The organism is Agromyces protaetiae, assembly GCF_030866785.1.
Classification (GTDB): Bacteria; Actinomycetota; Actinomycetes; order Actinomycetales; family Microbacteriaceae; genus Agromyces; species Agromyces silvae.
Genome location: NZ_CP133018.1, coordinates 2969909 through 3198227 on the forward strand (window position 1 = coordinate 2969909; position 228319 = coordinate 3198227).

The following is a 228319-nucleotide window of genomic DNA, read 5'->3' on the forward strand; positions in this document are numbered from 1 at the left end:
TCGGCACGGGCAACTACAACCCGAAGACCAGCCGCATCTACGAGGACCTCGGCCTGCTCACGGCCGACGACCAGGTCGGCAAAGACCTCACCCGGCTCTTCAACGAGCTGTCCGGCTACGCGATCGAGAAGAAGTTCAAGCGGCTCCTCGTCGCGCCGCTGCACCTTCGGAAGGGGCTGCTCAAGCTCATCACCACCGAGACCCGGAACGCGGAGGCCGGTCGCCCGGCCTCCATCCGCATCAAGGTCAACTCGATGGTCGACGAGGCCATCATCGACGCGCTGTATCGGGCCTCGAACGCGGGTGTGCGGGTCGACGTCTGGGTGCGCGGCATCTGCAGTCTCCGGCCCGGGATCCCGGGACTGAGCGAGCACATCAGGGTGCGATCGATCCTCGGCCGCTACCTCGAGCACTCTCGCATCTTCTCCTTCGGCAACGACGGCGACCCGCAGGTGTTCATCGGCTCGGCAGACATGATGCACCGCAACCTCGACCGTCGCGTCGAAGCGCTCATCCGCCTCACCGACCCAGACCACCTGGCCGAGATCGACGCGCTGTTCGACGAGGCGCTCGACCCGCACACGAGCTCGTGGCATCTCGGCGAGGACGGCACCTGGGAACGCCACTCGACCGATGAGGACGGCCGCCCGCTCGTCGACCTGCAGGACCGCATGATGCAGCTGACCGCGCAGCGGGCCAGGCCACGCCCCGGGAAGCGTCGATGACGCGCGCGGTCGAGACGGCGGTCTATGCGGCCGGCGCGGTGTGCTGGCGCGTGATCGACGGAAAGATCCACATCCTCGTGGTGCACCGCACGGTCTACGGCGACGTCACCATCCCGAAGGGCAAGGTGGACCCGGGTGAATCGCTGCCGCAGACCGCGGTGCGCGAGATCGCCGAGGAGACCGGGTTGCAGGTCGCCCTCGGCGTGCCGCTCGGTGAGTCGCGCTACGCCATGCCGAGCGGCCGCGAGAAGGTCGTGCACTATTGGGCGGCCGAGGTCAGCGACCGCGCGGTGCAGCGATCGACCTTCCGGCCGAACGCCGAGATCGCGGCACTCGAGTGGCTCACGATCAAGCAGGCGCGCGGCTATCTCAGCTACGAGCCGGATGTCGCGATCCTCGACGCATTCGCGCGTCTGGTCGACCAGGGCGTCACGAACACGTTCGCGCTGCTCGTCGTGCGGCATGGCAAGGCCGTGGACAAGGGTGGCTGGCAGGGCGAGGACGCGGCGCGTCCGCTCACCGCTCGCGGCGTCGCGCAATCCGTCGCGCTGTCCAACGTGCTCGGGGCGTGGGCCCCGAAGCGCATCGTCTCGAGTCCCGCGGTGCGGTGCGTCTCGACGGTCGCACCGCTGTCGGCCGCGCTCGACATCCCGGTCAAGCGCGACGAGGGCATCAGCCAGCAGGCGTGGGAAGACGGCGAGAGCGAGGTCCGCCGGGTGGTCGGCAAGCGTGTGCGCGTCGGGAAGACCGCGGTGCTCTGCAGCCACAATCCCGTGCTGCCCGCGATCATCCGGGAGATCGGCCTCGCGACCGGTACGCCGCTCGGCGGCTACGTCGAGGACGCCGCCTCGCTCGAGACCGGCGCGTACAGCGTCGTGCATCTGTCGGCGAGCAACCCCAGCTCGGGCATCGTCGCGATCGAGACGCATCCGTCGCTCGCGTAGTCGGGGTCGAGCCGCAGGGCGCACTGGCAAGCAGTCGTTCACTTGCCGTTCACCATCGCGGGGGAAGCTCGTAAGGCGAGCTGCATAGCGTCGCAGGCGGGCCGAGCACCGGCCCGAACCCCCTGCAATCAGACCCCTGAAGGGACACTTCACGTGAACGTGAACGTCAAGCGTTTCGGCGCCCCCGCCGTCATCGCCACCGCCGCTGTGCTCGCGCTCAGCTCCTGCGCCTCGAACGAAGGCAACGCCGCTCCCGAAGAGTCGGCCTCGTCGCTCTCCGGCAACCTCGTCGGCGCCGGCGCGTCGTCGCAGGACGCCGCCCAGCAGGCCTGGATCGCGGGCTTCCAGACCGCGAACCCCGAGGTCACCATCGACTACGACCCCTCGGGCTCCGGCGCGGGTCGCGAGACGTTCCTCGAGGGCGCGAGCGCCTTCGCCGGTTCGGACCGTGCGTTCAACGACGAGGAGATCGCCGAGGGCGGCTTCGCCGCCTGCGCCCCCGACAGCGACCTCGTCGAGCTGCCGCTGTACATCTCGCCGATCGCGGTCATCTTCAACCTCGAGGGCATCGACTCGCTCAACCTCGACGCGGCGACCCTCGCCGGCATCTTCAACGGCACCATCACCACCTGGAACGACCCGGCGATCGCCGGCCAGAACGAGGGTGTCGAGCTGCCCGCCACGGCGATCACGCCGGTGCACCGCTCGGACGACTCGGGCACCACCGAGAACTTCACCGAGTACCTCAACGCCGTCGCGCCCGACGTGTGGACGTGGGAGGCCGACGGTGTGTGGCCGCTCGAGTCCGGTGAGGCCGCTCAGGGCACCTCCGGCCTCGTCGACGCCGTGACCAACGGCACCGGCACCATCGGCTACGCCGACGCCTCGCGCGCCGGCGACCTCGGCACCGTCGCGGTGCAGGTCGGCAGCGAGTACGTCGAGTACTCGCCCGAGGCGGCCGCCGCGATCGTCGACGCGTCGCCGCTCGTGGAGGGCCGCGCCTCGACCGACCTCGCCATCGAGCTCGACCGCACCACCGAAGAGGCCGGCGTCTACCCGATCGTGCTGATCAGCTACCTCATCGGCTGCGCCGAGTACGCCGAGCCCGACAACGTCGAGCTGGTCAAGTCGTACTTCTCGTACATCGCGAGCGAAGAGGGTCAGCAGGCCGGTGCCGAGGCCGCCGGTTCCGCGCCGATCTCGGAGCAGCTGCGCGAGCAGGTCACCGCGGCGATCGACGCCATCAAGTAAACATCCCGGTTGTGCCCGGCCCTGAGATCTGCGTTGATGGATCCTGGGCCGGGCACGGCCAGCCTCTCTCTTCCCCCGACAGAACCGAGGACCCGGCCAGATGAGCACCGCCCCCGCACCGATCAAGGCGAAGATCCGCCTCGGTGACCTCGTCTTCTCGCGATCGGCGCTCTTCGCCGGGTCGATGATCCTGATCACCCTGGCGGCCGTCGCGATCTTCCTCATCGTGCAGTCGATCCCGGCGCTGTTCGCCACGAACGAGGACGCCTCGATCCTGCCGACGAACTTCTGGCAGTACGTCGGTCCGCTCGTCTTCGGCACCATCTGGGCGGCCGCGCTCGCGCTGCTCATGGCCGTCCCGGTCTCGATCGGCATCGCGCTCTTCATCTCGCACTACGCACCGCGGCGACTCGCCTCGGTGCTCGGCTACATCGTCGACCTGCTCGCCGCGGTGCCCTCGGTCGTGTTCGGCCTCTGGGGCATCGGCGTGCTGGCCCCCGCGATCGTGCCCGTCTACGAGTGGTTGAACACCAACATGGGCTGGATCCCGCTCTTCGGCGGCACGGTCTCGGCCACCGGCCGTACCATCCTCACCGCGGCCGTCGTGCTCGCCGTCATGGTGCTGCCGATCATGACCGCCATCTGCCGCGAGGTCTTCCTGCAGACGCCCGTGCTGCACGAAGAGGCGGCACTGGCCCTCGGCGCCACCCGATGGGAGATGATCCGCATGTCGGTCCTGCCGTTCGGCCGGCCCGGCATCATCTCCGCCTCGGTGCTCGGTCTCGGCCGTGCGCTCGGTGAGACCATGGCGGTGGCCATGGTGCTCTCGGCCTCGCAGGTCATCAGCTTCGAGCTGCTCACCTCGGTCAATCCGACGACGATCGCGGCGAACATCGCCCTCAGCTTCCCCGAGGCTTACGGTCTCAACGTCAACGTGCTGATCGCCACGGGCCTCATCCTGTTCATCGTCACCTTCGCGGTCAACGCGGTCGCGCGCTGGATCGTGTCGCGCCGCAAGGAATTCTCGGGAGCCAACTGATGACCGTCACGTCCACGCCCCCTGAGACGACGCCGCGCGTCAGCACCCCCATCGCCAATTCGCTCACCGCCGGCCGGCTGCCGAACGGCGCACCGTGGATGCTGCTCGGCGCCGCGCTCGCCGTGTCCGGTGTGCTCTTCGGGGTCATCGCGCTCGGCGCAGGCGAGTACAACTGGGTCGGCGCGATCGTGGTCGGCGCGATCCTGTACATCCCCGCCATCTGGCTGTTCTCCTCGATCGTCGAGGGCCGCCGACGGGCGACCGACCGCCTCGTGACCGCGCTCGTCACCGGTGCGTTCCTGCTCGCGATGATCCCGCTGATCTCGCTGATCTACACCGTGTTGAGCCTGGGCCTCGCCCGCTTCGACGCCGAGTTCTTCACCTCGTCGATGCGCAACGTGACCGGTGAGGGCGGCGGCGCGCTGCACGCCATCGTCGGCACCCTGATCATGACCGGCACCGCGGCGATCATCTCGATCCCGATCGGCCTCATGACCTCGATCTACCTGGTCGAGTACGGGCGCGGCAAGATCGCGCGCGGCATCACCTTCCTCGTCGACGTCATGACGGGCATCCCCTCGATCGTCGCCGGCCTGTTCGCCTACGCGCTGTTCGCGATCTTCTTCGGGCCGGGCGTGCGCCTCGGCATCGCGGGCGCCGTCGCGCTCGCGGTGCTCATGATCCCCGTCGTCGTCCGCTCCAGCGAGGAGATGCTGCGCCTCGTGCCGAACGAGCTGCGCGAGGCATCCCTCGCCCTGGGCGTGCCGAAGTGGCTCACGATCGTGAAGGTCGTGCTGCCCACCTCGATCGCCGGCATCACGACCGGCATCATGCTCGCCATCGCCCGGGTCATCGGCGAGACGGCGCCACTGCTCATCGCGGCCGGCTTCACGCAGAGCATGAACTACAACGAGTTCGACGGCCGCATGCAGTCGCTGCCGGTCTTCGTGTACACGCAGTACGCCAACCAGGGCAACCCGCCCGAGGCGTACCTCGACCGGGCGTGGGCCGCCGCGCTCACCCTCATCCTCATCGTCATGGCGCTGAACCTGCTCGCCCGGCTCATCGCCCGCCTCTTCGCGCCGAAGTTCGGCCGCTGATCCCCCCAGTTAGGAAACGAACGTGTCCAAGCGCATCGAGGTTCGCGACCTCAACGTCTACTACTCGAAGTTCCTCGCGGTCGAGGGCGTCTCGCTCGAGATCGAGCCCCGCAGCGTGACCGCGTTCATCGGCCCGTCGGGCTGCGGCAAGTCGACCTTCCTCCGGACCCTGAACCGCATGCACGAGGTCATCCCGGGGGCGCGCGTCGAGGGCGAGGTGCTGATCGACGGCAACAACCTGTACGACCCCGACGTCGACCCGGTGCTCGTGCGCCGTCAGGTCGGCATGGTCTTCCAGCGGCCGAACCCGTTCCCGACGATGTCGATCAAGGAGAACGTGCTCGCGGGCGTGAAGCTCAACAACCGGCGCATGTCGAAGTCCGACGGCGACGCGCTCGTCGAGAAGTCGCTGCGCGGCGCGAACCTCTGGAACGAGGTCAAGGACCGGCTCGACCGCCCGGGCTCGGGCCTGTCGGGCGGCCAGCAGCAGCGCCTCTGCATCGCGCGGGCGATCGCGGTCTCCCCCGAGGTCATCCTCATGGACGAGCCGTGCTCGGCCCTCGACCCGATCTCGACCCTCGCGATCGAGGACCTCATCGAGGAGCTCAAGCAGGAGTACACGATCGTGATCGTGACCCACAACATGCAGCAGGCCTCGCGCGTGTCCGACAAGACCGCGTTCTTCAACATCGCGGGCACCGGCAAGCCGGGCAAGCTCATCGAGTACGACCAGACCACGACGATCTTCTCCAACCCGACCGTCAAGGCCACCGAGGACTACGTGTCGGGTCGCTTCGGCTGAGTCGCGCCTGATCGGCGCTGCGGCGACGGATGCCTCGGCCTCGCGGTCCTCGGACCGCGGGCCGCACGCGTCCCCCGCAGCCCGGCGACCCGCCGACCCGGCCACCCGGCCACCCGGCCACCCGCCCACCCGCCGAACCCGTCGGCCGACTCCTTGCGCAGGAAGATTCGCGCGACGCGCCGGAGACACGGCGCCGACACGCCGCCATCACGGCCACGGTTCCTGAGCAAGAGCGGGAGAGGGCGAGCGAGCAGGTGGGCGAGCGGATGCCTCGGCCCCACCGTCTGCACGACCGCGGCGCCGTTCGGCTACCGCGTTGCCCCAGCCCGCCCGCCGACCCGGCCACCCGCCGACCCCGGCCACCCGCCGACCCCGGCCACCCGCCGACCCCGGCCATCCGGCGACCCCGGCCCACCGACTCCTTGCTCAGGAAGATTCGCGCGACGCGCCGGAGACGCAGCGCAGACACGCCGGCATTGCGGCCGAGATTCCTGAGCACGAGCGGAGGGCGCGCGAGCAGGCGGGCGAGCGGATGCCTCGGCCTCGCGGTCCGCGGACAGCGGCGCCGGCCCGTTGCGCGTCAGTCGCGCGGGGTGAGCAGGTAGGCGTTGAAGGCGGCGGTCGTGTCGGCGTCGAAGGGCAGGGGTTCGCCGTCGAGCTCGCGGATGCCGGCGGCGAGGCGCACGCTCGACACCAGCCAGGCCGCGTCGGCGGTGTGCAGCTCGTCGACCGGGATGTCTCGGTATTCGACGCGTTCCCCCAGCGCCGCGAGGTGGTCGAAGAGGCTCTGCTGGGTCGTGCCGTGCAGGATCGCACCCGAGGGAGCCGGCGTCGAGTACACCCCGTCACGGCGCAGGATGACGCTCGAGGTGGGGCCCTCCATGACGTAGCCGTCTGAGGAGACGAAGACGCTGTCATCGGCGCCACGCCGCTTCGCCTCGCGGATCGCCGCCATGTTCACGGCGTAGGACAAGGTCTTGGCACCGAGCAGCAGCCACGGCGCGCGCTCGGCCGCACCACGGTCGTAGCCGCGGTCGAGCGTCACGGCACGGATGCCCTGCGTGCGCGGCGCACTGAAGTCGGCGACGGGCGAGGCCGCGAGCCACGCTGTGGGTGCCGGGCCGTGCTCCACGCCGCGGCTCAGCACGAGCTTGATGGAGAACTCGCCCGTTTGCGGCAGCTTGTCCACCGCAGTGGCGATTGCCGCCTCCCACTGGCCGAGGTGAGGCTCGGGCAGGTCGCAGATGCGTGCCGAGTTGCGCAGCCGTTCGAGGTGCGGCCGGGTCTCCTGCGCGTGCCCGTCGACCACGCCGATGGTCTCGAAGATGCCGTCGCCGCGCTGCGTCGACAACTCCCCCACACGCAGCGCCGGCTCGCTCGCGTCGACCTCGCGGAACGTCGCCGACGCGTCGCCGAGCTCGGCGTCGGCGGGCACGGGATCGATGAGCAGGGTCACGATGAGGGCCATGCTCCGAGCGTAGCCGCGATGCGCCCTGCCGCCGGCAAAACGGCCGCCGGCAGCCGGGCCCTGGCCTCAGCCAGCGGGCAAAGAAGTACCGGGCCGCAGAACGCCTCTCGGCGCGAGGCCGCTCGGAGCGGCGAATATTGGAGCCCGGGGTTACTGCGGCCCGGCCATACGAGTGTAACCCGGCGCTTCTGCGAGGTATTCCGGGGTTGCCGAATCCGCCGGGCTCGGTTATTCGAGCGAGTCGTGACGCCAGAGGCGGGCGCAGGAGGAGAGCTCGGCGGCGAGCTCGGTGAGTCGGAGCGCCCGCCGCGTGAGTTCGGTGGGGCGCTCCGGGCGGACCGCATCCGTGGCATCCGCGTCGTCCGCGAGGTCGGCGAAGCCGGCCGAGGTGACCCGGCAGAAGGCGGCCGCGCGTTCGAGGGCGACTGCGAAGTCGCCCGCGAACACGCCGTGCAGGATCGTGTCGGCGAGCTCGCGCACCTCGTCGGGTCCGGCGGGGATCGCGGCCCCCGCGACCACCTGGTCAATCGTGCGGGAGACCTCTGCGCCGCGCTGGAAGGCGAGGGCGATGCCGGCAGGGTCCTGGCGGATGAGCGTGCGCAGCAGGTAGAGGCGCCACAGCGCGCCCGGCAGGCTCTTCGGCGAGGCCTGTGCCCACAGCTCGGCGATCGTGTCGATGCCGTGCCGATCGGTGTACGAGATGAGGCGCTCGACGATCTCCGGGTCCGGGTTCGCGCGCACGCGCGCGAGCAGCGCCGCGGCCGTGTCGTGCGCGATGCGGCTGAGCTGGGCCGGGTCATCGCCGCCCTGGTATGCCTCGAACATGCCGGGCGGGAATCTGGTGGGTCGGTGGTAGTCGGCGGCCATCCCGGCCACCCTACCTCCGTGCAGCCTGCACCCGGGCAGGCCGGCGGCGCCGCCCGGACGGTGCCGGCCGCGCACAACGCCGGGCGCGAGCAGGCTATCCTGATTCGGCGGGCCTCTAGCTCAGTTGGCAGAGCAGCGGACTTTTAATCCGCGGGTCGTGGGTTCGAGCCCCACGGGGCCCACCGTCGAGCTGTGTTACTTCGCCTGAGCGGTGCCATTCGGCATTCGGGTGTGTGGTAACAGTGTTTCGGTTGATGGGTTACACCTGTTTCGGGTGATCCTGCACAGCGGCACCGCCCTGTCAAGTCCCTCCTTTGCGGCGCGTCAAGCGGAGAGGATTGTGCTGCTGGGATCGTCAGATCCCGCAGACGGATCGGACGGCTCGCATCGTCACCGGGAACGGGATGACGTGTCAGTGGGGCAGCGTTCGATCCGTCCTACACGCGGAGGGGCGAGGAATGATGACGCAGACGATGGCACCGGCTCCGATCGCCCCGAAGTCCGCCCCGACGCTCACACACGCGCGCGTGCGGGCCACGCAGACCGCAGCGGCACCGACTCCCGCCGCCGCGCGCCCGATCGCGCAGCACGCGCAAGCGCCCAGCCGGGCGACCGACGAGCGGGTCGAGCTCGTACACCTCGACGACGCGACGTGGCGGGTCTGCGACTCGACCGCCACGCCGGGTCAGCGCGGGTACATCGTCGGCTACCTCCAGGCATGCGGCACCGAGTTCGAGATGCTCTGGATGCACCCGCGCCCCGGCGTGGTCCACCAGTACGACGACTTCGACTCGGCGCTCCGCGCCATCGCCACGCGACTCAGCATGTTCCCGGGCTGAACGGGCACCGGCGTTCCGACCGCCTGAACGCCGCGATGCGGCGCGTCAGCCGACGAGGTCGCGGAATGCGCGCATGAGGGCGACGCGATCGGCGGATGCCTCGGCCAGCGGCGTGACCGTCAGGGTCGTCACGCCCGCCTCACGGAAGGCCGCAACCCGTTCTGCGACCTCCGAGGCCGGCCCCACGAGCGACACCGCGCGCACGAGCTCGTCGGGCACCGCGGCCACGGCCTCGGCCTTCCGCCCAGCGAGGTAGAGCTCCTGCACGCGCGCCGCCTCGTCGGCGAAGCCGTAGCTCGCGACGAGGTCGTTGTAGAAGTTCTTGCCCTTGGCGCCCATGCCGCCGACGTAGAGCGCGAGCTGCGGCTTCACGAGCGGCAGCACCTCCTCCGGGCGATCGGTGATCGCGAGTGCGGGGCTCGCGAACACGTCGAGGGCGCCGAGCTCGGGTGCGCGCTTCGCGCGGCCTGCGGCGAGCGCATCGCCCCAGACGTCGGCGGCGCGTTCGGGGTGGAAGAACATGGGCAGCCATCCGTCGGCGAGCTCGGCGGTCTGCTCGACGGATTTCGATCCGAGGGCGGCGACCGTGATCGGGATCCGATCGCGCACGGGGTGGTTGATGAGCTTGAGCGGTTTGCCGAGTCCGGTGCCCTCGCCCTCCGGCAACGGGATGCGGTAGTTCCGGCCCTCGTGCACGACCGGCTCACGCCGCCACACCTGACGGCAGATCGCGATGAGCTCGCGGGTGCGGCCGAGCGGCGCGTCGTAGCGCACGCCGTGGAAGCCCTCGATGACCTGCGGGCCTGACGCGCCGATGCCGAGCTCGAACCGCCCGCCCGACACGTAGTCGAGGCCGGCGGCGGTCATGGCGGTCAGCGTCGGGGTACGGGTGTAGAGCTGCAGGATGCCGCTCATGAGCGTCATCCGCTCGGTGCGCGCCGCGAGGAACCCGAGCTGGCTGACCGCGTCGAACGAGTACGCCTCGGGCACCGCGACGAGGTCGACCCCGGAGGCCTCGAGCTCGGCGACCTCGTCGGCCACCTCGCGGAACCCGCCCGCGTAGTTCAGGAACATCCCGACGCGCATCCGCCACTCCTCATCGTGTGTACGGCCCTCGCCGTGTGCCAGGCCGCGCGCCCGCGCGGGCCTCCCACCCTACCCAACGCCGAGTGTTCCCAGACGCGGCGGACGAGCCCACAGCGGCTTCGAAGCCGCATACGAGAGGGTGGTGGGATGACCTGGAGTCTTCTGCTGGACATCGTGCTCGTGCTCGTCCTGATCGGCGCGCTCGTGAACGGGTTCCGGGCCGGACTGCTGCGCACCGCCGCGGGCCTCGCGGGTCTGGTCGCCGGCGGCATCGCCGCGTACTTCGTGATGCCGTGGGTGACCTCGGTGGTACCGGCGCCCGAGTGGCGCGCGCCAGCGGCCATCGCTGCGGCGATCGTGCTGCTCATCGGCGGCTCGTGGCTCGGTGCACTGGTCGGCCGCGCGCTGCGGAGCGGTGCGAAGGCGGTGAAGCTGGGCGTCCTCGATCGGGTGCTCGGCGCGATCGGCAACACCATCGTCGCGGCCTTCGTGATCGCGCTCGTCGGGTCGGGCGTCACGGCGCTCGGCGTGCCGGTGCTGTCGCCCGCGGTGGCCGGATCCACCATCGTGCGCGGCATCGACCAGGCCACGCCGGCGCCGGCCCGCACGCTCATGGCGGAGCTGCGCACCGCGGCGATCGGCGGCGCCATCCCCTGGCTCGGCGAGGTCCTGGGCGGTCCGACCGAGCCACCGCAGCTCCCCTCGGGCTCGCTCGACGATCCCGAGCTCGCTCGCGCGAGCGCCTCGGTGGTGCGCATCACCGGCAACGCCTTCGAGTGCGGCAGCAGCATGTCGGGCTCGGGGTTCGTCGTCGCGCCGAACCGCATCGTGACGAACGCGCACGTGGTCGCGGGCGTCACCGAGCCGATCGTCGAGGCGCCCGGCCGGGCCCCGGTGCAGGGCCGGGTCGTGGCGTTCCAGCCCGAGCACGACCTGGCGCTGGTCGCGGTCGACGGGCTCGACGTGGCGCCGCTCGCGATCGCCGCGCGTCCGGCCGACGGCACCGAGGTCGCCGTCGCCGGGTACCCGTTCGGCGGCCCCTACCAGCTGCGTGCCGCGCAGATCCTGACCACGGGCCCGCTCACCATCGTCGAGAACGGCACCCAGTCGACGCGCGAGGTCGCCACGCTCGCCGCGAAGGTCGACCACGGCAACTCCGGCGGACCGGTGCTGACGCTCGACGGGGAGATCGGCGGCGTCGTCTTCGCCAAGAGCGAGACCGTGCAGAACGTGGGCTACGCGATCCCGATCACGACGCTCGAGCCGCTCGCGGCGACGGCGGGCACGCTCTCGACCCCGGTCGATTCCGGGTCGTGCGTGCGCTGACGCGTCACCGCACGCTCACTCCCCAGCCGTGAACCCGCGGAACCGGATGCCCCAGCTGCCGTGCCATTCCTCGCCCGGGTCGAGCCAGCGCAGACCGCGACCCGAGTTGAACGCCTCGGCCGGTGCAGTCATCGGCTCGACGGCGATCGCGACGTCACCGCTCTCGCCCGGGAACTCGCGCGTGGTGAAGACCTGCACGAACCCGAACTCGTCGTCGGCCCAGACCGACACCGAACGGCCGTCTTCGGCGGTCAAGGTGTGCTCGACGCATCCGTCGTCGTCCGTCGAGAGCTCGCCGAACGCGTCGTCGAGCTGGACGTCGCCCACGCGGCGGCCCTCGCGGAAGTCCCAGACCGAGCCGTCGACCGGCACCTCGCCCGTGGGCAGCAACCGGTCGTCGACCTCGATGTGGCTGGCGGCGTCGAGCCGCAGCGTGAGGTCTTCGGTGCGGACGCCGCCGATCTTCACGAACGGGTGCGTGCCGACCGCGATGGGCGCCGGCGCGCCACCCCGGTTCTCGAGATAGTGGGTCACCTTCAGCCCGTCGGCGACGAGCTCGTACTTCACGGCCGTGGCGAGCAGGTACGGGTACCCGAGCTGCGGGTAGACCGTCGCGGCGAGCGTGATCGAGTCGCGCGCGCGCTCGACCTCGTGGTACTCGGTGTAGCGCAGCAGGCCGTGGATCGCGTTGTGGAACTTCGGCTCGGTGATCGCGAGCTGGTGGTCGACGCCGTCGTGCGACCAGCGACCGTCGCGGATGCGGTTGGGCCACGGCACGAGCACGATGCCGGCACCGAACGGCGGTGTCTGGTCTTCACCGTATGCGGGGACCAGGTCGACTCCGTCGATGCTGAGCGTGCGGATCGCGGCGGCCACGCCCGTGATGGTCGCGCGGAGCTCACCGCTGGCCGTGGACGTCTCGAGCACATGCTGTTCACCGGTGGGCAGCGTCATGCCCTCCACTCTATGTGGTCGGCTGCGGAGGGTCCGCGGGCGATCCGGGCTCCGCTCCGGCGACGAGCACCGGGAGCCCGAGCGCCTCGAACTCCTCGATCAGCACCTCGGGCGCAGCGGCATCCGTGATCAAGAGATTGAATGCGTCGACCGGCGCGATCCGGCCGAGGTGCACCTCGCCGAGCTTCGATGCGTCGGCGACGATCACGACGCGAGCGGCCGCGCGGAGCATGAGCGTCTTCACCTGCGCCTCGGGCAGGTTCGCGTTCGTCACGCCGTGTGCGGCGTCGACGCCGTTGCCGCCGATGAACGCGAGGTCGACGTGGATCTCATCGAACATCGACCCGGCCAGCGGGTGCACGAGCGAGTGCTGCTTGGGGCGCAGCGTGCCGCCCGTCACGACGACCGTGAACCGCGGGATCTCGGGCTCGAGCTCAAGCGCGATGGACAGCCCGTTGGTGAAGATCGTGACGTCGTCGAGGTCGGTGCGCCGGCGCAGGGCCCGCGCGATCTGCAGGGTGGTCGTGCCGACGTCGAGGATGACGCTCTGCCCGCTGCGCACGAGCGCGGCGGCGGCCTCGCCGATCGCCTGCTTGGGCCGCACCGACGCCTCGAGCGCCTGTTCGAACGTCGGCTCACGCTCGGGCCGGTCGCCCGTGCCGGCGGCGCCGTTCATCGGGACGGCGCCGCCGTGTACACGCCGGATGGCACCGCCGCGCTCGAGCGCGTCGAGGTCGGCGCGGGCGGTCACCGGCGTGACGCCGAAGGTCGAGGCGAGGTCGGCGACGCGTACGAAGCCGCGCTCGGCGACGAGCGCGAGTGTGAGCTCGCGACGTCGTGCGGCGCCGGGCACGTCGGTCATACCGCCGATTGTCCTCCCCGAGGCATCCGCTTTGCAATACGAAAGCAACTTGTTTGCAAAACGAAAGCCGCGTATCGTGTCGCGCGTGGACCCCCAAGACCCGCGTATCGCGGTGCGCCGCGACCGCCTCGCCGACGGTCGCGAGCTCATCTACTTCGACGACGCCGACACGACGCTCGGGCCCGAGCGCGCCGTCGACGAACGCGAGCTCGCCCCGCGCCCCCCGGCCGCACACATGCGCCAGGACCCCCTCACGGGCGACTGGGTCTCGATCGCGGCGGCACGCCAGAACCGGGTGATGCTGCCGCCCACCCACCTCGACCCGCTCGCCCCGCAGAGCCCGGGCAATCCGTCCGAGATCCCCAGCCGCTACGACGTCGCGGTCTTCGAGAACCGCTCGCCGTCGTTCGGTCCCGACCTCGCCGATCCGGATGCCTCGCCGGCCGCGTTGCTCGCCGCGACCCGCGAGATCGGGCTCGAGCGCACGCTGCCGTCGCTCGGGCGCTGCGAGGTCGTGTGCTTCTCACCCGAGCACGAGGGGTCGTTCGGCACGCAGTCGGTGTCCCGCGCCCGCACCGTCATCGAGGCCTGGGCGCACCGGACCGCCGAGCTGTCGGCGCTGCCCGGCGTGCAGCAGGTCTTCCCGTTCGAGAACCGGGGCGAGGCGATCGGCGTCACCCTGGGGCATCCGCACGGCCAGATCTACTCGTATCCGTATGTGACGCCCCGGACGCAGCGCCTGCTCGACGCGATCGACGCCTACGGCCCGACGCTCGTCGCGGACCTCGTCGAGCGCGAGCTCGACGGGCCGCGTGTGCTGCTGCGCGGTGCGCACTGGAGCGCCTACGTGCCGTTCGCGGCGCGCTGGCCGATCGAGGTCCACCTCGTCCCGCACCGGCACGTGCCCGATCTCGCCGAGACGACGCTCGGCGAGCGCGATGAGCTCGCCTCGCTGTACCTGCGCCTGCTCCGCGGCGTCGATGCCCTCTACGACTCCCCCACGCCCTACATCGCGGCGTGGCACCAGGCGCCCGTGCACGAGCGACGCGACGAGGTGCGGCTGACGCTGCAGCTCACGAGCCCTCGTCGCGCGGCCGACAAGCTGAAGTTCCTCGCTGGTTCCGAGGCGGCGATGGGAGCATGGATCGGGGATGTCGCACCCGAGGCACAGGCCGAGGCGCTGCGCGCCGCGATCGAGGGGGTTCAGCCATGAGCGACCGGTTCGACGCCGCGGAGGCGGCGGGCGGGTTCACCGAGTACTACGGGCGCGCGCCCGGTGGGGTGTGGAGCGCCCCCGGCCGGGTCAACCTGATCGGCGAGCACACGGACTACAACGACGGGTTCGTGTTCCCCTTCGCCATCGACCGGCGCACGGTCGTCGCGCTCGGCGACCGTGACGACCAGGTGCTGCGCGTGAGCTCGACCTTCGCGCCCGACCCGGTGTCGGTGCACCTCGACGACCTCGCGCCCGACGCGGTGAGCGGCTGGGCCGCATATCCGCTCGGCGTCGCATGGGCGCTGCGCGAGTCCGGCGCGGACCTCGCGCACGTGCGCGGCGTCGACCTGCATCTCGCGTCGGATGTCCCGATCGGCGCCGGCCTCTCATCGTCGGCCGCGATCGAGTGCGCCGTCGCCGTGGCGCTGAACGAGCACTGGGGACTCGGCCTCGACCGGCCGGCCCTCGCCAAGGCCGGGCAGCTCGCCGAGAACCGTGTCGTCGGCGCGCCGACCGGCATCATGGACCAGTCGGCGTCGCTGCTCGGCGAGGCCGACGCCGGCGTGTTCCTCGACTGCCGCAGCCTCGATGCCGACGTGATCCCGCTCGGGTTCCGCGACGCGGGTCTCGTGGTACTCGTGATCGACACGCACGTGTCGCACGCGCACGCGACCGGCGGCTACGCCGCCCGGCGGGCCTCATGCGAGGCGGGGGCACGCGCGCTCGGGGTGGACTCGCTGCGTGACGTGCGCGTCGCCGACCTCGCGCGCGCCGAGGCCGAGCTCGACGACGAGACCTTCCGCCGCGTGCGGCACGTGGTGACCGAGAACCAGCGCGTGCTCGACGCCGTGCGCTCGCTGCGCGAGCACGGGCCGGCGTCGATCGGACCGTTCCTCGACGCGTCGCACGTGTCGATGCGCGACGACTTCGAGATCTCGGTGCCCGAGCTCGACACCGCGGTCGAGGCCGCGCAGGGCGCCGGTGCGGTCGGCGCGCGCATGACCGGCGGCGGCTTCGGCGGCGCCGCGATCGCGCTCGTGGCCGACGCCCTCGTGCCCGACGTGACCGAGTCCGTGCGCGCCGCGTTCGCGGCGCGGGGCTTCCGCGAGCCGACCGTGTTCGCCGTCGCCGCCGCGCAGGGGGCACGCCGCGACGGTTGAACGATTGCACGGGTTCGATATACTGCAATCCATGAACATCACCCTCGCGATGCTGGCCGGCGCCCTGACCGCGTCACTCTCGTTCGGACCACCTACCCCGACGGCCGAACTCGCGAAAGCGGCGGCGATCGGCGACCCTGAGACGATCGAAAGGGTGGCGCATCGGGCTGATTTCGGCGTCCTCGCGTCGCACCCCTTCGGGCTGGTCCAGTGCCCCTCGCACCGCCCGAACCACATCGATCACGAGTTCCACAAGAACTCTGGGTGGGGCATTCCCAGAGGAGTGGAGATCCGTGCACCCCATGCATTGGTGGTCGCCACCGCACTGGCCACGTATCGGGGGACGGCGGACGGCTGGGTCCACCCCTCGGGGATCGCATCCGCATTCATCACGAACGCCGGCACCGCGCAATCCATCAGCATCGTGCTGCACTGCACCCGCAGGCCTCGCTAGGAGGCGCGCGTCGCCGGCGGCACCGGCGCGTGGCAGCATGGGTCACGTGGAGGGGCGCGTCGGGCACGAGCAGCGGCTGCGCGATCTCGCGCTGCTGCGGCGCGTGCGGGATCGCATGGACCGCGAGTACGCGCAGCCGCTCGACGTCGAGGCGCTCGCGCGCGGCGTGAACCTGTCGGCCGGGCACCTGAGCCGCGAGTTCAAGCGGGCGTACGGCGAATCGCCCTACTCGTACCTCATGACCCGGCGCATCGAACGCGCGATGGCATTGCTCCAGGTCGGCGAGCTGAGCGTCACCGACGTGTGCTTCGCCGTCGGCTTCTCGTCACTCGGCACGTTCAGCACGCGGTTCACCGAGCTCGTCGGAGTGCCCCCGAGCGTGTACCGCCGTGAGGCGAGGCATCCGCTCGAGGGTGTGCCGTCCGTGCTGGCCAAGCGCGCGACCAGACCGGTCAGGAATCAAGAAGCCGCGGTCACGCGGCGTCAGTAGCGTAGCGGCCATGGACCTGAACATTCAGTACACGTTCCTCCCGCACACCGACGCCGAGGCCTCGCTCGCGTTCTACCGCGACGTGCTCGGCTTCGAGCTCCGCAACGACGTCGGCTACGACGGCATGCGCTGGCTCACCCTCGGCTCGGCGAGTCAGCCCGAGACCTCGATCGTGCTCACGCCGCCCGCCGTCGACCCCGGCATCACCGACGACGAGCGTCGGGTCGTCGAGGAGATGATCGCGAAGGGCACGTACGCGAGCATCGTGCTCTCGACGAGTGACGTCGATGGCACGTTCAATGCCGTGCAGGCGAGCGGCGCCGAGGTCGCGCAGGAGCCGATCGATCAGCCGTATGGCGTCCGGGACTGCGCGTTCCGCGATCCGGCGGGCAATATGGTTCGTATCCAGCAGCCGAGCTGAGGCCGCTCACCCGACCGCGCCGGACCGCCGCGGGTCCGGCCGCGGCACAACCGCTTGATCGAACCATGGAGCACGGATGACCCTGGCCGAGACCTCGACCACGAGTACTGCCCACCCCGCTGACCGACACGACCTGATCCGGGTCGAAGGCGCCCGCGAGAACAACCTCAAGAACGTCAGCGTCGAGATCCCGAAGCGCCGGCTCACGGTGTTCACCGGCGTGTCCGGCTCGGGCAAGAGCTCGCTCGTGTTCGAGACCATCGCGGCCGAGTCGCAGCGCATGATCAACGAGACCTACAGCTCGTTCGTGCAGGGCTTCATGCCCACGCTCGCACGGCCCGACGTCGACGTGCTCGACGGGCTGACGACCGCGATCATCGTCGATCAGGAGCGCATGGGCGCGAACTCGCGCTCGACGGTCGGCACCGTGACCGATGCGAACGCCATGCTGCGCATCCTGTTCAGCCGGCTCGGCCGACCGCACCTCGGCTCGCCGCAAGCGTTCTCGTTCAACGTACCGACCGTGCACGGCAAGGGCGGCCTCACGATCGAGAAGGGTGACCAGAAGAACCAGAAGCCGATCACGGCCGAGTTCACCCAGATCGGCGGCATGTGCCCGCGCTGCGAGGGCATGGGGTCGGTCTCCGAGATCGACCTGACCAAGCTCTACGACGAGAGCAAGTCGCTCGCGGGCGGCGCGATCACGATCCCCGGCTACACTGCCGACGGCTGGTCGGTGAAGATGTACTCCGAGTCGGGGTTCTTCGACGCCGACAAGCCCATCCGCGACTACACCGAGGCCGAGCTGCAGGACTTCCTGTACAAGGAGCCGGTGAAGGTCAAGGTCAGCGGCATCAACATCACGTACGAGGGCCTCGTACCACGCGTGCAGAAGTCGATGCTGACGAAGGACGTCGACGCGATGCAGCCGCACATCCGGGCGTTCGTCGAGCGCGCGGTCGCGTTCACCGCGTGCCCCGATTGCGGCGGCACGCGGCTCAACGAGGGTGCGCGCTCATCGAAAATCGACGGCGTCAGCATCGCCGACGCGTGCGCGATGCAGATCAGCGACCTCGCCGAGTGGGTGCGTGGGCTCGACGAGCCATCCGTCGCGCCGCTCCTGAAGTCGCTGCGCGAGACGTTCGACTCGTTCGTCGACATCGGGCTGGGCTATCTCTCGCTCGACCGGCCGTCTGGCACGCTCTCGGGCGGGGAGGCGCAGCGCACGAAGATGATCCGGCATCTCGGGTCGTCGCTCACCGATGTGACGTACGTGTTCGACGAGCCGACGATCGGCCTGCATCCGCACGACATCCAGCGCATGAACGGGCTGCTCGTGCAGCTGCGGGACAAGGGCAATACGGTGCTCGTGGTCGAGCACAAACCCGAGGCGATCGCGATCGCCGACCACGTGGTCGACCTCGGCCCGCGGGCGGGCGCCGCAGGCGGCGAGATCGTGTTCGAGGGCACGGTCGATGCGCTGCGCGCGAGCGACACGCTCACCGGGCGGCACCTCGACGACCGGGCGACGATCAAGGCTTCGGTTCGGCCGGCGAAGGGCGCGCTCGAGGTCCGCGGCGCGACCTCGCACAACCTCCAGGGCGTCGACGTCGACATCCCGCTCGGGGTTCTCGTCGTGGTGACCGGCGTCGCCGGCTCGGGGAAGAGCTCGCTCATCCACGGCTCGGTGGCCGGCCGCGAGGGTGTGGTGGCGGTCGACCAGGGCGCGATCCGGGGGTCGCGTCGCAGCAACCCCGCGACGTACACGGGACTGCTCGAGCCGATCCGCAAGGCGTTCGCGAAGGCGAACGGCGTGAAACCCGCGCTGTTCAGCGCCAACTCCGAGGGCGCGTGCCCGAACTGCAACGGCGCGGGCGTGATCTACACCGACCTCGGCCCGATGGCGACCGTGTCGACGACCTGCGAGGTGTGCGAGGGCAAGCGGTTCGACGCGTCGGTGCTCGACTACACGCTCGGCGGACGCGACATCAGCGAGGTGCTCGCGATGCCGGTCGACGAGGCCGAGCAGTTCTTCGCCGCTGGCGACGCGAAACTCCCCGCCGCGCATGCGATCCTGAGGCGGCTCGTCGACGTCGGCCTCGGCTACCTCACGATCGGCCAGCCGCTCACGACGCTTTCGGGCGGCGAGCGCCAGCGGCTCAAGCTCGCCGTGAGCATGGCCGAGAGCGGCGGCGTCTACATCCTCGACGAGCCGACGACGGGTCTGCATCTCGCCGACGTCGACAACCTGCTGGGCCTGCTCGATCGACTCGTCGACGCGGGAAAATCGGTCATCGTGATCGAGCACCACCAGGCCGTCATGGCGCACGCCGACTGGATCATCGACCTCGGCCCGGGCGCCGGACACGACGGCGGCCGCGTGGTCTTCGAGGGAACGCCTGCCGAACTCCTCGCGGATCGTTCGACGCTGACCGGCCGGCACCTCGCGGACTACGTCGGCGCCTGAAAGCGCGCGGCTGCCGCGTTCATTCCGCGCCTGCCGTTCGGCGATCACCACGACGCGGTGTCGCGCAACATGCACGCACGGCATCCCGCATGCGACCGCGTGCGCTACACAGCGATGTGGTGTCGCGGGTGCGCGGGGCGGGGGCGCGGGGGCGCGGGGCGCCCCGCGGGCGGCGGGCGGCGGGTCAGGCGGCGCCGGATGCCTCGGCGTCGCTGCCGCGCGCCGGCTCGACCTCGCGCGGGGTGCCGCCGGTGATGCGCACGAGCTCGGCGAACGTCGTCGGGAACACCGTCTTCGCGTGGCCGGCCGCGGCCCAGACCTCGTCGTACTCGTCGAGCATGACGTCGACGTACGTGCGCACGGGTGCCGGGTGGCCGACCGGTGCGACGCCGCCGATCACCTGACCGGTCGCCGCCTTCACCGTCTCCTTCGACGCGCGGGCGATGGTGCCGCCGAGCTCGGCCCCCAGCCAGTCGGTGTCGACCCGGTGTGCGCCGGACGTCAGGACCAGGATCGGCTCGTCGTCGAGCGTGAACACGAGTGAGTTCGCGATCTGCCCGACCTCGATGCCGAGCGCGTCTGCGGCGAGCTTGGCCGTCGTCACCGCGTCACCGAACCACGTGATGCGGGGTTCGACGCCCGCGGCGCGGAGCGCCTCGGACACACGGTCGACGGCGGGGTGCGAGGGCGAGGTCATGCCCCGATCGTACCCACCACCACCCTGATCGCGTTGGAGGACAGATTTCGCAGTGGAGGTCGGACAGATCCGACCTCCACTGCGAAATCTGTCCTTCATCGCGCACGCCAGCCGCCCGACATCGCGCACGCGCCCGGCCGACATCGCGCACGCCGCCCGGCCGAGTGTTCATCGCGCGGCAACCGGCCCGCCACCCCGGTCTCGTAGCGTGCCCGCATGACCGAGGCATCGTCCGCGACGTACGGCGTCGCCGTCGCGATCATTCCCGCACGCGGCGGGTCCAAGGGTTTGCCCGGCAAGAACGTGATGCGGGTCGGCGGCGTGCCGCTCGTCGCGCGTGCCATCGCCGCCGCGCGAGCGGCCCGGTCGATCGGACTCGTCGTCGTCACGACCGACGACGACGAGATCGCGCGGGTCGCACGCGACGCCGGCGCGACCGTCGTGCACCGGCCGGCCGAGCTCGCGGGTGACACAGCCTCCAGCGAGTCGGCACTGCTGCACGCGCTCGATGAGCTGAACGAGGGCGGCGGATGCGACGGCATCGACGGCTGCGACGGCGCCGACGGCTGCGACGGCGCCGACGGCCGCCCCGAGGCATCCGTCACGGTCTTCATCCAGGCGACCTCGCCCTTCCTCTCGCCCACCGACCTCGACGCGGCCGTCGCGCAGATCGCGTCCGGCGAGCGCGACAGCGTGTTCTCTGCCGTGCCCAGTCACGCGTTCCTGTGGACGGATGGCGCGGGCGGCGGCGCGGCGGGCGTGAACCACGACCCGGGGTTCCGCCCGCGACGGCAGGACCGCGCCGCCGAGTACCGCGAGACCGGCGCGTTCTACGCCATGCGCACCGAAGGGTTCCGTGAGGCACGCCACCGTTTCTTCGGCCGGATCGGCGTGCAGCTGGTGCCCGAGCTGCACTCGGTCGAGATCGACACCGCCTCCGACCTCGTCGTCGCCCAGGCGCTCGCGAACCTCATCGACCATGCGTCACAGGGCGTCGACGTCGACGCGGTCGTCACCGACTTCGACGGGGTGCACACCGACGACAGCGCGATCGTCGGGGAGGCCGGCGTCGAGTTCGTGCGGGTGAGCCGGAGCGACGGGGCGGGAGTCGCGCGGCTCCGCGAGGCCGGCGTGCCGGTGCTGATCCTGTCCGCCGAGATGCACCCGGTGGTTTCCGCGCGCGGGGCGAAGCTCGGCGTCGAGGTGCGGCAGGGGGTCACCGACAAGGCCACCGCGCTGCGCGAATGGGCCGCCGAGCGAGGCATCCGCCTCGACCGCGTCGCCTATCTCGGCAACGACCGCGGCGACCTGCCCGCGCTCTCCATAGTGGGCTGGCCCGTCGCGGTCCGCGACGCCATCCCCGAGGTGCGGCGCGTCGCGCGGGTCGTGCTCGAACGCGCCGGCGGCCACGGCGCTGTGCGCGAGCTCGCCGATGCCGTGCTCGCCGGGCGCCGGGGCGCCGAGCGCGACCGGACGCCCGCAGACCAGGCGCGTGCCATCCAACCCATCGCCGACGAGCCGACCGCCACCCGGCCGACGGGCACCCAGTCGACCGTCATCATCACCCTCGAAGGAGCCTGACATGTCTGTTCGACTCGGTCGCCACGAGATCGGCACCGGCCTGCCGGTGTACGTCATCGCCGAGATCGGCCTCAACCACAACGGGGACGTCGAGCTCGCCAAGCAGCTCATCGACGTCGCCGCGGGCGCGGGCTGCCAGGCGGTGAAGTTCCAGAAGCGCACGCCCGAGCTCGCGACCCCGGAGCACATGAAGGATGTCCCGCGCGAGACGCCGTGGGGCACCATGAGCTACCTCGACTACCGTCGTCGCGTCGAGTTCGGCAGCGAGGAGTACCTCGAGATCGCACGCCACGCCGACCTCGCCGGGCTCGACTGGTTCGCGTCGCCGTGGGACGAGCCGTCGGTCGGGTTCCTCGAGGAGCACGGCACGGCCGCGTACAAGGTCGCGTCGGCATCGGTGACCGATCTGCCGCTGCTGGGCGCGATCGCGGCGACCGGCAAGCCGGTCATCCTGTCGACGGGCATGTCGACCATCGATGAGATCGATCAGGCCGTCGCGACGCTCGGCACTGAACGGCTCGTCATGCTGCACGCCACATCGAGCTACCCGATGCCGACCGAGGAGGCGAACCTTCGCACCATCGACACGCTGCGCGCGCGGTACGCGGGCGTGCCGATCGGGTACTCGGGGCACGAGCGCGGACTGCAGATCTCACTCGCCGCGGTCGCGCTGGGCGCGGTCGCCGTCGAACGCCACATCACACTCGACCGCGCCATGTGGGGATCGGACCACGCGGCGTCGCTCGAACCGCAGGGTATCGAGCACCTCGTGCGCGACATCCGCATCATCGAGGAGGCCATGGGCGACGGTGTGAAGCGGGTCTTCCCCGGCGAGCTCGCCCCGAAGGCGAAGCTGCGCCGGGTGCTTGTGTGACGGGCGCCGACGCGACCGGCGGCGCGGGCGCTCCGAGCACACCGGCGGTGCGCCGACTGCTCGTCGTCAGCGACTCCGACTCGTACACGAAGTGGGGCGCCGCCCTGGCCTCGGCCCTGCCCGACGCCTGGCACACCGAGCTCGCGCTGCTCCTCAGCGACGTGCTGCCGAGTGAGCGTCAACTCGCGGCGGCGCTCGCAGGGTCGCGATGGGCTGCGCCGGCCGGATCCGAGACGGACCGGGTCGTCACGGCAGCCGCGGCACGAACGTCGCGGGACAAGGCCGAGGCCACAGCCTCCGCGCCCACACAGGCCGCTGGGACCGTGGGAACCGCCCTGGGCACGGAGACCGCGCACGCGACGGAGACCAACGACGCGACGGAGTCCACAGGGGCCGCCAAGACCGCCCGAACCACGGAGGCCTCTCAGACCGATCAGGTCACGGAAGCCGCCAAGACCGCTCGAACCACGGAGGCCACGGCGGCCGATAGGCGTATGCCAGTTCCGCCTCACGATGAGGCGGAACTGACATACGAATCGGCGGCCTCGAACTCGCGGTCCGTGCCGAGCACCGCGCGACCGAGGTATGTCCACCTCGACCAACTCGTCGACCTCGTGCGCGAGATGCGGGCCGACGCCGTGCTGCTCGCGTTCCGCGGGCCGCTCGTGCGGGTGACAGCCGGCCTGCTGAATGCGGTGCCCGACCGGCCGGTGCTCATCGCGGGGTTCCCGGGTCTCACGATTCCGGCCGTGCCGAAGGCGATCATCTACCGCGAGCAGGTCGACCTCGTCGTGCTGCACAGCCGGCGCGAGGTGCGCGAGTTCGCGCGGCTCGCCGCCGACCTGCCCGCGGCTCCACGGTTCGGGCTCGCGACGCTGCCGTTCCTGCCGAGTCGAACGACGGATGCTTCGCGGCGCACGCTGCCCGACGGCGACGTCGTCTTCGCGGTGCAGGCCAAGGTGCCCTCGAGCCTGGAGGAACGCGTGCATCTCGTGGGCGTGCTCGCCCAGGCCGCGCGACGCCAGCCGCATCGCCGCTTCATCGTCAAGGTGCGGGCCCGGGCGGGCGAAGCGCAGACGCACGCCGAGACCTACGACCTCGGCGAGCTCGTTCGCGACCCCGCCATCGCGCGAGAGCTCGGCTTCACGCCGCCGCCGAACCTGCTCGTCGCGGACGGACCGATGTCGGCGCATCTCGAGCGCGCGGCCGCGCTCGTGACCGTGAGCTCGACCGCGGTGCTCGAGGCCATCGCGGCCGATGTGCCCGCCCTGCTGCTCGACGACTACGGCGTCGGGCCGAGGCAGCTCAACGTGGTGTTCGAGGGCAGCGGGCTGTTCGGCGACGGCGCAGCGCTCGCGGCCGGCGCCTGGCGACAGCCGGACCCGGCCTGGCTCGACGACAACTACTTCCACGGGCCGGCGGCCGACGACTGGGTCGAGCGGCTCGAGGAGCTGCTCGCGGCTCGAGCGGCGGCGCCGCTGCCCGTGCTGGCACGGCGTCACAACCGCACGGGCGGAGCACTCCGGCGCGCGTTCGAGCGGCGCAAGATGCTCGGGTCGCACGACCGGACGTTCGCCGGGCGGGCATCCGTGCTCGTGGCGGTGCCCGTGCGAGGCGTCGTGCGCACGGTGCGGCGGGTGCGCAGGGCGCTCACGGGCGTTGCGGCCGTCGACCCATCGCAGCCGGTCGCCGAGTCGCGCGCCGCCGAGCGCGTGACACGCTGATCACGTTCACGCTGGAGTTGTAGTATACTGCTCGCATGACCAAGCGATCAGTGATGTCTCGAACCGTGCCCGCCGTCGGGCTGACCATGGCGATCGCGGGCGCGCTCGCGCTCGCCCCCGCCTCGGCGTTCGCCGCCGAAGGCGGCTCAAACGGCGACGCGGACGGTTGGGTCGTCGTCGGCACGCAGATCGACGGCGACTCCTACAAGCGCGAAGTCTTCAACGACGGCATCGGCTGGGGCCCCAAGCGCATCGATGCGCACTGCCCCGACGACTTCCCCTACCTCGACGCCACCCAGGGCACCCCCGGGCTCAGCGTCGGAAGGGGCCTCGTCGTCGGGGTGGACTCAGGCGTCACGGTGGTCGAGGATCCGGGCGCCCGGATCGGCGAGCAGCTCAGCTTCAACGAGGTGATCTACAAGGGCACGACGCTCGTGCCCTGGAATCACGATGCGTTCAACAATCGCGGATTCTCGGTCACGATGTTCTGTACGAGTTCGAAAACCAAGGGCTGGACCCAACTCATCCGGGTTCCATGACCGTTCTCCGAAGCCGTCGGCCGCGGTGTCACGGACGAACGGACCCCGCGGGTCAGTCGACCGGGGCCGTGTGCGTCGCGACGTGCCGCACGTACGCCTCGGCATTGCGACGCAGTCCCGCTCGCTCCTCATCGGTGAGCTCGCGACGCACCTTGGCCGGCACACCGGCGACGAGTGAGCCGGGCGGCACCACGGTGCCCTCGAGCACGACCGCACCGGCCGCGACGAGCGAGCCGGCACCGATGAGGGCGCCATTGAGCACGGTCGCGCTCATGCCGATGAGGCTGTCGGACTCGATCGTGCAGCCGTGCAGCACAGCGCCGTGACCCACCGAGACGCCTGAGCCGACCGTGAGCGGGTAGCCGGCGTCGACATGGCAGACGACCGTGTCCTGCAGGTTCGCGTTCGCGCCGAGCACGATCGGCTCGGCCTCGGCACGCAACACCGCGTTGTACCAGACGCTCGAACCCGCCTCGAGCCGCACATCGCCGACCACGACCGCGCCCGCGGCGACGAAGGCGGTGTCGGCGATCTCGGGAGCCGGCACGCCGGCGAGCTGGATGATCCGGGCTGAGGGGTCTGCGCTCATGCCGCCAGCCTACGGCGGCGAGCCTGCACCACGAGCCGGATCCCCGCGCCGAACGCGAAGACGGCGACGCCCGCCACGACCGAGGTCCACGGGAGGGTGATTACGAGCACGAGGCATCCGATCGCACCCGCGACCGAGAGCGCGCGCGGCACCCGCCGCTCGCCGCGCGGCTGGGTGACGGCGGCGAGGTTCGCGACGAGGTAGTAGACGAGCACCCCGAAGCTCGAGAAACCGATCGCGCCGCGCAGGTCGGCGACGAGGATGAGTACGACGATCGCCCCCGCGACCACCGCCTCGGCGACGTGCGGGACGCGGAAGCGCGGATGCACCGCCGCGAGCGGCGCGGGGAGCTCTCGGTCGCGGGCCATCGCGAGGGTCGTACGCCCGATGCCTGCGATAAGCGCGAGCAATGCGCCGAGCGCCGCGAGCCCCGCGCCCGCGCGCACGATGGGCTCGGCCCAGGTCCAGCCGGCAATTTCGACGGTGTCGGCGAGGGGTGCGGTCGATGCGGCGAGCGCGGGCGCGCCGAGCGCGGCGAGCAGCGTGACCGCGATGGCGGCATACAGGGCGAAGACGATGCCGAGCGAGGTCTGGACGGCGCGCGGGATGGTGCGTGCCGGGTCGACGACCTCCTCGCCGAGTGTTGCGACGCGTGCGTAGCCTGCGAAGGCGAAGAAGAGTAGGCCGGCGGCCTGCAACACACCCCAGACGGATGTCTCGTCGGCACGCTCGGCCGTGAGGATCGCACCGCTCGGATCGGTGCCGGCGACGAACCCGAACGAGAGCCCGGTCGTCGCCCTCGTCGTCGCGACCACGATGCCCGCGACGATGACGAGGACGAGCACCGCGAGCACGATCGAGACGATGATGGTCGCGGCTCGCGAGGTCCGCGTGATGCCGCGCAGGTTGATCGCGGCGATGACGAGCACCGCGGCGATCGCGGCGGGCCGCTGCCACTCGGCGGGCACGAGATAGGCGGCCGCGGTCATCGCCATGGCGGCGCAACTCGCGGTCTTGCCGATGACGAACCCCCACCCGGCGAGGAATCCGGGCCATTCGCCGAGCCGCTCGCGACCGTACCGGTACGCACCGCCGGACTCGGGGTAGCGCGCGGCGAGCTGCGCCGTGGACCCCGCGTTCGCGAACGCGACGAACGCGGCCAGCGCGAGCCCGACGAGCAGCAGATCCCCGGCGGCCGCCGCCGCGGGCGCGAACACGGAGAACACGCCGGCGCCGATCATCGAGGCCAGCCCGATCGCCACGGCCCCGCCGAACGTCAGACGGCGCGCGAGGGAGGGCTGGTCACCGGTCACGCCACGCAGCGTACCGGGCCCGGGTTACCGGCAGCCGTTTGCGCCAGCAGGCAATTTCGCGCGTCACCAGTGGAGTGTTCCGTTGCCGTTCATCACGCGTCCGTGACGCGACCCTAGCGGCAGCCTGGGTCGTTCGGGTACTCGAGGCAGGTGCCGCGGGTGAGGCGCGTTTCGACGGTGACGACGCGGACCCGCATCGGCTCGGCCGCGACGTCGAGTTCACCGACGGTGGTCCAGCCGGAGCCGTCGAACCGATAGGCGGCCTCGAACGTGACGGTCGGCTGCACGTCGTAGAACCCGCGTTCTCGGTAGCGGTGACTCGTGGCGGTGTCGGTGAGCTCCTTGGCACGCAACTGCGACCAGGTCCTGCCGGGCGACGCGGACTCGATCCGGTCGCCGTCACCGGTGTCCCAGGCGAACGCGACCGGCGTGAAGCGGACCTCCGCCGGCCGGCCGAGCAACGGCGCGGACACGACCTGCTCGGTCGCGTGACTGACGAAGTTCGCCGGCAACCGCCGCACCGCGATGCCCGGCCCGGGCTCCATCGCCCCCTCCGGCACCGCCGGCACGAACGACGCGACATCCTCGAGCGTGACCCCCGGCGAACCGGGCTCGGCGGGCGCCGGAGTGGGCGGCGCCCACCCGCAGACCCCCGCCGCGCACCAGTCCGGTGTCCCACGCGAGTCGCCGCCTCCCTCGTTACCGCCTGCATGCTCTCGATCGACACGGCCGTCATCCGCGGAGCGGCCCCGAGAACCTTCTCCCGCTCGTACGTCAACGCGGCCGTTCTTCACCTTGGCGTCTTTCCAGTCCAGCTCGTTGGCGTACGCCCCGGCCGGCAGCCTCGAGCAGAACACAGTGATCAATGCGACCGCAACGCAGGTCAGTTGCAGAAGTCGTTGCCGCGCCACGCGTCGGAACCTTTCGCGATGAGCCGCCATCGATCGTCGGGGGCCGACTGGAAACGAACGACGGCCGGGAGTCGATCGATCCGGTCAGGAGGCGTGACATCGGCTCCACTTGCGTCGAGCACCCGCACGCCACTCGAATCGAAGCAGACGTAGGTCGACACGAACTCGACACCGCGTTGGCTCCATCGTTCGAACACACGCATGGAATCGAATGAGGACTGCCCCTCGAAGCGACGCCCCTCGGAGAGCAGCCCAGCGAGTGAACTCTCGAGTTCCTCGGCGTAGTCGGGCGTAGCGACCTCCCCCAGACGCCCGACATCTTCCGGTGCGGAAAGACCATCCAGTACTTCGAGGTAGCGTCCGTACGCCCGGCTCGCCGCGGCGAGCGCCGCTTCGTCGGACGAGAAACCAGACTTCGCAGCCGGCCGAGCCGACTTCGTCGGAGGCCCGAGTTCAGCGGGCACGCCGCACCCGCTCGATGCAAGAACCAAAGCGGTGATGCCGATACACAATACGAGCCGAGCCCACGGCGTCCCACACCTCCATCGCATGCCACCAAAACGTAGGCGACCGCGCCCACACCTGGGTCGAGTTATCCACAGCGTCAGGCTCGGAGCGCGCTCATCAGCAGACGGGCCCGCCGCTCCACGGCTTGCTGCCGTCGAGCAGGATGCGGGCGGCGTTCGCGGAGCGGAACGCCACCTCGACGGCGACGAGATCCTCGGCGTCTGCGGGCGCCGCGGTCCTGAGGTCCTCGGCGGGCGTCCCCCTGATGTCCAGACACATCGCAACACTCAGGCGTGTGCGGTGGGAGTCGATCTCGACGAGCCGTGACGCCGTCAACGACGCCGGCGCGATGAGACGCTCACCGGTCTGCCGCATCTCCCGGAACCCGGCCAGCAGATCGAGCCCGTAGGTATCGGTCGCGACCTCGAGCACCCGCTCCGCGCCGGCCCCGCCGGCCGCGACGATCTCGGCTTCGAGAACGAGGTATCTCTCATAGGTCGAGACCGCCGCATCGAGCGCCTCCTCGTCCGAGGCGAAGACCGGCTGCACCTCGGTCGGCGCCGCCGGGCGCAGATCCCGAAGCGCACAGCCCGCAAATGTCGCGGTCATGCCCAGCAGCAGCGCCATCGCCGAAACCAGCCGAATCATGCGGCAACGCGTCGGCGCTGATCCCGGCCGCCGCTGCATGGTGCGTGTCATGCGTGCACGATAGGCCGATCCGCGATGCGCCGACCGACGCTCTCCACAGCCCTCACGAATCGCGCGTTCAGCCTCGGGCATTCGAGCACGCGCCATACTTGGGGCGGACCGTCAGGTGGGCGGGGCACGGATGTTGGGGGCAGCGGCGATGAGTGGTGCGAATCGGGCGGGTCTGGTCGACGGACGCGTGTCGCGACGGCTCCTCGCGGTACCCCTACTCGTCGCGATGACGCTGGGCGGCTGCGCGCCGATGCACGACATCGCGCTTTCCCCGGGCGAGGCCCAGCAGCCTGCTCCATCGGCGGCGCCGGAAGAGACCGCCGCGCAGCAGGCCCTCGTCGATGCGATCGCTGCGCGCCTCATCGCCGGCGAAGAAGTCGCCGCCTACAAGGCCGCGAACCATCTGGCCATCTCCGACCCGGCGCGCGAGGCCGAGGTGGTTGCCGCTGCCGCAGCCTCAGCCGCAGAACACGGCGTCGACGAGGACCTGGCCCGCGGTGTCGTCACCGATCAGATCGCCGCGAGCAAGATCGTGCAGGAGGGCTTCCAGCGGCTCTGGGCCGCGGGAGCCCCGGCGCCGGCCTCCCCCTCGCTCGACCGCGCCCGGGGCGTGATCTCGTCGGCCACGGCCACGATCGTAACCGAGCTCGCCGCCGGCCCGATCTGCCCGACCCCGGCAGCCCTCGCGCGCCTCAGCGACGAGCTGCAGCGGCTGGGCCTCGACCGCAAGGACAGCGACAGCGCCGCGCAGCGGGCGACCGCCTCTCTCTGCGCCTGAGCCGCCACAGAACCCGCCACGTCAGACTCTGACGAGCAGACCACTCAACACGATGCCTCGTCAACTCCGCGCGCGCTCCTGGTGACGAGCAGCTTGTCGGGCGCGAAGGCGATGACCTTGACGACGAGGGGCGTCTCATCTGGACGGTTCGGTGTGACATCGTTGCCGGCAGCATCGAGAATGCGGCGGTCGCCTATCCCGAGACACACGTCGAGCTCCATGGCTGCGCGAGACGCATCGATCGAGCGCAGCGCGGCGTCGAGTATCTCCGGGGTGCCAGTCGTCGTCGCCCCGGCCTCACGCAGCGCACGGAACTCCGCGAGGAGCTCCCCGGCGTGAGCCCTTCCGGCGACGTCCAAGATTCGGGCGGGATCTCGACCTCCCTCGGCACTGATGCTCGAGGACATCTCGAGATATCCGAGGTAGGCCTCGACGGCGGCCCCGAGCGCGACATCGTCCGAAGCGAACATCGGCGTCGACGGCACCGACCCGGCCGATCGCGACTCACCCGCACACCCCGCCAGCGCAAGAACGGCACCAGCGGTCAGCGCACCGGCGAACTGACTTAAACGTTTTCTGAGGCTGCACATGGGGACCGACGGTAGACCACTCGGCGCGGCCTCCGCACGCGTTCTCCACAGGGTAATGAGCCGCTCGATCCCACGCAGAAGGGCGGCTTCGGAACCTCCCGGCACACGAAGCCGGGCATGCTTCAGCCGTCACCGCAGTCGGTCGGACCCAGCGCCCGAGCGTCCCGATCGCGCGCTCGAAATCCCGACGATCCGAGACTAAGATCCGATATCCTCACCCGGTGCCCAGCGGCGAAAAGCACGGCATCAAGAACATCAGACGGCGTGCGAGGGAGGGCTGGTCACCGGCCACGTCACGCAGGGTACCGGGCCCGGGTTACCGACAGCCGGGCTCTCGAGAGGTCGAGTCCGGTGACCGAGTCGAACTTCCACCGGAGCCAAGCAGTGGATTCCACCGTCCAGTACGCGGCTGGGACGGTCTGTCCCGCATATTCGAACTCAAATCCCTCGATCGCCGCGACCCCCCGCGGTGTGACTCGTACCGCGTCGACCTGCTCCGCCACCGACGGCCAGTCGACAAGGCCGTGACGGTCGAAGTGGCTCGTTGCAAACTCGCACCAGGCTACAGCCGAGTCGATCACGATCTCGCTATGCGGCGTGACTCCGAGCGTCCACGCGAAGAGCGGTCCGTTTGCGCTCCCTCGAAACGTCGCCATATACGCCGCCCACATGCCTGGGTTGCGTTTGGTTCCCGTCGAGGTGAACAACGCGGCCGCAGGCTTCCCGGCCCATGATGCGTATGACGCGAGCCCGAACCTCTCGGGACGCGGCGGGCCGGGGCGCTCGGAGAACCACAGCGTCGACGAGTGGCTGTGGAGCTCCCGATGTAGGTTCTCGAGCCGTTTGAGCCTTGTGGAAGACGGTATTCGGTCGATCTCCGACGGGCGCACGCGATCCGCGAGCAGCGCCTGACCAGCGAGTCCCGGAGGGTTCAACGTTTCGACGAACGCCATCGCATCCCACATCTCCTCGGTCGCAAGGCCGAGCTCTCTGAGTTGCGCCACACCGTAGGAACGCGAACCGCTCCATGCCTCAAGCCGCGCCAATCGAGCGCGGAACGCCGAGGCTCCGTTGCCGTTCATCACGCGTCCGTGACGCGACCCTAGCTGCAGCCTGGGTCGTTCGGGTACTCGAGGCAGGTGCCGCGGGTGAGGCGCGTTTCGACGGTGACGACGCGGACCCGCATCGGCTCGGCCGCGACGTCGAGTTCACCGACGGTGGTCCAGCCGGAGCCGTCGAACCGATAGGCGGCCTCGAACGTGACGGTCGGCTGTACGTCGTAGAACCCGCGCTCGCGGTAGCGGTGACTCGTGGCGGTGTCGGTGAGCTCCTTGGCACGCAACTGCGACCAGGTCCTGCCGGGCGACGCAGACTCGATCCGGTCGCCGTCACCGGTGTCCCAGGCGAACGCGACCGGCGTGAAGCGGACCTCCGCCGGCCGGCCGAGCAACGGCGCGGACACGACCTGCTCGGTCGCGTGACTGACGAAGTTCGCCGGCAACCGCCGCACCGCGATGCCCGGCCCGGGCTCCATCGCCCCCTCCGGCACCGCGGGCACGAACGACGCGACATCCTCGAGCGTGACCCCCGGCGAACCGGGCTCGGCGGGCGCCTGAGTGGGCGGCGCCCACCCGCAGACCCCCGCCGCGCACCAGTCGGGCGTGCCACGCGAGTCGCCGTCGGTTGCGCCCGGCGACTCTCGGGCCGGTGACCTGCGGTCTGCGGTCGATTCACCCCCGGTCCTTCCGCCGATTCTCTCCCAACCGCCGAGCTCAACGGTTCCATTGCTGATGTCTCCGCAGATTCTGGTTTGATTCGCGTTACAACCTCCATACGCCCATGCTGAGGCTGCCCCACTCATGCTCAACGCCACGCCAGCGCCAGCCACGAGAGTGATCAGCAGAGCGCTTCGCCGGACCATTGTTCGCTTCCGTTCAGAAGGACTCGTGAGTTGTCGGTGACATTGAAGGTGACTTCCAGCGAAGCAAGATCCTTACCCTCCGGCGTGACGTCGACGCCGTCCTCGTTGATGTATCGCGTCGGGCCGACATCGACGCACATGCCGAGCACGATCACGTTCCTGTCGCCGTCGATCTCAACAAGGTGAGATGACCGTAGTACCGCCGCACCCGTGATGTGCACACCGGCCTGGCGCATGTCCCGGTAGTCCGCCAGCAGCTGCGTGCCGTACCGGTTTGTGGTCACCTCGAGGATCCGTTCGGCATCGGCCCCCTGATCCGCATTGATCTCCGCGTTCACGACGAGATACCGCTCGTAGGTGGCGACAGCGGCCGCGACAGCGTCGTCGTCGGAGCCGAAGACCGGCGCTTCACTCGGCGAGGCCGAGGGCGACGGCACCGCACCCGCCGGACCGCACGCACTCAGGCCGAGGGCCAAGAGGACGCCGACCGCGCACAAGTACGAACGCGCGCGCCGCACAAGCGGACCCGGCCGCGCACCCCTCAAGAACATGCGCCCACCGTACGACCAGCGAGCGTAGGGCAGACCGACTTATCCACAGACCGGCTCGCCGCTCCACGGCTTGCTGCCGTCGAGCAGGATGCGGGCGGCGTTCGCGGAGCGAAACGCCACCTCGACCGCGACCTGCTCATCGCGCGCGTGCGGCCCCTCGGCGCCCGGCTCTTCGACGCGCAGCTCACCGACATCGAGACACATCGCGACGCGCAGCCGCGTGCGGTGCGCATCGATCTCGACCAGCCGCGAGTCCGCGAGCACCACCGCCCCTGCGACGCGCTCACCGGTCTGCCGCATCTCCCGGAACCCGGCCAGCAGATCGAGCCCGTAGGTATCGGTCGCGACCTCGAGCACCCGCTCCGCGCCGGCCCCGCCGGCCGCGACGATCTCGGCTTCGAGAACGAGGTACCGCTCGTAGGTCGCGACCGCCGCATCGAGCGCCTCCTCGTCCGAGGCGAATACCGGCTGCACCTCGGTCGGCGCCGCCGGACGCAGATCCTGCAGATCTCGCAGCGCGCACCCGGTGCCGGCTCCGGTCAGAGCCAGCACACCGAGCGCGGCGACGAGGCGAAGCGCGCCCCGGCCACCGCCAGAGCCGTCAGTCCGTCGCCGCACCTCGTATCTCATCCGTGCACGATAGGGCGAACCCCGGCGCGGCGACGCTCGCTCTCCACAGGCTTCGCTGAATCCGCTCCGCGCCACTTCTGCACTGCTGCGCCACCAGTGCTGGCGCAGCGGTGCAGAAGTGGCGCGACACGGGCAGCACACGACGACGACCGCCCGGCCCGCAACTGCGAAGGACCCCGGCCTGTGGCCGGGGTCCTTCTGCATGCGCGGCGCAGCGAGCGTTACGGCGCCAGGCGGAGCTCGGCCGCCTTCACGACGTTGGCGAGCAGCATGGCCCGGGTCATCGGCCCGACACCGCCCGGGTTCGGCGACAGGTGGCCGGCCACGGCCGCGACGGCCGGGTCGACGTCGCCGGTGAGCTTGCCCTTGCCGGTCTCCTCGTCGTGCACGCGCGTGATGCCCACATCGAGCACGGCGGCGCCCGGCTTCACCGAGTCGGGCTTCACGAGATGCGGCACGCCGACCGCAGCCACGACGATGTCGGCCCGGCGCACCTCGGCCGCGAGGTCCACGGTGCGCGAGTGTGTGAGCGTCACGGTCGCGTCGAGCCCCTTGCGCGTGAACAGCAGCCCGAGCGGGCGCCCCACGGTGAGGCCTCGGCCGATGACGGTCACGTGCCGGCCGTGGATCGGCACCTCGTAGCGCTGCAGCATCTCGACGATGCCGGCGGGCGTGCACGGCAGCGGCGAGCGCAGCTCGCCCTCGATGCCGAGCACGAGCCGGCCGAGGTTCGTCGGGTGCAGGCCGTCGGCGTCTTTCGACGGGTCGATCGCCTCGAGTGCGGCGTGCTCGTCGAGCCCGGCCGGCAGCGGCAGCTGCACGATGTACCCGGTCACCTCGGGCGCGGCGTTCAGGTCGGCGATCGCCGCCATGACGTCCGCCTGCGACGCCGACGCGGGCAGCTCGACCTGGATCGACTCGATGCCGACCTCGGCGCAGTCGCGGTGCTTGCCCGCAACGTACGACTTCGAGCCGGGGTCGTCGCCGACCAGCAGCGTGCCGAGCCCGGGCACGATGCCGTTCGAGCGAAGCTGCGCGATCCGCACGGCGAGTTCCGATTTCACGGCCGCCGCGGTGGCGACGCCGTCGAGCTTGATCGCGGTCATGTCTCATTCTCCAAGTCGTTCGAGTGTGCGCCCGGTCCGCGTGGGCCGCAATCCAGGGACTTCGGTGTGACGCCGGGGCGCCCGAGGCATCCATTCTCGGCGCGCGTCCGATTCTTCCTGCGTTGAGATTGCGGCCCGGCGCTCCGACGGGGCGGCCGGGCCGACCCCGACCATGGTCCGGCATGGCCGCAACTCAGGAGTTCCTGCGAGACACGCCGAGCCCGGAGCATCCGTTCGCGCCGTGTCGCCCGATTCTTCCTGAGTCACGATCTCGACGGGGGCGACGGCGGGCGGGTTGTGGGTGATGGGGGCGGATGCGGCGCCGCGCAGCGGCCATGAGCCGCCGCGGGCGCCACGCCGCTACTGCTGCAGGCCGGGGTAGAGCGGGAACGCCTCGGTGAGCTTCTGCACACGCGCGCGGAGCGCGGGGACATCCGCCCCGCCCTTCAGCACCTCGGCGATGACGTCGGCGACCTCGGTGAACTCGGCGTCGCCGAAGCCGCGCGTCGCGAGCGCGGGCGTGCCGATGCGCAGGCCCGACGTGACCATCGGCGGACGCGGGTCGAACGGCACGGCATTGCGGTTCACGGTGATGAGCGCGTCGTGCAGCAGGTCTTCGGCCTCCTGGCCGTTGATCTGCGAGTTGCGCAGGTCGGCGAGCACGAGGTGCACGTCGGTGCCGCCCGTGAGCACGTCGACGCCCGCGGCGCGCGAGTCGTCGGCGGTCAGGCGCGACGCGAGGATCTGCGCGCCACGGATGGTGCGCTCCTGGCGGTCCTTGAACTCGTCGGACGCCGCGATCTTGAACGCGGTCGCCTTCGCGGCGATCACGTGCATGAGCGGGCCGCCCTGCTGGCCGGGGAACACGTTCGAGTTGAGCTTCTTCGCAAGCTCGGTGTCCCGCGAGAGGATGAAGCCCGAGCGCGGGCCGCCGATGGTCTTGTGCACGGTCGACGACACGACGTCGGCGTACGGCACGGGCGACGGGTGCAGCCCCGCGGCGACGAGTCCCGCGAAGTGCGCCATGTCGACCCAGAGCTTGGCGCCGACCTCGTCGGCGATCGCCCGGAACGACGCGAAGTCGAGGTGGCGGGGGTACGCCGACCAGCCGGCGATGATGACCTGCGGCTTGTGCTCGAGCGCGGCGTCGCGCACCCGGTCCATGTCGACCAGGAACGTCTCGGGGTCGACGCCATACGCGACTGCGTTGTAGAGCTTGCCCGAGAAGTTCAGGCGCATGCCGTGCGTGAGGTGGCCGCCGTGCGCGAGCTCGAGGCCGAGGATCGTGTCGCCCGGCGTCGCGATGGCCGACAGCACGGCCGCGTTCGCGGTCGCACCCGAGTGCGGCTGGACGTTCGCGTACTCGGCGCCGAACAGCGACTTCGCGCGCTCTATCGCGAGCGACTCGGCGATGTCGACGTACTCGCAGCCGCCGTAATAGCGGCGACCGGGGTAGCCCTCGGCGTACTTGTTGGTGAGCACGCTGCCCTGCGACTGCAGCACCGAGACGGGCACGAAGTTCTCGCTCGCGATCATCTCGAGGTAGTCGCGCTGGCGACCGAGCTCGAGCTCGAGCACCTCGGCGATCTCGGGATCGACCTCGGAAAGCGGCTGATTGAAGACGGACTCGGCCAAGACTGGCTCCTTCTGGGTACACGGACCAAAGCGGTTGCTGCCTCGAGCGACGAGCGCCACGAGGCAGTCGTCCCGGCCCAGGCGTGCGGTCGGTCCGTGCCAGTCGCTCCCCGATGGGTGTCCATCTCAACGCCAGTCGCGACGAGGAAAGCATAGCAACGGATGCTCCGCGCGCGAGGTTCGGCACCTGGGTCGCTCGCGACCGGCGTGCGAGTCGTCGGGATAATCCGACGACACGCCACGCGGCGGCAGCGTGGAACGGCGCGTCGTCGGATTATCCCGACGACTGGTGACGGTGAGGAGAAGGAGGGAGGGAGGGAGGGAGGCTTGCGCCGGCGGGTCGGGAGGACCGGCCGCGGGCGTCTGTTTCCCCCGACGCCGGCGGCCGGTCCCGCACGCTCGCTGCGCGAGCGGGAGGCTCGCCGGTGGGTGGCCGGCGCCCTCACGTCGGACTTCGGGTGTCCGGCGTGGTGGCCTCACCTGAAGAGATGCTGCACGGGTCGTTTCATGACGCCGGAATCGGAGAATTTCTGCTGGAATGTGTGAAGTGCGTCCGGTTTCCCCACCGGCGTGACCCGATTCACCCGGCTCGCGCCCCGCACGAGCGCCGTTCGAACGCTCGAATCGAACTCCAGCATGCCCGCACACCCGAACCCGAGGAGATGGCCGGTGACCTCCGCGCCGACCGCCCCGCACGCCGACCCCGACGCGACCGCCGATCCGGACGCGGTCCTCGTCATGCGCACGCGCGAGGGCGACGACGAGGCGTACGCGGAGCTCTGGCGACGCCATGCCTCGGCCGGGCGCGCGGTCGCGCGCGGATTCAGCACGCTCGACAGCGACGACCTCGTGTCGGAGTCGTTCGTGCGCATCTACGAGGCGATCGGCAAGGGCGGCGGGCCGACCGGTGCGTTCCGGCCGTATCTGTTCACGACGATCCGCAACACCGCCGCGTCGTGGGGGCGCGCACCCCAGGAGACGCCGCTCGACACCCTCGACGTGCTCGAGGACCCCGGCACGGGTGAGGAGGCAGAGCTTGACGCCCTCGACCGTGGTCTCGTCGCCGAGGCGTTCCGCTCGTTGCCGACGCGTTGGCAGGAGGTGCTCTGGTACGGCGAGGTCGAAGAGCTCAGCCCCCGCCAGATCGCACCACTCATCGGCATGAGCGCGAACAGCACCTCGGCACTCGCTTATCGGGCGCGCGAGGGGCTGCGTCAGGCGTGGATCCAGGCGCACGTGCGCAGCGCCGAGACGCCCGACTGCCGCTGGACGCTCGAGCACCTCGGCGCGCACACCCGCACGCGCCTCGGTGCGCGCGACGCGCGACGACTGGACGCGCATCTCGACGGCTGTGCGAGCTGCACCGCGGCGGCGACCGAGGCGAGGCACGTCGGCTCGCGGCTCGCGCTGGTGCTGCTCCCCCTCGCAGCGGGCCTCGCGGGCGCCGCGAGTTACGCCGGGTGGGTGCGCGACGGCGCGCCGGTCGCCGAGCTCGCGGTGGGTGCGGTGCCGGTCGCCGAGCTCGCGGTGGGTGCGGTGCCGGTCACGGTGCTCGCGGCGGATGCCACGTCGGCGGCCGTGACGGCAGGCACCGCCGGCACGGCGGGCGCGGCGGGTGCGGCGGGTGCGGCGGGTGGCGCGGGTGCCGCGGGTGCCGCGAGCGGAGGCGGCGGCTCCGCGCCGGGCGCGGGTGCGACCGGCGGCGCAGGCGCAGGCGGCTCCGGCGCAGCGACCGGCGGCGCAGGCGCGGGCGGTTCCGGCGCGGCGGGCGGCGTTGCGGGCGCAGCTGCGGGCGCCGCCGGGGCCGCGGGTGCCGGCATCGGTGCGGGAGTCGTGACCGCCATCGCGGCAAGCGTGCTCGTCGCGGCCGTCGCGGTCGGCGCCGTCGTTGTGCTGCCCGGGATCCAGTCCGGTGCGAGTCCCGACGCCCGCATCGCGGCCGAGGCCGCGGAACCCGAGGCTCCGGTGAACAAGGCCGTCCCCGAGGCATCCGGCCCGCTCCCGGCCGTCGACCCCGTGGTCGACGTCGACGAGCTCGAGCCAGAGCCCGAGCCCGGGGCTCGAACCGAGGACGACACGACCGAGCCGGCGGCCCCGCCGGCCGCGCCGGCCAGCCCCGGCAAACCGGCGGCACAGCCGCCCGGCGCGGGCACGGCCGAACGTCCCATCACCCCGGAACCGGAGCCGGAACCCGAACCCGAACCCGAACCCGAACCCGAACCCGAACCCGAACGTCCCGACGCCCCCTTTCTGCATGCGCCCAACACCGCGAACGGCCTCGCGTTCCCCATCCTCTCGGGCACGGCTGCACCCGGCGCACTCGTGACCGTGGGCACGCCAGACGGCCGCTCGCTCACCACCACGGCCGGCGACGCGGGCGAGTGGTCGATCCTCGTCGACGGCCTGCCCGCGGGCACCTCGGATCTCGCCGTGACGCAGTCCGATGCGGGCGGCCGGACGTCCGATGCCACCGTGCAGTCGGTCGACCTGCTCGCCCCGGTGATCACCCTCGCCGAGGGGTACGCCGAAATCGAGGGTGCGGCGAACGCCGTCGTGGAGATATTCATGAACGGCGCGCCGCTCGGCATGGTGCCGCTCGACGCGAACGGGCACGCCGCCGGCTACGCCTGGTGGTGGGCGGCCGACATCACGATCCGCTACGTCGTCATGGGCGCTGACGTGCGGGTCGGTCCGGAGGCCCCTGCCGCGCGCTGACGTGCGCTCCCCGCCGGCGCGGTGGCGGTCGGAGATCGCCGCATGGGACTAGGCCGAAACATTGGGCGGCGGGGTGGGCCCGGTCGGCGCCGCGTCGCCCGCGCTCCGCTCGGCGCTCTGACGCCTCGTCGCACGCCCGGTCGCGACGGCCACGACCGTGGCGGCGACGACGAGCACGGCCGCGTACAGCCACGGCAGCGCGGCCACGCCGAGGACGCCGAACAGGATCGATCCGATGAGCGCCCCGCCGCCGATGCCGACGTTGAACGCCGTCGTGAAGAGTGCGCTCGCGGCGTCGCGATGCCCGGCGGGCGCGGCCTGCAGCAGCCGCGTCTGCAGCAGCGGTGGGATCGCACCGAACGCGACGCCCCAGACCGCGAAGGCCGCGACCGAGACCGCGGGTGCGAGGTCGAGGGCAATCGTCGCCAGGGCCGCCGCGGCGATCGCCATCGATCCGATCATGGTGCCCACGGCATGCCGCGCGAGCGGCGAGCCGGCGATCACGAGGCCGACCGCTCCGGCCACGCCGTAGACGAAGAGCAGCGGCCCGATCGCGCCGGCGTCGAATCCCATGAGATCGGTGATGAGCGGCGCGACGTACGTGTACACCGCGTACTGACCGAGCATGGTCACCGCCGTGACGGCGCACACGAGGATCACCTGCCAGAACCCGGCGTCGCGCACGCGGTACCTGGCTGCGGTCGGCGAGGCGCCCGCGTGATCGGCCGGCACCGCGAGACGCACGACGACCGCCCCGACGAGTGCGAGCAGGGCGATGAGGCCGAACGCGGCGCGCCAGCCGATGGCCTGCCCGAGCACGGTTCCCGCCGGCACCCCCAGGACGAGGGCGAGTGTGCCGCCGCCGAGCACGACGGCCACGGCACGGCCGATCAGGTGGTCGGGCACCAACCGCGCGGCGGCCGCGGCGACGAGCGCCCAGAACACCCCGTGCGCGACGCCGCCGACGACGCGCGCGGCGACGAACATCCAGTACTCGGGCGCGAGCGCCGAGAGCCCGGTCGAACAGGCGAGCACGATGAGCACCGCGATCAGCAGTGCCCTTCGGGGGATCCGGCTCGTCACGGCGACAAGCGGCGCCGAGGTGAGGACCACCGTGAACGCGTACACGGAGACGGTGAGCCCGATGAGGGTCTCGGGCACGCGGAGGCCCTCGCCCATCTCGGGGAGCAGGCCGGTGGGCAGCAGCTCGATGGTGATCGAGAGGAAGACGGCCGCGGCGAGCGCGAGCAGGCCGGGCCATGGCAGCGCGGCGCCAGGGTGGTTGCGCACCGTGCGCTCGCCCGCGGGTTCGGTGACGGACATCAGGATGTCTCTCCGACGGCGTTCCCCGACGGTCGCGAGCATCGAACTCGATGAGCCGGCTCTCGCGTCGGGTCGACTACGCGCTCGTGTGCGCGCCCAGGGCCGCCGGTGACCAGCGACCGCAAGCAGTCTACCGCGCGGGTACGCTGGGCGGATGACCACCGCCCCCGCCGACGGCCATCTGTACCACTGGGTCTTCACCCTGAGCTGCGCCGACGGCCCGGGCATCGTGCACGCCGTGAGCGGCGCGATCGTGGCGTCGCGCGGCAACATCACCGAGAGCCAGCAGTTCGCGAGCCTCGACACCGGCCGGTTCTTCATGCGGGTGCAGGTCGAGTCCCCCGCCGACCGGGCCGAGTTCGAGGCGGCCCTTCGGCCCGTCGTCGAGCAGTGGGACATGACCTGGCATCTCGACGAGGTCGGCCGCCCCCTGCGCACGCTCGTGCTCGCGTCGACCGCCGGGCACTGCGTGAACGATCTGCTGTTCCGGCAGCGGGCCGGTCAGTTGCACGTGGAGATCCCGCTCGTGCTGTCGAACCACGGCACGCTCCGCGACCTGGTCGACTTCTACGGCGTACCGTTCGAGTCGGCGCCCGTCACGGACCCGGATGCGAAGGCCGCGTTCGAACGGCGCATCCTCGACGCGGTCGAGGAGCATGACATCGAATTGGTCGTGCTCGCCCGGTACATGCAGATCCTCTCCCCTGAGCTGTGCGACGCACTCGCGGGCCGCTGCATCAACATCCACCACTCGTTCCTGCCGGGGTTCAAGGGCGCGAATCCCTACCGGCAGGCGCACGCGCGCGGTGTGAAGCTCATCGGCGCCACGGCGCACTTCGTCACGAGCGACCTCGACGAAGGCCCGATCATCGAGCAGAACGTGGTCCGCGTGGACCACTCCCGGAACGTCGCCGAGCTCGTCGCGATCGGGCAGGACGAAGAGAGCCGCACGCTCAGCCAGGCGGTGAAGTGGTTCGCCGAGCGCCGCGTGCTGCTCGACGGTGCGCGCACGATCATCTTCCGCTGAGCACCTCGGTAGGATTGACGGTCGTGACCGACCCCGCACCACCGCCCATGCCGAAGATCGGCCCGAACGATGTCCTGCGCTTCCTGCTGGAGCTGTTCGCGTTCGTGACGCTCGCGCTGTGGGGGTTCCTGGCGTTCCCGCTGCCGTGGCCCGGTGTGCTGATCGGCATCGGTGCGCCGCTCGCCGCGGTGCTCCTCTGGGCCCTCTTCGTCTCGCCGAAGGCGGTGTTCCGCGTCGACCCGTTCGGCAAGGCGCTGGTGGAGATCGCCGTGTTCTCGGCGACGGCGATCGCGTGGTGGACCATGGGACAGCCGATCGTCGCGATCTTGACCGCCGTCGTCGCCGCGGTGAGCGGCATCATCAACGGCCGCAAGGAACTCGCGGGCTGAGCTCGCACGGCGCGGCGCGGTCAGGTCGCGAGCGCGGCCTCTGGGTCGGGCTCCGCCGCACCGGCGGTGCGGAAGTGCCCGACCACCGAGAGCAGCGCGCCGCCCACGGCCCACGCGACGAGCACGAGCCAGGGGAAGGTCATGTCGGCCGCCGGAAAGTACGACAGCTCGCGAACGAGCGTCGCGGCCGCGCCCGGCGGGAACCACTGCCCCACCTCGCCCCACGGCACGGGGTAGAACTCCTTCGGCAATGCGACGCCCGAGATCGGGTTGGCGAACAACAGCATGACGATCGGGCCGACGGCGATGCCGGCCCGGCCGAAGAGCGCGACGAACCCGGTGATCGGCGCTGCGATCGCGGCGAGGGCGAGCGCGATCGCCACCGTGTTCAGCCACAGCTCGCCCTGCAGCGCCCCGAACCACGGGCCGAGGATCGCGGCGAGCGCGAGCCCGCCGACGAGCGCGTAGACGCCGACCGCGAGCAGCCGCCGGAGCGCGCCGATCACGACGACCGAGATCGCGATGCCGCCGATCATGCCGCCGAGCACGAGCGGGAACAGCGCTGCCGAGAGCCCGGTGCCGCGCGGGTCGGTGTCGGCGAGCGGCACGACGTCGGTCACGGCGACGTCGATGTGCGGTGGCGCGGACGGCGCCCCGGCGGCCTGCGCCGCAGCGGCGGCCTGCGCGTTGACGCCCTGCTCGAGTTGGCCGCCGAGCGCGGTGAGCAGCTGCACGACGACGAGGCTCGACGCCGACGAGGTGAGCACCTCCGGTTCGGGGCCGAGCACGATCGCGCCGTAGACCTCGCGGGCCTCGATGGCGTCGACCGCGGCGTCGCGGTCGACGACCGTGTCGAACGCGATCACACCGGGCTGGGCGTCGTCGACCGCCTGCTCGGCCGCGGTGACGGCCTCGGCCGGTCCGGCGATGGCGATGGGCAGGTCGCGCGGTGCGGCCGTGATCGACGGCCACGAGAACGCGAGCACGATCACGGAGACGAGTGCGGCGAGCCCGATTCCCAGCGCGATCACGCGCGCGATGGGCGTGTGCGTCGCTGTGGTCGGCGGATGCCCCGGGCCCGGCGCCGTACTCGAGCCGCCGCTCGGGCCATGGCCCGAGCCACGGTCCGGGCCGTGCGCCCGGCCGGGCCCGTCATCGGCCGGCTGTGCCGCGAGCGACGTGTCGTGTCGAGACATCCGATCCTCCATAAAAAACGAACCCTCGTTCTTTATAGTCCTCCCGCGGCCTATGCTTGTCAAGCAAGGAGGCCCCATGCCCAAGGTGTCCGACGCCCACCGTGCCGCGCGGCGCACGCAGATCCTCGGCGCGGCCGTGCGCTGCTTCGCCCGGAAGGGCTATCGCGGCACGTCGATGAGCGAGATCATCGACGAATCCGGCCTGTCGGCCGGAGCCATCTACGGACACTTCGACGGCAAGCAGGAACTGTTCGCCGCCGTCGCCGAACAGGTGCTCGCGGCACGCGAAGAGGATCTGAACACGCGCCACCCCGACGGCACGCCGCTCAGCCCCGGGGAGCTCATGCGCACGCTGCTCGACGGGTTCCGTCGCGAGCCGTTCAGCCACGTGGTCGTCCAGCTGTGGGCGGAGGCCGCGATCGACCCCGAGATCAGACGACTGGCGAACGTCGTGTTCGCACGCCTTCGCGCCACCGTCGTGTCGCACCTCACCGAATGGGCCACGGCCGACCCTCGCCGCGGCGAGGGCGACCCCGAGGCGTGGGCGCGGCGCGTCGCGCCGGTCGTCCTCGCGGTCGCTCCGGGCTTCATGGTGCAGCGCGCGATCGTCGAGGACTTCGACGACGAGGCCTACCTCTCAGCGCTCGCCGAGACGCTCCCGCACTGAACGCATCGACCGCGCGATGGAGGACGTTTCTCGCACCGGAGGTCGGAACCGTTCGACCTCGGACACGAGAAGTGTCCTCCATCGCGACGGGATGGGTCAGATGCGTTCAGGTCAGATGCCCTGCCAGGCGGGCTTGTTCGCCCAGGCGTGGCGGTAGTAGTCGAGGTGCTCCAGGCCGGAGGCCGCGGCCTCGTCGACGATCACGGTCGTGTGCGGGTGCAGCTGGATGGCCGACCCGGGCTGGTTCGCGGACACGGGCCCCTCGACGGCCGCGGCGACGGCCGGCGCCTTCGCCTCGCCGAACGCGAGGAGGACGAGGTGTCGCGCCCTGAGGATGGTGCCGATGCCCTGCGTGATGCAGTGCATGGGCACGTCCGACGGCGAGTCGAAGAATCGCGCGTTGTCGGTCCGGGTCTGCTCCGTGAGGGTCTTGACCCGGGTCAACGACGCCAGCGACGAACCCGGCTCGTTGAACCCGATGTGCCCCGTGCGGCCGATGCCGAGGATCTGCAGGTCCACGCCGCCGGCGGCGACGATGGCCCGCTCGTAGTCCGCGCCGGCATGCTCGATGCCCGCGGGGTCACCGTTCGGCACGCGCACGAGCTCAGGCGTGAGCCCGAGGGGCTCGACGACCTCGCGCGTGATAACCGCGCGGTAGTGCTCCGGATGCCCCGGCGGGAGCCCCACGTACTCGTCGAGCGCGAACCCGCGCACGCCACGCACGTCGACGCGGTCGTCGTGGATGCGGCGGGCGAGCGCCTGGTACGTCGCGATGGGTGTCGATCCGGTGGCGAGGCCCAACACGGCGTCGGGCTTCTCCCGGATCAGTGCGACGATGGCGCCGGCGACGAGCTCCCCGGCCTCGGCCTCTCCGGGCACGATCACGACCTCTGCCATGCAACCTCTCCTACGAGCGCCGCACCGACTGCGGCGGCCGGGAATCCCGGCGGGACGATCTGTACGCGACTCGACAGGTCGAGCGACGCAAGGAACGGCGATACGGCCGACCACTCATCGAGCACCCGGCGCACGCCTTCCTCGAGCCTATCGCCCAGAGCGGAGAGTCCTCCGCCGATGACGACCGTGTCGACATCGGTCGTGAGCACCAGGATCCGCACGGCCGAGGCGACACCGGTGAGGAACCGGTCGCGCACCTCGACGGCGCGCAGGTCGCCGTCGGCGGCGCGCTCGAACAGGTCGAGCGCGGGCAACGGATGCCTCGTCGGCCACGCCCTCGTGATCGAAGAGCCCGAGGCGATCGTCTCGAGGCATCCCTGCTGGCCGCAGCTGCAGCGTTCGCCGGCCGGATCGACCGGGATGTGGCCGATCTCGCCCGCGATCCCGCGGTCGCCGCGCAACAGCGCACCGTCGAGCACGATGCCCGCGGCGAGCCCCGTGCCGAGGTTGAGGAAGGCCATCGCGTGCGGCGCGCCACCGGCGCCCGCGAGCAGGTGATGGGCACCGAGCGCTGCGGCCTTCACATCGTTCTCGATCCGCACGGCGACGCCGAGCCGGTCGGCGATGCGGTCGCCGAGGTCGAGCCCGTCGAGTCCGAGGTTCACCGCGTGCTGCACGCGCCCGGTCCGGGCATCGACGGCGCCCGGGATGCCGATGCCGATCGACCCGAACGCGGTCGCCTCGAGACCGGCGAGCTCGCTCATGCGTTCGACGGCCAACAGCGCCGTCGCGACCACGTCGTCGGCTCCGAACCCCGTCGGCATGCGGATCTGCTCGCCGATCCGGCCGTCGGCGTCGAGCAGCACCCCGGCGGTCTTCGTGCCACCGATGTCGATGCCGAGCCTCACTCCGTCACCGCCGGACGGTCGGGAGCGGATGCCGCGCCGGTGAGCGCCTGACCGATCGTGGCGATGAGGGCCGCGCCGGCAACGCGGGACGCGCCGAAGCTCGCGACGTCGGCGTAGGCGCGGTCCTCACCCGGCCAGCCCAGATCGCAGACGACCACGTCGTCCCGCGCCGCGCGGAGCGCGTCGACCGCGGCGACCGCGAACGCATGCCGGTGCAGATCCTTGCCGATCACGAGCACCGGACCCGCGAGCCCCTCCGGGTCCGCGAGCGGCGCCACGTCGGCGAGGGCCAGCACCCGGGCGGTGCTGAGCCAGGAGGGGCGGCTCGCGCCCGCCTCGGCCGCGAACGGCCCCCACGGCACCGACCCGACCGCGATGTTCGCGACCGTGTCCACGCGGACGACCGTGCCGATCCGCTGCCGGCCCGCGAGCACGTCGAGCGAGCCGGTACGGAGGTCGAACGCGCGGGCGATCGCCTCCGGCGGCACGATCGGTTCGGCGGCGGCCGGCTCAGCCGGCACGGCCGCGGACGCCGCGGTCGCCGGCACCGGCGGAGCCGTCGTCGCCAACGCACGTACCCGCCCGGCCGCGTCGGCGACGCGCGCACGTGACAGCCGGCCATCGGCGACCGCACGAGCAACGGCGGCCACCATCGCCTCGATGGTCTCCTCCGAGACATCCGTGCCGATGCAGAGCAGATCGCACCCGGCCGCGAGCGCGAGCACCGCCGCCTCCGGGATGCCGCGCCCGCCGCTGGCGCCGCGCATGTCGAGCGCGTCGGAGACGATGACGCCCTCGAAGCCGAGCTCATCCCGGAGCAGGCCGCCGAGGATGCGTGGTGAGAGCGTGGCCGGCAGCTCGGCATCGAGCTGCGGCAGCAGGATGTGGCTCGTCATGATCGAACGCGTCCCGGCCTCGATCGCGGCGCGGAACGGCACCAGCTCGCGCGACCGCAGCTCGCTCAGCGGGAGATCGACGACGGGAAGCGCCAGGTGCGAGTCCTCCGCCGTGTCCCCGTGGCCCGGGAAATGCTTGGCGCTCGCGGCGACACCGGTCGACTGCACGCCGCGCGTCCACGCGGCCGTGTGCCGAGCCGCGAGCGCCGGGTCCGCGCCGAAGCTGCGCACCCCGATGACGGGGTTCGCCGCATTGCTGTTCACGTCGGCATCCGGGGCGAAGGTCATCGTGATCCCCACCGAGGCGAGCGCCTCCCCCACGGCCCGCGCCACGCGTTCGGTGAGCTCGACGTCGTCGAGCCGGCCCAGCAGCGCGTTCCCCGGATACGGCGAGCCGGTCGCGACGTGCAGACGGGTGACGTCGCCGCCCTCCTCGTCGATCGCGACGACCGACGCGGGCCCCGCCTCGCGCAGCGCCGCGACCAGCCCCCGGAGCTGGCCAGGCGAGGCCACGTTCGATCCGAACAGGCAGACGCCGCCGAGCCCGTCACGGAGGAGGCCGAGCAGCCAGCCCGGGGCATCCGGCCCCTCGAAGCCCGGAAGCAGGGTCGCGAGGATGTCGCGGCGCAGCGCGCCGTCGGCTGCGGGTGCGGTGGGTGCCTGCGCGCTCATCCCTTCACCGCCCCGCTCACGAGCCCGCTCGTCATGCGCGCCTGCACGATCAGGAAGAACACGATCACCGGGATCGCCATGAGCGTCGAGCCCGCCATGATCGCGGCCCAGTTCGTCGTTCCGTTCGCCACGAGGAATGTGCGCAGCCACACCGGCAGCGTCATCATCTCGGGCCGGGCGTTGAGCACGAGTGCGAACACGAACTCGTTCCAGGCCTGGATGAAGCCGAACACACCCGTCGCGACGAGCCCGGGCGCGAGCAGCGGGAACGTGACCCGCCAGAAGGCACCGAACCTCGAGCAGCCGTCGATCATGGCGGCCTCCTCGAGATCGACGGGCACCCCGTTGACGAAGCCGCGCAAGGTCCAGATCGTGAACGGCAGCACGGTCGCGATGTAGACGAGCGTCAGACCGATGATCGTGTTCAGCAGCTGCCAGCCGTCGATCACCCGGAACACCGAGACGATCATGGCCTCGCCCGGGATCATCTGGATCACGAGGATCGTGATGATGAACGCGCGGCGCGATGTGAACCGGAACCTCGTGACCGCGACGGACGCGGCGAACGCGAAGAGCAGCGCCACGACGACCGTCGTGAGCGTCACGACCAGCGAGTTGCCGGCCGCGGGCAGGAACGGGGTACGGCCCGGATCGAACAGCACGGTCTCGTAGTTGCGGAGCGTGAAGTTGTCGGGCCAGAAGTGCAGCTCGGAGCCGCGGATCTGGTTGTTCGGCTGCAGCGAGGTGTTCACCATCCAGTAGACCGGGAACACGAACACGGCGAACAACACGATCGACACGGCGCAGTAGACGACGGTTGCACCACGGCGACGCAGCGAGCCGCGGCGGCGCACCGCACCGCCCCTGGTGGTGGTGGCGCCGGCGGTGGTGGCGGCGGTGGCGGTGACGGTCACAGCTCCTCCTCCTTGACGACCTGGCGGACGTAGTACAGCGAGATCGACATGACGATGATCGCGGTGATCACGGCGATCGCACCGCCCGAGCCGAAGTCGCCGCCCGCGATCGAGATCTGGTAGATGTACACGCCGAGCGTGCTGGTCTGCTCGCGGATGCCGCCGATGTCCTGCAGCGCGAAGATCTGCGTGAACACCTTCAGATCCCAGATGATCTGCAGGATCGTGGTGATCAGGAAGATCGGCTTCAGGTACGGGAAGATGATGAGGCGGAACCGCTGGACCCCGCCGGCCCCGTCGAGTTGCGCGGCCTCGAGCACCTCGTCGGGCACCTGGGTGAGGCCCGCGTAGAGCGTGAACGCCACGAACGGCACCGCGCCCCATACGACGATGATCCCGGCGACGAAGAAGAAGCTCAGCGGTTCGATGAGCCAGGGGTGCTGCCGGAACTCCTCGAGCCCGAACGCGTTGACGAGCACGTGGTTGACGACGCCGTAGGCGGAGTCGAACATCCAGCCCCAGACGATCGTCGCGGTCAGCGCGGGCATCGCCCAGGCCAGCAGCATGCCCACCGAGAGCAGGATGCGGAAGGCCTTCGGCAACCGGGTCAGCAGCAGCGCGATCAGCGTGCCGAGCAGCATCGTCACGACCACGCACACCGCGGCGAAGACGAGGCTGCGGATCAGCACCTGATAGAACGCCGCATCGGTCAGGACGTCGGTGTAGTTCTCGAACCACACCCAGGTCGGCGGCGCACCGAACACCTGCGCCCGGCCGAACTCCTGGAACGAGGTGACCAGGAGCTGGATCAGCGGCCAGCCGACGATGGCCGCCAGCACGATGCTCGCCGGCACGAGGAGCGCGTACGGGGTGAAGCCGCCGCGGCGGCGGCTGCGCCGCCGGTTCCGCGCGGGCGGTGGCTCAGGGGCGACGAGTCGCTCACCCTCGACGGCGCTCGGCGCGGCGCCGGGGGTGCGGTCGACCGTGGTCATGGCATCTCCTCAGGGTCGAGGCGGGACGCGGTGCGGCGGCGGGGTGGCCGCCGCACCGCGGTGATCCGGCGAGGCTGCTGGCGGCGTCAGCCGTTGAGGATGGCCTCGATCTTCTCGTCCGCCTCGTCGGCGAGCGTCTGGACGTCGCCGCCCTGCGCGATCTTGACGAAGAGGTCCTGCAGGATGCCCGCCGCCTCGACGTCGGCCCAGTTGGGCGAGGCCGGGGTGAGCTTGGCGTTGGCCGCGGCCGCCGCGATCGCCTGCGCGACCTCGTCGGTGCCGAGGGTGTCCGCGAGCGAGATCTTGGCCGGCACGAGGCCGTTCTCGCCGTAGATCGTCTGGAACTCGTCGGAGAGGATGATCGCCAGCGCGTCCTTCGCGAGGTCGGGGTTGGCCGAGTTCGCCGAGATGCCGATGTTCGATCCGCCGGCGAAGACCTGGGCCGCGCCGCCGTCCATGCCCGGAAGGGCATACACGCCGAGGTTGGCTTCCTGCTCGGGGCATCCGGGCGTCTCGGCATCGGCCGGCGCGAGGATCGACCACTTGACCCAGCTGGGCGCCGAGAGCTGCAGCGTCGTGCCGTCGCAGTACCCGATCTGCGGGTTCGTCTCATTGCCGTCCTTCGGCGCGAGCGACGCCGTGGACATGACCTCCTGGACCTGGTTGAGGCCCGCGACCGACTCGGCCGACCCGAGCTGCGCGTCCCACTCCTCGCCGTCGGCCACGGCGACCTCGCCGCCGTGCTCCCAGATGAAGGGCAGGGCGTTGTACCAGTCCTGCCCGGGCCACCAGATGCCCGACTTGCCGGGGTTGGCCGCGGCGAGCGCCGCGCCGTTCGCCGCATACTCGTCGAGCGTGGTCGGCACGGTGAGCCCCGCGGCGCCGAGCGCCTCCTTGTTGTAGAACACGAGCCGCGCACCCGAGTAGAGCGGTGCCGCGTAGAACTTGCCGTCGTACGAGCCGGCCTCGACGAACCCGGGCAGCAGGTCGTCCCCGCCGAGGGCCTCGTAGTCGTCGGTGAGGTCGAGGAACGCGCCCGCCGAGGTGAATGCCGCGGCCTGCGTGTTGCCGATCTCGACGACATCGGGGCTGTCGGAGCCCGACAGGCTGGTCGTGAGCCGGTCGACCAGACCGTCCCATGACTGTTCCTCGATGGTCAGGGTGGCATCCGGATGCTCCGCCTCGAACGTCGTCTTCAGGTACTCCCGAGCCTCGTCGGGCGTGTCGGTGCCGACCAGCCAGACGCGGATCTCGGCGCCCTCTGCAGACGAGGCGTCGTTGCCTCCGGAGGCACAGCCGGCGAGGGTGAGCGCCGCCGCGGCGCCGAGCGCCACGATACCGAGTGACTTCCTCATGTCGTTGCTTCCTTTCGTGGGGGTGAAGGTGTCAGCCGGCGCCGGCACCCTGGTGCATGGTGGGGTCTAGGAGACCCCGAGCTGGCCGGAGAGGACCATGACCGCCGCACCGCGCAGGACGATGTCCTGCCCGTGCTCGGTCATCCGCAGCCGGAGTCCGCGGTGCTGTTCCGCCATCGTCCGGTCCCGGAGCGTGTCGACGGCGGCGTCGTGGAACGCGCCGTCGAGCAGGTCGGCGGGGCCGCTCAGCACGACCTCCGCCAGGTTCAGGGCGCCCACGACGGGCGCGAGTACGATGCCGAGCCTGCGGCCGGCTTCGCGCAGCAGGTCATCGCGAGCGGATGCCTCGCCGCCGGCGGAGTCGATCTCGGCGAGTTGCGCCGTCAGCCGCGGCACGGCCACCCAGGCCTCGAGGCAGCCGTCCTTACCGCACGCGCAGCGCGGTCCGCGGTCGGTGCCCACGACGACATGCCCGATCTCACCCGCGGCGTACGCACTGCCCACGACGGCGTGACCGCCGACGATGAGGCCGGCACCGACACCGTGGCCGATCCTCACGAGCAGGAGGTCGCGGCCGTCGGACGTGCCGTGCTCGGCGAGGACCGCCACATTCGCGTCGTTCGCCACGTGCACCGGGGCGCCGAGTGCCGCGGCGACGCGGTGCTGCAGCGGCTCGTCGTGCCAGCGGAGGTTCGGAGCGGAGCGCACGACGCCGGCGGGGTCGACCACACCGGGGCTGCCGATGCCGACACCCAGGACGGGCGCGGTGGCGAGACCCGCGAGCTGCTCGGCGAGCGTGACGACGCGGGCCGTGGCATCCGCCCCCGTCGCTCCGTCGAGCGCGACCTCGGCGCGCGCGACGACGGTGCCGTCGAGGTCCATGACCGCGCCGCGGAAGCGGTGGTGCTCTGAGAGGTCGAGCCCGAGGATCTGGAAGGCGCCGCGGTCGACGTCGATGAGGGTCGCCGGCTTGCCGGGGCGGCCGGCCTCTTGCGGACCGAGCTCGATGACGAGCCCCTCGGCGATCAGCGCCGAGACGAGGTCGGAGACGGTGACCCGGGTCAGGCCGGTCTCGCGGGCCACGTCGGCTCGGCTGCGCGGGCCGGAGGAATAGAGCGTCTGCAGGACGAGCGACCGGTTGTGCCGTCTCGCATGCTCCGGGAGCACCTTGCCGCGTGGTCGCAGCGCCCTGGGCGAGGCATCCGTTTCGATCGTCGTCGTCACGTTTGTTAGTAAACCTTACGAACAATCAAACGACAAGACTCATTTGGGTAACGACCCAAGCGGGCGGCGCTGCGCGCGAGGCATCCGCCCCCTGTTCCCCGCGCAGGAGAACCCCTCGCGTCCTGCTCAGGAAGACCGAAGGGCTCGGCGGCGAGTCGCCGCGCCCAGTACGGCGTGTCCGACCGAGATTCCTGAGCACGCGCGCTCGCTCATCGCGGCACCCGCGTTCGCGCGGCCGTCGGCGTGTGCGTGGACGGCCGCAGAAGGCACGGACGCGAGAGGGCCGGATGCCTCGTGGCATCCGGCCCTCCCGGGAATGAACTGTGCTTACGCGGCCAGGCGCGCCTTCAGGTTCGCATCGATGGAGTTCAGGAACTCCTCGGTGGTCTGGTACGGCTGCTCGGGACCGACGAGGAGCGCGAGGTCCTTCGTCATGGCGCCCGACTCGACGGTCTTGATGACCACATCCTCGAGCGTCGACGCGAAGTCGATGAGCTCCTGGTTGCCGTCGAGCTTGCCGCGGTGCGCGAGCCCACGCGTCCAGGCGTAGATCGAGGCGATCGGGTTGGTCGACGTCGGCTTGCCCTGCTGGTGCTGACGGAAGTGCCGGGTGACCGTGCCGTGCGCCGCCTCGGCCTCGACGACCTTGCCGTCGGGCGTCGCCAGCACGGAGGTCATGAGACCGAGCGAGCCGAAGCCCTGCGCGACGGTGTCGGACTGGACGTCGCCGTCGTAGTTCTTGCACGCCCAGACGTAGCCGCCCTCCCACTTGAGGCTCGCGGCGACCATGTCGTCGATGAGTCGGTGCTCGTAGGTCAGGCCGGCAGCGTCGAACTTCTCCTTGAACTCGGCGTCGAAGACCTCCTGGAACAGGTCCTTGAACCGGCCGTCGTACGCCTTGAGGATCGTGTTCTTGGTGGAGAGGTACACCGGGTAGTTACGCGAGAGACCGTAGTTGAGCGACGCGCGCGCGAAGTCCTTGATCGACTCGTCGAGGTTGTACATGCCCATCGCGACGCCGGAGCCCGGCGACTGGAAGACCTCGAACGACTGCGGCTCCGACCCGTCCTTCGGGGTGAACGTCATCGTCAGCGTGCCTTCGCCCTCGAACTTGAAGTCGGTGGCGCGGTACTGGTCGCCGAACGCGTGACGGCCGACGATGATCGGCTTGTTCCAGCCGGGGACGAGCCGCGGGATGTTGGAGATGATGATCGGCTCGCGGAAGATCACGCCGCCGAGGATGTTGCGGATGGTGCCGTTCGGCGAACGCCACATCTTCTTGAGGCCGAACTCCTCGACGCGGGCCTCGTCGGGCGTGATGGTCGCGCACTTGACGCCGACGCCGTGCTTCTGGATCGCGTGTGCCGCATCGACCGTGATCTGGTCGTCGGTCTCGTCGCGCTTCTGGATCGAGAGGTCGTAGTACTCGAGGTTCACGTCGAGATACGGGTGGATCAGCTGGTCTTTGATGGCCTGCCAGATGATACGCGTCATCTCGTCGCCGTCGAGCTCGACGACGGTACCTTCAACCTTGATCTTCGACAACAGGGGCTCTCCTTGGTTCAGTGCGGGCCTTGGATCGATGCGGGCCGTGCCGGAAGCGCCCGCGGCCGGCTCGTCTGGCGGCCGGGCACGCCGCGGACCAGCTTACCTCGTCGACGAGATATCTCGACATCGAGACAATGCACACCGCACTGAGCATTGCTCGAATTTCGGCCACCCGAACTGGGGGCACGCCGATGGATCCAAACCGGCGTAGCGTGTGTCATGTTCATGAGCCCCCCTCAATGAGCGTGAGCGCGACGATTACCCAACCCGAATCGAGTCCCCATGTCCGCTCCCCGGTTCGAAGCATTGTGCCCGCAATGTGCCAGAGACCACACCGACCCCGCGTTTGGACGCGACGATGTTCCAAGTTGAGCATCTCGACCGCGTCGAACACACCGTGACCGCGATCCGGCGTGCCGAGCTCGATCGGCTCGCCGCGATCGTCGCCGAGCCGCACGAGCGTGCGCTGATCCTGACCGGCGAGTCCGGCTCGGGCAAGAGCACGCTGCTGAACGGCATCCATCCCGACGGGTACGCCGTGCACCGCGCGCGGGTGAGCCCGACCGAGCGGGACATCCCGTACTCCGGGCTGTCCGCGATCGCCGCCTCCTTCGACGACCCAGCGGTGACCGACCTCTCCGCCTCCCTGCTCGCGCGAACCGGCACGGGGCCGACGCCGTCGGCGGCCGCCGCCGCGTTCCTCACACTGCTGCGGACGACCGACCCCTCACCCGCGGTACTCCTCATCGACGACGCCGACCTCATGGACCCCGAGAGCCGTGCGGTGCTCTCGATGATCGCCGGGCGACTCGGCGGGACCGGCCTGCACCTCGTCGCAGCGATGCACTCGGAGCAGCGCGCCGACCTGCTCGGGGCGATCCCCCGGTTCCGGCTGGAGTCGCTCGACGCCGAACAATCCATGCGCGTGGCATCAGCACTCACCGACCACCGCGCCGACCGCGCCGTCCGCAACATCATCGTCGGCGCCGCGCGCGGCAATGCGAGGGCGCTCGCCGAGATCGCCACGAGGCTGACCGAGGACCAGCTCGTGCGTGCCGCCCCGATCGAGTTGCCGTTCCGGCTCTCCCCTGCGCAAAGCGACGCCGAACCCGGCGGACTGCTCGAGCGACTGTCGAGCGCGCACCTGCACTCGTCCGCCGCGCTCGGCGCTGCCGAGGCGGATGCCCTCGAAGAGCTGCTCTCCGACGGGACGGTCACGCGCGAACGCGGGTACGTGCATCTCACGGATCCCGTGCTCCGTGCGCGGATCTACTGGTCGATGCCACTCGACCGCCGACGCGTGCTGCACGCCGAGGCCGAGCGTGCCGAGCACGACCACGATCCGGGCCTCGCCTGCTGGCACGCGAGTCACTGCGAGCAATCGACGACACCCGCCACCGCGCTCGCCGCGGCCTCGGCCCGCTTCGCGCACGCCGGCCACATGTGGCAGGCGATCGAACTCGCCGAGCGCGCACTCGCGCACTGCCGGCCGACACGGGCGCTCGCGGCGCCGCTGCTCGATCTCGCGAGCGCGTTCTTCCTGCACGGCGAGCCCGCCTACGCCGAACGCTATGCGCGGTGGTCGAGGCGAGCCTCGGGCGATCACGCGGCGCACGCATCGGTCTCCTTGCTGCGAGTGCTCAGCACCTTCGTCGCCACCAGGCGGCTCTCGGTCGACACGGCCGACTACACCATGCTCGTCGCGCACGGCACGGAGGACGCGAGCCAGCTCACCCAGCTGGCCGCGGCGCACTGCGAACGCTGGGAACACGCCCACGCCCGGCGCCTCCTCGAACGGACCACCGCACTCCGGGACCCCGCACCCGAGCCGCATGCGACGCCCGACGTCCCAGCGAACTCGAACCTGCACGAGCTCGTCGGCATGCAACTCGCGGCCCTCGAGGGCGACGCCGAACCGGCGAGGGCACTCATCGCACGCATCGGTGGGCGGCGGCGCCCCGGGGTCGCGAGCACCATCGAGCTGCTGATGCTGGGCCGGAGTCTCACGTTCCTCGATCGCAACCACGACGCGCGACAGGCGCTGCACGCGGTGCTGAGCGCCGAACCCGCACCGCCATCCCTGCTCGAGGAATATGCACGGGCCTACCTGACCGAGCTCGAGATCCGCGCCGGCCGCCACCTGGAGGCCGCAGCCCTCATCGAACGCAACCGCCACGCACGCGGCCGCGCCGACCACCCGCTCGCGCAGCTGCTGCTCGCCTGGCGTCGGCTCGCCCTCGGCGACGTCGAGCTCGACATCGCCGAACTGCACCGGGAGTTCGCGTTCGACGACCCGGCGATCGCTGCCCGGCTCGCGGTCTACCAAGGCCAGGCGGCACTCGCCGAAGGCCGGTTCGACGACGCGGTCGCCGTGCTCCGCACCGCCGCGGCCGCCGGATCGGCGTTCCCCAATCCGTCCCTGCTGCGATACGACGTCGACCTCGTCGAGGCGTACGTCCTCACCGGGCGCCACGACGAAGCCCTCATGCAGGCCAGAGACTTCGCACGTCGCGCCGAACGGTTCCGCACCCCGTGGACACGCCAAGCCGGAGCCCGCATCGAGGCGCTGCTCACCTCGGGCGAGGCGTCGCTCGCCGCATTCGACCGTGCGCTGCGGCTCGCGACCCCACCCGACCTCATGTTCGAGCGCGCGCGCACGTTCATGAGCTGGGCGGAACGACTGAGCGAGCTCGGCCGCACGGGCGAGGCCGATGAGCAACGTCGTTCGGCGCGCGCGGTCTTCACGCAGCTCGGCACGGTGCAGTGGATCGACCGGACGGACCGCCCCCGACCGGTCACGGCACGTCCGGCCCACCCCATCCTCTCGTCGCTGAGCGACGACGAGCGACGCGTGGTCGACCTCGTGCGGCAGGGCTTGCGGAACAAGGAGATCGCCGCGATGCTCTACGTCTCGCTGCGCACCGTCGAGGTACGGCTGACCCGCATCTACCACCGGCTCGGGGTCGGCTCCCGGGCACAGCTCATCTCGGCGCTCGCCGAATCGGGGACCGAGCCGGCACTGCTCCCCCGATCGGGGTGACCGGTCTCGGCCCACGGGAACGACCGGCCCCGAGATCCCGAGGATCCCGGGGCCGGTTCACGACGACGCGGGTCGCACGGTCTCGGCCGCGGGCCGCCGCGTGGGACTGGTCCATCGGCCGCTCGCGGTACGCCGGCCGGTAACCGCCTCGGCGAGCGAGCGCAGGCAGATCGCCGCGTCGATCGCACGGAGCACTGGGAACACCGGCGCGTAGAGGAAGTAGGCGGGTCGCCGGGAGGCGACCACCGCGACGATTGTGAGGAGCAGGTCGGGGATGTAGATGCCGAGCAGGATGGCCACGGGCGGCGCCACGTTCCACAGCCCCTCCATCGGCACGGTATCGCCGGTCGCCGCCGCCCAGGCCCACAGGGCGCCGGCGGTGACCAGCAGGCCGATCATGAGCAGCAGCATCGCGCTCGAGACGACGAGCTCCACGATGTAGAGGGTGAGCGCGGCCCAGAACCGGTCGCGCCTCGCCCGATGCCGCCGCACGGTCTGCCAGAAGCCCAGCGTCCATCGCCGCATCTGCTTCACGTACTCGTGCACGGTGTCGGGGTCTTGGGTGCGGGCCACGGCCGCATTCGGCCTGAAGTCGATCCGCCCGAGCCGTTTGCTGTGCAGCTCGAAGGTCATGTTGAAGTCCTCGATCACGAGACCCGGCGCGTTGATGTCGATCTCGGCGAGCACGCTCGTGCGATACATGCTCGCGAAGCCGGGCACGATCGACACCACGTTGGCGGGCCTCGAGGCCTGCCCGTACTTCAGCAGATACTGCACAACGACGTAGAACCGCTCGCGATAGGCGAGCAGCAACCGGCCGAACCTCGTGGCCGGCGGTGGGTCGACCGTCGTCGTCGCCCGGCCGGCGACCGCGACGACGCCGGGATCGTCGAACGCCGGCAGCCCTGAGGCCAGGTAGTCGATGTCGAGCCGGGTGTCGGCGTCGAGCAGCAGCACGACGTCGAAGCGCCGGATCAGCTCGAACTGCTCGATCGCGGCGACGATGGCGCCGGCTTTGCCGCGGTTCGGGTTGAGGTCGAGCACATTCGCGCCCGCGGCGCGCGCCAGGTCGCTGGTCTCGTCGCTCGAGCCGTCGGAGGCGACGAACACGTGATCGGCGCTGACCTGGCTGCACGCCGAGGCGATCGTCTCGCCGATCACGAGCGCCTCATTGTGCGCGGGTATGAGCACGGCCACCCGATCGGGGTCGACTCGCCCGCCGATCCCGGCTGGAGCCGCATCGATCGCGCGTGAACGCGCGTAGCGCAGCGCGCCGGCACTCGCCCACAGCAGGGTGTTCACCCCGACCATGAGGATGACGAGGATCACGAATGTGGTCACGGGGGCTCTCCTCAGCTCGACTCGAACGTATCCGCGGATGCGGGCCCGCCGGCACGGAACCACATGGGGGTGTGGATGACGTGCGGTTTTCCACACCTTCGCCACCGCGCCCTCCCGAGGCGGCCGGTGCGGGCACACACTGGCGACGGATGCATCGCCGCTTGCGACGGACGCATCACCGGCGGCCCGCCCGCCGGCCAACCAGTACCCGACTGCGAGGACCCAATGACTTCAGAACCCATCGCCACGCCGCGTCCCCGGGTGGCACCGCCCCGCCGTCGCCGCCAGGCCGAGCGCATCCAGGTGATCCCTCGCGTGGTCTTCGACTACGACGTCGCGATCGTCGGGCTCGGCTACGTCGGCCTGCCGACCGGGCTGACCTTCCATGCCAACGGTGCTCGTGTGCTCGGCATCGACACCGATGGGCGCCGACTCGAGCAGATCCGCGCGGGGGCTGCGGATCTGCTCGAGTTCGATCGCGCCCGTCTCGCCGCCGCACTGCGCGACGACGAGGGATTCGCGATCGACGGCGACATCTCCCGGCTGGGCGATGCCGCCGCGGTCGTGATCTGCGTTCCCACCCCCATCGACGAGCACCTGACGCCCGATCTCGACATCCTCCGCGCCGCCTGCGCGATGGTGGTCGAGCACGCCGTCGCCGGTCAGCTCATCATGCTCACGTCGACGACTTACGCCGGGTGCACGCGCGACTTCCTGGTGGAGCCGCTCGAGCGCCGCGGCTTCGAGGCCGGGCGAGACATCCACGTCGCCTTCAGCCCGGAACGTATCGACCCCGGCAACGCGGGCTTCGAACACGAAGACGTCCCGCGGGTCGTCGGCGGCGCAACGCCGAGCTGCCGCGCGGCGGGCGAGGCCCTGCTCAGCCGCTCCACCCGGCTCATCCACCCCGTCGGGTCGCTCGAGGCGGCCGAGATGACCAAGCTCGTCGAGAACACGTTCCGCGCGGTCAACATCGCGCTCGCGAACGAGTTCGCCGAGGCGTGCAGCTCGCTCGGCGTCCCGGTCATGGACGTCGTGAACGCAGCCGCGACCAAGCCATACGGCTTCATGCCGTTCTTCCCGGGCCCCGGTGTGGGCGGGCACTGCATCCCCTGCGACCCGCACTACCTGCTCTGGCAGCTGCGCAAGGAGCACATCATGCTGCCGCTCATCGAGCAGGCCATGTCCGAGATCGCCGTCCGGCCACGCCGCGTGTTCGAGCGCGTCCGGGAGGAGCTCGCGGATCGCGGCCAGCCGATCACGGGCGCGCGTGTGCTCGTGGCCGGCGTCGCCTACAAGTCGGATGTGGCCGACCTCCGCGAGTCCCCGGCGCTCGAGATCCTGAGCCTCCTGCATCAGGCCGGCGCGACCGTCGCGTTCCACGACCCGCACTTCGCGCAACTCCGGCTCCGCGACGGCACCGTGCTCGTCGACACGGCCGACGCGCTCGCCTTCGAGCCCGACCTCGTCGTGCTGCACACGGCGCACACCACCGTCGACCAGGCGTGGCTCGCCGAGGTGCCGACGGTGCTCGACACCACCTATCGCGGCGCCGACCTGCCCCAGCGGGTCCTGCTGTAGGCCACGGACGAAACGGAGAAGATGATGCGCTCGGCGATCACCGGCGGAGCCGGTTTCATCGGAAGTCACCTGGTCGAGCACCTGCTCGCGCGTGGAGACGAGGTCGTCGTCCTCGACGACTTCTCCACGGGCTCGCGGCGGAACCTCGCCCACCTCGAGCACGACCACCGGCTCAAGATCATCCAGGGCTCGATCCTCGATCGTTCGCTCGTCGAACGCATCGTCGGTGCGACCGACCGGGTGTTCCACCTCGCCGCGGCCGTCGGCGTCAAGCTCATCGTCGAGCACCCGTTGCGGAGCCTCCGCACGAACATCCACGGCACCGAGAACGTGCTGCACGCGGTGTTCGAGACGGGTTCGACGCTGCTGCTGGCCTCGACCAGCGAGATCTACGGCAAGAACACGTCCGACGCGCTCGCCGAGGACGCGGACCGCGTCCTCGGCTCGCCGCTCACCTCCCGCTGGACCTACGCCGCGGCCAAGGGCATCGACGAGTCCTTCGCCCATGCGTACTGGAGCGAGCACGGCACGCGGGTCGCGATCGTGCGACTGTTCAACACGGTCGGACCACGACAGACCGGCCGGTACGGCATGGTGGTGCCGAACCTCGTCAACCAGGCGCTGCGCGGCGAGCCGCTGACCGTGTTCGGCGACGGCCGCCAGACCCGCTGCTTCTCGTACGTCGGCGACGTCGTCCCCGCGATCGCCACGCTCGCCGAGACGCCCGAGGCATACGGCCGTGCCGTGAACCTCGGCGGTGCGCGCGAGATCTCGATCCTCGAGCTCGCGATGCGCATCATCGACGTGCTCGGCAGCTCGAGCGAGATCCGGTTCATCCCATACGAGCAGGCCTACGCGCCCGGCTACGAGGACATGCGGCGCCGGGTCCCCGACAACGGCCTCGCGCGGTCCCTCATCGGGTTCGAGCCGACCACGCCGCTCGACGACGTGATCCTCCGCGTGGCCGAGACGGCGCGCGACGGCGGCCACCCGTCCGAGACGATGCAGCTCGCCATGCCGATCCCGTCGCTCGGGCGCGAACCGGCGATCGAGGTGCACTGATGTGCGGCATCATCGCCTGCCGGGGGCCTGCGCCGGCGGCGGAACGGCTGGTCTCAGGCCTGCGCCTGCTCGAGTATCGCGGTTACGACTCCGCGGGCGTGGCGCTCTCGGCGGCCGACGGCAGCACCGCGGTCTTCCGCACCACCCAGCGCGTCGGTGCGCTCAGCGAGCTCGTCGATGCCTGGGAGGGACCCACGCTGAACGGCACGGGGATCGGGCATACCCGCTGGGCCACGCACGGGGCGGTCTCCGTGGCGAACGCACATCCGCACCAGGACTGCAGCCGCCGGGTGAGCGTCGTGCACAACGGCATCATCGAGAACGTCGCCGAACTGCGCCGCGACCTCGAACGGTCAGGGCACGCGTTCGCCTCCGACGTCGACAGCGAGATCATCGCGCACCTCGTCGAAGACGGGCTCGCGACCGGCAGCGGGCTGATCTCGGCGGTGACATCGACCGTCGCTCGCCTCCGCGGGTCCTGGGCGATCGTCGTGCTCGATGCGGCCACCGGACACCTCGCCGCCGCCTCCCATCGGTCGCCGCTCATCCTCGGCGAGTCCGACGACGGCGTCTTCCTGGCGAGCGACATCGCTGCGGTCGCCACATGGGTCGACGACTTCCGTGTGCTCGGCGACGGCGACGTGGTCGAGGTCGGCGAACGCGTGCGCTGGACCTCGGCTGGTGCGACGATCGAGCCGCCGGCGCTGCGGGCCGGACCGGGGCGGGCGTCATACGCCTCGGTCGCCGAGCACGACCGGCACATGGCGGCCGAGATCGCCGAGCAACCGGCCGCGGCGGCACGCGCGGTCGACGCGATCGCCGATCGGATCGCCGACGGCCGGCTCTGGCACGAACTCGGCCTGCCGCCCTTCCAGCGGCTCCGCGTGCTGGCCTGCGGAACATCGCTGAACGCCGGGCAGGTGATCGGCGGTGTGCTCACGCGGCTCGGCGGCGGTGCCTTCCACCCGGTGGTCGCCAGCGAGGCATCCGGCACCTTCGTGGAGCCGGGCACGCTCACCCTCGCGATCAGCCAGTCCGGCGAGACCGCCGACGTGCTCCGCGCCGTCGACGAGGACCCGGCGGGCGTGCCCGTTCTCGCGCTGGTCAACAACCTCGAGTCGACGCTCGCGAGAACGGTCGATGCCGCGATCGGGTGCGAGGCCGGGCCAGAGATCGGGGTCGCCGCCACGAAGACGTTCGTGTGCCAGATCCTGGTCGGCGCTGGCCTCGTCGTCTCGTCCCTCGTCGACCGTGGGCTCATCGGCCGCGACGTCGCACGCGGACTCGCCGACGACCTCCGCCGCGTACCCGACCGGCTCGCCCGGGCGGTCCAAGACGCCTCGCTCGCCGACGTCGTCGCCGAGGTCCGCAACGCCTCAGGCTTCGTCTTCCTCGGACGCGGAGCGGCCGTACCGTACGCGGCCGAGGGCGCACTCAAGCTCAAAGAGCTCACCTACCGCTGGGCCGAGGCCTATCCGGCGGGCGAGCTCAAACACGGTCCGCTCGCGCTCGTCGAGCAGGGCACGCCCGTCATCGTCGTCGACGACGGCGATGTGCGTCTGCCCACGAACATCGCCGAGGTCCGGGCGCGTGGCGGCAACGTCATCACGGTCGGCCGCGTCGGCAGTCGCATCGAGGCACCGGTCGAAGACCGGCTGCCATGGGGGCCCATCGAGGCGTCCGTGCCCGTGCAGCAACTCGCGCTCGAACTGGCCGTGGAACTCGGCCTCGACGCCGACAAGCCGCGCAATCTCGCCAAGTCCGTCACGGTCGACTGACCGCGGCGCTGCACATCAAGGAGTACGCCATGACGCCCCCGACCCGACGACCAGGAATCCTCCTGCGTACGTCAGCCGTCCTCGCCGGAGCCGCGATCGCGGTCTCGCTCGTCGCCACCGCCACCCCGGCCGCCGCACTCGAAGGCGCGCCGACCGTCGTCAGCATCACCTTCGACGACTCCAACGCCGACCAGATGGCCGCGGCCGACATCCTGAACGCCAGCAATCTCGACGCCACGTTCTACACGCTGAGCGGCTTCATCGGCCAGCCCGGCTACCAGACCCGCGCCGACCTCGACGCGCTCGCCGCCGCCGGCCACGAGATCGGGTCGCACACCGTGACCCATCCCGACATGGCCACGCTCAACGCATCGGAGGCGAAGGCCCAGGCCTGTCAGAGTCGCGAGACGCTCACCGCGTGGGGGTTCCAGGTGACGAGCTTCGCCTATCCGTTCGCCTCGATGAGCCCGACCGCCAAGCAGGCGATCGCCGACTGCGGGTACAACACCGCTCGCAACCTCGGCGACATCGAGACCAGGTTCGGCTGCACCGGCTGCGGGTTCGCCGAGTCGCTGCCGACGCCCGCCGATCCACTCGAGCTGCGGGTCCCCGACATGGTGACCAACGCGTGGACGCTGGCCGACCTGCAGAACACGGTCATCAACGCCGAGAACTCCACAGGCGGCTGGGTTGGGCTCACGTTCCATCACGTCTGCGACAACTGCAACGTCGAAGGTCTCGACGTCTCCACGAGCCTGTTCACCCAGTTCACGCAGTGGCTCGCGGCCCGCTCGGCGACGCACAACACCACGGTGAAGACCGTGCAGCAGGCATTCGGCGGCGCGGTCAAGCCGATCGTCGACACCGGCTATCCGCCGGCCCCGGGCCCGGGCGTGAACGGCATCAAGAACCCGAGTCTCGAGACGCTCGGCACGAATGGGCTCCCCGACTGCTTCATCCTCGCCGGATTCGGGTCGAACACCCCGGCGTTCAGCACGGTCTCGCCGGGTCGCACCGGCAACGTGGCCGAGAAGCTCGTCATGTCGAACTACGTCGACGGCGATGCGAAGGCCATCATGACGATGGACTTCGGCACGTGCGCGCCGACCGTGACCGCCGGGCAGCAGTACTCGCTGAGAACCTGGTACACCTCGACCGCGATCACCCAGTTCGCCGTCTACCTGCGCAACGCCGTCGGCGGATGGGAGTACTGGACCTCGAGCCCGTACTTCCCGGCGACGAGCACGTACGCGCAGGCCATCTGGGACTCGCCGGCCATCCCGGCCGGGTACACGGGGATCAGCTTCGGTTTGAACCTCATCGGCAACGGCGAGCTCGTGACCGACGACTATGAGCTGTACGACCTGAACGGCGCACCGACGCCCACCGTGCCAGGCACTCCGACGATCACCGGCACCGCCCAGGTCGGCCAGGTGCTCACCGCGAACCCCGGCACATGGACCCCGGCTCCGGCCTCGTTCAGCTACCAGTGGCTCCGGAACGGCGTCGCGATCGCCGGCGCGACCGGCTCGACCTACACGCCCGTGGCCGCCGATGTCGGCGCCACGTTGACCGTGCAGGTCTCCGGGACGCCGGCCGGTGGCACCCCGGCGAGCGCGACGTCGGTGGGCGTCGTCGTCACGGCGGGAACGATCACACCCGCCGTCCCGGTCATCTCCGGGAACCCGCGCGTCGGCTTCGTCCTCACCGCCATACCTGGCACGTGGACGCCGCCCGGAGTCGTCCTGACGTATCAGTGGCTGCGAAACGGCACCGCGATCACCGGGGCGACCGCCGAGGCGTACACGCTCGTGAACGCCGATCTGGCTGCGCGGATCTCGGTGCGGGTCACGGGCACGCTCGGCGGGTCCTCGGCGAACGCGACATCCGCGCAAACCCAGGACGTCCAGCCGCGCTCGGTGACGGTGACCCGGCTCCAGGGCGCCGATCGGTTCCTCACAGCCGTCGACGTCTCGTCGAAGTCGTACAGTCCGGGCGTGGCACGGGTCTACATCACGAACGGGTTCAACTTCCCCGACGCGCTGTCGGCCGCACCCGCAGCCGCACGGTTCGACTCGCCCATGCTGCTCACCGCCCCGACGTCGTTGCCCGCGGCCGTCCGAGCCGAGATCGTCCGGCTGAACCCCGGCCGCATCGTGATCGTCGGCGGCACCGGCAACGTGTCGGCCGCGGTCGCGACCCAGTTGGCGCAGATCGCGACCGTGCAACGCATCGCAGGGGTCGACCGGTACGAGACGTCCCGGCTCATCGCGGCCGACGCGTTCGGCGCATCGGGCGCGACGACCGCCTACGTCGCGACCGGGACGAACTTCCCGGATGCGCTGGCGGCGGCACCGGCGGCGGCGAAGGCCAACGGGCCGACGATCCTCGTCCCGGGCAGCCTCACGACGCTCGATCAGGCCACGCGCACGCTGCTCGACACGCTGAACGTGGCCACCGTGAAGATCACGGGGAGCACGCCGTCGGTGACCGCGCAGATCGAGACCGCGCTGGGCACCGTGCCGGGTGTGACGTCGGTCCAACGGCTCGCCGGTCCTGATCGGTACGCCACGGCGGCGGCCATCAACAAGGACGCCTTCGCGACCGTCCCGACGACGTACCTCGCGAGCGGGGAGAACTTCCCCGACGCGCTCGTCGGCTCGGCGCTCGCGGGGTGGAAGAACGCACCGATCTACCTGTCGCCGAACGCGTGCCTGGGCACTGCCGCCTCCGCGGGGCTGAACCTCCACGAGTCCAGCAACCTGACGCTGTTCGGCAGCGCGGCCACCCTCAGCGCCAATGTCGCGAACCTGCAGGTCTGCAACTGAGCGAGGGGCCTCGCGCCCGGTCCGTGGACTCCACGGGCCGGGCGCGGTCGTGCTCGTGCTCGCCTGCGTCTCGGTGGTCGGCCTCAGCGCGTGCTCGGTACCGTCGGGAGCGGAGCAGATGACGAACCCTTCGGCGAGCGGATATCCGTGGCACACCGGCATCGTGGCGACCACGTTCTGGGTCGGCGAGGTCTTCGACCCCGATGCCGACGACGGCACCCAGGAGTACTCGACCTACGATTCCGCATGGATGGCGTCGTACGGCGGCTGCGACGGGCGAGTCCGCGGCGGGCGGTGCGAGACCGAGCCTCGCCGCGAGGCCGACGACTTCTTCCCGACGGCGATGACGCCGCTCGAGAACCCGTTCTACCTCGACCTCCCCTATGACGACGTGAACGATCCGGAGGGCTTCGCACGTCGCGGCGAGGTCATCCCATGGGCGGGCGAGCCCGCCTACCGCGACCTCGTCGACGACCCGTCGGCGAGCCTGATGAAGAACCGCTGGGTGCGGCTCAGGGCGAACGACCGCGTCTGCTACGGCCAGATCCAAGACGCCGGTCCCGGTGAGTACCACGACGCGGCGTACGTCTTCGGCGACGACGATCGACGGCCGGCGAACACGCGCTACAACGGCGCGGGCATGGATGTCTCGCCCGCGCTCAACGGGTGTCTCGGCTTCGCCGAGCTGAACGGCGAGACCGATCGCGTCGACTGGCAGTTCGTCGACGACGCCGATGTGCCCGAGGGCCCGTGGCGCCGCGTCGTGACCACGAGCGGCGTCCAATGAGTGACGAGGCATGACGCCCTCTCGAACTCCGCCTGTTCGCTCCAGCGCCCGGGCCGGGTTAGCCTAGCTCCATGGCTGAGCTGCGATTGGAAGATCTGTCCGCGTCGAACATCGTCGCAGCGAACCAGCTGTCGCTGAAGCCCGGGCAAGAGCAGTTCATCGCCCCGGTCACGTACTCGGCCGAGTCCTCGGTCGTGAACCCCGATACCGCGTGGCAGCGCGTCGCCCGACTCGAAGACCGGGTCGTGGGCTTCATCCACGGCAATTTCGACCCCGAGAACGAGCACGAGGAGTTCCGGGCCTGCATCTGGCGCATCAATGTCGATGCCGAGGTGCAGGGCCAGGGTGTGGGCCGCTTCCTCACGCAGGCGCTGGCCGAAGAGGCCAAGCGCCGCGGCTTCGACCACATCACGGTGCTGTGGGAACCGGGCGAAGAGGGCCCCGGCGAGTTCTTCCACCGCATCGGGTTCCGCGACATCGGCGAGACCGCCTACGGCGACGTCATCGGTGCGCTCGAACTCTGACGAGCGCGAACCCGAGGGCGAGCGCGAGGACGGCGATCGGATGCCTCGGCCCACGTCGTTCGTCGACGCGGTGCTGACCGTGGTCGCCGACATCCCGCCCGGCGAGGTCGCCACCTACGGCGACATCGCGGCGCTGCTCGGCTCGCGCGGCGCGCGCGCCGTCGGCATGGTGATGGCCAGGTACGGTTCGGATGTCCCGTGGTGGCGCGTCGTACGCGCGGGCGGCCGTCCACCGACCGGTCATGCCGATCGCGCTCGTGAGCACTACGCCGAGGAGGGCACGCCGCTCCTGGCGGCACCGGGCGACCCCGACGGCTACCGCATCGACCTGGGGGCGTGCCACTGGCGCCCGTGAGCCACGCGTACGGCCGCCTCTCCCGATCTACAGCTGCCAGGCCTGGTTATGGTCGCTCGTGCACACCATCTCGACGTAGAGCCCCTGTGTGGTGAAGGGGATAATGTTCTCGGCTCTGAGGGTGGCCTGCGCGACGCCACCTCGACCCTCGTCGTCCCACACCCGCACCATCGAACCGGTCCAGGTCACGATCACGCCGAAGGCCTCTTCACCGACGATGTAGCCGTGCCCGACACTGCGCCCGTCGGTGCCCGTGGGCTTGTGCAGCCACGGGTGGCTCGGCGGGCACGTCGCCTCGATGAGATATGGCGCGCCGAACAATTGAAACGGCACGCCGCCGTCATGGACGACCTTGTGGAACTCCGTGCCGTCTTCCCACCGATCGCCGACGGCGGCCGAGGCGGCCGTGCCCGGCATGACCGCGAGCGCCAGCGCGGCTGTCGCCGCCGCGAGCGCGGTTGTCTTCAGACGCATCTTCACATTCGACATCTCAGCAGTGTATATCAGTACGCCAGATCTGACAACGGCACAGGCTCGTGCGCGAGCGGGATCCGCACGGTCACGGTCGTGCCCGCGCCTTCGGGGCTGTCGATCTCGAACGATCCGCCGACCGCGTCGATCCGGTCGGCGATGCCGAGCATGCCCGAGCCGTGCTCGAGCGAGGCACCGCCGACGCCGTTGTCGCGGACCACGAGCACGAGCTCGTCGCCGACGACGTTCGCGCGCACCCAACCGCGCGTCGCACCCGAGTGCTTCGCGACGTTCGCGAGCAGCTCGGCGACGGCGAAGTAGGCGGTCGACTCGACGATCTCGGGCAGTCGCCCCTCGGCCTGCACGTCGATCTCGATCGGCACGGGGCACCGGCCGGCCAGTTCGGGCACGGCGAGCGCGAGCCCGCCGGCCGAGAGCAGGCTGGGGTGGATGCCGTGCGCGAGCTCGCGGAGTTCGCGGAGCCCCGCGGCGAGCTCGTCGATGGCCGCTTCGAGCGACGCGACGAGCGGCTCGTCACCCAGTTCGGCCGCGCGATCCGCGGCGAGCCGGAGCCGCATGCCGAGCGACACGAGGCGTTGCTGTGCCCCGTCGTGCAGATCGCGCTCGATGCGCCGCCGGGCCTCGACGCCGGCCTCGACGATGCGCTGGCGCGACTGGCGCACGTGCTCGAGGGTACGCTCGATCTCGGATCTCAGCCGCCCGTTGTCGACCGAGAGCCTGAGTGCGCTCGAGACGCCGTCGAGCAGTCGCATGTTGTCCGTGAGCACCCGATCGTGCCGGATGAGCGCGATCGGCACACCGAGCGGCGACGCGACCGGCAGCACGCTGTGGCTTCCGCGCGGATCGGCGTCCGCCGCCTCGATCGGCGTCCCTGCCGCATCGAAGTAGCCGGCGCGCTCCTCGTCCCACCAGTACACGCGCACCGATGCGTCGCGCAGCGTCCGCGCCAGCGACTCCGCCCAGAGACCGCGGTCGGCGCCCTCACGCGTGATGCGCATGAGGTCGGCGACCCTCGCGCGCATGTTGCGGGCGTGCGAGATGCCGGCGACGAAGCTGACGGGCACCGACGCGATCGCGACGAGCGAGATCGTGCGGAGCACGGCGTCCGACGTGGTCTCCGCCGCGTAGGTCACGGCCTGCGCGGCGAGCGTCGTCGCCCACGCCAGCAGCGCGACGGGCATCAGGAATGCCACGGTGCGTGCCGGCACGCTCGCCCGCACCCACTTCACGAGCAGCCTTCCGGCGATGACGAGCGCCAGGCCGACACCGACGATCCGGTAGGCGTTGTCGATGAGCCCGAACAGCCAGGGCGCCTCGGTGACCTGGTAGGCGTTCGGCGCGCACGAACAGGTGTCGGGGCCCGGCGAGGCGAGCAGCAGCACCGCCAGCAGGTTCACGAGCGACGCGATGAGCGCGATGCCGGCGATCCACCGGTCGAACCGGCCGCCGAGCCGGCCGCGCGGGTAGACGAGCACCAGGATGCCCGTGATCACGGCCCAACCGAGGTCGACCCCGCGCACGATCGGCCAGAGCCAGCCGAGGTCGCCGATGACCTGGTAGATCGACTGCGGGATCCAGAGCACCACGAACGCGATCATGAGGCGCGCGGGCAGGGGCGACGGCCCCGTCGCCCACGCGATGCCCGCGCACGCGGCGAACACGAGCGGCACCATGGCGTGCAGCGCGACATACGACCCCTCGTCGCGTTCGGACAGCGGCGTCGCGAGGTATCCGGTGACCTCCATCGCGAGGCTGAGCGCGACCGCCGCCGCGATGATCGCGGCGCGCAGCGCGATGCGCCGTTTCCGGCCGGGCGCCATCATGCCGTCAGTCTCCGCTCACCTCGCGCCGAGCAGGGTCAGCACCGCGAGCACCCGGCGGTGGTGCTCGGGCGACTCTTCGAGGTCGAGCTTCTGCAGGATGCTCCGCACATGGGTCTCGACGGTCTTGAGGCCGAGGAAGAGGGTCTGCGCGATGCCGCCGTTCGAATAGCCCTGCGCCATCAGCTCGAGCACCGAGCGTTCGCGTTCGGTGAGCCGCGCGAGCGGGTCGTCGGCGCGCGTGCGGCGCACGAGCTGCTCGACGACCTCGGGGTCGACGACCGAGCCGCCGTCGGCGACGGTCTCGACCGCACGGACCAGCGTCTGCGGCTCGCTCACGCGCTCCTTCAGCAGGTATCCGGTGCCGCTGCCCGCACCCATGACCCGTAGCGCATACTCGGGCGTCGCGTACATCGACAGCAGCAGCACGCCGATCTTCGAACCCGAGGCCCGCAGCGACTCGAGCGCGACGATGCCCTCGTCGCGGAAGCTGGGTGGCATCCGGATGTCGAGGACCGCCACATCGATCTCGTCGGCGCGCACGACCTCGAGCAGTTCGTCGCCCGTGCCGACCGACGCGACCACGTCGATGCCGCCGCCCTCGAGCACCTTCTGGATGCCCTCGCGGAGCAGCAGCGCGTCGTCGGCCACCGCCACCCTGAGCGGGGATCTCGTTCCGTCGGCCATGGCCACTCCGTCTCGGTTGGACGCGCGCACGACCCCCGCAATCGGTCGCGGTATCTCGCGACTGTATCGCGTTCGACCCCCGGTCCGTGCACCCCGTTCAGGGGCCACACCGATGCGGCGGCCCGCACGGCGTGCCACGCTGGTCCTGCCCGCGGCGTGACCGTCGCCGCATGCACTCCGAGGAGCACGGATGCCGCACGCCGCCGACGCCGCACGAGCACCACGTCCGATCGCGGTGCGGGCGGCCGCACCGGGGGTGCGGATCGACGAGCTGCTGCCCGAAGGCGCGCTTCCCGCGTCGGGTCGCACCCTGCGCGTCGCGCTCGCGATGCGCGGCGGCGTGAGCCTCGCGGTCTGGATCGGCGGCGTCGCCGCCGAGCTGGATCTTCTGCGTCGCATCCGGCTCTTCGACGTCGGCGACGAGACCTGGGCGGTCGTCCCGACGACGCGCGGCGCCGACCTGTCGCCGGCGGTCGAGGAACGGGTCGTCGTCTATGCGGGCCTGCTGGATCGGGCGGGGTACGACCGCGTCGAGATCGATCTGCTCGCGGGGGCCAGCGCCGGCGGGCTGAACGCCGTCGTCTACGCGGTCGCGCAGCGCGCGGGCGTCGCCCTCGACGGGTTGCTGCGCACCTGGGGGTCGGTCGGCGGCTTCTGGGGTCTGCTGCACGAACCGGGCACGTGGGGGCTCAGGGCGCCGCTGCGCGGCGAGGGCTACTTCCGGCGGCGGGTGTTCGCGGCGATCCGCGATCTGCATTCCTCGCCCGGCGGGCATCCCGACCTCGTGCCCGAGTACGTGAGCGTTGACCTCTCGGCGACCATGATCGATACGGCCGATCAGCTCGAGGAGGACGCCGCAGAGGGGCGTGGCCACTTCCGCTTCGTCGGCAGCGACGCCCACCATCTCGACAACCTCGTGCCGCGCCGCGGGGCGCTCGGCTACGAGGGCAAGGCGGCCGACGACCGGGCCCAGCTCTGGCATCTCGCGCTCGCGGCGCGGTCGACCTCGTCGCTCGCGGGCGGCTTCGAGCCCGCCGAGATCGCCTCCACCGAGTGGCCGGCCGAGGCGGCACGCGCGTCGAGCGTCGCCGAGCGCGACGACCTCCGATTCGCGTTCGCCGCGCATCGCGCCCGCTCGGGTGAGCCGTTCCGCGTCATCGACGGCGCGGTGTTCGACAACGTGCCCATCGATCGCGCGCTCGCCGCCGCCAAGCTCCGTGCGAGCGACCGGCTCGCCGACCGCGTGCTCGTGTTCCTCGATCCCGAGCCCGACCCCGCCCTCGGCGGTCCTGCACCCTGGGACCCCGATGCGTCGCGCTTCTTCCGCGCCGTCGGCGCCATGTTCACCCGGAGCTTCCGTCGCGAGTCGGTCGCGCGCGAGGCCGCCGAACTGCAGCGCTTCAACGGGCAGCGGGCGCTCGAGACGGGGCGGCGTGACAGCGGTGCCGGTCTGCTCGCGTCGGCGAGCGCCGAGCCCGGCGAGGTCGATGCGCGCCGCCGGGCCTACGTGCGCGCCTCGGGCGCGGTCGTCGCCGAGCGGCTCGCCGAGGCACTCGGCCAGCCCTCGCTCTGGCAGCTGCGGTCCGCGGGCCGGCGCAGGCGGCGGTACACGCCCGTCGACCGCACGGCGCTCGCCGGGCTCGACGCTGCGGCGGCTGCGCGATACGCATACGAGGCCGACACGCGACCCGAGGTTGCGCTGCACGCACCGTTGGCGCTCGCCGACGCGGCGAACTGCGTGCTCGCCTGGACCCGCGAGCTCGAACGCGTGCCCGAGGCGCCCGGCGCGCGCCGCGGTCTCAGCCTGCCCGACGTGCGCCGCGACGCGTACGCCGCGCTGATCGACGCCGAGGGCTCGCTCGACGCCCTCACCGAGCGGGTGCTCGAGCACGTCCGCCGGACGCTGCCCCCGCACACCGCGCCGGCGCCGCCCGACCTCGCCGCCTGGGTCGAGCGCTGGGTCGCGGCCTCCGACCAGGTGGACACCGGCGCGCACTGGCGCGAGCTCGATGCGTGCGTCGCCGGCCTCGCGCTGCTGAGTCGCGAGGTCGACGCCGGCATGGATGCGCACACGCCGGCGGTCGCCGCGCGCTGGCGGCAGTCGCCGTGGCGCGCCGTCGCACTCGCCGACGTGGCGACCGAGGCCGCCGACCTGCCGCCGCTCGCCAATCCGATCGGCATCCCGGCCGCGCTCTCGCGCGTGGACTACTGGACCATCGGGGTCGATGAGCGCCCAGCGCATCAGGAGCGGTTCACCGCGCTCCTGGACGACCGCTTCCTCACGCGCCTGCAGACGACGATGCGCACCCCGGGCCTGCAGGCCGAGGAGGCGGCCGCGCGGCTCGCAGCTCCCGACCCCGACCCCATGGACCGCCAGACGAAGCTCGCAGGATACGGGTTCGGCAACTTCCTGGGATTCCTCGCGAGCCAGTGGCGCGTGAACGACTGGTGGTGGGGACGGCTCGACGGGTCCGCCGGCATCGTGCGCATGCTCGCGACCCGCGTGCACGGGGTGGCCTCGGACGGACTCGTCGCGGCGGTCCAGGATGCGGTGCTCGCCCAGAGCGACGAGCCGCGGTTCCGCGACGGCGGGCTGTCGCCGCTCGACCCTGTTTCCACCGGCGGGCGAACGGATGCCTCGACGGCGGCCTCGGCTGATGGCGCTGCCGGGGCGCACGCACCGGTGCGGGACGTGCGGGAGACCGCTGCGGCGACGGATGCCCCGCCCGAGGCCGACCGGATCCCGGCGCCCGCACCGCACTCTGCCGAGGGCGACGACCGGCGCGCCCGACTGCGGGCGGGCACCGACACGCTCTGGAACCTCGACCCCGGGTACCGGTTCGCGCTCGCGTCCCGCGCGCTCCGGCTCATCGACCGGGCCGCCATGCCGGTCAACCGGGTCCTCCGCACGGTGCTGCAGATCGTGCTCGCCACGCTGCGGCCCGTGCTGGTGGCCCTGCCCGCCGTCGCCGACCCGCCCCGGCTCGCGCTGGTCGCCGGCCTCTCGGCCGGGGTCGCGTGGCTGCTCACGTGGTCCGCGTTCGCGCCGACCGCCGGGTCGGTCGTCGCGGCCGTCGTCGTCACGGCGCTGCTCCTCGGGGTGCTGGCCGCGGGCGTCGTACGCTCCCGCCGACGCTGGGCCACGGTGATCGACGGCCTCGCCGGCCACCCGCGTCAGTCCGCCGCCGTGCGCGCCCGCGCCGGCTCCCGCTGGCCGCTCGCGCGCTACACGGTCGTCGCGATCGCGAGCCTCGTGCCGCTCGCCATCGCGATCGCGCGCGCGAACCTCGTCATGGCCGTGCTCTGCCTCGGCGTGTCGCTCGCGCTCACCGCGGTCGCGGTTCGGCAGGCGAGCGGCGCTCGGCAGGCCACGGTACGGCCGCGTCTGCTGCGGACCAACCTCATGTTCGCGGTGTTCGTCGTGCTCGGCGGGCTGCTCCCGCTCGCGCAGGTGCTCTGGGCGGAGCATCCGCTCGTGCCGTCGCTCGCGCGGGACGCCCTCGCGCCGCCCATGCGCTGGGACCTCGCGGTGCTCGCCGTCGGCGCCCTGCTGGTCGCGATGGCCCTCACCGTCGACTGGCTGCCGGTGCGTGTCGGTCGCACCGCCCGGCGCCGTACGCGCGGCATCGACTGGTTGACGGTCTCCGCGCTCTCGACCGCCGTCGCGCTCGTGTCCGCCGAACTCACGAGGCTCGCGATGGCGGACCGCCCCGAGCTGCACGCCGTCGCGACCGCCGTCGTGGTCTTCCTCGTCGTCTGGGGCAACCTCGTCTGGTGGCTCCCCGAGCTGCGCCGCCGCGAGCTCCCGAAGGCCGACACCGTCGTCCGCGCGCACTGACCCACGCCCGCCCCGTGCCCGTCCCGGCGTCCCGGCGTCCCGGCGTCCCGGCCCCACTGTCCCCGCCGCCGTCAGGCCCGCACCGTCCCCATCACCCCAGCCCTACGCGCGACACCACGCCACGATGTCGCGCGGATGCGCTCACACGAGCGAGTCGCGCCACGCCGCGTGCAGCGCGGCGAAGCGACCCGAGCCGGCGATCAGGTCGGCGGGGGCGCCGTCCTCGACGACACGGCCGTGCTCCATGACGAGCACCCGGTCGGCGATCGCGACGGTCGACAGCCGGTGCGCGATGATGACCGCGGTGCGCCCCGAGAGCAGCGTCTGCAGGGCGTCCTGCACGGCGCGCTCGCTCGGGATGTCGAGCGAGCTCGTGGCTTCGTCGAGGATCAGCACCGCCGGGTTCGCGAGGAACGCGCGCGCGAACGAGATCAGCTGGCGCTGACCGGCGCTCACCCGCCCGCCGCGCTTGTTGACGTCGGTGTCGTATCCGTTCGGCAGCGACTCGATGAACTCGTGCGCGCCGACCGCCTTCGCCGCGCGCACGATCTCCTCGAACGGCGCGTCGGGCCGGCCGAGTCCGATGTTGTCGGCCACCGACCCCGAGAAGAGGTACGCCTCCTGCGTCACCATGACGATCGCCCGGCGCAGGTCCTTCGGGTGCAGGTCGCGCAGATCGACGCCGTCGAGGGTGACCTGCCCGTCGCTCGGGTCGTAGAACCGGGCGATGAGCTTCGCGAGCGTCGATTTGCCGGCGCCGGTCGAGCCGACGAGCGCGATCGTCTGGCCGGCCGGCAGCTCCAGGTCGAAGCGCGGCAGGATGACCCGGTCGGCGGTGTACGCGAACTCGACGCCATCGAACCGGACGTTGCCCTCGGCGGTCCACAGATCGACCGGTCGCACAGGGTCGGGGACGCTCGGCTCCTCCTCGAGCACGCCCGAGATCTTCTCGAGGGCGCTCGCCGCCGACTGGTACGAGTTGTAGAACATGGCGAGCTCTTCCATCGGATCGTAGAACCGCTTCGTGTAGAGCACGGCCGCGAGCAGCACGCCGACCTCGAGCCCCGCGTCGATGACCCGGAAGCCGCCGATCAGCAGCACGACGGCGACGGCGGTGTTGCCGATGAGGGCGAGGGACGGGTTGTACACGGCGAAGAGGCCGAGCACGCGCGCGTTCACGTCGCGGTAGTCCTCGGTGAGCTCACCGAACTCGCGCTCGTTGCGCCGCTCCTTGCGGAAGGCCTGCACGGCCCGGATCCCGGTCATGGTCTCGACGAACTGCACGATGAGCCGCGCGCTCGCGACCCGTGAGCGCCGGAACAGCTTCTGCGAGCGGACCTGGAACCACCGGGTCAGCGCCACCAGCGGCAGCAGGGTGACCATGAGCACGAGGCCTGACACCCAGTCGAGCCAGACCAGTGCGATCGCGGTGAACACCATGTACAGCACGCCGCGCACCAGCGCATTGATGCCCTCGTCGAGGAGCTCGCGGATCGCATCGAGGTCGCTCGTCTGCCGCGAGATGATGCGGCCCGACGTATACGACTCGTGGAACTCCAGCGACAGCTTCTGGGTGTGCAGGAACACGCGCGTCCGCAGGTCGATGAGGACGGCCTGGCTGATGCGTGCCGCGAGCCGGATGTACCAGGCCATGAGGAACGCGCCGGCGACGCCGGTGAGCAGGAAGGCGAGCCCCGCCGCCCCGACCGGCATCCAGTCCTGTTCGAGCAGCGCAGGAAGCCCCTGATCGAGGCCGTACGCGATGATCGCCGGCCCGGCGACCTGCGCCGCGGTCGAGACGACCACGATCGTCAGCGTGAGCCACAGGATGCGCCGTTGCGGCCCGAGCAGCGAGCCGAGCAGGCGCAGACTCCGGCGGCGGATCTGCCGCGACTCGACTTTCGTGTACTCGTGGCGTTCCTCGCCCTGCACGCCGAAGACGGTGCTCATCGGAGGACCTCCCTCTGGTCGTCGTGGTCGTCGGCGGGAACGGCGGTCTGGCCGGCAGGTCCCGCGTCGATGAGATCGGATGCCTCGGCCTGCGCCTGTCGCGCCTCGTCCTCGAGGCTCGAGATGACGAATCGGTAGTGCTCGGATACGCGGAGCAGCTCGGCGTGCGTGCCGACGGCCGTGATGCGGCCCTCCTCGAGCAGCGCGACCCGGTCGGCGAGCATGACCGTCGACGGGCGGTGCGCCACGATGAGCGCGGTCGTGTCCGCGAGCACGGTCCGCAGTTCCTGCTCGACGCGTTCCTCGGTCGCGACGTCGAGCGCCGAGAGCGGGTCGTCGAGCACCAGCACGGCGGGATCGGCCGCGACCGCGCGCGCGAGCGCGAGGCGTTGCCGCTGCCCGCCCGACAGGCTCATGCCCTCTTCTCCGACCTTCGTCTGGAGGCCGTCGGGCAGGTCGTACGCGAAGCCGGCCTGCGCGATCCGCAGGGCCTCGTGCAGCACGCGGTCGGCCTCGCTGCGCACGTCGGGAGCGTCGCCCGCCAGCTCGGGGCGACCGAGCAGCACGTTGTCGCGCACCGAGGCGCTGAACAGCGTGGCGTCCTCGAACGCCATCGCGATGTGCGAACGGAGCTCCTCGCGCGTCAGCGCGCGGACATCCACACCGTCGAGGGTCACCGCTCCCCCGGTGACGTCGTAGAGCCGCGTCGTGAGCGCCGTCATGGTGGTCTTGCCCGAACCCGTGAGCCCGACGAGGGCCATGGTCTCGCCGGGTTGCAGCACGAGGTCGATGCCGTCGAGCAGGTCGCCGAACCGCTCGGGCGAGTCCTGGTACCTGAAGTGCACCGCGTCGAACGCGAGCTCGCCGCGCGGGCGCTCGACGCGCACAGGCCGCTCGGGGTCGGTCACCTGGTTCTGTTCGTCGAGGATGTCGAAGTAGCGGTCGGTCGCGGTGCGCGCGTCGAGCGAGAACGCGAGCAGGAAGCCGATCGACTCGATCGGCCACGCGAGGACCGTCGCGGTCGCGAAGAACGCCACGAGCTGGCCCACCGAGAGATGTCCCTGTGACGCCAGCCACACGCCGAGCACGAGGCACAATGCGAGCGCGACCGCGGGCACGAGCAGGAGCCACACCCAGATGCTCGCGTCGAGCCTCGCCTTCTCCATCTCGGTCGAGCGGAGCGTCTCGGCCCGCGCACGGAACGTGCTCAGCGCGTGCTTGCCGCGCCCGAACGCCTTCAGCACCCGGATGCCGTGCACCGACTCCTCGACGGCCGTCGCGAGGTCGCCGGACTGGTCCTGACTGCGGCGCGAGACCTCCGAGTAGCGGCCCTCGAAGCGGTAGCCCACGACCCAGAGCGGGATCGCACAGAGGAAGAAGACGAGGCCGAGCAGCCAGCTCATCGAGATGAGGATGGCGATGCCGACGACGATCACGATGAGGTTCACGACGAGGAGCACCAGCCCGAACGCGAGCCACCGGCGGATCAGACCGAGATCCGTCACGGCGCGCGACAGCAACTGGCCGCTCGGCCACCGGTCGTGGAAGCTCACGGGGAGGTCCTGCAACTTGGCGTACAACGCGTTGCGCATCCGCGCCTCGACGCGTGTCGTCGGCGTGAGCACGAGCCAGCGGCGGAGCGCGAACATGATCGCCTCGGCCGCGCCCAGCCCGAACACGAGCAGCGCGAGCGGCACGACCGCCGCGCGGTCGCCGTCGGTCAGCGGCCCGTCGACGATGCTCTGCAGCACCTGCGGGATGGCCAGGGCGATGAGCTGCGCGACGAGTGCCGCGGCCGCGCTGCCGATGAGGGCGGGCATGGCCGGGCGGGCGTAGGCGCGCAGCCGCCAGAGCGCGCGGATCGAGCTCGTACGCGCGGCGGTCTGCGCCGCGTGGTCGCGCGGCGGTGGCTGGTGGTCGGCGATGACGGTCAAGCCGGGTCCTTCCGAGGGCGCTCGCGCGCGTCAGGCGCGTCGAGCCGATGAGACGAGGGGTGCACGCGGTCGCTGAAGCGACGTCGCGCAGCGTGGCGCGTGCAGTGGTCCGCCGGAGCCAGCGGCACGGGAGGCTGGCGGAAGCGCTAGCGGGACGGTTTCGCGAAGACGGGCGTGGGCAGAGCCGCCGGCGAGCGAAGCGCAGCGCCGAGTGCCGCCACCGTGCGGGCGTCGAGGTCGGCTGTCTGCATGATTGTCCTCCTGCGTCGTCATCTTCGGCCGAGATGGATCGCACCGCGGCCAGCCTTACAGACTAGAGAACTTCCCGGTCCGACCGCAAGAAGAGTTTGACCGGGCTGTCAGCGCACGCGCACCGAGAGACAGGTCACGCAGCCTTCGAGCTTCTCGAACTCCGAGATGTCGACCGTGACCACCCGGTAGCCGAGGCCCGACAGCATCTCTGCGGTCTTCGGCGCGGAGGCCGCCATCAGCAGCGTCTCGGGCGAGAGCTCGACGACCGCGACGCCCTCGGGCTCGGGCACGGGCAGGAATCGCGGGAACAGGCTCGGCGTGTCCACGCGTTCGGCGTCGCCGATGATCGTGCCGTCGGGCAGCGCGGTGAGCAGGCTCTTCAGGTGCAGTGCCTTCGTGACCGGGACCGCGACCACGGTGAACCCGTGCGGGGCGAGGATCGTCCGCAATTGCCGGATGCCTTCGGCGTTGGTCCGGCTCGAGGCACCCACGTAGACCGTGTCGCCGACCTTCAACACGTCGCCGCCCTCGAGCGTGCCGGGCTGTTCGATGCGCTGCACCGTGAGGCCGGGCAGGCTCCGCACGGCACGTTCGACGGACGCGGTCTCCGCCCGCCGCGACTCGGCACCGGGGCTGCAGATCACGGCGAGGTCTCCGAACATGACGACCTGATCCTCGACGAACACCGAGTCGGCGAGCTCGGGCTCGGCGTCGACCTCGATGGTCTCCCACCCCTCGGCGACGAGCGCCGCGCAGTAGTTGTCCCACTGCTCGTCGGCCCTGGCCTGGTCGACCGGCACGCGTTCGCGGTGCGTGAGCTCGCCCTCGGCGAGGTTCGAGGCGGGGATGCGCACGAGGGCCATGCGGTGCTGCTCGCGGTCGGGCGCGTACGCGAGCACCGTGCGCAGCACGCGGCCGGCGAGCAGCACCTCGGCGAGCACGACCGCGATGATGAACACGAGGTTGAGGCTGACGAGCGAACCCAGCACGAACAGGAACATCTCCGGCCGCATGCCGTTGCCGCCGGCGAGCACGGTCCAGGACGTGCCGAGGATCGCGGCGAGCACCGCCGACGCGAGTCCCGCGATCAGTGCGAGGAACCAGCGTCGGGTGGCGCCGAGCGCGTTCGTGATCGAGAGCAGCGCCCACGCCATGATCGAGGTCACGAAGAAGTGCCCGCCGATCTGTCCGAACACGTCGGGCGACTGCCCGTTGCCGATGAAGAGTGCGAGCGTGGACGCCGCATACGCGACGGCGGCGACCACCGCGGCGGACAGCAGCACCGCGCCGGCACGGCGGGCCGGCGTGACCGCCGGCCGGAAGCGGGCGCGCGAGGATGGAGCGGATGGCGCGGGGGACGTCATTGGCCCAGCCTATCCGGGCGCCCGCCACCGACCGGCGGTGCCGACGGGGCGATCACTGCGGCGTGTCGGCTCCGGTTTCGGCCGCCGCCGTGCGGTGCGCGCCGAGGCGCTCGCTCGCGAGCCGCTCGGCGGCGCCGAGCGTGGTCTCGCCGGCGGCCTCCGCGCCGCGCAGCACCTCGCGCACGGTGCCGCCGATGCCCGCGATACGGGCCTCGAGCTCGGCAGCTGCGACCTCGGGCGACGACGCCAGGTCGAGGTAGACGACGCCGCCCGCATTGACGACGAAGTCGGGTGCCCACGCGATGCCGCGCTCGCGCAGCAGGTCGGCCACCGCGCGCTCGGCGAGCTGATTGTTCGCCGCGCCGACGACCGCGCGCACGCGCAGGTCGCGCACGACCGCTTCGGTCAGCACGCCGCCGAGGCCGCACGGCGCGAACACGTCGGCCTCGACCCGGTGCGCGTGCTCGGGTTCGACCCACTCGGCGCCGAGTTCCTCGGCGAGCGCGCGTTTGCCGTCCGCGACATCCGTCACCGTCAGCCGCGCGCCACCTGCCGCGAGCTGTCGCGCGAGGCGACCGCCCACCTGCCCGAGGCCCGCGATCACGATGTGCCGGCCCGCGACGTCGCGGCTGCCGGTGAGGTGCTCGAGCGTCGCGACGAGGCCGGCGTGCACACCGGCCGCGGTCGCGTCCGCCGGCTCGCCGACGCCGCCCTGCTCGGGCGGCAGCCCGCACACGTGCGCGGTGCGCTCGGCGACGACGGCCATGAGTTCGGCGCTCGTGCCCACGTCTTCGGCGGTCATGTAGGCGCCGCCGAGCGATTCGACGGCATCGCCGAGGTCGAGCATGGCGGCACGCCGGCCGGTGTCGTCGAGCACGACCCCCGGCGGGATCGCGATGACGGCCTTGCCGCCACCTCGCGCGAGCCCCGCCGCGGCGTTCTTCAGCGTCATGGCCTGCGAGAGTCGCAGGGCGTCGGCGAGGGCGTCGGTCCAGTGGTCGTAGTGCCAGAGGCGGGCGCCGCCGAGTGCCTGACCCAAGACGGTCGAATGCACCGCGACGATGACGACGAGACCCGAGCGCGGTCCGCGGGTGATGAGCACCCGTTCATGGTCGGGGGCGTCGAGCGGAAGGGCGACCGCCGTGTGCGCGGTCGGCGCAGTCGGCGTGGACGCGGTCGTCGGCGTGGATGCGGTCGCGGGCATCGCAGGGACCTGTGTGATCGACATCGATCGTTCTCCTGGTTCTTCCGCCTGGTGGGCGGAACGTGGGCTGCGGCGCCTCGTGAGCGCCTCACCCCCAGGGTAACGCCGGTCTCGCTGGTCGAGTAGCGAAGCCTCTCGAGACCGGCCCCTAGTGGAAGAAGTGGCGCTCGCCCGTGAAGTACATGGTCACGCCGGCCGCCTTCGCGGCCGCGACCACCTCGTCGTCGCGCACGGACCCGCCGGGCTGGACGATCGCACGCACCCCCGCGTCGATCAGGATCTGCGCCCCGTCGGCGAACGGGAAGAAGGCATCGGATGCCGCGACCGAGCCCGCGGCGCGTTCCCCCGCACGCTCGACCGCGAGCTTGCACGAGTCCACGCGGTTCACCTGCCCCATGCCGACGCCGACCGACGCACCGCCTGCGGCGAGCAGGATCGCGTTCGACTTCACGGCGCGGCACGCGGTCCATGCGAACGCGAGGTCGGCGAGCGTCGCCTCGTCGGCCGGCTCGCCCGCGGCCAGGGTCCATTCGGCGGTCGGCGCGAAGTGCCGGTCGGCCTGCTGCAGGAGCATCCCGCCGGAGACCTGGCGCAGCTCGACCGCCGTGGGCGCGAAGCCGTCGGGCAGCGTGAGCAGGCGGATGTTCTTCTTCTGCGTGAGCACCTCGACCGCGTCGGGCTCGAACCCGGGCGCGACGAGCACCTCGGTGAAGATGCCCGCGACCGTCTCGGCCATCTCGCGCGTGACGACGCGGTTCGCAGCGATCACGCCGCCGTACGCGGAGACCGGGTCGCACTCGTGCGCCCGGCGGTGCGCGTCGGCGATCGGGTCGGCTGCCCCGGGCGCGGCTACGGCGATGCCGCACGGGTTCGCATGCTTGATGATCGCGACGGCGGGCTCGGCGAAGTCGAACGCGGCACGCACGGCCGAGTCGGCGTCGACGTAGTTGTTGTACGACATCTCCTTGCCGTGCGGCTGCGTGGCCTGGGCGATGCCGGGTGCCGGGGCGCCGTTCGCCGCGTAGAGCGCGGCTCGCTGGTGCGAGTTCTCGCCGTAGCGGAGGTCGGCGTCCTTCGTCCACGACCCGGCGACCCAGGCCGGGAACGGCGACTCCTCGGCGGGCTGGTCCGGCGCGACGGCCGATCCCATCCATGACGCCACGGCGATGTCGTAGGCGGCCGTGTGCCGGAAGGCCTCGCGCGCGAGCTCGCGACGCTGCGCGAGCGTCGTACCACCCGCCGCGACCGCCGCAGCGATCTCGGTGTAGCGGTCGGGCGAGACCACGACCGCGACGTTGGCATGGTTCTTCGCCGAGGCGCGCACCATCGCCGGGCCGCCGATGTCGATCTGCTCGACCACGGCGTTCGGCTCGGCGCCCGAGGCCACGGTCTCGGCGAACGGATACAGGTTCACGACGACGAGCTCGTACGGCTTGATGCCGAGCTGGGCCAGCTCGGTCTCGTGGTGGTCGAGACGCAGATCGGCGAGCAGGCCCGAGTGCACCGCGGGGTGCAGCGTGCGCACGCGACCGTCGAGGTGCTCGGGGTAGCCCGTGACCTCGGCGACCTGGGTGACGGGCAGTCCGGCGGCGGCGATCGCCGCGCTCGTGCCGCCCGTCGAGACGAGCTCGACGCCCGCGTCGACGAGCGCCGTCGCGAGCTCGACCAGGCCGCGCTTGTCGCTCACGGCGATGAGGGCCCGCCGTACGCGCACCCGGTCGCGCTCGCGGTACAGGCTCGGGTCGATCTGCGGTCCGCTCAACGCGGGCTCCTTTCATCCAACCGAGGGCCGAGACGGCCCTCAGCGCTGGGGTCGCGGCGAGGGCCAGAAATGGCCCTCGCTCCAAGCTCCACCGCGCTCATGCGGTGAACTCCTTGAGGTCGAGGTGGGACGTGGCGATGTCGTGCACGGCTTGGATCAGCAGCCGCCGCTCGATGGGTTTGATGCGGTCGTGCAGGCTGTGCTCGGTGTCGTCGGGCAGCACGGGGACGCGCTCCTGCGCGATGATCGGGCCGCCGTCGACCGAGGTGTCGACGACGATGAGGCTCGCGCCGGTCTGCGTGACGCCCGCGGCGAGCGCGTCGCGCACCCCGTGTGCACCCGGGAACTCGGGCAGATAGGCGGGATGCGTGTTCAGCAGGTACGGCGAGAAGGCCTCGACCACCGAGGGTGGCACGAGCCGCATGAGCCCCGAGAGCACGACGAGTTCGGCGTCCCAGCGGCGCACCTCGGCGATCAGCGCCTCGCCCCAGGCCTCGCGGCTCTCGTACGCGGTGAACGGCACCGTGAACGTGGGGATGCCGAACTCTTCGCCGAGCACCAGACCGTCGGCATCGCGATCGGCACCGATCGCCACGACGCGTGCGGGGTACTCGGGGTCGGAGGCGGCTTCGAGGAGCGCGCGGAGGTTCGAACCGCCGCCCGAGATCAGCACGACGAGCTTGAGCACCGTTCGAGCCTACCGGCTGCCCGGATGCGCACCCGCGTCACCCGCGTCACCCGCGTCACCCGCGTGACCGGCACCGGCAGCGCCCCCGCGCTCACACCCCGCCGTCGACCGACCGGATCACCACCTGCTCGTCCTCGGGCACCTGCACCTCGGTCTCACGGTTCAGCGACTCACCGCGGAAGAACGGCTTCGCATCGGCGAAGAACGACCACACGACCATGAGCACCGCACCCAGCAGCAGCGAGCCGACACCGACGACGAACACCCCGCCGACGCCGAACAGCACCGTGTACCCGTAGTCGGGGTCGAGCATGTCGATCGCGGAATAGATGAACGCCCCGGTGAGCAGCACGGCGCCGAGGAGCGGGAACACCAGCCGGTTGAAGACGTTCCGCACCGACGAGAACAGGCTGTCCTTGAAGTACCAGACGCACGCGAACCCGGTGATGGCGTAATAGAACGCGATCGCGAGACCGAGCGACAGGATCGTGTCCTGCAGGATGTTGTCGCTGATGAGCGTCATGCCGACGTAGAACACGATCGCGACGAAGCCCATGAGCAGGGTCGAGAACGACGGCGTCTTGTAGCGCGGGTGCACCGTCGCGAACCGCTTCGGCAGCGCCTTGTACACCGCCATCGCGAGCGTGCCTCGCGCGGTCGGCAGGATGGTCGTCTGGGTCGAGGAGACGGCCGAGATCATCACGGCCACGACGAGCAGCCACGCCCACGGCCCGAACAGGGCGTCCTTCAGGACGAAGAACACGTCGTCGGCGTTCGCCTCGTTGCCGAGCCCGGTGGCCGTGTCGCCCAGGCCCGCGTACGACATCGCGGCGACCGTCACGCCGACGTAGGTGACGAGCAGGATCACCGTCGTCAGCACGGCCGCGCGACCCGGGATGCGCTTGGGGTCGCGGGTCTCCTCGTTGAGCGCGAGGCAGGTGTCCCACCCCCAGTAGATGAAGAGCGCGAGCAGCACCGCCTCGACGAACCCGTCGAACGACGAGAACGCGAACGGGTCGAACCACGACCACGAGGGCGTCGTCGACCCTTCGGGCGCGTCGCCGTTCACGACCTGGACGACGGCGAAGATCACGAACAGGATGAGCGCGAGGTACTGGATGGCGAGCAGCACGTTCTGCATGCGCTCGCCGATCTCGAGCCCGCGCCAGCTGATGAACGCCATGAGCGCGATGAACACCACGCCGGTCGCGGTCACGATGGCGCGGTTCTCGGCCAGCTCGGGGTTGATGAGCAGCCAGAGGTACTTGCCGCCGATCTCGGCGAGGTTCGCGAGCACGACGGTGCCGGCGACCGCGACGCCCCAGCCGCCCATCCAGCCGACCCATGGCCCGAACGCCTTCGTCGCCCAGGTGAACGTGGTGCCGCAGTCGGGCACGTCGCGGTTGAGCTCACGGTAGGCGAAGGCGATCAGCAGCATCGGGATGAACGCGATGATGAACGCGATCGGCGCCTGCTCGCCGACGGTGAGCACCACGAAGCCGAGCGTGGCGGCGAGCGAATAGACCGGGGCCGTCGAGGCCAGCCCAATGACCGTGGATCCCCACAGCCCGAGTGTTCCGGTGGCGAGGCCCTTGCCCTCGCGCGTGCCTTCCGTCGTCGTCGACATGTCACCACCCCTTTTGAGCCAGAGGGTAGCACCGCGCGCGAGGCACGAGCGGGCGAGACGGCCGGTCGGCCGCGCGGGCGGGCGGCGCGGTGCTTGCTCAGGAACGCGGGCACGACACGCCGCCATCGGCGGCGTCCTCGCCGGCGCGTCGCGCACATCTTCCTGAGCAAGGATTTGGACGGGTGCGGTTTCGGGCGGATGCCACGCGCCAGCGGATGCCACGCGCCAGCGGATGCCACGAGCCGGCGAATGCCGCGGGCCGAGCGCCGCGGGCGGATCAGGCGAGGTGCGCTTCGTGGGCGGATGCCTCGTCGGCAGGCCGCGTGCGCGCCCCCACGTCACCCCGGGGCATCGCGCGCGCGGTGAACGCGCCGGCGACCGCGCCGAGGAACACGGTGACCGCGGCGATGCCGGCCACGGGCCACGGGTCGGGACCGGTCACCGCGAGCCGACCGGGGCCGATCGCACCGCCCGACCACCAGGCGAGGAGCCCGATCACCACACCGGCGACGACCCCCGAGGCGGCGGCGAGGATGACGGGCGCCCACCAGGCGTCGGCACGCACGTCCGGGGTCGTCGCGAAGCGCCGCCACACGAGGTTCGCCCCCGCGAACGCGAACACGAGCGGCACGATGAGCCACACGATGCCGAGCGATGCGCCTTCGGGCGGCAGTACACCGAGCAGCGGCACGCCGGGCACGGGGCCGAGCAGGGTGCCCGTCGGCGAGACCGTCGATCCGGCGCCGAACGCGAAGCCCGGTCCGAGCATCCACGACGCGGCCCAGACGACCGCGTTCGGCAGCACGGCCAGCTCGGCGACGGTGATCGCGATCCCGCCGTCGACGCCGGCGCCGATCGCCTGCGAGAGCCCGATCATGGTCGCGTAGTCGGCGGCGATCAGCACCGCGACCAGCACCGCAGCGGCCGCGAGCACGCCGAAGACCGTGCCGGCGCCGACGCGGACCGCAGCGGTGGTCACGGCGACGGCGAACTCGGGCAGCGCGCGCCAGCGCGCGAGCAGCGGTCCCGCCGAGGCATCCGCCCGCCCGATGCGCTCGGCCCGCAGCGTCTCGGACACTGCACCGATCGTCGCGCCGAGCGCCATGACGAACGCGGGCAGCACGACCCCCTGCCACAGCGACGGCGTGGCCGCCGGATGCGCCGCGGCGAGCGCGAGGGCCGCGCCGACCGCGGCCATGACCGCAGCCGCGGTCACGACGCCCGTGGGGCCGTGGCCGGCGACGGCCGCCCGGCGCCCGATCCGGACCCCGAAGAGCACGGTCACGAGCCCGAAGCCGAGCGCCGCGATCGTGATCGGGAACGGATCGCCGGCACCCGCGACGCCCGTGAGCTCGGCGGTGAGCGGGTCGAGCTGCACCGTGAGGTCGACGCCGTGCCCGAGCAGCCAGACGTCGGCCGTCGCGCGCAGGAAGATCGAGGCGTCGAGGGTCAACCCGAAGTGGACGGCCCAGAGGAGCATGAGCGGTACGAGGACGACGCCGAGACCCACGAGGGTCGCGATCGCGGCCTCGAGCGCGGCGAGCAGGGCGACGGCGGTGCGGGACATGGCACCGCGAGCCTAACCCGGGCCGCCGGGCACCATCGGCACGACGTGCGGATGGCGCCGCGATCAGCGGCCGTCGCCGGGCTCGACGGCTACGACCGCCGGATCGACGGCCGGCTCGGGCACGGCGCGCGCGTCGGGCGACCCGGCCGGCCGGCGCAGCAGCTCCACCACCAGGAGCGCCAGCAGCGCGAGGACGACCGTCCAGACGACGAGACTCACCGTGATCGGCCGTGTGAACAGCACGACCGCCGAGGCGACCACCACGATGAGCGCGTAGGCCCCGGCACGCCAGCGATCGAGCCAGCTGCCGAACGTGCCCGTCGTGACACCGTGGGCCGCGGCGGAACGCCGTAGGGCGCCGAAGCCCGAGTCGGCCAGCCCGCGCGCTGCGCGCGCCGGCCGCCACGGGCCCGTGAACCACGCGATGACCGCGATGAGCAGCGCGAGCACGAACAGCGACAGGATCGCCCCGCGCATGATCTCGACGAGCTGCTCGAAGAGCGCGACCGCCGCATCCTGCGGCATGATCGACGGGCTCACCGTGCCCACGAAGAACGCCCGGCCGATGCCGAGCCCGGCGGCGAGCACGACCATCGAGAGCGCGAAGCCCGCCGCGGTCCAGACGAGCGCCGCCGCGCGGCGTTTCGCGATGAGCACGCCGGCGATGAGCAGGGCGAGCGAGAGGATCGGCAGCCAGGTGCCGGCCGCGACCGCGAGCGCGTACATGGTCTTGACGAGGGCGATCGCATCGTCCTGCACGATGACGATGCTGCGATCGATCGAGGGGATCGCCGATGCGAGCCCGATGCCCTGATCCTCGAGCCGTTGCTTGACGGCGTCGATGACCGGCCCGAGCTGCACCGAGAGCGTGTCGTTCGACACGTCGAGCGCGGCGTTCGGGTCGCCCTGCATCGCGGCGACGAACTGACGATGCGTCACCCTGAGGGCGGTCCCCCACACGTCGGCGAAGGCCTCGGACGCGACGATGCGATCGACGGCGCCGTCGATCAGCGACTGCAGCCCCTGCGTCGCGGGTCCTTCGAGCAGTCCCAGCGCGTCCTGCGCACGCGGCGGCAGGTTCAGCTGCTGCAGCCCGTCGAACAGGTCGCTCGTCAGCGCTTCGAGGTCGACCTGTTCCTCGATCGCGGCCGTGACCTGATCGCCGACGAACGCCTGCACGTCCGGGTCCTCCGCGAGCGGTGCGAACGTCGACACGAACCGGTCGGTGTCGACGAGCTCGAGCCGCGCCCAGGCCGTGAGCAGCGCGATCGGTGCGAGCACGAGCCCGACGACGACGCAGATCACCGCGACGACGGTACGCCAGCGCTGCGCGCCCGTGCGGGTGGCCGGCGGTTCGGCACCACCGCCGCCGGCTCCGCGGTCGGTCTGTGTTCGCCTGAGGGCCGAGTTCTCGGCCTCCAGCTGCGCGATGCGCGCTTCGAGTTCGGACTGCGATGCCGTCGACATGGCGCGCCCCTTTCGCCGGGCTTCCCTGCGACGACCATAGCGCTGCGCCGACCCCGCCGTCAGGTACCGTCGGCGCCTTTCTCGGCCCGCGTGGCCCCGATCGCCGCCGAGTAGGGCCGGAGCCCGGCCACGACGGGCACGACCGGCAGCACTCGCCGGGCAGGGCTCGCCGGGCAGGGCTCGCCGGGCAGGCTCGTCAGTGCACGATCGCCTTGAGCGCGATCATCGCGAACCCGAAGGCCGCGGTGCCGAGCGCGCCCAGGATGCGCCACGGCCAGGACGCGCCACGGCGCGTGAACCCGATGAACCCGAGAACGAAGAGCACGGCCACGCTGACCCACAACGCCGCCCAGATGGCGTTCGAGTCGTCGACGACCCGAGTCGCCCCGAACAGCAGGATCAGCGACGGGATGAGCGCAGAGGTCAACAGTCCGAGCGATCGCCGCAGCGACATCTGGAACGCCTCACGCAGCCCCGTGACGCGGTCCTCCTCGAGGCCGTGGTGCGCGACCGTGCCCGCGTACACGTGCGCGGCCCAGAACACGAAGACCGTGCCGACCACGGTCGTGAACACCCGCCACGAACTGTCGCTGTGGTACCCGCCCGCGACGATGATCATGCCCGCGACGAGCAGCACCCCGTAGACCGCCTCTTCGGTCGCGAAGCTCGCGTGCACGAGGTGCACGGCATTGCCCGGCTTACGCTTCGTCACAGTTCCCACGCGTTCAGGCTAGAACGGATCGAGCCCCGACGGCAGTGCCGTCGGGGCTCGCGCCGGGCTCACGCAGCGGCGAGCGGATACCGCTTACAGCGCGGCGTAGACCTCGCGGAGCAGACGAGCCGTCTCGGACGGCGTCTTGCCGACCTTCACGCCTGCGGCCTCGAGGGCCTCCTTCTTCGCCTGCGCGGTGCCGGCCGAGCCGGACACGATCGCGCCCGCGTGGCCCATGGTCTTGCCCTCGGGGGCGGTGAAGCCAGCGACGTAGCCGACGACCGGCTTGGTCACGTTCGCCTTGATGAAGTCGGCCGCGCGCTCTTCGGCGTCGCCGCCGATCTCGCCGATCATGACGATCGCCTTGGTCTCGGGGTCGGCCTCGAACGCGGCGAGCGCGTCGATGTGCGTGGTGCCGATGATCGGGTCGCCGCCGATGCCGATCGCGGTCGAGAAGCCGAGGTCGCGCAGCTCGTACATCATCTGGTACGTCAGCGTGCCCGACTTCGACACGAGGCCGATCGGGCCCTTGCCCGTGATGTTCGCCGGGGTGATGCCGACGAGCGACTCGTCGGGGCTGATGATGCCCGGGCAGTTCGGCCCGATGATGCGGGTCTTGCCGCCCTGCTCCTTGGCGTACGCCCAGAACTCCGCCGAGTCCTGCACGGGCACGCCCTCGGTGATGATGACGAGCAGCGGGATCTCGGCGTCGATGGCCTCGATCACGGCGTCCTTGGTGAAGGCGGGCGGGACGAAGGCGATGGAGACATCCGCGCCGGTCTGCTCGATCGCTTCGGCGACCGAGGCGAAGACCGGCAGCTCGACGTCGGCGCCGTCCTTCGTCTTGTGCAGCACCGTCGTGCCCGCCTTGCGGGCGTTGACGCCGCCGACGACCTGGGTGCCCGCCGCGAGCATGCGCGAGGTGTGCTTCGAGCCTTCGCCGCCGGTGATGCCCTGGACGATGACCTTGGAGTCCTTGTTGAGGAAGATCGTCATTTCTCTTCGAGTCCTTACGCGTTCGCGAGCTCGGCGGCCTTGTCGGCGCCCTGGTCCATGTTCTCGGCGAGGGTGACGAGCGGGTGCGCCGCCTCCTCGAGGATGCGGCGGCCCTCGGCCACGTTGTTGCCGTCGAGGCGCACGACGAGCGGCTTGTTCGCGGCCGAGCCCAGCTCGGCGAGCGCGCCCACGATGCCCTTCGCGACCTGGTCGCAGGCGGTGATGCCGCCGAAGACGTTGACGAACACGCTCTTGACCTGCGCGTCGCCCAGGATGATCGAGAGGCCGTTGGCCATGACCTCGGCGGACGCGCCGCCGCCGATGTCGAGGAAGTTCGCGGGCTTCACATCGCCGTGGTTCTCGCCGGCGTAGGCGACGACGTCGAGCGTCGACATGACGAGCCCCGCACCGTTGCCGATGATGCCGACCTCGCCGTCGAGCTTGACGTAGTTGAGGTCGAGCTCCTTGGCCTTGGCCTCGAGCGGGTCGGCCGCGCCCTTGTCCTCGAGGAGCGCGTGGCCGGCGTGCCGGAACTCGGCGTTCTCGTCGAGCGTGACCTTGCCGTCGAGCGCGATGATCTTGCCGTCTTCGTCGAGGATCAGCGGGTTGACCTCGACGAGCGTGGCGTCTTCGGACTTGTAGACGTCGTAGAGCTTCACGAACACGTCGGCGACCTGGTCGACGAGCTCGGCCGGGAAGTTCGCGGCCTGCGCGATCTCGCGGGCCTTCGTCGGCGTGATGCCGGTGCCGGGGTCGACCTCGACGCGCGCGAGCGCCTCGGGCTTCTCGACGGCGAGCTGCTCGATCTCCATGCCGCCTTCGACGCTCGTGAGCGAGAGGTAGGAGCGGTTGGCGCGGTCGAGCAGCACCGAGAAGTAGAACTCCTGCGCGATCTTGGCGCCCGCGGCGACCATGACGCGCTTGACGACGTGGCCCTTGATGTCGAGCCCGAGGATGGCCTTCGCCGCCTCCTCCGCCTCATCGGGGGTCTTGGCGACCTTCACGCCGCCAGCCTTGCCGCGGCCACCGGTCTTGACCTGCGCCTTGACCACGACGACGCCGCCGAGCTGCTCGGCCGCGGCGCGGACCTCTTCGGGGGTGTCGGCCACGATGCCGGCCAGCACCGGCACGCCGTACTGTTCGAAGAGGTCTCGGGCCTGGTACTCGTAAAGATCCACGCTTACGTCGCTTCCAATCGTTCCGCGCGGGTCTCGCGCAGGGATGGTGGGTGATGGCCCGGCCTGGATCTCCCGCTCGGTCGATCTCTCGACGTCAAGATATCCGCGCGGGCCGTCTGCCATGGTACTCCCCTCGCGAGGCGCCTCAGAACGCGGGCGACGGATGCCTCGCGGCCGGCGCCGGCCGCGAGGCATCCGTGCATCGTTTCAGGCGTGGATCAGTCGACGCCCGGGCCGATCCGCGGAAACGCGTCGAGCGAGAAGACGAACTCGACCGGCACCTCGAAGAACCGCGCGATGCGCAGGGCGAGCTGCAGGCTCGGGTTGAACTCGCCCCGCTCGAGATAGCCGACCGTCTGATAGTGCACGCCGAGCGCGTCGGCGAGCTCACGACGCGAGACGCGACGCTCCGCGCGGAGCATCGCGACCCGGTTGTGCACCTGCTCGTGATCGCTCATGCGCGTTGCATCGCCGCTTCGCGTCGCGCGCCGAGCGCCGAGGCGGTCTCGCGTCGTGCGACCCGGCGCAACAGCATCGGCGCGAGGATCGCGCCGACGACCGCCCACGCCCCGACGACCGCGAACGCGAGCCAGAGCTGCCACTCGCCGCCGATCTCGAGCATCGCGAGCTCGGGCGGGAGGAACGCCTCGCGCATGCCGTGCCCGATCCAGTAGATGGGCGTGATCACGCCGATCACCTGCACCCACACGGGCAGCGACGCGAGGGGCTGGATGAGCCCGGAGACGAAGACGAACGCGGCGAGGACGAAGAACCCCCACCCGCCCACGGATCGGGGGTTGCGGAACATGGTGCCGATCACCATACCGAAGGTCGTGAGCGCGATCGTACCGAGCACGAACATGCCCGCGATCACCACGATGCCGGCGGCATCGAGGCCGAGCTCGGGCCCCACGAGCGCCGCCACGATCACGAGCGTGAGACCGACGGTCACCACCAGCTCGGCCATCGTGCGCGTCGTGAGGCCGGTCGTGTAGGCGCGCAGACCGGTGGGCAGTGTGCGGGCGCGGATGAGCGTGCCGTCTTCTCGTTCGGTGACCACGACCGTGGCGAGCCCGTAGCAGGCGACGAACAGCAGCTGGATCGTGAGCACGCTCGGCACGATGAACGCCGCGGTCGGCACGCCCGGCATCAGCTCGACGCCTCGCTGCAGCCAGAACACGACCGCGACGGCGACGATGCCGATGAGCATGAACGAGCTCTCGCTCGGTGTGCGCATCGAGATCCAGAACTCGGTGAGTCCACGTCGGAGGCCGGCGCGGACCGCATTCAGGTTGGGGTTCATCGTGCCTCCTCGTCGGCGGCGACCGCGGGTTCGCCGGCGGCGCCCGCCTCTCGGTGGGCGACCATCGCCAGGTAGGTCTCCTCGAGCGTCTGGCCGGTGATCTGCAGTTCGGCGACCTCGACGCCCGGGCGGGCCAGCAGGTCGCGTACGAACGCCTCCGGCTCGTTCGTGCTGTGCACCTGTCGCACGCCGCCTTCGCGCCAGCTCACCTCGGTCGCGCCCGCGATCTCACGTGCGAGCGCGGCGGGACTGCCGTCGGCCACGATGTGGCCGCCATCGAGGATGAGGATGCGCCCCGCGACCTTCTCGGCCTCGGCGAGGTCGTGCGTGGTGAGCAGCACGGTCGTGTCGTCGAAGTCGCTCAGCGCGTGGATGAGCTCGTGGAACCCGTGTCGGGCGACGGGGTCGAACCCGGTCGTCGGCTCGTCGAGGAACAGCAGCTCGGGTCGACCGATGAGCCCGATCGCGACGTCGAGCCGCCGCCGCTGCCCGCCCGAGAGCGACCGGACCGGCGCGGTGCGGCGATCAGCCAGGCCGACGAGTTCGAGCACCTCGGCGGAGTCGTAGGGGCCTGGCCGGCCGGCTTCGGTGAACGGCCGGTAGAGCGTGGCGAACTCGTCGAGCAGTCGCCCGACGCGCCAGCGGCCGTGGTCGCGCCACGACTGCATGACGACGCCGACGCGCGCCCGCCAGCGGTCCCCGGCGTGCGCCGGGTCTTCGCCGAGCACCCGGACGTCGCCGCCGGTGCGGCTGCGGAAGCCCTCGAGGATCTCGATGGTGGTCGTCTTCCCCGCACCGTTCGGGCCGAGCAGCGCGACGACCTCGCCACGGTCGATGCGCAGGTCGATGCCGTCGAGCACCTCGCGCGGCCCGTATCGCATGCGCAGTCCTCGCACCTCGATCGCCGGGTCGGACGTCATGGCTTCACCTCGCCTGTTCAGAGTAGGAACACATCGGAATGTAGTACATATGCTACATCCAGTTGCCGAGCGTGCAACCCCTGGTCCGCCGGTCCACGGCGCTGCGAGACTGATGGGCATGTCGGATGCCTCGGCTGACGCGCCACTCGGCACCCCGCAGGCGCGCGCATTCGTGGGCATCTCGGGCTGGGTCTACCCGCGATGGCGCCGCGAGTTCTACCCGAAAGGCCTTCGGCAGGCAGACGAGCTGGCGTACGCCTCGGAGCGACTGTCGTCGATCGAGGTGAACGGCTCGTTCTACGCGCTGCAGAAGCCCGCGAGCTGGGAGCGATGGCGGGATGCCGTGCCGGACGCCTTCGTGTTCGCCGTGAAGGGCCCCCGGTTCGTCACGCACATCAAACGGCTTCGCGGAATCGAGGCACCGCTGGCCAACTTCTTCGCGAGCGGGGTGCTCGCGCTCGGCGGCAAGCTCGGCCCGGTGCTCTGGCAGCTGCCGCCGACGCTCGCGTTCGACGAGGGGCTGCTCGACGACTTCCTGGCACAGCTCCCCCGAACGCGAGCCGATGCGGCTGCGCTCGCGGCGGGCCACGACGAGCGCATGGAGGGACGGTCGTGGTTCGCCGTGGATCCCCACGACACGAGCCCGCAGCGGCACGCGGTCGAGGTGCGGCATCCGAGCTTCGAGACGGCGGCCTGGACCGACCTGCTCGCGCGGCACCGCGTCGCATCGGTCGTCGCCGACACCGCGGGCCGCTACCCCCGTCTGACCGCGACGACCGCCGACTTCGCGTATGCCCGCCTGCACGGCGAGGAGGAGCTGTACGCGTCGGGCTACGACGACGCCTCGCTCGACCGCTGGGCCGAGTGGGCGCACACGCACCGTGCGGCGGGCCGCGACGTCTACATCTACTTCGACAATGACGCCAAGGTGCGCGCCCCGTTCGACGCCATGGCCCTCATCGCCCGCCTCGCCGCATGACCCCGCCGCGATCGGCGGCATCCCGTGACGTGTGGGTGGCCACCGAACGTGGGTCCGCCACCGAACGTGGGCCCGCCACCGAACGTGGGTCCGCCACCGAACGTGGGTCCGCGGTGAATCGAGTGTCCGCCGGCGCCGAGTGGGTTGGAAGTCACCTTTTCCTGCGCGCCAACCCACTTTTCGACTTCCGACGCGATGGCAATCGGGCGCGCGGCGCGCGGCGAGGTCGGCCGAGCGCGTTCAGCGAACGCGACCGAGCGCGACCGCGGCGTACATGAGCGCGGCGACGGTCTCGCCGTCGGTGATCGCACCCCCGGCGATCATGCGCATGACCTCGGGCCACGGCACCGCGCGGGTCTCGGTGATGCCCTCTTCGGCCTGGCTCTCGCCCGCGTGCGCCCCTCGGCGCAGCCCCGTCGCGAGGTAGACGAACTCGGGCGCGCGCGCGATGCCGTTGAGGGCGTTCATGCGACCGATCGCCCGCCACTCCGCGGCCTCGTACCCGGTCTCCTCGAGGAGCTCGCGGCGCGCCGCCACGAGCGGGTCCTCGCCGTCGGTGCCACCCGCCGGAACCTCGACGGACGGCCCGACGGTGTGCCGGTCGATGGTGACGAGCAGCACCTCGTCGGCGTCGGTCATGGCGACCACGAACACCGCGGTGTGCTGCATCTCGACGACGCCGTACAGGCCGGCGCCCCCGTCGGGCTTCACGACCTGGTCCTCGACGACCCTGATCCAGCGGTTCTCGTAGGCCGTGCGCGTGGCGCGGATCGGCCAGGTCACAGTTTCTCGATCGGGGCGATCTTGATGAGCAGCTTCTTCGGCCCGGCCTGCGCGAAGTTCACGTGCGCGATGCGTTTCGCGCCTTCGCCCGTCACCTGGTTGACCCGGCCCTCGCCGAAGTCGGTGTGCCGGATCCGGTCGCCGGGCTCGAGGGTGAGGTCGCCGTTGTCGCGCACCTTGCCGGTGACCCGGTTGGGAGCGACCCGGTTCGCCCACTCGGTCTTGGCCCCCGCGTCCTTGGTCACGCTGAATCGCTCGAGATCGCGGCTGCGCGTGCCCCACGCGCCGCCCGAGCCGGACCCCGGTGCGCCGCCGCGCCTGGCGTTCAGGGCACGAGGCTGCGTGCCACCGCGACTCGTCGCCATGCCCGGCGACTGCTTCCAGTCGACGAGGTCTTCGGGGATCTCCTGGAGGTAGCGGCTCGGCATCGCCACCGCGACCTCACCGAACTGGGCGCGACTCATCGCGAGCGAGATGAACAGCCGCTGCCGGGCGCGGGTGATGCCGACATAGAACAACCGTCGCTCCTCTGCCGGGCCACCCGGCTCGGACGCCGACATCTGATGGGGCAGCAGTCCCTCTTCGAGGCCGGTGAGGAACACCGCGTGGTACTCGAGGCCCTTCGCCGTGTGCAGCGTCATGAGCGAGACGGTGCCGGATGCATCGTCGAGCTCGTCGGCCGCGGCGACCAGCGAGACCTGGGTGAGGAAGTCGACGAGCGTGGCCCCGGGATTCTCGCGATCGAAGTCGCGGGTCTGCCCGACGAGCTCTTCGACGTTCTCGGCGCGGGTCTCGTCTTGCGGGTCGCGGCTCCGGCGGAGCGTCTCGAGCAGCCCCGACTGCTCGACGAGGAAGACGAGGACGTCGGAGACCTTCGCGGCGCCCTCGTTCGTGCCGGCCTCGATCGCCGCCTGCGTCGGCACGAGCATGGCGGCCGCCTGGTCGAGCAGGTCGGCGAGCGCGGTGATCGCACCCGTCACCTTCGGCCCGAGCCCGAGCTCGCCGGCAGATCGCATCGCCTGCCGGAACGTCAGCTCGTTCTGCTCGGCGAACTGGGCGATCGCGGTCTCGGTCGCCGGCCCGATGCCGCGCTTCGGCGTGTTGAGGATGCGACGGAGCGCGAGCTCGTCGAGCGGGTTCGCGACCGCGATGAGGTACGCCATCGCGTCTTTGATCTCGGCACGCTCGTAGAACTTCGTGCCGCCGACCACGCGGTACGGCACGGCCGAGCGCACGAAGATCTCTTCCAGTGCACGCGTCTGCGCGTTCGTGCGGTAGAACACGGCGATGTCGCGGTAGGCCACGCCGGCGCGGTGCAGCGCCTCGATCTCGTCGGTGACGAACTGCGCCTCGTCGTGCGCGGTGTACCCGGTGTAGCCGACGATCTTCTCGCCGTCGCCGTCGGCCGTCCAGAGCTTCTTGTCTTTACGGTCGAAGTTGTTCGAGATGACCGCGTTCGCGGCGGACAGGATGTTCTGCGTGGACCGGTAGTTCTGCTCGAGCAGGACGACCTTCGCGCCCGGGAAGTCGCGTTCGAACTCGGAGATGTTGCGGATGTCGGCGCCGCGGAACGCGTAGATCGACTGGTCGGAGTCGCCGACGACCGTGAGCGAGGCGCCCGGGATCTCGCCCGCCTGGTCGACGAGGCCGCGGACGAGCACCCCGTGCGCGTCGAGCTCGTCGACGAGTGCTTTCGCGACGGGCCGCGTGAGCTCGCGGATGAGCGAGTACTGCGCGTGGTTCGTGTCCTGGTACTCGTCGACGAGGATGTGCCGGAAGCGACGCTGATACAGCGCCGCCACCTTCGGAAACGCACGGAAGAGGTACACCGTCTCGGCGATCAGGTCGTCGAAGTCGAGCGCGCTCGCATCGCGCAGCCGACGCGAGTACTGCCGGAAGATCTCGAGGAACATGACCTCTTGCGGGTCGTTCATGTTCGCGTTGCGCGCGTAGCTCTCGACGTCGGCGAGCTCGTTCTTGAGCTTGGAGATCTTCGCCTGCGCACTCGCGGGCGTGAAGCCCATGGTGTCGGCATCGAGGTCTTTGATGATGCGCTTCAGCACGGTGCGGGTGTCGGCCGAGTCGTAGATCGTGAACGTCGACGACAGGCCGATGGCCTCGGCCTCGCGGCGGAGGATGCGCACGCACGCGGAGTGGAACGTCGAGATCCACATGCCGGAGGCGCCCTCGCCGAGCAGCGCCTCGACGCGCTCGCGCATCTCGGCCGCGGCCTTGTTCGTGAAGGTGATCGCGAGGATCTGGCTCGGCCATGCCTCGCGGCTCTGGATGAGGCCGGCGATGCGGTGCGTGAGCACGCGGGTCTTGCCTGAGCCGGCGCCCGCGACGATGAGCAACGCCGGGCCGCGGTACTCGACCGCCTCGCGCTGCTGGGGATTGAGGCCCGCCGTCAGCGGGTTCTCGGAACGGTCGGCGCCGGCGGACGCGAGGTCGGGCGCCTCGCGCCAGCCGGCCGGGTCGTCGGGGTCGAGGATCAGGGTCATGTCGCCGTCAAGTGTAGGCGCGACCCCTGACACCCCGCTGGTCGAGGAGCGCAAGATCTCGACACCGACGCACGACGTCCCGATCCGCGTCCGTCCTCGTCGGTCGCTACTCGGCCAGCGACCGGGCGACGACCCCGAGGTCGGGATGGTCGAGGAAGAGCCCGTCGACCCCGGTCTCGATGATCTGCCGGAACTCACCGGGCCAGTCGCCGATCCCCGCCCGGGACGCGCCCCGCCGCCGCTCTGCCGCGAGGAAGCGGTTCTCGGGCCGCAGCGTCCACGTGTAGACCTCGAGCCCGGCCGAGTGCGCGGCGTCGACGAGCTCGGCGCCGACGAGCGGGCGATCAGCGTTCGGCTCGGTGCGTGGCGGCGCGAGGAGCCTCGCCTTTCCGACGCTCACGCCGTCGAACCGTCGGGCGAGGGAGAGCAACCCCGCCTCGGTGGCGAACCGGTCGAACCCCGGCGCTCCGCGCCCCTCGGCCGCGACGAGATCCCACGGCGCGCCGGCATCCTCGAGCAGGAACACGCGGCGCCCGCGCAGGCCGCGTTCGGCGAACCGGTCGAGCAGCGTCGGCTCGAACGACTCCATGATCAGACGGTCGTCGCCCGACCCCCACCCGGCCGCCTCGAGCTCGGCGGCGAAGAGGTCGTCGAGCGGCAGTCCGAGGCCCGCGAAGTGCGTGGCGTGCTTGAACTCGGCGACGAGCCGGAGCATCCGGCCCTGCTCGGCCGCGACGCGGTCGACGATCTCGAACAGGTCGCGCAACCGGATGACCGGATACCGGCCGTTGAAGCTCGCCGACAACGGACGCAACGCGCCCAGGCGCTCGGTTGCGCGCAGGGTCGCGAGCTCGGCCCAGGTGAAGTCCTCGGTGAACCAACCCGTCAGCGCGCGACCGTCGACCTCACGCGTGGTGCGGCGGCTCGCGAACTCGGGGCGGCCCGAGACATCCGTCGTGCCACTGATCTCGTTCTCGTGCCGCAGCACGAGCACGCCGTCGCGCGTCGCCACGAGGTCGGGCTCGACCGCGTCAGCGCCGAGCGCGAACGCGAGCTCGTAGGACGCCGTCGTGTGCTCGGGACGGTAGCCGGGCGCACCGCGGTGCCCGATGACGAGCGGATGCTCCGCGAAATCGCCCAGCATGTGGCCAGCGTAGCGAGCGGGAAGGTGGACGGACGGCGGAACACCGCGCGAACTCACGGCGTTGTCACGGATAATCCCGATAGGTTGGACGTAACGCGGACGCGATCGTCCGCTCGATTCCCCTCCACCCGACCAGTGCCGAAAGCAGAGGAACCACAGCAATGGCTCTCGACAACCCCGCCTTCTCCCGCAACAAGGCATTCTCCAGCAAGGGGGCGGTTGCCGCAGTGCCGGACGTCTCCGCAACCGAGCTGCAGGAGATGTACGACCGCCCCACGACGCCGAACGACCGCGAGGTCATGACCGTCGAGGACACGATCGCGAAGTCCGCGCTCTCCTTCGGAATCCTGCTCGCCGGCGCGGCCGTCGGCTGGTTCACCGCCAGCGCGATGCCGTGGCTCTGGATCGGCGCGGCGATCGTCGGGCTCGTGCTCGGCCTCGTCAACAGCTTCAAGCGTGAGCCCTCGCCCGCGCTCATCCTGATCTACGCCGCCGTGCAGGGCGTGTTCGTCGGCGCCATCTCGGCGTTCTTCGAGACCATGGTGCCCGGCATCGTGGGTCAGGCGGTCATCGCCACGCTCGTCGTGGTGGGCGTGACGCTGGCGCTCTTCGCCTCGGGCAAGATCCGCGCGTCGGCCAAGGCGACGAAGATCTTCCTGGTCGCGATGATCGGCTACGCCGTGTTCTCGCTCGTGAACTTCGGCCTGATGATCTTCGGCGGCACCGACAGCGCGTTCGGCCTCCGTAGCGAGCCGAGCTTCCTGTTCGGCATCCCGTGGGGTGTGCTCATCGGCATCTTCGTCGTGATCCTCGCCGCGTACTCGCTCGTGCTCGACTTCGACTTCATCCAGCAGGGTGTGAAGAACCGCGCGCCGCGCAAGTACGGCTGGACCGCCGCCTTCGGCATCATGGTCACGGTCATCTGGCTCTACCTCGAGATCCTGCGCATGCTCGCGATCATGCAGTCGAGCGACTGACGGATGTCTCGAACCTGAGTTCTGCACAAACGGGCCGCCCTCCGGGGCGGCCCGTTCTGTATTCCGCGGCGAACGCCGATCCCGTGCTCAGGAATCTCGAGCCGACACGCCGGAATCAGGCCGCTCACGCGCGGCGCGTCGCGCGTTCCTTCCTGAGCAAGGAGACCGCGTCGCGCGGCGGACCGCGGAGCGGGGTGAACGGCTTTCATCCCCGGCGGGCGGGCGTCAGACGGCGGGCCGCGCGGCCTTCGCGAGCAGCACCGCGCGCTCGCGCGCGTTCTCGGTGCGGCGCGCGGCCTCCTCGAACTCGGCGCGCGCCTCGTCGGTCCGCCCCAATCGGTCGAGGAGCTCGCCGCGCACGCTCGGCACGAGATGGGACATCCGCAGCCGCGGCTCATCGGCGAGGGCATCGACGAGCGCGAGCGCCTCAGCGGGCCCCGAGGCCATCGAGACCGCGACAGCGCGGTTGAGGTCGACGATCGGCGAGCGCGTGAGTCGCGACAGCGCGTCGTAGATCTGCACGATGGCCGCCCAGTCGGTGTCTTCGACGGTCGCCGCGACGTCGTGCTGTTCGGCGATCGCCGCCTGCAAGGCGTAGGCACCCCGTGGTGCGGCGGCCTCCTCGCCTGGCCCGGCAGGCCCGGCCACGCGGCCGTCGTCCTCGCCGCGCTGCACCGTCACGCGATCGCCCGCCGTCGCTCGATCGACCGTCGCCTGACCGCTCCTCGAGCGAGCGAGCGCCAGCTCGTCCGCGCGCGCGAGCGCGGCGCGCCCGCGCGTAATCGCTGAACGGTCCCAGCGCCGACGGTCCTGATCGGCGAGCAGGATCGGGTGCCCGTCGCGATCGAGCCTCGCGGGGAACCGGGCCGAGGTGAGCTCCATGAGCGCGATGAGCCCGTGCACCTCGGGCTCGCGCGGCACGAGGCCCGCGAGCACGCGCGCGAGTCGCAGGGCTTCGCGGCTGAGCTCCGGTCGCATCCAGTCGTCGCCCGAGCTCGCCGCGTAGCCCTCGTTGAAGATCAGGTAGAGCACGCCGAGCACGCCCGCGAGACGCCCGGCGAACTCGTCTCGCCCGGGGGTCTCGAACGGCACGTCGGCGTCGGCGAGCGCCTTCTTCGCCCGGACGATGCGTTGCTGCACCGTCGAGGTCGGTTTGAGCAGCGCCTTGGCGATCTCGTCGGTCGTGAGTCCGCCGACGACCCGCAGCGTCAGCGCCACCTGCGCCTCGCGCGAGAGCACCGGATGGCACGCGACGAACACGAGCCTGAGCACGTCGTCGTCGATCTGGTCGGGATCCCACGGCGCGGCCTCGGCCGCCAGCTGCTGCTCGGCCTCGAGGTCGTGCGCGATGGCCGCGATGCGCTCGTCGTAGCGCTCGCGGCGCCGCCACCCGTCGATCGCCTTGCGCTTCGCGACCGCGGTGAGCCACGCCCCGGGATTCGCGGGCACGCCCTGCTCGGGCCACTGCACGAGTGCGTCGGCGAGCGCATCCTGCGCGAGATCCTCGGCGAGCCCGAAGTCGCCGACCAGCCGGGTCAGCGTCGCGACGATGCGCGCGGACTCGATGCGCCAGACGGCGACGACGGCGCGCCGCGCGGACTCGTCGTCCGCGCGGCGCGTGGCCGTGGCATCCGTCATCTGGGAACCGAGCCGCCGATCAGGCCGGGGCCGCGGTCAGGACCGGGCCGCCCGCTCCTCCTGCTCGCGGCGCCAGCCCTCCTCCTTCTGGATCCATTCGTTGTCCTGCGGGAAGTCCTCGGGGCCGGTCACCCGGCGCACCTCGAGCTTGGCGCCCGGGCCGAGCGGGGCACGCTTGGCCCACTCGGCGGCCTCCTCCTTCGAGGCGACCTCGAGGATCCAGAAGCCGTTGAACAGCTCTTTGGTCTCCCCGTACGGGCCGTCGGTCACGAGCGGGGTCTCGCTCTCGAAGTCGACCACGAAGCCCTCGCTCGCGTCGCTGAGGCCCTCGCCGGCGAGCAGCACGCCCGCCTTCATCATCTCCTCGTTGTACCGGCCCATCGCCGCGATGACCTCGTTGAAGTCCAGCTCTTCGTAAGCTGCGACGGCTTCGTCGTTCGAGCGCATGATCAGCATGTACTTGCTCACGGTGATTCTCCTTCGTGATGGGGCCGCGTCTCGACCCTCTCATTCAGGACGTCGAACGGGAAGACGCGGGATCGACACGGTGCGGAAAAACTCTGAATCTCCACTTGTGCGGCGCGCCAGGTGTGCAGCGCCGCGCCAGCAGTGGTGGCGCGGCGCTGCACACCTGGCGCAGAGCGTGACCGAAGTTCAGCGGGCCGCGAGCGTCGACCGCTCTCGATCGGACGCAGCTCGACGACTCGAGGCGGTGGCGATCGAGACCGCACCAAGCGCGAGATCGCGAAGCGGTTGCGCCCGCTCGGCCGTTGCGACGCGCATGACCGTCGAGGAGGCTCGCGCCAGCCGGCGCGTGCGCCGACGGCGCGCCCGGTTGTATTCGGCGAGCGCAGTTTCGGTCGGATGCTCCGCGAGCAGCCGGGCCAACGTCACAGCGTCGACGATCGCCTCGCAGCCGCCGCGGCCGAGGTTCGGGGTCATCGCGTGCGCGGCGTCGCCGACGAGCACCCGCCGGTCACGTACGTAGGTCGGCAACGCCGGCGTCACCCAGATCCGTTGCGCGAGCGTGGTCTCTGGAGTGGCCGCGTCGAGGACCCTGCGGACGGCCGCTCCGGCCCCGCCGGTCGCGCGCACCCGCACCCGGGCCTCCTCGAGCGCGTCGGCCACGTCGACGTGCCTCGGCCCGAGCGAGGAGCGGAACGCCGTGAACCAGTTCGTGCCATCGCGGTGCGGCCCCATGCCGATCAGCTGTCCGCGCGCCCAGTACTCGCCCATGTCGGCTGGATCGATCGGCTCGGGGAGCACACCACGTACGGCGAGGAACGGCGTTTCGATCGCCGACGCCTGCTCGGGCCAGGTCTGTCGGCGCACGGCGCTGTGGACGCCGTCCGCGCCGACGACGATGGGCCGGTCGGCACCGGCGCCGCGAGCACCGGCGCCGTGGGCCACGGTGTCGTGGGCGAGTTCGTCGAGGTCGACCTCGTCGATGCGGCCGTGGACCCGGCGCACACCGGCCGGCACCGCGCCGTCGAGGGCGATCAGCAGGTCACGCCGGCCGACGAGCGGAGACGCCGGTACGTCGGATGCCACCGTCCGGCGGCCGTCCACGCGCCGGATCGGGAACCGCGTGACGTGCGGGCTGACGGCCGCGAGCTCGTCGAGGACGCCGAGCTCGTCGAGGGCGCGCTGCGCCTCCGGCCACATCGCGAGGCTCGTCGCGACATCGGGGAGCCGGGTCCGCGGCTCGACGATCGTGACGTCGAACCGGTGGGGATCGAGCGCGGCGGCGAGTGCGAGGCCGGCGATGCCTCCGCCGCCGATGACGATGGTGCGGCGAGTGCTCATGTCGCCGAGTCTACTACTTTTGTAGTGGTGGGTCACGACAAAAGTAGTGCCGGTCGTCGGGGCTCGATACACTCGCACGCATGCAGGATCGCCGCGCCCAGGTCGCCGACGCCGCGCTCGAGCTCGTCGCCGAGTCGGGCCTCAAGGCGCTCACGCATCGCGCCGTCGATCAGCGCGCTGGCGTCCCCATCGGCACGACCTCCAACTACCACCGCACGCGCGCGGCGCTCGTCGACGCCGTCATCGCGAAGCTCGAGGCGCGCGACCTCGCCGTGTGGGAGACCGACCGCGACACTCCCCCACCGGCCGACGCCGACGAGTTCGCCGACGCGCTCGCGAGGTACCTCGGCGTCTTCGCCGGCCCGCAGGCCGCGCTCACCCGGGCCCGCTTCGCCGTCTCGGTCGCCGAACCGGCCGCGGTCGCCGCCGCCCACGGGCGGTTCATGACCCTCGCCGAGCAGATGCTCACGCACGCGCAGATCGCCGACCCGGCCGAACGAGCCCGCTGGCTCGCCGACTACTGCGACGGCATGCTCTTCCACCAGGTCACCGCGAGGCGGGACGAGACGCTCGACCTCGCGCCGCACCGGCGCGCCATCCGCGCCCTGCTCGCCTGACCGCGCACCGACCGTGGCGGCCCGACGCCTCCGCGCCAGTTCTGCACCACCGCGCCAGCAATGCTGGCGCAACGCCGCAGAGCTGGCGCGGAGCGCCAGGGGTCGCTGGCTGTCGAGTCAGCGGACGGGAGACAGCGCCAGCCGCGTCACTCCCACTCGATGGTCCCGGGTGGCTTCGACGTGACGTCGAGCACGACCCGGTTGACCTCGGGCACCTCGTTGGTGATGCGGTTCGAGATGCGCGCGAGCACGTCGTACGGCAGACGCGTCCAGTCCGCGGTCATCGCGTCCTCGGACGACACCGGGCGCAGCACGATCGGGTGGCCGTACGTGCGACCGTCGCCCTGCACACCCACCGAGCGGACGTCGGCGAGCAGCACGACCGGGCACTGCCAGATCTCCTGATCGAGGCCCGCCGCGGTCAGCTCCTCGCGCGCGATGGCGTCGGCCTCGCGGAGCAGAGCGAGACGATCACGGGTGACCTCGCCCACGATGCGGATGCCGAGGCCTGGCCCCGGAAACGGCTGACGGCCGACGATGCCCTCGGGCAGGCCGAGCTCGCGGCCGATGGCGCGCACCTCGTCCTTGAACAGCGTGCGCAGCGGTTCGACGAGCGCGAACTGCAGGTCTTCGGGGAGCCCGCCGACATTGTGGTGGCTCTTGATGTTCGCGGTGCCCGTGCCGCCGCCCGACTCGACGACGTCGGGGTAGAGCGTGCCCTGCACGAGGAATCTGATCGGCTCGCCCTCGGCCGCGGCCTCGGCGATCAGGTCGCGCTCGGCCTGCTCGAACGCCCGGATGAACTCGCGGCCGATGATCTTACGCTTCTGCTCGGGGTCTGACACGCCTGCGAGGGCATCGAGGAACGTGTCGGCGGCATCGACAGTCACGAGGTTGACGCCGGTGGCCGCGACGTAGTCCTCCTGCACCTGCTCGCGCTCACCCTTGCGGAGCAGCCCGTGGTCGACGAAGACCGCGGTGAGCTGGTCGCCGACGGCCTCCTGCACGAGCGCGGTCGAGACCGCGGAGTCCACGCCGCCCGAGAGTGCCGAGATGACGCGCGCCGAACCGACCTGTTCGCGGATGCGCGCGACCTGCTCGGCGATGACGTTGCCCGCGTTCCAGTCGGCGGGGATGCCCGCGGCACGGTGCAGGAAGTTCTCGATGACCGCCTGTCCGAACGGCGAATGCTTCACCTCGGGGTGCCATTGCACGCCGTAGAAGCCGCGCTCGTCGTTCGCGAACGCCGCGACCGGCGTCGCCGCGGTCGACGCGAGCACCTGGAACCCCTCGGGGGCCCGGGCGACCGAGTCGCCGTGGCTCATCCACACCGTCTGCGCCGACGGCTGCCCCCCGACGAGCGCGTTGCCGTCGTCGGTGCGCACCGTCACGTCGGTCGAGCCGTACTCGCGCTGGCCCGTGTGCGCCACCTCGCCGCCGAGCTGCTGCGCCATGACCTGGAACCCGTAGCAGATGCCGAGCGTCGGCACGCCGAGCTCGAGGATGCCGGGGTCGAGCGCCGGCGCGCCCTCCTCGTAGACCGAACTCGGCCCACCCGAGAGGACGATGCCGACCGGGTTGAGTGCCCGCACCTCTTCGGCCGTGACGGTGTGCGGCACGATCTCCGAGTAGACGGATGCCTCGCGCACACGCCGCGCGATGAGCTGCGCGTACTGTGCACCGAAGTCGACGACGAGGACGGGACGCTGCTCGGTCTCGCTGCTCACTGGGCGGCCTCCATGGGCTCGGAATCGCTGGGTCTGGAATCGACGGATGCCTCGGCGGCACGTTGCGCGAGGTACGCCTTGACCTCACGGCCGATGCGGACCTCGAGGAAGAACGAGAGGAACGGGATGATCCCGCCGCTCGCGAGGAGCAGGAACTTCCAGAACGGCCAGCGCATGATGCTCCAGAGCCGGAAGTTGCTGAACAGGTAGACCACGTAGAACCAGCCGTGCGCGATCAGGATGCCGGTCGAGAGGTTCACGCCGACGCCGGTCGACTCGAGCCCTTCGGCGGTCTCGATCATCGGCTGGAAGGAAAGGAACCCGCCCGGGCCGAAGCCGTACAGCTCGAGATGCCAGATGTACTTCAGCAGCATCTCGGCGGTGAGCAGCAGCAGCATCACACCGGTGACCACCGAGGCGACCTGGTAGAACCGCAGCGCCCCGCGAATGCGCGGCAGATCGGCGAGTTTCGGCTCGAGGGGCATGGGTCCAGTCTACGTGCCGCTCGATGCGGCCACGTCCTTCGCCCGCTCGGCCTCCGCCTGCTTCTCCTGCTCGCGTTCGACCGCGTCGCGCACGAGCCGGTACCAGAGGTAGACCGCGAATCCGGCGAAGAGCGCCCACTCGACCGCGTAGAAGATGTTCAGCCAGTTCACCTCGACGGCCTGCTCGGGCGGCGGAGAGGAGATCGCGGTCAGGCCGTCGGCGGGATCGGCGGCGGTGACGTACCCGAAGTACACGGGACGGTCGTCGTAGTCGGCCCAGACGTTGATGAGCTGCGCAACCGCGACGGTCTTCATCGCGTACACGTCGGCGTCGTCTTCCGGAAGCATGGGCGCCTCGCTCGGCAGGAACCGGCCGGTCAAGGTGATCGGGTCCGGTCCGGCGAGCGCGTCGAACCGCTCGAGCGCCGCCTCGGCTTCGTCGCGGTGGGCCGCCCAGCCCAGCGCGACGGGCAGACCGCCCTCCGCTCCATCCGTCACCTCGAGGTGCGCGACCACCCACGTGCCGGCGACCCCATCATTCAGTCGCCCGTCGACCAGCACCGTGTCGCCGGGGATGAACACGCCCGTGAGCTCGACCATCTGCCCGGTCGCCGACTGCGGCGTCGGGGCGTTCGGCTCGACGAAACCGGCGAACGATCGCACGTCCTCGGTCGGCGCGACCTCGACCGAGGCCTGCTCGACCGCGCGTTCGATCTGCCACTGCCCGAGGGCCGCGAAGGCGGCAGCTATCCCGAGGGCGAGCAGCAGCGCGAGCACCCAACGCGGGCGCAGCATCATGCGGAGCACCCCGCCAGCCTAACGACCCTCGCCTGCGGAGCCGCTGGGGGCGGCGCGGTGCTCACACCGCTCGACCACGACGACCGGCCGTTCATTTCGCCATCACCGGCGGTTCACTTAGGATCGTCGTGCCCCTTCTCCCCCCGTGGGGGCCCGAACCCGACTCTGGTTTCCCTCCATGATCCTCATTTCCGGCGCCCTGTTCGTGCTCCTCCTGCGCCGCACGATGCTCCCGATCGAGCGAGTGGCAGCCCGCGTCTTCGCCGCCGCCCTCCTCGCCGCCTATCACCTCGTCGTCGCCGCGCTGATCGCGTTCCGCGCGGGAATCGACGTCGGCTGGGCGGAGCTGGCCGGCATCGGGTTCTTTCCGATCCCGGTCCTGTTCGCGACGGGCATCGCGACGGCCACGGCCGCCGCGGTGGCCGCACTCGCGCACCTCGTCGTCGTCCGACTGCGCGCGCCGGACGAGCCGATACGCCTTTCACCGTCGACGATCGCGGCCTCCATCGTCTCGAGCGTCCTCGTCTTTGCCGGCGCCTTCGCCGCCGTCCTTGCCGAGTGGGCGACGACCTCGTTCGCGAGCGTCGGCGTCGCGGAGATGCTCTACACCCTCAGCCAGCCCCTCACCGGCTCGGACCCCGAACAGATCAAGGGCTTCCTCGTCGGTCCCCTGCTGACGGCTGTGGTGTGGACGCTCACCGCGTTGCTCGCGTTCTGGGTCATGGCGATCGCCGTCGCGCGCATCCCACGCGGCCGTCGAGCATCCCGGGCGCCGCGTGCGGCCACCCTTTGGCTCGCCATGCTGACGGCGGGCATCGTGACGCTGGGTGCCGGCGTCGCCACGGGCGCGCGGACGATCGGCGCCGATGAGATCCGCGCGTACTTCTTCGAGACCACGGAGCTGTTCGACGAACACTATGTCGATCCGGCGAGCACGAACGTCGTCTTTCCCGACGAGAAGCGCAACCTCGTCTACATCTACCTCGAGTCGATGGAGTCGACGTACTTGTCCAGGGAGCTGGGCGGCGTGGAGCCGGAGAACCTCCTGCCGAATCTGAGCGCACTCGCTGAGGTCGGCACGAACTTCTCGAACTCCGACCTGCTCGGCGGCGCCGTTCAGGTGCCGGGCGTCGGCTTCACCATCGGCGCCATGGTCGCGCAGACCGCCGGCATCCCGCTCACCGTCACCGGCGAGTACAGCGAGAACGAGTACGGGCAGACCACCCGGTTCATGCCCGGGGCGGTTTCACTCGGAGATCTGCTCGAGCGCGAGGGGTACCGCCAGACGCTGCTCATCGGCTCGGACGGTGAGTTCGGCGGCCGCACCCGATACTTCACGCAGCACGGCGACTATGAGATCCGCGACCACGCATATGCGATCGAGAACGGGTGGATCCCCGAGGACTACTCCCTGTGGTGGGGCTACGAGGACGCTCGCCTCTTCTCGTTTGCGACCGAGACGCTCACGGAGCTGGCCGAGGGCGACGAGCCGTTCAACTTCACGATGCTCACCGCCGACACCCACTTCCCGTCCGGGTTGATGACCGATGAGACGCCCGAGCTCTTCCCTCGCCAGTACAGCAACGTGATCCACTACTCGGATGCGATGGTCGGCGCATTCGTCTCGTGGATCCAGGAGCAGCCGTGGGCCGAGAACACGACGATCGTGATCGCCGGGGACCACCTGAGCATGGACACCGAGTACTTCCTCGATCTGCCCGACGAGTACGAACGCACGGTGTACAACGTGTTCCTGAACAGTGCCGCGGCACCGATCTCGACGACGCAGCGCACCTTCACGACCATGGACCTGTTCCCCTCGACACTGCGCGCGCTCGGCGCGCAGTTCGACGGGGATCGCCTCGGCCTCGGCACCGACCTCTTCTCCGCCACGCCGACGCTCGCCGAACAGCTGACCATCGAGCAGTTCTCCACCGAGCTCACCCGGCGCTCGCCGTTCTACCAGTCGCACATCATGCAGGGCTCGGACCGCGTGTCGGAGGTCGCGGGATAGGACGCTCGCTCAGTCGACCGTGACGATGTCGGGCGCCGCGAGCCGGACCCGGTCGGCGGACTCGTCGTCGGGCTGCTGCTGCGACGCCCGCTCGGCCTCGACCCGCTGCAGGTACCGCTCGACCTCGAGCTGCTCGCGCGCCTCGTCCCAGCCCAGCACGCCGGCCATGAGCTTCGCAGCGACGGGAGCCGCGGACACCCCTCGGTCCCAGGTCTCGATCGAGATGCGGGTGCGCCGGGCGAGCACGTCGTCGAGATGCAGCGCGCCCTCGTGCGACGCCGCATACACGACCTCTGCGGCGAGGTAGTCGTCGGCACCGGGCAGCGGCTCCCCCAGTGCGGGATCGCTGCGGATGAGATCGAGCAGCTCGTCGGTCATCGTGCCGTACCGGTTCAGCAGGTGCTCGATGCGAACCTTGTGCACGCCGAACGCACGCGCGATCTTGCCACGCTTGTTCCAGGCGGCCTGGTAACCCTCTGCGCCCAGCAGCGGGATGTCCTGCGTCGTCGAGACCGGCGTCTTGCCGTCCAGCGCATCGGCGGCCGCGTCGATCGCGTCCTTCGCCATGATCCGGTAGGTGGTCCATTTGCCACCCGCGACCACGACGAGCCCGGGCACGGTGTGCGCGACGATGTGCTCGCGCGACAGCTTCGACGTCTGCTCGCTCTCACCCGCGAGCAACGGGCGCAGGCCGGCGAAGACGCCCTCGACGTCTTCACGGGTCAGCGGCACGCGCAGCACTGCGTTCACGTGCTCGAGCAGATAGTCGATATCGGCCGCGGTGGCGGCCGGGTGCGCCTTGTCGAGGTGCCAGTCGGTGTCGGTCGTGCCGATGAGCCAGTGCCGCCCCCACGGGATGATGAACAGCACGCTCTTCTCGGTGCGGAAGATCATGCCCATCGAAGACTGGATCCGGTCCTTCGGCACGACGAGGTGGATGCCCTTTGACGCGCGCACATGGAACGTGCCCCGCTCGCCCACCATGCGCTGGGTGTCGTCGGTCCAGACGCCGGTCGCGTTCACGACCTGCTTGGCCCGCACCTCGAACCGCTCGCCGGTCTGCAGGTCGTGCGCCGTGACGCCGACCACCCGCTCGCCGACCTTGACGAAGCCCTCGACCTTGACGCGGCTCGCGACATGGGCGCCGTAGAACGACGCCGTGCGCGCGAGACTCGCGACGTACCGCGCGTCGTCGACCTGCGCGTCGTAGTAGGTGGCGCCGCCGATGAGTGCGCTCGGCGAGAGCGACGGGATCGCGCGCATCACTTGCGTCTTCGAGAGGTGGCGGTGGTGCGGGACCCCGGGCGGGCGACCGCCCGTGTAGCTGAAGATGTCGTAGAGCAGCATGCCCGCGCCGATGTAGAGCCGCTCGAACACCCGCTTCTGCAGCGGGTAGAGGAATCGCACCGGCTTCACGAGGTGCGGCGCGATGCGCTGCAGCAGGAGGCCGCGCTCGATGAGCGCCTCGCGGACGAGGCGGAAGTCGAGCTGCTCGAGATAGCGGATGCCTCCGTGCACGAGCTTCGACGAGCGGCTCGACGTGCCGGACGCCCAGTCGCGCGCCTCGAGGAGACCGGTCGAGAGCCCCCGGGTGACCGCATCGAGCGCAGCCCCGGTGCCGACGATGCCGCCGCCGACCACGAGGATGTCGAGCTCTTTCTCTTTGAGCCGCGCGATGGCGGCCTCACGCTCCTCCGGCCCGAGCTTGGTCGATCGTGTCACCGAGTTGCTCTTCGCCATCGTCGCTCCCCAATCGTGCGACGCACGGCTGCGCCGCTCACCCTTCACGCTACCCGGTCGTCATGGGCGAGGGAACGGGTTGCCGAGCACCACCCGGGTCGAGTAGCGATGCACATCGAGCCGTTCGTGCCGGAAGGCGGTCAGGCAGGATGAGGAAGAGTACGGAAAGCAGCGGCTTCAGCTCAGCGACCCGGGAGGACCTCATTCGAGTCCAGCGGGATCATGCGCCCTGGTAGGGCGCGACGACGACCTCGACGCGCTGGAACTCCTTGAGGTCGGAGTAGCCGGTCGTGGCCATCGACTTGCGCAGGGCTCCGATGAGGTTCGCCGCTCCATCGGGGTTCAGGGACGGGCCGTAGAGGATCTCCTCGAGCGGCGCGACCTGCCCGACCTGCACGCGCTGGCCGCGCGGGAGCTTGGGGTGGTGCGCCTCGGCGCCCCAGTGCCAGCCGCCGCCCGGGGCATCCGTCGCGCGCGCGAGCGCCGCACCCAGCATGACCGCGTCGGCGCCGCACGCGACCGCCTTCACGATGTCACCCGACGCGCCGACACCGCCGTCGGCGATGACGTGCACGTACCGCCCGCCCGACTCGTCGAGGTAGTCACGACGTGCGCCCGCGACATCCGCCACCGCCGTCGCCATCGGCGCGTGGATGCCGAGCGACGCACGCGTCGTCGAGGCGGCGCCGCCGCCGAAGCCGACGAGCACACCCGCCGCCCCCGTGCGCATGAGATGCAGGGCCGCGGTGTACGTCGCCGCGCCGCCCACGATGACCGGCACGTCGAGCTCGTAGATGAACTTCTTGAGGTTGAGGGGCTCGACGTTCTTCGCGACGTGCTCGGCGGAGACCGTCGTGCCGCGGATCACGAAGAGGTCGACGCCCGCGGCGACGACCGTCTCGTAGAGCTCCTGCGTGCGCTGCGGCGAGAGCGCGCCGGCGACGGTGACCCCTGACGCGCGGATCTCGGCGAGCCGCTGCGTGACCAGCTCGGGCTTGATGGGCTCCGAGTAGAGCTCCTGCATGCGCGCGGTCGCGCGCTCGGCAGGCAGGTTGCGGATCTCGGCGAGCGCGGGCTCGGGGTCCTCGTAGCGGGTCCAGAGGCCCTCGAGGTCGAGCACGCCCAGGCCGCCGAGGCGGCCCATCATGATCGCCGTCGTGGGCGAGACCACCGAGTCCATCGGCGCAGCCAGGAATGGGATGTCGAACTGGTAGGCGTCGATCGACCACCCCACCGAGACGTCTTCGGGGTCGCGCGTGCGCCGGCTCGGCACGATGGCGATGTCATCGAACGCGTAGACACGGCGGCCACGCTTCGAACGGCCGATCTCGATCTCCTGAGTCACCGTGACAGCCTACCGAACCCCTTCCCGCACCCGGTCTCCCGCTCCGAGGAGGACGGACGCTGGCAGGATGGAGCCATGCAGCGCGTGCCGGCCGACCCGATCGATGAGCTCCGTCGTCGCACGAGCGCGAAGTGGCGGCTCTATCCCGACGACGTGCTCCCGCTGCCGGTGGCCGAGATGGACTATCCGCTGGCCGAACCGATCGCCGAAGCCCTGCACGCCGCGATCCGGCGTTCAGACACCGGGTACGCGTCCGGCGGCGAACCGGTCGCTGAGGCGTTCGCCGAGTTCGCGACGGCTCGGCTCGGCTGGGCGGTCGACCCGGCCAGGGTGACGACGACCGCCGACGTGAGCATGGGCATCGTCGAGGTGCTGCGTCAGACGATCTCCCCCGGTGAAGAGGTGATCATCACACCGCCGATCTACCCGCCGTTCTTCGATCTCGTCACCGAGGCCGGAGGTCGCGTGGCCGAGGTGCCGATGGCCGGTGGCCTCGACGAGGGCTGGTCGCTGGACCTCACCGGCATCGAGGCGGCCTTCGCCCGCGGCGCCCGCGCGATCGTGCTCTGCAACCCGCACAACCCGACCGGTCTCGTGCATGACGCCGCAACCCTCGCTGCACTCGCGGACCTCGCGGCACGATTCCGGGCGACTGTGGTGAGCGACGAGGTGCACGGGCCGCTCTCCCAGCCGGCCACCCCCTACGTGCCCTTCCTCACGGTCTCCGACGCGGCGCGCGAGCACGGTGTCGCGGTCACGGGCGCCACCAAGGCGTTCAACATCGCAGGGTTGAAGGCCGCGGTCATCGTCACCGCGAGCGAGCGCGGCGACCGAGTGCGCGACGCGATGCCGCAGGAGGTCGGCTGGCGCATGAGCCAGTTCGGGTCCATTGCGAGCGTCGCCGCCTTCCGGCACGGCGGCCCGTGGCTCGACGGCGTGCTCGCGAGCCTCGACGACAACCGTCGTCTGCTCGCCGAGCTGCTCGCGGACGAGCTGCCCGGCGCCCGCTTTCGCGTGCCCGACGCGAGCTATCTCGCCTGGCTCGACCTGCGCGCGCTCGGCTGGGGCGACGACCCCGCGGCGTACGCGCTCGAACACGCACGGGTCGCGCTGGCGTCGGGGCCTGACTTCGGCACCCAGGGCCGGGGCTTCGCGCGGCTCAACTTCGCGTGCTCGCCCGAGGTGCTCGGCGAGGCGATCACCCGGATCGCGGACGCGCGCGACTCATCGATCGGCTAGGAGCCCCGGCGCGCCGTCGCGCGCGTCCTCGACCCGCGAGCGGGTCACCTCGTGTAGTTCGGCGCCTCGACGACGATCTGCACGTCGTGCGGGTGCGACTCCTTGAGCCCGGCGGGCGTGATGCGCACGAACCGGCCCTTGGTCTTCAGCTCGGCGATCGTGCGCGCGCCGACGTAGAACATCGACTGCCGCAGCCCGCCGATGAGCTGGTACGCGACCGCCGAGAGCGGGCCACGGAACGGGACCTGGCCTTCGATGCCCTCGGGGATGAGCTTGTCGTCGTTCGGCACATCGGCCTGGAAGTAGCGGTCCTTCGAATACGACGTCTTCTTGCCGCGGGTCTGCAGCGCCCCGAGCGAACCCATGCCCCGATACGTCTTGAACTGCTTGCCGTTCTGGAAGACCAGCTCGCCCGGGCTCTCGGCGGTGCCCGCGAGCAACGAGCCCAGCATGACGGTGTCGGCGCCGGCCACGAGCGCCTTGGCGATGTCGCCCGAATACTGCAGTCCGCCGTCGGCGATGAGTGGCACACCTGCGGGCCGGGTCGCCTTCGACGCCTCGTACACGGCGGTGACCTGGGGCACGCCGACGCCGGCGACGACCCTGGTCGTGCAGATGGAGCCCGGCCCGACGCCCACCTTGACGGCATCGGCCCCCGCGTCGACCAGTGCCTTCGCGCCCTCGTAGGTGGCGACGTTGCCGCCGATCACGTCGACATGGGCGAAGCTCGGGTCGGCCTTGAGCCGGCGGATGACGTCGAGCACGCCGGCGGACTCGCCGTTCGCCGTGTCGACCACGAGCACGTCGACGCCCGCGTCGCGCAGCGCCTCGGCACGCTCCCACGCGTCTCCGAAGAAGCCCATGGCCGCGCCGACGCGCAACCGTCCCTCGGCGTCCTTCGTCGCATTGGGGTACTGCTCGGACTTGTCGAAGTCCTTGACCGTGATGAGCCCGGTCAGTTTGCCGGCCTCGTCGACGAGAGGCAGCTTCTCGACCTTGTGCTGGGCGAAGATCGCGAGCGCCTCGTCGGGGTTCATGCCAACGCGGCCCGTGATGAGCGGCGCCTTGGTCATGACGTCGCTGACCTTGGTCGACGACTTCTCGAAGTCGGAGACGAAGCGCATGTCGCGGTTCGTGATGATGCCGACGAGCACGCCGGCGTCGTCGATGACGGGCAGGCCGCTCACCCGGTAGGTCGCACACAGCTCGTCGACTTCGGCGACGGATGCCTCGGGCGAGGTCGTGACCGGATTGGAGACCATGCCCGATTCGGAGCGCTTGACGCGGTCGACCATCTCGGCCTGGTCCGCGATCGACAGGTTGCGGTGCAGGATGCCGATGCCGCCCTGGCGGGCCATCGCGATCGCCATGCGCGCCTCGGTCACGGTGTCCATCGCGGCCGAGAGCAGCGGGGTCGCGACCGTGATGCGCCGGGTGAGGCGCGAACTCGTGTCGGCCTCGCTCGGGATCACATCGGTGTGCCCGGGCAGGAGCAGGACGTCGTCGTACGTGAGCCCCGTGAAACCGAAGGGGTCGTGCTGGTCCATCGGGCGCGCCTTTCGCTGTTCAATAGGTGCCGGCCGTGTATCGGCATCGAGATCCACCGGTCACTGGCCTGGTCGGCCGTCCGGTGTGTACCGATTGTAATCCGGCGGAGCGCCCGGTTATTCCCGCGCGCACGTTCGGGCGCGCGGGTGCGGACACACCTCGCGCCCGAGGCATCCGCCCCGCCCATGTTCACGATTCGGATGCGTTTGCCGCAGAGGCGGCACCTGAAACACGGGCGACACACTACGCTCATATGGTCTCCCTCACGGCCGACGGGACCGACGTCAGGCCGTGGTGTCCCGACCTGGAGGTTTCGTGAGATCCCCATCCCCTGCATACGCGTCCCCACCGGGACGCGTACCGAGGCTGATCGCCGTGTTCTTCGCGGCGATCGCCGCCGTTCTCGGAATGCTTGCGCTGACGGCCGGACCGGCCTTCGCCGCCGAGGACGATCCCTATCGCATCAGCGGCAACGTCCAACTCGACGGCCAGCCGCTCGAAGGCGTGGTCCTCGTCGTCGATGGCCCGGGGGGTGAACAAGAAGCCACCACCGACGCCAACGGGCAGTGGCGGGTCGGCGTGCCCGAGCGCGACGACTACACCGTCACACTCGACGAGTCGACCCTCCCCGAGGGCATCGCCGTGGTCGACCCAGAAGACGAGAGCCCGAACGAGAAAGAGGTCACGGTCGGCGCCGGAGGGCGCGTGACGGTGAACTTCTTCATCGGCGAGGGCGAGCGCAACGTCACGAGCGTGTGGGACCAGTTCCTGCAGCGCACCGTGCAGGGCCTCAACTTCGGTCTGATGCTCGGGCTCGCCGCCGTCGGCCTCTCGCTCGTGTTCGGCACGACCGGCATCTCGAACTTCGCGCACGGTGAGATGGTGACCTTCGGCGCGGTGGCGGCCTCGTTCCTCGTGAGCGCGGCCTCACTCTCGCTGCCGCTCTGGATCGGCCTGCCCCTTGCGGTCGTGGTGAGCGCGCTGTTCGGGCTGATACTCGACGTCATACTCTGGCGACCATTGAGACGCAAACGCGTCGGGGTCGTGCAGCTCATGATCGTGAGCATCGGCCTCTCGCTCGCGCTGCGGTACATCTACCAGTTCTTCATCGGCGGCGGCACGACGCAGCTGCCGTACGCGACTGTTCCGAAGATCCCCTTCGGGCCGATCCAGCTGAGCGTCATCGACATCGCCTCCATCGTGATCTCGATCCTTGTGATCGTGGGCTTCGCGCTCTGGCTGACGTATTCGCGACTCGGCAAGGCCACCCGCGCGATCAGCGACAACTCGTCGCTCGCGTCCGCATCGGGCATCGACGTCGACCACGTCGTACGCATCGTCTGGATCGTCGCGGCCGGCCTCGCCGGCCTCGCCGGCGTGCTGTACGCGTACTACCGGCCCGGCATCAAGTGGGACATGGGAGCCCAGATCCTGCTGCTCATGTTCGCGGCGGTGACCCTCGGCGGTCTCGGCACCGCGTTCGGCGCCCTCATCGGCTCGCTCATCGTTGGCGTGCTGGTGGAGGTCTCCGGACTCTGGATCCCGGACGACCTCAGGTACGCGGGCGCGCTCGTGATCCTCATCGTCATCCTGCTGTTCCGGCCTCAGGGAATCCTCGGCCGGCGAGAGAGAATCGGATAAGGCACGGACATGGACTGGCTCCAGATTTTCTCGAACTCGCTGTCGTCGATTCTCAGCCCGGCGACCATCGGCTACGCCCTTGCCGCGCTCGGCCTCGCCGTGCACTTCGGCTACGCCGGCCTGCTCAACATGGGTATCGCCGGCTTCATGGCCATCGGCGCCTACGGCTACGCCATCTCGACGCTGTCCTTCGGCTTCCCCTGGTGGCTTGCGGCGATCACCGGCCTCGTGGCCTCGGCGGTCTTCGCGCTCATCCTCGGTGTGCCGACGCTGCGATTGCGTGGCGACTATCTGGCGATCGTGACCATCGCGGCCGCCGAGGTCGTGAGGCTGCTGTTCCTGACGACGGCCTTCGAAGAGGTCACCGGCTCGGCCGACGGCCTCGCCGGCTACCAGGGCGACTTCCGCAACGCCAACCCGCTCCCCGACGGCTCGTACGGGCTCGGGCCATGGACGTACACCTCCACCGAGTGGTGGGTGCGGATCATGGGTCTCGTGACCCTCGCGATCGCCGTGCTCGTCGTGTGGATGCTCATGCGCAGCCCATGGGGCCGCGTGCTGAAAGGCATCCGCGAAGACGAGGACGCGGTGCGTGCGCTCGGCAAGAACGCCTTCGCCTACAAGATGCAGGCCCTCGTGCTGGGCGGTGTGCTCGCCGCGGCGGGCGGCATCGTCTACGCGCTCGAACGCGCGGCGAGCCCGGGCGTGTACGTCACGTCGCTGACGTTCTTCGTCTGGACGGCCTTGCTGCTCGGCGGTGCCGCGACGGTCTTCGGTCCGTTGCTCGGCTCGCTGATCTTCTGGTTCATCCAGACGTTCCTCAGCAACTTCCTGCCCGCACTCGTGCAGGCAGGGGTGCTGCCCTTCATGACGCAGATCCAAGCGGGAACGCTGCGCTTCATCCTCGTCGGTGTCGCGCTGATGCTGCTCGTCATATTCATGCCACAGGGCATCCTGGGCAATAAGAAGGAGCTGACCTTTGTCAAGTGAGACTCCGGCTCCAGAGGAGCCGATGCACGCGGCGCCGCCCACGGCGCCCACCGCCCGCCCGAAGACCACGGGCCTGCACGTCGGCGAGGCGGCGCCCGGCGTCGCGAAGGTCGATCCGATCATCGTGGCCGACCAGGTCCGCCGCACGTTCGGCGGTCTGACCGCGGTCGACGTCGCGCACCTCGAGATCCCGCGCGGCGCCATCACGGCGCTGATCGGGCCGAACGGTGCGGGCAAGACCACGCTGTTCAACCTGCTCACCGGGTTCGACAAGCCGAACGAGGGCACGTGGACCTTCGACGGCGCGTCGCTCTCGGGCGTGCCCGCGTTCAAGGTCGCCCGCATGGGCCAGGTGCGCACCTTCCAGCTGACCAAGGCGCTCGGCCTGCTCACCGTGCTCGAGAACATGAAGCTCGGTGCGAAGGACCAGCGCGGCGAACGCTTCTGGATGGGCCTCGTCCCGGCGGCCTGGCGGCGACAGGATACCGAGATCGAGGAGCGCGCGATGACGCTCCTCGCGAAGTTCAAGCTCGACACGAAGGCGAACGACTTCGCGGCGAGCCTCTCCGGCGGTCAGCGGAAGCTGCTCGAGATGGCGCGCGCGCTCATGAGCCAGCCCAAACTGGTCATGCTGGACGAGCCGATGGCCGGGGTGAACCCGGCGCTCACCCAGTCGCTGCTCGACCACATCCTCGACCTGAAGGATCTCGGGATGACGGTGCTGTTCGTGGAGCACGACATGCACATGGTCCGGCACATCGCCGACTGGGTCGTGGTCATGGCCGAGGGCCGCGTGGTCGCCGAGGGCGACCCGCACACGGTCATGCGCGACCCCGCCGTCGTCGACGCCTACCTGGGCGCGCACCAGGAGCTCGACCTCGGCGTCGTCACGGGCCGCTACGCGGCCCAGGAGGCCGATCCCACGACGGATGCCTCGGCGTCGACGCAGGCCGATGCGGCCGTGCTGACGGACGAGGCCCGGGCCGAGCTCGAGGAGAAGGACCAGTGACCGCGACCGCCACCGACACCCCCGTCGTCTTCGTCGACGACGTGCACGCGGGGTACCTGCCCGGGGTGAACATCCTGAACGGGTGTTCGCTCGTCGCCCACCAGGGCGAGCTGATCGGCATCATCGGCCCGAACGGCGCCGGCAAGTCCACGCTGCTCAAGGCGATCTTCGGGCAGGTACAGGTCCGCGAGGGCACGATCACGCTCGAGGGCGACGACATCACGGGGCTCAAGGCGAACAAGCTCGTCTCCCGCGGGGTGGGCTTCATCCCGCAGACGAACAACGTGTTCCCGAGCCTCACGATCGAGGAGAACCTGCAGATGGGGCTGTTCCAGAACCCCTCCATCTACAAGGAGCGACTCGAGTTCGTGACGGGCATCTTCGCGGAGCTCGGCTCGCGGCTGAAGCAGCGCGCCGGCTCGCTGTCGGGCGGTGAGCGCCAGATGGTCGCGATGAGCCGTGCGCTCATGATGGACCCGAAGGTGCTGCTCCTCGACGAGCCCTCGGCCGGCCTGTCCCCCGTGCGCCAGGACGAGGCGTTCATCCGGGTCTCGGAGATCAACAAGGCGGGCGTGACCTGCATCATGGTGGAGCAGAACGCGCGCCGCTGCCTGCAGATCTGCGACCGTGGCTACGTGCTCGACCAGGGCCGCGACGCATACACGGGCTCGGGCCGTGACCTGCTGAGCGACCCGAAGGTCACCGAGCTGTACCTCGGCACGCTCGGCACCTGACGCAGAGGCACTGCCGTACCGCTGAAGGGCGGGCCCCGCATCTCGCGGGGCCCGCCCTTCTCGTGTGTCCCCCGAGGCATCCGCTGACCCCGCGTGCGCTCGTTGGCACCAATCCGCGCATCCGCAGCCACGCGCCCGGGTCACGTTCATTCCCTTGCTCAGGAAGAACTCGCCGCGGTGCGGCGCGCCGCGCCGCGACACACCGACGGAACGCGGCGTCTTCCTGAGCAGGGAATCGCGCCAGGCGGCAGGACGGCGTGGGGACGACGTGTGCCGCGACGTCGCCGGTAGGTGGCCGCGACCACGGCACGCGGATGCCTCGGGGCGGCGCCGCCCCGGGGCATCCGCCGGCCGCGCTGCGCCACGTCCGCACCGCGACGCCACGCCCGCACTGCCGCGCCACGCCTGCACCGCTGCGCCACGTCCGCACTGCCGCGCCACTTCTGGTCGCCAGAAGTGGCGCGGGTCTGCAGAAGTGGCGCAGCAGCGCGGAAGGGGGCACAGCGGGCAAGCGGATGCCTCGGGCGGACACATGAAACGGGCCCCGGTCGAACGACCGGGGCCCGCGTCAGGCGGTACGGAGAGGCTCAGCCCTCGTACGCGCTGTAGTTGTTGTCTTCGCCGTACTGGTAGATGCCGATCGACGCCTCGGTCGGGTCGCCGACCTCATCGAAGGTGATCGGACCGGAGATCCCGTCGTAGTCGGCGACGCCGCCATCGAGGATGATCTTGGCGCAGTCCGCGTACGTCTCGCACTTCTCGCCGTCGCCCGAGCCGCCGGAGACCTCGATGAGCTTCTCGGCGATCGCCGCGGAGTCGGTCGAGTTCGCCGCGAGCGCCGCGAGCGCCAGCAGGATCGTCGCGTCGTAGGACTCAGCCGCGTAGCTGTAGTCCTCGAGCGCGGGCGTGCCTTCAGCCTCGAGGAAGGCGTCGAGCTCACCCGTGAAGGCCGAGATCGAGTCGATGGACAGGCCCGGGAGCGTGCCCTTCGCACCGGTCAGCGAGCCGGTCGGGAACGCGTCGGCGAAGTTCTTCAGGTTGCCGTCGACGAAGTACAGCTTGTCGGCGGGGAACTGTCCGAACAGACCCGGCAAAATCGTCGACACCTCATCGAACGTGATCAGCGCGATGGCGTCGGGCGCAGCCGCGAGCACCGCGTTGATCTGTGCGTCGAACGTGGTGTCACCGGTGTTGTACGTCGCCTCGGCGACGACCTCGCCACCGGCCGCCGTGAACGCCTCGGACACGTACTTCGCGAGCCCGGTGCCGTACGAGTCGTTCAGCACGATGATACCGAGCGTCTGGTTGCCGTCTTCGGCGATCAGGTTGCCGAGCACCTCACCCTGGAGCACGTCGGACGGCGCGGTACGGAAGTACAGGCCGTTGTCGTCGTACGTGGTGAACGCGTCGGAGGTGTTCGCCGGCGAGAACTGGATGACACCGGCTCCCGTGACCTGGTCGATGAACTGCAGCGACGTACCCGAGGACGCGGCGCCGATGATCGCCGAGACGCCCTCGCCGAGGAGGCGGGGGATCTCGGTCTCGTACGCCTTGTTGTCGGTGTCGCCCGAGTCGCCGTAGACGACGTCGAGCGTCAGGCCCGTGTCGCCGGTGGCCTCGTTGATCTGCGACGTCGCATAGGCGACACCTGCTTCCTCGGGCGGGCCGAGGAACGCGAGGTTTCCGGTCTGCGGAAGGGCCGTGCCGACGGTCAGCGTGAGGTCTTCACGGGGACCGGACGATTCTTCCTGCCCGGCATCGGGTTCGCCGCTCGCACATGCGGAAAGGAGGAGGGCGCTCGTCGCGGCGACCGCGACACCCGTCCAGACCTTGCCACGCGAACGAGCGGGTCGGGAGGTACCGAAAACGCTCATGTTGCTCCTTGGGACTGAAGGAATTGTTTTCCATTCGGAACGCGCCTCAGGGCACGCCGTCCTGTCACAGTAGTTGCGGCCTCGGCGCGGGACAAGAAGCCGCGATCACAACCCGGTAACACCGGCCAAAGCGTTACATTTCCGTCACATTGGAGACCGTAGGCGCACAAACGAGCAGGCGAACCGACCTCACACGCAAGGAAAGCGCACTCCGGGTGGCCACCCATCGTCAAGGCCCCGAGCGGCTCGACTCAGGTCAGCGGCACGATCTGCCGGCGAGCCGCTCGGGCACCGCGCACGAGGTCGAAGGTCAGCACGACGAGCGCGAGCCAGACGAGTGCGAAGCCGATCCAGCGTTCGAGCGGCATGGGCTCGTGCAGCACGAACACCCCGACGACGAACTGGATGAACGGTGCGAAGTACTGGATGAATCCCATGGTGGTGAGCGGCAGGCGACGCGACGCCGCCGCGAAGAACAGCAGCGGGATCGCGGTGATCGCGCCGGAGAGGAGGAGCAGCACCGTATGCCAGGTGCCGTGCTGGCCGACCGTGAGGCCCGCGGTCGTGCCGACCACGATGAGCTGGATCACCGCGACCGGGGTGAGCCACGCGGTCTCGAGCGTGAGCCCCGCCACGGCGTCGACACGCGGCCCCACCCGCTTCTTGATGAGGCCGTAGAAGCCGAACGAGAATGCGAGCAGGAGGGCGATCCACGGGAATTCGCCGTGCCCGAACGCGAGCACGAACACGGCGACGATGCTGATGCCGACCGCGATCCACTGCGTGAGGTTGAGCCGCTCGCGGAGCACGAGCACGCCGAGGAACACGGTCACGATCGGGTTGATGAAGTAGCCCAGGGCGGCCTCGACCACCTGGCCGGACAGGACGGCGTAGACATACGTCTGCCAGTTGACGTAGATGAGCAGGCCCGCGACGCCCATGGTCAGCAGGACACGGCGATCGAGGGCGAGCGCGACGAACGGCCGCCAGGCGCGCGTGACCGTGATGAGCACCGCGCAGAACACCAGCGAGAGGACGATGCGCCAGCCGACCAGCTCGAACGGGCCCGTCGGTTCGAGCGCGATGAAATAGATCGGCAGGACGCCCCAGAGCCCGTACGCCGCGGCCGCGTAGACGAGCCCAGCGCGGCTCAGGCTGGTCGACGCCGCGGCCGGATCGCCGACGGTCTCGGAAGGGGGCGGTGTGCTCACCGGCTCAGCCTACGCCCGGCCTCGGACACCGCGATGACGGCGCCGGCTGCCGACGCCAACGCTCGCGCATGGCCCCCGCCGGGGAAATGACGAACGGCCCGGGCGCCGTCAGGGCGCCCGGGCCGTTCACCCGGATCGAGTCGCTCAGCGAACGACGACCGCGAGCACGTCGCGGGCGGAGAGCACGAGGAAGTCGTCGCCGCCGAACTTCACCTCGGTGCCGCCGTACTTCGAGTAGATCACCTTGTCGCCGACGGCGACGTCGAGCGGAACACGGTTGCCGTTGTCGTCGATGCGGCCGGGGCCCACGGCCACGACCTCGCCCTCCTGGGGCTTCTCCTTCGCAGTGTCGGGGATCACCAGACCGGAAGCCGTGGTCTGCTCGGCCTCGACCTGCTTGATGACGATGCGATCCTCGAGCGGCTTGATGGAAACCGACACGGTTGACCCCTTTTCTCTTTCGTTCGGTACGGTCTTGACGAAGACTTCGTTAGCAGCCTCTGAGTGAGAGTGCTAACAGGAGTCTAGGGAGAATCTGGCACTCACGCAACGTGAGTGCCAGCCGGTTTCCACACGCACCGGATGCCTCGGAGGACCCGGTGCTAGCGTGGCCGGGTGGATCGCGCCGAGCTCGTCGAACTCCTCTCACCGGAGGGGCTGCGACTCCTCGACGCGGTCCCCGAATGGGACTCCAAGGCCGACGTGGTGCGTACGGTCGCCGACCTCCGCAAGCAGGGGCACTCCGCCACCCTCGTCGCGGCCGTGCTCAGCCAGGCGCGCCTCCGCCAGCGGGCTCGGGCGAAGTTCGGTGAGTTCGCCGACCGCATGCTGTTCACAGAGGCAGGGCTCGAACAGGCGACCCGGCTGAAGGTCGCCGCATTGCACGCCGGGCGGTTCGCCCGGGCCGGCATCGGCCAGGTGGCCGATCTCGGCTGCGGCATCGGCGGCGACGCGCTCGCCGTGGCCGCCGTCGACATCGAGGTCACCGCGGTCGAGGCCGATGAGGTCACCGCGGCGATCGCGGCGTACAACCTCACGCCGTTCCCTCGCGCGCGGGTGCTGCACGCGCGCGCCGAGGAGGTGCCGCTCGGCGGCATCGGCGGCGTATGGCTGGATCCCGCGCGGCGTACGACCGAGGGCGGCCGCACCGTCCGCATCGCTGACGCCTCGGCGTACAGTCCGTCGCTCGACTTCGCCTTCGGCCTCGCCGAACGGCACGCGGTCGGCGTGAAGCTCGGCCCCGGCACCGACCGCGACCTCGTGCCCGCGGGCGCCGAGGCGCAGTGGGTCTCGGTCGACGGCGACCTGGTCGAGCTCGCCGTGTGGTTCGGGCCCCTCGCCCGGCCGGGGGTCGGTCGCGCCGCACTCGTCGTCCGCGGCGACCACGCCGCCGAGCTCACCGCGCCGGCTGACAGCGAGGACGCCGAGACGGGTCCGCTCGGCGACTACCTGTACGAGCCCGACGGCGCGGTGATCCGTGCCCGGCTCATCGGTGACTTCGCGAGGAGCATCGGCGGGTGGATGCTGTCGGAGGGTCTCGCATATGTGACGGCCGACCGTGCAGTCGACAGCCCGTTCGCCCGCGGGTTCCGGGTACTCGAGCGACTGCCGAACGACGAGCGGCACCTGCGCCAGGCCTTGGCCCATCGCCGAATCGGCGCACTCGAGATCAAGAAACGGGGCGTCGACATCGACCCCGCATCGCTCCGCACCCGCCTGAAGCTCCGAGGCGAGGCATCCGCCACGATCGTGATCACGCGCGAGGCGGGCCGCCGCGTGACCCTGCTCGTCGAACGACTCTGACCACCCCTGGACGACGCTGACCCGGAACGCCGGCGACCCGCTCGGCTACGCAGGCAAGGCGCCGTAGACGATCGCGTAGTACCCGAGCCACACCGCGGAGAAGACGAGTCCGGTGATCCCCGTGCCGATGGCGACGAACGCGAGCGTGCGCCCGTGTTCCTCGCGGCGGAGGCCGAGCACGCCGAACACGATGGCGGCGAGCGAGAGCGGCAGCATCCATCCCACGAACAGCGAGGCGAGCGCGCCGATGGAACCGGCGACGGCACCGATCCAGCTGTAGACGCGCCGCTGCACCTCGTCGTCGTCGTCCGCCTCCTCGACCACCGGAGCGAGCACCTGGTCGGGGACGCCCGGTCGGCCGACGAGCAGCAGCTGCCCGGTGGGCAGCTGCTGCAGACGGCCGGTGTCGTAGTGGCCGACGTCGAAGCTCCCGTCGGCATCGCTCGGCTGCAGCGGGCGGCGCGCATCCGCCGGGAGCACAGGACGCGGCGCTCCGCCCGAGCGCGGGACCGCCGCATCGCCCGAGGGCGGCACGGGGCTCCCGCCGTCGGGCGGGACCGGGGCCCCGCCGTTCGGCGGGACCCCCGCGTGATCAGTCACCTCTGATGCTCCTAGTAGGTGTAGTTGTACGTCCCGACCGAGCCGAACAGCACCGCCCAGAACACGATCGACAGCAGGCCGAGGGCCAGGCCGACGAACCCGAGGATGAGTCCGGTCAGCCACATCGCCTTCGCCTGCGGCTCGCGCTTGCGCCCGAGGAACCCGAGCACGACCGCGGCCGCCGGGATGAACAGCTGCAGGATGCCGCCGATGATCGGGATCCAGACGACCGCGAACCCACCGAGCAGGCCGACGATGCCCGCGATGAGCGAGATCAGGCTGAGGACCGGGGTGGGCTTGGCGGGCGCGGAGCCGTAGGCGGGGGCGCCGTACCCGGCTGCACCGTACGCGGGCGGCGGCGTCGCGCCGCCCGAGGCGCCGTACTGCGGCTGCTCGCCGTACTGCGCCGGCTCGCCGTACGCGGGCTGCTCGCTGCCGTAGGCCGGCGGCGGGGGCGGCGTCGCGCCGTAGGCCGGCGGCTCGGGCGCGGCGGGCGGCGCGGGCGCGGCCGGCGGCTGGGGGGCGGCCGGCGGCTGGGGGGCGGCCGGCACGTCGGGCGCGATCGGCTCGGGCGCGGCGGGGATCTGCGGCTCGGGCGCGTCGGGCACGCCGGGCTCGGACGGATTGGGCGCCAGGGGCTCTTCGCCGGGCTTCGGGTCGGTCATGTCGTCTCTCTTCTCACTCGTAGGGTCGGATCGGCGGTCGACGTCGGTCAGTAGTTCGTCACGACGCCGTAGGTGGACATGTACCACGTCGTCCAGGCGACGATCGCGATGACGGCGATGATGCTCAGCGCGATGCCGATGTAGCCGACGATGAGGCCGGCGAGCGCGAGCCCGCGACCTTCCTCGCGGGTGCGCTTGATCTGGTTCAGCGAGATGTGTCCGCAGATGACGCCGACCACGGAGCCGATGAACCAGAAGATGACGAGCCCGGCGATCGACGCGATGAGCGCCACGATGGCGAGGGTGTTGGTCTTGTTCGCCGGCGCCGCGCCGTAGCCCGGCTGCCCGTACCCCGGCTGCCCGTAGCCCGGCTGCCCGTAGCTCGGCTGCCCATACCCGGGCTGGCCATAGCCCGGCTGCCCATACCCGGGCTGGCCGGCCCCGGGCTGCCCGTATCCGGGCTGCCCGGCCCCCGGTGGCGGTGTCGGCACGCCGGCCCCGGGCTGGTCCGGAGCGTTGGGATCGGTCACGTGAATGGTCCCCTCTTGCGTGGGCGAGTCTCACCGCGGCTCGGTTGACGCAGCGGGCGCCCGACGGCGCGCGTCACCCTCATCTCGGGTTCACCATACCGCGACGCGCGGACCCGCCGCGAGGGTTGCGGCCGGTCCGCCGGTCACACTCGGATCTCGGTGACCGGCAGCGTCGAGTCGGCGCCGAACCCCGGCCCCGAGGGCTCGTAGCCCGCCATGATGAGTTGCGCGCCGAGCGCGGCGATCATCGCGCCGTTGTCGGTGCAGAGCGACAGCGGCGGGATGCGCAGGGCGACGCCCGAGGCATCCGCCCGCTCCTCGGCCACCTGCCGCAGCCGCGCGTTCGCCACCACTCCGCCGCCGAGCAGCAGCCTCGGCACGCCGAGGTCGCGGCATGCGGCAAGCGCCTTCGTCACGAGGACGTCGACCACTGCCTCGCGGAAGCTCGCGGCGACGTCGGCGAGCGGCACCGGCTCACCCGACGCCTCGCGGCGCTCGACCCATCGCGCCACGGCGGTCTTCAGTCCGGAGAAGCTGAAGTCGTACCGGTGCCGCTCGAGATCCTTCGCCTGGCTGAGCCCGCGCGGGAACGCGATCGCCGCGGGGTCGCCGCCGACGGCGGCCCGATCGATCTCGGGCCCGCCCGGGTAGGGCAGCCCGAGCAGCCGGGCGACCTTGTCGAACGCTTCGCCGGCGGCGTCGTCGATGGTCTCCCCCAGGAGCTCGACGTCGCTCACCAGGTCGCGCACGAGCAGCAGCGAGGTATGGCCGCCCGAGACGAGCAGGGCGATCGTCGGCGTCTCGAGCGGCGCCTCATCGGCCAGCAGATCCGCACCGACGTGCCCGACGAGGTGATTCACGCCGTAGAGCGGGACGCCGAGCGAGAGCGCGAGCGCCTTCGCGGCCCCGACGCCCACCATGAGTGCGCCGGCGAGCCCGGGCCCGCTGGTCACGGCGACCGCGTCGAGGTCGTCGAGCGACACGGATGCCTCGGCGAGCGCCGTCCGAACCGTCGGCCCCAGCGCCTCGAGATGGGCGCGCGCCGCGACCTCGGGCACCACGCCGCCGTAGCGTGCATGCTCGTCCATCGACGACGCGATCGCGTTGGCGAGCAGATCGGTGCCGCGCACGATGCCGACACCGGTCTCGTCGCAGCTGGTCTCGATGCCGAGCACGAGCGGGGCCTGACGATTCACTGGACCTCCACGGCGGGCGTGTCTGCGGGCGATGCGACGGCGGGCGGCACGTTCAGCCGCATCGTGATCGCGTCGATGCCGCCCCTGTAGTAGCGGGGGCGCACGCCGATCTCGGCGAAGCCGAGCGAGGTGTAGAGCGCCCTGGCGACCGGGTTGTCGGCACGCACCTCGAGGAAGAGGCGAGCGGTGCCGCGGCGGCGCGCCTCGTCGATGAGCGAGAGCATGAGCACGCGACCGAGCCCGTGGCCCCGGTGATCGGGGGCGACCGCGATCGTCTGCACGTCGCCTTCGCCGCTGCCCCGCCCCGCGAGGAGGCCCGCGTACGCGAGGACCTCGCGCGGAGCGCCGTCGTCCACGGCGACGAGGTAGTGCGTGTGCGGGCTTTCGAGCTCCCGGCGCATGGCGTCCTCCGGCCACGCGTCGTCGGTGAAGACGGAGCGCTCGAGCTGCATGACGGCGTCCAGGTCGCCGATGTCGGCGCGGCGGAGCATCCGACTCATTGCGAGACCCGCTTACCGGCCGAGAGTGTCACGTCGGGCGCGCGCAGGTAGATCGGCTCGTCGTCCGCGAGCGGCAGCCGGCTCGCGGCGAAGCCGAGTTCGGCGATCATGCCGACCGCGCCGGCCGGAACGACGGCGGCGTCGTGCCGGGTCGCCGACGAGGTGGGCACGTCATCGCGCGGGAACAACTCGGGGCCGGTCACGCGCACGGGCAGTCCGTCGTCGTCGAGCCCTGTGTATCCGGAGACCGCGGACTCGCGGCGGCGCGCATCGGTCACGACCTGGAGCGTACCCTCGCCCCCGTCGCGGTACCACGACCAGGCGACGGCGTCGTGGCTCGCGACCGGCACGACGGGCCGGGCGATGCCGAGGGCGAACGCCCGCGCGGCGGCAATACCGACCCGCAGTCCCGTGAACGGCCCGGGCCCCATGCCGACGGCCACGCCCGAGAGGTCGCGCGGCGCGACGGCCGCGGCGTGCAGCGCCCGCTCGATGAACTCGCCGATCACCTCGGCGTGCCGCATCGCATCGTCGGTGCCGACCTCGGCGAGCACGCCGCCGTCGCGGTCGACGACGGCGACGCTCGTTCCGGTCGACGTGTCGATCGCGAGGAGCATGCTCCAAGCCTAGGCTCCCCGCCCGCTCTCCGTCCGCTCCCCGTCCGCCGAGCCCGCCCCGCGTTCGCCGAGTGATGCCGAAATGGGTCGAATGCACGCCCATATCGACCACACTCGAGCCGTTTCGGCATCACTCGACGGAGGGGGGTGGGTGGGAGGGAGGGAGGGTGGGTGGGTGGGAGGGAGGGCGGGTGGGGTGGGTGAGGGCGGGTGGGGCGGCGTGGGTGGGTAAGGGGGTTAGGGGGTGGCCGCGAAGCGGGTGCCGGCCCAGCGCGGGCCGTGGCCCGTGACCGTGAGCGCGCGGGGCTCGTCGGCGTCGAGGTCGGCGTCGGCCAGGTCGGCGTCGGCCAGGTCGGATGCCTCGCCCGAGGCATCCGCCCCATCGACGCCGCTGTCGCCGCCCACCCGGCGCTCGATGACGATCTCGAGCCAGGACTCGCTCACGCCGTCGAGCAGGCCGGCACCCCACTCGACGACGACCACCGAACGCGCGAAGTCGAGGTCGAGGTCGTCGAGCTCGGCCGCCGAACCCAGCCGGTAGGCGTCGACGTGCACGAGCGGCGCACCGCCGACGAGGCTCGGGTGCGTGCGTGCCAGCACGAACGTCGGCGACTGCACGGGCCCCCGCACGCCGAGGCCGTCGCCGATCCCGCGTGTGAGGGTCGTCTTGCCTGCGCCGAGCGGGCCGGTGAGCACCAGCAGATCGCCCGCGGCCAGCTCGCGCGCGAGGTCGCGGCCGAAGGCCTCCATCGCCTCGGTGTCGGGCACGGCGAGCCGCATCACTCCACCCCGAGGTACGTGCGCGGCACGCGGCGGCCGATGCGGGTGACGATCTCGTACCCGATGGTGTCGGCGGCGTCCGCCCAGTCGTCGGCCGAGGGCGCTCCCGTCGCCGGGTCGCCGAACAGCACGACCTCGTCACCGACCTCGACCGGGTCGTCGCCGACGTCGACGAGGAACTGGTCCATCGCGATGCGCCCGACGATGCGACGCTTCGCGCCGTTGAGCAGCACCTCGGCACGACCTGAAGCCTGGCGCGGCACCCCGTCGGCGTAGCCGAGCGGGATGAGGGCGAGGGTCGTCGGCCGGTCGGCGCGCCAGACGTGCCCGTAGGACGCACCCGTTCCCGGCTCGACGCGCCGCACCGCCGCGACCCGGCCGCGGAGCGTCATCGCGGGCCGGATGCCGAGCTGTGCGGACGTCGTGCCGTCGCCGTACGGTGAGACCCCGTAGACACCGATGCCGATGCGGACGACGTCGTACCGCGCGTCGGGCGTGCTGAGTGCTGCGGCGGTCGAGGCGATATGCCGCATCTCGGGTGCGAGTCCGTGCCCCGCCGCGGTGGCGAGCGCGCGTTCGAACTCGGCGAGCTGTGCGGCGTCGGTGTCGGCGTCGGTGTTCGCGAGATGGCTGAACACGCCACGCACCCGTACGCGGCCGCGCTCCTCGAGCGTGGCCGCGAGCGCGACGACGGCGGGCCAGTCCTCGGGCGCGACGCCGTTGCGGCTGAGCCCGGTGTCGATCTTGAGATGCACGGCGGCGGGGCGGACCGCGGCCCCGGCTGCGGCACCGATCGCCTCGAGCTGGGCCGCGGACGACACGCCGAGGTCGATGTCGTTCGCGACCGCCGGGCCGAAGGCAGCGTCGGGGTCGTGCAGCCAGGCGAGCAGCGGAGCCTCGATGCCCGCCGCCCGCAGCGCGAGCGCCTCGTCGAGATCGGCTGTGCCGAGCCAGGACGCACCGCCGTCGAGTGCGGCCCGGGCCACGGGCAGCGCCCCGTGCCCGTAGGCGTCGGCCTTGACGACCGCGAGCACCCGCGCGGGCGCGACCTGGGCGGCGATGACCCTGATGTTCTCGCGCACGGCGTCGAGATCGATCACGGCCTCGCGGAACGGACGGGCGTGGGTCGGAGCATCCGTCATCGCGATGCTCCCCCGCTCAGTCGCTCGAGCACGACGAATGCACTCGCGATGCCGGCGTCGTGACTCATCGACAGGTGCACCCGGTCGATGCCGAGGCGGGCGAGGTGGGTCGCCAACTCGCCCGAGAGCACGAACCCGGGGTCGCCGTCGTCGTTCTGCACGACGCGCATGTCGTGCCAGCGCAGCACCGAATGACCGCCGAGCGCCTTGATCAGCGCCTCCTTCGCGGCGAACCGGGCGGCCAGCGAGCGCGCCGGCCGACCGCGTTCGCTCTCAGCGAACAAGCGTTCGATGAGCCGCGGCGTGCGCTCGATCGACCGCTCGAAGCGTGCGATGTCGACCACGTCGACCCCGATGCCCGCGATCATGCCCCGACCACGCTCACGCCGCGCTCATCTCCCGGCCTACTCGACCGTGACAGACTTCGCCAGGTTGCGCGGCTGGTCGACGTCGAGCCCCTTCGCCTCCGAGAGCTCCATCGCGAACACCTGCAGCGGCACCACCGCGAGCAACGGCTCGTACAGCGGGGCGGCGAGCGGGATGCGCACGACCTCGTCGGCGAACGGCAGGACCGACGCGTCGCCGGCCTCGGCGATCGCGATGACCCGAGCGCCGCGCGCCCGGATCTCCTGGATGTTCGAGACGACCTTCGGGTGCAGCACGGCCGAGCCGCGCGGGCTCGGCACCACGACGAAGACGGGCTGGCCGGGTTCGATGAGGGCGATCGGCCCATGCTTGAGCTCACCCGCGGCGAAGCCCTCGGCGTGGATGTACGCGAGCTCCTTGAGCTTCAGCGCGCCCTCCAGCGCGATCGGATACCCGACGTGGCGGCCGAGGAAGAGCACCGACCGGGTGTCAGCCATCCAGTGCGCGAGCTGCGCGACCTTCTCGGACTCGGCGAGCACCGTCTCGAGCTTCGCGGGAACCTGTTGCAGCTCCTCGACTTCGGCCGCGAGCGCCTCGGCGTCGAGCGTGCCGCGCAGGCGCGCGAGATGCAGGCCGAACAGGTACAGCGCCGTGATCTGCGCCACGAACGCCTTCGTCGACGCCACCGCGACCTCCGGGCCGGCATGCGTGTAGACGACGCCGTCGGACTCGCGCGGAATGGTCGCACCCTGCGTGTTGCAGATCGAGATCGTCGGCGACCCCTGCTCGCGCGCGTACTTCACGGCCATGAGGGTGTCCATGGTCTCGCCCGACTGGCTGATGGAGACGACGAGCGTATCGCCGTCGAGCACGGGCTCGCGGTAGCGGAACTCGTGGCTGAGCTCGACCTCGACCGGGATCCGCGCCCACTTCTCGATCGCGTACTTCGCGACGAGACCCGCGTAGGACGCGGTGCCGCAGGCGATGATCGTGATGCGACGGATGTCTCGGAGCCGGTCGTCGCCGAACGCCTCGAGCTCGGGGATCGCGACGTGCCCGTCGACGATCCGACCGCGCAGGGTGTTGGCGACCGCCTCGGGCTGCTCGGAGACCTCTTTGCGCATGAACGACGACCAGCCGCCCTTCTCGGCCGCCGAGGCGTCCCATGCGACCTCGAACGGCTCGACCTCGACGGGGCCGCCATCGAAATCGGTGACGGTCACACCGTCGGCCGTGATCGACACGATCTGGTCCTGCCCGATCGCGACGGCGCGCTTGGTGTACTCGACGAACGCCGCGACGTCGGACCCGAGGAAGTTCTCGCCCTCGCCGAGACCGATGACCAGCGGCGAGTTGCGACGCGCGCCGACGACGACGCCCGGCTCCTCGCGGTGCACCGCGAGGAGGGTGAACGCACCCTCCAGGCGCGACACAGTCCGCTGGAATGCCTCACGAAGATCCCCGGTCTCGCGGTACGCCTGCCCGAGCAGCACCGCCGCCACCTCGGTGTCGGTCTCGCTCTCGAACGCGAAGCCCGCCTCGAGCAGCTCGGCCTTCAACTCGGCGAAGTTCTCGATGATGCCGTTGTGGATGAGCGCGAGCCGGCCCTCGTCGCCGAGGTGCGGGTGCGCGTTGACGTCGGTGGGCCCGCCGTGCGTGGCCCATCGGGTGTGCCCGATGCCCGTGCCGCCCGGCGCGAGCGGGTTGCGCTCGAGCTCGTCGGCGAGCACCTGGAGCTTGCCGGCGCGCTTGGCCGTCTCGAGGCCGCCGGTGCCATCGATGACGGCGACTCCGGCCGAGTCGTAGCCACGGTATTCGAGCCGCCGAAGGCCGCCCACGAGGACGTCGAGGCTCTCACGAGGCCCGACATATCCGACGATTCCACACATGCGGTCGATCCTACCGGCGGCTGGATGTGCGCCTGCTCCGAGCGGACCGCCGCCGAGGCATCCGTGCTGCGCTCGTCGAACCTCCGCGATCTGCGGGAGCGTTGCGCGACCACCCGCAGGTCGCGGAGGTTCGGGCCAAGGGGCCGATCCGGCCGCCACTAGACTGTGCGGGTGCTGGATCGCCCGAGCCTCTCGTCGGCGCAGCTGTCGCCCTTCATCGAGATCGACCGTGCCGACTGGGCCGCGCTGGCGCCCTCCGTGCCCTCGCCGTTGACCGAGACCGAGATCGTGCAGCTGCGCGGCCTCGGCGAGCCGCTCGACATGCGCGAGGTCGCCGAGGTGTACCTGCCGCTGTCGCGACTGCTGAACCTGTATGTGGGCGGCGCCCGCGCGCTCCGCGACCAGACCAGCCGGTTCCTGCGCGAGCCCGGCAGTGCGACGCCGTTCGTGATCGGCGTCGCCGGATCGGTCGCGGTCGGCAAGTCGACGATCGCGCGCCTGCTGCGCGAGCTGCTCACCCGGTGGGAGGGGACGCCCCGAGTCGAGCTCGTCACGACCGACGGATTCCTCTTCCCGACCGCCGAGCTCGAGCGCCGAGGCCTCCTCGAACGCAAAGGCTTCCCCGAGTCGTACGACCGGCGCGCACTGCTGCGGTTCGTGAGTGAGGTGAAGGCGGGCGCCAAAGAGGTGGTCGCGCCGTTCTATTCCCACCTCGTGTACGACATCGTGCCCGACGCGCAGATCACGGTCAGGCAGCCCGACGTGCTCATCGTCGAGGGCCTCAACGTGCTGCAACCCCCCGCCCCCGGCCATGGCCTCGCCGTGAGCGACCTGTTCGACTTCACCGTCTACGTCGACGCGCGAACCTCTGACATCGCCCGCTGGTACGAGGAGCGATTCCTGAAGCTGCAGCGCGGCGCGTTCGCGAACCCGAACTCGTACTTCCACCGGTACGCCTCGCTCTCCGAGACCGAGGCGCGCACGCGCGCGGCCGAGATCTGGCGCTCGATCAATGAGCCGAACCTGCTCCAGAACATCCGGCCCACGCGCTCGCGCGCGACGCTCGTGCTGCGGAAGGACTCGGACCACACGGTGTCGAGCGTCCTGCTGCGAAAGCTCTGACCCGGCCCGCGCGCGACACGGCGCGGCTGGGCGGGCTTGGCGGCCTGGGCGGGCTGGGCCGCCTGGGCGGCGCGCCTCGGCTAGAGCGCGAGGCGGGCGCGGACCACGTCGGCGAGGGCCTCGGCGTGCCGCTCGGCCGTGGCCTGATCGGCCGCCTCGACCATGACCCTGACCATCGGCTCGGTGCCCGACGGGCGCAGGAGCACCCGCCCGGTGTCGCCGAGCTCGGCCTCGGCCGCCGCGACGGCGGCGGCGATGGCCTCGTCGGCGTGCAGCGCGTGGTGGTCGACGCCGCGGACATTCACGAGCACCTGCGGATACACCGTCATGACCGAGGCGAGGTCGGCCAGCGTACGGCCGGTTCGGGCCATCTCGGCGGCGAGGTGCAAGCCCGTCAGCACGCCGTCGCCGGTCGTGGCGTGCTCGCTCATGATGACGTGCCCGGACTGTTCGCCGCCGAGGGCGAGCCCGTGCTCGCCGAGTGCCTCGAGCACGTAGCGGTCGCCCACCTTCGTCTCGAGCACCCGGATGCCGTGCTCGGCCATGGCTTTCTTCAGGCCGAGGTTCGACATGACCGTCACGACGAGCGTGTCGTCGGTGAGCTTGCCGCGCTCCTTCATCGAGACCGCGAGGATCGCCATGATCATGTCGCCGTCGACGATGTTGCCCTCGGCATCGACGGCGAGGCAGCGGTCGGCGTCGCCGTCGTGAGCGATGCCGAGGTCGGCGCCGTGCTCGAGCACCGCGCGCTGCAGACCCTCGAGGTGCGTGGAGCCGACGCCGTCGTTGATGTTGATGCCGTCGGGATCGGCCCCGATGACGATGACCTCGGCGCCGGCGTCTTTGAACGTCTCGGGCGACACGCCCGCGGCCGCGCCGTGCGCGCAGTCGAGCACGACCTTCAGCCCATCGAGCCGGTGCGGCAAGGTGCCGAGCAGGTGGACCACGTAGCGGTCTTCAGCGTCAGCGAAGCGCTGGATGCGACCGACGCCGTCGCCGACGGGAGCGAGCTTCTGTCGGCCGAGGTAGCTCTCGATGCGGTCTTCGACCACATCGGGGAGTTTGGTGCCGCCGAACGAGAAGAACTTGATGCCATTGTCGGGCGCGGGGTTGTGCGAGGCCGACACCATGACCCCGAAGTCGGCGCGGATGCTGTCGATCAGGTACGCGGTCGCGGGCGTCGGGATGACGCCGGCGTCGAGCACGTCGACGCCCGAGGAGGCGAGCCCGGCGGCGACCGCCGAGCTCAGGAATTCACCGGACACGCGGGGATCACGCGCGAGCACGGCGACCGGACGCCGGCCGGCCGCGCGGATCGCGTCGGCGTGGCGCCCCTGCGTGAGGACGGCCGCAGCCGCCTGGGCGAGGCCCAGGGCCAGGTCAGCCGTGAGTTCACGGTTGGCCAGGCCCCGGACCCCGTCGGTTCCGAAGAGCCGAGGCATCTCTGGAGACCCGAAGGATTAACGCTTCGAGAACTGGGGCGCCTTGCGAGCCTTCTTGAGACCCGCCTTCTTGCGCTCGATGACGCGGGCGTCGCGCGTGAGGAAGCCGGACTTCTTCAGCTGCGGCCGGTTGTTCTCGCGGTCGATCTCGTTCAGCGCGCGGGCGATCGCGAGGCGCAGTGCGCCGGCCTGGCCCGAGGGGCCGCCGCCGGTGATGCGGGCGATCACGTCGTACGAGCCCGAGAGCTCGAGCACGGTGAACGGGTCGGTGATGAGCTGCTGGTGCAGCTTGTTCGGGAAGTAGTCCGCGAACTCACGGCCGTTGACCGTGATGGAGCCCGAGCCGGGGACGACGCGCACGCGCGCGATGGCCTCTTTGCGGCGGCCGACGGCCGCGCCCGAGACGTTCAGCACGGGACGCGGGGTCGAGGGTGCCGACTCGGCCGGGCTCTCGGTCGTGTAGCTCTCGGGAGCCTGGTCGATCTGGTCTGCGATCTTCGCCATGGTGGTTTCGAATCCTTATTTCGCGTCTGCGCCGGGGCTTACTGGGCGACCTGGGTGAGGGTGAAGGGCTTCGGCTGCTGAGCCGAGTGCGGGTGCTCCGGGCCGGCGTACACCTTGAGCTTCTTCAGCTGGGCGCGACCGAGCGAGTTCTTCGGGAGCATGCCGCGGATCGCCTTCTCGACGGCGCGGACGGGGTTCTTCTCGAGCAGCTCGGCGTAGCCGACGGCCTTCAGGCCGCCCGGGTAGCCGGAGTGGCGGTAGGCCTTCTTCTGCTCGAGCTTCTGGCCGGTGAGGGCCACCTTGTCGGCGTTGACGATGATGACGAAGTCGCCGGTGTCGATGTGGTTGGCGAAGATCGCCTTGTGCTTGCCGCGCAGGAGCGAGGCGGCGTGGCTCGCGAGGCGGCCGAGCACGATGTCGGTGGCGTCGATGACGACCCAGTCGCGCTGGATCTCATTCGGCTTGGGAGTGTAGGTGCGCGTCACAGGAGTGCTGCTTTCTGATCGAGTGAGGGGTTCGTGAATCCCGCTCCGATTGGGAGTTCGGCCGCGATGCAGACGAACGCCCGGGTGGAGGGCTCAACTTCGGATGCCGCGCAGTGTCGGCACCAACGGGCGAGTTTAGCCCACTATTCCGTCGATGTGCAATTCGCGCCTCGCGCGGGTCTGCGCAGCGCGGGCCGCGAGCTCGTCGTCGGGCGGGTAGCCGACCTCGGTCAGCGTGAGCCCCTTCGCCGGCATCACCTTGAAGGCACTGGTGCGCTCGCGGGCCGCGAGCAGCGCTGCTACGGCGGATGCCTCGAGCCTCCGCTCCCCCACGGCGACGCACGCCCCGACGAGCGCACGGACCATCGAGTGGCAGAACGCGTCGGCCTGGAGCGAGGCCATGAGCACCCCGTCGTCGCGGCGCTGCCACCGGAAGCCCTGCAGCGTGCGGATCGTCGTCGCCTCCTCACGAGGCTTGCAGAACGCGGCGAAGTCGTGCAGCCCGACGAGGGTGCGGGCCGCGGCATCCATCGCCTCGACATCGAGCTCGCGCGGATACCAGACCGTGCGGTGCCGGTCGAGCGGGTCGCGCAGCGCCGCCGAGTCCGCGACCCGGTACTCGTAGCGGCGCCAGACGGCGGAGAATCGCGCGTCGAATCCGTCCGGCGCGAGTTCGGCGTGGGTGATCACGACGTCGTCGTCGGCAGCACCGAGTATGCCCGTGACCCGTCGGGCCAGCACACCCGCTGGGTCGGTCGCCCGTCCGCTCGCCGTGTCGCCCCGGCGCGGACGCACCACCTCGTCGAGCGCCGCCCGCGGCACGTCGAGGTGGGCGACCTGGCCGAGCGCGTGCACGCCGGCATCGGTCCGCCCCGCGACGGTCAGCCTCGGCTCGACGCCCGTGCGCCGGAACAGCGTGCCGAGCGCCCGCTCGAGCACGCCCTGCACCGTGCGCAGACCAGGCTGACGGCTCCACCCGTTGAACGCCGTGCCGTCGTACGCGACCCCCAACCGCACCCGCACGGCGTCGGTCGAGGCATCCGCCCCACCCGAGGCATCCGTCGCCGTCTCGCTCACCCGACCACCCTGCCACACCCGCCAGTTCACCAAGTCTGAAGCTCCGCGCCACCGCGGGCGGGCCGACTCAGGATGCCCGGGAACCCGCGCCGGGAACGCCAACCGAGACCTCGGCGCAGAACGTCGCGAGTCGCGCCGCCATGGCCTCCGGATCCCAGGTGTGCCACGCACCGTTGACCTGTTCATGAGAGCCGTTCGGTGCCGCGCGGGCGATCTGCGCCGCGGCTTCAGACATGCCCGGGAACGTCTCGGTGCCGACAACCGCGAGCACCGGGTGCTGCACGTCACGCAACGCACTCGCGAGCCCGTCGGTCTCGACGCTCGCGAGTGCGGAGCCGTCGGGCACCCAGGTCAATACCACCTCCGGATACTCCGGCGAACGGCGCAGACCCTCGAGCCATTCGGGAGGCATATCGACCATGTACTCGGCGACGGCACCCTCGAGGTCGTCACCATGGATGCGATCGTCGACCTTCGCCCACCACGCAGCGGCACCGCCGTCGAACTGCCCGAACGGCGCTTCCCACAGCACGAGGCCAGCGAGCCGGTCGACCCGAGCAGCAGCCCGGATCGCGATCGCGCATCCGGACGAGTGGCCCACGAGCACGACGGGACCGCCCGTGAGCCGCGCGAGCGCGGCGATCGCGTCGATCTCGCGTTCAAGCGAGATCGACGCCGGCTCGGGCAGGGCGGAATCGCCACGCCCCACCCGGTCGTGCACGATGGCCTGATACCCGAGCTCCCCCAAGCGGCGAGCGGTCTCGGCGGTTACCGGATCGTCGGCACGAGTGGGCCCGGCTCCCGCGATGAACACCACCGCCGCGGCACCCGCGCGGCCGTAGCGGTCGAAGACGATTCGATCGCCGGTCGGCGTGCGCAGCTCGCTCATGCTCCCACCGCCGCGATCCGCACGCGTACGGCGTCGCCCGCCTGCTTGCCCAGCGCGTGGCGTGTCGCGGCCTTCACCGGGCCGATGTGCCCGCGCTTGGTCGGCAGGAGGGTGAGCCGGACGGGGACGCCGTCGATATCGCCGACGACCCGAGTGGCCCGCCGAGTACCGAAGAACTCGGCCGAACCGGGGACATCGAAGACGGTCCAGGATCCGGTCTCCGGTTCGATTCGCAGTACCGCTTCGAACTGCAGCGTCTTCGCGTTCGTCACGAGTGACTCCTCACTTTTCATACTCATCAGTCTCGTATCGTTGATATTAGACTGGCGAGTATGATGACGCAAGAGGACGAGGGGGTCGGGCGTGAGGCCGAGTTCGGTTCGCAAGCGTGAGGCGGCGCTCGTGGCGGCGGAGCGCCAGTTCCTCACGACGGGCTACGAATCGGTGACCATGGATTCGATCGCCGCCGAGTCCGGTGTGGCGAAGCAGACGCTCTACAGCTACTTCGGAAGCAAACGAGCCCTCTTCCTGGAACTCGTCCTTGCCCGCACCGTGCACGCGGCCGACCACGTGCACGGGCCGCCGATCGTGCTCGACGAGCGGTCCGATCCTCGCGCCGTGCTCGGCGAACTGCTCGAAGGCCAGCTCCGAACCGTGCTCGACCCCACCCTGCTCGCCCTGCGACGACTCGTCATCGCGGAAGCGAATCGATCGCCCGAGCTCGCTGCGATCCTGTACGAGCACGGACCTGAGCGCGCGATCCGCTCCATCGCGCAGACGCTCGAGCGCTTCATCGCGCTCGGCATCCTGCGCGTCGCGAACCCCGAGCTCGCGGCGACACAGCTGAACTGGCTGGTCATGGGCGAGCCGATCAATCGGGCCATGCTGCTCGGCCCCGGGTCCGCGGAAATGAGCGACGACGCGATCGCGGCACACGTCGACCGTGCACTGGACACCTTCCTGGCCGCCGCGGATCCCAGCCTTCGCCGCTGACGCCGGCGGTGCCGGCCTTCGCCGCTGACGCCGGCGGTCCCAGCCTTCGCCACTGACGCCGGCGGTGCACATACGACGAAGGGCCCCGACCGCGCGGTGCGCGGGCAGGGCCCCTCGAACGAAGGTGCGAGACTACTTGGTCTCGGCGGGCTCCTCGGCGGGAGCCTCGGCCGACTCCTCCGACGCCTCGGCGCCGGCGGCCTCGTTGACCTCGGCCTGAGCGTCGGTCACGACCTCCTCCGGCGTCTCGGTGGCGGCGTCCTCGACGGGCGCCTCCTCGACCGGCGCCTCGTCGGCGACCGGCGCGGCAGCGGCCGGCTTCGCGCTCCGCGTCTTCGGGGTGACCGGCTCGAGCACGAGCTCGATGACCGCCATGGGGGCGTTGTCGCCCTTGCGGTTGCCGATCTTCGTGATTCGCGTGTAGCCGCCCTCGCGGTCGGCAACCTGCGGTGCGATCACGGCGAAGAGCTCGTGCACGACCGACTTGTCGCCGATGACGCCGAGGACCCGACGGCGGGCGTGCAGGTCACCGCGCTTGGCGAAGGTGACGAGGCGCTCGGCGACGGGGCGCAGGCGCTTGGCCTTGGTCTCGGTGGTGGTGATGCGCTTGTGCGTGAAGAGCGCAGCCGCCAGGTTGGCGAGCATCAGCCGCTCGTGCGCGGGTCCGCCTCCGAGGCGGGGGCCCTTGGTGGGCTTCGGCATGGTTCGTTATCTCCAGTTGGTGGGGGAAAGCGGCGGCTGCGGCTTAGTTCTCGTCGTCGAAGCCCGTGTAGAAGTGGGCACCGTCGAAGCCGGGAACCGAGTCCTTCAGCGACAGGCCCATCTCGGTGAGCTTGTCCTTGACCTCGTCGACCGACTTCTGCCCGAAGTTGCGGATGTTCATCAGCTGCGACTCGGACAGGGCGACCAGCTCGGACACCGTGTTGATGCCCTCACGCTTGAGGCAGTTGTACGAACGGACCGACAGGTCGAGGTCCTCGATCGGGATCGAGAGCTCGCTCGACAGCACCGCGTCGACCGGGGCGGGCCCGATCTCGATGCCCTCGGCCGCGGTGTTCAGCTCGCGCGCGAGACCGAACAGCTCGGTCAGCGTACGGCCGGCCGACGCGATCGCGTCACGCGGCGAGATGGCGGGCTTCGACTCGACGTCGACCACGAGGCGGTCGAAGTCGGTACGCTCGCCCGCACGGGTGGCCTCGACCCGGTACGTGACCTTCAGCACCGGCGAGTAGATCGAGTCGACCGGGATCTGGCCGGCCTCGGAGTACTCGTTGCGGTTCTGGCTGGCCGAGACGTAGCCGCGGCCGCGCTCGATCGTGAGCTCGAGCTCGAACTTCGCGTTCTCATTGAGGGTCGCGATGACCAGCTCGGGGTTGTGCACCTCGACGCCGGCCGGGGCCGAGATGTCGGCCGCGGTGACCTCGCCCGAGCCCTGCTTGCGCAGGTAGGCGGTGATCGGCTCGTCGTGCTCGCTGGAGACGACCAGGTTCTTGATGTTGAGGATGATCTCCGTCACATCTTCCTTGACGCCCGCGACCGTCGAGAACTCGTGGAGCACGCCGTCGATGCGGATGCTCGTCACGGCCGCGCCGGGGATCGAGGAGAGGAGGGTGCGACGAAGCGAATTGCCCAGGGTGTAACCGAAGCCCGGCTCGAGGGGCTCGATCACGAACCGCGAACGGAACTCCGAGATGTTCTCTTCGGTGAGCGTCGGGCGCTGTGCGATCAGCACGTTGGATTCCTTTCGGCAGGGTGTCCGCTATATGACACCTGCGAGTTCATAGGGATCGTTTGAGTTGTGAGAGAACGGATGCCCCGGCGACCGAGCCATACCCTGAGGGGCTCGGCCGCCGGGACCGGAGTGTTAGACGCGGCGACGCTTGGGCGGGCGGACACCGTTGTGCGCCTGGGGCGTCACGTCGGTGATGCTGCCGACCTCGAGGCCAGCGGCCTGCAGCGAGCGGATCGCGGTCTCGCGGCCCGAGCCGGGGCCCTTGACGAAGACGTCGACCTTCTTCATGCCGTGCTCCTGCGCCTGACGCGCGGCCGACTCGGCCGCGAGCTGCGCGGCGAACGGGGTCGACTTGCGCGAGCCCTTGAAGCCGACGCCACCCGACGACGCCCAGCTGATCACGGCGCCGTTCGTGTCGGTGATCGACACGATGGTGTTGTTGAACGTCGACTTGATGTGGGCCTGGCCCACGGCGATGTTCTTCTTTTCCTTCTTGCGCGGCTTGCGAGTAGCCGCCTTGGGTGCTGCCATGTGTGAAATCTCCTAGATCTGGCGACAAGCGGTTACTTGCGGCCGGCCTTCTTCTTGCCGGCCACGGTGCGCTTCGGGCCCTTGCGGGTGCGAGCGTTGGTCTTGGTGCGCTGGCCGCGGACCGGGAGACCCCGGCGGTGGCGGATGCCCTCGTACGAGCCGATCTCGACCTTGCGACGGATGTCGGCGGCGACCTCGCGGCGGAGGTCACCCTCGACCTTGAAGTTGGCCTCGATGTAGTCGCGGAGCGCGACGAGCTGGTCGTCGCTGAGGTCCTTGACCCGGATGTTTCCGTCGATGCCGGTCTCCGCGAGCGTCTGCAGCGCACGAGTGCGGCCGACGCCGAAGATGTAGGTCAGTGCGATCTCCACGCGCTTCTCGCGCGGAATGTCGACTCCTGCCAGACGTGCCATGTTGGCTTCTCCTGTGATGAGTGGAGGTGTGGAGCAACGCCGGTGCCCGGGCCTCCTCCCGAGGTGTCCCCCGCTCTCGCGGGTTCTGACGTTGCCGAGGTGTGTTCAGTTGTGTCGCGTGATGCACGAAACGGATGCCTCCTCAGGAGGCATCCGGCTCGACTAGCCCTGCCGCTGCTTGTGGCGGGGGTTCTCGCAGATCACCATGACGCGCCCGTGGCGGCGGATGACCTTGCACTTGTCGCAGATGCGCTTGACGCTGGGGTTGACCTTCACAGTCGGTTTCCTTCGATTCGCTGTCCTCGTACCCGCGGGATGCCGCGGGCCGTTACTTTCCGAACAGCCCTTACTTGTAGCGGTAGACGATCCGGCCGCGGGTCAGGTCGTACGGGCTCAGCTCCACGATCACGCGGTCCTCGGGGAGGATACGGATGTAGTGCTGGCGCATCTTGCCGGAGATGTGGGCGAGCACCTTGTGCCCGTTGGTCAGCTCCACGCGGAACATGGCGTTCGGAAGCGCTTCGATGACCGAGCCCTCGATCTCGATGACACCGTCTTTCTTGGCCATACACTCACTATCGCTTGGGTTCGGGATGATCAGTCGTGCGATGGGTGTGCACCGGGCCTTCGAGGCGCTGCCTGTCGAGGCATGCCAAAAGCACTGGCGCAACACACCAAGGGTCAACTATAGGCGATTCCGGCTCGCTTCGCCACTCGGGTGCTATGGTTCGCGCCGCAACCGACCTGGACGCGACTGTCAGGCCCAGGTGCCGGCCAGTTCCTCTTGCGCGTCACGCACGAGCGTCTCGAGGCGCGGACGCAGCGGATGCCCCTCGTCGACGCCCATGACCTCGGCCACGAAGGCCGCGGCGTCGAGCTCGCCGAGCAGCCGGCGCAGCTCAAGGCTCTCCTCGTCGGAGGGCACGCGGAACCGCACCGCGGCCGCGATCGCGGCCAGGAGTCCGTCGACGGGCACGCCGCGGGCGGCGAGCCGCGCAGCGGGCTCGATGAACCGCTCCCTCCGCGAGAGCTTCCGCAGCGGCTGCCGGCCCACGCGCTCCACCGTGTCCGGCAGGTCGGGGTTCGCGAACCGCTCGAGGATACGCGCACGGTACGCCGCCTGCTCGTCGGCGGTGAACGCATGGTCGGCCACGATGAGGGCGGATGTCTCCTCCAGCACGCGCTCGACGGCGCGCCGCACGGCCGCGTCCGCGAGGGCGTCGCTGATGCGCTGGTGCCCGGCGATCGCGCCGAGGTAGGCGATCGACGCGTGGCCGGTGTTGACCGTGAAGAGTTTGCGCTCGATGTACGGCGCCAGGTCGTCGACGTAGTGGGCGCCCGGAATCTCGGGAGCACGGTCCCCGAACGGCGGGCGTTCGATCGCCCACTCGAAGAAGGTCTCGACCGTCACGTCCAGCCCCGCATCGGCCGGCTGGCCGGGCACGATGCGATCGACCGCGGTGTTCGCGAACACCGCACGCCTGGCGAGGCTCGCCCACTCTTCCGGGGTGGTCAGCGAGGCCATCTCGTCGCGCAGCACGTCGGTCGCGTTGATGGCGTTCTCACACGCCATGACGGCGATCGGCGGCAACTCGGCCGGGCGACCGCGGAGTCCCTCGAGGATGTGCGGGGCGATGTACCGCAGCACGCGCGGGCCGACCGCCGTGGTCACGACTCCGGCGGTCTCGAGCTCGGCGACCAGCCGCGGAGCATCCGTCGAGCTGTCGATCGCGCGGAAGCGATCGACGCGATGGTCGCGAGCACCCGGCCCCACCTCGTGCACCATGTAGTGGCCGGCGGTTTCGAGCCGCTCGATGAGCGGACGGTCCACATCGGCGAAGACGACGTCGTACCCGGCCTCGTGCAGCAGGAGCCCGACGAATCCGCGCCCGATGTTGCCCGCGCCGAAGTGGACCGCCGTCGTCACTCGTTGACCTCGGCCAGCAGGGCGGCGAGCTCGCCGGCGTCGCCGGCCGCGAGCAGCTTGGCGACCTCGTCCTCGTCCGAGAAGATCGTCGCGATCTTGGCGAGGATGTCGAGGTGCTCGTTGCCGATGCCGGCGATGCCGACGACGAAGCGCACCTCTTCGCCCGACCAGTCGACCGGCTCGTCGTAGCGGATGAAGGACAGCGCCGAGCGCTGGATCGCGTCCTTGGACTCATTGGTGCCGTGCGGGATCGCCAGGAAGTTGCCCATGAAGGTGGACACCGATCCCTCGCGCTCGAGCATCGAGTCGACGTAGTCGGGCCGGACGGCCCCGGCGTCGACGAGGATGGCGCCCGCCTCACGGATGGCGTCGTCACGCGAGGCGGCTCGGGCGACGAGGCGCACGTCGCCGGGAGCGAGGATGGTGTCGGTCATGATGGTGTCCTTCCTGGCGATCCGCGTCAGCGGACGCCCTCGGATTCGAGCAGGTGCACGATCTCGTCGTACTTCGGCGAGTTCATGAAGTTCTCCACGCTGATGTGGAGCGCGTTCGGCGACTGCTGCCTCGCGCGATCGGTGAGGTCCTGGTGGGTGACGACGAGGTCGATGTCGTCCTTCAGGTTCGCGATCGCGGCGTTCGTGACGGTCACCGAGTCGACGCCGGCCTTCTTGATCTTGTTCCGCAGCACCGTCGCGCCCATCGCGCTCGAGCCCATGCCCGCGTCGCACGCGAACACGATCGTGTGGATCGGCTTGTGCTCGAACGCCGCCTGCTCGCCCTCGGCGACGAGGCCGGCGCCGTCGGCGACGCCCTCGGCCTGCAGGTTGCCCAGCACACTCGATTTCTTGCCCTTCGCAGCCTCGGTTGCGGCGATCGCGGCCGACAGGTCGCCGGCGTCCTCCTTGGCGAGGTCGCGCTTGCGGCTCGCACGCAGGATGATCGCGGAGATCGTGAACGACACCGCGGCGGCGATGACGACCGAGAGGATGACGCCGACGTAGCTGTCCTGCGCCGTCTGCAGCAGCACGGCGATGATCGAGCCGGGAGCGGCCGGAGCCCGAAGTCCCGAGTCGAACAGCACGTTGGTGGCGACCCCCGCCATGCCGCCGCCGATGGCCGCGAAGACCAGCAGCGGCTTCATGAGCACGTACGGGAAGTAGATCTCGTGGATGCCGCCGAAGAACTGGATGATGATCGCGCCGGGCGCGCTCGCCCGGGCCATCCCGACACCGAAGATGGCGAATGCGAGCAGGATGCCGAGCCCTGGGCCGGGGTTCGCCTCGATCAGGAACAGGATCGACTTGCCCGTCTCATCCGCCTGCTGCACGCCGAGCGGCGTGAAGACGCCGTGGTTGATCGCATTGTTCAGGAAGAGGATCTTGCCCGGCTCGACGAGGATCGAGACGATGGGCAGCAGCCCGGCGAGCACAAGCCAGTTCACCGCGGTCTCAAGCCCGTTGCTGAGGAGTTCGACGGCGGGCGCGAACGCGTAGAAGCCGACGAGCGCGAGCAACAGCCCGAGGATGCCGGCCGAGAAGTTGTTGACCAGCATCTCGAAGCCGGCCTTGATCTTGCCCTCCCAGATCTTGTCGACCTGCTTCATGAGCCACGCGGCGAGCGGGCCCATGATCATCGCGCCGATGAACATCGGAATGCCTGCGCCGACGATGACGCCCATGGTCGCGATGGTGCCGACGACGCCGCCCCGGGTGTCGTAGACCATGCGGCCACCCATGTTGGCGATCAGGAGCGGTAGCAGGTAGGTGATCATCGGGCCGACGAGGCCGATGTTCTCCGTCCCGTCGGGGCTGGGGAACCCTCCGATCTCGGGGATCGGGAGGATCGGGCTGTCCTCGATGAACAGCGCCGTGATGAATCCCCACGCGATGAACGCGGCGATGTTCGGCATGATCATGCCGCTCAGGAACGTTCCGAACCTCTGGACGGCGACGCGGGCTCCCCCTTGCCGCTTCGTGTCCGGTGACGACGTCGTCATCGTTGTGCCTCTCTGCAGGTCACGACGCGGTCTGCCGCGTCGGAGTGGTGACGGATTCGGCAGCCTCACGGGCCGCCTGCTTGGCTTCGGCCGCTCCCTCAGCGGCCAGAGCTGCCCGGGCGATCGCCTTCGCGTCGTCCAGGCCGTACCGCGCGAGGGAGGCGCGGACGTCTGCGAGTGCCGATGGTGACATCGACAGGCTGGTGGCTCCGAGGCCGACGAGCACGACGGCCAGGAGCGGATCGGCCGCGGCTTCGCCGCAGATGCCGACGGGCTTGCCGGTCGTCTGCCCCGCTCGCCCGACCTCGTCGATGAGGCGGAGCACGGCGGGGTGCCACGGGTCCTGGAGGTTCGCGACCGTGCCGAGCAAGCGGTCGGCCGCCATCGTGTACTGCGTCAGGTCGTTCGTACCGATCGACGCGAAGGCCGCGATGTCGAGGACACGTTCGGCGGTGAGCGCCGCCGACGGCACCTCGATCATGACACCGGGGACGCGGATGCCGAGTTCGGTCGCGAGCTCGGTGAAGTACCGCGTCTCCTCGACGGTCGCGATCATGGGGGCCATCACCCAGAGCTCGGCATCGGTGGCTGCGCCGGCCGCGGCGAGCGCGGTCAGCTGCTCACGCAGGATCGGCTCCGAGTGGCGGAGCGCACGGATGCCGCGGAGCCCGAGCGCGGGGTTCTCCTCGGGGGCGTCGTTGAGGAACGCGAGCGGCTTGTCGGCGCCGGCGTCGAGCACGCGCACGACGACCTTCTTCCCGGGGAACGCCTGGAGCAGGCGCGTGTACTGCTCCTGCTGCTCGGTGACGCTCGGGGCGCGATCGGCGTCGAGGAAGAGGAACTCGGTGCGGAACAGGCCGACGCCTTCTGCACCCAGCCGCACGGCCTCTGCGGCGCCGTCGGCGGACCCGAGGTTGGCGAGCAGCGGCACTGGCGTACCGTCGGCGAGCGCGCCCGGCGTCACCGGGCGGGTCGCGATTCGCTCGCGCTCGGCGATGCGCTCGCGCGCCTCCCCGACCTGCACCAGGGTGGGATCGGCGATCACCACGTCGCGCTCGGCGTCGACGATCACGGAGTCGCCGTCGGCGAGCTCGGCGGCGCCCGCGGCGCCGACGACCGCGACGATGTTCTTCTCGCGCGCGAGGATCGCGGTGTGCGAGGTCGGGCCGCCGTCGATGGTCACGAGACCCAGTACCTGGCCGAGATCGAGTGTGGCCGTGTCGGCCGGCGCGAGGTCGCGTGCGACGAGCACGAACGGATGCCCCGGGCTGGGCACGCCCGGCGCCGGAAGCTTGAGCAGGTTCGCGACGACGCGCTGGGAGACGTCGTCGAGGTCGGCGGCGCGCTCCCCCATGTACCCGCCCATGCCGGCCAGCAGGTCGCGGAAGGAGGCGAACGCCTCGTACACCGCGCGCTCGGCCGTCTTGCCGTCGGCGAGGCGTTTCACGACGTCGTCCATGAGCGTCGGGTCCTCGGCCATCATGGCCTGCGCCTCGAGGACGTCTTTGGCCGCCCCGCCGGCGCGCGCGCCGCGCCGCTGGAGGTCGTCGGCGACGACGGAGAGCGAGGCGCGTGCGCGCTCCTCCTCACGAGCGGGGTCGAGGTGACTCGGCCGGTCGACCGGCTCCGGCAGTGGATCCGCCATCCGTACGACCGGACCGACGGCGACGCCCTGCCCGATGCCGATGCCGTGGATCTCGTTCACGCTGACCTCCCGGTGGTGTCGGCGTACCGACCCTCGTTACTCGTCGTGGTCGGTGCTGAGCAGCTCGAGGAGCTCGTCCAGCACACGCTGTTCGTCGCCGCCGTCGACGACGAGGGTGACCTCGTCGCCGTGATCGATGCCCTGGGAGATGACGGCCAGGATGCTCGCCGCGTTGACGGGGGCACTGCCGTTCTTGGCGATCGTGACGGATGCGCCGGACGCGGCGGCCGCTTGGGTGAAGAGTTTGGCCGGCCTGGCGTGCAGGCCGTGCGTCGATCCGATCCGAACTGTGCGTTCCACCATGTTTCCGGTTCCCGTCGCTGTCGCTGGCATCCGTTCCCTCGATCACCATAGCCCGCGGCCACGGCGCGCAGCGCCGCTTGACACGCGTTCACGATGCCGCTCCGTGGGTCTCGAGGGCGAGGTCGAGGGCTGCCCGGCCGTCGCCGGCGGCGACGGTCTCCGGCAGGATCGCGATCGGCACGGATGCCGCGTCGGCGAGCGCGCGCAGCTCGTGAAGCTGCGCGCCGAGGTGCGCCCCCACCAGCAGCACATCGGCGTCCTCGAGCTCGGTCGCGAGCTGGGACATGCTCGTCGGCCGGGCGTCGAGGGCGATGCCGCGCGAGGCGGCCGTGCGCCGGAGGCGGTGCGCCACGAACGTGCTCGATGCACCGGCGCCGCAGACCACGATCACTCGCATGCTCGCGCCTCCTCACCGGCCGCATCGCCCGCGCGGTGTCCATACCGCGATCGATTCGATCCTGGCCGCTCGCGCGGGGCGTCCGCCACCCGATTCACTTCCGCACCCCCGGAAAACGCCAGCCGGATCGCCCCGCCGGGTCTGCACCGATGGTTGACTGGGGGCGTGGGCGAGCGATGGCAGCATCTCATCGACGACCTCATGCGCGTCGACGGCTGGACGACCGCAGCCCAGCTGGCCGACCGGCTCGGCGTCACCACGCGAACCGTCCGCTCCTGGGTCGCGACGGCCAACGCAGCGGGCGAGCCTGCGGTGATCCGATCCGGCCCCGACGGATACCGCGTCGACCTCGCCGCCCTCGCCGCGCGCAGCGAGCGGCCGGCTGACCCCCGCGACCGCCCCGGCGGGCGGCAGGCGCTGCTGATCCGGCGCCTCGTCGACGCCGAAGACGGCGTGGACCTGTTCGAGACCGCGGCCGACCTGCACGTCAGCGAGTCGACGCTCGAGGGCGACCTCAGCCGCGTGCGCGCGAGACTCGACGGAACCGGACTCGCGCTCGATCGTCACGGCCCGATCCTGCGGCTCGCCGGCCCGGAAGCTGCACGGCGCCGGGTACTCGGCGAGCTCTTCCGCGAGGAATCGGCTCGCGGCCGGGTTGCGCTGGATGCGCTGCGCCGCAGGTTCCCGGCGCTTCCGGGGTTCCGCGACGCGCTCATCGCGGGGCTGGACGACGCGGGGTACGCCCCGAACGAGTACGCGATCGACGACGTGCTCCTGCACCTCGCGATCGCGGTCGACCGGGTCACCCGCGACCGCTCGCTCGACGAACGGCACGTTCACGAACCCGATGCCGATGCCGATGCCGATGCCGATGCCGATGCCGATGCCGATGCCGATGCCGATGCCACCGTGCCCGGCCGCGGAGCGGGCGACGACCCGATCGACGCACTGCTCGACGCGCTCGTCAGCGATCTGCTCGGGGTTCGGCTCCCGGCGGCCGACCTCGCACACCTCTCGCGCCTGACCCGGACCCGCGCCGCCACGCGACGCGTGGACACGGGCGACCCGCTGGTCTCGCCACGGGCGGCGCTCGTGCGCGGCATCGTGCGGCGCGCGGCATCCGAATACCTGGTGGACCTCACCGACGACGAGTTCATCGACCGGCTCGCGCTGCATGTCGACAACCTCGCGGCGCGCTCGGCCGACCGCGCGTTCTCGCGCAATCCGCTGACCGCGCAGATCAAATCCGCCTACCCCCTCATCTATGAGCTCGCGGTGTACGTCGCGAGCGAGCTCATGCGCACCGATGGCATCCGGGTCAACGACGACGAGATCGCGTACCTCGCCATGCACCTCGGCGCGCATCTGGATCGTCGCCGAGCGGCCGACGAGGTCAGCATCGCGATCGATGCGCCCGCGTATCACGACCTGCGTGACACGCTCGCGGCGCGCGTCGCCGAGACGGCCGGCGACGGCGTGTCGGTCACGCTCGCCGCATCGACGGATGTCTCGGCCGCCGACCTCGTCGTCGCGGTGGTGCCACCGGCCGTCCCGGTCCCGAGACTCGTCCTCGTGGCGCCGCTGCCGACGACCGAGGACCTCGAGCGCGTGCGCGCCGAGGTGGTCTCGCTCCGCCGCGCACGGCGCACGGCGCGGCTCGCCGCGCGCTTGGCGGACACGATCGAGCCCGGGTTCTTCGTCCGCGGCATGCGCGGCCTCGACCGCGAGGACGTCATCCGGATGCTCGGCGAGCGCCTCATCGAAGGCGGGGCGGTCGACCGGGCCTATGTCGACGGCGCGGTCGAGCGCGAGCGTATGTCGTCGACCGCGTTCGCCGACCACCTCGCGGTGCCGCACGCGATGACCATGAGTGCGCGACGCACGGCGATCGCCATCGCCGTCGACGACGTGGCGATCGACTGGGCCGGCACCCCCGTGCACGTGGTCGCGCTCATCGCGTTCGCCGACAGTGGTCGCGCCGAGTTCCAGGAGGTCTTCGATCAGTTCGTCGAGGCGTTCGCGGAGCGGGAGAACGTGCTGCGCCTCGTGCGCGGTGCGACCGACCACGCGGGGCTCGTCGCCGAGCTCGCCCGGCTGATGGAACCCGCGGCCTGAGCCGCCCTCGGCCGGCCCTCCGGGCCTGCCTCAGCCTGCCCAGTGATACCGAAATCCGCCGAGTGTGGACGATCTGGGGCCGTGTTCGCGTCGTTTCGTCATCATTCGCCGGGGGCGGGCGGGGCGGCGAGGGCCGGGCGGGGCGGGTGAGGGGCGGGGGCGGGGCGGGCGGGGTTATGGGATCGGCACCGGGGTGATGCCGTAGCGGGCGAGCGCGGCAGCACCGCCGTCCTCGGCGGTGAGCACCCAGATGCCGTCGTGGTGCACCGCCACGGTGTGCTCGACGTGGGCGGCGTCGGCGCCGTCCGAGGTCGTCACGGTCCAGTCGTCATCACGCACGAACGTGTCGATGGACCCCGCGACGATCATGGGCTCGATCGCCACGACGAGGCCGGGCTTCACCACGGGGCTGCGACGGTCGACCCGGTAGTTGAAGACCGGCGGCTCCTCGTGCATCTGTCGGCCGACGCCGTGCCCGACATAGTCGGTGAGGATGCCGTAGTCGCCCTCTGCGCGCACGGCGTCTTCGATCGCGGCGCCGACCTCATTGAGGTGACGGGCGCGAGCGAGCGTCGCGACGCCGGTCCACAGCGCGTGCTCGGTCACCGCGGCAAGCGCTTCACGTGCGGCGACGACCTCGGGCCGGGCCGGGTCGGGCACGACGACGGTGAACGCCGCGTCGCCGTTCCACCCGTCGACCTCGGCACCACCGTCGACGGACACGATGTCACCGGGCCGGAACGGCCGGCCGCCGGGGATGCCGTGGACGACGTCGTCGTCGACCGAGATGCACAGCGTGTGCCGGTAGCCCGGCACGAGCTTGAAGTTCGAGCGCCCGCCGAGGCCGACGATCACCCGCTCGGCCGCCGCGTCGAGCTCGAGCGGCGTCGCCCCGACCGCGAGCAGTCGCCGGGCCTCCGCGAGCGCCGCCGCCGTCGCCGCGCCGGCCGGCTGCATCGCGCGAAGCTCGGAGCGCGACTTGTAGATCGACCGGCCGAACACGCCGCTCAGGCTGCGCCGGGATGGGCGGCGACGAGGCCGCGCGCCGCGAGCGCCGAGAAGATGCGCTCGGTCACCTCGTCGAGCGTGCCGACGCCGTCGACCCGGACGACCAGCCCGCGTGAACGGTAGTCGTCGAGGATCGGCGCGGTCTCGCGCTCATAGATCTCGAGTCGCTTCGAGATGACCTCTTCGGTGTCGTCGGTGCGGCCCTGCTCGGTCGCGCGCTGCAGGAGGCGTGAGATCGATTCGTCACGTGGCACCGCGAGCTCGATCACCGCGTCGAGCTGCTCGTCACGCGGGGTGAGGAACGCGTCGAGGTCGGCGACCTGACCGCGATTGCGGGGGTAGCCGTCGAGCACGAAGCCGTTCGCGGCGTCGGGCTGGGCGAGCCGGTCGCGCACGAGCTCGCTCGTGAGCTCGTCGGGCACGAGGTTGCCGGCTTCGATGATGGCCTGCACCCGGGCACCGAGCTCGGTGCCGCCCGCGACGTTCGCGCGGAAGATGTCGCCGGTGGCGACCTGCGGGACGCCGAAGGCACGCGCCACGATGATGCCCTGCGTGCCTTTGCCCGACCCCTGCGGCCCGACGATGAGGAAACGGGCATGCGTGGCGGGAGCGGTCATCGGAGAAGCCCTTCGTAGTGGCGCTGCTGCAGCTGGGCGTCGATCTGCTTCACCGTCTCGAGGCCGACGCCGACGATGATCAGGATGGACGCGCCACCGAACGGGAAGTTCTGGTCGGCGCCGACCAGCGCGAACGCGATCAGCGGGATCAGTGCCACGAGGCCGAGGTACAGCGAGCCGGGGAACGTGATGCGCGTGAGCACATAGTCGAGATACTCGGCGGTGGGCCGGCCCGCGCGGATGCCGGGGATGAAGCCGCCGTACTTCTTCATGTTCTCGGCGACGTCGTCCGGGTTGAACGTGATCGCGACGTAGAAGTACGTGAAGCCGACGATGAGCAGGAAGTACAACAGCATGTACAGCGGGTGGCTGCCCTGCGTGAGGTAGTTCTGGATCCAGACGACCCACGGCTGCGGGTCTTCGCCGGCCGCCGGCTGGTTGAACTGTGCGATCAGCGCGGGCAGGTACAGCAGGGAGGACGCGAAGATGACCGGCACGACGCCCGCCATGTTCACCTTGATCGGGATATAGGTGTTGTTGCCGCCGTACGTGCGGCGACCGACCATGCGCTTCGCGTACTGCACCGGGACGCGTCGCTGCGACTGCTCGACGAAGACGACCGCGAGAACGATCACGAGGCCGATCAGGATGACGATCGCGAAGGTGTCGAAGCCGCGCACCATCGCGATGTTCCACAGCGAGCCGGGGAACGTCGCGGCGATCGAGGTGAAGATGAGGAGCGACATGCCGTTGCCGATGCCGCGCTCGGTGATGAGCTCACCGAACCACATGATGAGACCGGTGCCGGCGGTCATGGTGATGACCATGAGCATGATCGCGTACCAGGCGTCGTTCGTGATGAGCTGCTGGCACTCGGTCGCGGTCGCCCCGCTGAACAGCGCGCCGCTCCGGGCGACCGTGATGAGCGTCGTCGACTGCAGGACGGCGAGGGCGATGGTCAGGTACCGCGTGTACTGCGTCAGCTTGCCCTGGCCGGACTGGCCCTCTTTGTACAGGGTCTCGAAGTGAGGGATCACCACGCGAAGCAGCTGCACGATGATCGACGCCGTGATGTAGGGCATGATGCCCAGCGCGAAGATCGACAGCTGCAGCAGCGCACCGCCTGAGAAGACGTTCACCAGCTCGTACAGGCCCGACGCATCGGCCGACGTCGACGCGAGACACGCCTGCACGTTGTTGAAGTCCACGAACGGCGCAGGGATGAACGACCCCAGGCGGAACAGGGCGACGATGGCCAGCGTGAAGCCGAGCTTGCGTCGAAGATCGGGGGTGCGGAAGATGCGCCCGATGGCGTTGAACACTCTCGTCCTCCTGTGACTCCAGCGTGGAGTCATTCTTGCTCCGTCGTGGAGTCAGTCCATATGCGGCTCGAGCCTGTCGAGACCCCCGTGCATCATACGCGAGGGAACCCGACAGGCTCGAATCCGATGTATCGGCGTGGCTAGTTGACCGAGCCGCCCGCCGCCACGATCTTCTGCTCGGCGGAACCCGAGACCTTGTCGACCGAGACGTTGAGCTTCACCTGCAGGTCGCCGTTGCCGAGGACCTTCACGCGCTCATTCTTGCGGACCGCGCCCTTGGCCACCAGGTCTGCGACGGTGACGTCGCCGCCCTGGGGGTACAGCTCGGAGAGCTTGCCGAGGTTGACCACCTGGTACTCCACGCGGAACGGGTTCTTGAAGCCGCGCAGCTTCGGCGCACGCATGTGGTACGGAAGCTGCCCACCCTCGAAGCCGGGACGCACGGTCGTGCGGGCCTTCGAGCCCTTCGTGCCGCGACCGGCGGTCTTGCCCTTCGAACCCTCACCGCGTCCGACGCGGGTCTTGTCCTTCTTCGCACCGGGCGCGGGGCGCAGATGGTGCACCTTGAGGACCTGCTCGCGAGGCTCGGCCACGTCCTTGGCGGGCGCCTTCTTGGCCGCAGCCTTCTTCGCCGGAGCCTTCGTGGACGGAGCCTTCGTGGACGGGGCCGCGTCGGCGTCGGCCTTCTTCGCCGGCGCCTTGTCGGCATCGGCCTTCTTGGCGGGTGCCTTGTCGGCGGCGGCCTTCTTGGCGGGTGCCTTGTCGGCGGCAGCCTTCTTCGCGGGCGCCTTCTCGGCGGCAGCCTTCTTCGCGGGAGCCTTCTTGAGGGCCTCCGCGACCTCTTCGGCGACGTTCTTCTCGTCAGCCATTAGTCAATCTCCTCAACCTTCACCAGGTGGGCGACCGTGTTGATGTAGCCGCGGTTCTGCGGCGTGTCCTCACGGACGACGGACGCCCCGATGCGCTTGAGTCCGAGGCTGCGCAGCGTGTCGCGCTGGTACTGCTTCTCGCTCACCTTGGACTTGATCTGGGTCACCTTCAGCTGCTTGGCCATCAGGAACCTGCCTTCGCTGCCGCGGCGGCCTCAGCCGCACGAGCCTCGGCGCGCACGAGACGGGCCGGCGCGACCTCGTCGTAGTCGAGACCACGACGGGCGGCGACGGCGCGGGGCTCCTCGAGCTGCTGGAGCGCCTCGACCGTGGCGTGCACGATGTTGATGGTGTTCGACGAACCGAGCGACTTGCTCAGCACGTCGTGGATACCGGCGCATTCGAGGACGGCGCGCACCGGACCACCGGCGATGACGCCGGTACCGGCGGAGGCCGGACGGAGCAGGACGACGCCCGCAGCCGCCTCACCCTGGACCGGGTGCGGGATGGTCGCGCCGACGCGAGGCACGCGGAAGAAGTTCTTCTTCGCCTCCTCGACGCCCTTCGAGATCGCCGTCGGGACCTCGCGGGCCTTGCCGTAGCCGACACCCACCATGCCGTTGCCGTCGCCCACGACGACCAGCGCCGTGAAGCTGAAGCGACGACCGCCCTTGACGACCTTCGACACGCGGTTGATGGTCACCACGCGCTCGAGGAACTGGCTCTTGTCGGCGTCACGACCGCCACGGTCACGGCCCTGGCCGCGGTCACGACCGCCGCCACGACGGCCGTCGCGCTCGTTGCGCGGCGGCGCGGACGACGCGGCCGTCTCGACGGGTGCCTGTGCCTCTGCGGTGGCCACCTCGGACTCCTTCTTGTTGTCGGTCACAGGTTCAGCCCTGCCTCTCGGGCGCCTTCGGCGATCGCCGCGACGCGTCCGGCGTACTTGTTGCCACCGCGGTCGAAGACGACGTCCTCGATGCCGGCGGACTTGGCACGCTCCGCGACGAGCTCGCCGACCTTGCGGGCCTTGGCGGTCTTGTCACCGTCGAACGCACGCAGGTCGGCTTCCATGGTGGAAGCGGACGCCACGGTGAGGCCCTTGCTGTCGTCGACGACCTGCACGAAGACGTGGCGGGCCGAACGGGTGACGACGAGGCGCGGACGCACCTCGGTGCCCACGATCTTCTTGCGAAGGCGGGTGTGACGGCGCGAACGCGCAGCCGTCTTGGTCTTCACAGCCATGATTACTTACCTGACTTTCCGGCCTTGCGACGCACGACCTCGCCGGCGTAGCGGATGCCCTTGCCCTTGTACGGCTCGGGCTTCTTGATCTTGCGGATGTTCGCAGCGGTCTCACCGACGGCCTGCTTGTCGATGCCCGACACGGTGAGCTTGTTGTTGCCCTCGACCGCGAACGTGATGCCGGCGGGCGCATCGACCGTCACCGGGTGCGAGAAGCCGAGCGCGAACTCGACCGACGAGCCCTTCTGGGCGACGCGGTATCCGGTACCGACGATCTCAAGGCCCTTGGAGTAGCCCTGGGTGACCCCGACGATGTTGTTCGCGATGAGCGTGCGGGTCAGGCCGTGCAGCGAGCGCGAGAGGCGCTCGTCGTCGGGCCGGGTGACGAGGACCTGGTTGTCCTCGAGCGTGACCTCGATGGGGCTGGCGACGGTGAGCGAGAGCTCGCCCTTCGGGCCCTTGACGGTGACGGCCGAGCCGTCGATCTTCACGTCGACACCGGCGGGGATGTCGATGGGGAGTCGTCCGATTCGTGACATGGATTTACCACACGTAGGCGAGGACTTCCCCACCCACGCCCTTCTTCTCGGCCTGACGGTCGGTGAGCAGACCGCTGGAAGTGGACAGGATCGCGACGCCGAGGCCACCGAGCACCTTGGGCAGCTCGGTCGACTTCGCGTAGACGCGGAGGCCGGGCTTCGAGACCCGCTTGATGCCCGCGATCGAACGCTCGCGGTTGGGGCCGAACTTGAGCGTCAGCGTGAGGGTCTTGCCGACGCGCGCGTCGGTCACCTCGAAGTCCGCGATGTAGCCCTCGCTCTTCAGGATCTCGGCGATGTGGGCCTTGAGCTTCGAGTTCGGCATCGCGACGGAGTCGTGGTGTGCCGAATTGGCGTTGCGCAGGCGCGTCAGCATGTCAGCGACCGGGTCGGTCATCGTCATGACGAATGGTTCCTTACGTTCACCAGGTTTCAGGACCCGTTACACGGGGACTGACCTGTGATGGTGGTGGCCCGCGGTTGCGGACCACCGGATGCTCGCCGCCGGCCGGCCCCGCGACGAGCGCGGGGACCGGCCGGTGACGGACGCAAACTCATCGAGTCTACTACGCGGTCTCGTTGGACTTGAACGGGAAGCCGAGCGCCTTGAGCAGCGCACGACCCTCGTCGTCGGTCTTGGCGTCGGTCACCACGGTGATGTCCATGCCACGAACCCGGTCGATCTTGTCCTGGTCGATCTCGTGGAACACGCTCTGCTCCGTGAGACCGAAGGTGTAGTTGCCGGTGCCGTCGAACTGCCGGTCCGACAGTCCGCGGAAGTCGCGGATGCGGGGCAGCGCCAGCGAGAGCAGGCGGTCGAGGAACTCCCACATGCGGTCGCCGCGAAGCGTCACGTGGGCGCCGATGGGCTGACCCTCGCGAAGCTTGAACTGGGCGATCGACTTGCGGGCCTTGGTGACCTGCGGCTTCTGGCCGGTGATCTTGGTGAGATCTGCGATGGCGCCGTCGATGATCTTGCCATCGCGCGCGGCCTCGCCCACACCCATGTTGACCACGATCTTCACGAGACCCGGCACCTGGTGCGGGTTCGTGTAGCCGTTGGCCTCGGTGAGCGTCTTGGTGATCTCAGTCCGGTACTTCTGCTTGAGGCGCGGCTGGATGGTGCCAGCCTGCGCAGCAGCTGCGGTGTCGGTCATTACAGGTCCTTACCTGACTTCTTGGCGTAGCGGACGCGGACCGTCTTGGTGACGCCATCCTTGGTGACGGTCTCTTCGCGGAAGCCGACGCGGGTCGGCTTCTTCGTCTCGGGGTCGACGAGCTGGACGTTCGACACGTGGATCGGCGCCTCCATCGTCTCGATGCCGCCGGTCTTCGTGCCGCGCTGCGTCTGTCCGACGCGGACGTGCTTCGTGACGTAGTTCACGCCCTCGACGACGACACGGTTCTGTGCGACGAGCACCTCGAGCACCTTGCCCTGCTTGCCGCGGTCGCCACCGCGGGCCTGGCTGCGGCCCGAGATGACCTGCACGAGGTCACCCTTCTTGATGTTGGCCATGGCTTAGATAACCTCCGGCGCCAGCGAGACGATCTTCATGAACTTCTTGTCGCGCAGCTCGCGGCCCACCGGGCCGAAGATGCGGGTGCCACGGGGGTCACCGTCGTTCTTGAGGATCACCGCGGCGTTCTCGTCGAACTTGATGTAGGAGCCGTCCGGACGACGGGTCTCCTTCTTGGTGCGGACGATGACGGCCTTGACCACATCGCCCTTCTTCACGTTGCCGCCGGGGATGGCGTCCTTGACCGTCGCGACGATGGTGTCACCGAGGCCGGCGTAGCGACGCTTCGAACCACCGAGGACGCGAATCGTGAGCAGCTCCTTGGCGCCGGTGTTGTCGGCGACCTTGAGTCGTGATTCTTGCTGAAGCACTGTGAACTCCTTCTTACAAGCAAGCCCGAGGCTTACTTGGCCTTCTCGGCGATCTCGACCAGGCGCCAGCGCTTGGTCGCGCTCAGCGGGCGGGTCTCGGAGATGACGACCAGGTCGCCGATACCGGCGGTGTTCTGCTCGTCGTGCGCCTTCACCTTGGAGGTGCGGCGGATGACCTTGCCGTAGAGGGGGTGCTTCACGCGGTCCTCGACCTCGACGACGATGGTCTTGTCCATCTTGTCGCTGACGACGTAGCCGCGACGCACCTTGCGGTACGGGCGGGACTCGGCCGTCTCGGCGACCTCGGCTGCAGCAGCCTTCTTGGTCTCAGCCATGATCAGGCCTCCTTCGTCTCGTCGGCCTCAGCCGGCGCGGTCGCCTCGGCCTTGGCCTTCTTCTTCGTCTTCTTCTCCGCCGCAGGCGCAGCCTCGACCGGAGCCGGGGTCGCCCGGATCCCGAGCTCACGCTCACGGATCACGGTGTAGATGCGCGCGATGTCCTTCTTGACCGCGCGCAGACGCCCGTGGCTCTCGAGCTGACCGGTGGCCGCCTGGAAGCGCAGGTTGAACAGCTCTTCCTTGGCCTTCTTGAGCTCGTCGACGAGACGCTCGTCTTCGAAGGTGTCGAGCTCGACGGACTCGAGCCCCTTAGTTCCGACAGCCATTACGCGTCGCCCTCCTCGCGCTTGATGATGCGTGCCTTGAGGGGCAGCTTGTGGATGGCACGGGTCATGGCCTCGCGAGCGAGCTGCTCGTCGACGCCCGAGACCTCGAAGAGGACGCGACCCGGCTTGACGTTGGCGACCCACCACTCGGGCGAGCCCTTACCGGAACCCATGCGGGTCTCGGCCGGCTTCTTCGTGAGCGGACGGTCGGGGTAGATGTTGATCCACACCTTGCCGCCACGCTTGATGTGACGCGTCATGGCGATACGAGCGGACTCGATCTGACGGTTCGTCACGTAGGCGGGGGTCAGGGCCTGGATGCCGAACTCGCCGAAGGAAACCTTCGTGCCGCCGGTGGCCTGGCCGGAACGGCCGGGGTGGTGCTGCTTGCGGTACTTGACTCGACGGGGAATCAACATGGTTATGCCTCAACTCCTGCTGCCACCGGCTCGGCCTTGGGGGCACGGTCGCGGCGGGGACGGTCGCTGCGCTCGCGCGACGGCTTCTGCGAAGCCTGCTCGCGGGCGAGCTCCTTGTTCGTGATGTCGCCCTTGTAGATCCAGACCTTCACGCCGATGCGGCCGAAGGTGGTCTTGGCCTCGTAGAAGCCGTAGTCGATGTTCGCGCGGAGCGTGTGCAGGGGCACACGGCCTTCGCGGTAGAACTCCGAGCGGCTCATCTCGGCGCCGCCGAGACGACCCGACACCTGGATCCGGACGCCCTTGGCGCCGGCGCGCTGCGCACCCTGCAGTCCCTTGCGCATCGCACGGCGGAACGCCACACGAGCCGAGAGCTGCTCCGCGATGCCCTGCGCGACGAGCTGGGCGTCGGCCTCGGGGTTCTTGACCTCGAGGATGTTGAGCTGGATCTGCTTCTTGGTGAGCTTCTCGAGGTCGGCGCGGATGCGCTCGGCCTCGGCGCCGCGGCGGCCGATCACGATGCCCGGGCGGGCGGTGTGGATGTCGACGCGGACCCGGTCACGGGTGCGCTCGATCTCGATGCGCGAGACGCCGGCACGGTCGAGCGACGTCTGCAGCAGACGACGGATCTTGACGTCCTCTGCGAGGTAGTCGGCGTAGCGCTGGCCGGGCTTCGTCGAGTCGGAGAACCACCGCGACACGTGGTCGGTAGTGATGCCGAGACGGAAGCCGTACGGGTTGACCTTCTGACCCATTACTTCGTACCCTCCTCGGGCGTGGCGAGCACAACGGTGATGTGGCTCGTTCGCTTGTTGATGCGGAAGGCACGGCCCTGAGCACGCGGCTGGAAACGCTTGAGGGTGGTGCCCTCATCGACGAATGCGCGCGTGATGTACAGGTCTTGCTCGTCCAGGTAGGTGTTCGTGGCATCGGCCTTGACGCGAGCGTTCGCGATGGCCGAGGCGACGAGCTTGTATACGGGCTCGCTCGCACCCTGAGGGGCGAACTTCAGGATGGCGAGGGCCTCCTGAGCCTGCTTGCCGCGGATCAGGTTGACGACGCGGCGAGCCTTCATGGGGGTGACGCGGATGTGTCGCACGCGGGCGATCGACTCCACCATTTCTTCCTCCTTCACACCACCGCGGTCAGCGGCGGCGGCCCTTCTTGTCGTCCTTCACGTGTCCACGGAAGGTGCGGGTGGGCGCGAACTCGCCGAGCTTGTGACCCACCATGGTCTCGGTGACGAACACCGGGATGTGCTTGCGGCCGTCGTGCACGGCGATCGTGTGACCCAGCATGGCCGGGATGATCATCGAGCGACGCGACCACGTCTTGATGACGTTCTTGCTGCCCGCCTCGTTCTGGACGACGACCTTGCGAAGCAGGTGCTCGTCGACGAAGGGGCCCTTTTTGAGACTGCGAGGCATCTTCTCTTACTCCTACTTGCGCTTCTTGCCGACGGTGCGACGACGGACGATGAGCTTGTCGCTTTCCTTGTTGGGGCGACGCGTGCGGCCCTCGGGCTGACCCCAGGGGCTGACCGGGTGACGACCACCGGAGGTCTTGCCCTCACCACCACCGTGGGGGTGGTCGACCGGGTTCATGGCGACACCGCGCACGGTCGGGCGGACGCCCTTCCAGCGCTTGCGGCCGGCCTTGCCCCAGTTGATGTTCGACTGCTCGGCGTTGCCGACCTCGCCGATCGTCGCGCGGCAACGCGCGTCGACGTTGCGGATCTCGCCCGAGGGCAGTCGGAGCTGCGCGTACGGGCCGTCCTTGGCGACCAGACGCACCGAGGCGCCGGCCGAGCGGGCCATCTTCGCGCCGCCACCGGGGCGGAGCTCGATCGCGTGGATCACGGTACCCGTCGGGATGTTGCGCAGCGGCAGGTTGTTGCCCGGCTTGATGTCGGCGCCGGGGCCCGACTCGATCGGGTCGCCCTGCTTGAGCTTGTCCGGAGCGATGATGTACCGCTTGGTGCCGTCCGCGAAGTGCAGCAGCGCGATGCGCGCCGTGCGGTTCGGGTCGTACTCGATGTGCGCGACCTTGGCGGGCACGCCGTCCTTGTCATTGCGACGGAAGTCGATGACACGGTACTGACGCTTGTGGCCACCACCGATGTGGCGCGTGGTGATGCGCCCCTGGTTGTTGCGGCCGCCGGTCTTCGAGAGCGGACGGAGCAGCGACTTCTCGGGGGTCGAGCGCGTGACCTCGGCGAAGTCGGCGACGGACGAACCGCGGCGACCCGGGGTCGTGGGCTTGTACTTACGAATAGCCATGTTTTCTTACGCTCCTCAGCCGACAGCCGTGAAGATGTCGATGGAACCGGACTTCAGGGTGACGATCGCGCGCTTGGTGTCCTTGCGCTTGCCCATGCCGAAGCGGGTCCGACGGGTCTTGCCCTGACGGTTCAGGGTGTTGATCGACGCCACCTGGACGTTGAAGATCTTCTCGATCGCGAGCTTGATCTCGGTCTTGTTCGACCGGGGGTCCACGATGAACGTGTACTTGCCCTCGTCGATCAGGCCGTAGCTCTTCTCCGAGACGACCGGCGCGATGATGATGTCGCGCGGGTCCTTGTTGTGCGCGGCGCTCATGCCGAGACCTCTTCCTTCTTGGCAGCCTTCGCGGCGACGAACGCCTCGAGCGCGGCCGTGCTGAAGACGATGTCGTCCGAGACGAGCACGTCGTAGGCGTTCAGCTGGTCGACCGGCAGGACGTGCACGGTCGGGATGTTGCGGACGGCGCGCTCGCTGAGCTCCTCGTCACGCGTCAGCACCACGAGGTAGTGCTTCGCCGGGGCGATGGCCGTGAGCAGCGCGAGGGCGTTGCGGGTCTTCGCCACGTCGCCGGCTGCGAAGCCCTCGACCGCGTGCACGCGGCCGCCGCGGGCGCGGTCCGAGAGGGCGCCGAGCAGGGCAGCGGCGATCATCTTCTTGGGCGTGCGCTGCGAGTAGTCGCGCGGCTGCGGGCCGTGGACGGTGCCACCGCCGGTGTGCTGCGGCATACGCACCGAGCCCTGACGGGCGCGGCCGGTGCCCTTCTGCTTGAACGGCTTGCGACCCGAACCCGAGACCTCGCCGCGCGTCTTGGTCTTGTGCGTCCCCTGACGCGCGGCCGCGAGCTGCGCGACGACGACCTGGTGGAGCAGCGGAACGTTGGTCTGCACGTCGAAGAGCTCGGCGGGCAGCTCGACCGAACCGGTCTTCTTGCCGGTGACGTCGAGGACGTCGATGGTGTTGGCGGTAGCCATGGGCTAGGCCCCCTTCACAGCGTTGCGGACGAACACGAGACGGCCGCGCGCGCCGGGGACGGCGCCCTTGACGAGCAGCAGACCCTTCTCGGCGTCGACGGCGTGCACGCGGAGGTTGAGCACGGTCACGCGCTCGCCACCCATGCGACCGGCCATGCGCATGCCCTTGAAGACACGGCTGGGGGTCGACGAAGCACCGATCGAACCGGGCTTGCGGTGGTTACGGTGCGCACCGTGCGAGGCGGAGACGCCCTTGAAGTTGTGGCGCTTCATGACACCGGCGAAGCCCTTGCCCTTCGACGTGCCGACGACGTCGACCAGCTGGCCGGCCTCGAAGGCACCGTCGATGGCCAGCTCCTGGCCCGCCGAGTACTCGGCGGCGTCCGCGGTGCGGATCTCGGTCACGTGGCGGCGGGGCGTGACGCCGGCGGCCTTGAAGTGACCCTGGAGGGGCTGGGTGACCTTGCGCGGGTCGATGGCACCGGCCGCGATCTGCACGGCGCTGTAGCCGTCCTTCTCGGGGGTGCGGACCTGGGTGACCACGTTCGGCGCGATCTCGATGACGGTGACGGGGATGAGCTTGTTGTTCTCGTCCCACACCTGGGTCATGCCGAGCTTCGTGCCGAGCAGGCCCTTCACGTTCTTGGTAGCGGTGGACATCAGATACCTCAGAGCTTGATCTCGATGTTGACGTCGGCCGGGAGGTCGAGACGCATGAGCGAGTCGACGGCCTTGGGCGTCGGGTCCACGATGTCGATCAGACGCTTGTGGGTGCGCATCTCGAAGTGCTCGCGGCTGTCCTTGTACTTGTGGGGCGAACGGATGACGCACACCACGTTCTTCTCCGTCGGAAGCGGCACGGGGCCGACGACCGTGGCGCCCGCGCGGGTCACCGTGTCGACGATCTTGCGCGCCGAGGTGTCGATGACCTCGTGGTCATACGACTTCAGTCGAATGCGGATCTTCTGTCCCGCCATTGCTGACTCTCTCTCTGTTATGGCGTCTTACCCCTTCCGAGGGCATCGGACGCCGCGTAGTACCGCTGATGCTGCACCACTGTTCTGCTGTCAAAGGCCGTGATCGAGCCTGTCGAAGGCACCGCGCGCCACTTTCGCAGCACGGCTTCTCGCATGTGAACACACGATGGCCTCGACACGCTCGACCCGCGAGCCACCGGCACCGCCAGAGCGCACAGATGTCCTGAACGAAGGAGGTGTCGGTTGTCGTGTTCTGCTACCCGCGGCCTAGCCTGACCCCGACGTCCCTCGCGGAACCGGTGGCTATGCACTGCCTGGCAGTGATTCGAACGGCGCGCAGGGCACACCGTTCGAAATGTTGAACTCAACGAGTTTGCCACAGTCGAGGCATCCGTGCAACCCGGGCGTGTCGCGCTCGCGCGTCGCCCGCGTGACGCGCCGACCGACGCCGCTCAGCCGTCGTCGCGGACCGCGCACGCCAGCCGTCGCTCCTCCGCCACGCCATGTGCCACTGCACCGATGCCGACGACGAGCGCGATCGCCATCGTGAGTCCGCCGAGAAGCAGGACCGGGCGACGGTTCAGCACGTGTCCCGACCGCCGGAACGGATCCTCGATGTACCGCTTCGACAGGCCCGCGACGGTGATGGCGACGGCCACGAGGATCGCCATGAGCCAGGCCGGACTCGGCATGCCGGTGAGGTAGGGCACGAACATGAAGATCGGCCAGTGCCAGAGGTACAACGAGTAGGAGACGTCACCGAGCCACTGCACCGGCCGGAGGCCGGCGACGCGGGCCGGTGACCAGGCGGCCTGCGGCATGCCCGCCCAGATGACCGCCAGCGTGCCGACGACGGGCAGGCCGACGATCAGCCCCGGGAACGCCTCAGGCATCCGGAAGGTGACGATCGGCACGAAGATCAGTGCGAGCCCGACCCAGGACACCGCTGACCGCAGTCGGTGCCGTCCGGCCAGCGGACTGACCGCGAGGAGCGCGAGCAGCCCGCCGACGCCGAACTCCCACGCCCGCGTCAGCGTCGAGAAGTAGGCGACGTTGTGATCGGCCGCCGTCGCCGCGATCGAGTACACGAACGAGGCGGCGGTCACCGAGCCGAGCACGACCGTGAGCGCGACGACGCGGTTGGCCCGCCAGCGCGTCGCGATCCAGAGCCCCAGGATGAGGAGCAGCGGCCACGCGAGGTAGAACTGCTCCTCGACCGAGAGCGACCAGAAGTGCTGGACCGGGCTCGACCGGAGGTCGCCGCGGGCCGGGTTCTGCGAGTCGGCCAGGAGGAGCCAGTTCTGGTAGTACAGGGCGCTCGCGATGAACTCGCGGAACCAGCTGCCCCACATCCGCTGCGGGACGAGGAGCAGCGTCGCGACCGACACGGCCGCGAGGACCGCGATCGCGGCGGGCAGGATGCGCCGCGCGCGACGCAGATAGAAGTCACCGAGATGCATCCGGCCGGTGCGTGCGACGTCCCGGAGCAGCAGTCCGGTGATCAGGAAGCCGGAGACGACGAAGAAGACGTCGACGCCCATATACCCGGCCGGCGCGACGGCCGGCCAGCCGTGATGGAGAACGACCGCGCCCACGGCGACCGCGCGGAGGGCTTGGATCTCCGGGCGGACCGCGGTGCGGGTTCGTTCAGAGTGCGCAGGCCCCATTCATACCAGCGTATGCATGACCCCCGAACGAGGGCTGGGAGAACGCCGGAAAGCAATTGCGACCTCTCCGCTCCGAGAAATGTGCGGGAAACACGGGAGGCGCCCGAAACGGCGAACGGGGCCGGGCCCGAAGGCCCGACCCCGTCCAGGAGATCGGTAAGACCGAGGACTTACTTGACGATCTTGGTGACCGTACCGGCACCGACCGTGCGACCACCCTCACGGATGGCGAAGCCGAGGCCCTCCTCCATGGCGATCGGCTGGATCAGCTCGACCGTCATGTCGGTGGTGTCGCCGGGCATGACCATCTCGGTGCCCTCGGGCAGCGTGATGACGCCGGTGACGTCCGTGGTACGGAAGTAGAACTGCGGGCGGTAGTTCGCGTAGAACGGGTTGTGACGCCCACCCTCGTCCTTGGACAGGATGTACGCGGTGCCCTCGAAGTTCGTGTGCGGCGTGACCGAACCCGGTGCGACGACGACCTGGCCGCGCTCCACGTCCTCGCGCTTGGTGCCGCGGAGGAGCAGACCACAGTTCTCGCCGGCCCAGGCCTCGTCGAGCTGCTTGTGGAACATCTCGATACCCGTGACCGTGGTCTTCTGCGTCGGGCGGATGCCGACGATCTCGACCTCGGAGTTGATCTTCAGCGTGCCACGCTCGGCGCGGCCCGTGACGACCGTGCCACGGCCGGTGATGGTGAAGACGTCCTCGACGGGCATGAGGAACGGCTTGTCCTTGTCACGCACCGGGTCGGGGATCGAGTTGTCGACGGCCTCCATGAGGTCGACGATCGACTGGACCCACTTCTCGTCGCCCTCGAGCGCCTTGAGGCCCGAGACGCGCACGACCGGCGCGTCCTCGGCGAAGCCCTGGCTCGCGAGCAGCTCGGAGACCTCGAGCTCGACGAGCTCCAGGATCTCCTCGTCGTCGACCATGTCGGCCTTGTTCAGCGCGACGAGCAGGTAGGGCACGCCGACCTGCTTGGCGAGCAGCACGTGCTCACGCGTCTGGGCCATCGGGCCGTCGGTCGCCGCGACCACGAGGATCGCGCCGTCCATCTGAGCGGCACCGGTGATCATGTTCTTGATGTAGTCAGCGTGACCCGGGGCGTCGACGTGCGCGTAGTGGCGCTTCGGCGTCTCGTACTCGACGTGCGAGATGTTGATCGTGATGCCGCGCTGGCGCTCCTCGGGAGCCGAGTCGATCGACGCGAAGTCGCGCTGCACGTTGGTGGCCGACGGGTACTTGTCGGCGAGCACCTTCGAGATCGCGGCGGTGAGCGTCGTCTTGCCGTGGTCGACGTGACCGATCGTGCCGATGTTGACGTGCGGCTTGGTCCGCTCGAACTTGGCCTTAGCCACTGTGGGTCCTCCTCAGGACTCGTGTAGGAACCCCGGGCGCTGGATTGCGACCGGTGAGCTACGGGGTTGTGTTGTTATGTTACGCGACCCGACGGGGTCGTGCGGGCAGGGCCCGAGCTTCGTGGAAAGCTACTCGCCCTTGTTCTTCTGGACGATCTCGTCGGCGACAGCCTTCGGGACCTCCGCGTAGCTCTCGAACTCCATCGAGTACACCGCTCGGCCCGAGGTCTTCGACCGCAGGTCACCGATGTACCCGAACATCTCCGAGAGCGGGACGTGCGCACGCACGACCTTCACACCGGCGGCGTCCTCCATGGACTGGATCTGGCCGCGGCGCGAGTTCAGGTCGCCGATGACGTCGCCCATGTACTCCTCAGGAGTACGGACCTCGACGCTCATCAGCGGTTCGAGCAAGACGGGCTGCGCCTTGCGAGCGGCCTCCTTGAAGCCCATGGAGCCCGCGATCTTGAACGCCATCTCCGAGGAGTCGACGTCGTGGGCCGCACCATCGAGCAGGCTCGCCTTCACGCCGACCATCGGGTAGCCCGCGAGGATGCCGTACTGCATGGCATCGCGGAACCCGGCGTCGACCGAGGGGATGTACTCGCGCGGAACGCGGCCACCCGTGACCTTGTTCTCGAACTCGTAGATCTTGTCGCCTTCGATCACGAGCGGCTCGATCGCGAACTGGATCTTCGCGAACTGGCCGGAACCACCGGTCTGCTTCTTGTGCGTGTAGTCGTGCTTCTCGACCGCGCGCTTGATGGTCTCGCGGTACGCGACCTGCGGCTTGCCCACGTTGGCCTCGACGTTGAACTCGCGCTTCATGCGGTCGACGAGGATGTCGAGGTGGAGCTCGCCCATGCCCTTGATGACCGTCTGACCGGTCTCCTGGTTCTGCTCGGTGCGGAAGGTGGGGTCTTCCTCGGCGAGCTTCTGGATCGCCGTGCCGAGCTTCTCCTGGTCGGCCTTGGTCTTCGGCTCGATCGCGACCTCGATCACCGGCTCGGGGAACGTCATCGACTCGAGCACGACCTGCTCGTTCGGGTCGCAGAGCGTGTCACCCGTGGTGGTGTCCTTGAGGCCGATGACCGCGTAGATGTTGCCGGCGGTCACCGAGTCGATCGGGATCTCCTTGTTGGCGTGCATCTGGAAGATCTTGCCGATGCGCTCCTTCTTGCCCTTGGTCGAGTTGACGACCTGGGCGCCGCTGTCGAGGCGACCGGAGTAGACGCGGACGTAGGTGAGGCGACCGAAGAACGGGTGCACGGCGACCTTGAACGCGAGCGCCGTGAACGGCTCCGACGCGTCAGCGTGACGCATGACGACCTTCTCCTCGTCGCGAGCGTCGTGCGCCTCGATGGCGGGCACGTCGAGCGGCGACGGGAGGTAGTCGATGACGGCGTCGAGCATCGGCTGCACACCGCGGTTCTTGAACGCGGAGCCGCAGAGCACGGGGTAGATCTCCGAGTTCACGGTGAGCTTGCGGATCGCGCCCTTGATCTCGGCGGTCGTGAGCTCTTCGCCACCGAAGAACTTCTCGAGCAGCGCGTCGTCGGACTCGGCGACGGTCTCGAGGAGCTGCTGGCGGTACTGCTCGGCCTTCTCGACGAGGTCGGCGGGGATCTCTTCGATGGCGTACTCGGCGCCCATCTTGACGTCACCCTTCGCGTCACCGCGCCAGGTGAGTGCACGCATCTCGACCAGGTCGACGACGCCCTCGAAGGACGACTCGGAACCGATCGGCAGCTGCAGCACGAGCGGCTTCGCACCGAGGCGCGAGACGATCGTGTCGACCGTGAAGTAGAAGTCGGCGCCGAGCTTGTCCATCTTGTTGACGAAGCAGATGCGCGGGACGTTGTACTTGTCGGCCTGGCGCCAGACGGTCTCGGACTGGGGCTCGACGCCCTCCTTGCCGTCGAAGACGGCGACCGCACCGTCGAGCACGCGGAGCGAACGCTCCACCTCGACCGTGAAGTCCACGTGGCCGGGGGTGTCGATGATGTTGATCTGGTTCTTGTTCCAGTAACAGGTGACCGCGGCGGACGTGATGGTGATGCCGCGCTCCTTCTCCTGCTCCATCCAGTCGGTCGTCGAGGCGCCGTCGTGGGTCTCGCCGATCTTGTGGTTGACGCCCGTGTAGAACAGGATGCGCTCGGTCGTGGTGGTCTTGCCGGCATCGATGTGCGCCATGATGCCGATGTTGCGGACCTTGTTCAGGTCGGTGAGCACGTCTTGTGCCACGGGAGTTCCTCCGGGGAATCAGGAAGGGAAGGACGGGGAAGGTGAGCGGATGCCTCGGCCGCAGCCGAGGCATCCGCTCGACCGACTACCAGCGGTAGTGGGCGAAGGCGCGGTTCGACTCGGCCATCTTGTGCGTGTCTTCGCGGCGCTTGACCGCGGCACCGAGGCTGTTCGACGCGTCGAGGATCTCGTTGGTGAGACGCTCGGTCATGGTCTTCTCGCGACGGGCCTTCGCGTAGCTCGTGAGCCAGCGGAGGGCGAGCGTGTTCGCGCGGTGAGGCTTGACCTCGACGGGGACCTGGTAGGTCGAGCCGCCGACGCGACGCGAACGGACCTCGAGGGTCGGGCGCACGTTGTCGAGCGCCTTCTTGAGGACCACCACGGCGTCCTGGCCGGACTTGTTGGCGACGTTCGAGAGCGCCTCGTAGACGATGCGCTGCGCGAGGTCCTTCTTGCCGTCGACGAGGATCTTGTTGACGAGCTGGCTGACGACCGGCGAACCGTAGACGGGATCGGCGACGACGGGGCGCTTCGGAGCGGGTCCCTTGCGAGGCATTACTTCTTCTCCATCTTCGCGCCGTACTTGCTGCGAGCCTGCTTGCGGTTCTTCACGGCCTGCGTGTCGAGCGCGCCGCGAACGATCTTGTAGCGCACACCGGGGAGGTCCTTCACACGACCGCCGCGGATGAGCACCATCGAGTGCTCCTGCAGGTTGTGGCCCTCACCGGGGATGTAGGCCGTGACCTCGGTGCCGTTCGAGAGCTTCACACGGGCGACCTTGCGGAGCGCCGAGTTCGGCTTCTTCGGGGTCGTGGTGTACACACGCGTGCACACGCCGCGCTGCTGGGGGTTGGCCTTCAGGGCGGGCGCCTTGGTCTTGGTGACCTTGGGCGAGCGACCCTTGCGGACCAACTGCTGAATGGTTGGCACTGCTTCTCCTTGTTGTGCTGCACGGTGACAGCGTTGATGGATGTGTCTCACATCACGACCCACCGGCCCCGCGAGACTCGCGGAGCCTTCGTGTGGTGGGTATGCCGTGGGGGTGTAAACCCTGGGCGGGATGCCCTGGTGTGCGAAAGGTTGAACGCCGGCGTCGTACCCGGCATTCCGACGAATCGGAGTCCGGGCACAGCGCAAGCGCGCGGCTACGCGCACACCCGATCAATGGTACTTCCCCGCGGGTGGGCGGTCAAATGGCGATCGGATGCCTCGGGCTCGCGTTCGCGGGCGGCGGAACGCCGCCGGGCCCCGCGCACGCCGGCTCAGGCGTGCGGCCAGCCCGGGGCATCCAGTTCGCGCTCGAGGTCGGCGAGCAGCTCGGCGACCTGCGGCTCGACCAGGCGCTCGACCGCGGCCCCGATGCGGCGCTGGTGATGGGTGAGCTCGGTGCAGATGCGACGGCCCACCTGCTTGGCGAAGTCGTCGGCGAGCCGCACTTCTTCGCGGAGCGCCTCCTTCTCTTCGGCGGTGAAGGGCCGCGGCGCGGGCTCGGCGGACTCGGCCGCGGTATCGGCCTCGAGGCCCGAGAGGGTGAACAGGAACGGCTGGTCGGGCACCGGCTCGGGGTCGAGCTCGAGGCCCCGGTACTCGGGGTCGAGCCCCTCGCCCGCGCGGTAGGGGCGTTTGGCCTTGCGCGCCTCGGCGAGCCGGATCTCGCGGTGCAGCATGGGGAGGTTCCGCGCGGTGTAGTCGTCGACCGCGTCGTCGATGATCGCCTTCATCCGCATCGAGAAGGCGTGCTGCACGGGGTGCGGGATGTCGACGTCAAGCCCCGCGGCGGCGAGGATCGGGGAGCCGAAGCAGCGCTGGCACAGGCGCACGCGCGCGCGATGGGTGCCGGGCCGCCACCGGGGCAGCCACTGCAGCCACCGGTCGACCTCGTGGCTCACGCGCGCCTCGATCGAGCCTTCCACGAGCACTCACCCTAGCGGCAGATATATCGCAGCGGGCGGAGGTTGCGGCCGAATGGCCGCGCGGATTCGCGGCGTGGTGACGTGGGCGGTGGCTACTCCCCCGGTCGCTCCCATGGCCATCGCGGACGCTCCATGCCCTCGACCCGCCCCCGCGCGACGACCACGGCGAGCGAGGCGATGACGGCCGCCGCGGCGGGCACGAGCAGCCCGAACCAGCCGATCCCGAGTCCGAGCCCGAACAGCACGCTCTCGAGCACGCCACCGGTCGTGCCGAGCACGTGGCCGATCATCGCGACCACGACGAACGCGAGCCAGCTCGCCGCGGTCGCGATCACGACGGTGCCGGCCATGCGCTGTGGCCGGCGCAGCCGGAGGCCGAGCGTCACCAGCACGGCCAAGACGGATGCCCCGACCGCAGCCGGCCCGACGAGCACCCCGGCGCGCGGATCGGCGACGACCTCGATGTCGAGCAGCAGGCTCACGAACCCGTACCCGCAGACGACCACCGCGAGGTACAGCGCGGTCGCGAACCCCGCGATCACCCAGGCGTTGCGTGCATCCATTCCTCCGAGCGTACGCGCCCACCTCATACACCCGCCTCACCCTGCCTCACCCACCCCAAGCGCCCGGACTCCATCTCGGCACCGCCGCCGCCACGCCCCGGCACGCCCCGGCACGCCCAATCGGTCACGCCCAATCCGTCACGCCCAATCCGTCACGCCCAATCCGTCACGCCCAATCCGTCACTCGCCCACTTCCTTGCTCAGGAAGCCCCGGCCGCGGTGCGGCGTGTCGGCACCCGACACGCCGCACCCATCGCCGTCGTTCCTGAGCAAGGAATGCAGCGATGAGCGGGACCGCCGCCGCAGACCTCGGGGCCCGAGGGCAGCGGATGCCGGGCGGGGCCCGAGGGCAGCGCGGGTCCATCCCGCGCGCCCTCACCCCGCTCCCGCCCCTCTCGGCTCCGACCCCCGGCCCGCTCGCATCCACACGCCATCCGCCGCTCGCCCACTTCCTTGCTCAGGAATCCCCGGCCGCAGTGCGGCGTGTCGGCGCTCGACACGCCGCACCCATCGCCGTCGTTCCTGAGCAAGGAATGCGCCGACGAGCGGGACGTCCGCCGTATACCCTCGGGGCCGGCGGTCGGTGAGACGCGGGGCGTGGGGCGGGGGCAGCGCGCGTCCGTGGCCGATACGCTCGAAGGCGATCATCGATCCTGACGAAAGGTCGCCCGTGCGCCCCGACGACGCCGTTCTCGCCGCCCAGCCCGAGGAGTTCCGGTTCGCCCGCTCGACCGTGAAGACGGTCGTGTACACGACGCTCGCGGTGCTCGCGGTGGTCGGGCTCGTGCTCGCGCTGCTGAACTTCGAGGCGATTCGCGACGATGCCGGCAACATGAGCGGGCGGCGCGCGGGGCTCAGCCCCGTCGTGGCCCCGGTCGTCGTCATCGGCGCGGCCTTCTTCGCCGTGCTCTTCGGGCTGCTGGCCTGGCGCGAGTCGTCAGGCTGGCGCCGGCTGCCCTCGGGAACCCCGCTCTCGGCGCGCCGGTTCACGGTCGCGGGCGGCGACGACGACGCCGCCGCCCTGCACGCACGCTTCGCGACCGGCGACCCCGCAGAGTACCTGCCGGTGCCGAACCACAAGAAGGGCGACATCGCGGTGCGCGTGTACCTCGCGAAGGCCGACCGGCTCGCCTTCGTCACGGTGCAGCGCGGCACGGGAGCCGACGCGCGCACCTGGCCGCTGATCACCCTCCGCGACCGTGGGTACGTGCAGCTGAAGAACCTGCAGCCGGCCGACTTCGGCCAGCCCGCGAAGAAGGCCGGCGCGGCCGGTTCCATCGACCCGTTCCTCCGCGGCTGATGACCGGCAGCGAGTCCGTCGACGGAACCGGCTGCGATCGCCTCGACGCAACGGCCGGCGAGGCCGTCGTCGGCGGACCGGCCGGCACGGGCCCCGCGGCGCGCCCCGCCGCCGGCGCGCCCGGCGCGCTGCGCTTCGAAGCGCTCGTCGATCGCGCGAAGACCGACTCCGGGCGACGCTGGAACGCCGGGTTCATCGTGACGGGCAGCCTGCTCGTCACGCTCGCCGCGGCCGGCATCGCGCTGCTGGTCGTGTCCGGCTTCGGCTCGTGGTTCACGATCGCGCTGGTCTCGGTCTTCGGCGTCGCCGCGGTGGGCATGATCGTGACCAGTGTGCTGCGCGGCCGGATCCTGCGCCTGCTTGCAGGCCCCGGCGCGGTCGCCTGCCGCGTGACGGACACCGGCGTGACGCTCGCGAACTCCCCCGAGATCGGCTGGGATGAGCTCGTCTTCATCGGCGTGCTGAACGACCGGCCGCGGACGAATCGGCTCAAGCGGGTACCGGTGTACGGGTGGGCCGGGCGCGCCGCGCTCAAAGCCGGCAACGGCACGATCCTGTGCGAGCTGGCCGTGCGCGACGGCGAGGCGTTGCGCGCGCGGTTCACGGACCGGGCCGGCGCGAAGCGCGTGAGCCTGTACAGCCGGTACGCCGACGGCGCGCGCCGCGGGCTCATCCCGCTGCTGCTCGACGCCGTGCTCTCCGAGGAGACCACGCAGGCCGTGGTCACGGTGCTCTTCGCCGAGGCCGCCGCCCGCGGCATCCCGCATGCCGTGCACGAGAACGCCTTCGCCTTCACCAAGTGGAAGGGCCCCCAGCTCGACCCGACCTGGCCCGCCCTCTGATCCCGGGGCGTCGTCGTCAGGATCTGTGGGTCGCCGGGCCCGGGCACCCGCGAATCGTGACGGGAACCGGTACGGCTACCAGCCGGGGCTGCCCTGGCACGCGACGCCGAGGCCGTTGAAGCCGATGTTCGGGTCTTTGAAGAGGCGCCACGCCTCGGCGGTGTCGCCGGCGCGCGCAGCGGCATCCATCTGGTGCAGGGTGGCGATGGCGATCGGATGCCACGTCAGGTAGTCGGCCTCGTCGATGCCCTCGGTGCCCGCGGCGAGCACCTGCCGCACGGCACCGATGCGCTCGACCAGGTCGGGCGCGACCGATGGCTTCATGGTCGCGAGGATGCCGGTCTCGACGAGTGCGAGCACCGGCTGGCGGAGTGCCTCGCAGCGTGCCGCGAGCGCGTCGCTGGTCACCGGCCGGCCGCCTCGGGCCGCACGAACTTCTCTTTCGGCGTGCGCTTGCCCGCGCGGAACGCCTCCAGCACGACGTGCGGCGCGACCGCGGATGCGGCGAAGAGCGCGCTCTCGTCGGCGGCGACGTAGATCGAGCCACCGCCGCGCGTGCCGCTCACGACCACGACCGCGTCGTCGTCGGGCAGCAGCCGGAACCCGGGGTCCACGTCGGGCTGGATGCGGCGGAACAGTTCGGTGCCCACGTCGATCAGGCGCTGCTGCTCGGCCGTGGGCTCGCCTTCGACGAACGCGCTCTCGGTCATGCGTCCCACTCTATCGACGACGGCGCCCCGAGACATGGGGAGGACTGCCCGTCGGAAACCTCCCACGCGACCAATACGCTTGGAGGCATGTTCGACGACCTCCGGCGCCAGCTCGACGACCGACGCGTGCCTCACCGGGCCGTACGCCTCCCGGGCGACGAGGCGCCCCCGCTCGAGGGCGCGCTCGCGATCGTGCCCGACGACGGCGGGTTCGACCTCGTGACGATCGACTATGGGCGCACGGTGCCGCTCGGACGGGCGGACGACGAGAGCTCGGCCGCGGCGCTGCTGCTCGACTACCTCGACCGTCCGCTGCCCGCGCCGCGGCGCATCACGGGCGACGAGTACCGCGCACTCGCGGCCTCGACCGCGGCCCAGGCCGACGAGCTGCGCCCGCGGCTCACCGAAGGGTCGCTGCTGATCCAGCTCCCAGCGGGGCTCGCGGTCGACCGCATCGGTGCGCTCGACGGCGTGATGCTCTTCCCGGCCGAGACCTCGGTCGAGGAGCGCGCGCTCCCCGCGACCGCGCTCACCGATGACGCGCATCTGCACCGCTTCCTCACCGCGGCCGACGTGCTCGTGCGGGCCGAGATTGTGGCCCCGTGGTTCGGTCAGCCCGGTGGTGGCGTGCGGTTCACGCTTGCCGAGGACTTTGTGGGTGTCCGCGACCTGGTGGTCGGCGGTGCCCTGGAGCGCGTCGAGGTCGACTGACCGCGTACTCGCGTTCCGCGTCGGGTCCGATCCGCACACGAGGCGCGAACGCATGAGCGCGTCGGTTCACCCGTTCGATGCCGGCGACGCCGTGTAGAACGCGGTCAGCACCGGTCCCAGGCGATCCGGGGCGGGAACATGCCCTGGGACTTCGATCGTCGTCCGCCGCGCGTCGGGCAGGTGTGCGGCGGCGACGTCGGCGGCGGCTCCGAAGAAGTCGACCGGCAGCCCCGCAGAATGCGGATCGACACTCGCGCCGGTGGTGAGGAGCACCGGCTGATGCACCTCTGCGAGCCGGGCAGCGGGGGTGGGCCGTCGCCGAGGCAGGCGGCGTCGTAGCGCAGCGTCGGCGCGAGCCCGCGCAACGCCGGCCAGACCGGTGCGGCTTCGGCGGCCGCGATGTCCCCATCGGACGAGCCGGCGAGTCGCATGAACAGGCGCAGCGCTTCGTCCCGGTCGTCGGCGTCGAGCGCCTCGGCGAGGGCGAGGGTGTAGTCGCGCCAGGCGGCGAGCATCTCGTCCCCGAGCAGGTATGGAACCTCGTGGACGCCGATCCGCCGGATCGGCACGCCGGCGGCCGCGGCCTCGAGCACGAGAGCCCCGCCCGAGGACGCTCCGAACACGTGCGCGGGTCCGCCGGTTGCGTCGATGACCGCGGCGAGGTCCTCGACCTCACGCTCGACGGCGTATGGGTCGGTGTCCCCGCTGTCGCCGCGCCCTCGGCGTCGATAGGCGACGACGGCGAACGTCTCGGCCAGGTGCTCCCCGAGGGGGATGTTCTCGCTGCCGTCGTCCAGCCCTCCGCTGACGAGAACCAGGGTGGGGCCGTCGATGCTGAGCCGGTCGTACCCGATCCGGGTGCCGTCGGCGGATGTCACGTGTGGCATACATTCGCTCCTTCGCGTTGCTCCTACTTTAGGAGTATTTGGTCGTGAATAGGAAGTACTATTGGGAGATGCGAACGTATCGCGACCTGTGCGGGATCGCTCGGGCCCTCGACATCGTCGGGGAGCGGTGGGCTCTGTTGGTGGTGCGGGAACTGCTGTTCGGACCGAAACGGTTCGCCGAGCTGCACCGTGGGTTGCCGGGCATGAGTCAGAACGTCCTGACCCAGCGGCTGCGGGACCTGGAGCAGGCCGACGTCCTGGTGCGGAGACGCGGCCTGCCGCCGTCCCCCGGTCTCGTGTACGAACTCACCGATCACGGCCGCGACCTGGAGCCGGTGCTGCTCGCGCTCGGACGCTGGGGCAGTCCGCTGCCGCCCGGCCCCGACTCAGCCGACGAGCTCAGCCCGGACGCGCTGGTAGTCGCGCTGCGCACCACGTTCGACGCGGCCGCGGTCGCCGGACTGCACGCGACCGTCCGGCTGGAACTGCCCGGCGACGCGTTCATGCTCACCGTCCACGACGGGCGATTGCAGGTCCAGCGAGGAGACGCGCCGGCCGATGCGGTGCTTGCCGCGTCGGTGCGCGTGGTCCAGGAGCTGGTCTTCGACGAGAGGCCGCTGCAGGATGCCGTCCGACTCGGGGACGCTCGCGTGAGCGGAGACCTTGCACGCATGGCCCGCATCCTCGCGAGCTTCGACGACCATCGCGGCTCCTGAGCTCGCCTGAGCCCGTCTGGACCCGGAACCGTCCGCTACGCGACCAGCGGAGGGACCGCGCGAGCCTTCGGATCGAGGAACGCCGCCATCAGCTCGGCCTCGGAAGCCCGCGCGAACCGCGCGAATCGGACCGCGTCGTTCGCCGCGGACGCACCCGACCAGAAACGCGCCGACAGCGTCGTTCCCGACTCGTCCCAGCGCAGCTCCACGGCCCCGGGCAGGTCCACGAGCTCGAACCCCGCGGGCAGGGCGGCACGATCGACCGGGACCTCGAACCTCGGTAACTGCAGTCGGTACCGCGCCGCGGCCCCCAACCGGAGCACGAGCGCGCGCCGCACCGGCGAGAGTGCGGTGCTCGACACCACGGGGCGGGCCTGTCCCCCGCGCTCGCTCGTCTCGAGCAGGAACTCGCCGTCCCGTTCGACGACGGAATCGATGAGCTCCATGTCGCTGAACCGGGCGAGCACGCCGGCACGCGGCGGCAGCGGCACCGTACGCGCCTGTTCGGCGAACGCGATCAGCGCCGGGTCGTCGAGCCCCTGCGCGTCGAACCCCTGCGCGTCCGTGTTCACGCGTCGCGCCGCTGCGCCGCGGCCGCGTCGAGGTCGGCGGCGGGCGTGCGACGACCCGAACGCCAGCTGTCGAGCATCGCATCGCGCGAGAGCGCCGACGTGCCGAACAGCAGCGTGCCGTCGTCGCCCACGAGGATCTGACTGCCGCCGAAGCCGAGCTGCCACACGTAGACGGCACCGTCGGCCGCGATCGCCTCGGCGCCGAACGGCAGGCCGGGGGTGAGCGCGTCGAGGTAGCCGCGACCGCGGGCCGCGAGGGTCTCCTGCTCGGGGGTCAGCTGCGAGGCATCCGTCATCGCCCGTCTCCTTCTCGAGGCGCCGCGGGCGCCAGCTCATCCAGGTCGCGCGGGGCGCCGCCCGTCTCCACGAGGAAGGCCAGGTGCTCCTTGAGCGGCCGGCGGGCCACATTGTCGACCGACTCGGACCCGCCCGCAGCGAGCGGCAAGACGAAGCCGAAGCACTCGTCGATCGCCGGCACGCCGAGCGCCGCGACCGCGTCGTCGTAGATGCTGCGCTGCAGCCTGGTCGAGTGCTCCTGCGGGTCTTCGAGGTCGGCGAAGATCATGCCGTTCGCCCGCTTCGCGAAGGTGACGTAGAAGCCGTACCGGAACATCACGAGGACGAACGCCCCGTCGTGGAGCACGACGAGGTCACCCCACGCCGTTGCGAACACCGGGAGTGCCCCGGGGTGCGACGGCAGCAGCGTGTCCATGACCGGCAGCAGAGTCGCCGGGTCGATCAGTCGCGCGAAGCCGTCGGCGCTGATCAGCGCGCCGTCGGCGGTCCAGGCATCCTCGACGCGCGCGGGCACGAGCTCGCCGTACCGTTCGACCACCTCTGGGGAGATCGCGCCGACGACCCGGAATCCCGGCTGGAAGTGCTCGTTCATACGACCTCTTCGATGATCACGTTCATGTGGATCGAGTCCCACATCGATGCTGGCACACGTTCGAGGATCGCGAGGACCTGCTCCTCGATCCGCGGCACGAAGTCGCGCTGGAAGATGCCGCCGATCGCTTGGTTCTCGGCGCCGCCATTCATGCCGCTGAGGTCGGTCGGGTCGCCGCCGGCGACCATGTCGAGCCGGTGGGTGGCGTTGAGTTCGGATGCCTCGGCTTCCGCCTGTCGCTCGGCGTCGCGCCGGCTCATCGGCGGATCGGCCTGCGCGAGCTGCTCGATGCGCGCGTCGATCCAGTCGTTCCGCATCTGCTTCTGCGCCGCGGTCGAACCGCTCACCCGCCGGTAGTCCTCGGGGTGGTTGATGAACGCGACGCGTCGCTCCATCCATTCGGTCAGCGTCATGTCGTTGAGCACGCCGCTCGCGTCGCGGAACTGCAGGTCCATCTCCGCGGGGTCGCAGTTGGCGGGGCACGCGGTCTGCAATTCGAGCGGCTCGGCGATCACGAGGCTGCCGTCGGGACCCATCGCGAGCACCGGCGGGTTGCCGGTGGTGAGACGCTCAAGCTCGGCGAATTCATCGGCCGTCGGGCCGTCGGCGAAAGGATCGGCGGTGCGGGTGTGGTCGACGTACTGCTCGAACCGTGAGGTCAACTGCTCCTCGCGCCGGTTGAGTGGCGAGCGGGCGGGGTCGCCGCCGAACTCGGCGCTCGGCGTCGCAGAGCCGGTCGCGGCGGTGCCGCCGGGCGTGGTGGTGGCGCCGGGCGTGGTGGTGGCGCCGGTCGCGGCGGTGCCGCCGGAGAACGCGGGCGGCGGGCTCACCGGGTTCCAGACCACGCCGAGGTCGGGCAGGACCGTCGCCGGGCGTGCCGCGCCGTTCGGGGTCTCCACGCCGTTCCCGAACGAGGACCACGGCTGGAGCTCGGGCGTGACGCCGGTCGCCGCTTCGACCACAGCGGGGTGGAAGCCCGCGTGACCGAACCGCACGTCGCCCATGGCGGGCGGCCAGCCCTGAGCGACGCCGGTCTGCGGGTCGAGGGTCAGGATGGTCCCGTTGTGGTTGTACGCCACGAACCAGTGGCCCATGCCCGAGTTGCGGACCACACCGACGACGGTGTGCGAGCCCGGGCCGAGGTGCAGCAGCGTGGCTTCGATCTGGCCCGGCGTGAGCACGACCTGGGGCACGCCGGTGTCGGCCTCCATGCCCCCGACATCGCGCGAGCTCACGTCCGCCTGCGCGGTCGGGTCGCCGCCGCGCAGGATGCTGTTGAGCGTCGACGCGGTGGAACCGCAGTTGACCGAGAACGGCGAGTGGGGGTCGCCCGTGAACTCCGGGTTCACGTTCCGGTCCGTGACCACCTGCACGACGTCGTCGCCCGGCATCGTCGAGGCGTTCGCGCCGGGGTCGATCGGCAGCGACACCGGGTCCGGCTGCGCGGGTGCGGATGCCGGCGGCGTGCTCGAGGCCGGGTCGTCGGCGCCGAACGCGGTCTCGGTTCCGGGCGTGTCCGCGGCGGTCGGGGCGGTGGTGCCGAACTCGGTCGTGCCGGCCGGGTGCGCCGGGTCGATCGGATCGGTCGAGGTGCCCGGGTCGGCCGAGGTTGTCGTGGCCGGATCCGCGGAGGTCGCAGGCGACGTCGGCGAGTCGGCCGTCGTGGCCGAGTCGGCCGTCGTGGCCGGGTCGGCGGAGGTCGCGGGCACCGACGGCGAGGTGGCGGGGTCGACCGGTCCACTCGGCGTGGCCGGGTCGGCGGAGGTCGCGGGCACCGACGGCGAGGTGGTCGGGTCGACCGGTCCACTCGGCGTGGCCGGGGATGTCGCGTCCGCCGGGACGGGCGACGGGTTCGATGGAGCAGACGGGTTCGAGCCCGAGGCCGGGTGCGAGCCTGCCGGCGGACCCGCACGGTCGGGGTGCGCACCGGCCCCCGCCCCGAGCCGGCCCGGGTCGGGCAGCGTCGGCGTGTACTGGCCCGCTGCTCCGTCGACGTCGGTCCGCGTGAGCACGCCCGCGTCGATGAGCTGGTCGACGGTCATCGGGCGGCCGCTCGGGTCGAGCACGCGCACCTGGAGTCCGCCCCCGGGGTGGCCGAACGCGGGCGCGATCTCGGAGACCTCGACCCGTACGCCGGGCGGCAGGTTCCCGCCGAACTCGTAGATCGAGTACGGGTCGCTGAGGTTGCTCGGCGGCAGCGACCGATGCTCGAAGGGCGTACCGGGCAGCGAGAAGAACCCGCCGCCGGGGCCGCCCATGCGGTCGAGCTGGTCGCCGTAGTGGGCGATGAACTGGTCGAGGTCGTCGAACTCGACGAAGGAGCCCTCGGTGCCGCCATCGTTGCCCGGGTAGACCGGGAACCCGTCCTCGTTCGTGTACCGGGACTCCCACTCGGCGCGCGTGTAGGGCGTGCCGTCATCGGCACGGCCGTATGGGGCGTCCGGGTCGGTGATCAGGTGCGAGATCTCGTCGGGAACCGTGCCGGGGTGCGCGAACGGGTCGGCGAGCGAGCCGCTCTCCCCCGGGGTGCGCACGTCGCCGTAGTTCGGATCGAGCGGGTTGTGGGTGACGCGGTCCTCGACGCGTTCCCAGCCCGGGCCGTGGTCGGCGCCCGAGAGCACCGGGTCGCCCATGGACTCGTCCCAGGGCGTGGGCGCCGGGTCGGCGTCGGTGCCCGACCGCGACGGGTCGACATCAGTGGCCGGCGACGTCGTGCCGTTGGACCCGAAGCCCGGCTCGGATGCGGACGGGGCCGTGACGTTCGGCGTGGCCGGGGCGGCGGGCGCGCTCGGCGCAGCCGGGCCCGAGGCCGGCGCCGACGGGGCACCCGGCGTGGTCGGGGCGGCCGGCGCACCCGGGGCCGTGGCGCTCGGCGCCGCCGGCGCACCCGGCCCACCCGGCGCACCCGGGGCCGTGGCGCTCGGTGCCCCCGGCGCACCCGGCGCACTCGGGGCGGTGGCGCTCGGCGCCGCCGGCGCAGCCGGCGTCGTCGCGTCCGGCACCGTGGGCGCGGTCACCGCGACGTTCGGCTGGATCGCGGTGGGCTGGGCCTGGTCGGGCTGCGACGCGTCAGGCTCGGTCGCGTTCGGGTCGGCCGCATCCGGCTCGGTCTTCGGCGGGTTCGGGTCGACGACGTCCTCGGGCCGGATCGACGCGTCCCAGTTGGTCGCATTGGGCTCGTTCGGCGGCCACGGGCTGCGGTCGCCGGTCTGCGCGTCGAGGACCCAGACCTGGTCGCCGTCGAAGTAGGCGTTGAACCAGTGGCCGTCGCCGGACGACCGGTCGATGCCGACCACGCAGTGCGAGCCCGGGCCCATCGCGCGGAGCGACGCCTCGACCCCCTCGGGGCTCATGGGGGTCTGCGGGTTCCCCGTGCGGGCCACCATCTCGGCGGTCGAGAGCGTCGAGCCGCCGGGCGCCTCCGACACGGGGTGCCCCGTGAGGAAGTCGTTGAGGTTCGACGACGTGTGCCCGCAGTTGGTCGCGAACCCGTTCGACGGGTCGCTCCAGTCGAAGTTCGGGTTGATGTCGGTGAGCGCCTGATCGATCTCCTCGATCGTGCGGCTCGACTCGTTGTTGGCCTGGCCGTCTTCGGCGGTCGGCTGGTCGCCGTTCGGCTGGTCCGCATTCGGCTGGTCCGCGTTCGACTGGCCGGATGCCTCGGGCGAGGCGCCGTCGGGCTGGCCGCCGTCGGGCGGGCTCGTGCCGTCGGCCGGGCTCGTGCCGTCGGCCGCGCTCGTGCCGTCGGCCGCGCCGGTGCCCGGTGCGTCGGCGGAGGGCGAGCTGGGTGTGGCGCTCTGCGGCTTCGGCGCGGTCGGCGCGCTGCTTCCTCCCGTGGAGGGCGTCAGGAACGAGGGCCGTGCGACGGCCGCGATTCCGGCTGCGGCGGCGCCGCCGACGACGGCGAGGTCCTCGGGCGCAGGTGCGTCGGCACCGTCGGGGTTGGTGCCATCCGTGTCGGGGTTGGTGCCCTCCGCATCGGGGTTGGTGCCGTCCACGTCAGCGGCCGGACCATCGGCGTCGGTCGACTGCGTGGGCGAGGTGGGCGCGTCGGCGTCGGCCGACGGTGCGGAGCTCGCGGAGGAGGGCGACGTCGCACTCACCGGGACACCACCGGCCGGGGCGTCGGCGCTCGGAGCGGTCGGCGCGTCCGCCGAGGGAGCGGACGGCGCGTCCGCGGACGGCGCCGAGGGCGCATCGGCTGCGGGCGCGCTGGGCGCGTCCGAGCTCGGGGCAGACGGCGCATCCGCACTCGGCGCACTCGGCGCATCCGCAGACGGCGCACTCGGCGCATCCGCAGACGGCGCACTCGGCGCATCCGCAGACGGCGCACTCGGCGCATCCGCAGACGGCGAACTCGGCGCATCCGCAGACGGCGCACTCGGCGCATCCGCAGACGGCGAACTCGGCGCATCCGCACTCGGCGAACTCGGCGCATCCGCACTCGGCGAACTCGGCGCATCCGCACTCGGCGCACTCGGCGCATCCGCACTCGGCGAACTCGGCGCATCCGCACTCGGCGAACTCGGCGCATCCGCACTCGGCGCACTCGGCGCATCCGCAGACGGCGAACTCGGCGCATCCGCACTCGGCGCACTCGGCGCATCCGCTCCCGACGGGATGTCCGGCGTGCTCGGCGCGCTCGGCGCGTCGAGCGTGACGCTGCTGCTGTCTGGGCTCGACGGGAGGTCGACCGAGCCGCCGCCGTCGCCCGCCGACGAACCGCCCGCGTCGCCCGCGCCGGGCGTCGGTGCGTCACTCGACACGTCGACGGCGCCGCCGCCGCCGGCCTGGCTGGATCCGGCACCGCCGGCACCCGGGGTGGGCGCGTCGTTGGAGACGCTGACCGCGGAGCTCGGCCCGGCGCCGTTCGCCGCGTTCGCACCGGTGCCCGAGGCGCCGGGGATGCCGCTGACGTCGGGCCGCGCGCCCGAACCGCCGGGGCCGCCGGCCGCGCCCGGCCCGCTCGCGCCGGAGGGCGACCCGGCGCTTCCGCCCGGGCGACCCGAGAGCGCACCGCCGAGCAGGGCGCCCGCGGCCATCGAGCTGAGCGGACTGAACGGCGTACCGTTCAGCGACGACTCGGCGAAGCCGCTCGCGAGGCCGTCGATCGCACCGCCGCCGGTCTCGACGCCGATGTGCGTGACCCGCCGGATCACGTTGTTGTTGACGCCGTTCGTGAGCAGGCGCCCGCCCGCACCGGAGACGGCGCCGCCCGCGCCGCCGCCGATCGCCGACGACAGCGCGGCGTTCAGCACGTTCTGCGGCTGGTAGGTCGGGTCGAGCGCGCCGCGGACCGTATTGAACGACACGGTCGTGATGCCGCTCGCGAGGCCCGCCGAGAGCGCCTCGCGGGCGACCCGGATGCCGCCGCGGATCGCCATGCGCGCGGCGCGCAGCGCCATCATGATGAGGGTGCGGAGCTTGCGGCACAGCGCGGCGATCTTCAGCGCCCAGCGCGTGACCGTGAACATGATCTTCGCGGCCATGGCGGCGGCGCCGGCACCGAACGTCACCGCGCCGAGGAGTGCACCGATGCCGATCTCGAGCGCGATCTCGACGGCCATCTGCGCGACGAACCAGCCGATCTCCTCCCACGCCTTGTCGACCGCCTCGCGCATGCCGGCCGCGAAGCCCGCCATGGAACCGGCGCTCTCGGCCACCCGGCCGAGCGACGTGCTCAGGGAGGCCTGGCAGGAGAGCATCTTGCCCTGCTGCGGCAGGGTCATCGCCGAGACGTTGGTAAACGCCGAGTCGATGCGCCCCTGCGCGCGGCCGAGCGCCCCCGACAACTCGTTCCACGCGGACTCGGCGGTCGAGAGCTTGCCCCGGTCGGCGGAGGGCAGCATGACCCCGAGCGTCGCGAGCGCGTCCTTCAGGAAGTCGCCGAACTCGCCGAGCGGACCCTCAGGGCCCTTGCCGAGCGAGGACGCCACCGATGCCGTCGGCGGCACGATCGTCGGGTTCTCCTCGGGGATGCCCGACGACGCCGCCGGCTTGAATGCGCCGACCAGCTGAGCGCCGTCATACGCGCGGCCCGAGTTGCCGAGCGCGGCGTCGACGATCCGCAACGAGTTGGCCACGCCGAGCGCGGCCTTCAGCACGTCGACGGCGTACGTGTCGTAGCCCGGCTCACCGTCCTGGCCGTTGGCGAAGACCTCGGCGGACTCGTCGTCACCGGCCATGCCGCCGGTTCCGCCGAGCGCCGACTCGCAGGCCCGAGCGGCCTGCGAGATCGTCTGCGCGATCGAGTGCAGTGCGACGCCATCGGCGGCGAGCCGTGCGGCATCGAGCTGGACCTGCGACATGGGTCGTCTCCCGGAGGGTCGTGTCGGAAAGCTGGGGTGAAGCGGGGCGAGGTGTGCGAGGCGAAGCGGTGCGCGTTACGCGCTGAGGCCGCGCTGCAGATCGGACCACGCCGTGTCGAGCGACTCGATCGTCTCGGTGTACGCCTGGTGCGCACCCTCGACCTGGTCTTGCAGCGCTTCGGCGGCCTGCGTCATCGCCTCGGCGCCGAGCTGCCACTTCTCGAACATGCTCAGGAAGTTCGCCATCGCGGGTCCCTGCCACTCGGCGGGGAGCATGTAGGCGAAGCCGCTCGCGCCCTGCTTGAGCGCTGAGCAGTACGTGACCAGCTCGCCCAGCATGTCGGCAAGGGCCTTGAGGTCGGCGGTGTCGGCCTGCTGTTCGGCCATGTCACACCTCCCTGCTGATCACGGCCGGCTGGGCCTCGAACGTCGGCACGCCGTCGGCGGTCGGTGCCGCTCCCGACTCGCCGCCGGCGCCGTCGGAGCTGTCGGAGCCGTCGGAGGCCTCCGTGCTGTCGGCGCCCTCGGCGCCCTCGGCCTCGGCGTCGGCATCGTCACCGTCGGCGGGGCCCTTCGACTGCTGGCCGGCCGACGGCCGGCCGAGCGCGCCGCCGAGGAACGCGGCGCTGCCGCCGCCCGCCTCGTCACGACCGAAGAACTCGGCGATGTCGTCGGCTCGTTCCTCACCGCGGTCCACCTTCGCGCCGAGTGAGCCGGACGTCGCCTTGATCGCGGCGACCGACTGCACGCGCCCCGTGAACGAACGCTGCGTGCTCGACTCGTTCGTGGTGTAGGAGCCGTCGGCCGCGATCAGCCCGGCCTGGAGCGATGCGAGCGACTGTCGCACGAAGCCCGCGGTCGACATGAACGTCGCCCAGCCTTCGGCGAAGCTCTCCGCGTCCTCCCCACGCCAGGTCACGTCGACCGTGCCCTTGACCTGTGCGTCCACCGTCGACAGGTTCGTGTCGAACGTCGACAGCACCGTGCCGAGCAGCGCCGAGACCTCGCTCAGCGCGGCGGCGCGGACTCTGAATGAGACCACGAGCTCCCCTTCTCACCGAGGCCGGCGACCATGCGCCGCCGGCCGTGCCGATCCAGCTGGAACGTCAGCCGTTGAACGTGCCGGCGATCGCGTTCTCGCTGTCTTCGTACGAGAGCGCGGCCTGGTTGAGCAGGTCGGAGATGCCCTGCAGCGACTCCTTGAGCTGGAGACCAGCCTGGTCCCACTGCGAGTAGAGCTCGTTGAAGCTCATCGACGCGCTGCCCTGCCAGTCGCCCGAGATAAGCCCCTCGACCAGCGACTTGAGGTTGGACAGCTGCGATTCGATCGACTGCGAGCCGCTCGAGAGCTGCCCGGCGACGCCGGCGAGCGAGTCGGATGTGACGCGGATCTCCGCCATGGTTTCCTCCAGAGATGGATGCCGGTTGGAAGGGAAGTAGGGACTGCCCTCCGGATAGCTCACACGTTACCGGCTTCCCCGCGCGGGGCCGATGGGGAGAACTCCCCGTCTGGATCTGGTAATGCCAGACGGGCCGCCGTCGCGCCACTTCCGGCGCCTGTGCGCCAGCCAAGATGGCGCAGAGCGCGGCGAAGTGGCGCGGAGCGCCGAGGCATCCGCTCAGGCGGAGCGCCGAGGCATCCGCTCAGGCGGAGCGCCGAGGCATCCGCTCAGCCGGAGCGCCGAGGCATCCGCTCAGGCGGAGCGCCGAGGCATCCGCTCAGGCGGAGCGCAGCTCGAAGCTCAGGTCGCCCAACCAGACGGTGTCGCCGACGGCCGCAGGGACCCGCGTTCCCGCCGCCTCGAGCGGCGTCACTGCGCCGCCCCGTTCGAGCCGCGACCCGTTCGCCGAGCCCGCGTCGCCGATGAGCACGACCCCGTCAGCCACCTCGAGGAAGAGGTGCACGCGCGAGACCGACCGGGTGTCGTCCTCGACCTCGACGGCGCGAACGCCCATGGCGAGGGCGGTGTCTGCGGGCTTCCGGCCGATGACGGCGGCCCCGGTGACGACCACACGCTGCCCGGTCGAGAACGCCAGCTCGACGCGCTCGATCGGTGCGGCGGTCTGCGTCGCGACCGGGGCGGGAGCCGCCTCCCGCGCGGCCTGCTGCTGCCAGGGCAGCGTGCGCGGCAGCGGCACGGGCTCGACCGAGGCCGGGCGGGCCGCCGGCGGAGCATCCGTTCGCGGTGCCGCAGCCTGTTCGCGGGGCCGCGCGAACTGCGCGGGCACCGGCGGCCGCAGCGGTTGCTGCGGGATGAGTTGACCGCACTCGACGCAGTACATGCTGTTCGGCTGCAGCGTGGCATCGCAGTAGACGCAACGGGCAGAAGCCACAGAGAGGTCCCTTCAGGAGGAGTGTTCGCGTGAGTGAGCGCCGGGCCAGTCTAATCGCGTCGCGGAGGCACGCCTCCGCGTGCGGCGCGACGAGTCGTCGGGACTCCTGGACGACACGCCGCGCACCGACGTCCGAACGCGGCGCGTCGGTCGATCGTGCCGACGACTCGCGACGCGATCACTGCCGGATGTCGGGTACGCGCACGGGAAGCCAGCCCGACGAGGTCGTCAGCACCGCGGAGCCCGGCGTCCCGCGCCCGAGCAGGAACTTCGGGATCGGCGTGCCCACCGCCTGCGTGCCCATGATCGACGACTCGGGCCGGAGCACGAGCGCGCGTCGCGCGCGCTTCGCCTCGACGACCGGACCGCCGAACAGCGTCGACAGCGACTCGGAGTCGGCCGACACGATGAACGCCACGCGATGCTTCACGCCGGTCAGGGCATGCTCGATCGGCGCGTTCTTGAACACTTCGGCGTCATCGACCACGACGGTGACGAACTCGCCCACCCCGTCGAGCACCCGCTCCAGGTCGGGCGGCGCGGTGTCGCCCGCGGTGATGACCGGGACCCCGTGCCCCGCGGCGACCTCGGTCAGGATCGACTCGCGCGGCGAGACGACCACGAGCGGCGTCTTGCGCCAGGCCAGCTGGTGCACGATCGCGGCGAGCGCCGACGAACGACCCGACTTGCGTCCACCGGTCACGACGAAGCCGCCGTCGGCCGGCCAGTCGATCGTGAACCGCGAGAGCAGGTCGCCGCCCACGGCGACGACGGGCCCTTCCGGCGCGCCGGCCTCGCCGAGCGGGAGCTCGTACGACGCGGTGAGGGCGAAGTGGCCGGGCAGCGGGTCGACACGGAACGGCCGCGGCAGCTCCTCGAGCTGCGCGAACTGGTCGAAGTGGTCGCGCACCTGCTCGACGATGCGACGGAGTGCCGCGGTCTGCGCCTCGCCGCTGGTGTCGCGCACGAGGACCGCCAGTTGCGCCTCGGTGCCGGCGGCGCCGAACAGCACGCGGCCGGGCGGCAGGTCGGTGGGCACGTCCTTGGCGAGGATGCCCGCCGTGCGGTAGTCGGAGAGATCGCGCAACGGCAGCACGTACTGCTCGTCGATGAACGAGGTGATCTTGTCGCCCGAGATGCCGCGGTCGCCCGTGAGCAGCACCCGGACACCCACGGCCGGTCCCTCTCGGAGCACCCGCATGAACTGGTCCCGGAACGTCACGAGCTGGTCGGCGTTCATGGTCGACAGCATGCGCTCCCAGCCGTCGACCGTGACGATCGCGTACGGCAGCCGGTCGGCCTCGGCGACCTGCGCCCGCTGTTCCGAGATGTGACCGACGCCCGCCGCGGAGAGCACCGCCTGGCGCCGCGCGAGCTCCTCGAGCAGCCGCTGCACGAGGCGCGGCAACCGGTCGGCGTCGAGCTGGGTGACGACCGCGCCCGTGTGCGGCGCGTCGACCAACGGGAGCAGGGCGCCGTTGCCGAAGTCGAGCACGTAGACGTGCAGGTCCGCCGGGGAGTACACCTGCACCAGCTGCGCGAGCACGGTGCGCAGGGCAGTCGTGCGCCCCGACATCGACCCGCCGATGAAGAGCAGGTGCGAGCCCGAGGGCAGCTCCCAGGTGAGGCTGCGTTGCGACTGCTCGCCCGGGACGTCCTCGAGCCCCAGCACGATCGCCTGGTCCGGCACCGGCTGATCCTGGAACTTCTCCAACGGCAGCACGGTCGGCAGCGGCAGCAACCACGGCGACGGGTTCTTCGGGATCCCGAGCTGCTGCGTCGCCGCCGTGATCAGGTTCACGAGCGCACGCAGGTCGGTGTCGTCGTGGTCGGTGTGCTGCGATGAAGACGAGGCGGCAGCCTTCGGGTACTTCAGCGGGTACCCGAGCCCGTCCCAGGTGAGCTCGGCCTTCCGCGGCAGCACCCGCACGGACCGCTGCACGCCCGGCCGGATGCCGGCGACGCGCGCCGTCTGGAACGCGACGGGCGCCGCCGAGGGGCCCGTGCGCACGTAGCCGCGACCGGGCGTCGACGGGCTGATGAGCGCGGCCTCGCCCGAGCCGAGGATGTCGGACGAGTCGGTCCGGTCGGTGACCCGCAGCGCGACCCGGAGGTTGATGTTGGACTGCATCTCGGGCGTCACGACACCGGCCGGCCGCTGGGTGGCCAGCACGAGGTTCACGCCGAGCGAGCGGCCGACGCGCGCGATGCGCACGAGACCGTCGATGAACTCGGGCAGCTCGGTGCGCAGCTCGGCGAACTCGTCGATCACGATCATGAGCCGGGCGAGGCCGCGCCGCGCGGCGGTGTCTGCGTCCTTCGCCCACGCCGAATCCACGTCTTTGGCGTTCATGTCGCGGAGCACCCGCTCACGGCGCTTCAGCTCGGCGTCGAGCGAGGCGAGGGCGCGCTCGGTCTCGCGCGCGTCGAGGTTCGTGACCATGCCGACGGTGTGCGGCAGCCGCTCGCAGTCGGCGAAGGCCGACCCGCCCTTGTAGTCGACGAGCACGAAGTTCAGCGCGTCGGGACGGTTCGCCATCGCGAGACTGATCACGAGCGCCTGCAGGAACTCGGACTTGCCCGAGCCCGTCGTGCCCGCGACGAGGGCGTGCGGCCCGTCACGGCTGATGTCGATCGCGAACTCGCCCTCGCCCGTGGCTCCGACGATCACGAACGTGTTGCGCGGCTGCGTCGACCAGCGGCGCACGATCGGCTCCGGGTCGTCGAGGTCGAGCTTCATGAGGTCGGCGTAGCGCACCGCGGTCGGCAGCATCGCGTCGTCGCCGACGCCGCTGACGTGCTTGATCGAGCAGAGGCTCCGCGCGATCTCGTCGCAGCGCGGCACGGACATGCCGTCGAGGAGCACCACGGGGTGGTAGTCGGTGCCGGTCTCGACCCGTGCGACCGCCGGGTCGGCCGGGTCGATCACGACGACGCTCTTCGCCTCCTCGGGCAAGCGTGAGCGATCCCGGTCGAGCGCCACGAGATGGATGCCGTGCGCGGCGCCGTGCTCGAGCAGCGGCACCATGCCCGGCAGCATCCGGTACTCGCGCGCACCGTCGACCACGACGAGGATGTCGCTCGGCGGCTCGGCGCCGCGATGCCCCGCGACGCGGATGCGGTGCTCGAGGGTGACGCCGAGCTCACGAAGGCGCTCGCGCCGGGTGTCGTCGGTGTTGCCGATCGTCGCCGGCGTGCCGGCGAGGGCCTGGGCGTGCGGCAGCCAGGCCGCCCAGCTCCACTCCCCCTCGGCGTCGTCGGGGCAGATGATCACGAGTTCGGCGTCGCGCGGCGAGCGCAGGGTGGCGAAGCCGGCGACGATGCTGCGGGCGACGCTTCGCGCCGCGTCGTCGGGCCCGGCGATGCCGAGCGCGCCGGCGCGCAGATCGGGCGCGACCGGAGCCGGCGCGACGCCGACGCGGCGCGGCGAGGTGCGGTCCTTGCCGCCGCCTTCGAACCGGACGTCGAGCGCGACCTCGGCGACGCCGACCCGCACCGCCATGGCGTCCGCATCGGCGCGGCGACGCTCCCAGAGCCGGCTGAGCGGCCGGATGGCGATGTCGGCGATGACGACCGGATCGGGCAGCCGGAACCAGGTCTCCAGCCGCTGCAGCTTCGCGAGCTCGACGATGCGGCGCTCGGCCGCGTGCACGTCGTCGATCCATTCCTGCTCGGTCTTCACGCCCTTCTTCTTCGCGAGGCGGCGGTTCGTGAGGAACGAGCCGATCACCATGATGGGGCTCGCCGCGGCCATGAGCAGCATGATGGCGCGGCCGAAGACCACGGCCATCGTCACACCGAGCACGACCGGGATGATCGCCGAGAGCCACGGCATGGGCGACTCGTCGGGGTCCTGCGGCTTGTCCCCGGGGAGCGCGACGACCGGCTGCTCGGCCGCGGGCCGGATGCGCGACGGGCGGTTGAACCCGCGGTCGCCGAAGGCGTCGGCGGTGAGGTCGGCGTCGGTCGCGGGCGCGATACCGAGCCTGAGCACGTTCGATCCGAGCTGCACGAGGTCGGCCGGCACGATCGTCGCGGTGCCGTCGACGAGTTCGCCGTTCACCCACACCTCGGCGCCCTCGACGGGCGCGACGGTCGCGGTGAGCGGCGCGATGCGGCCTTCGGCCGCGACCGCGTCTGCGATGGTCACGGTCGCGTGGACGGCGGCCAGCGCCGGGTCGGCGATGGTGAGCGTCGCGGATCCCCCGCTGCCGATGCCGACCGCCACGCCGCGGCCGACCGGGAACGATTCACCGGCGAACGGCCCGCCGACGAGCTCGAGACGGAGCGTGCCCGGCGCGAGATCGCCGGTCGTGCGCGCGGGAACGGCCGACCCCGAGCGCAGGGCGCTCTCGGCGAGTGGCGCCTCCGGCGGCGCGGCGTCGAGCGCTGCGGCCTCGACGCCGAGCGCGTCGGCGACCTCGCCGACCGTGGTGGCCTCGTCGGTGTCGAGCAGCCATGACCCCCGCGGGCCCTCTGCGACGTCGTCGAGCGTGAGTCGAAGGCTCATGTGTCCTGCCTCTCGTGGAACGTCATCGTGCCCCCACTCGGTCGAGCGTCGCGATCAGGGGGGTGAAGATACCGGATGCCTCGTGGTGCTCGGCCGGCACCGGCGGCACGAACCAGGTGACGATGCCCTCGTCCTGGCCGGACGGCGGCGCGGTCGCGGCCGGGCCGACGGCGCGCGGGCCGTCGGCGTCCTCGGGTATGAGTGTCACCGAGGCGGTCGCTTGTTCCCCGCCCGCGGCGAACTGCACCGAGAACTGGTCGACGACGCCCGACGGCCCGCTGTAGCTCGCGGCCTCGTCGTCGCACGACACCCGGCCGTGCACCGCGGCGCCGCACCCGACGAGCACGACGTCGTCGCCGGCGAGCGAGGTGACGAGGTCGCTGAGGTCGACGACGGCCGTCCCGTCGGCGGTGGCCGCCGCAACGAGGTCGATCGTCACGAGCGGCGCGACGGTGGACCGGTAGACCGCCGTGTGCACCGTCGCCCCCGCCGACCACGATCCGTAGTCGTCGGCGAACCGGAATCCGATCTCGGCGGGCCCGGAGTATCCCGCCGATGCGCGGAAGACCAGGTGGGTGGGCGTGGCCCACACCGAGCCGGCGGCGGCCGGATCGACGCCGAGCGCCTCGAGCCGGCCGCCACCGGCGCACACGACGCACTCGAGTCCGAGCTCGGAGACCGGCATGCGCAGCAGGCTTCCCGCCGCCACGGGCCAGACGGCCGCGGCGGGTCGAACAACCGGGATCTCGGGGCCTGCAAGCCGCACCCGGTAGCCGACGGTGGTCGACACCGCGTCGTTGGTCAGCGCCACCTGGATCACGACCACATCCGCATCGGGGTCGTACTCGGGCGCGGCGAGCGTGATGCGGGTCGGGTCGCAGCCCGTGACGAGCGGGCTGGCCGCTGCGACCGCCGCGCAGTCGGCGATGCGCCACGGCGGTGCCGGCTCGATCGACGCCTCACCGAGGTACGGGATCTCGACGTCGGCGGGGCTCGCGGGCTGCGGCATCGCCTCGGCGACGGCGCTCGAGGGCGCCGCACCGAGCGGGGCGAGCATGGCGAGCACGGCGAATGCGGCCGTCGCCGCGCGCCGGACCAGTCCTGCCACCGTGCCCCCACCCTCGTCGCGAATCCGCCCGGACCCACCGATATAGCATGGTACGCGGTCGATCTGCCCGGTCGACGCCGACCGGCCAGTCGACGGTGACCGGCCAGTCGAACGTGAACGATCAGGCATACGTGCACAGGCCAGGCAACCATGGGAAGGGACCAGCGATGACCGACGGCGCCGCGCCGCCCACCGTGCCGCCTGCCGCGGCCGGGCGCATTCCGCAGACGCTCGTCGGCCGCGCCCCGGGTCAGCCGTCGCTCGGCGCCCACGCGGGCGGGCGCGCGCTCGGCGCGGGGGCATCCGTACTGCCAGAGCTCGCCGAGGCGCCGCAGCGCGAGCGCCCGTGGTGGCGGCACCCCGCCTTCCTCGTGTCCATGATCACGACCGTGCTCGCCCTCGCCGCAGCGCTGACCTGGTGGATCATCACGACCATCAACGACGACTCGGTCCGCGTCGGCGGGTTGTCGCTGGCGATCGAACGCGGCAACGCCCATCTCGATTGGGACGGCCCCGACGCCGCATACGCGCTCTACGCCGTCGCCGCCGACGGCTCGGCCACCGACCTCACCCAGCTCGTGCGCGGCACCGAGGCATGGGTGCCGAGCGCGACGGGGTTCTACGACGACGCCACGTGCTTCGTGGTGCGGCCGGCGAACGTCGAGGCAGCCGTCACCCTCGACGCCGCCTCGCTCGAGGGTCAGCGCGCGGGCGGCGTGTGCGTCGCCGACGCGGCCACCTCATGATCGGCCCCGCGACGGTTCGGCCGGTACGCGGTCTGGGCATCGCACTCGCGGCGCTGAGCGCGGTCGCGCTGGCCGGCTGCTCGAGTCCGCCCCCCGCGCCCTCGGCGCCGCCCGGCATCGACCTCGAGCAGTTCGACGGTGCCGACGGCAACGGTCTGTGGCTGCTCGGCGGCGACGCCGCCGAGCGCGAGATCCTCGACGCCGTGCGTGCGGGTGGGCCGGTGCGCATCACCGGCTCGTTCACCGAGCTCGTCCAGCCCGACCCCGAGAGCGAGCCAGTACGCGGCCGCACCGTGACCGTCGACTTCCACGGCCGCGCCGACGCCTTCACCGCCGGCGTCGCGGCGGGCGATCAGCAGCTCACCGTCGTGGTCGACGACGGCACCACCCGCGTGCGCGGCAATGCCGCGTTCGCCGCGACGGTCGGTGCACCCGAGCTCGCCGAGGTGGTCACCTGCACCGTCGGAAACGATCCGACGCTCGAACGCTGGTCGCCGCTGTTCTCGCCCGCAGCGCTCGTCGAGGACCTGCTCGCCCACGTCGAGCTCGGGGTCGCCCCGCCCGACGGCGAGGGCGACACGCTCGAGGTGGTCGTCGGCACCGAGGGCTCACCGCTCGGGGTGCTCGCGGTCGAGCGCTTCGGCGCGCCACTGCCGCGGGCGTTCACGGCGGCGGATGCCTCGGGCGACGGTTCGTTCGCGTTCGCGGAGTGGGGCGTGGCCCCGGACCTCGACGCGGCCGCCGCCGCCCTCCCCTGCCCCTAAACCCCGGCCGACCCGCGACGCGTGGCGAGTCGTCGGGAGGATGCGCCGACACGCCGTCGATCGCCGGCGGGGATCGGCGTGTCGCAGGATTCTCCCGACGACTCGCAGCGGACGACGCGCAGCCCGCCGACTCGCAGCGGACGACGCGCAGCGGGCGACGCAGGTCAGCGGGCGACGGGGCGCGGGCCCGCGGCGAGCTCGCGGTCGTACGCCTCCATGGCGAGCCGGTTGCGTTCGGCGACGCCGCGACCGCGCTTCGCGATCCAGCCGCCGAACCAGATCGGCACCTCGCGCGCGATGACCCCCGCGACGATCGCGAACGGGTCGAGCCAGCGGCTGTTGACGAAGTCGATCGCCTGCTGCTGGGTGAGCTCCCAGGCGTTCACAGTGAGCAACGCTGCCCCGATGTACGAGAAGTACACGAGGACGCCGACCAGCAACCCGAACACGGCGTACATCCACCAGGCGCCGCGGTTCACGATCACGACGAGCAGCGCGAAGCCCACGAACGTCGCGATGACGGGCACCCAGTAGATCGGGCGGGTCAGGAACTGCAGGAACAGCTCGGTGGCGTCGCCGCCGGTCTGGCCGAGGAAGAGCACGTAGGCCACGGCCGCATACAGCGCGGCGAACACCGCGGTGCCGATGAGGGCCACCAGCACGCCGAAGCCGCGATTGCTCTTGGCCTTCGGCGGGGTCGGTGCCTGCACGTAGACGGTCTGCGGCGTGTGCGCCTCGGGTGCGAGAGTCGCCGCACCGGCTGACGCGCCGACTGCGGCGGGCGGCACATAGGTCTCCCGGCGCACGGTGTCGGCGGCGACGGGCGAGGGGGTGTCATCGGTCTCGCGATCGGATGCCACAGCGTTCGCACGCTGCACCGCCGCGTCGAGCCGCGACTGCGAGTCCTCGGGCTGCTCCTCGACGGGAGCACCCGGGTCCGCCGTGGACGCAGCCGCGACACCACCGGCCGGGCGCTCAGCGGAAGAGGCATACGGCTCGCCCGGGACATACGGCGGCACGTCGTCGTCGGCGTCCGGCACGGACCGGCCAGCGCCGACCGCGGGCTCGACGGAGTCGGGAGCCTGCCGGCTCGGCGCGACCACCGGGTCGACCACGGCCGTGTCGCCGGGTTCGACCGGACCGGGTGCAGCGGGCGGCGTCGTGGTCGCGGGCTGCGCGTTCGCCGACGTGCCTGTGGCAGCGTCGGCCGGCCGGTCGTCCGCCGGCTCGATGAGACCCGAGTCGAAGACGGCGGTGTCGCCCTCCCGTGCGGCGGGCTGGTCGGTGCGCGCCGCCGGCGAGGCATCCGCCACCGGCTCGGCCGCCGGCGAGGCATCCGCACCCGGCGCCACCCGCTCGCCCGGCGTCTCGACCGCCGCGTCCGCCGCGTCCGCCGCGGTCTCGCGGTGCTCGTCGTCCCGTCCGTCGCCGGTGTTGCTCATGATCGCGCTCCTCTCGGGGCGCGACCTACGCACCCGCGAATGCGCTCACTGTAGCAACGCGCGACGGCCCATCCGGGGACCTCCCCCGGCGCTTCGCCACGCCGCCCACCCAGGTCGCGCGCACATGCGAAACGGCGCCCCGGAGCGGATGCTCCGGGGCGCCGTTTCAGCCAGGCTCAGACTGGCACGACCACACTCAGCTGTAGTTGCCGGGCGTGAAGTCGTCGCTCGAGAACGCGTCGAAGTCGACGAAGCTCAGGTCGCCCTCGTTGAACGCGGCATCGTCGGAGAAGATGCGGTTCGGGTAGCGCTCCGCCTTCGCCTCCTCCGTGGCCTCGACCGTGACGTTCCGGTACTTCTGGAGCCCGGTGCCCGCGGGGATCAGCTTTCCGATGATCACGTTCTCCTTGAGGCCGACCAGCGGGTCCGACTTGCCCTCCATGGCGGCCTGCGTGAGCACGCGGGTCGTCTCCTGGAAGGACGCGGCCGACAGCCACGACTCGGTCGCGAGGGAGGCCTTGGTGATACCCATGACCTCCTGACGCGCCGATGCCGTCTTCTTGCCCTCGGTGAGCGCGGCACGGTTGATCCCGTTGTACTTCGAACGGTCGACGAGCTCACCCGGCAGCAGGTCGGTGTCGCCGTGGTCGACGACGGTGACCTTGCGCAGCATCTGGCGCACGATGACCTCGATGTGCTTGTCGTGGATCGGCACACCCTGCGAGCGGTACACGTCCTGGACGCCGTTCACCAGGTGCTTCTGCACCTCGCGCACGCCCTTGACCCGGAGGACCTCCTTGGGGTCGATCGCGCCCACGATGATCTGCTGACCGAGCTCGACGTGCTGGCCGTCCTCGACGAGCAGCGTCGAGCGCTTGAGCACGTTGTACGTGATCGGCTCGTCGCCGTTGTCGGGCGTCAGGATGACCTTGCGCTGCTTCTCGGTCTCGTCGACCGTGATGCGGCCGGGAGCCTCGACGATCGGCGACGCACCCTTCGGGGTACGGGCCTCGAAGAGCTCCTGCACGCGGGGCAGACCCTGCGTGATGTCATCGGCCGACGCAGAACCACCCGTGTGGAAGGTACGCATCGTCAGCTGCGTGCCGGGCTCACCGATCGACTGCGCCGCGATGATGCCGACGGCCTCACCCAGGTCGACCAGCTTGCCGGTCGCGAGCGAACGGCCGTAGCAGGCCGCGCAGACACCGACGGCCGACTCGCACGTGAGCACGGAGCGCACGCGGATCGTCTCAACGCCCGCGGCGACGAGCTTGTCGATGAGCACGTCACCGACGTCGGCACCCGCCTCGGCGACGACCTCGCCCTTGGCGTTCACCGCGTCAGCGGCGAGCGACCGGGCGAACACCGAGTTCTCGACGTTGGGGTCGCGGACGAGCTCGCCCGAGGCATCCGTGGTCGCGATCGGGAGCTCGAGGCCCTTCGACGTGCCGCAGTCGTCCTCGCGGATGATGACATCCTGCGAGACGTCGACCAGACGACGCGTGAGGTAGCCCGAGTCCGCGGTGCGGAGCGCGGTGTCGGCCAGACCCTTGCGGGCACCGTGCGTGGCGATGAAGTACTCCGCCACCGACAGGCCCTCGCGGTACGACGAGATGATCGGGCGAGGGATGATCTCACCCTTCGGGTTGTTCACCAGGCCTCGCATGCCGGCGATGTTGCGCACCTGCAGCCAGTTACCACGGGCGCCCGACGTCACCATGCGGTTGATGGTGTTCTCGGGGGCCGAGGCGAACTCCTCCTGCATGGCCTTGGCGACCTCGTCGGTGGCCTTCGTCCAGATCTGGATGAGCTCCTGACGACGCTCGAGGTCGGTCGTGAGACCCTTCTCGAACTGCGACTGCACCTTGCTGGCCTGCTTCTCGTACTTCGACACGATCTCGCGCTTCTGCGGGAGCTGCACGATGTCGGAGAGCGCGACGGTCACGCCGGAACGGGTCGCCCAGCGGAAGCCGGCGTCCTTGATCCGGTCGAGGGTCGCCGCCACCTCGGTCTTCGGGTAGCGCTCGGCGAGGTCGTTGACGATCGACGAGATCTGCCCCTTGCCGGCCTGCTCGTTGAAGAACGGGTAGTCCACCGGGAGCGCCTCGTTGAAGAGCGCGCGACCGAGGGTCGTCTCCATCAGGAACGGCTTGCCCTGCTCGAAGCCCTCGGGCTCAGTGCCCTCGGCGAAGTGCAGCCCCTCGAGACGGATCTTCACCTTCGCGCCGAGGTCGAGCATGTGCATGCCCGGCCGGTTCTGGTCGAACGCGAGGATCGCCTCGGCGATCGACGAGAACGCGCGGCCCTCGCCGGCGCCGCCGGCCTTCTCGGTCGTCAGGTGGTGCAGACCGATGATCATGTCCTGGCTCGGAAGCGTGACCGGACGGCCGTCGGACGGCTTCAGGATGTTGTTCGACGCCAGCATCAGGATGCGGGCCTCGGCCTGCGCCTCGACCGACAGCGGCAGGTGCACCGCCATCTGGTCGCCGTCGAAGTCCGCGTTGAACGCGGCGCACACGAGCGGGTGGAGCTGGATGGCCTTGCCCTCGACGAGCTGCGGCTCGAACGCCTGGATGCCGAGACGGTGCAGCGTGGGCGCACGGTTCAGCAGCACGGGGCGCTCGCGGATGATCTCTTCGAGCACGTCCCACACCTGCGGGCGCGAACGCTCGACCATGCGCTTGGCGGCCTTGATGTTCTGCGCGTGGCTCAGGTCGATGAGGCGCTTGATGACGAACGGCTTGAACAGCTCGAGCGCCATCTGCTTGGGCAGACCGCACTGGTGCAGCTTGAGCTGCGGGCCGACGACGATGACCGAACGGCCCGAGTAGTCGACGCGCTTGCCGAGCAGGTTCTGACGGAACCGGCCCTGCTTGCCCTTCAGCATGTCGGACAGCGACTTGAGCGCACGGTTGCCGGTACCGGTGACCGGGCGACCACGGCGGCCGTTGTCGAACAGCGCGTCCACGGCCTCCTGCAGCATCCGCTTCTCGTTGTTCACGATGATCTCGGGCGCACCGAGGTCGAGCAGACGACGAAGACGGTTGTTGCGGTTGATGACGCGGCGGTACAGGTCGTTCAGGTCGGAGGTCGCGAAGCGGCCACCGTCGAGCTGGACCATCGGGCGCAGCTCCGGCGGGATCACCGGAACGACGTCGAGCACCATCGCGGCCGGCGAGTGGCCGGTCTGCAGGAAGGAGTTGACCACCTTGAGGCGCTTGATGGCGCGGATCTTCTTCTGACCCTTGCCCTCGGCGATCTGCAGGTGCAGGTCTTCCGCCTCGGCCGTCAGGTCGAAGGACAGCAGACGCCGCTTGATCGCCTCGGCGCCCATGTAGGCCTCGAAGTACATGCCGAAGCGGTCCTGGAGCTCCTGGAAGACCGAGTCCTCGGGCTTCAAGTCGCCGACCTTGAGGGTGCGGAAGTCCTCCCACACACGCTCGAGGTGCGCGATCTGCTCGTCGGCGGACTTGCGGACGCCGGCCATCTCCTTGTCGGCCGCGGCCTCGGCGCGCTTCTTCTGGTCGGACTTGGCGCCCTCGGCCTCGAGACCGGCGAGCTCCTCCTCCTTGCGCGCCATGAGCGTCGCGATGCGCGCGTCGCGCTGGTCGCCGATGGTCTTGATCTCGAGGCGCAGCTCGTTCTCAAGGCCGGGCATGTCGGCGTGACGACCCTCGTCGTCGACGTCGATCACCATGTAGGCGGCGAAGTAGATGACCTTCTCCAGGTCTTTCGGCGCCATGTCGAGCAGGTAGCCGAGACGGCTCGGCACACCCTTGAAGTACCAGATGTGCGTGACCGGGGCGGCGAGCTCGATGTGCCCCATCCGCTCGCGGCGGACGGAGGACTTGGTGACCTCCACGCCGCAGCGCTCGCAGACGATGCCCTTGAAGCGGACCCGCTTGTACTTGCCGCAGGCGCACTCCCAGTCGCGGGAGGGCCCGAAGATCTGCTCGCCGAAGAGCCCGTCCTTCTCGGGCTTCAGCGTGCGGTAGTTGATCGTCTCGGGCTTCTTGACCTCACCGAAGGACCACTTACGGATGTCCTCGGCGGTGGCCAGGCCGATACGAAGCTCGTCAAATGTCGTTGCGTCGAGCAATTTCTCTCCTTGAGAAGGTTCCTGAATCGTCTTCGTGCCTGGCTTAGATCTCGTCGATGTTCGACGATTCGAAGCGTGCCGAGATGTTGATGCCGAGCTCCTCCGCTGCGCGGAAGGCCTCGTCATCGGTGTCGCGGAGCGAGACCGCGGTGCCGTCTGCCGAGAGGACCTCGACGTTCAGGCACAGCGACTGCATCTCTTTCATGAGCACCTTGAAGGACTCGGGGATGCCGGGCTCCTGGATGTTCTCGCCCTTGACGATCGCCTCGTACACCTTGACGCGGCCGAGGATGTCGTCGGACTTGATCGTGAGGAGCTCCTGGAGCGCGTACGCGGCACCGTATGCCTCGAGCGCCCACACCTCCATCTCACCGAAGCGCTGGCCGCCGAACTGCGCCTTCCCACCCAGCGGCTGCTGGGTGATCATCGAGTACGGGCCGGTGCTGCGCGCGTGGATCTTGTCGTCCACGAGGTGGTGCAGCTTCAGGATGTACATGTAGCCGACCGAGACCGGGTACGGGAAGGGCTCGCCGGAGCGGCCGTCGAAGAGCTGCGTCTTGCCGCTCGAGTCGATCAGGCGCTCACCGTCGCGGTTGGGGAGCGTCGAGTCGAGCAGACCCGCGATCTCCTCCTCGAGCGCACCGTCGAACACCGGGGTCGCGACCTTGGTGCCGGGGGCCGCCTCGTGCGCGGCCTCGGGGAGGCGCTTCGCCCAGGACGGCTTGCCCTCGACCTTCCAGCCCTGCTTGGCGACCCACCCGAGGTGGGTCTCCAGCACCTGGCCGAAGTTCATGCGGCCGGGGATGCCGAGCGGGTTCAGGATCACGTCGACCGGCGTGCCGTCGGCGAGGAACGGCATGTCCTCGACCGGCAGGATCTTCGAGATGACGCCCTTGTTGCCGTGACGACCGGCGAGCTTGTCACCCTCGGTGATCTTGCGCTTCTGGGCGATGTAGACGACCACGCGCTGGTTGACGCCCGAGCCGAGCTCGTCGTCGCCGTCCTGCGAGTCGAACACCTTGACGCCGATGATCGTGCCCTGCTCACCGTGGGGCACCTTCAGCGACGTGTCGCGCACCTCGCGGCTCTTCTCGTTGAAGATCGCGCGGAGCAGACGCTCCTCCGCCGACAGCTCGGTCTCGCCCTTCGGCGTGACCTTGCCGACGAGGATGTCGCCGGGGCGGACCTCGGCACCGATGCGGATGATGCCGCGCTCGTCGAGGTCGGCCAGCAGGTCGGGGCTCACGTTGGGGAGATCACGCGTGATCTCCTCCTTGCCGAGCTTGGTGTCGCGCGCGTCGACCTCGTACTCCTCGATGTGGATCGAGGAGAGGACGTCGTCCTTCACCAGGTTCTGGCTGAGGATGATCGCGTCCTCGAAGTTGTGACCCTCCCACGGCATGAACGCCACGAGCAGGTTCTTGCCGAGCGCGAGCTCGCCGTTGTCGGTCGCGGGACCGTCGGCGATGACCTCGCCGACCTCGATGCGCTCACCGGCCGAGACGACGACCCGGTTGTTGTACGACGTGCCCTGGTTCGAGCGGTCGAACTTGCGCAGGTAGTAGGTCTGCGTGCCGCCCTCGTCGAGTTGCACGGTCACCGCGTCGGCCGAGACCTCGGCGACGACACCGGCCCGGTCGGCGGTGATCACGTCACCCGCGTCGACCGCGGCGTAGCCCTCCATACCGGTGCCCACGAACGGCGAGTCGCTGCGCAGCAGCGGCACCGCCTGACGCTGCATGTTCGCACCCATGAGGGCGCGGTTCGCGTCGTCGTGCTCGAGGAACGGGATCAGCGAGGTCGCCACCGACACCATCTGGCGCGGCGAGACGTCCATGTAGCCGATCTCGGCGGCGGGGAACAGGTCGACCTCGCCGCCCTTCTTGCGGGCGAGGACGCGCTCCTCCTGGAAGTGACCGTCGGCCTTCAGCGGCGCGTTGGCCTGAGCGACGATGAAGTCGTTCTCCTCCATCGCCGTGAGGTAGTCGATGCGCTCGGTGACCTTGCCGTTCTCGACGCGACGGTACGGCGTCTCGATGAAGCCGAACGAGTTGATCCGCGCGAACGACGCGAGGGAGCCGATGAGGCCGATGTTCGGGCCTTCCGGCGTCTCGATCGGGCACATGCGGCCGTAGTGCGAGGGGTGCACGTCGCGGACCTCGACGCCCGCGCGGTCGCGCGAGAGACCACCGGGGCCGAGCGCCGAGAGGCGGCGCTTGTGCGTGAGGCCGGCCAGCGGGTTGTTCTGGTCCATGAACTGCGACAGCTGCGAGGTGCCGAAGAACTCCTTGATCGCGGCGACGACGGGTCGCACGTTGATCAGGGTCTGCGGGGTGATGGCCTCGATGTCCTGCGTCGTCATGCGCTCGCGGACGACGCGCTCCATACGGCTGAGGCCCGTGCGCACCTGGTTCTGGATCAGCTCGCCCACCGCACGGATGCGACGGTTGCCGAAGTTGTCGATGTCGTCGACGTCGAGACGGATCTCGACGTTCTCGCCACCGCGACGACCCGGCAGGGTCGCCTTGCCCTCGTGCAGCGCGACGAGGTACTTGATCGTGGCCACGATGTCTTGCACCGTGAGCACCGAGTCCGTCAGCGGGGCCTCGAGGCCGAGCTTCTGGTTGATCTTGTACCGGCCGACCTTGGCGAGGTCGTAGCGCTTCGGGTTGAAGTAGAAGTTGTCGAGGAGCGCGCGCGCGGCCTCGGCGGCGACCTGCTCGCCCGGGCGGAGCTTCCGGTAGATGTCCTTGAGCGCCTCTTCCTTCGTGAGGATGTTGTCCTTCTCGAGGGTGAGGGCGATCGACTCGTAACCGGCGAACTCCTCGAGGATCTCTTCCGAGGTGAGGCCGAGGGCCTTCATGAAGACCGTGACCGACTGCTTGCGCTTGCGGTCGATGCGGACGCCGACCTGGTCGCGCTTGTCGATCTCGAACTCGAGCCACGCACCGCGGCTCGGGATGACGCGCGCCGAGTAGATGTCCTTGTCGCTCGTCTTGTCGGGCGTGCGCTCGAAGTAGACGCCGGGCGAACGGACGAGCTGCGACACGACGACACGCTCGGTGCCGTTGATGACGAAGGTGCCCTTCGGGGTCATGAGCGGGAAGTCGCCCATGAAGACGGTCTGCGTCTTGATCTCACCCGTGAGGTGGTTCATGAACTCGGCGTTCACGTACAGCGGTGCAGAGAACGTCTTGCCCTTCTCCTTGCACTCGTCGATCGTGTACTTCGGCGGCTCGAGCTCAGGGTTCGTGAACGAGAGCTGCATGGTCTCGCCGAGGTCCTCGATCGGGGAGATCTCTTCGAAGATCTCCTCGAGGCCGGTGGCCTCGGGCAGGTCGGTACGACCGGCCTCGACCGCCTCCTCGACGCGAGCGCGCCAGGCCTCGTTGCCGACGAGCCAGTCGAAGCTCTCGGTCTGCAGGGCCAGCAGGTCGGGTACGGTGAGGGTGTCGGTGACCTTCGCGAAGGAGAGGCGGCTCGCACCTCGTCCGTTCTTGGGGTTGGGCGTGGTTGCGTTGCGCGCAGCAGCCAAGGAAATGACCTCCGTGGCCCTTCAGGGCCGGTTCACTGTCGATGGTGGAGTGGACCCCTCAGACGGGTTGCGGATGCCGGGGACCGAGGGGTTCCGAAACTCGCAATAGCCGACCGCAATATGAAGGCAGATTGGTCTGGGAGCGCAAAGGTCAACTATATGTCAACCGACGCGCCATGTCCAGTCGGATTCTTGATTTGTTCCTGCGAGTCCGGTATAAAAGGCGCTCGCTCAGGCAAGATCCACGGATGACCCGCGAGAATCCGCCCGACTCGTGGCACGATGCCGCCATGCGGCCCTTCGAATTCGCGCGCGACGTGTTCTCCCGCGACGGCTTCACGCTGCTCGTCGACGGCCAGTCACAGTCGCACGTCGACCCCGGCGAACCGGGCCGGCTCTTCTTCGAGTACGTCCGTCGTATCGGCAACGTCATCGACGCCTTCCGCATTCCCGGCGCACCGATCCGTGCGCTGCACCTCGGCGGCGGCGGCCTCTCGCTGCCGCGCTACGTCGAGGCGACCCGCCCGGGCTCGTCCCAGGTCGTCGTGGAGCACGACGGCGCGATGCTCGACGCGGTGCTCGCCCGCGTTCCGCTCCCCCGTGATGCGGACCTCGAACTGGTCGTGGCCGACGCCCGCGACGCCGTCGCCCACCGGTCGGACGCGAACGCCGACCTCGTCATCGTCGACCTCTACACCGGGCTCGACCCACCCGCGTTCGTCGCGTCGAGTGCATTCGCCGCCGATGTGCTCGCCGCGCTCGCACCCGACGGCCTCGTCGTGGTGAACGTCGCCGACGCGGCCGGGCTCGCGCGCCTCGGCGCGCAGGCGCGCGCGTTCGTGCGCAATGCGCCGACCGCCGAGCTCCTCGTCGCGGGCGCGCCGGCCATCCTCGCCGGGGCGGAGGACGGCAATGCGATCCTCGTGGTCGCACCCGGCGGCCTGCCCGCCGACCTCGAGCGACGCCTCGCCGCGGCCGGACCCCATCCCGCCGGAGTCCTCACGCGCGACCGCCTCGACGTCGTGCTCTGGGGGTCCTGCTAAGCCGGGGTAGCGTTGCGGACATGCCCGGCCAGGACCCCTCCGACCTCGAACGTCGCCTCGGCGTGAGCGGTCACCTCGCGCGCCTCGAGGAGTCACGCTCGGCGCGCGGCGCGTGGACCCTGTACGTCGATGACACCCCGCAGTCGCATGTCGAGCTCGACCGACCGGATTGGCTCGGCTTCGAGTACGTTCGTCGCATCGGGCACGCGGCCGACGTGGTCGCGGCCGAGGGTGCCCCGATCACCGCGTTGCACCTCGGTGCCGGCGCGCTCACGCTGCCCCGGTACGTCGCCGCGACCCGGCCGGGGTCCAGGCAGCAGGTCGTCGAGCTCGAGGCCGACCTCGTCGAACTCGTGCGCGAGCATCTGCCGCTGCCCCGCGGCGCGCAGATCCGGGTGCGCACGGGCGACGCTCGGGAGGTGCTCGCGAAGCTGCCGGCGGGGCTCGACGGCGCGGTCGACCTCGCGATCGTCGACATCTTCTCGGGTGCGCGCACCCCCGCGCACGTCACGAGCGCCGAGTTCTACGGATTGCTCGTGCCGCGGCTCGCACCGCACGGCATCGTCGCGGTGAACGTCGCCGACGGCGCAGGGCTCGCGTTCGCGCGGTCGCAGGCGGCGACGCTCTCGCACGTCTTCGCGCACGTCGCCATCGCGGCGCCGCCGGCCATGCTCAAGGGCCGCCGGTTCGGCAACGTGGTCATGTTCGCATCGGCGGCCGAGCTGCCGTTCGAGACGATGCCGCGCCGGCTCGCCACCGACCCCGCCCCCGCGAAGCTCGTCGAGGGCGCAGAGCTCGAACGGTTCGTCGCCGGCGCGCGCGTCGTCACCGATGCGACCGCCGTGCCCAGCCCGCCCCCGAACCGCTCGGTCTTCCTCTCCCGCTGAGCAGGGGGCGGCCGGCGCGGGCTCCGCTGGGCAGCCGACGACCCGACCTGCGCACCGCGCGACCACGCCCACACCTCGCCGCGCCGTCGCGCACCGCGTACCGCCCACCGCCCACCGCGCACCGCGCCCGCGCCCGCGCCCGCGCATCGTCCACCGCCCACCGCCCACCGCCCACCGCCCACCGCCCACCGCGACGCGATGGAAGTCGAAAAGTGTGGAGTGCCACGCGCAGGCGCGACTTCCAACCCACTTTCCGACTTCCATCACGCGATGTGGGGATGTGGGGATGTGGGGACGCGGCGATGCGGCGATGCGGCGATGGGCGACGCCGCGACGCGGCGATGCGGCGATGCGGCGATGCGGCGATGCGACGGTGCGACAGCGCGGCGGGCGGCGACGAGACAGGTGGTGTGGGCGTCACGCGTGGCGGAAGCGGACACCCTGACCCGGCCGCAGCTGTGCGATCCGGTCGAGCGAGCTGCGCGTCGCCACGGCGATGACGGGGTAGCCGCCGGTGACCGGCCGGTCGGCGAGCAGGATCGTCGGCAGCCCCGACGGCGGCAGTTGCATGGCGCCCGGCACCGTCGGCTCGCTCACCAGCTCGCCGCCGACGCGGCGCTCGAGCGGCACGCCTTCGAGCCGCGCGCCGATGCGGTCGGAGTTGGGCGACAGCCGCCACTCCCGGTCGAACAGCGTCGTGAGCGAGGCATCCGTCACCCAGTCGGCGCGCGGACCGGCGAGAAGCTCGACGGTCGCCGCGCCGGCAGGCGGCGGGAACGCCGCCTCCTGATCGAGCGCGGGCACGGATGCCTCGGGTTCGGCGCCGATCGTGAGCTCCGTGCCGGCCGTGACGGGCTCGGGGCCGAGCCCCGCGAGCGTGTCGCGCGAGCGTGAGCCGAGCACGGCGGGAACGTCGAGGCCTCCGCGGACCGCGAGCAGGTACCGGATGCCTCGCTCGGGAGCGCCGAGCTCGAGCACCGCGCCGTCTCGAGCGCGCGCAGCGGTGTACGGCGCGATCCGCCGTCCGTCGAGGTGCACCGGCCCCCAGGCGCCGGCGACGGCGAACCACTGCTCGCCGCGGAACACCGCGCGAACGCCGCCGCCCACGAGCTCGAGCCCCGCGGCGCCGTCGGCGTTCCCGACCAGCCGATTGCCGAGCCGCAGTGCACCACGGTCGAGCGCTCCGGACTCCGCGACGCCGAGATGCGCGAGCCCGGGCCGCCCGAGGTCCTCGATCAGCGCGAGCGCGCCGGCCTGTTCGAGGACCAGCGCACGCCTCGCCGTCGTCATCGGGGCCACCCTGCGCACAGCTCCACTCGCCGAACCGTCGCACCGTGCGGGTGGGCACGCGGAACACCCGCCGATTGCCCCAGCCGCGCGGCCGACCCGACACACACGCCAGCCCACCGAACCCGCGGATCGGGCCGCAATCCCCCTTGCCGAACGGTCGCGGATGGCGAGTAAGGATCCCGGGGACCGGCCATCTGCGACCGCTCGACGACCGGGGCGGCGGGCGTGCGCGTGCCCGAGGGCGTGCGCGTTTCCGAGGGCGTGCGGGTGCGGGTGCGCGTGCGCGTGCGCGAGCGCACACGACAGGGGCTCATCGGGTGCTCCGCTCGAAGCGGACCGTCGCGCCGGGCGTGAGCAGGGCGGGCGGGTCGGCTGCGAGGTCCCAGAGAGATGCCTCGGTACGGCCGATGAGCTGCCAGCCGCCCGGGCTCTCGCGCGGGTACGCGCCGCTGAAGGTCCCGGCGAGCCCGACGGCGCCCGCGGGCACGCGCGTCCGGGGACTCGCCAGACGCGGCACGTCGAAGGCCCAGTCGTCGCTCACGAGATACGCGAAGCCCGGCGCGAACCCGATGAACGCGACCCGCCAGGTCGCGTCGACATGCCTGGCGACGACCTCGTCGACGGTCAGGCCGAGCAGGTCCGCGACCGCCGAGAGGTCGGCGCCGTCGTAGACGACGGGAACGACCACCGCCTCGCGTGCAGCTGGCCCTGCGGCATGCTCGACCGCACTCCCCTCGTCCGCCGCCGCGGTGCGCCGCACCCACGCGGCGGCCGTCTCGAGTGGCAGCCGGGCCGGGTCGACCGCGACGAGCAGCGTGCGCGCGGCCGGCACGAGCTCGACGAGACCGTCGATCGGCGCGGCGGCGAGCGCGTCGTGCAGCGCGAGCACCTGGCCGAGGCCGCCGCAGTCCACGAGCAGCGCGGCCTCGCCGCTCGGCAGGATCCGCACGCTCATGCGGTCATCCATCGGCGGCAGCCGGCCGGCACGGCCTCGGGCTGCGCGCTCCCCCGCCGCTCGTCACACGACCGTCGGAGTCGCCCGCGCCTCAGTGCCTCGCGCCCCGCCGCCGTGCTGCGACGCCCAGTCGTCGGTCGCGGAGCGCCCGACGAACGCCGCGCATCGAACCCCGCCGAGCCGTGCTCGAACCGCCCGCCGTGACTCACGCGAACGACCGGATCTCGATGCCGGCATCCTCGAGAGCCCGCCGCACCGCGCGCGCGAGCACGGCCGCACCGGGCGTGTCGCCGTGCAGGCAGATCGAGTCGACGTCGCCGCCACGCGCCAGCTCGACCGCGCGCGCCGTGACGGCCGCCGGTTCGGTGAGCACGGCGCCCGGCTCGCCGCGCGGGATGAGTCGGCCGTCGGCACCGACGCCCCGGTCGGCGAACCCCTCGCGGGCGAACGCGAGCCCCGAGGCATCCGCCGCGGTCGCGATCGCCGAGCCGGCACCGCCCAGCACCCACAGCCCGGCGTCGTACGCCGCGATCGCCGCGGCGAACCCCGTCGCCGCGGCCGGGTCATCGGCGAGCCGGTGATAGAGCGCGCCGTGCGCCTTCACGTACCGCACACGCGTGCCCGCGACCCGCGCCGCCGCATCGAGGGCGCCGAGCTGGTAGACCAGCTCAGCGCCGATCTCATCGGGGCTCGCGTCGAGCGCGCGTCGCCCGAATCCGGCGAGGTCGCGGTAGCCCGGGTGTGCGCCGAGCGCCACCCCGTGCCGAATCGCGAGCGCGACGCTCTCGCGCATCGTGAGCGGGTCACCGGCGTGGAATCCGCAGGCCACGTTCGCGCTCGAGACCAGCTCGAACATCGCCGGGTCGTCGCCCGAGCGCCATGCGCCGAACGACTCGCCGAGGTCGCAGTTCAGGTCGATCGTGGCCACCACCCTCCCATTCTGCCGCCGGGCGGGTGAGACTGGGTGCGGAGAGGGCGGAATGCGGAGACACACGAGCAGGATTCGGCGCGGAGCATCCGTCGCCGCCTCGCGCACCGCCGCGAACCTGCGCACCGCGAGCCGCAGCTCTGCCGCAGCCGCCGCGATCGCGCTCACCCTCGCGGCGTGCACGGCCGGGCCTGCACCCACCCCGTCGGCCACGCCCACGCCGGAGCCGCCGACGACCGCGCCGGCCACGCCGGCACCCGAGCCGCCGCCGGCGGTCCTGCCGGACGGCCCGGTCACGCCGATCGCGACCGGTTTGGACGCCCCGTGGTCGGTGCTGCGGCTTCCGAACGGCGGCGTGCTCGTGAGCGAGCGCGACACCGCGGACATCGTCGAGGTCGGCGCCGACGGATCGGTGCGCACGGTCACGCACCTGACCGAGGTCGCGCCCGCTGGCGAGGGCGGCCTGCTCGGCCTCGCGTGGCGCGAGGGCGACGCTGACCGCCCCGACCAGGTCTACGCGTATCTCACGGCGGCGGGCGACAATCGCCTGGTGCGGATGCCGCTGACGGGAGTCCCCGGCACGCTTGCGCTCGGCGCGCCCGAGCCGGTGTTCTCGGGGATCCCGAAAGCCGCCACGCACAATGGCGGGCGGATCGCGTTCGGCCCCGACGGCATGCTCTACGTCACGACGGGCGATGCCGGCCAGCGCGATGCGGCGCAGGATCCCGCCTCGCTCGCGGGGAAGATCCTGCGACTGACGCCCGACGGCGCTGCCGCGCCCGGCAACCCGTTCGGCACCGCGGCCTGGTCGATCGGCCACCGCAACCCGCAGGGGCTCGCCTGGGATGCCTCGGGCGGGCTCTGGGCCGCGGAGTTCGGGCAGAACACGTGGGATGAGCTGAACCGCATCGAGCGGGGAGCGAACTACGGCTGGCCGGTCGTCGAAGGCCAGGCCGGCGACGGCCGCTTCAGCGATCCGGTCGTGCAGTGGCCGACCTCGGAGGCCAGCCCGAGCGGTCTGGCCGTCGTGGGCGACACGCTCGTGCTCGCGGCGCTCCGCGGCGAGCGCCTCTGGACCGTGTATCCCGCCACGGCCGGCGGTGCGCCCGTGGCGCAACCCTGGTTCGCCGGTGAGTTCGGGCGGATCCGCGATGTCGTGCCCGGACCGGACGGCGAGCTCTGGTTCGTCACCAACAACACCGACGGGCGTGGCTCGCCGGCCGACGGCGACGACCGGCTCCTGCGCGTGCCGCTCTCACCGGTGCCGTGACGTCGGTCGCCGGGACTATCCTCATGCCATGGCGGATCTGGATCGGGTGCGGCGCTGGGCCGAGGCGCTGATCGCGCTGCACCTCGACGCGTCGGTCTGGCGCTTCGAGTTCGACCATGCCAAGAAGCGCGCGGGCCTCTGCGACTACACCGCGAAGCGCATCTCGGTCTCCCGGTACCTCGCGGCGCGGTACGACGACGACGAGATCCATCAGGTGCTGCTCCACGAGGTCGCCCATGCGCTCGCCGGGCCGCGCGCCGGGCATGGCCCGAAGTGGCGTGCGACGGCGGCGACGCTCGGCTATGTCGGCCGGCGCACCCACGACGGCGAGGTCGCCGACGAGCTCGCGCCGTGGATCGGCCGGTGCCCGGCCGGCCACGAGCACTTCCGGTATCGTCGACCAGTGCGGCCGCTCAGTTGCGGCCTGTGCCGCCGGGGCTTCGACGCCGCACATCTCATCGAGTGGCGACGACGTGAGATCACCGCCGCGATGCGCCGTCAGGCCGCCAGCTCGAGCGAGTTCGCGCGCTGAACCCGGGCGGCGTGCGGTCCCGCACTCCCGCATCGCGCTCACTGAAAGAGGATGGTCTCGTGCCCGTCTCGACCGTCTCGATCCCCGCAGGCCAGTGGCTGACGACCCCCGACGACGGGCAGCAGTGGTGGTTCGACACCGGCTCGTTCGCCCTCGACTTCGCCTACACCGGGCCGATCCTCGACGGAGCCGCCGACCGGCTACAGCACCCCGACGATCTCACCGCCTGGCTCGGCGACCGCTTCCCGATGCCCGTGGGCGCCGCACTCCCGCGCGATCTCGCCGACGCGTTGGCGCTCCGGGAGGCGGTCACGCGGCTCGCACTGGCGGCCAGCCGCGACGAGCCGCTCGCCGGCACCGACATCGACGTCGTCAACCTCTACGCGGCGACGCCCGACATCCCGCCGACGCTGCCCGGCGGCACACGGCAGGCCGGGCGGTCGGTGCAGACCGTGGGCCAGGCACTGTCGACGATCGCCCGCGAGACCGTCGACCTCGTCTCACCCGGCAACGTGGAGCGCATCCGCGCATGCAGCGCCGACGACTGCGGCATCGTGTACCTCGACACCTCGCGCGCGGCCACACGCCGCTGGTGCTCGATGCAGCGCTGCGGCAACCGGGCGAAGGTCCGCGCCCACCGCGCTCGCGCCCGCGCCGCGGCCTGAGGAGTCCGGCGACCTGCTCCGTGAGGACGCTATTCGTGCAGCCCGACGCCCGTGAGGACACTATTCGGGCACGGAATCCGTGCGAAGTCCACGAATTCCGTCCTCACGAAACCTGCGTCGACGAAAGGTGTCCTCACGGGTGCCGCGTCAGTGTGCGGCGCGCAGCACTCGCACCTCGTCGGTCGAGTCGATCGCGGACAAGGCGTGCAGGCGCTCGGGCGAGACCCCGTCGGCGAGCGCCTGGCGGCCCTGCGCCGACGCCGCGGTCAGGTGCCGCACGGCCCGCTTGAGGCCGCCGAACGCCGCACTGACGACCGCGGCCTCGGGTGACGTGTCGTCGATGCCGAGCGTCATGAGCGCGTCGACCACGGCCCCCGCGGCGAGCACGTCGGGCACGGCGAATGAGGTCCCGTCGCTCGCGGCCACGATCGCGACGTAGGCGCGGCGGCCGATCCGCTCCTGCTCGGCGAGGATCCACGCGGCCACGGCCGAAGCATCCGTCAGCCCGGCGGCGACGATCGCCGCCGAATCGGGCACGACGCTGCTCGGCAACGCGCGCGACGCGGCCGACGCGTCGGCCAGGGCGTCCACCCAGACCACGATGTCGACGCCGCCCGCGATGCGCGCGAGGCCCGCGTCGCCCTGATCGAACCGGATCTGGTACTTCCCCTGCGAGGCGGGCGGGTAGGTCGTCATGCCCTCAGGCTATCCAGGGAGCCGGTCAGCCGCCGAGCGAGCCGTCATATCGCGCAAGAGCCTCGGCGTCGTTGGCCCGTGCGGCCGCCCGGCGGGCGGCGTCGAGCGCGGCGACCGGGTCGGGCTCCTGTCGCGCGATGACGAGTTGGCGTTCGGCCTCCGCGAGCCGGGTGCGCGCCTCGGCGCCGACCGAGCCCCGTTCGACGAGCCCGCGGACGACCCCGAGCTGGCTCTCGGCGATCGCGATCGCGCCGCCGAGGGCGGTTCGTGCCCCGTCGAGTCGCCCCGACGCGCGCCGCGCCTCGGCCCGTGCCGCGTCGAGCCGGTCGCGCGCGGCCCGCGCACGGTCGCGACGCACGAACGGATCGTCCTGGTCTCCGGGACGGGTGGCGACGAGCGCGGATGCCTCGCCCACCGCGTCGCCGAGCGTCGACGCTGCGGCGGCGACCCCGGCCTCGGCCGCGTCGGGACCGGCCGAGAGCGCGTCGCGTTCCCGCCGGGCCGCGACGATCTCACCGTCGAGGGCCGTGCGCTCGGCGCGCGCCTCCTCGACCGCGGCCGCGAGCCGGAGCTCGATGCGCTCGGCGAGATCGAGGTGCCTGGCTGCGAGCTGCAGCCGATCGGCGGCGCTGCCGAGCACGGGCGCCACCGGCACCCCCGCGCCCTGCCCCGCGGCCTCGTCGAGCTCGGCGGTGGCCGCACGGATCGCGGCGTGTGCGCGGTCGGCGTCGGACCGGGCCGCGGCGAGCGCGGACGGCGCGAACCGGGCGCCGAGCCGGTCGATCGCCGCGACGGCCTCGGCGCACCGACGGCCGAGCGCCGCGACGGCGTCACGGAGGGCCGGCAGCCCCTCGGCCACCCCGCGTTCGGCGGCGCGCGCCGTGGCCAGCGAGCCCTCCGCCTCTTCGAGTACCGCGAGGGCCGACCGGCATGCATCGGCGATGCGGGCGCTCCAGGCTCGTCGATCGGCCGCGGTGTCCGGCACGGCGTCGTCGAGCCGCTGCTGCAGCAGCAGGGCCTCGCGGAGCAGACCCTCGGCACGGTCGACCGCGCGTCGCAGCCGGGCGGCGGCCTGCGGCCCGAACTGCGCCTCGGCGAACCCGATCTCGGCGCGAGCCTCGCGCACCGCCTCGTCGGCCTGCACGATGAGGCCCTTCGCGCCGACCTCGAGTGCGCGGCCCGAGTCGAGCTCGGCGCGCGCCCGGCGCGCGCCGAGACGACGCAGGCCGATGACGCCGGCCACGGCGGCGACGCCTGCCGATCCGAACACGATCAGGGAGGGCACCCACCACCACGCGTCCGCCATGCCGGGATTCTATGAGGTCTGCATGGACCATCGCCGTGAGCCGCGGGTCGGGTTGGCCGGCGCATCGGTTCGCCATACGCTCGGTGCATGCGGGTGCTCTTGAAGCTCACCCTGGACTGCCAGGTGGATGCCGCGTGGCGAGCGCTCGGCTCGCCCGCCGTGTTGCGTGAGGTCGTGGCCCCGTGGCTCGACTTCGACGCGGCCGACGGCGGCACGCTGCCGACGACCTGGAGCGAGGGGCCGCACCGGGTGCGACCGCTCATGTTCCGGCGCTGGCCGGCCGGCGAAGAGGTGGTCGACATCAGCTTCCCGGGCGGGCTGCCCGACGGCGTGCGGATGCTCCGGGACGGCGGCGGCGCGGTCACGGGGCCGTTCGCGGCGTTCGAGCGCTGGGACCATCGCATGGCCGTCTCCGCGCTGCCGGACGGTCGCACGCTGTACCGCGACCAGCTGCGCGCGAGCACGGGGAATCCGGTGGCCGACGCCGCGCTCTGGTACCCCACCTGGGCGTTCTGGCAGTGGCGCGGGGCGCGGCTCCGCGCGCTGGCCCCGACCTGGCGGTTCGACCCGCCGGGAACGGCGGATGCCGGATGAACGCGTCATTGGGCGCGCTGCAGCTCGCCGACTGGCGCCGTCGCGTCTTCGGGCTCTACGCCGGAGTGCGCCAGCTCAGCGTGCACGACCCGGCCGCCGGCCACGAGTTCTGGAAGTCGGCACGCGACGAGCTCTTCGCCGGGCATCCGCAGTCCCCGCTGCTGCCCGACGACCGCGCGAACTTCACCGGCCTGACCGTCGCGCGGTACGACCCCGACTGGCGGTTCGAGCTCGAGGTGCGGCGCCCCGATGAGCCGGTGAAGCTCGTGGTCGACTCGGCGACCGACGGGGCGATCCCGTTCTCACTCGTCGGCACGGTGCGCTTGCCCTACGTCGGCACGCTCGACCTCTGGCGCGTGGTGGGCTACGCGGGCGGGCTGTTCCTGCCGGTGAAGGACGGCCTCGCCGGTGCACCCGGCGGCACGTATGGCGGCGGCCGGTACCTGCTCGACACCATGAAGGGCGCCGACCTCGGCGACGGCGCGGGCGACGACGCGATCATCGTCGACTTCAATTTCGCGTACAACCCGTCATGCGCCTACGACCCGTCCTGGTCGTGCCCGCTCGCGCAGGCCGGCAACACGCTCAGCGCGGAGATCCCGGTCGGCGAGCGGATGCCTCGCTGACGCACCCGAGCGGATGCCTCGCTGACGCACCGGGTGGATGCTTCGCTGACGCACCGGGTGGATGCTTCGCTGACGCACCGGGGACGCGAATCGTCGCTCGAGGGGCTTCTCAGCGACAGTGTGCGTCCCCGCCGGCGGTCGTTCCGAACCGCCGAGGGCGGGGCGCGTGCGGCGTTTCCCCAGATGCATCCGCTAAGCTTTCGGAGGCGAGCGCACCGAATCGCGCCGCCTGCGTCGTAGAAACGCTTCCCGGCCCGGGCATTCGTGCCCGGCCCGATGACTCTCATACGGCGAACGGATGCGCCGACCGGCGCCTTCGCCACTTCCCATCGTCGGGTCTCAGACCAGCCGCTTCGCGGCGGCCAGCGACGATGTGCACTGCCCCGAAAGGCACCATGACCGACCAGACCTTCCGCACGCTCGGCGTGCCCGCACCCCTCGTCGCGGCCCTCGAGGCCGACGGCAAGTCCTCCCCGTTCCCGATCCAGGTCGACACCCTGCCCGACACGCTCGCCGGCCGCGACGTGCTGGGCCGAGGCAAGACCGGCTCGGGCAAGACCCTCGCGTTCTCGATCCCGATGGCCGCGCGCCTCGGCGGCGCGCTGTCCGGCGGCAAACGCCGCCCCGGCCGCCCGCTCGGCCTCGTGCTCGCGCCGACGCGCGAGCTCGCCACCCAGATCGACGCCGTGCTCGCGCCGCTCGCCAAGGCCTACGGCATGACGACCACGACGATCTTCGGCGGCATCAGCCAGAAGCGCCAGGTCGACGCGCTCCGGGCCGGCGTCGACATCGTCGTCGCGTGCCCCGGCCGCCTCGAGGACCTCATGAAGCAGGGCTTCGTGACGCTCGACGCCGTCGAGATCACGGTGCTCGACGAGGCCGACCACATGGCCGACCTCGGCTTCCTGCCGGTCGTCACGCGCATCATGGACAAGACGCCCCAGGGCGGCCAGCGCCTGCTGTTCTCGGCCACGCTCGACAACGGCGTGGACAAGCTCGTCAAGCGCTTCCTGCAGAACGAGGTGCTGCACTCGGTCGACGAGGCCACCTCGCACGTCGCCGCCATGACCCACCACGTGTTCGAGGTCGACGACGTCGACCAGAAGAACGAGTTGGTGCGCACGCTCGCGTCGGGCACCGGCCGCCGCATCCTGTTCATGCGCACCAAGCACCACGCGAAGAAGCTCGCGAAGAAGCTCACCGAGCAGGGCATCCCCGCGGTCGACCTGCACGGCAACCTCTCGCAGCCGCAGCGCGACCGCAATCTCGCGGCGTTCTCCGACGGCTCGGCGAAGGTGCTCGTCGCGACCGACGTCGCCGCGCGCGGCGTGCACGTCGACCATGTCGAGCTCGTGATCCACGTCGACCCGCCCATGGAGCACAAGGCGTACCTGCACCGCTCGGGTCGCACCGCGCGTGCCGGCAGCGAGGGCGATGTCGTGACGATCTGCCTGCCCGCGCAGAAGCAGGACCTGAAGACCCTGCTGCGCAAGGCCGCGATCACGGTGACGCCCCAGCGGGTGACCGCGTCCTCGCCCGCCGTGACCGAGCTCGTCGGCGAGGTCGCACCGTACGTGAAGCCCGTGCCGAAGGCCGCGCAGCCGCAGGGCGGTGGCCGCTCGCAGGGCGCGAACGCGCAGCGCAAGCGCGCCGAACGCGACGGCGTCGGCGCTGGTGCGGGTGCCGGATCCGGCGGTGGCGGTCGTCGTCGCCGGGGCCGGGGCGGCAGCGGCAGCGGCGATGTCGCGCCGAACACGCCCCGTCGCGACCGTTCGGGCCGCCCGGCCGAAGAGCGGGCGCACGCCCCGAAGCAGGGCGCGGGCCACAGCCGCGGGGCGCAGACCACCGGCGCGCAGCGCAAGGCGTCCGGTCGTTCGACCGCGAAGCAGCCGCTCCGCGTCGGCAGCCTGGTGTCGCCGAATCAGCGCACCAACCGCCGAGCCCAGGGCTGACCCGGCCGCTTCAGCACGCCGCTGCACCGCCCGGCGCAATGCCCGGCGCGGTGTCCCGCACTGCCTGGCGCAGTGTCGCCCGAATCGCCCCTTGCCGCCCCGGCGAGGGGCGATTCGCGTATGCCGCGGTCGCGCGGTCGCACGAACGCACCCGGGCCGTGCCCCGAGAGCGCCTTCTGCGCGACACCGCTGCATGGGCGTGCGCGGAAGCGGGCCGGCGGGCCGGCGAAGGCACCAATGCGATCCGCGTGCGGCTCTGGCGGAGTCGCGGCCGAACCCACGCTCGCCACAGACATGAACGTCTGCCATATACTACTGCTCTGGTTTGACCTGAGGAGCAGCATGTCGTTTCGTACCGTCCATCGCGCCGTCCACCCCCGCACCCGCAGCCGCACCCGAGGCTCCGTGCTCGCACTCGCGGCCACTGCGGGCGTCGCACTCGCACTCGGCAGCGCCGTCGCACCGGCCTCCGCCTCACCCGCCGACGGGGCCGTCGCCCCGCTCTGGGATCCCGACCAGACGATCCACATCACGTCGGCGACGCTCGACCCGAGCGACGGCGAGCTCACCGTCGGACTCACGTTCGTGTGCCAGGCCGGGCTCGACGCGTCGGTCGAGGTCATGATCGCGCAGCCGGTCGGCGACGACCTCCTGCTCGCTCGCGGCGAAGGCGCGCGCGACGCGCTGACCTGCTCAGGCGAGGCGCAGTCGACGACGGTGGCCGTGACCTCGGTCTCGGCGACGGCGTTCGCCGTCGGGGAGGCGCTGATCGGGGCGCGGCTCGTGACCACCTCCGACATCTCCACGCACGCGCGACAGACGCCCGTGACGGCGGCCCCCTGACGCGTGCGCGTGCCGGAGCGGTGTCTACTCGGGCGACGCACTCAGCGCCCGCTTGGGCCGGCGCAGCGCGCCTGTTCCCACGGGTGTTCCGCTCCCGCCGGCCGTCGATTTCGTCTCGCGCGGGCGCTGGCTTAGTCTCAGTCGCATGAGCACCGATGCTGTTGCCACCGAGGTCGTCGTCCGCCCGATCCGCGACTCCGATGTCGAAGCCCTCGGTCGCGTGCACGCGACCTGCTGGCACGAGACGTACGACCACCTGATCAGCGCGGCCGCGTTCGAGCACCTCTCGCCGCGCCGCATGGCCGAGCTCTGGACCCACCTCGCGTCCCGCGGCGAGGAGTACTGCCAGTTCGCGGCACTCGTCGACGGCGAGATCGTCGGCTTCGTCGGCGCCGGGCCCGCACGTGACGAGAACCCGCCCCGCGAGCGCGAGCTGTACTTCATCTACCTGCTCGACGCGTACCACGGCACGGGCATCGGGCAGAAGTTGTTCGACGCGGCCGTTGGCAGCGAGCCCGTCTACCTGTGGGTCGCGAGCGACAACCCCCGCGCGCACCGGTTCTACGCGCGCAATGGCTTCACCGCCGACGGCGCCGAGCAGGTGCAGCCGTTCCTGGGCGAGGAGATCCACGAGGTCCGCCTGGTCCGCTGACCCGCGCCCCGCTGCCCGCGACCCGCGACCCGCGCGATCACACCGCACCCCGTAACCGAACGGTCGCAGATGGCGAGTGCCACGCACTCGCACCCGCCATCCGCGCCTTCTCGATGACGAGCGGCCGAGCTCAGGTGAGCGCGCCGACCGACGCGAGCGCCTGACGCACGAGCACGCCGCGACCCCCTTCGAGCTCGCTGGCGATGCTGAGGCCAGCGGCTTCCTCGGGGGTCATCCAGGTGACCTCGAGCGCGTCCTGCCTCGGCTCGCAGGTGCCGGTCACAGGCACCACGTACACCAGCGACACGGCGTGCTGCCGCTCATCGGTGAACGGCGAGATGCCCGGCAGCGGGAAGTACTCGGCGACCGTCGCGGGCGTCGGGCTCGCGGGCAGCAGCGGGAAGGCCATCGGCCCGAGATCCTTCTCGAGGTGCCGGAACAGCGCGTCGCGCACGGTCTCCCCGTACATGACCCGGCCTGAGACGATCGTGCGGGTCATCTCGCCGACCGCGTTCGCACGGAGCAGCATGCCGACCTCGGTGACCTGCCCGAGTCCGTCGACGCGCACGGGTACGGCCTCGACATAGAGCAGTGGCAGCCGGCCACGGATCTCCGCGAGCTCGAGATCGCTCAGCCAGCCCGGATTCGAGGACGGGCCGGGCTCCGGCTCGTCGCCCTGCCAGTCGGGGTCCGGGGTGCGCACGCTCATGCACCGATTCTGCCCCACCGCCGGCGAATCGCGATGGCGTACGATGCCCGGATGCGCATCGACGACGACGCCGTCATCTGGTCGGCCGCCCCCGCCGACCGGGAGGGCCGCCCGCTCCTCGTGCTGTTGCACGGATTCAACTCACACGAGGGGGACCTCTTCGGGCTGAGCCCGTACCTGCCGTTGCGCCCGGTGATCGCGTCGCTCCGCGCGCCGCTCTCGGCGAGTGCGGGCTACGCCTGGTTCCCCTTCATGGCCGACGGCATGCAGGCGGCACTCGATGCGGCGGATGCCTCGACCACCGCCGTGCTCGACTGGCTCGACCGTGCGGCGCCTGCGGCGCCCTCCGTCGGCGTGCTCGGCTTCTCGCAGGGCGGCGCGATGACGATCGAGCTCCTCAGGCGAGACCCGGCACGCATCGCGTTCGCCGCGAGCCTCGCGGGATTCGTCCTGCCCGGGGAGCGCGACGGCGACGCGGAGCTCGCGCGTGCGCGACCGCCGGTGTTCTGGGGGCGGGGTACCGACGACGCGGTGATCCCGGCCGAGGCGGTCGCGCGGACGCAGGCCTGGTTGCCCGAGCACGCCGACGTCGACGCGCGCATCTACGAGGGCCTCGGTCACTCGCTCTCGGAGCGCGAACTCGGCGACCTCGTGGCGTGGCTCACCGCCCGTTACGCCTGACTCCCGCGCGCCACCGGGCGCGCCGCGCCACATGCCGACCGCGCCACATCGTACCGAGTGCGCCGCCTGCGGCGACCGCACCGGGTGCACATGACACGAGGCGGCGCGAGCGTGCGGGCCAGGGGACCCGCTCGGACTCAGTCCTGGCCGGCCGCGCGGCGGGCGCGCTCGGCGTCGCGCTCGGCGACGCGGATCTTCTCCGCACGCACCTCGGCCTGCGTCGCGCGCTCCGCGACGAGCCACTCGGGCGGTGCGGCGAGCAAAGCCTTGATGTCGGCTGTCGTGAGCGGGTCGGTGAGCCCGGCGCGCGCGAGTCCCGAGTTGGAGATGCCGAGCTTCTCGGCGACCACCCGTTTCGGGTGCGGACCCTCGCGGCGGAGCACCTGCAGCCACTCCGGCGGGTCGGCCTGCAGCGACGCGAACTCGTCGCGCGAGATGGGGCCCTCACGGAACGCCTCGGGTGCGGCCTCGAGGAGGATGCCGAGCTTTTTCGCCGCGGTCTCGGGCTTCATGGACTGACTCACTCTCACACGGTAGCCGATCGGCCGCCGCGCCAGCCGATAGCCTGATGGGATGACCCTGAGGCTCGGCTACGTCGCGGGCGTGAGCCCCGGTCGGTGGCTGCGCACGTGGACCGAGCGACGCCCCGAGCAGCCGCTCGAGGCGACCCGGGTCGACGAGGCCGTGCAGTTCGATGCACTGCTCGCCGGCGAGCACGACCTCGCGTTCGTTCGGCTCCCGGTCGCGCACGATGGCCTGCACTCGATCCCCCTGTGGGAGGAGGCCGCGGTCGTCGTGCTCCCGAAGGAGCATCCGCTCGCCGACGCCGCGTCGCTGGAGCTGGCCGAGCTCGCCGGCGAACCGGTCGCGCCGACCCAGCCCGACGCGGCGATGACCGTCGAGCTCGTCGCGGCGGGGACCGGCTACGCGATCATGCCCCACGGCGTCGCGCGGCTGCATCACCGGCGCGACGTGGTCGCGGTCCCGGTCACGGATGCTCCGGCGACACGGATCGCCCTCGTGTGGCGGGTCGAGCGTGACGACGACGACATTCAGGAGTTCGTCGCCGTCGTCCGCGGTCGCACGGCACGCAGCTCGCGCGGCGCGGGCGATCCCGCGACCGACGCCGACCGCACGCGCGGGACGGCGCGTGGCACCTCCGCGAAGAAGACGGGCAAGGGCGGCACGACGTCCGCGGGCACGCGCACCGGCGGGCGAGCTGCCGGCGGCCGGCGCTCGACGGGCAAGCGCTCGGGCAAGGGGCGCCGCCGGTGAGACCGTTCCTGCTGCTCTCGGCCCGCCCCGAGGTCGAGGCGGTCGGCCCCGAGTACACGTCGTTCCGGCGTGCGATGGGGCTCGACGCGGGCCGGCTCGAGCATCTGCGCCTCGACGTCGACCCGCTCGGCGACGCCGATCTCGGCCGGTACGCGGGAGTCGTGGTGGGCGGAAGCCCGTTCAACGTCTCGACGCCCGAGCACGGCAAACATGCGGTCCAGCTCCGGGTCGAGGCCGACCTCGCCCGTCTGGCCGAACACGGCCTGCGAACCGGCTCCCCGGTCCTGTTCACGTGCTACGGCATCGGTGTGCTCACACGGGTGCTCGGCGGCGAGGTCGGCACCGAGCACGGCGAGCAGGCCGCGGCCGTCGAGCTGTGGCTCACCGATGCCGGTCGCACCGACCCGCTCACGCGCGGGCTGCCGCCCCGGTTCGACGCGCTCGCGGCGCACAAGGAGTCGACGTCGCGACTGCCGGCGGAGACCGTGGTGCTCGCCGCGTCGGCGACCTGTCCCGTACAGCTCTACCGCGCGGGCGCACGCGTGTACGCGACACAGTTCCATCCGGAGGTGACGCCCGCCGACTTCGTGGCACGCGCACAGGTGTATCGGCACCACGGGTACTTCCCGGCGAGCGAGCTGGTCGCCGTGAGCGAGCGGCTGACCGGAGCATCCGTCACCGAACCACGGCGGATGCTCCGCCGCTTCGTCGAACTCGCAGACGCCGAGCCGACCGCGTAGCGCAGCCGCAGGCGCAGAACAGCCCCCGGTCCGAGCGGACCGGGGGCTGTTCGTGGCGGAGGAGGTCAGGCCGTCTTGCGGCGACCGACGATCAGGCCGTAGATGAGCAGCACGACGATGGCGCCACCGATGGCGAGCAGCCAAGTGCTGAGGTCCCAGAACTCTTCGAGTCCGACGCCGAACAGCACACTGCCGAGCCAGCCGCCCAGAAGCGCTCCAACGACGCCCAGGAGCAGCGTCACGAACCAGCCGCCGCCTTGCTTCCCCGGGAGGATCAGCTTGGCGATGGCTCCGGCGATGAGGCCGAGGATCAGGAAAGCGATGAAGCTCATGCGATCTCCTTCATTGTGGGAGAGCCAACCAAACCACTCAGGCGCGCCGGCCGGTAACCCCTTGCGCGTGACCCCGTTTCGCCGCTATGGCGCGCGGCGATCACGCGGGCGCGGCCGGCGGCACCGGCAGCGGGTAGCGACGACGCAGGAGCATCCGCTGACCCAGCGTCCAGATCACGGTGGTCGCCAGATACAGGCCGGCCGCGAGCGGCACGAACAGTGCGATCACGGCAGTCACGTACTGGAGGAAGCCGAGCGCGCGGCCGAGGTTCGGCATCGCGGCGGGGCCGGGCGCACCCGACGCGGGCGCGACGGAGGGCAGCGATGCAGCCCCGGCCACCGGCCGGAAGACCCGTCGCGTGACCTCGGCGACCACTGCGATCACGAGCACCAGCACCGCGAACACGGCCAGCGTCGGGCCCGTGAGCGTGCCCTGGACGAGTTGGCCCGCGAAGCTCGACCCGAGCGGCACGCCCCCGAACGTCTCGGTGAGCAGATCGTTCGGATGGCCGTTCACCGTCGGCAGGATGAACAGCGCGTAGATCACGCCGACGACCGGCGCTTGCACGAGCATCGGCAGGCAGCCCGCGAGGGGCGATGTGCCCTCGTCGGCGTAGAGCTTCATCATCTCGCGCTGCAGTTTCTCGGGGTTGTTCTTGTGCTTCTGCTGGATCGCCTGCATCTTCGGGGCGAGCCGGGCGCGCGTCTGCTCGCCCTTCGCCATCGAGACGGCCGTCGGGATCAGCGCGGCGCGGACGAGCAGCGTGATCAGCACGATGGCGGCGGCCGCGCTGGTCACCCCGATCAGCGGTTCGAGCAGGCCGGCGAGGCCCATGAGCACGGTGTAGGCGCCGTCGAGGACGGCGGCGATGGGCGGGAAGGCGTAGAAGTCCATGGTCGGGTGAATCCTTGCGGTCGAGGTGGACGAGACATCCATCTGGCCGCGAGGGTCACCGAACCGCCGCGTGTCCGCGGAGACCGGTCGGCTTACGCGGCCGGAAGGCCGCGCCCGGGTGCCCTCGGCCGCGCCCGCCCGGGCGCGTCGGGGTCGCTCTGCGACAGCAGGCGCCAAGGATCGGCGGTCTGCCGGAGGCGCAGCGCCGCGCGACTCGCGTCGGCGGCGACGAGGACGGGCAGCGCCCGCGCGATGAGCACGACCGCGACGGCGACCGCCGTCGCGCCGAAGAGCAGCACGCCGAGTCCACTGTCGGAGCCGGCCGCGAAGGCGAGCACGCCCAGAAGCAGGCGGAAGAACTCGGCGATCAGCTCGATCATCCGCGCACCTCCCCTCCGACACCGTCACCTGCAGTGTACGCGGACGGCATCAGCGGCTCCGCCGAGCGGTCAGGGCGTCGCCGCGGCGGCGGCGGATCCGCCGCGAGACCATCCTCAAGGATGAGACCGAATCGTCCGGACGGGGGTCGCGCCGAGTGTCCGTGGCTGATGCGATGGAGGCATGCCTTCTTCGCCCCGCCCTCGCCACCTGCTCTCGGCAGCCGTCGCGGTGCTCGCGACCGGCGCGCTCGCCGGCTGTGCCGGGATCACGACCACGACGGATGCCTCGTTCAACTCACGCGACGGCCTGGACGCCGGCTGGCCGTTCGACGTCGCGGCGCCCGCATGGATCCCCGACCAGGTGCGCAAGGTGCATGTCAGCGGGCACGACGGAACCGGCGAGGTCATCGTCTACGTCGACACGTCGGCCGGGCTGCCGGAGGGCGCGTGCCTCGAAGCGCCTCGCTCCACGGCGCCGGCGGTCACCACGGGCTGGAGCCCGAACTGGGAGACGCCGCCCGAACAGGTCTGGGTGTGTGCAAGCTGGGAGGTCACGCCCATGGCCAACGGATGGTTCGGGTGGACGGCGCCCGGGGTGTGACCGGCTCCCCGGGAGCCGCGGCGTCACGCAGGAGTTCCCGGGCGCGCGGCGGACTCGCGACCGAGATCGCTCAGCGGGGGACGTTGTCGGCGATCGTGCGGAGCGCGGCGATGACCGCGGCGATCTGCGTGCGATCGAGTCCCTCGAGCATCCGCGCCTCGGCGCCGATGAGTTCACGCATGGCGGCGTCGACGCGTCTGCGCCCTTCCGGCAGCAGGACGATCAGGCGGCTCCGCTGGTCGTCCGGGTGCTCGTTGCGTTCCACCAGCCCGCGGTCGATCAGCCGGTCGACGCGGTAGGTCGCCGTCGCCGTCGCCGTCTTCGTCGCCGACGACAGCTGCGACGGCGTCATCGTGCCGCTCCCCCGCGCCCGGCGCAGCTGCGATAACATGTCGAACTCCCAGGCGCGCAGACCCGCCGACGCGAACGCGTTCTCACGGACCCGGTGCAGCTCGCGGGCGACGCGGCGCATCCGCGACATCACGTCGAGCGGCGTGAGGTCGAGGTCGGGAAGGAACTCCGACCAGGCGTCGATGACCTCGTCGACGTCGTCGTCGTCGGACCTCGTCACGTGGCATCCTCTCTCACCGGCCGGCGGCGATCGCCGCCGGGGCGAACCAGGTCGCCCGTAGGACAGCTTGCCACTCGCGAGCTGCGGGTCAGCGACTCCACGCGAACGTCGTCGCGCCGACGCGCGCGATCAGGAGCTGATCGCACTCGAACGCGTCGAATGCGGCCTCGCCGACGCGCACGATCCGCTCGGCGTATGCGGGCCGCTCCGGCGCCGGGACGACCGGGCACTCCGCGTACGCCGCCGGGTCGAAGTCGCCATGCCACGCGCCCGCGACCTCGCCGGTGGACTCGCGCCACACGAAGCGCACATCCCGAGCTGCATCGGGCATCTGCGCGCCGACTGCGGTCTGGAGAAGGGCGGGGTGGCGCTCGGCGAGCTCGGCGGCCGTCGACGTCGCGACGACCACCTGGACCGGCGGCGAGTTCGCGAACGCGAGGTAGGCGGCCAGGATCAGGCCGCCGAACGTCACCACGACGAGCACGAACCACAGCAGGGCGTCGCGCCCTCGGGCGCGCGGAGCGGGCTGCTGATACATGGCGGTGTCCGTGATGAGTGGAAAGGAACAGAGCGGGTGGGGCGGGTGGGGCGCGGGTGGACCAACCGTTTTCGGATCGGTCTCTCCGAATTCATCCTATCCGGCGTGTCTCGCCCACGTCCGCTTCGCAGACAACGACGGCATCACGATCGCGGCGCGTCAGTGGAACGGGCAGCGCGACGGGGCATCCGTCGCCCGGACCCGCCCGCCTGAGGCGGGCTTCGTGGGGAGGCGGCGCCGATTCACGTGGAGGCCCCCGCCGAGAATGGTGACCCGCGGGTCACTGAGGGTCGAGACGGCGGCCGCGAGGCCCGCGATCGCGAGCTTCTCCCCGGGGCAGCGGTGCCCGCTCGCGACGTCGGCACCACCGTGCGGCACGAACGCCGGCAGCGCCTCGTAGTCGTCGACGCCCACGAACCGCTCGGGATCGAACTCGCCGGCGTGCTCCCAGGATCGGTCGTCGGTGTTCGTCCCGAGGACGTCGAGCACGACCCGGCCGCCCACCTCGACTCGCTGACCGTCGAGCTCGACGTCGGCGATGGCGCGTCCGGGCAGCATCGGCACGAACGGGGCCGTGCGCCGGATCTCCTGCGCGAACGCCGTTGCGAGCGGCCCGCCCACGAGCGCGCCGCGCTCGCGCACCTCCATCGCGATGCGCGCTCGCCACTCGGGGCGGTCGTGCAGCTCCTTCGCGGCGAACGCCACGAAGCGGGCGACGGCGATCATGGGTCGCATGCTGTTCTGCAGCTCGATTCCGGCCAGTCTCGGGGGAAGCAGTTCGGCGTCACGATCCCGGTGCCAGGCCCACTCGTGCAGCGCCGTACCGTCGGCAGCCTCGAGCGTGCCGCCCCGAACCGCCTCGATCAGGCGCTCCGCATGCCGGTCCGACCAGTGTCGATTCGCGTACGCGAGGAGATACTCGGGCGAATAGGGGGCGCCGAACCCGTCGACGATCTGCGCGAGGCGGGCCGACCAGCGGGTCTTCGCGGCGGCGGTGCCGGGCAGGCCCGCCCAGCGCATGATGGCGCGTCCGAGCGCGCCGACCGCGGCGTCGTACGCCGAGCGATCTCCGCCGGCGAGCCACTCGTCGAGCTCGGCCTGCCATTCGCGCTCCAGCATCGGCGAGAGCCGTTCGACCTGCGCGTCCTCGTAGGCGACGTCGATGAAGGTCGCCTTGCGGTGCCGGTGTTCGTCGCCGTCGAGGCTGTGCACCGAACCGTGGCCGAACAGCGTCTCCTGAATGAGGCCGGGCATCGCGCCGTGCCGCGCGATCCGTCGCTCGTCGTAGAACAGGGCGACGCCTTCGGCGCCGCGCACGAACACGGCGTCGTGGCCGAGCAGTCCCATCGGCGCGGACCTCGCCCCATCGCGGACCCGGCGCCAGATGTGCGCACCGAAGTCGTAGCCACGGGTGAGGACGGAGATCGAGTCGTCGCGCATGCGTCCACGCTGACACGCGGCCCGAGGGGCTTCCAGGGGGTCGCGTCGATGGGGGAATGTGCTACAGGCGTTTCGAGCCTTCAGGCCCGGATGCGGTGGCGCAGCGCCGCGAGGTCGTCGGCGCCGAGACCACCCGAGGCGAGGTAGCCCGCACTCCCGCCATGCTCGGCATCGACCCACGCTAGCGCCTGCTCGATCGCCTCCGGTGGTGTCTCGGTCACGAGGGTGCGCAGGCCGGCGGTGATGGGCACGCCCATCGACGTCAGCATCGCGATCATGCCGTCCGCCCATGGCCCGGCGAGATGCTGCTGCGAGACGGCATAGTCGGCGATGATGGCCTCGCGCTCGACGCCGGCCGCGTCCAACATGAGGGCGACGGCCACGCCCGTGCGGTCCTTGCCCGCGGTGCAGTGCACGAGCACGGCGGTGGGTGCGTCATCACGCGAAGCGGCGATCAGCCGGGCGAGCTTCGCGAAGGTCTCGGCGCCGTGCTGCAGCATCCGGACGTAGAGCTCGCCGAGCGTCGGCAGCTGCGACAAGACCGTGGCGAACGCCTCGGGGGCGACCGCGCCGTCGGCACCGACGGCCGGCTGCGGCAATGCGCCCTCGAGCAGCTCGAGCAGCACGATCTCGAACGGGCGCGACACGGGCAGCCGATCGGCGGCCATGCCGCGCTCGACACCCGTCCGGAAGTCCGCGATCACGCCGACCGGCGAAGCGGCGAGGTCGTGCAGCCCCTCCTCGGTCAGCGCGTTGAGCGCGGCCGAGCGGAACAGCACGCCCGCACGAGTGCGTCCGCCATCGATGAGCGGCAACCCGCCAGTGTCCCGGAAGTTGACGAGCGACGCGATCTGCATGAACGGAGCTTATCGTCCCACTTCGTCGGCGGGGGGATCGGCCGTTCGTGTGCGATCACCCCGAGTCGGCCGCGCGCCATGCGTCCTGCTGCATCTCGGAGACCGCGTCACCGGCAATCGAGAACCCGGTCATGCCCCTGCACGGCGTCTGCGCGCGAACGCGAGCGCGGCGACGCCGAGCGCCGAGCATGCAGCGACGAGCACGAGCCATCCGCTCGCGTCCGGCCCGCCGGATTCCGCGAGCGACGGGCCGGCCGGCCGCGCCGTGGACGGCGGCGGGGCGGCAGCCGTCGCCGGAGCCGCGCACGTGCCGATGGGGAAGTCCACGTTCGAAACCTGCAGCGACTCGGCGGGCACGAACTCGGTCGGCGGCCATTCGGCGAGGTCGACCGGGGGCGGGAGCCACGCGAGCTCCGCGCGATACGCGGCATCGTCCGCGAGCGGTACCGAGGACACCAGGGCGGTTCCGGATGCCTCGGCCTCGAACGTGACCGGTTCGCCGATCACGTTCCCTGCCGCATCGACGAACGTGTGCCGATACTCGGATGACGGGGCCAGGCCCGAGATCACGGCATCGGCGACGGCACTGCCGCCCTCGATGGCGCACGTGGTCGAGATCGACATCGGCGGCCCGGGCGCGCACGGCGAGATGGTGAACCCGGTCGTCGTGACCGGGATCACGCCGTTCTCGGGCAGGTGGAACACCGCGACGTAGTAGGCGCCGGGCCCGGCACCGATGGGAATCTCTGCGTTGCCGGAGTTGTCCGACGCCGGGCTCGCGATGTCCAGGGTGGCGCCGCGCACGGCGTAGCCCCATGTGCGCTCCGGGTCGTCGACCGTGACCGTGATGACGCCCTCCCCAGCCGTACCGCCCAGCGCACCGCATTCCACCGCCTCGGCGGTGACGGTCAGCCCCTCGGCCGGCACCCAGACATCGGTCGGCTGGGCCTGGGCCGCGGTTCCGGTGATCGCGTGCAGACCCGCCGCGAATCCCAACGCGGCGAGCGCGACGAGGATCCGGCGGTGCGGGTGGTGCCGCCGGGGTGACGGGTCACGGGGAGTCGACACGGCATCCTCCGATCATGAGGCACCGTCACCATATCCCCGTTCTCATCCGACCGCCACCAGTGGAACGAGCCATCCCGCCCCTCTCACGTGACCGACACGGATGCGGGCAGTGCTCGTCCCGCCGCGTCGACACCGCTGTTCACCGGAACACGACGAAGCCCCTCCAAAAACGGAGGGGCTTTGTCTGTTTCGTTGGCGGTACCGGTGGGATTTGAACCCACGGTGGGCTTTAGACCCACACAACTTTTCGAGAGTTGCACCTTCGGCCGCTCGGACACGGTACCGAGATAGATCTTAGGCGATCGGCCCGCGCAGACCAAAATGCGAGCGGATGCCTCGACCGAGGCATCCGCTCGCCCGCTGCCGCGCACCCAGCCGGTGCGCAGCCGACCACCAGCAGCCGTGCAGCCGCCGCGCGTAGCGTCGGCGGCAGCTATGGACACCTCTCCCCCGGCCCCCGCCGTCCGGCTGCTCGACGGCGTCCGGCACACCGCGGCCACCCTGCTCGGCCACCTCGGTGTGCCGCGGTTCCGCGCGTTCGTGACCGAGAACGCGGCGACGCTGAACGACACCCTGCCGGTGCACTCGAAGTGGTGGCGCGACCGCGCCGCCGAGGGCGGCGACCTCCTGTACGTGGCCATCGGCGACAGTACGGCGCAGGGCATCGGCGCGAGCGGTCCGGGCCTCAGCTACGTCGGGCTGCTCGCGGAACGGGCGGCCGAGCGCACCGGCCGCGTCGTGCACGCCATGAACCTGAGCGTCTCAGGCGCGACGACGGCGCTCGCGGTGCGCGACCAGCTGCCGAAGCTCGCCCGGCTCCGCGCGGAGCCCGACCTCGTCACGGTCTCGATCGGCGCGAACGACATCGCCCTGTGGAACCCGGCCGAGTTCGACCGGAACATTCGCACCATATTCGCCGCGCTGCCGGCGCACGCGATCGTCGCCGATGTGCCCTGCTTCTATCTTCCGCGCAACGAGCGCAAGGTCGCCGAGGCGAACCGGATGCTGCGCGCGGCAGCCCGCGAGTACGGCCTCCAGGTCGTGCCGCTGCACGAGCACACGCGGCGTCAGGGACTGCGCGGCATCCTGACCGAGTTCGCGCGGGACATGTTCCACCCGAACGACGCCGGGTACCGGGTCTGGGCGGGCGCGTTCCGGCCGGCGGTCGACGCCCGGCTCGCGCGAGTGCTCGCGAGCCTCGCGCGGCGGGCGCACGCCGATGCGGCACCCTCCGACCGGTACGCGTCGGCGGCCTAGCCCAGCTCTGCTGGGACCGATCCTGACCGATTTCCACACCACCTGAACGCCAGTACACGGTTCGACGACACGCCCTGGCTGTCCACCCGGCGGCGCCGGCCGTCGCGTTCATGCCGCGAGCTGCGAGGCGACGATCGCCGCATCCTCGCCCACGCCCATGAACAGCGGGGACCTGCGCGAGGTCATCCACGGTACGCCCACGAAGAAGAGCCCGGCGATGCGGATGCTCCGCCCACGGTCCTGCGTCGGGAACCCGAGCTCGTCGACGAGGTCGGGCACCCGGATCCACGAGTACGCGGGCCGGAACCCGCACGCGACGACGACCGCCCCGAGCTCCGAGAGCGGCGGTGGCGCGGTGGCGACGAGCGGCGATTCGTCGCGGACGAGCGGCTCCGGGCCCCGCAGCCCGCGTTCGGCGGCGATCGTGGTCGCGGCGTTCCAGATCTGCCGGTAGGCCTCGTCGCCGACGGCGACCGATGCGGCGAGGTCGTCGGCGACCACGACGCGGTCCCCGTCGACGGCGGTCACGCGTCCGCTCAGGGCGACGCCGGCCGCGGCGAGCGTGCGCAGCGTGAGATCGTGGCCGCCGTGCGCACCGGTGGCGAGTGGGTTCGGCGCGAGCCGAACCGTCGACGAGGGCATGTCGGCGAGCGTGTGCTGGAAGAACCCGGCATCGATGAGCCAGTCGACGCCGTCACGGCCCGCGATGCGACGCGGCATGGCCGGTGCCGCGCCCGCGGCGAGGGCGACCTCGCGACCCGCACCGCAGAGCTCTTCGGCGATCTGGGCGGCGCTCTGGCCTCCGCCGACGACCAGCACGGGGCCGCCGGGAAGGGACGCGGGCGAGCGGTACTCGCCCGAGCCGACGACGGGCACGCGGTGCGCGAGCGGCTCGGTCCACGGCGGGAGGTACTCGCGCTGATAGGCACCGGTGCAGACCACGACGCGCCGCGCGCGCACGGCTCCTGCGGGGGTGTCGGCGCGGAATCCGCCGTCATCGGGCGTGAGTGCGGTGACCGGCCGCGCGGCCTCGACCGGCGCGCCGAATGACTCGGCGTAGGCGCGCAGATGCGACACGATCTCGTCGCGCGCCAGATAGCCGGAAGGCTCCGGTCCGCGATACTCACCGCCCGGCAGCCGGATCGTGTGGTTCGGAGTGACCAGGCACAGCGAGTCCCAGCGGTGCGCCCACGCCGCGCCCACGCCGTCGGACTCGAAGACGACGTGCTCGACCCCCAGCGCGGTCAGCTCATGGCTCACCGCGAGGCCGGCCTGTCCGGCACCGATCACGAGGACGTCGACGTCCGCGGACATGCGGCCAGCGTAGGCCGATGCGGCGCTCGCGGCGAGCCCCACGCGGCAGGACGGAGCGCGCCCGTGTCGGCCGCGGCCATGTCGGCGGCAGCGGTTATCCTCGCTCCATGGCCAAACCCGCGTCGTCCTTCCGCTGCAGCGAGTGCGGGTGGAGCACCGTCAAGTGGGTCGGCCGCTGCGCCGAGTGCCAGCAGTGGGGCACCGTTCTCGACGCGGCCGAGCCCACCGGCATCCTGCGCACGCTGAAGCCCGTGACGCCGGTCGGCGAACGTCGGGCCAGGCCGATCGCCGAGGTCGAGGCGGACCACACGGCGCACCGGCCGAGCGGCATCGGCGAGTTCGACCGGGTGCTGGGCGGCGGGCTCGTCGCGGGCGCCGCCATCCTGCTGTCGGGCGAGCCCGGGGTCGGCAAGTCGACCCTGCTGCTCGAGGTCGCCGCGCGCGTGGCGGCCGGCGGGCGACGGGTGTTGTACGTCAGCGCCGAAGAGTCCGCCGCGCAGGTCCGCCTGCGAGCCGGGCGCACGGGCGCGCTCGTCCCCGAGCTCTATCTCGCGTCGGAGACCGATCTCGCGACCCTGCTCGGCCAGGTCGACTCGGTCGAGCCCGACCTGCTCATCGTCGACTCCGTGCAGACGGTGTCGAGCTCGCTCTCCGACGGGCTTCCCGGTCAACCGAGTCAGGTCCGTGAGGTCGCGTCGACGCTGATCAGGGTGGCGAAAGAGCGGCAGCTGCCCGTGCTCATCGTCGGGCACGTCACGAAAGACGGCACGATCGCCGGGCCGCGCTTGCTCGAGCACCTCGTCGACGTCGTCTGCCAGTTCGAGGGCGACCGGCAGACCTCGCTGCGTTTCGTGCGTGCGCTGAAGAACCGGTTCGGCCCCACCGACGAGGTGGGCTGCTTCGAGATGACCGGCGACGGCATCGCCGAGGTGCCCGACCCCTCGGGGTTGTTCCTCAGTCGCTCCCGGGCGGCCGTCAGCGGCAC

General features: G+C 70.9%; 219 protein-coding genes, 2 tRNA genes and 1 riboswitch (2 of these 222 cut by a window edge). Of the genes, 68 read left to right on the plus strand and 153 right to left on the minus strand.

From position 1 onward, the window contains the following. The 6 genes from QU602_RS13585 to pstB all read left to right on the plus strand — a co-directional run. On the plus strand, positions 1-725 hold the 3' end of the coding sequence (locus tag QU602_RS13585) for an RNA degradosome polyphosphate kinase (RefSeq protein WP_308796998.1). Its footprint begins 1453 nt before the window's first position; the window shows 725 of its 2178 coding nt (coding positions 1454-2178); the start codon falls outside the window, past its left edge; it ends in the stop codon at positions 723-725. Further along, complete coding sequence (locus tag QU602_RS13590; protein ID WP_308796999.1) at positions 722-1669, plus strand: NUDIX hydrolase; 948 nt, start codon at positions 722-724, stop codon at positions 1667-1669. The genes QU602_RS13585 and QU602_RS13590 overlap by 4 nt, the downstream gene beginning before the upstream one ends. Positions 1670-1828: 159 nt before the next feature. Further along, positions 1829-2920, plus strand: a complete 1092-nt coding sequence (locus QU602_RS13595) for a phosphate ABC transporter substrate-binding protein PstS (RefSeq protein WP_308797000.1) — start codon at positions 1829-1831, stop codon at positions 2918-2920. 100 nt (positions 2921-3020) lie between these two features. Beyond that, the gene (pstC, locus tag QU602_RS13600) at positions 3021-3959 is read left to right on the plus strand and encodes a phosphate ABC transporter permease subunit PstC (protein WP_308797001.1); all 939 of its coding nucleotides are present in this window, start codon (positions 3021-3023) and stop codon (positions 3957-3959) included. Continuing rightward, positions 3959-5059, plus strand: a complete 1101-nt coding sequence (pstA, locus tag QU602_RS13605) for a phosphate ABC transporter permease PstA (protein ID WP_308797002.1) — start codon at positions 3959-3961, stop codon at positions 5057-5059. The genes pstC and pstA overlap by 1 nt, the downstream gene beginning before the upstream one ends. Positions 5060-5081: 22 nt before the next feature. Further along, positions 5082-5861, plus strand: a complete 780-nt coding sequence (pstB, locus tag QU602_RS13610; protein WP_308797003.1) for a phosphate ABC transporter ATP-binding protein PstB — start codon at positions 5082-5084, stop codon at positions 5859-5861. Positions 5862-6441: 580 nt separating this feature from the next. Here pstB and QU602_RS13615 read toward each other — a convergent pair. Together QU602_RS13615 and QU602_RS13620 are read right to left on the minus strand one after the other, a co-directional pair. Next, the gene (locus QU602_RS13615) at positions 6442-7329 is read right to left on the minus strand and encodes an aminodeoxychorismate lyase (protein WP_308797004.1); all 888 of its coding nucleotides are present in this window, start codon (positions 7327-7329) and stop codon (positions 6442-6444) included. A 228-nt stretch (positions 7330-7557) separates the two neighbouring features. Further along, positions 7558-8196 carry a DNA-directed RNA polymerase subunit beta gene (locus tag QU602_RS13620; protein ID WP_308797005.1) on the minus strand — a complete coding sequence of 213 codons (639 nt, stop codon included), beginning with the start codon at positions 8194-8196 and terminating at the stop codon, positions 7558-7560. A gap of 109 nt (positions 8197-8305) precedes the next feature. On the opposite strand from QU602_RS13620, the gene QU602_RS13625 reads away from it, so the two are divergent. Continuing rightward, a tRNA-Lys gene (locus QU602_RS13625) sits at positions 8306-8378 on the plus strand. A 276-nt stretch (positions 8379-8654) separates the two neighbouring features. Further along, positions 8655-9035 carry a hypothetical protein gene (locus QU602_RS13630; RefSeq protein WP_308797006.1) on the plus strand — a complete coding sequence of 127 codons (381 nt, stop codon included), beginning with the start codon at positions 8655-8657 and terminating at the stop codon, positions 9033-9035. 45 nt (positions 9036-9080) lie between these two features. Here the strand turns inward: QU602_RS13630 and QU602_RS13635 are convergent, their stop codons facing one another. Next, entirely contained in the window at positions 9081-10121 is a 1041-nt protein-coding gene (locus tag QU602_RS13635; protein ID WP_308797007.1) for an LLM class F420-dependent oxidoreductase, read from the minus strand. 147 nt (positions 10122-10268) lie between these two features. On the opposite strand from QU602_RS13635, the gene QU602_RS13640 reads away from it, so the two are divergent. Then, the gene (locus tag QU602_RS13640; RefSeq protein WP_308797008.1) at positions 10269-11447 is read left to right on the plus strand and encodes a MarP family serine protease; all 1179 of its coding nucleotides are present in this window, start codon (positions 10269-10271) and stop codon (positions 11445-11447) included. A gap of 15 nt (positions 11448-11462) precedes the next feature. Here the strand turns inward: QU602_RS13640 and QU602_RS13645 are convergent, their stop codons facing one another. Further along, positions 11463-12401 (minus strand): aldose 1-epimerase family protein, encoded by a 939-nt coding sequence (locus QU602_RS13645; RefSeq protein WP_308797009.1) that lies wholly within the window; start codon positions 12399-12401, stop codon positions 11463-11465. A gap of 10 nt (positions 12402-12411) precedes the next feature. Then, the gene (locus QU602_RS13650; RefSeq protein ID WP_308797010.1) at positions 12412-13263 is read right to left on the minus strand and encodes a DeoR/GlpR family DNA-binding transcription regulator; all 852 of its coding nucleotides are present in this window, start codon (positions 13261-13263) and stop codon (positions 12412-12414) included. An 85-nt stretch (positions 13264-13348) separates the two neighbouring features. On the opposite strand from QU602_RS13650, the gene galT reads away from it, so the two are divergent. The 6 genes from galT (at position 13349) to QU602_RS13680 (ending at position 19471) form a co-directional block, all read left to right on the plus strand. After that, positions 13349-14476, plus strand: coding sequence for a galactose-1-phosphate uridylyltransferase (galT, locus tag QU602_RS13655; RefSeq protein ID WP_308797011.1), 1128 nt, complete (start codon positions 13349-13351; stop codon positions 14474-14476). After that, a complete protein-coding gene (gene galK / locus QU602_RS13660; protein WP_308797012.1) occupies positions 14473-15639 on the plus strand; it encodes a galactokinase in 1167 nt (388 codons plus the stop codon). Before galT ends, galK begins: the two co-directional genes overlap by 4 nt. A gap of 31 nt (positions 15640-15670) precedes the next feature. Next, positions 15671-16093: a hypothetical protein gene (locus QU602_RS13665; RefSeq protein ID WP_308797013.1), complete on the plus strand. Its 423-nt coding sequence runs from the start codon at positions 15671-15673 to the stop codon at positions 16091-16093. 37 nt (positions 16094-16130) lie between these two features. Then, complete coding sequence (locus QU602_RS13670; protein WP_373692821.1) at positions 16131-16583, plus strand: helix-turn-helix transcriptional regulator; 453 nt, start codon at positions 16131-16133, stop codon at positions 16581-16583. Between the two features lie 10 nt (positions 16584-16593). Beyond that, positions 16594-17004 carry a VOC family protein gene (locus QU602_RS13675; protein WP_308797015.1) on the plus strand — a complete coding sequence of 137 codons (411 nt, stop codon included), beginning with the start codon at positions 16594-16596 and terminating at the stop codon, positions 17002-17004. Positions 17005-17080: 76 nt separating this feature from the next. Continuing rightward, a complete protein-coding gene (locus QU602_RS13680; RefSeq protein WP_308797016.1) occupies positions 17081-19471 on the plus strand; it encodes an excinuclease ABC subunit UvrA in 2391 nt (796 codons plus the stop codon). Between the two features lie 184 nt (positions 19472-19655). Here the strand turns inward: QU602_RS13680 and QU602_RS13685 are convergent, their stop codons facing one another. Next, a complete protein-coding gene (locus QU602_RS13685; protein WP_308797017.1) occupies positions 19656-20168 on the minus strand; it encodes a YbaK/EbsC family protein in 513 nt (170 codons plus the stop codon). Positions 20169-20384: 216 nt separating this feature from the next. Here QU602_RS13685 and QU602_RS13690 point away from each other — a divergent pair, with 216 nt between their 5' ends. From QU602_RS13690 to QU602_RS13705, 4 genes are read left to right on the plus strand one after another with little or no spacing between them, the layout of a single operon-like run. Further along, complete coding sequence (locus tag QU602_RS13690) at positions 20385-21749, plus strand: acylneuraminate cytidylyltransferase (RefSeq protein ID WP_308797018.1); 1365 nt, start codon at positions 20385-20387, stop codon at positions 21747-21749. A 1-nt stretch (position 21750) separates the two neighbouring features. After that, a complete protein-coding gene (locus QU602_RS13695; protein ID WP_308797019.1) occupies positions 21751-22623 on the plus strand; it encodes an N-acetylneuraminate synthase family protein in 873 nt (290 codons plus the stop codon). Next, positions 22620-24347, plus strand: coding sequence for a DUF6716 putative glycosyltransferase (locus QU602_RS13700; protein WP_308797020.1), 1728 nt, complete (start codon positions 22620-22622; stop codon positions 24345-24347). Before QU602_RS13695 ends, QU602_RS13700 begins: the two co-directional genes overlap by 4 nt. A gap of 35 nt (positions 24348-24382) precedes the next feature. Then, a complete protein-coding gene (locus tag QU602_RS13705) occupies positions 24383-24886 on the plus strand; it encodes a hypothetical protein (RefSeq protein ID WP_308797021.1) in 504 nt (167 codons plus the stop codon). Positions 24887-24938: 52 nt separating this feature from the next. On the opposite strand, the gene QU602_RS13710 is transcribed toward QU602_RS13705, so the two are convergent. From QU602_RS13710 to QU602_RS13730, 5 genes are all read right to left on the minus strand, one after another. Further along, a complete protein-coding gene (locus QU602_RS13710) occupies positions 24939-25475 on the minus strand; it encodes a gamma carbonic anhydrase family protein (RefSeq protein WP_308797022.1) in 537 nt (178 codons plus the stop codon). Further along, positions 25472-26788 carry an APC family permease gene (locus QU602_RS13715; protein WP_308797023.1) on the minus strand — a complete coding sequence of 439 codons (1317 nt, stop codon included), beginning with the start codon at positions 26786-26788 and terminating at the stop codon, positions 25472-25474. The genes QU602_RS13710 and QU602_RS13715 overlap by 4 nt, the downstream gene beginning before the upstream one ends. A gap of 113 nt (positions 26789-26901) precedes the next feature. Beyond that, positions 26902-27357, minus strand: coding sequence for a hypothetical protein (locus QU602_RS13720; RefSeq protein WP_308797024.1), 456 nt, complete (start codon positions 27355-27357; stop codon positions 26902-26904). A gap of 314 nt (positions 27358-27671) precedes the next feature. Further along, on the minus strand, positions 27672-28163 hold the full coding sequence (locus tag QU602_RS13725; protein WP_308797025.1) for a hypothetical protein: 492 nt from the start codon (positions 28161-28163) through the stop codon (positions 27672-27674). A gap of 160 nt (positions 28164-28323) precedes the next feature. Beyond that, positions 28324-28854: a hypothetical protein gene (locus QU602_RS13730; RefSeq protein WP_308797026.1), complete on the minus strand. Its 531-nt coding sequence runs from the start codon at positions 28852-28854 to the stop codon at positions 28324-28326. A 277-nt stretch (positions 28855-29131) separates the two neighbouring features. Between QU602_RS13730 and aroQ the strand changes: the two genes are divergently transcribed. Then, positions 29132-29683, plus strand: a complete 552-nt coding sequence (gene aroQ / locus QU602_RS13735) for a gamma subclass chorismate mutase AroQ (protein ID WP_308797027.1) — start codon at positions 29132-29134, stop codon at positions 29681-29683. Positions 29684-29727: 44 nt separating this feature from the next. Here aroQ and QU602_RS13740 read toward each other — a convergent pair whose 3' ends face one another. The 7 genes from QU602_RS13740 to glyA all read right to left on the minus strand — a co-directional run bounded on the left by QU602_RS13740 (position 29728) and on the right by glyA (position 36116). Then, positions 29728-30273, minus strand: a complete 546-nt coding sequence (locus QU602_RS13740; protein ID WP_308797028.1) for a hypothetical protein — start codon at positions 30271-30273, stop codon at positions 29728-29730. Positions 30274-30566: 293 nt separating this feature from the next. Next, complete coding sequence (locus tag QU602_RS13745; RefSeq protein WP_308797029.1) at positions 30567-31358, minus strand: hypothetical protein; 792 nt, start codon at positions 31356-31358, stop codon at positions 30567-30569. A 17-nt stretch (positions 31359-31375) separates the two neighbouring features. After that, positions 31376-31831: a hypothetical protein gene (locus QU602_RS13750; RefSeq protein ID WP_308797030.1), complete on the minus strand. Its 456-nt coding sequence runs from the start codon at positions 31829-31831 to the stop codon at positions 31376-31378. 338 nt (positions 31832-32169) lie between these two features. After that, the gene (locus tag QU602_RS13755; RefSeq protein WP_308797031.1) at positions 32170-32670 is read right to left on the minus strand and encodes a hypothetical protein; all 501 of its coding nucleotides are present in this window, start codon (positions 32668-32670) and stop codon (positions 32170-32172) included. Positions 32671-32784: 114 nt separating this feature from the next. Next, positions 32785-33375 (minus strand): hypothetical protein, encoded by a 591-nt coding sequence (locus QU602_RS13760; protein ID WP_308797032.1) that lies wholly within the window; start codon positions 33373-33375, stop codon positions 32785-32787. Between the two features lie 221 nt (positions 33376-33596). Next, positions 33597-34481: a bifunctional methylenetetrahydrofolate dehydrogenase/methenyltetrahydrofolate cyclohydrolase gene (locus tag QU602_RS13765; protein WP_308797033.1), complete on the minus strand. Its 885-nt coding sequence runs from the start codon at positions 34479-34481 to the stop codon at positions 33597-33599. A 360-nt stretch (positions 34482-34841) separates the two neighbouring features. After that, the gene (gene glyA, locus QU602_RS13770; protein WP_308797034.1) at positions 34842-36116 is read right to left on the minus strand and encodes a serine hydroxymethyltransferase; all 1275 of its coding nucleotides are present in this window, start codon (positions 36114-36116) and stop codon (positions 34842-34844) included. A gap of 68 nt (positions 36117-36184) precedes the next feature. Continuing rightward, positions 36185-36266: riboswitch (ZMP/ZTP riboswitch) on the minus strand. Between the two features lie 519 nt (positions 36267-36785). Between glyA and QU602_RS13775 the strand changes: the two genes are divergently transcribed. Next, a complete protein-coding gene (locus QU602_RS13775; RefSeq protein WP_308797035.1) occupies positions 36786-38831 on the plus strand; it encodes a sigma-70 family RNA polymerase sigma factor in 2046 nt (681 codons plus the stop codon). Positions 38832-38879: 48 nt separating this feature from the next. On the opposite strand, the gene QU602_RS13780 is transcribed toward QU602_RS13775, so the two are convergent. After that, entirely contained in the window at positions 38880-40154 is a 1275-nt protein-coding gene (locus tag QU602_RS13780; protein WP_308797036.1) for an MFS transporter, read from the minus strand. 154 nt (positions 40155-40308) lie between these two features. Between QU602_RS13780 and purU the strand changes: the two genes are divergently transcribed. Continuing rightward, on the plus strand, positions 40309-41181 hold the full coding sequence (gene purU / locus QU602_RS13785; RefSeq protein WP_308797037.1) for a formyltetrahydrofolate deformylase: 873 nt from the start codon (positions 40309-40311) through the stop codon (positions 41179-41181). Between the two features lie 23 nt (positions 41182-41204). Further along, positions 41205-41570, plus strand: a complete 366-nt coding sequence (locus tag QU602_RS13790; protein WP_308797038.1) for a YrdB family protein — start codon at positions 41205-41207, stop codon at positions 41568-41570. A 20-nt stretch (positions 41571-41590) separates the two neighbouring features. Here QU602_RS13790 and QU602_RS13795 read toward each other — a convergent pair whose 3' ends face one another. Continuing rightward, positions 41591-42766: an ABC transporter permease gene (locus QU602_RS13795; protein ID WP_308797039.1), complete on the minus strand. Its 1176-nt coding sequence runs from the start codon at positions 42764-42766 to the stop codon at positions 41591-41593. A gap of 76 nt (positions 42767-42842) precedes the next feature. Here QU602_RS13795 and QU602_RS13800 point away from each other — a divergent pair, with 76 nt between their 5' ends. Then, entirely contained in the window at positions 42843-43433 is a 591-nt protein-coding gene (locus QU602_RS13800; protein ID WP_308797040.1) for a TetR/AcrR family transcriptional regulator, read from the plus strand. Between the two features lie 111 nt (positions 43434-43544). Here QU602_RS13800 and QU602_RS13805 read toward each other — a convergent pair whose 3' ends face one another. The 8 genes from QU602_RS13805 to QU602_RS13840 form a co-directional block, all read right to left on the minus strand. Beyond that, the gene (locus QU602_RS13805) at positions 43545-44330 is read right to left on the minus strand and encodes a glucosamine-6-phosphate deaminase (protein ID WP_308797041.1); all 786 of its coding nucleotides are present in this window, start codon (positions 44328-44330) and stop codon (positions 43545-43547) included. Beyond that, positions 44315-45238, minus strand: a complete 924-nt coding sequence (locus QU602_RS13810; protein ID WP_308797042.1) for an ROK family protein — start codon at positions 45236-45238, stop codon at positions 44315-44317. The genes QU602_RS13805 and QU602_RS13810 overlap by 16 nt, the downstream gene beginning before the upstream one ends. Beyond that, positions 45235-46806, minus strand: a complete 1572-nt coding sequence (locus tag QU602_RS13815) for a glycoside hydrolase family 3 protein (protein WP_308797043.1) — start codon at positions 46804-46806, stop codon at positions 45235-45237. The genes QU602_RS13810 and QU602_RS13815 overlap by 4 nt, the downstream gene beginning before the upstream one ends. Then, positions 46803-47720: a carbohydrate ABC transporter permease gene (locus QU602_RS13820; protein ID WP_373692822.1), complete on the minus strand. Its 918-nt coding sequence runs from the start codon at positions 47718-47720 to the stop codon at positions 46803-46805. Before QU602_RS13820 ends, QU602_RS13815 begins: the two co-directional genes overlap by 4 nt. Continuing rightward, positions 47717-48712: a carbohydrate ABC transporter permease gene (locus QU602_RS13825; RefSeq protein ID WP_308797044.1), complete on the minus strand. Its 996-nt coding sequence runs from the start codon at positions 48710-48712 to the stop codon at positions 47717-47719. Before QU602_RS13825 ends, QU602_RS13820 begins: the two co-directional genes overlap by 4 nt. An 86-nt stretch (positions 48713-48798) precedes the next feature. Further along, positions 48799-50067, minus strand: a complete 1269-nt coding sequence (locus tag QU602_RS13830) for an extracellular solute-binding protein (protein ID WP_308797045.1) — start codon at positions 50065-50067, stop codon at positions 48799-48801. Between the two features lie 66 nt (positions 50068-50133). Next, positions 50134-51291: an ROK family transcriptional regulator gene (locus QU602_RS13835; protein WP_308797046.1), complete on the minus strand. Its 1158-nt coding sequence runs from the start codon at positions 51289-51291 to the stop codon at positions 50134-50136. Positions 51292-51618: 327 nt separating this feature from the next. Then, positions 51619-52836 (minus strand): NADP-dependent isocitrate dehydrogenase, encoded by a 1218-nt coding sequence (locus QU602_RS13840; protein ID WP_308797047.1) that lies wholly within the window; start codon positions 52834-52836, stop codon positions 51619-51621. 361 nt (positions 52837-53197) lie between these two features. Here QU602_RS13840 and QU602_RS13845 point away from each other — a divergent pair, with 361 nt between their 5' ends. After that, entirely contained in the window at positions 53198-55879 is a 2682-nt protein-coding gene (locus QU602_RS13845) for a helix-turn-helix transcriptional regulator (protein ID WP_308797048.1), read from the plus strand. A gap of 57 nt (positions 55880-55936) precedes the next feature. Here the strand turns inward: QU602_RS13845 and QU602_RS13850 are convergent, their stop codons facing one another. After that, entirely contained in the window at positions 55937-57220 is a 1284-nt protein-coding gene (locus QU602_RS13850) for a glycosyltransferase family 2 protein (protein ID WP_308797049.1), read from the minus strand. Between the two features lie 225 nt (positions 57221-57445). Here QU602_RS13850 and QU602_RS13855 point away from each other — a divergent pair, with 225 nt between their 5' ends. From QU602_RS13855 to QU602_RS13885, 7 genes are all read left to right on the plus strand, one after another. Next, a complete protein-coding gene (locus tag QU602_RS13855; RefSeq protein WP_308797050.1) occupies positions 57446-58801 on the plus strand; it encodes a nucleotide sugar dehydrogenase in 1356 nt (451 codons plus the stop codon). Between the two features lie 24 nt (positions 58802-58825). Beyond that, positions 58826-59863, plus strand: coding sequence for an NAD-dependent epimerase/dehydratase family protein (locus tag QU602_RS13860; RefSeq protein ID WP_308797051.1), 1038 nt, complete (start codon positions 58826-58828; stop codon positions 59861-59863). Continuing rightward, a complete protein-coding gene (gene glmS / locus QU602_RS13865; protein ID WP_308797052.1) occupies positions 59863-61641 on the plus strand; it encodes a glutamine--fructose-6-phosphate transaminase (isomerizing) in 1779 nt (592 codons plus the stop codon). Before QU602_RS13860 ends, glmS (QU602_RS13865) begins: the two co-directional genes overlap by 1 nt. Positions 61642-61670: 29 nt before the next feature. Then, positions 61671-64469: a cell wall-binding repeat-containing protein gene (locus QU602_RS13870; protein WP_308797053.1), complete on the plus strand. Its 2799-nt coding sequence runs from the start codon at positions 61671-61673 to the stop codon at positions 64467-64469. Between the two features lie 118 nt (positions 64470-64587). Then, positions 64588-65256: a hypothetical protein gene (locus tag QU602_RS13875; protein ID WP_308797054.1), complete on the plus strand. Its 669-nt coding sequence runs from the start codon at positions 64588-64590 to the stop codon at positions 65254-65256. Between the two features lie 71 nt (positions 65257-65327). Next, a complete protein-coding gene (locus QU602_RS13880) occupies positions 65328-65780 on the plus strand; it encodes a GNAT family N-acetyltransferase (RefSeq protein WP_308797055.1) in 453 nt (150 codons plus the stop codon). Continuing rightward, a complete protein-coding gene (locus tag QU602_RS13885) occupies positions 65764-66135 on the plus strand; it encodes an MGMT family protein (protein WP_373692823.1) in 372 nt (123 codons plus the stop codon). Before QU602_RS13880 ends, QU602_RS13885 begins: the two co-directional genes overlap by 17 nt. A 27-nt stretch (positions 66136-66162) precedes the next feature. On the opposite strand, the gene QU602_RS13890 is transcribed toward QU602_RS13885, so the two are convergent. From QU602_RS13890 to QU602_RS13900, 3 genes are read right to left on the minus strand one after another with little or no spacing between them, the layout of a single operon-like run. Then, a complete protein-coding gene (locus QU602_RS13890; RefSeq protein WP_308797056.1) occupies positions 66163-66609 on the minus strand; it encodes a hypothetical protein in 447 nt (148 codons plus the stop codon). Between the two features lie 29 nt (positions 66610-66638). Beyond that, positions 66639-68450: a sensor histidine kinase gene (locus QU602_RS13895; RefSeq protein ID WP_308797057.1), complete on the minus strand. Its 1812-nt coding sequence runs from the start codon at positions 68448-68450 to the stop codon at positions 66639-66641. Between the two features lie 15 nt (positions 68451-68465). Further along, the gene (locus QU602_RS13900; RefSeq protein WP_308797058.1) at positions 68466-69134 is read right to left on the minus strand and encodes a response regulator transcription factor; all 669 of its coding nucleotides are present in this window, start codon (positions 69132-69134) and stop codon (positions 68466-68468) included. Between the two features lie 190 nt (positions 69135-69324). Here QU602_RS13900 and QU602_RS13905 point away from each other — a divergent pair, with 190 nt between their 5' ends. Continuing rightward, positions 69325-72972 carry a DUF3376 domain-containing protein gene (locus tag QU602_RS13905; RefSeq protein ID WP_308797059.1) on the plus strand — a complete coding sequence of 1216 codons (3648 nt, stop codon included), beginning with the start codon at positions 69325-69327 and terminating at the stop codon, positions 72970-72972. A 141-nt stretch (positions 72973-73113) separates the two neighbouring features. Here the strand turns inward: QU602_RS13905 and QU602_RS13910 are convergent, their stop codons facing one another. The 15 genes from QU602_RS13910 to QU602_RS13980 form a co-directional block, all read right to left on the minus strand. Then, a complete protein-coding gene (locus QU602_RS13910) occupies positions 73114-74922 on the minus strand; it encodes an ABC transporter ATP-binding protein (protein WP_308797060.1) in 1809 nt (602 codons plus the stop codon). Continuing rightward, positions 74919-76742, minus strand: a complete 1824-nt coding sequence (locus QU602_RS13915) for an ABC transporter ATP-binding protein (RefSeq protein WP_308800182.1) — start codon at positions 76740-76742, stop codon at positions 74919-74921. The genes QU602_RS13910 and QU602_RS13915 overlap by 4 nt, the downstream gene beginning before the upstream one ends. Before the next feature lie 473 nt (positions 76743-77215). Further along, complete coding sequence (ddaH, locus tag QU602_RS13920) at positions 77216-78472, minus strand: dimethylargininase (protein WP_308797061.1); 1257 nt, start codon at positions 78470-78472, stop codon at positions 77216-77218. A gap of 52 nt (positions 78473-78524) precedes the next feature. Further along, on the minus strand, positions 78525-79700 hold the full coding sequence (locus QU602_RS13925; RefSeq protein WP_308797062.1) for a Glu/Leu/Phe/Val dehydrogenase family protein: 1176 nt from the start codon (positions 79698-79700) through the stop codon (positions 78525-78527). 124 nt (positions 79701-79824) lie between these two features. After that, the gene (purH, locus tag QU602_RS13930) at positions 79825-81438 is read right to left on the minus strand and encodes a bifunctional phosphoribosylaminoimidazolecarboxamide formyltransferase/IMP cyclohydrolase (protein ID WP_308797063.1); all 1614 of its coding nucleotides are present in this window, start codon (positions 81436-81438) and stop codon (positions 79825-79827) included. A gap of 97 nt (positions 81439-81535) precedes the next feature. Continuing rightward, positions 81536-82126 carry a phosphoribosylglycinamide formyltransferase gene (purN, locus tag QU602_RS13935; RefSeq protein WP_308797064.1) on the minus strand — a complete coding sequence of 197 codons (591 nt, stop codon included), beginning with the start codon at positions 82124-82126 and terminating at the stop codon, positions 81536-81538. A gap of 91 nt (positions 82127-82217) precedes the next feature. Further along, complete coding sequence (locus QU602_RS13940; protein WP_308797065.1) at positions 82218-83753, minus strand: APC family permease; 1536 nt, start codon at positions 83751-83753, stop codon at positions 82218-82220. Positions 83754-84030: 277 nt separating this feature from the next. After that, on the minus strand, positions 84031-85320 hold the full coding sequence (locus QU602_RS13945) for a cell division protein PerM (protein ID WP_308797066.1): 1290 nt from the start codon (positions 85318-85320) through the stop codon (positions 84031-84033). Between the two features lie 63 nt (positions 85321-85383). Next, complete coding sequence (locus tag QU602_RS13950) at positions 85384-86787, minus strand: hypothetical protein (RefSeq protein ID WP_308797067.1); 1404 nt, start codon at positions 86785-86787, stop codon at positions 85384-85386. Between the two features lie 196 nt (positions 86788-86983). Beyond that, positions 86984-87508 (minus strand): hypothetical protein, encoded by a 525-nt coding sequence (locus QU602_RS13955; protein WP_308797068.1) that lies wholly within the window; start codon positions 87506-87508, stop codon positions 86984-86986. Positions 87509-87592: 84 nt separating this feature from the next. After that, on the minus strand, positions 87593-88495 hold the full coding sequence (sucD, locus tag QU602_RS13960; RefSeq protein ID WP_308797069.1) for a succinate--CoA ligase subunit alpha: 903 nt from the start codon (positions 88493-88495) through the stop codon (positions 87593-87595). A 14-nt stretch (positions 88496-88509) separates the two neighbouring features. Further along, positions 88510-89673 carry an ADP-forming succinate--CoA ligase subunit beta gene (gene sucC, locus QU602_RS13965; RefSeq protein WP_308797070.1) on the minus strand — a complete coding sequence of 388 codons (1164 nt, stop codon included), beginning with the start codon at positions 89671-89673 and terminating at the stop codon, positions 88510-88512. Between the two features lie 218 nt (positions 89674-89891). Continuing rightward, positions 89892-90131, minus strand: a complete 240-nt coding sequence (locus tag QU602_RS13970; protein WP_308797071.1) for a helix-turn-helix transcriptional regulator — start codon at positions 90129-90131, stop codon at positions 89892-89894. Next, a complete protein-coding gene (locus QU602_RS13975) occupies positions 90128-90976 on the minus strand; it encodes an ABC transporter permease (protein ID WP_308797072.1) in 849 nt (282 codons plus the stop codon). The genes QU602_RS13970 and QU602_RS13975 overlap by 4 nt, the downstream gene beginning before the upstream one ends. Then, positions 90973-91896 carry an ABC transporter ATP-binding protein gene (locus QU602_RS13980; RefSeq protein ID WP_308797073.1) on the minus strand — a complete coding sequence of 308 codons (924 nt, stop codon included), beginning with the start codon at positions 91894-91896 and terminating at the stop codon, positions 90973-90975. Before QU602_RS13980 ends, QU602_RS13975 begins: the two co-directional genes overlap by 4 nt. A 118-nt stretch (positions 91897-92014) precedes the next feature. On the opposite strand from QU602_RS13980, the gene QU602_RS13985 reads away from it, so the two are divergent. Further along, on the plus strand, positions 92015-92875 hold the full coding sequence (locus QU602_RS13985) for a DUF72 domain-containing protein (RefSeq protein ID WP_308797074.1): 861 nt from the start codon (positions 92015-92017) through the stop codon (positions 92873-92875). Between the two features lie 240 nt (positions 92876-93115). On the opposite strand, the gene QU602_RS13990 is transcribed toward QU602_RS13985, so the two are convergent. The 3 genes from QU602_RS13990 to QU602_RS14000 all read right to left on the minus strand — a co-directional run bounded on the left by QU602_RS13990 (position 93116) and on the right by QU602_RS14000 (position 97303). Further along, positions 93116-93658, minus strand: coding sequence for an NUDIX hydrolase (locus tag QU602_RS13990; RefSeq protein WP_308797075.1), 543 nt, complete (start codon positions 93656-93658; stop codon positions 93116-93118). Continuing rightward, positions 93655-96159, minus strand: a complete 2505-nt coding sequence (locus QU602_RS13995) for an ATP-dependent helicase (RefSeq protein ID WP_308797076.1) — start codon at positions 96157-96159, stop codon at positions 93655-93657. The genes QU602_RS13990 and QU602_RS13995 overlap by 4 nt, the downstream gene beginning before the upstream one ends. Before the next feature lie 106 nt (positions 96160-96265). After that, positions 96266-97303, minus strand: a complete 1038-nt coding sequence (locus QU602_RS14000; RefSeq protein ID WP_308797077.1) for a glycerophosphodiester phosphodiesterase family protein — start codon at positions 97301-97303, stop codon at positions 96266-96268. Between the two features lie 161 nt (positions 97304-97464). Here QU602_RS14000 and QU602_RS14005 point away from each other — a divergent pair, with 161 nt between their 5' ends. Further along, a complete protein-coding gene (locus tag QU602_RS14005; protein ID WP_308797078.1) occupies positions 97465-98280 on the plus strand; it encodes a Bax inhibitor-1/YccA family protein in 816 nt (271 codons plus the stop codon). A gap of 225 nt (positions 98281-98505) precedes the next feature. On the opposite strand, the gene QU602_RS14010 is transcribed toward QU602_RS14005, so the two are convergent. The 3 genes from QU602_RS14010 to QU602_RS14020 all read right to left on the minus strand — a co-directional run bounded on the left by QU602_RS14010 (position 98506) and on the right by QU602_RS14020 (position 101760). Then, positions 98506-99918: an RNA polymerase sigma factor gene (locus QU602_RS14010; protein ID WP_308797079.1), complete on the minus strand. Its 1413-nt coding sequence runs from the start codon at positions 99916-99918 to the stop codon at positions 98506-98508. Between the two features lie 36 nt (positions 99919-99954). Next, positions 99955-100386, minus strand: a complete 432-nt coding sequence (locus QU602_RS14015) for a YciI family protein (RefSeq protein ID WP_308797080.1) — start codon at positions 100384-100386, stop codon at positions 99955-99957. A 186-nt stretch (positions 100387-100572) separates the two neighbouring features. Then, complete coding sequence (locus tag QU602_RS14020; RefSeq protein ID WP_308797081.1) at positions 100573-101760, minus strand: NAD(P)/FAD-dependent oxidoreductase; 1188 nt, start codon at positions 101758-101760, stop codon at positions 100573-100575. Between the two features lie 44 nt (positions 101761-101804). On the opposite strand from QU602_RS14020, the gene QU602_RS14025 reads away from it, so the two are divergent. Continuing rightward, a complete protein-coding gene (locus tag QU602_RS14025) occupies positions 101805-102341 on the plus strand; it encodes a TetR/AcrR family transcriptional regulator (RefSeq protein WP_308797082.1) in 537 nt (178 codons plus the stop codon). A gap of 146 nt (positions 102342-102487) precedes the next feature. Here QU602_RS14025 and guaA read toward each other — a convergent pair whose 3' ends face one another. From guaA to QU602_RS14040, 3 genes are read right to left on the minus strand one after another with little or no spacing between them, the layout of a single operon-like run. Then, a complete protein-coding gene (gene guaA / locus QU602_RS14030) occupies positions 102488-104068 on the minus strand; it encodes a glutamine-hydrolyzing GMP synthase (RefSeq protein WP_308797083.1) in 1581 nt (526 codons plus the stop codon). After that, positions 104065-104553 (minus strand): DUF3817 domain-containing protein, encoded by a 489-nt coding sequence (locus QU602_RS14035; RefSeq protein WP_308797084.1) that lies wholly within the window; start codon positions 104551-104553, stop codon positions 104065-104067. Before QU602_RS14035 ends, guaA begins: the two co-directional genes overlap by 4 nt. A gap of 9 nt (positions 104554-104562) precedes the next feature. Beyond that, the gene (locus QU602_RS14040) at positions 104563-105351 is read right to left on the minus strand and encodes an SURF1 family protein (RefSeq protein WP_308800183.1); all 789 of its coding nucleotides are present in this window, start codon (positions 105349-105351) and stop codon (positions 104563-104565) included. Between the two features lie 178 nt (positions 105352-105529). On the opposite strand from QU602_RS14040, the gene QU602_RS14045 reads away from it, so the two are divergent. Continuing rightward, entirely contained in the window at positions 105530-107365 is a 1836-nt protein-coding gene (locus tag QU602_RS14045) for an LTA synthase family protein (RefSeq protein ID WP_308797085.1), read from the plus strand. 9 nt (positions 107366-107374) lie between these two features. Here the strand turns inward: QU602_RS14045 and QU602_RS14050 are convergent, their stop codons facing one another. Both QU602_RS14050 and QU602_RS14055 read right to left on the minus strand, forming a co-directional pair. Further along, the gene (locus QU602_RS14050; protein ID WP_308797086.1) at positions 107375-109105 is read right to left on the minus strand and encodes a glycerol-3-phosphate dehydrogenase/oxidase; all 1731 of its coding nucleotides are present in this window, start codon (positions 109103-109105) and stop codon (positions 107375-107377) included. 220 nt (positions 109106-109325) lie between these two features. Then, positions 109326-110450: a GuaB3 family IMP dehydrogenase-related protein gene (locus QU602_RS14055; protein WP_308797087.1), complete on the minus strand. Its 1125-nt coding sequence runs from the start codon at positions 110448-110450 to the stop codon at positions 109326-109328. A 75-nt stretch (positions 110451-110525) separates the two neighbouring features. On the opposite strand from QU602_RS14055, the gene QU602_RS14060 reads away from it, so the two are divergent. Beyond that, the gene (locus QU602_RS14060) at positions 110526-111689 is read left to right on the plus strand and encodes a MalY/PatB family protein (RefSeq protein ID WP_308797088.1); all 1164 of its coding nucleotides are present in this window, start codon (positions 110526-110528) and stop codon (positions 111687-111689) included. A 44-nt stretch (positions 111690-111733) separates the two neighbouring features. Here the strand turns inward: QU602_RS14060 and guaB are convergent, their stop codons facing one another. Then, a complete protein-coding gene (guaB, locus tag QU602_RS14065) occupies positions 111734-113236 on the minus strand; it encodes an IMP dehydrogenase (RefSeq protein ID WP_308797089.1) in 1503 nt (500 codons plus the stop codon). 376 nt (positions 113237-113612) lie between these two features. Between guaB and QU602_RS14070 the strand changes: the two genes are divergently transcribed. From QU602_RS14070 to QU602_RS14085, 4 genes are read left to right on the plus strand one after another with little or no spacing between them, the layout of a single operon-like run. After that, the gene (locus QU602_RS14070) at positions 113613-114878 is read left to right on the plus strand and encodes a branched-chain amino acid ABC transporter permease (RefSeq protein WP_373692824.1); all 1266 of its coding nucleotides are present in this window, start codon (positions 113613-113615) and stop codon (positions 114876-114878) included. 9 nt (positions 114879-114887) lie between these two features. Continuing rightward, positions 114888-115868 carry a branched-chain amino acid ABC transporter permease gene (locus QU602_RS14075; RefSeq protein WP_308797090.1) on the plus strand — a complete coding sequence of 327 codons (981 nt, stop codon included), beginning with the start codon at positions 114888-114890 and terminating at the stop codon, positions 115866-115868. Between the two features lie 22 nt (positions 115869-115890). Further along, the gene (locus tag QU602_RS14080; protein ID WP_308800186.1) at positions 115891-116877 is read left to right on the plus strand and encodes an ABC transporter ATP-binding protein; all 987 of its coding nucleotides are present in this window, start codon (positions 115891-115893) and stop codon (positions 116875-116877) included. Beyond that, on the plus strand, positions 116874-117611 hold the full coding sequence (locus QU602_RS14085; RefSeq protein WP_308797091.1) for an ABC transporter ATP-binding protein: 738 nt from the start codon (positions 116874-116876) through the stop codon (positions 117609-117611). The genes QU602_RS14080 and QU602_RS14085 overlap by 4 nt, the downstream gene beginning before the upstream one ends. A gap of 587 nt (positions 117612-118198) precedes the next feature. Here the strand turns inward: QU602_RS14085 and QU602_RS14090 are convergent. The 3 genes from QU602_RS14090 to groES form a co-directional block, all read right to left on the minus strand. Beyond that, positions 118199-119485 carry an ABC transporter substrate-binding protein gene (locus QU602_RS14090; RefSeq protein ID WP_308797092.1) on the minus strand — a complete coding sequence of 429 codons (1287 nt, stop codon included), beginning with the start codon at positions 119483-119485 and terminating at the stop codon, positions 118199-118201. 251 nt (positions 119486-119736) lie between these two features. Further along, on the minus strand, positions 119737-120696 hold the full coding sequence (gene rarD / locus QU602_RS14095) for an EamA family transporter RarD (RefSeq protein ID WP_373692825.1): 960 nt from the start codon (positions 120694-120696) through the stop codon (positions 119737-119739). 144 nt (positions 120697-120840) lie between these two features. Further along, a complete protein-coding gene (groES, locus tag QU602_RS14100; RefSeq protein ID WP_308797093.1) occupies positions 120841-121137 on the minus strand; it encodes a co-chaperone GroES in 297 nt (98 codons plus the stop codon). A 174-nt stretch (positions 121138-121311) separates the two neighbouring features. Between groES and QU602_RS14105 the strand changes: the two genes are divergently transcribed. Continuing rightward, the gene (locus tag QU602_RS14105) at positions 121312-122499 is read left to right on the plus strand and encodes a class I SAM-dependent methyltransferase (protein ID WP_308797094.1); all 1188 of its coding nucleotides are present in this window, start codon (positions 121312-121314) and stop codon (positions 122497-122499) included. Positions 122500-122544: 45 nt separating this feature from the next. Here the strand turns inward: QU602_RS14105 and QU602_RS14110 are convergent, their stop codons facing one another. From QU602_RS14110 to glmS (QU602_RS14155), 10 genes are all read right to left on the minus strand, one after another. Then, positions 122545-123099, minus strand: coding sequence for a hypothetical protein (locus QU602_RS14110; protein ID WP_308797095.1), 555 nt, complete (start codon positions 123097-123099; stop codon positions 122545-122547). 11 nt (positions 123100-123110) lie between these two features. After that, a complete protein-coding gene (locus QU602_RS14115; protein WP_308797096.1) occupies positions 123111-123764 on the minus strand; it encodes a DUF4190 domain-containing protein in 654 nt (217 codons plus the stop codon). A 47-nt stretch (positions 123765-123811) separates the two neighbouring features. Beyond that, entirely contained in the window at positions 123812-124294 is a 483-nt protein-coding gene (locus QU602_RS14120; RefSeq protein ID WP_308797097.1) for a DUF4190 domain-containing protein, read from the minus strand. Between the two features lie 143 nt (positions 124295-124437). Continuing rightward, positions 124438-125490 (minus strand): tRNA (adenosine(37)-N6)-threonylcarbamoyltransferase complex transferase subunit TsaD, encoded by a 1053-nt coding sequence (tsaD, locus tag QU602_RS14125; RefSeq protein WP_308797098.1) that lies wholly within the window; start codon positions 125488-125490, stop codon positions 124438-124440. Further along, complete coding sequence (gene rimI, locus QU602_RS14130; protein ID WP_308797099.1) at positions 125487-125990, minus strand: ribosomal protein S18-alanine N-acetyltransferase; 504 nt, start codon at positions 125988-125990, stop codon at positions 125487-125489. The genes tsaD and rimI overlap by 4 nt, the downstream gene beginning before the upstream one ends. Then, positions 125987-126607, minus strand: a complete 621-nt coding sequence (gene tsaB, locus QU602_RS14135) for a tRNA (adenosine(37)-N6)-threonylcarbamoyltransferase complex dimerization subunit type 1 TsaB (RefSeq protein WP_308797100.1) — start codon at positions 126605-126607, stop codon at positions 125987-125989. Before tsaB ends, rimI begins: the two co-directional genes overlap by 4 nt. 237 nt (positions 126608-126844) lie before the next feature. Next, positions 126845-127387: a tRNA (adenosine(37)-N6)-threonylcarbamoyltransferase complex ATPase subunit type 1 TsaE gene (gene tsaE / locus QU602_RS14140; protein ID WP_373692826.1), complete on the minus strand. Its 543-nt coding sequence runs from the start codon at positions 127385-127387 to the stop codon at positions 126845-126847. After that, the gene (alr, locus tag QU602_RS14145; protein WP_308797101.1) at positions 127387-128529 is read right to left on the minus strand and encodes an alanine racemase; all 1143 of its coding nucleotides are present in this window, start codon (positions 128527-128529) and stop codon (positions 127387-127389) included. The genes tsaE and alr overlap by 1 nt, the downstream gene beginning before the upstream one ends. Further along, the gene (locus QU602_RS14150) at positions 128526-128897 is read right to left on the minus strand and encodes a holo-ACP synthase (RefSeq protein ID WP_308797102.1); all 372 of its coding nucleotides are present in this window, start codon (positions 128895-128897) and stop codon (positions 128526-128528) included. Before QU602_RS14150 ends, alr begins: the two co-directional genes overlap by 4 nt. 36 nt (positions 128898-128933) lie before the next feature. Further along, a complete protein-coding gene (glmS, locus tag QU602_RS14155) occupies positions 128934-130784 on the minus strand; it encodes a glutamine--fructose-6-phosphate transaminase (isomerizing) (RefSeq protein ID WP_308797103.1) in 1851 nt (616 codons plus the stop codon). 171 nt (positions 130785-130955) lie between these two features. On the opposite strand from glmS (QU602_RS14155), the gene coaA reads away from it, so the two are divergent. After that, entirely contained in the window at positions 130956-131906 is a 951-nt protein-coding gene (gene coaA / locus QU602_RS14160; protein ID WP_308797104.1) for a type I pantothenate kinase, read from the plus strand. An 80-nt stretch (positions 131907-131986) separates the two neighbouring features. Here coaA and glmM read toward each other — a convergent pair whose 3' ends face one another. From glmM to QU602_RS14190, 6 genes are all read right to left on the minus strand, one after another. Beyond that, on the minus strand, positions 131987-133348 hold the full coding sequence (glmM, locus tag QU602_RS14165) for a phosphoglucosamine mutase (protein ID WP_308797105.1): 1362 nt from the start codon (positions 133346-133348) through the stop codon (positions 131987-131989). 18 nt (positions 133349-133366) lie between these two features. Next, on the minus strand, positions 133367-133852 hold the full coding sequence (rpsI, locus tag QU602_RS14170; RefSeq protein WP_308797106.1) for a 30S ribosomal protein S9: 486 nt from the start codon (positions 133850-133852) through the stop codon (positions 133367-133369). Between the two features lie 38 nt (positions 133853-133890). After that, positions 133891-134337, minus strand: coding sequence for a 50S ribosomal protein L13 (rplM, locus tag QU602_RS14175; RefSeq protein ID WP_308797107.1), 447 nt, complete (start codon positions 134335-134337; stop codon positions 133891-133893). A gap of 135 nt (positions 134338-134472) precedes the next feature. Next, a complete protein-coding gene (gene truA / locus QU602_RS14180) occupies positions 134473-135414 on the minus strand; it encodes a tRNA pseudouridine(38-40) synthase TruA (RefSeq protein ID WP_308797108.1) in 942 nt (313 codons plus the stop codon). Between the two features lie 67 nt (positions 135415-135481). Beyond that, positions 135482-136303: an alpha/beta fold hydrolase gene (locus QU602_RS14185; RefSeq protein WP_308797109.1), complete on the minus strand. Its 822-nt coding sequence runs from the start codon at positions 136301-136303 to the stop codon at positions 135482-135484. After that, positions 136300-136575 (minus strand): DUF1905 domain-containing protein, encoded by a 276-nt coding sequence (locus QU602_RS14190; RefSeq protein ID WP_308797110.1) that lies wholly within the window; start codon positions 136573-136575, stop codon positions 136300-136302. Before QU602_RS14190 ends, QU602_RS14185 begins: the two co-directional genes overlap by 4 nt. 91 nt (positions 136576-136666) lie before the next feature. On the opposite strand from QU602_RS14190, the gene QU602_RS14195 reads away from it, so the two are divergent. Beyond that, positions 136667-137296 (plus strand): TetR/AcrR family transcriptional regulator, encoded by a 630-nt coding sequence (locus QU602_RS14195; protein ID WP_308797111.1) that lies wholly within the window; start codon positions 136667-136669, stop codon positions 137294-137296. Between the two features lie 132 nt (positions 137297-137428). Here the strand turns inward: QU602_RS14195 and rplQ are convergent, their stop codons facing one another. The 12 genes from rplQ to QU602_RS14255 form a co-directional block, all read right to left on the minus strand. After that, positions 137429-137998: a 50S ribosomal protein L17 gene (rplQ, locus tag QU602_RS14200; RefSeq protein ID WP_308797112.1), complete on the minus strand. Its 570-nt coding sequence runs from the start codon at positions 137996-137998 to the stop codon at positions 137429-137431. 43 nt (positions 137999-138041) lie between these two features. Further along, a complete protein-coding gene (locus QU602_RS14205) occupies positions 138042-139028 on the minus strand; it encodes a DNA-directed RNA polymerase subunit alpha (protein WP_308797113.1) in 987 nt (328 codons plus the stop codon). A 132-nt stretch (positions 139029-139160) separates the two neighbouring features. Further along, a complete protein-coding gene (gene rpsK / locus QU602_RS14210; RefSeq protein ID WP_308797114.1) occupies positions 139161-139559 on the minus strand; it encodes a 30S ribosomal protein S11 in 399 nt (132 codons plus the stop codon). A gap of 32 nt (positions 139560-139591) precedes the next feature. Next, on the minus strand, positions 139592-139972 hold the full coding sequence (gene rpsM, locus QU602_RS14215; RefSeq protein WP_308797115.1) for a 30S ribosomal protein S13: 381 nt from the start codon (positions 139970-139972) through the stop codon (positions 139592-139594). 162 nt (positions 139973-140134) lie between these two features. Continuing rightward, on the minus strand, positions 140135-140248 hold the full coding sequence (gene rpmJ / locus QU602_RS14220; RefSeq protein WP_056734976.1) for a 50S ribosomal protein L36: 114 nt from the start codon (positions 140246-140248) through the stop codon (positions 140135-140137). Positions 140249-140318: 70 nt separating this feature from the next. Next, positions 140319-140540 carry a translation initiation factor IF-1 gene (gene infA, locus QU602_RS14225; protein ID WP_011186713.1) on the minus strand — a complete coding sequence of 74 codons (222 nt, stop codon included), beginning with the start codon at positions 140538-140540 and terminating at the stop codon, positions 140319-140321. Between the two features lie 189 nt (positions 140541-140729). Beyond that, positions 140730-141899, minus strand: coding sequence for a mannitol-1-phosphate 5-dehydrogenase (locus QU602_RS14230; RefSeq protein ID WP_308797116.1), 1170 nt, complete (start codon positions 141897-141899; stop codon positions 140730-140732). After that, positions 141896-142333 (minus strand): PTS sugar transporter subunit IIA, encoded by a 438-nt coding sequence (locus QU602_RS14235; protein WP_308797117.1) that lies wholly within the window; start codon positions 142331-142333, stop codon positions 141896-141898. Before QU602_RS14235 ends, QU602_RS14230 begins: the two co-directional genes overlap by 4 nt. 26 nt (positions 142334-142359) lie before the next feature. Beyond that, positions 142360-143895, minus strand: coding sequence for a PTS mannitol transporter subunit IICB (locus tag QU602_RS14240; protein ID WP_308797118.1), 1536 nt, complete (start codon positions 143893-143895; stop codon positions 142360-142362). A gap of 19 nt (positions 143896-143914) precedes the next feature. Beyond that, positions 143915-145540 (minus strand): phosphoenolpyruvate--protein phosphotransferase, encoded by a 1626-nt coding sequence (gene ptsP / locus QU602_RS14245; RefSeq protein ID WP_373692942.1) that lies wholly within the window; start codon positions 145538-145540, stop codon positions 143915-143917. A 96-nt stretch (positions 145541-145636) separates the two neighbouring features. After that, positions 145637-145903: an HPr family phosphocarrier protein gene (locus QU602_RS14250; RefSeq protein ID WP_308797120.1), complete on the minus strand. Its 267-nt coding sequence runs from the start codon at positions 145901-145903 to the stop codon at positions 145637-145639. Positions 145904-145991: 88 nt separating this feature from the next. Next, positions 145992-146300 (minus strand): PTS sugar transporter subunit IIB, encoded by a 309-nt coding sequence (locus tag QU602_RS14255; protein WP_308797121.1) that lies wholly within the window; start codon positions 146298-146300, stop codon positions 145992-145994. Positions 146301-146465: 165 nt separating this feature from the next. Between QU602_RS14255 and QU602_RS14260 the strand changes: the two genes are divergently transcribed. Then, positions 146466-148415: a BglG family transcription antiterminator gene (locus QU602_RS14260; RefSeq protein ID WP_308797122.1), complete on the plus strand. Its 1950-nt coding sequence runs from the start codon at positions 146466-146468 to the stop codon at positions 148413-148415. Positions 148416-148589: 174 nt separating this feature from the next. Here QU602_RS14260 and map read toward each other — a convergent pair whose 3' ends face one another. From map to QU602_RS14410, 30 genes are all read right to left on the minus strand, one after another. Beyond that, positions 148590-149372: a type I methionyl aminopeptidase gene (gene map, locus QU602_RS14265; protein ID WP_373692943.1), complete on the minus strand. Its 783-nt coding sequence runs from the start codon at positions 149370-149372 to the stop codon at positions 148590-148592. Positions 149373-149422: 50 nt separating this feature from the next. After that, positions 149423-150040, minus strand: a complete 618-nt coding sequence (locus QU602_RS14270) for an adenylate kinase (protein ID WP_308797124.1) — start codon at positions 150038-150040, stop codon at positions 149423-149425. Beyond that, positions 150037-151362 (minus strand): preprotein translocase subunit SecY, encoded by a 1326-nt coding sequence (gene secY, locus QU602_RS14275; RefSeq protein WP_308797125.1) that lies wholly within the window; start codon positions 151360-151362, stop codon positions 150037-150039. Before secY ends, QU602_RS14270 begins: the two co-directional genes overlap by 4 nt. A gap of 140 nt (positions 151363-151502) precedes the next feature. Continuing rightward, positions 151503-152231, minus strand: coding sequence for a 50S ribosomal protein L15 (rplO, locus tag QU602_RS14280; RefSeq protein WP_308797126.1), 729 nt, complete (start codon positions 152229-152231; stop codon positions 151503-151505). Next, positions 152231-152416, minus strand: a complete 186-nt coding sequence (gene rpmD / locus QU602_RS14285) for a 50S ribosomal protein L30 (protein WP_308797127.1) — start codon at positions 152414-152416, stop codon at positions 152231-152233. The genes rplO and rpmD overlap by 1 nt, the downstream gene beginning before the upstream one ends. Continuing rightward, complete coding sequence (gene rpsE, locus QU602_RS14290; RefSeq protein WP_308797128.1) at positions 152416-153120, minus strand: 30S ribosomal protein S5; 705 nt, start codon at positions 153118-153120, stop codon at positions 152416-152418. Before rpsE ends, rpmD begins: the two co-directional genes overlap by 1 nt. Then, entirely contained in the window at positions 153117-153476 is a 360-nt protein-coding gene (rplR, locus tag QU602_RS14295; RefSeq protein ID WP_308797129.1) for a 50S ribosomal protein L18, read from the minus strand. The genes rpsE and rplR overlap by 4 nt, the downstream gene beginning before the upstream one ends. A gap of 2 nt (positions 153477-153478) precedes the next feature. Further along, a complete protein-coding gene (gene rplF / locus QU602_RS14300; RefSeq protein ID WP_308797130.1) occupies positions 153479-154015 on the minus strand; it encodes a 50S ribosomal protein L6 in 537 nt (178 codons plus the stop codon). 4 nt (positions 154016-154019) lie between these two features. After that, positions 154020-154418 (minus strand): 30S ribosomal protein S8, encoded by a 399-nt coding sequence (gene rpsH, locus QU602_RS14305; protein ID WP_308797131.1) that lies wholly within the window; start codon positions 154416-154418, stop codon positions 154020-154022. Positions 154419-154581: 163 nt separating this feature from the next. After that, positions 154582-155172, minus strand: a complete 591-nt coding sequence (gene rplE, locus QU602_RS14310) for a 50S ribosomal protein L5 (protein ID WP_308797132.1) — start codon at positions 155170-155172, stop codon at positions 154582-154584. Then, a complete protein-coding gene (rplX, locus tag QU602_RS14315; protein WP_308797133.1) occupies positions 155172-155531 on the minus strand; it encodes a 50S ribosomal protein L24 in 360 nt (119 codons plus the stop codon). Before rplX ends, rplE begins: the two co-directional genes overlap by 1 nt. Before the next feature lie 3 nt (positions 155532-155534). Continuing rightward, complete coding sequence (gene rplN / locus QU602_RS14320; RefSeq protein WP_308797134.1) at positions 155535-155903, minus strand: 50S ribosomal protein L14; 369 nt, start codon at positions 155901-155903, stop codon at positions 155535-155537. 32 nt (positions 155904-155935) lie between these two features. After that, on the minus strand, positions 155936-156238 hold the full coding sequence (rpsQ, locus tag QU602_RS14325) for a 30S ribosomal protein S17 (RefSeq protein WP_308797135.1): 303 nt from the start codon (positions 156236-156238) through the stop codon (positions 155936-155938). Positions 156239-156240: 2 nt separating this feature from the next. After that, the gene (gene rpmC, locus QU602_RS14330; protein ID WP_308797136.1) at positions 156241-156567 is read right to left on the minus strand and encodes a 50S ribosomal protein L29; all 327 of its coding nucleotides are present in this window, start codon (positions 156565-156567) and stop codon (positions 156241-156243) included. After that, complete coding sequence (gene rplP / locus QU602_RS14335) at positions 156567-156986, minus strand: 50S ribosomal protein L16 (RefSeq protein ID WP_308797137.1); 420 nt, start codon at positions 156984-156986, stop codon at positions 156567-156569. Before rplP ends, rpmC begins: the two co-directional genes overlap by 1 nt. A gap of 2 nt (positions 156987-156988) precedes the next feature. After that, positions 156989-157741 carry a 30S ribosomal protein S3 gene (gene rpsC / locus QU602_RS14340; RefSeq protein ID WP_308797138.1) on the minus strand — a complete coding sequence of 251 codons (753 nt, stop codon included), beginning with the start codon at positions 157739-157741 and terminating at the stop codon, positions 156989-156991. Then, positions 157741-158106, minus strand: a complete 366-nt coding sequence (rplV, locus tag QU602_RS14345; RefSeq protein WP_308797139.1) for a 50S ribosomal protein L22 — start codon at positions 158104-158106, stop codon at positions 157741-157743. Before rplV ends, rpsC begins: the two co-directional genes overlap by 1 nt. A 25-nt stretch (positions 158107-158131) precedes the next feature. Further along, positions 158132-158413, minus strand: coding sequence for a 30S ribosomal protein S19 (gene rpsS, locus QU602_RS14350; RefSeq protein ID WP_022889728.1), 282 nt, complete (start codon positions 158411-158413; stop codon positions 158132-158134). Between the two features lie 12 nt (positions 158414-158425). Beyond that, complete coding sequence (gene rplB / locus QU602_RS14355; protein ID WP_308797140.1) at positions 158426-159265, minus strand: 50S ribosomal protein L2; 840 nt, start codon at positions 159263-159265, stop codon at positions 158426-158428. Positions 159266-159280: 15 nt separating this feature from the next. After that, complete coding sequence (gene rplW, locus QU602_RS14360) at positions 159281-159583, minus strand: 50S ribosomal protein L23 (RefSeq protein ID WP_153685731.1); 303 nt, start codon at positions 159581-159583, stop codon at positions 159281-159283. Next, the gene (gene rplD / locus QU602_RS14365; RefSeq protein ID WP_308797141.1) at positions 159580-160239 is read right to left on the minus strand and encodes a 50S ribosomal protein L4; all 660 of its coding nucleotides are present in this window, start codon (positions 160237-160239) and stop codon (positions 159580-159582) included. The genes rplW and rplD overlap by 4 nt, the downstream gene beginning before the upstream one ends. A gap of 3 nt (positions 160240-160242) precedes the next feature. Beyond that, positions 160243-160899, minus strand: a complete 657-nt coding sequence (gene rplC / locus QU602_RS14370) for a 50S ribosomal protein L3 (RefSeq protein WP_308797142.1) — start codon at positions 160897-160899, stop codon at positions 160243-160245. A gap of 8 nt (positions 160900-160907) precedes the next feature. Then, positions 160908-161216: a 30S ribosomal protein S10 gene (gene rpsJ, locus QU602_RS14375; protein ID WP_017201594.1), complete on the minus strand. Its 309-nt coding sequence runs from the start codon at positions 161214-161216 to the stop codon at positions 160908-160910. 452 nt (positions 161217-161668) lie between these two features. Next, entirely contained in the window at positions 161669-162883 is a 1215-nt protein-coding gene (locus QU602_RS14380) for an acyltransferase family protein (RefSeq protein ID WP_308797143.1), read from the minus strand. Between the two features lie 170 nt (positions 162884-163053). Then, positions 163054-164244: an elongation factor Tu gene (gene tuf, locus QU602_RS14385; protein ID WP_308797144.1), complete on the minus strand. Its 1191-nt coding sequence runs from the start codon at positions 164242-164244 to the stop codon at positions 163054-163056. Positions 164245-164373: 129 nt separating this feature from the next. Further along, positions 164374-166488 carry an elongation factor G gene (fusA, locus tag QU602_RS14390; protein ID WP_308797145.1) on the minus strand — a complete coding sequence of 705 codons (2115 nt, stop codon included), beginning with the start codon at positions 166486-166488 and terminating at the stop codon, positions 164374-164376. Positions 166489-166573: 85 nt separating this feature from the next. Continuing rightward, positions 166574-167044: a 30S ribosomal protein S7 gene (gene rpsG, locus QU602_RS14395; protein WP_308797146.1), complete on the minus strand. Its 471-nt coding sequence runs from the start codon at positions 167042-167044 to the stop codon at positions 166574-166576. Next, on the minus strand, positions 167044-167418 hold the full coding sequence (gene rpsL / locus QU602_RS14400; protein ID WP_308797147.1) for a 30S ribosomal protein S12: 375 nt from the start codon (positions 167416-167418) through the stop codon (positions 167044-167046). The genes rpsG and rpsL overlap by 1 nt, the downstream gene beginning before the upstream one ends. Before the next feature lie 332 nt (positions 167419-167750). Continuing rightward, the gene (locus QU602_RS14405) at positions 167751-168401 is read right to left on the minus strand and encodes a spermidine/putrescine ABC transporter substrate-binding protein (RefSeq protein WP_308797148.1); all 651 of its coding nucleotides are present in this window, start codon (positions 168399-168401) and stop codon (positions 167751-167753) included. 92 nt (positions 168402-168493) lie between these two features. Then, positions 168494-168964, minus strand: a complete 471-nt coding sequence (locus QU602_RS14410; RefSeq protein WP_308797149.1) for a DUF6121 family protein — start codon at positions 168962-168964, stop codon at positions 168494-168496. A 670-nt stretch (positions 168965-169634) separates the two neighbouring features. On the opposite strand from QU602_RS14410, the gene QU602_RS14415 reads away from it, so the two are divergent. Next, positions 169635-170264 carry a hypothetical protein gene (locus tag QU602_RS14415; RefSeq protein WP_308797150.1) on the plus strand — a complete coding sequence of 210 codons (630 nt, stop codon included), beginning with the start codon at positions 169635-169637 and terminating at the stop codon, positions 170262-170264. Continuing rightward, a complete protein-coding gene (locus QU602_RS14420) occupies positions 170264-171106 on the plus strand; it encodes a hypothetical protein (protein ID WP_308797151.1) in 843 nt (280 codons plus the stop codon). Before QU602_RS14415 ends, QU602_RS14420 begins: the two co-directional genes overlap by 1 nt. A gap of 75 nt (positions 171107-171181) precedes the next feature. On the opposite strand, the gene QU602_RS14425 is transcribed toward QU602_RS14420, so the two are convergent. Both QU602_RS14425 and QU602_RS14430 read right to left on the minus strand, forming a co-directional pair. After that, positions 171182-171514: a hypothetical protein gene (locus QU602_RS14425; protein ID WP_308797152.1), complete on the minus strand. Its 333-nt coding sequence runs from the start codon at positions 171512-171514 to the stop codon at positions 171182-171184. Next, positions 171511-171816, minus strand: coding sequence for a hypothetical protein (locus QU602_RS14430; protein WP_308797153.1), 306 nt, complete (start codon positions 171814-171816; stop codon positions 171511-171513). The genes QU602_RS14425 and QU602_RS14430 overlap by 4 nt, the downstream gene beginning before the upstream one ends. An 87-nt stretch (positions 171817-171903) precedes the next feature. Between QU602_RS14430 and QU602_RS14435 the strand changes: the two genes are divergently transcribed. After that, the gene (locus tag QU602_RS14435) at positions 171904-172527 is read left to right on the plus strand and encodes a TNT domain-containing protein (protein ID WP_308797154.1); all 624 of its coding nucleotides are present in this window, start codon (positions 171904-171906) and stop codon (positions 172525-172527) included. Positions 172528-172631: 104 nt separating this feature from the next. Here QU602_RS14435 and QU602_RS14440 read toward each other — a convergent pair whose 3' ends face one another. Next, the gene (locus tag QU602_RS14440) at positions 172632-173414 is read right to left on the minus strand and encodes an alpha/beta hydrolase (RefSeq protein WP_308797155.1); all 783 of its coding nucleotides are present in this window, start codon (positions 173412-173414) and stop codon (positions 172632-172634) included. Between the two features lie 68 nt (positions 173415-173482). Here QU602_RS14440 and QU602_RS14445 point away from each other — a divergent pair, with 68 nt between their 5' ends. Continuing rightward, positions 173483-174130, plus strand: coding sequence for a winged helix-turn-helix transcriptional regulator (locus QU602_RS14445; protein ID WP_308797156.1), 648 nt, complete (start codon positions 173483-173485; stop codon positions 174128-174130). Positions 174131-174165: 35 nt separating this feature from the next. Here the strand turns inward: QU602_RS14445 and QU602_RS14450 are convergent, their stop codons facing one another. The 10 genes from QU602_RS14450 to QU602_RS14495 all read right to left on the minus strand — a co-directional run bounded on the left by QU602_RS14450 (position 174166) and on the right by QU602_RS14495 (position 189851). Beyond that, positions 174166-174702, minus strand: coding sequence for an Imm61 family immunity protein (locus QU602_RS14450; protein ID WP_308797157.1), 537 nt, complete (start codon positions 174700-174702; stop codon positions 174166-174168). After that, positions 174699-174998: a hypothetical protein gene (locus QU602_RS14455; protein ID WP_308797158.1), complete on the minus strand. Its 300-nt coding sequence runs from the start codon at positions 174996-174998 to the stop codon at positions 174699-174701. Before QU602_RS14455 ends, QU602_RS14450 begins: the two co-directional genes overlap by 4 nt. Further along, entirely contained in the window at positions 174995-175591 is a 597-nt protein-coding gene (locus QU602_RS14460) for a T6SS immunity protein Tdi1 domain-containing protein (RefSeq protein ID WP_308797159.1), read from the minus strand. The genes QU602_RS14455 and QU602_RS14460 overlap by 4 nt, the downstream gene beginning before the upstream one ends. Next, entirely contained in the window at positions 175588-181899 is a 6312-nt protein-coding gene (locus QU602_RS14465; RefSeq protein WP_308797160.1) for a glycohydrolase toxin TNT-related protein, read from the minus strand. The genes QU602_RS14460 and QU602_RS14465 overlap by 4 nt, the downstream gene beginning before the upstream one ends. A gap of 75 nt (positions 181900-181974) precedes the next feature. Continuing rightward, the gene (locus QU602_RS14470; RefSeq protein WP_308797161.1) at positions 181975-182286 is read right to left on the minus strand and encodes a WXG100 family type VII secretion target; all 312 of its coding nucleotides are present in this window, start codon (positions 182284-182286) and stop codon (positions 181975-181977) included. 1 nt (position 182287) lies between these two features. After that, positions 182288-182941, minus strand: coding sequence for a WXG100 family type VII secretion target (locus QU602_RS14475; protein ID WP_308797162.1), 654 nt, complete (start codon positions 182939-182941; stop codon positions 182288-182290). A gap of 64 nt (positions 182942-183005) precedes the next feature. Continuing rightward, on the minus strand, positions 183006-183299 hold the full coding sequence (locus QU602_RS14480) for a WXG100 family type VII secretion target (RefSeq protein ID WP_308797163.1): 294 nt from the start codon (positions 183297-183299) through the stop codon (positions 183006-183008). A 319-nt stretch (positions 183300-183618) separates the two neighbouring features. Continuing rightward, positions 183619-184233 (minus strand): FHA domain-containing protein, encoded by a 615-nt coding sequence (locus tag QU602_RS14485; RefSeq protein WP_308797164.1) that lies wholly within the window; start codon positions 184231-184233, stop codon positions 183619-183621. Between the two features lie 178 nt (positions 184234-184411). Beyond that, entirely contained in the window at positions 184412-188743 is a 4332-nt protein-coding gene (locus QU602_RS14490) for an FtsK/SpoIIIE domain-containing protein (RefSeq protein ID WP_308797165.1), read from the minus strand. A gap of 22 nt (positions 188744-188765) precedes the next feature. After that, a complete protein-coding gene (locus tag QU602_RS14495; protein ID WP_308797166.1) occupies positions 188766-189851 on the minus strand; it encodes a hypothetical protein in 1086 nt (361 codons plus the stop codon). 167 nt (positions 189852-190018) lie between these two features. Between QU602_RS14495 and QU602_RS14500 the strand changes: the two genes are divergently transcribed. Further along, positions 190019-190597, plus strand: coding sequence for a hypothetical protein (locus QU602_RS14500; protein ID WP_308797167.1), 579 nt, complete (start codon positions 190019-190021; stop codon positions 190595-190597). Next, positions 190594-191361 (plus strand): hypothetical protein, encoded by a 768-nt coding sequence (locus QU602_RS14505; RefSeq protein WP_308797168.1) that lies wholly within the window; start codon positions 190594-190596, stop codon positions 191359-191361. Before QU602_RS14500 ends, QU602_RS14505 begins: the two co-directional genes overlap by 4 nt. Positions 191362-191525: 164 nt before the next feature. Here the strand turns inward: QU602_RS14505 and QU602_RS14510 are convergent, their stop codons facing one another. From QU602_RS14510 to rpoB, 3 genes are all read right to left on the minus strand, one after another. Continuing rightward, complete coding sequence (locus QU602_RS14510; RefSeq protein WP_308797169.1) at positions 191526-192803, minus strand: hypothetical protein; 1278 nt, start codon at positions 192801-192803, stop codon at positions 191526-191528. 196 nt (positions 192804-192999) lie between these two features. Next, positions 193000-196902 (minus strand): DNA-directed RNA polymerase subunit beta', encoded by a 3903-nt coding sequence (rpoC, locus tag QU602_RS14515; protein ID WP_308797170.1) that lies wholly within the window; start codon positions 196900-196902, stop codon positions 193000-193002. Between the two features lie 43 nt (positions 196903-196945). Beyond that, a complete protein-coding gene (gene rpoB / locus QU602_RS14520) occupies positions 196946-200437 on the minus strand; it encodes a DNA-directed RNA polymerase subunit beta (RefSeq protein ID WP_308797171.1) in 3492 nt (1163 codons plus the stop codon). 290 nt (positions 200438-200727) lie between these two features. Between rpoB and QU602_RS14525 the strand changes: the two genes are divergently transcribed. Both QU602_RS14525 and QU602_RS14530 read left to right on the plus strand, forming a co-directional pair. After that, entirely contained in the window at positions 200728-201480 is a 753-nt protein-coding gene (locus QU602_RS14525) for a spermidine synthase (protein ID WP_308797172.1), read from the plus strand. Between the two features lie 20 nt (positions 201481-201500). Then, complete coding sequence (locus QU602_RS14530) at positions 201501-202367, plus strand: spermidine synthase (protein WP_308797173.1); 867 nt, start codon at positions 201501-201503, stop codon at positions 202365-202367. Between the two features lie 417 nt (positions 202368-202784). Here QU602_RS14530 and QU602_RS14535 read toward each other — a convergent pair whose 3' ends face one another. The 3 genes from QU602_RS14535 to QU602_RS14545 all read right to left on the minus strand — a co-directional run bounded on the left by QU602_RS14535 (position 202785) and on the right by QU602_RS14545 (position 205543). Continuing rightward, positions 202785-203657, minus strand: a complete 873-nt coding sequence (locus QU602_RS14535) for a 5-oxoprolinase subunit C family protein (RefSeq protein WP_308797174.1) — start codon at positions 203655-203657, stop codon at positions 202785-202787. A 310-nt stretch (positions 203658-203967) separates the two neighbouring features. Further along, a complete protein-coding gene (locus tag QU602_RS14540; RefSeq protein ID WP_308797175.1) occupies positions 203968-204612 on the minus strand; it encodes a 5-oxoprolinase subunit B family protein in 645 nt (214 codons plus the stop codon). 205 nt (positions 204613-204817) lie between these two features. Beyond that, positions 204818-205543: a LamB/YcsF family protein gene (locus tag QU602_RS14545; RefSeq protein ID WP_308797176.1), complete on the minus strand. Its 726-nt coding sequence runs from the start codon at positions 205541-205543 to the stop codon at positions 204818-204820. Between the two features lie 49 nt (positions 205544-205592). Here QU602_RS14545 and QU602_RS14550 point away from each other — a divergent pair, with 49 nt between their 5' ends. From QU602_RS14550 to QU602_RS14560, 3 genes are read left to right on the plus strand one after another with little or no spacing between them, the layout of a single operon-like run. Then, entirely contained in the window at positions 205593-206810 is a 1218-nt protein-coding gene (locus QU602_RS14550) for a PQQ-dependent sugar dehydrogenase (protein WP_308797177.1), read from the plus strand. A 28-nt stretch (positions 206811-206838) separates the two neighbouring features. Then, positions 206839-207342 (plus strand): SprT-like domain-containing protein, encoded by a 504-nt coding sequence (locus tag QU602_RS14555; RefSeq protein ID WP_308797178.1) that lies wholly within the window; start codon positions 206839-206841, stop codon positions 207340-207342. A 59-nt stretch (positions 207343-207401) separates the two neighbouring features. After that, positions 207402-208007, plus strand: coding sequence for a CGNR zinc finger domain-containing protein (locus QU602_RS14560; RefSeq protein ID WP_308797179.1), 606 nt, complete (start codon positions 207402-207404; stop codon positions 208005-208007). A 147-nt stretch (positions 208008-208154) separates the two neighbouring features. Here the strand turns inward: QU602_RS14560 and QU602_RS14565 are convergent, their stop codons facing one another. Together QU602_RS14565 and QU602_RS14570 are read right to left on the minus strand one after the other, a co-directional pair. Then, positions 208155-208703: a 2-phosphosulfolactate phosphatase gene (locus QU602_RS14565; protein WP_308797180.1), complete on the minus strand. Its 549-nt coding sequence runs from the start codon at positions 208701-208703 to the stop codon at positions 208155-208157. Between the two features lie 25 nt (positions 208704-208728). Further along, positions 208729-210009 carry a coiled-coil domain-containing protein gene (locus QU602_RS14570; protein WP_308797181.1) on the minus strand — a complete coding sequence of 427 codons (1281 nt, stop codon included), beginning with the start codon at positions 210007-210009 and terminating at the stop codon, positions 208729-208731. Between the two features lie 87 nt (positions 210010-210096). On the opposite strand from QU602_RS14570, the gene QU602_RS14575 reads away from it, so the two are divergent. The 5 genes from QU602_RS14575 (at position 210097) to QU602_RS14595 (ending at position 214676) form a co-directional block, all read left to right on the plus strand. Further along, the gene (locus QU602_RS14575; RefSeq protein WP_308797182.1) at positions 210097-210603 is read left to right on the plus strand and encodes a hypothetical protein; all 507 of its coding nucleotides are present in this window, start codon (positions 210097-210099) and stop codon (positions 210601-210603) included. Then, positions 210600-211229 carry a DUF1684 domain-containing protein gene (locus QU602_RS14580; protein WP_308797183.1) on the plus strand — a complete coding sequence of 210 codons (630 nt, stop codon included), beginning with the start codon at positions 210600-210602 and terminating at the stop codon, positions 211227-211229. The genes QU602_RS14575 and QU602_RS14580 overlap by 4 nt, the downstream gene beginning before the upstream one ends. Positions 211230-211624: 395 nt before the next feature. Further along, entirely contained in the window at positions 211625-213181 is a 1557-nt protein-coding gene (locus QU602_RS14585) for a DEAD/DEAH box helicase (RefSeq protein WP_308797184.1), read from the plus strand. Between the two features lie 342 nt (positions 213182-213523). Beyond that, positions 213524-214024 (plus strand): hypothetical protein, encoded by a 501-nt coding sequence (locus tag QU602_RS14590; RefSeq protein WP_308797185.1) that lies wholly within the window; start codon positions 213524-213526, stop codon positions 214022-214024. 145 nt (positions 214025-214169) lie between these two features. Then, a complete protein-coding gene (locus tag QU602_RS14595; protein ID WP_308797186.1) occupies positions 214170-214676 on the plus strand; it encodes a GNAT family N-acetyltransferase in 507 nt (168 codons plus the stop codon). A gap of 130 nt (positions 214677-214806) precedes the next feature. Here the strand turns inward: QU602_RS14595 and QU602_RS14600 are convergent, their stop codons facing one another. Then, positions 214807-215385 carry an NUDIX hydrolase family protein gene (locus tag QU602_RS14600; protein WP_308797187.1) on the minus strand — a complete coding sequence of 193 codons (579 nt, stop codon included), beginning with the start codon at positions 215383-215385 and terminating at the stop codon, positions 214807-214809. Positions 215386-215436: 51 nt separating this feature from the next. Here QU602_RS14600 and QU602_RS14605 point away from each other — a divergent pair, with 51 nt between their 5' ends. Next, complete coding sequence (locus tag QU602_RS14605) at positions 215437-216066, plus strand: alpha/beta hydrolase (protein WP_308797188.1); 630 nt, start codon at positions 215437-215439, stop codon at positions 216064-216066. Between the two features lie 137 nt (positions 216067-216203). Here QU602_RS14605 and QU602_RS14610 read toward each other — a convergent pair whose 3' ends face one another. Then, positions 216204-216578 (minus strand): DUF5997 family protein, encoded by a 375-nt coding sequence (locus QU602_RS14610; protein WP_308800189.1) that lies wholly within the window; start codon positions 216576-216578, stop codon positions 216204-216206. A 61-nt stretch (positions 216579-216639) separates the two neighbouring features. On the opposite strand from QU602_RS14610, the gene QU602_RS14615 reads away from it, so the two are divergent. Next, positions 216640-217341: a LysR family substrate-binding domain-containing protein gene (locus QU602_RS14615; RefSeq protein WP_308797189.1), complete on the plus strand. Its 702-nt coding sequence runs from the start codon at positions 216640-216642 to the stop codon at positions 217339-217341. Beyond that, the gene (locus QU602_RS14620) at positions 217338-218081 is read left to right on the plus strand and encodes a glutamine amidotransferase (RefSeq protein ID WP_308797190.1); all 744 of its coding nucleotides are present in this window, start codon (positions 217338-217340) and stop codon (positions 218079-218081) included. The genes QU602_RS14615 and QU602_RS14620 overlap by 4 nt, the downstream gene beginning before the upstream one ends. 65 nt (positions 218082-218146) lie before the next feature. On the opposite strand, the gene QU602_RS14625 is transcribed toward QU602_RS14620, so the two are convergent. From QU602_RS14625 to QU602_RS14635, 3 genes are all read right to left on the minus strand, one after another. Then, positions 218147-218413 carry a GlsB/YeaQ/YmgE family stress response membrane protein gene (locus tag QU602_RS14625; RefSeq protein WP_308797191.1) on the minus strand — a complete coding sequence of 89 codons (267 nt, stop codon included), beginning with the start codon at positions 218411-218413 and terminating at the stop codon, positions 218147-218149. A 100-nt stretch (positions 218414-218513) separates the two neighbouring features. Then, complete coding sequence (locus QU602_RS14630) at positions 218514-219308, minus strand: YidC/Oxa1 family membrane protein insertase (RefSeq protein ID WP_308797192.1); 795 nt, start codon at positions 219306-219308, stop codon at positions 218514-218516. Between the two features lie 92 nt (positions 219309-219400). After that, positions 219401-219688, minus strand: a complete 288-nt coding sequence (locus QU602_RS14635; RefSeq protein WP_308797193.1) for a DUF6412 domain-containing protein — start codon at positions 219686-219688, stop codon at positions 219401-219403. Between the two features lie 181 nt (positions 219689-219869). Between QU602_RS14635 and QU602_RS14640 the strand changes: the two genes are divergently transcribed. Further along, the gene (locus tag QU602_RS14640; protein WP_308797194.1) at positions 219870-220289 is read left to right on the plus strand and encodes a hypothetical protein; all 420 of its coding nucleotides are present in this window, start codon (positions 219870-219872) and stop codon (positions 220287-220289) included. Between the two features lie 70 nt (positions 220290-220359). On the opposite strand, the gene QU602_RS14645 is transcribed toward QU602_RS14640, so the two are convergent. The 6 genes from QU602_RS14645 to QU602_RS14670 form a co-directional block, all read right to left on the minus strand. Beyond that, positions 220360-220860 carry a MarR family winged helix-turn-helix transcriptional regulator gene (locus QU602_RS14645; protein ID WP_308797195.1) on the minus strand — a complete coding sequence of 167 codons (501 nt, stop codon included), beginning with the start codon at positions 220858-220860 and terminating at the stop codon, positions 220360-220362. 88 nt (positions 220861-220948) lie between these two features. Further along, on the minus strand, positions 220949-221398 hold the full coding sequence (locus tag QU602_RS14650; protein WP_308797196.1) for a hypothetical protein: 450 nt from the start codon (positions 221396-221398) through the stop codon (positions 220949-220951). Between the two features lie 159 nt (positions 221399-221557). Next, the gene (locus QU602_RS14655; protein ID WP_308797197.1) at positions 221558-222838 is read right to left on the minus strand and encodes a cytochrome P450; all 1281 of its coding nucleotides are present in this window, start codon (positions 222836-222838) and stop codon (positions 221558-221560) included. Between the two features lie 80 nt (positions 222839-222918). After that, positions 222919-223695 carry a tyrosine-protein phosphatase gene (locus QU602_RS14660; RefSeq protein ID WP_308797198.1) on the minus strand — a complete coding sequence of 259 codons (777 nt, stop codon included), beginning with the start codon at positions 223693-223695 and terminating at the stop codon, positions 222919-222921. Between the two features lie 129 nt (positions 223696-223824). Beyond that, on the minus strand, positions 223825-224763 hold the full coding sequence (locus QU602_RS14665; RefSeq protein ID WP_308797199.1) for a hypothetical protein: 939 nt from the start codon (positions 224761-224763) through the stop codon (positions 223825-223827). A gap of 193 nt (positions 224764-224956) precedes the next feature. Next, positions 224957-225047, minus strand: a tRNA-Ser gene (locus tag QU602_RS14670). 151 nt (positions 225048-225198) lie between these two features. Here QU602_RS14670 and QU602_RS14675 point away from each other — a divergent pair. Beyond that, entirely contained in the window at positions 225199-226020 is an 822-nt protein-coding gene (locus QU602_RS14675) for an SGNH/GDSL hydrolase family protein (protein ID WP_308797200.1), read from the plus strand. 108 nt (positions 226021-226128) lie between these two features. Here QU602_RS14675 and QU602_RS14680 read toward each other — a convergent pair whose 3' ends face one another. After that, positions 226129-227334: an NAD(P)-binding domain-containing protein gene (locus QU602_RS14680; protein WP_308797201.1), complete on the minus strand. Its 1206-nt coding sequence runs from the start codon at positions 227332-227334 to the stop codon at positions 226129-226131. A gap of 107 nt (positions 227335-227441) precedes the next feature. Between QU602_RS14680 and radA the strand changes: the two genes are divergently transcribed. After that, positions 227442-228319, plus strand: the 5' portion of a protein-coding gene (radA, locus tag QU602_RS14685) for a DNA repair protein RadA (protein WP_308797202.1). The gene runs 487 nt beyond the window's last position; 878 of the gene's 1365 nt are visible here — the first part of the coding sequence; it begins with the start codon at positions 227442-227444; its stop codon lies beyond the right edge, outside the window.

Bases quoted from the DNA above. Each gene is read 5' to 3' on its own strand.
- QU602_RS13590 (WP_308796999.1), top strand. From the start codon at position 722: ATGACGCGCGCGGTCGAGACGGCGGTCTATGCGGCCGGCGCGGTGTGC.
- pstC (WP_308797001.1), top strand. From the start codon at position 3,021: ATGAGCACCGCCCCCGCACCGATCAAGGCGAAGATCCGCCTCGGTGAC.
- pstA (WP_308797002.1), top strand. From the start codon at position 3,959: ATGACCGTCACGTCCACGCCCCCTGAGACGACGCCGCGCGTCAGCACC.
- QU602_RS13615 (WP_308797004.1), bottom strand. From the start codon at position 7,329: ATGGCCCTCATCGTGACCCTGCTCATCGATCCCGTGCCCGCCGACGCC.
- QU602_RS13620 (WP_308797005.1), bottom strand. From the start codon at position 8,196: ATGGCCGCCGACTACCACCGACCCACCAGATTCCCGCCCGGCATGTTC.
- QU602_RS13630 (WP_308797006.1), top strand. From the start codon at position 8,655: ATGATGACGCAGACGATGGCACCGGCTCCGATCGCCCCGAAGTCCGCC.
- QU602_RS13635 (WP_308797007.1), bottom strand. From the start codon at position 10,121: ATGCGCGTCGGGATGTTCCTGAACTACGCGGGCGGGTTCCGCGAGGTG.
- QU602_RS13640 (WP_308797008.1), top strand. From the start codon at position 10,269: ATGACCTGGAGTCTTCTGCTGGACATCGTGCTCGTGCTCGTCCTGATC.
- QU602_RS13645 (WP_308797009.1), bottom strand. From the start codon at position 12,401: ATGACGCTGCCCACCGGTGAACAGCATGTGCTCGAGACGTCCACGGCC.
- QU602_RS13650 (WP_308797010.1), bottom strand. From the start codon at position 13,263: ATGACCGACGTGCCCGGCGCCGCACGACGTCGCGAGCTCACACTCGCG.
- galK (WP_308797012.1), top strand. From the start codon at position 14,473: ATGAGCGACCGGTTCGACGCCGCGGAGGCGGCGGGCGGGTTCACCGAG.
- QU602_RS13665 (WP_308797013.1), top strand. From the start codon at position 15,671: ATGAACATCACCCTCGCGATGCTGGCCGGCGCCCTGACCGCGTCACTC.
- QU602_RS13670 (WP_373692821.1), top strand. From the start codon at position 16,131: ATGGGTCACGTGGAGGGGCGCGTCGGGCACGAGCAGCGGCTGCGCGAT.
- QU602_RS13675 (WP_308797015.1), top strand. From the start codon at position 16,594: ATGGACCTGAACATTCAGTACACGTTCCTCCCGCACACCGACGCCGAG.
- QU602_RS13680 (WP_308797016.1), top strand. From the start codon at position 17,081: ATGACCCTGGCCGAGACCTCGACCACGAGTACTGCCCACCCCGCTGAC.
- QU602_RS13685 (WP_308797017.1), bottom strand. From the start codon at position 20,168: ATGACCTCGCCCTCGCACCCCGCCGTCGACCGTGTGTCCGAGGCGCTC.
- QU602_RS13690 (WP_308797018.1), top strand. From the start codon at position 20,385: ATGACCGAGGCATCGTCCGCGACGTACGGCGTCGCCGTCGCGATCATT.
- QU602_RS13695 (WP_308797019.1), top strand. From the start codon at position 21,751: ATGTCTGTTCGACTCGGTCGCCACGAGATCGGCACCGGCCTGCCGGTG.
- QU602_RS13705 (WP_308797021.1), top strand. From the start codon at position 24,383: ATGACCAAGCGATCAGTGATGTCTCGAACCGTGCCCGCCGTCGGGCTG.
- QU602_RS13710 (WP_308797022.1), bottom strand. From the start codon at position 25,475: ATGAGCGCAGACCCCTCAGCCCGGATCATCCAGCTCGCCGGCGTGCCG.
- QU602_RS13730 (WP_308797026.1), bottom strand. From the start codon at position 28,854: ATGATTCGGCTGGTTTCGGCGATGGCGCTGCTGCTGGGCATGACCGCG.
- aroQ (WP_308797027.1), top strand. From the start codon at position 29,132: ATGACGCTGGGCGGCTGCGCGCCGATGCACGACATCGCGCTTTCCCCG.
- QU602_RS13740 (WP_308797028.1), bottom strand. From the start codon at position 30,273: ATGTGCAGCCTCAGAAAACGTTTAAGTCAGTTCGCCGGTGCGCTGACC.
- QU602_RS13760 (WP_308797032.1), bottom strand. From the start codon at position 33,375: ATGAGATACGAGGTGCGGCGACGGACTGACGGCTCTGGCGGTGGCCGG.
- QU602_RS13765 (WP_308797033.1), bottom strand. From the start codon at position 34,481: ATGACCGCGATCAAGCTCGACGGCGTCGCCACCGCGGCGGCCGTGAAA.
- QU602_RS13780 (WP_308797036.1), bottom strand. From the start codon at position 40,154: ATGTCCGTCACCGAACCCGCGGGCGAGCGCACGGTGCGCAACCACCCT.
- purU (WP_308797037.1), top strand. From the start codon at position 40,309: ATGACCACCGCCCCCGCCGACGGCCATCTGTACCACTGGGTCTTCACC.
- QU602_RS13795 (WP_308797039.1), bottom strand. From the start codon at position 42,766: ATGTCTCGACACGACACGTCGCTCGCGGCACAGCCGGCCGATGACGGG.
- QU602_RS13800 (WP_308797040.1), top strand. From the start codon at position 42,843: ATGCCCAAGGTGTCCGACGCCCACCGTGCCGCGCGGCGCACGCAGATC.
- QU602_RS13805 (WP_308797041.1), bottom strand. From the start codon at position 44,330: ATGGCAGAGGTCGTGATCGTGCCCGGAGAGGCCGAGGCCGGGGAGCTC.
- QU602_RS13815 (WP_308797043.1), bottom strand. From the start codon at position 46,806: ATGAGCGCGCAGGCACCCACCGCACCCGCAGCCGACGGCGCGCTGCGC.
- QU602_RS13825 (WP_308797044.1), bottom strand. From the start codon at position 48,712: ATGACCACGGTCGACCGCACCCCCGGCGCCGCGCCGAGCGCCGTCGAG.
- QU602_RS13830 (WP_308797045.1), bottom strand. From the start codon at position 50,067: ATGAGGAAGTCACTCGGTATCGTGGCGCTCGGCGCCGCGGCGGCGCTC.
- QU602_RS13845 (WP_308797048.1), top strand. From the start codon at position 53,198: ATGTTCCAAGTTGAGCATCTCGACCGCGTCGAACACACCGTGACCGCG.
- QU602_RS13855 (WP_308797050.1), top strand. From the start codon at position 57,446: ATGACTTCAGAACCCATCGCCACGCCGCGTCCCCGGGTGGCACCGCCC.
- QU602_RS13860 (WP_308797051.1), top strand. From the start codon at position 58,826: ATGCGCTCGGCGATCACCGGCGGAGCCGGTTTCATCGGAAGTCACCTG.
- glmS (WP_308797052.1), top strand. From the start codon at position 59,863: ATGTGCGGCATCATCGCCTGCCGGGGGCCTGCGCCGGCGGCGGAACGG.
- QU602_RS13870 (WP_308797053.1), top strand. From the start codon at position 61,671: ATGACGCCCCCGACCCGACGACCAGGAATCCTCCTGCGTACGTCAGCC.
- QU602_RS13875 (WP_308797054.1), top strand. From the start codon at position 64,588: ATGACGAACCCTTCGGCGAGCGGATATCCGTGGCACACCGGCATCGTG.
- QU602_RS13880 (WP_308797055.1), top strand. From the start codon at position 65,328: ATGGCTGAGCTGCGATTGGAAGATCTGTCCGCGTCGAACATCGTCGCA.
- QU602_RS13890 (WP_308797056.1), bottom strand. From the start codon at position 66,609: ATGCGTCTGAAGACAACCGCGCTCGCGGCGGCGACAGCCGCGCTGGCG.
- QU602_RS13895 (WP_308797057.1), bottom strand. From the start codon at position 68,450: ATGATGGCGCCCGGCCGGAAACGGCGCATCGCGCTGCGCGCCGCGATC.
- QU602_RS13900 (WP_308797058.1), bottom strand. From the start codon at position 69,134: ATGGCCGACGGAACGAGATCCCCGCTCAGGGTGGCGGTGGCCGACGAC.
- QU602_RS13905 (WP_308797059.1), top strand. From the start codon at position 69,325: ATGCCGCACGCCGCCGACGCCGCACGAGCACCACGTCCGATCGCGGTG.
- QU602_RS13910 (WP_308797060.1), bottom strand. From the start codon at position 74,922: ATGAGCACCGTCTTCGGCGTGCAGGGCGAGGAACGCCACGAGTACACG.
- QU602_RS13915 (WP_308800182.1), bottom strand. From the start codon at position 76,742: ATGCCCGCCCTCATCGGCAGCGCGGCCGCGGCACTCGTCGCGCAGCTC.
- ddaH (WP_308797061.1), bottom strand. From the start codon at position 78,472: ATGACGTCCCCCGCGCCATCCGCTCCATCCTCGCGCGCCCGCTTCCGG.
- QU602_RS13925 (WP_308797062.1), bottom strand. From the start codon at position 79,700: ATGTCGATCACACAGGTCCCTGCGATGCCCGCGACCGCATCCACGCCG.
- QU602_RS13940 (WP_308797065.1), bottom strand. From the start codon at position 83,753: ATGTCGACGACGACGGAAGGCACGCGCGAGGGCAAGGGCCTCGCCACC.
- QU602_RS13945 (WP_308797066.1), bottom strand. From the start codon at position 85,320: ATGTCCCGCACCGCCGTCGCCCTGCTCGCCGCGCTCGAGGCCGCGATC.
- QU602_RS13950 (WP_308797067.1), bottom strand. From the start codon at position 86,787: ATGTCGACGGCATCGCAGTCCGAACTCGAAGCGCGCATCGCGCAGCTG.
- sucD (WP_308797069.1), bottom strand. From the start codon at position 88,495: ATGACGATCTTCCTCAACAAGGACTCCAAGGTCATCGTCCAGGGCATC.
- QU602_RS13970 (WP_308797071.1), bottom strand. From the start codon at position 90,131: ATGAGCGATCACGAGCAGGTGCACAACCGGGTCGCGATGCTCCGCGCG.
- QU602_RS13975 (WP_308797072.1), bottom strand. From the start codon at position 90,976: ATGAACCCCAACCTGAATGCGGTCCGCGCCGGCCTCCGACGTGGACTC.
- QU602_RS13980 (WP_308797073.1), bottom strand. From the start codon at position 91,896: ATGACGTCCGACCCGGCGATCGAGGTGCGAGGACTGCGCATGCGATAC.
- QU602_RS13985 (WP_308797074.1), top strand. From the start codon at position 92,015: ATGTCGGATGCCTCGGCTGACGCGCCACTCGGCACCCCGCAGGCGCGC.
- QU602_RS13995 (WP_308797076.1), bottom strand. From the start codon at position 96,159: ATGACCCTGATCCTCGACCCCGACGACCCGGCCGGCTGGCGCGAGGCG.
- QU602_RS14000 (WP_308797077.1), bottom strand. From the start codon at position 97,303: ATGCTGGGCGATTTCGCGGAGCATCCGCTCGTCATCGGGCACCGCGGT.
- QU602_RS14005 (WP_308797078.1), top strand. From the start codon at position 97,465: ATGGCTCTCGACAACCCCGCCTTCTCCCGCAACAAGGCATTCTCCAGC.
- QU602_RS14010 (WP_308797079.1), bottom strand. From the start codon at position 99,918: ATGACGGATGCCACGGCCACGCGCCGCGCGGACGACGAGTCCGCGCGG.
- QU602_RS14025 (WP_308797082.1), top strand. From the start codon at position 101,805: ATGCAGGATCGCCGCGCCCAGGTCGCCGACGCCGCGCTCGAGCTCGTC.
- QU602_RS14035 (WP_308797084.1), bottom strand. From the start codon at position 104,553: ATGCCCCTCGAGCCGAAACTCGCCGATCTGCCGCGCATTCGCGGGGCG.
- QU602_RS14040 (WP_308800183.1), bottom strand. From the start codon at position 105,351: ATGATGCTGCGCCCGCGTTGGGTGCTCGCGCTGCTGCTCGCCCTCGGG.
- QU602_RS14045 (WP_308797085.1), top strand. From the start codon at position 105,530: ATGATCCTCATTTCCGGCGCCCTGTTCGTGCTCCTCCTGCGCCGCACG.
- QU602_RS14050 (WP_308797086.1), bottom strand. From the start codon at position 109,105: ATGGCGAAGAGCAACTCGGTGACACGATCGACCAAGCTCGGGCCGGAG.
- QU602_RS14060 (WP_308797088.1), top strand. From the start codon at position 110,526: ATGCAGCGCGTGCCGGCCGACCCGATCGATGAGCTCCGTCGTCGCACG.
- guaB (WP_308797089.1), bottom strand. From the start codon at position 113,236: ATGGACCAGCACGACCCCTTCGGTTTCACGGGGCTCACGTACGACGAC.
- QU602_RS14075 (WP_308797090.1), top strand. From the start codon at position 114,888: ATGGACTGGCTCCAGATTTTCTCGAACTCGCTGTCGTCGATTCTCAGC.
- QU602_RS14080 (WP_308800186.1), top strand. From the start codon at position 115,891: ATGCACGCGGCGCCGCCCACGGCGCCCACCGCCCGCCCGAAGACCACG.
- QU602_RS14090 (WP_308797092.1), bottom strand. From the start codon at position 119,485: ATGAGCGTTTTCGGTACCTCCCGACCCGCTCGTTCGCGTGGCAAGGTC.
- QU602_RS14115 (WP_308797096.1), bottom strand. From the start codon at position 123,764: ATGACCGACCCGAAGCCCGGCGAAGAGCCCCTGGCGCCCAATCCGTCC.
- rimI (WP_308797099.1), bottom strand. From the start codon at position 125,990: ATGAGTCGGATGCTCCGCCGCGCCGACATCGGCGACCTGGACGCCGTC.
- tsaB (WP_308797100.1), bottom strand. From the start codon at position 126,607: ATGCTCCTCGCGATCGACACGTCGACCGGAACGAGCGTCGCCGTCGTC.
- tsaE (WP_373692826.1), bottom strand. From the start codon at position 127,387: ATGCGGCTCGCCGTGCCCGACACCGAGGCGATGGAGGCCTTCGGCCGC.
- alr (WP_308797101.1), bottom strand. From the start codon at position 128,529: ATGACGGATGCTCCGACCCACGCCCGTCCGTTCCGCGAGGCCGTGATC.
- QU602_RS14150 (WP_308797102.1), bottom strand. From the start codon at position 128,897: ATGATCGCGGGCATCGGGGTCGACGTGGTCGACATCGCACGCTTCGAG.
- glmS (WP_308797103.1), bottom strand. From the start codon at position 130,784: ATGTGTGGAATCGTCGGATATGTCGGGCCTCGTGAGAGCCTCGACGTC.
- glmM (WP_308797105.1), bottom strand. From the start codon at position 133,348: ATGCCTCGGCTCTTCGGAACCGACGGGGTCCGGGGCCTGGCCAACCGT.
- rpsI (WP_308797106.1), bottom strand. From the start codon at position 133,852: ATGGCGAAGATCGCAGACCAGATCGACCAGGCTCCCGAGAGCTACACG.
- QU602_RS14185 (WP_308797109.1), bottom strand. From the start codon at position 136,303: ATGAGCGAGCTGCGCACGCCGACCGGCGATCGAATCGTCTTCGACCGC.
- rplQ (WP_308797112.1), bottom strand. From the start codon at position 137,998: ATGCCGAAGCCCACCAAGGGCCCCCGCCTCGGAGGCGGACCCGCGCAC.
- rpsK (WP_308797114.1), bottom strand. From the start codon at position 139,559: ATGGCAGCACCCAAGGCGGCTACTCGCAAGCCGCGCAAGAAGGAAAAG.
- rpsM (WP_308797115.1), bottom strand. From the start codon at position 139,972: ATGGCACGTCTGGCAGGAGTCGACATTCCGCGCGAGAAGCGCGTGGAG.
- infA (WP_011186713.1), bottom strand. From the start codon at position 140,540: ATGGCCAAGAAAGACGGTGTCATCGAGATCGAGGGCTCGGTCATCGAA.
- QU602_RS14235 (WP_308797117.1), bottom strand. From the start codon at position 142,333: ATGACCGACACCATCCTCGCTCCCGGCGACGTGCGCCTCGTCGCCCGA.
- QU602_RS14240 (WP_308797118.1), bottom strand. From the start codon at position 143,895: ATGACGACGTCGTCACCGGACACGAAGCGGCAAGGGGGAGCCCGCGTC.
- ptsP (WP_373692942.1), bottom strand. From the start codon at position 145,540: ATGGCGGATCCACTGCCGGAGCCGGTCGACCGGCCGAGTCACCTCGAC.
- QU602_RS14250 (WP_308797120.1), bottom strand. From the start codon at position 145,903: ATGGTGGAACGCACAGTTCGGATCGGATCGACGCACGGCCTGCACGCC.
- QU602_RS14255 (WP_308797121.1), bottom strand. From the start codon at position 146,300: ATGCGAGTGATCGTGGTCTGCGGCGCCGGTGCATCGAGCACGTTCGTG.
- map (WP_373692943.1), bottom strand. From the start codon at position 149,372: ATGCAGCCGGCCGGCGCGGCGACGGCGGCGGCGCTCGCGGAGGCCCGG.
- QU602_RS14270 (WP_308797124.1), bottom strand. From the start codon at position 150,040: ATGACCGCTCCCGCCACGCATGCCCGTTTCCTCATCGTCGGGCCGCAG.
- rplO (WP_308797126.1), bottom strand. From the start codon at position 152,231: ATGGCTGACGAGAAGAACGTCGCCGAAGAGGTCGCGGAGGCCCTCAAG.
- rpmD (WP_308797127.1), bottom strand. From the start codon at position 152,416: ATGGCCAAGCAGCTGAAGGTGACCCAGATCAAGTCCAAGGTGAGCGAG.
- rplR (WP_308797129.1), bottom strand. From the start codon at position 153,476: ATGGCTGTGAAGACCAAGACGGCTGCGCGTTCGCGCCGTCACACCCGC.
- rplF (WP_308797130.1), bottom strand. From the start codon at position 154,015: ATGTCACGAATCGGACGACTCCCCATCGACATCCCCGCCGGTGTCGAC.
- rpsH (WP_308797131.1), bottom strand. From the start codon at position 154,418: ATGACGATGACCGACCCGGTCGCTGACATGCTGACGCGCCTGCGCAAC.
- rplE (WP_308797132.1), bottom strand. From the start codon at position 155,172: ATGACCGACACCGCAGCTGCTGCGCAGGCTGGCACCATCCAGCCGCGC.
- rplX (WP_308797133.1), bottom strand. From the start codon at position 155,531: ATGGCCAACATCAAGAAGGGTGACCTCGTGCAGGTCATCTCGGGCCGC.
- rpsQ (WP_308797135.1), bottom strand. From the start codon at position 156,238: ATGGCTGAGACCAAGAAGGCTGCTGCAGCCGAGGTCGCCGAGACGGCC.
- rpmC (WP_308797136.1), bottom strand. From the start codon at position 156,567: ATGGCTGTCGGAACTAAGGGGCTCGAGTCCGTCGAGCTCGACACCTTC.
- rplP (WP_308797137.1), bottom strand. From the start codon at position 156,986: ATGTTGATTCCCCGTCGAGTCAAGTACCGCAAGCAGCACCACCCCGGC.
- rpsC (WP_308797138.1), bottom strand. From the start codon at position 157,741: ATGGGTCAGAAGGTCAACCCGTACGGCTTCCGTCTCGGCATCACTACC.
- rplV (WP_308797139.1), bottom strand. From the start codon at position 158,106: ATGGTGGAGTCGATCGCCCGCGTGCGACACATCCGCGTCACCCCCATG.
- rpsS (WP_022889728.1), bottom strand. From the start codon at position 158,413: ATGCCTCGCAGTCTCAAAAAGGGCCCCTTCGTCGACGAGCACCTGCTT.
- rplB (WP_308797140.1), bottom strand. From the start codon at position 159,265: ATGGCTATTCGTAAGTACAAGCCCACGACCCCGGGTCGCCGCGGTTCG.
- rplW (WP_153685731.1), bottom strand. From the start codon at position 159,583: ATGAGCGCCGCGCACAACAAGGACCCGCGCGACATCATCATCGCGCCG.
- rplD (WP_308797141.1), bottom strand. From the start codon at position 160,239: ATGGCTACCGCCAACACCATCGACGTCCTCGACGTCACCGGCAAGAAG.
- rplC (WP_308797142.1), bottom strand. From the start codon at position 160,899: ATGTCCACCGCTACCAAGAACGTGAAGGGCCTGCTCGGCACGAAGCTC.
- rpsJ (WP_017201594.1), bottom strand. From the start codon at position 161,216: ATGGCGGGACAGAAGATCCGCATTCGACTGAAGTCGTATGACCACGAG.
- QU602_RS14380 (WP_308797143.1), bottom strand. From the start codon at position 162,883: ATGGGGCCTGCGCACTCTGAACGAACCCGCACCGCGGTCCGCCCGGAG.
- rpsG (WP_308797146.1), bottom strand. From the start codon at position 167,044: ATGCCTCGCAAGGGACCCGCTCCGAAGCGCCCCGTCGTCGCCGATCCC.
- QU602_RS14410 (WP_308797149.1), bottom strand. From the start codon at position 168,964: ATGGATGCACGCAACGCCTGGGTGATCGCGGGGTTCGCGACCGCGCTG.
- QU602_RS14420 (WP_308797151.1), top strand. From the start codon at position 170,264: ATGACCGGCAGCGAGTCCGTCGACGGAACCGGCTGCGATCGCCTCGAC.
- QU602_RS14430 (WP_308797153.1), bottom strand. From the start codon at position 171,816: ATGACCGAGAGCGCGTTCGTCGAAGGCGAGCCCACGGCCGAGCAGCAG.
- QU602_RS14435 (WP_308797154.1), top strand. From the start codon at position 171,904: ATGTTCGACGACCTCCGGCGCCAGCTCGACGACCGACGCGTGCCTCAC.
- QU602_RS14440 (WP_308797155.1), bottom strand. From the start codon at position 173,414: ATGCCACACGTGACATCCGCCGACGGCACCCGGATCGGGTACGACCGG.
- QU602_RS14445 (WP_308797156.1), top strand. From the start codon at position 173,483: ATGCGAACGTATCGCGACCTGTGCGGGATCGCTCGGGCCCTCGACATC.
- QU602_RS14455 (WP_308797158.1), bottom strand. From the start codon at position 174,998: ATGACGGATGCCTCGCAGCTGACCCCCGAGCAGGAGACCCTCGCGGCC.
- QU602_RS14460 (WP_308797159.1), bottom strand. From the start codon at position 175,591: ATGAACGAGCACTTCCAGCCGGGATTCCGGGTCGTCGGCGCGATCTCC.
- QU602_RS14465 (WP_308797160.1), bottom strand. From the start codon at position 181,899: ATGTCGCAGGTCCAGCTCGATGCCGCACGGCTCGCCGCCGATGGCGTC.
- QU602_RS14470 (WP_308797161.1), bottom strand. From the start codon at position 182,286: ATGGCCGAACAGCAGGCCGACACCGCCGACCTCAAGGCCCTTGCCGAC.
- QU602_RS14480 (WP_308797163.1), bottom strand. From the start codon at position 183,299: ATGGCGGAGATCCGCGTCACATCCGACTCGCTCGCCGGCGTCGCCGGG.
- QU602_RS14490 (WP_308797165.1), bottom strand. From the start codon at position 188,743: ATGAGCCTTCGACTCACGCTCGACGACGTCGCAGAGGGCCCGCGGGGG.
- QU602_RS14500 (WP_308797167.1), top strand. From the start codon at position 190,019: ATGACCGACGGCGCCGCGCCGCCCACCGTGCCGCCTGCCGCGGCCGGG.
- QU602_RS14505 (WP_308797168.1), top strand. From the start codon at position 190,594: ATGATCGGCCCCGCGACGGTTCGGCCGGTACGCGGTCTGGGCATCGCA.
- QU602_RS14510 (WP_308797169.1), bottom strand. From the start codon at position 192,803: ATGAGCAACACCGGCGACGGACGGGACGACGAGCACCGCGAGACCGCG.
- QU602_RS14525 (WP_308797172.1), top strand. From the start codon at position 200,728: ATGCGGCCCTTCGAATTCGCGCGCGACGTGTTCTCCCGCGACGGCTTC.
- QU602_RS14530 (WP_308797173.1), top strand. From the start codon at position 201,501: ATGCCCGGCCAGGACCCCTCCGACCTCGAACGTCGCCTCGGCGTGAGC.
- QU602_RS14535 (WP_308797174.1), bottom strand. From the start codon at position 203,657: ATGACGACGGCGAGGCGTGCGCTGGTCCTCGAACAGGCCGGCGCGCTC.
- QU602_RS14540 (WP_308797175.1), bottom strand. From the start codon at position 204,612: ATGAGCGTGCGGATCCTGCCGAGCGGCGAGGCCGCGCTGCTCGTGGAC.
- QU602_RS14550 (WP_308797177.1), top strand. From the start codon at position 205,593: ATGCGGAGACACACGAGCAGGATTCGGCGCGGAGCATCCGTCGCCGCC.
- QU602_RS14555 (WP_308797178.1), top strand. From the start codon at position 206,839: ATGGCGGATCTGGATCGGGTGCGGCGCTGGGCCGAGGCGCTGATCGCG.
- QU602_RS14565 (WP_308797180.1), bottom strand. From the start codon at position 208,703: ATGACGACCTACCCGCCCGCCTCGCAGGGGAAGTACCAGATCCGGTTC.
- QU602_RS14570 (WP_308797181.1), bottom strand. From the start codon at position 210,009: ATGGCGGACGCGTGGTGGTGGGTGCCCTCCCTGATCGTGTTCGGATCG.
- QU602_RS14575 (WP_308797182.1), top strand. From the start codon at position 210,097: ATGCGGGTGCTCTTGAAGCTCACCCTGGACTGCCAGGTGGATGCCGCG.
- QU602_RS14580 (WP_308797183.1), top strand. From the start codon at position 210,600: ATGAACGCGTCATTGGGCGCGCTGCAGCTCGCCGACTGGCGCCGTCGC.
- QU602_RS14585 (WP_308797184.1), top strand. From the start codon at position 211,625: ATGACCGACCAGACCTTCCGCACGCTCGGCGTGCCCGCACCCCTCGTC.
- QU602_RS14590 (WP_308797185.1), top strand. From the start codon at position 213,524: ATGTCGTTTCGTACCGTCCATCGCGCCGTCCACCCCCGCACCCGCAGC.
- QU602_RS14595 (WP_308797186.1), top strand. From the start codon at position 214,170: ATGAGCACCGATGCTGTTGCCACCGAGGTCGTCGTCCGCCCGATCCGC.
- QU602_RS14600 (WP_308797187.1), bottom strand. From the start codon at position 215,385: ATGAGCGTGCGCACCCCGGACCCCGACTGGCAGGGCGACGAGCCGGAG.
- QU602_RS14605 (WP_308797188.1), top strand. From the start codon at position 215,437: ATGCGCATCGACGACGACGCCGTCATCTGGTCGGCCGCCCCCGCCGAC.
- QU602_RS14610 (WP_308800189.1), bottom strand. From the start codon at position 216,578: ATGAAGCCCGAGACCGCGGCGAAAAAGCTCGGCATCCTCCTCGAGGCC.
- QU602_RS14615 (WP_308797189.1), top strand. From the start codon at position 216,640: ATGACCCTGAGGCTCGGCTACGTCGCGGGCGTGAGCCCCGGTCGGTGG.
- QU602_RS14625 (WP_308797191.1), bottom strand. From the start codon at position 218,413: ATGAGCTTCATCGCTTTCCTGATCCTCGGCCTCATCGCCGGAGCCATC.
- QU602_RS14630 (WP_308797192.1), bottom strand. From the start codon at position 219,308: ATGGACTTCTACGCCTTCCCGCCCATCGCCGCCGTCCTCGACGGCGCC.
- QU602_RS14635 (WP_308797193.1), bottom strand. From the start codon at position 219,688: ATGATCGAGCTGATCGCCGAGTTCTTCCGCCTGCTTCTGGGCGTGCTC.
- QU602_RS14640 (WP_308797194.1), top strand. From the start codon at position 219,870: ATGCCTTCTTCGCCCCGCCCTCGCCACCTGCTCTCGGCAGCCGTCGCG.
- QU602_RS14650 (WP_308797196.1), bottom strand. From the start codon at position 221,398: ATGTATCAGCAGCCCGCTCCGCGCGCCCGAGGGCGCGACGCCCTGCTG.
- QU602_RS14655 (WP_308797197.1), bottom strand. From the start codon at position 222,838: ATGCGCGACGACTCGATCTCCGTCCTCACCCGTGGCTACGACTTCGGT.
- QU602_RS14660 (WP_308797198.1), bottom strand. From the start codon at position 223,695: ATGCAGATCGCGTCGCTCGTCAACTTCCGGGACACTGGCGGGTTGCCG.
- QU602_RS14675 (WP_308797200.1), top strand. From the start codon at position 225,199: ATGGACACCTCTCCCCCGGCCCCCGCCGTCCGGCTGCTCGACGGCGTC.
- QU602_RS14680 (WP_308797201.1), bottom strand. From the start codon at position 227,334: ATGTCCGCGGACGTCGACGTCCTCGTGATCGGTGCCGGACAGGCCGGC.